Below are 187,745 nucleotides of genomic sequence, written 5' to 3'. Positions count from 1 at the left end.
GTTTAATTCCAATCTTCCTACATCTGTATTCGCAAGCGCTGCTGCTTTTTTTACAACTGCGAACGCTTTAATTAAACCTTCATGGATTTTGTATCCTGTAATTGGGAAGTTTTCAACTGCACGCATTGTTTGTACGCCGTAGTATGCATAGTTTGGTACTTCTTTTTCACCTAAAAAATCTTTTTCAATTCGAACACCATTTTTAACTTCAGTTAATGTTGCCATGATTATTCACTCCTTAACGATTTCTTATGCTGCTTTTGTTTCTTTGACTGTTTCTACATATTGTTTTGCTTTCTCATTATCGAATTCGCCTTCCCACTTCGACATAACAATGGCCGCTAATGCATTTCCTAATACATTGACAGATGAGCGAATCATATCTAAAATGCGGTCAATTCCCGCAATTAATGCGATACCTTCTAGTGGTAACCCCATTGAACCTAACGTTGCTAATACAACAACGAACGATGCACCTGGAACTCCCGCCATACCTTTGGATGTTAACATGAGAACGAATAATAACGTTATTTGCTCCGTTAGTGACATGTGCACACCGTACATTTGTGCAACAAACAATGCCGCTAACGCTTGATAAATAGCCGATCCAGTCAAGTTAAATGTATAACCTGTCGGAATTACGAAAGAGGCAACTGCCTTTGGACAACCGAACTCTTCCATTTTTCTCATTATATTAGGTAAAACAGCTTCTGAACTTGCTGTCGTAAATGAAAGAATCAATTCTTCTTTTAAAATTTTTATTAATGTAAAAATGTTTACTCCAACCATTCGTGCATTAATACCTAATACAATCACAACGAATAGTATAACAGTTACGTATACAGCTAGCACTAGTTTTCCTAGCGGAAGTAGTGTTGCTACACCAAATTTTGCAACCGTAACGGCAATTAATGCGAATACACCAAATGGTGCAAATTTCATAACTTGATTTGTAACCCAAAACATGGCTTCGAGTACGCCTTCAAAAAAGTTAAAGACAGGCTTTCCTTTTTCCCCAATTGCCGCAACTCCTAAGCCGAATAATACTGAGAAGAATATAATCGGTAATAGGTCACCTTGTGCAATCGATTCAAATACGTTTTTCGGTACAATGTGAACAATTGTCTCAGCAAAACCTTTCTTCTCTGTTGCATCTGCAGTTTGTTTATAAGAAGAAATATCACTTTGCTGTAAATTACTCATATCAACACCAGTACCTGGTTGGAATATATTCGCTGCAAGTAATCCCATTAAAATAGCAATCGTCGTAATAATTTCGAAATAAAGAATTGTCTTACCACCCAGTTTCCCAAGCTTCTTCATATCTCCTACACCAGCTACTGCAACAATTAATGCTGAAATAACAATTGGTACTACAATCATCTTAATTAAGTGAATAAATATATCCCCAATTGGTGTGATATAAGAAATCGCCGTTTTATTGCCATAAAAGACTGCCCCTACTACAATCCCTAAAACAAGCGCGACAAAAATTTGTGTTGCCAATCCGAATTTTTTCATTTATGTTCATCCCCTTCATGCGAACGCTTTCAATTTGAATTTATAAAAGCTACTCACACATCTTATAAGCGAACCTACAAAATCATACAAAAACCTACAAGTTCGTCACAAAAAATTCAAATATTTTTCTTCTTTTTTTCATTGACACCATTTTGTTAAAAAACGATAAAATAAACTTGATAAGTAATCAGATTGTTTCGTATAATCAAAAAGATATATACTTAAAACAAATCAAAATGAAAAGGAGTGGATGTTATGAAAAACTATACAAAGCAATTCGTCCTATCTTCTTCTTTTCTTTTTCATTTTCTTAAAAAGGAACAAAGGCATTCGCCTTTGTTCCTTTTTTATTGCGATCTATATAGGGGGAATTGTTATGAGGCCATATAAACGTGTCTTAATTAAATTAAGCGGCGGTGCACTTGCCGATCAAACTGGAAATAGCTTTAACTCCAAACGATTAGAACATATCGCAAACGAAATTTTATCCATTGTTGATTTAGGTATCGAAGTATCCATCGTCATCGGTGGCGGTAACATTTTTAGGGGGCATCTAGCTGAAGAGTGGGGAATTGATCGCGTAGAAGCTGATAATATCGGTACACTAGGTACAATCATTAACAGCTTAATGCTTCGCGGTGTTTTAACAAGTAAAACAAATAGAGAAGTACGCGTTATGACGTCCATTCCATTTAATGCAGTAGCTGAACCATACATTCGCTTACGTGCAGTCCACCATTTAGATAACGGCTATATCGTTATCTTTGGAGGCGGAAACGGGCAACCGTTCGTGACAACAGATTATCCAAGTGTACAAAGGGCTATTGAAATGAATAGTGATGCCATATTAGTCGCAAAACAAGGTGTCGATGGTGTTTTTACAAGTGATCCAAAGCATAACAAATCAGCAAAAATGTACAGCAAACTAAACTATAATGATGTCGTTAGACAAAATATACAAGTCATGGATCAAGCGGCATTACTGCTTGCCCGGGACTACAATTTACCAGCACATGTCTTTAACTTTGATGAGCCTGGAGTGATGAAAAAAATATGTTTAGGTGAACATGTGGGGACGTTGATTAATGATGATGTTACGATGCTGGTGCATGAAAAATAATGATTTCCCACCAAAAAGGGTGCCTTTTGTAGGCACCCTTTCCTAATCCATCATCACAAATAGAACTCAACCAATCCCGCCACTTTCTCCTTACAACGCTCCCAAAAAGATAACTTTTCAAAAAACTCTTTCGTCATTTCTTTCGAATCATGAAAATCCTCTGTTAACGCCTTATTAACTTGTCCTACAATAGGACCACCATAAATATAAAAATTCATTTCATCATTTATATTGAAGCTACGCGAAGTAAAGTTTGTTGTACCAATAACGGTTAATTCATTATCAATAAGCATTAATTTGCCATGGAACATTCCTTTTTTATACCCATATACAGTAATCCCATTATTAACAGCTTGACGTATGTATGGATACGCCGCTTCTTTTATAAGAGGTAGATCTGGTTTATATGACCAAAGTATTTTTACTGTAACACCACGCTTTTTTGCTGCGATTAAAGCATTCATGGATTCTTTATTTTTTGCTATAAAATACGGCGTTGCAATTACAATGGAGTGTTGAGCTTGTTTTATGAGCTCTATATATTTTTCAGCAACGTAATGCCCATTGTAACTAGTCATAGTATGTAATGTATTCCCTTTACTAGCTTTATTCGTACTCCTCTTTATCTCTTCTTTCGTATCTCGTTTCCAATCTAAAGCGAATTGCTGTTCTAAATCTTTTGCTCCTTCTCCTTTAAGCCGTACATGATAATCACGCCAATATCCAAATCGCTTATCTTTCCCTAAGTACTCATCTCCTATATTAAATCCGCCTGTATAGCCAATATCCCCATCAATCGTCGTAATACGGCGATGATTACGATGGTGAAGTGAATAAAATCCGAATGGCAATGCAGGTTTTCTACTATATGTAAAATGCACACCACTTTCCCGTAATTCATTTATCATCTTTCTTTCAAATGATAAATCATTAATGCGATCAACTGATAAATAGACGTTTACTCCTTCTTTTGCCTTCTCTTTTAATAAGTTTAAAAAAGTATGACTACTTTTATCATCCGACAAAATGAAGAAATAAGTGTAGATAGAGCTTTTCGCTTTTTTAATATCTTCAAATAGCTGCTCATATAATGATTTCCCTTCTACATATAATTGAAAATCACTATAATGAGGCGCATACTCTGTCGGCATGTTTTTTCCAGCTTCCATTTTCCTACCTAAGGTAACATCGATATGCATACAAATTACAATAAAAACGAAAATAGCAATAATAATAGAAGTAACTCTTAATATTTTTTTAATCATTTTGGTTTCCTTCCAATCATATTCCTTACTATTTCGTAGTGTTTCATTTAAATATGTTTTCATACGAAATGTATTTCTTATTTTTATTGATACTAAACAGTTAAAGGAGATATGAATATGAGAAAAAGAAAAACTCCTATTGTTTTTATCCCAGGTCTTTTCGGTTCAATGAGCAATATTATTATTCCCGGCACTGGTAATTGGAGTTTTGGACTTTCTGCATTTGTTTACGAACCATTCATCATGATGCTAGAAAGTATGGGCTACGAACGAAATAAAGACTTGTTCATCTGTTTTTATGACTGGCGGCAGCGTATTGTTTTTTCTACACAAAAATATTTATTACAAACGATTGCTTATGCTAAAAAGATTACAGGTTGCGATAAACTAAATTTAATTTGTCATAGTATGGGCGGCCTTCTTGGACGTTCTTACGTTCAAAGTGACGAATATAAAAATGATGTGAATCAACTTATAATACTCTGCACACCAAACGCTGGATCTCCACCAAATTATAGTTATTGGACTGGAGGCAGTCTCCCTATCCATGCCTCTTCTAAAATAAATATCGTTCATTTTTATATGGAACAATATATTTGTTACTTAAGCATCTTACATAAAATGAATAAAGTTGAGGCGATACACATTTACTTTCCAGGATTACAAGATGTTATTCCTTGTAAAGATTACGGAAATTATTTATTTATAAAATCCGACTCTTCTATTACATTTCTTCCTTATAGTAAGATGAAAACGAAAAACCCTTTCCTCGATATATTAAATACAAATAGATTTATTATACAAAAAAGAAATATTGAAACGACACTCATTGCCGGAGATGGAGAGGAAACAACTCAATATTTACAAGTCGTCCCTTCACATTCCAAACTGAAATGGACAGACGGCAAAGTCGTCGGTGATTTACTTACAAAACATGGTGACGGTAACGCTGTTCTACATAGCGTTTTTCTTCTAGAGGGAAATAAATATGTTTTGCATGCTTCACATAACGAAGTGCTCTACAAAAGCATTCCTATACTACAAAAGATACTCTAAATTTCAAACAAAAAAGGTATGGCATTAAGCCACACCTTTTCACATTAAACAAAATTTCTCGCATCATTATTTCTTCCAAACTTATAAATAGCAATTAAGAAGAATGCAATTGCGAAAGCGAATAAAATTAAAATGTTTAAATACAACTCCGAGAATGGTATTCCCTGCTGTAGTTTTGATATCGTATCTAACAACCAGCGCTGCGGAAGAAAATTAGCTACTTTTTGTACTGCACTTGGCATAATGTCATATGGGAAATAACATCCAGCAAGTAAGCATGTTGGTACAATGATCATATTTTGCATCGCATTTGCCGATGCTGAGTTTTTCGAAAAAGCTACAAGGACTAATGATATTCCAATTGCGATTAATGCAAATAGCATTAGTACGCCCATCATCACTATGAAAGGCATATTGATATTCGTATGAAAAACATTCGTTAGGAATAGGATTGTAATCAAAATTTGTACTGTTAGTATTATCATATTTACTCCGACATTAGATAATATAAACTTCTTCCCATCTATCGGCGTTGATAATAGTCTAAAGTACGTTCTATTCTCTTTTTCTTTTAAAATATGACCTGATAAGTTCGCTGCTGAAAACAGCATAAACATAATAAGGTAACCCATCGTTTGATTTGTCATATCTTTATTTTTCGAAGTATCTTCTAGCGTCTCAGTTTTCATTTTAAATGAACCTTTTTGATACCCTGCGTACATATTATCAAACGCACTTTGATCTGTTCCTGCCACTTTACTAATAGCTGCTATATTATCAATATAATTATATAAATATGATTTTATAAATCCTGTTACTTGATCACCTTTAATCGATGAAATTTCAATATGCTCTGGTTTCCCTTCTCGAACACTTTTTGAAAAACCAGAATCTAATGTAATAACTCCATCAAGTTTTTTGGAAGTGAGTTTATCTTCTATTTGAGACTCCTTAACCTTACTCACATTCACATGATTTAATCCTTCTAAAAACTTTATCGTATCATTTGCTATCGGCTCATTTTCTTTATTTACAATCCCGATATTTAACGTTCCTTGCCCTGCATTTCCGTATATCGAGAAGGAAATGAGCGTCCCTATTATCGGCAAGCTAATTATAATGAGTAAACTTTTTTTATTTTTCAAAAGCACAGATAACGTTTTTTGTATGAGCCATAAAATATCCTTCATACTATAGCCCCTCCCGTCTACGTAATGCAATAATTGCAATTAATAAAAAGAGTGCTGAAATTCCAAGGTTTAAAGAAATGACTGGTAGTGCTGCCCCTACATCATTTGCATAAATAATTTTCATAACAGCTGTATTTGCCCAAGTTAATGGCGATAAATTCGTAACGAAATTTTCTTCTATTACGAAATATGCACCTCCAAAAATAGAAGCTAATTGCACAACAACCATAATAATTGCCCTGGACGCTTCAGCTGTTTTCGTAATATATCCGATTCCTAAACCGAAACTAATTGCTAGAAAGACTTGTGTTAATAAAATAAGAAATATGATTCCAAGATGGTCGCCCCAATTCGCTTGAAAAACAAATTTACTAAATAACATGACGAGTAATATGCACAGGGCATTTGCTACTAGGCTACCAAGTACTTTTCCAATGAATATTTCAGCTTTGCTTATAGGTGCAGCAATGAGACGATCTCCTGTTTTACGTATTCGTTCTCCTCGAATTAAAGAACTCGCTCCCATCGCAGCATACAGTGCAATCATCGTTGTCATTACAACCGCATAGTAATCCATAGAACCTGGTTTTTTCGCAGCTTGTAAGGATGTTTCTTTTATATAATCATTATGATTTCCGTTTGAAATAACTGTGCTCACCTTAGTAGGATCTACTTTTGCAACTTCGACCGCTACATTGTACTTATCAACAAATGTTGTAAGCATTCCTTCCACAATACTCCCCTCAATACTACTTTTGTCACTTCCGTAAAATTTTGCACCATCTTTATTTAACTCTACATAAGCAGCATATTTATTTTTCTTCACTTCTTCTTTCCCATCTATACTGCCGGAAGCTTTTTTAAAATGAATACCTGATTTATCCACTTCTTTCGTAAATGCTGCAAATGATTGAGAAAACGTGCTACTCGCTTCATCTTTATATAGCACTTGTATATCTTTAATCGAATGACTATCACTATTAAATGCGTTGGTTAACGCTGTTCCTAACACAAGCATAAGTACAATCGGAAATGCTAACATAAAAACTAAAGTTCTTACGTCTCTGAAATCTCTTTTAATATGCATAATTGCAATATTGAAGATGTTCAATTGATGAACCTCCCTTTACCTTTTCTTCATTTACCTTTTATTTATCTCGTAAGTTTCTTCCGGTTAACGTAAGAAATACTGTTTCTAAGTTTGGAGCCTGCTCCTCTAACGAACGAATTTCAATGTCATGATTAATGAAATGCTGAATAATTTGATTTAAATTATTTAATCCTGCATCCGAGTTTACCTTGATTACGTTCTCTTCAATTTGAACAGCTTTCACACCGTTTATCTCTTTTAACTTTTCTACATCTAAATTTTCTACTGACTTCACTTCAATCCAAATATCTTTCGTATCTGTAATAATCGCTTTTAACTGTTCTTTCGTACCTTCTGCAATCACTTTACCGTGGTCGACAATTGCGATTTTCGTACAAATCTCTTCTACTTCTTCCATGTAGTGGCTCGTGTAAATAATCGTACTTCCCATTTCATTTAATTTACGTACTGACTGCAAAATGTAGTTTCTTGACTGTGGATCAATTCCAACTGTCGGCTCATCCATAATAATTAACTTCGGTCTATGAGCAATCGCACAAGCGATATTCAGTCTTCGTTTCATCCCGCCAGAAAAGTTCTTCGGATAGCTTTTCTGTTTATCACTAAGTCCTACAAATTGAAGAGCTTCCTCTACCCTAGCTTTTAATTCGGCTCCTCGTAATCCGTACAACCCAGCAAAGAATTTCACATTTTCATAGGCAGTTAACTCTTCATAAATCGCAATATCTTGCGGAACAATACCAATATTCATCTTTGCAAATCGATTATGTTTCTTTATATTTTTTCCTAGTATGCTAATTTCACCTTCATTACTTCTTAACAAACCAGCAATCATATTTATCGTTGTACTCTTACCAGCACCATTTGATCCTAAAAAGCCAAATATTTCTCCTTCTTTAATAGATAAAGACATATTATCAACTGCGATAAAATCACCAAATTTTTTCGTTAAATTTTTAATTTCTAATGTATTCATCATTTTCACCCCTATTTCGGTTTCTCTGCTTTTAGTATAAACAAAAAGAATGAACCTGCTCAGTGCAGAAGTTCATTCTTTTCACATGAGAATATTCACTTTTTTCATATGAGATGGTTCATCTTCGTCCCATTCTCTTATATCGGCAACAACATCGTCACTGAAAAGCCACTTGTTCCATCTACAATAATTTTTCCGTTTACTGAAGCTGTTCGCTCCTCCATCCCCATAATACCGAGACCTTTTTTAACAAGAGCTGCCCCTTTTCCGTTATCCTTCACTTGCACCTTAACCATCTTGTTAAGCACATGAATATCTATAGAAATAACTGTAGCATCAGCATATTTCATTGCATTTGTTAGTGCTTCTGTAACATTCTCACCGATAATTTTCCACTGAATGGGAGAAATCATATCTAAGTTCCCTTTATATACGAAAGGAATATTCACATCATTCTTACCGGCAAATTCCTCTATGAATAATTTCATACGATGAATACCAATTTGCTCAGTTGGTGGCTTCATATTTTTTAATGTAATGCGAATACTTTCAATTCCATCTTTTGAAATGTGAATTGCATTTTGTAATAACTCCGCAGATTTTTCTTTATCTATTTCCATTAACCTTTTTACTGCTTCCATTTGAATAAGCGCACCCGTCATCGAGTGACCAATTTTATCATGAATTTCTTGCGATAACCGATTTCTCTCTTCTAGCTTAAATGTGTATTCAGATTGTCTTATGTACTCTTTATTTTCATGTAAGCTTTTCGTAAGTCGTTGCATATCTTTTCGCATCTTATCATTTTGCGATTCAAGCTTTACTACACGCGATATATATCGATCTGCAATAGTTAAAACGAGAAAAGAAAATGCAACAATTAATCCATAAGTCATTCGAATACTTTCATCTGCAATCGTAATTGGGAGCATCATAACGACAAAGCGTGGCCAATTCTTTTCTATGTAATAGAATGTAATTTCGTATAAGTTCAAAGGTAAAAACAAAATAAAAAATGGATGAACCCTCCATGTAAATAACATAACTACGCCAATGGACATACAGATTAATATTTTTTTATACGTATCTTTTTTAAATATAGAAATCATTACGTTTACAGAGAGGTAAATAAGTAAAGTAAATATAACCCACGGTAAATTTGCTATATTTGCGTAAATATAACTGAACACAATATATAAAAAGACAATTAATTTACTTACAGTTAACCAAAATTCCATATCATTAATCTACTTTCCCTGTTAAGTAATAAATCGCAATTTGTGTGCGATGTTCAAGTCCAGTTTTCCCTAAAACTGACGTAATATAATTTGCAATTGTTCCCTCAGATATAAAAAGCTGTTTCGAAATTTCTTTATTTGAGAAACCTTTTGCAATTAATGCGATAATACTAAGCTCCCTTTCTGTGAAAAGGCTCTTATCAATTTTACATTCTTCCTCCTTACTTTCCATTAAATTAGACTTAATTTTATCGAGGACAACATCTTGCATAACAGTTTGACCGTTATATACTCCTTTTATCGCATCACGAATACGCTCCGGATCGTTATTTTTTAATAAATAACCTTTCGCTCCGTTTTTTACTGCATCCAAAATATATTCATCATCATCAAACGTCGTTAAAATAAGCGGTTTTGTTTTCGTCTCTTCACAAATGAACTTCGTCGCCTCTACCCCGTTCATATTTGGCATACGAACATCTAAAAGAGCAATATCAACTTCATGCTTTTTACAATACGCTACAGCTTCTTCCCCATCATTTACAGTATCTACTACTTCAAACTCTTCGTATGTATTTAAAATAATTTTCATGCCTTCTCTAATAAAAGAGTTATCATCTGCTATTAATATTTTAATTTTCATGTTTGTTAGTATGGACCTTTCCCTACTAACATTCACATCCTTTCTCCGTGTAACATTTCCTACTTGCTCATTATATACTTCTCTTTACCATTTTTTCACACCTTTTTTCATCTAGCTCTCCCGCAAAAAATATATTATTCTTTTTTTACAAAATGTGTAGGGTGACTTATCATTCTTTACGTCTATATAATAGAATGCGTCAAAAAGGAGGGAGAGACCGATTGAGGAAAAACAATTAATTGAAAAAGCACAGCAAGGAAGCGAGCATGCTTTTCGTATCCTTGTACAAACATATCGTCATTATATTTTTCAAGTTATCTTTTCTATTTTAAGACATGAAGAAGATGCGAAAGATGTTACACAAGAAGTATTCGTAAAAATTCACACCTCTCTCCCAAATTATCAATTTCGCGGATTAAAAACGTGGATGGCACGTATTGCCACCAATCACGCTATTGATTATAAGAGAAAGAAAGCTAGAGAAAGTGAAGAACTCTCCTTATGTAAAGAAGCTGAGGAAAATATACAGTCCTCTCATAATATTGAGGCTTTATTATTGACGAAAGAGCAAAAATTACTCATTGCTCAAAAACTGCGAGAACTTCCCGAAAATTACCGTGACGTTGTTCTCGCACATTACTTAGAAGAAAAGAGCTATCAAGAAATTGCTTTACAGGAAAACATCGAAGTAAAAACAGTCGAAATGAAACTGTATCGAGCACGAAAATGGATTAAAAAACATTGGAAGGAGGAAGAGTTTCTATGATGCATTATTCAAAAGAAGATTGGCGCAATTATACATTAGATTTTATAGAAAGCAATGAACGTGAATCTATGGAAGAACATCTTTATGAATGTGATTATTGTTTAGCACTTTATATGGAAAGTATTGATGAACAACATGAAAACCTTCCAATGATAAATGATGATTCATTTACGAACGAAGTTATGACGCAAATTAATTTTGAAACACTACAGTCTAATGAAAATATAAAAACAACCTCACTAAAGCGCACGATCATTCATTACATAATTGCGACTGCGGCTACAATTATTTTTATGGTAAGTGGTTTATTTCAGTATATTTTTACAGCGACATCAAATTTAGAGAAATCTTCAAAACATAACGAGTCTTCTATTTCACAACAAATTGTAAACAAATCGGTAGACACATCGAAAAAGGACGGAGGTTCAAAGCATGAATAAAAATCCCTTTTTAGCACTTGTATTAGGGCTAATTCCTGGGCTTGGACATTTATACTTAAAAAAGCTAGGACGGTTTATTTTATATAGCGGAGGATCACTATTTCTATTCTCCTTTGCAGTATTTTGTACCATAGTAGTAAGAGAACGTGATATTGCTTTTCTTTCTCTATTTTTACTAGCTGTTCTATGGGTAATTAACTTACTAGATTTAGTTATCACCATTATAAACCAAACGAAAAAGCAAGAAGCTGGAGAAGTGATAAATTCCTCTAAAGAGAGCGAACGATTTTATATCATTCTCTTATCCATCATCCCTGGACTTGGCCATTTCCAATTAGGACTTATGCAACGCGGACTTACATTTTTAGTAGCTTGCACAGGAATCGGAAGTATGATCATTTTCGTTGCACTTTTAACATCGCAAGAAAGTTTTCTTATCTTCCTTATTACGTTACCTGTTTTATGGATTTATAATTTCTTTGACGTTGTTCAGCAACTACAGAAAAAAGAACGTGGCGAGCAATTAATTGACCGTACTATTTTCGAAGATTTTGAAGAACATCGAGAGCAGGGAAAGAAAAGTAAAACATTTGCTTCTATTTTAGCGATGTTCCCTGGAGCAGGTCATATGTATTTAGGCTTACAACGCCGTGGTCTTCAGCTTATGGCAGCCTTCTTACTATCTATTTATTTACTCGACTTATTAAGACTTTCTGCGTTTTTATTTTTAGTACCAATCATTTGGTTCTATAGCTTCTTTGACGCTTTACAGCAAACTGCAAAGTATGGAAAAGAACGTGTAAATGACGAGCCTATCATTGATTATTTTATCAATCATCAAAGATGGATCGGTATCGGATTAATTACACTCGGTGGTTATTATTTATTAAATCAAACAGTCCTTCCTATTTTGAATGATTATTTTGTAACTATATTTAATATTCATCTTAGTGAACTATATTATCGCTATTTCCAAACATCTATCGTTGCGCTCCTTTTAATTGGCGGCGGCTTTAAATTGTTACTTGGAAATAAAGAAAACAAAGGTGGGACAAGCGAATGAGGACTTGGCGTGTTGGAACATTCTCAATGGGGCTTTCTATTATATCGTTAGGATGCTTTTTACTATTTTCAGTCGTAAAAGGAATTCAAGTATTAGATACACTAACTGCATGGTGGCCAGTTTTACTCATCATACTTGGAGCCGAAGTTTTACTATACCTTCTATTTTCTAAGAAGGAACAATCATTTATTAAATATGATATTTTTAGTATTTTCTTTATCGGCGTTTTAGGAAGCGTCGGAATTGCTTTTTACTGTTTATTATCAACTGGATTACTAGAAGAAGTTCGTCACTCTATTAACACAACGAGGCAAACGAGTAATATTCCAGACGGACAATTTGATATACCTGAATCTATCAAAAAAATCGTAGTAGATGCAGGACATCAGCCTCTAACGATAGAGGGAAATAATACAAATCAAATTCATCTTTTGGGAACTTATGAAATGACAACGAAAGCAAATGAAAAACTCAATTTAAAACGAGATGATTTCCTTTCAGTTCAAACGGCTGGAGAAACGATGTATATCACTTTAAAATCTTTACCTGTTCAGCATACATTATTTAATTCAGCACCACAGGTGAAACCAACGCTTGTTCTTCCGCAAAATAAAAATGTGGAAATCCGTGCTTCAAATAACGAACTATCTCTTTATCCAGGTCAATTACAAAATAATTGGTTTGTACAGGAAAGCTCAAGAGTGTCTGTCCATCTTGCAAAAGAAAGTGATGTATCTTTAACAGCAGTAACGAATCAAAAAGAAACACATGGAAGTACACCTTGGGAACAAGTAGAAGATTTAACGAAAAACGAAAATACTTCTTCAGAAGAACATCCAGAATTAAACAACCAAGAACATTGGTATAAAAATTCGATTAAAACTGGAAATGGGACGTACAAGTTAAATATTGAGAAAGCTTATAATTTGAATATGAGTGTTCTCGAAAAATAAAAAACCTTCCGCAATTGCGGAAGGTTTTTCTCATATAATCGCTTTAATTCCTTCTAACACTAATCCAATCATAAATCCGCAAACCGCCCCGTTCACTCGGATCCACTGTAAATCTTTACCGACGTTATTTTCAATCATTTCGATTAACGTCTTATCATCTAACTTATCAAGGTTTTCTTGTACAAGCTTACCAATTTTCGAATGGTTCTTTTCCACAAGTGTGACAACTTGCTTTTGTAACCACTTCTCTATTTTTTGAACAGTTTGTTCATCTTCTTTTATTTTATTCATTTGTTTTTGTAAAAATGGAATAACATATTTATCAGCAAATTCTTCATTATTTACAAAAGCAACTGCTCTTTGCTGTACTTGCTCTAGCATCTCTTTTATTTTGTCAGTAGCATTCCAATTCGCAAGCCACTTTTCTTTCCAATTTTCTAATTCCTGTAATAAGGCTTCATTTTCTTTTACATTGATAATTTCTTGACGAATCTTCGCTAATATAAGTTGTCTTGTGCTATTATCAGCCTCTTGTAAGCTGTTAATATTACTAATGATAAACTTCTGCAAAATGCCGCCAATCTTATCTTCATCTACAATATTCATAAATGATTTCAAAGTAAACTGCAAGAATCCATCTACTTTTATATTTTCTATCGCCTTCATACCTAAGCTACCGAGCTGGTAACGAGCTTCATCTTGCGCTGTCCAATCTTTTACCTTCACTAATATGTAATCAAGTGTCTTTTCATCATATTCTTGCACAACTAATTGATCAACAAGCACTTGTAAAATGTTATTTGTATTAATTGTATGTAAATACGTCTTTAATTCTTTTTCAATAATAACCGCTAATTTTTCTGTATCGATTGAAACAATCGCCTTCTCAGCAATCGTTACAATGCCTTTTTTCACAGCATCAGACTGCATTTCTCTCTCTGCAATTTGTAGCACCATTTGTGCTAGCTGCATTTCTTTTACTTTATTCGTAATACTTTCTTTCGTTAGCCACTCATTTTCTAACGTATTGATGAGCCCTTTCGTTACTCGTTTACGGTTTTTAGGTAACAAAGCTGTATGCGGAATTGGAATTCCCATCGGGTGACGGAATAATGCTGTAACTGCGAACCAATCTGCAAGCCCGCCAACTAACCCAGCTTCAAATCCCCCTTGTATAATCTCTCCAGCTATCGTTCCTTGAAAAGGGATAGAAGCCGCAAAGCCTACACCCATAACCCCAAGCGAAATACCCGCTATATATTTAGTCTGTAATGACATCGTATACACATCCTCTTATTATGTAAAATAAAGCTTTTTTGTTGTATTTATTCAATATTAGTTATCCTTTATATATACTATAAAGAACTATTGTGAAAATAACAAAGATTTTTATGTACATGAAAAAATGAGGCTACAATTAGCCTCATTTTTCTTATACCGTTAACTCCAAACCTTTCCTATAATATTCATTCATTACATCTTTTGGAACCATACTTCCACCCGTTCCCCACACAATATGAGTACCTTTTTTCACCTTCTCTGTTAACTGTTGCTTTTGTAAATACTCATCTTCTTTACATACTTTCACTGGCCCTATCATACCTGCTAGTGCAGAAGGCTCTAAATAAATATTCTCCGTGTCAGCTAGTTCTTTTAACAATCTATATAACTCTTCATCGCTTACTGTGTAATTCCCACTCAAAAATGGTTCCATCGTTTTACCGACAAATCCAGACGGTCTTCCTACCGCTAGTCCGTCCGCGTCTGTTACATTATCAATCCCGATATCTTGAACAGCAATTTTATCATGAAGTCCTGTCATTAAACCGAGTAACATGCATGGAGAGTGCGTAGGCTCCGCAAAGAAGCAGTGCACGTTGTCTTTATACAATAACTTTAAACCGAATGCTACCCCGCCAGGTCCTCCTCCTACTCCGCACGGAAGATAAACAAATAAAGGATGATTTTCATCTACTACAACCTCTAACTCTTCTAATTGCTTTTGTAATCGCGATGCTGCTACTGCGTATCCTAAAAATAAATCATGGGAGTTTTCATCATCTACAAAATAACAGCTAGGATCCGCATCCGCTTGTCTTCTTCCTTCTTCTACTGCTTTACTATAATCATCTTCATATTCAATAACGTTTACACCTTTACTTCTTAATAAATCTTTCTTCCATTCTTTTGCGTCTGCTGACATATGAACAGTTACGTTAAAACCTAGATTCGCACTCATAATCCCAATGCTTAGCCCTAAATTTCCTGTTGAACCGACCGCAATTGAATATTTGGCAAAAAACTCTCTACATGTATCACTATCTAAAATGGAATAATCATCTTCTTCTGTTAACATACCGTGCTGCAAAGCTAGTTGTTCAGCATGTTTCAACACTTCATAAATGCCGCCCCTAGCTTTAATTGATCCTGATATCGGAAGATGACTATCACATTTTAATAATAATTCTCCTAAAATAGGTTGCTTGTAATTTGTCTCTAAAGCTTCTTTCATAGAAGATATTTTCACTAAAGGTGATTCGATTATGCCATTCGTCCCTTTCGTTTCAGGAAAAACTTTCGCAATATATGGTGCAAAACGCTTTAATCTCTCTTCCGCATCTTTTACATTCTCTTCATTAAGTGATGAATCTTTTATTGCCCTTTCATACTTTTCTATGTTTGGATTTATCCAAAATACTTCTTCTGTTGCAATAAGTTTATTCACTAATGGGTATTTTGCTTGTAATGCCCCTATTTCTTTCATTTTGTTTCCTCCTTATATCCTTGTAGCTCACCATATAATAAATTATAATTAAATTAATTTTAATATAGTTTAACACAAATCGTTAACTTTAGTTAATTTTAATTTAATTTATTTAAATATAATTTAATAACCCTTAAGGAGATTTTCATTATGGAAAATATAGATATTGGTAAAAAAATTGAAAAACAAAGAAAAGAAAAAGGTTTAACTAGTAAAGAACTAGCAAAGATGGCCGATATTACACCATCTATGTTAAGTCAAATTGAGCGTGGGTCCGCTAACCCTTCTATTCAAACATTAAAAGTGCTTGCTAAAGCTCTTGATGTGCCAACATTTAGCTTTTTACTTGAAGATACAAATACAGACGATTTAATTGTACGTTCCCATAAACGAAAGAAAATGATTATCGATAATTTATCATATGAAATGCTTTCACCTGATTTCACTGGAAATTTAGCAACAGCAATTATGACCGTCCCGCCTAATACAGCTTCATCAGAAAATGTGCTAGAACATAAAGGAGAAGAATTAGCATTTGTCTTAGATGGGAAAATCACATTATATTTAAACGAGGAAGAATACGTATTAGAAACCGGCGACAGTGTAAAGATACCTGCTTATTTAAAGCATAAATGGGTGAATCATTTTGAGAAAAATGCGATAGTCTTATTTTCTGTTACTCCGCCGATTTTTTAATGTATCAATAAAAACAGGATGATTCTTATAAAATGCGGATTATCCTGTTTTTATTAAATAAGAAAGTGAAATTTTTGTTAAAAACTTAACAGTTGGACCCAATCCGAACAATCCTCCTAAAAACATATTTACAAGTGAAGCTATCCCTCCCATTGATGCTAACGTATCATGAGTCAGATTCATCCCACCACTACCAGAGGCACTTGTAATATTCACATAAAAATAAGAAATACGTAAAAATTAATTGTTTTTTCAGAATTTTGTTGAAAAATATGGTAAAATTACTCTTATACTTCTTCTATTTTGCTATTATAGAAATAATTAAATTAGAATACTTTTATCGGATGGGGGAATATATAATGAGTGTGTTATTAAAAGGGCATGAACAGATTGTCAACGAATTAAACATTTTATATCAAGTAATGGTAGCGGAGCAATTAATTGAAGCGAAACAATTAAAAGAAAAAATAGAGAAACAGATTAATAAAATTGAAGCTGATCAAAATCTATCGCTTTACTACTCCCTACTAAACTTTAAATATAAGGTCCTAACCGATTGGACAAACATTAAGTATGATACTTTTAGTCAAATTGTTCGTTTAGACAATCCAATAACTGAAGACTTTATTACTTATTATTATCACTTTTTTAAAGCTGAACATGCTACCATTATTGGAAATTATGATGAAGCAAAAAAAGAATACGAAAAAGCTGAATCCCTTTTAAAACATGTACCAGGTGAACTAGAAGAAGCTGAATATAAATATAAATTTGCTATATTTAATCACCATACAAACAAACCACTTACAGCAATCAATTATGCAAATCAAGCGAAAGAGATTTTCTCAAAATATCCACGTTATGAAATTAAAATAGCTCTATGCGAAAACATTTTAGGCTCATGTTCTGTTTATTTAAAACAATTCGAACAAGCCGAAGAGAACTATAATTCAGCAATCAATATTTTACAAAAGCTGAAAGACGATACACTAATCTTAAAAGTTCGAAATAACTTAGGTTGGCTCTACTCTTCTCAAAATCTATCAACCCTTGCTATTAGACATCTTACAATAGTTACAAACAAATTACCTAAACACCTAAAAGCCAATTTTCTACAAGCCAAAGAACATTTTAGTTTAAATGAAAAAGAACTTGCAAACAATTGGGTTCAAAAAGGCTTAGAAATTTGTAATGAATTAAATAATCAAGAATATAAACACCATTTCACTATCTTAAAAACACAACACACTGGTATTCTAGACGACTTAGAAAACGCAATCATTGCAGGCACCACATATTTTAACAGTAAAGAATTATACGATTATGCACAAGAATATTACGAATTATTAGCAGTAGAATTTCATAAAGTGAATAAAATAGAGAAATCTCAAAAATATTTTTTCAAAACTTACGAAGCAAAACAAAAATTATTAACTAAGGAGGCACTAAGATAATGAAAAAGATTAGTTTAGCTATTTTAACCTTTACATGCATACTTGTTTTTGGCTTTAATAATTTCACTGAAAATCAACAAGCAAAACAACTTCCAAAATGGGATACAGATAAACAAGAAACACATGCAGACCTGTAGAAACCTAAAAACCCCTAATAAAGGGGTTTTTAGGTTTCTACAATATAATGATTTAGCATATGATGAAGAAATACGCTTATAAAAGATATCCATACACAGATACTCTCTGTACATGGATATCTTTTATTTTTTCGGCACCAACAAAATCCCTAAACTAATAATACAAAAGCTCATTATTTGCTGTGCTGATAGACCAAACTGTACCGAATTTTGTTCACTAACAAGCGAAATAATAATTTGAGCAAACCCCTCAACAATTAGAAAAATACTTATATTCTTTCCATTTCCGAGCCTTTCATTTTTCATCCATAACAAACCCATTATACAAAGGTTGAGGATAATCTCATATACAAAAATAGGATGATACAAAAATTTAGATTCGTATATATTCATTCCCCATGGTAGTGTCGTTTGTACACCTACTTCATGATGTAATAGAAAATAAAAGATAATGCACACACACAATCCAAAAGGGAGTACATCAAGTAAAATGCGAAGCGAAAATTGTTCCTTTTTACTTTTCCAAACAATGTATACACTAGCAATTACGCATCCTACTACAATATGTTGCATACTTCCTATAGCTAATAATGCTTGCAATGGCGATTTAAAAGCCCATACAGGATTTAAAATTGCTGGTGCAAACTTCCATACAAATACGATGATAATAAACGCATTTGTTACGGCATCCATCATTTTTTCATATGATGCATTTTGATGCCTCATCTTTCGTTTCATCAACATAAATCCAAATAGACTTCCAATTATAAGAGATACGGGTTGTAATCTCACGATCCACTCCATCATCACGAAATCCCCTTTTAGCTCTCAATCAATTTCTTAAATTTCTTTTCTAATTGATCTGGTGGTAATACACCTCGTACATGATCTACTATAATTCCATCTTTATTAACAAAAAATGTCGTCGGTAAAGAGAATACTTTATAATCTAGTCCAGCTACTCCGTCCATATCTAATAGAACAGGAAACTCAAACCCATAGCGATTAGCAAATGCGCTTGCTTCTTGTACTGGGTCACTAACAGTTGCATTCACCGCAAAAATTTCAACATCCTTTTTATATTTATCATACATATGAACTAAGTCAGGTGCCTCCATTTCACACGGCCCACACCATGATGCCCAAAAATTAATAATATATGGTTTTCCCTTGGCATCATTTAACGACTGCAACTTTCCGTCTAATCCTTTTAATGTGATGCCAGGTGCTTTAAAACCTACTTGTGGTAATACTTCTTTCTCTTGTAACTCTGCTTGTTTCGCTTTTCTTTCCTTTTCTTCTTTCTTTGAATTATAAAAGTTAACCCCCGCCCAAACGAGAGCACCTACTAGTATAATAGCAATTAGTTTCTTCACTTTCCTTCCTCCTCATTTTTAAAAACCTGTAAATCCACCGAATAGACGAATAAAGAATGCTGTAATTTTCGTCATTTGATTTGTATACAATAAAATACCTGTTACAATCATCATTCCACCGCCAATTTTCATCATGACATTGGCATATGTAACAATCCATTTTACCTTCCCAATAAAGAATGCCATCACGAAAAATGGAATCGCAAACCCAAGAGTATACGCTGTAATATAAAGAAGTGCCCCTTCAGGATTCGTCGCGCCAAGCATGAGTACAGCTGAAAATATCGGTCCAACACATGGCGTCCAACCCGCTGCATATGTCATACCGACTAAAATCGAGCGAATATATCCAGTCGATTTACTTCTATACTGCACCTTTTTCTCTGCCATAAGCCACTTAGGCTGAAACAATCCCGTCATAAATAGCCCCATTAAAACAATAAAAATCCCACCAATTTGTTGAATCAATTTTTGGTTAGATGAAAATGTTATTCCAATCCAGCTTACCGATAAACCTAACGCGTAAAATATAACCGAAAATCCGATCATAAAAAATACTGTATGTATAATCGCTGATTTTTGCATAATCCCACGATTTTCTTTTAAATCTTGAATAGACACACCTGTAATATAAGATAAATAAGATGGATATAGCGGTAAAGAGCACGGTGATATAAATGACAATACTCCCGCCCCAGCCACAAGCCAAATTGTTAAATCTGCTGCATTCATTTTATTCCCCCTAAAACACTACAATGAGTAGTGTTTATTCTTAAAAAAAGAGGCTATATGCACTCTCCGACAATAAGTACAATCGACACACAGAATAACCCTATTGTTACATATACCGAGTTCGTATGTAACGGAATAGTAAGCTTAGCAACCTTTTCATTTAACACTTGCTCGATTCGTAAATTTATTGCTGTTTTTGCAAATGAAGCTGTAACACATCGATTTTCCATTGTCTTTATTTTAATTAATTTTAATAACGCGCTACCTAACTCAAATGAAGATTCCATTTTTTGCATCGCATATTTATCTGCTGCTAACTCTTGATACGTATGATATCGTTGTAACAATTCTTTTAATATCGGGATGTACATCATTCCTTCTGCTAATAACGTAAAACAAAATAATTTTAGCGGATCCCAATTATTTTGATGATATTCTTCATGGAAAATAATCGCATCAATCTCTTCATCTGAAAACGTCTGAAGCAAACCTTCCGACATGACAACTTTCGGACGGAATAATCCAATTGTAAACGCTGCAACTTCCGCAGTCGGCAGTATATATATTTGTTTCCCTTTTCTAATAAATGGGATAAGTACTTTTTGTACTTTTTTACTATAGAAAAATTGCCGCCAAATTCTTTTACACACAATCAATACAGTAATTAATAATAACCCCGCTATTATAATACGAACCATTGATAGTTCTTTCATATGTTTTTCTAACTGAAACAAGCAAAACTTTGAAAGGAAGAATGCCTTATTTTGAAAGAGAAATGGATATGTAACATAATACAATAACAAGCTGAAAAAGAGGGTACTAACAATGAGCGCTAACAATACGATTTTACGCATTTTCCATTTCATTTCATCGATCCTCTTTTTTTAACTGATTCAATTTGTCTTCTAATTTTTTTATTAAATTCGGATCAGCCTGCTCTAACTCATCTATCATATGTGTTATAACTAAATCTCCAAATTCCCCCACTAATTCCTGTGTCATTTTCTTCGTTTGATTGGATAAGAATTCTTCTTTCGTTTGTATAGCACGATATATGCCACTTCTTTTCACAGTCTGTTTTTCTAAGTGTAATTTCTCTACTAACCTGTTCATAACTGTCATAACAGTATTAAAATTCACAGGCGATTCTTCACTTAATTTCTGCTGGACTTCTTTAATAGTAATACCTTCAGTAGACCAAATAATCTCCATAATCTTCGCTTCAAGCGGTCCAAAGAAATGATTTAATCCTTGCTCATTTAACCTATAGTTTTGCGTAAACATCGTATGACTCCTTTCACACTACGAATTGTAGTACAAATTAAATGAGAGGTCAAACGCAAGTAATACAAACTAAAATTCACTACCTATAAATACGTACCACATTCTATTCATTATAAGCCTAACTTATCTCCAAATGTATCAAAGAGATACTGCTCTAATATTTGTACACTAAACTTCTCATTACGCCCAAGGGCAAATAATTCCCGATCCTTCGCTACGATAGTATCTAACGGAATAACTACATTATCCACTATTTTTGTAATTTCAATTATATTACTTTTTACATTTACTTCTGTTTTAAATTCAACGTTTTCTAACACTATATGTGAACGTCTTCCTGATGCAAAAAAAGTAAAATTAGGATTTTTAACAACGCCAATTTCAGTCTCTAACGCATATAAATAGTGAAAAATTACATCTCTATGTCCATCTTTTATTATTTTTTCATCCTTCTCATCGTCTAAGTATTCTTTCAGCTTCGTTGTAAATTCAAATCGAAAATCCACTTTTTTCACGCTCCTTCTTTGTATTTCATATTAAATAAATATATTGAAATAATTTTACCATATTGTAATACAACTTCCTATTAAAAGTAAAAACTGTTTTAGAAAATCGCTATTATTTCCGATACCCTTTTAAAATATAAGTATAAATTCAATATGAATGAATGCTTCATTACATCTATTTAAACATATTTTTCCATTTTTTGAAACATTAGTATGAAATATTATATATCAATGAATGGTTTCTAATGTATTGGTATATATAGTCAGTAGTTTCTTTACTATTCCGATATACTTAAGCTACATTTTCTAATTATTGATTACATTACGGAAGGAATGTAACTCTCTTCTATCGAATTTTTATATAACAAAAATGATTAGGTGGTGCTTTACTATGAAATTAGCTGTCATTGGTGGCGGTGATTTACAAGATTCAAATCACTTGCCTATTAATGAACGCCTTATAGAATTAACAAATAAACAGTATCCAAAAGTATTGTTTATTCCAACGGCTAGTCATGATGATGAAAGCTATATAAAATTATTTTTAGACACGTTTGAAAAACAATTACATTGTGAAGTACAAATTTTACGCATTACAACAGATTCACCTTCTAAGTATGAAATAGAGGAGATGATTCATTCAGCCGATTTAATTTATCTAGGTGGCGGAAACTATATTCACATGCTTACGCAATGGAAAGAACATAGACTTGATGAAAAATTATTATTGGCTCTGCAACAAGGAACACTTATTGCTGGTTATAGCGCTGGTGCTATGTGTTGGTTCACGTCTAGTATCCGATCAGATTATGAAGGTTCTGGTTACATAGAGAGTAACGGATGGGGTATTGTTAATAAAAGATTTTGTCCACATTATAATCAATTAAACAGAATGAACGCCTTCCATTCCTTTTTACAAAATCATCAAGGGAATATAGAAGGAATTGCACTGGAGGATAATTGCGCTTTATATATTACAGAGGAATCCTTTGAGATTATCGGTGAACCGGAAAAAGCGTGGGAGTTTTATATGAGTGATAAAACACTCATTAGACAACATTTTGATATAACTTTAAAAAGCTATTTGTAAACCTGCACTTACGAAAAAATGTCCCTAAGTCTAATAACTTAGGGACATTTTTCTATTTAACTAACTAATCGTGTAATTCGTTTCTTTTGCCATGAAAGCTTATAATATGCATACTGCAATAGTAAGCTGACAATAAATGCTGCTGGATACCCGATCCAAATGCCTTCTATTCCAAGACTTGTATGGTAAGAAAGATAATATGCTACGGGTACTTCTACAAGCCAAATTGAAACAACTCCAATAACAGTTGGCCAAAGTACTGTACCGCTCGCTCGCATTGTCGCACTAATAATTTGTGCATGACCGAAAATTAAATAACTCCATAACGTAATCATAACTAAGCTATGAGCAATTTCAATTGTAGTTTGACTCGTTAAAAATAGTGATAAAATGTCTCTTGAGAATAAATAAATAAGAGATATTAACACACCACCGATGACGTAGTTCATAATAATTCCGGCCTTCACAACTTTCTGCAATCGATCAAATTGATTCGCCCCAATTGATTGTGCTGCAAAAATAGAAACTGTAATACCAAGGCTAACTGCTGGCATTTGTACATAACTTGCAACTTGATTCACAACGCCGTAAGCAGCTGTTGCATCCGAACCGTAACGATTTACAAATGCGATTACGGCAATCTCAGATAATGAAACTAATATCATATTTATACTTGCCGGTATACCGAGCCTTAGCAATAGCTTTAATAACTCCCCATCCATTCGAAGGTATTTTCTAACCGTTCCATCTAGTTGTAATGGGTGATTTTTCTTCTTTAAATACACAAGCATGACAATAAACGTAATAACTGTAGATATAACAGATGCATAGGCTGCTCCATACACATCTAATTTCGGAGCTCCTAACCATCCAAAAATAAGAACTGGTAATAAAATCATATTTAGTGCTGTACTTACAATTAAAAAGTAAAATGGCGTTTTAGAATCTCCTGTACCTCTCATAAATGTTGTATATGCGAAATATAAAAATAATACTGGCATCGATATAAATAAAATCCGTGCATAATGTACACTTATTTCAATAATATTTTCTGGCGTTCCCATTAGACGCATAATATCCATCGCAAAAATACTTCCTATTATCGCCAACACAACTCCAATAATAAAGGTAAATGTCAGCGTCGTACCAACGATAGCTTTTAAACGATCTTCGTTTTTAGCACCAAACGCCTGACCAATTAAAATAGAGCTCCCTGAACCGATACCAATTACAAATGAAACGAGCAAGAAAAATAATGGGAAGAATGCTGATATGGCCGCTAAATCATTAACTCCAAGCCATCTTCCTACTACTACCATACCAAATAATTGTCCAACTGATTGTAGTACATTACTTAATAATAACGGTACTAAAAACATCGACATCGATTTCCAAATTGGTTTACTCTCACTTTCCAACTTATGTGACTCCGCACCTTCTTTATTGTTATCTGCAGGTGGTTTCAAATTTCATTTCTCCTTTTATTAAAAATCTATTTTCAATATCTATCTCTTTGTATAGTTGTTATAATACTATGCTTCTATTCATTTTCTTTTCATATGATTATAACTTCACCCAATATTGACTTCCATCGGCTGTTCGATCTAAAAATCCATATTCGATTAAATATCTTCTTAAAGTTACGAAATCAGGGTATACATTTTCTATCACTGTATTTACTTCTTTTTCAGTATACTTTTTATTACTATCAAACTTTTTCACTAAATGACGCAATATAATTAATTTACGCTTTTGTTTCTTCGGAAATTTAGAGAGAGGTCCATCTAATCCTTCTGTAAAGTGAGCTTTTAATACTTCATTATTTTCTTCTTCCGTAATATTGTATCGGTCATCCACCATCGTTGCTGTTCTATGAATTGGCACAAATTTCGTTTGTACTTTTGATTTTTCTTCTGATAATTCCATTAGCGCTAAAAATACTTTTGCTTGTTTCATTTTCTCTCGCAGTGTAAATCGATGATTACGAATTGTTGATGTACTTCCGCCATCCATCTCTTTTACAATTTCTTTATCATTCAGTCCCATATAGAAAAACTGAACCATTTTCTTTTGTAAATCCGTTAATCCAGTAAATTTCTTATCCATATTTAGCAAATAATCAAACATAGACGTATGCTCATTTTGAATATGCAATTGGACGAACTTCTCTGCTTCATACAAAACTTGATTATCTTGATAAATAACACCTTTAATAAATGTTTCACCACAAGCTAAGCAAATGTACCCCTCTTTTTCTTCATCAAACACATACCCTTTCTTTAATTCCTCTATTGACGCATCCCAAAACTTCTCTGAAATATCGCTCATACTAAACACTCCTCCAAAATGTTTATTTAAAAACCAAACAAATCGCTATATCGTTTATTATTACTTCATCATCTTATCACAACACAAACAAACATTTCAACGTTTCGTTTGCCCATTTTATAAACTTTTATAAAAACATCTATCGAAAGGATTTAATACAACGAAAAGCGAATATGTTTATACAAATTCATTTTATAGGATGTAAAATAGAACATGAATATTCTTCAAGACCCTTGGTTTACCGTTAAGTAAATTGCACAGAACGCATATGCGATTAGTGAATATGGAACTGGTATTCACTCATTACAAAACTTCAGTATTCAATTTTAACTACAAAAAAGATGTTTTCGTATAAGAAAACATCCTTTACTTTTTATATATTCTATTTACAGTCTCTACTAAAACCTTACTTGCTTGTACAAATGTATGCTTTCGATTTCTATCTTCAACAAATTTATTAGCACAACTACTCATAATCATCATACAACTAATTATGACTAACGCTATCTTTCTATTCTTGTAAGTCACTTTATGCCACTCCACTATTACAAAACTTCTTTTGAATTTATCCCATCAAGAAATTTTACATGAATAATAAAACGTGTGAATATGCAATTCTGCATATTCACACGTTTTATCACAATGTTATGATTTAATTTAGTTAAAGAACAAGTATACCGAGGTGACTAACTTGAAATTTAAAGCGAAAAAAAATCCATTCCACGTCATTTTCATTACATTATTTATAATTATTTTTTTCGTTTCGTTATTCTTTCAAAATGAAAATTCTATTTTTTTCACTCTCATGATGCTGCTAAATATCGTGAATCTTTCTTCATTCTATTTCTCTCACTACAACGTAACGGAATCATCTCTTGTTGTAAAACACGGTTTCATACTTCGTACTGAAATCCCATTTAAAGACATTCGCCATATTAAGCACTCTGGCAAAAAACTTCGTTCAAAAAAATGGACTAGGCAACAATTAGAAATTAATTATAATTTATTTGACTCAGTGACCTCTTTCGTACCACAAGAAGAAGAAAAATTCATTTCACTCTTAAAAGAGAACTGCCCACAGATGAAAGTAATGAATACGCCTGCTAACAAATAATATATTTTGAAGCTTGCATTATTGCAAGTAGATGAAACTTAAAAATGAACATCAAAAAGCCAAGATTCTATACTCAGAACCATGGCTTTTTCTATTACTCTTTTGGAGCAATCATTTTCTTTGGATCTACAATTTCATCAAATTGCTCTTCTGTTAGTAGCCCAGATTGCAATGCTGCTTCTTTTAAAGTTAATCCTTCTTTATGAGCATGCTTCGCAATTTTCGCTGCATTTTCATATCCGATATGTGGGTTTAGCGCTGTTACAAGCATTAGTGAGCGATTCACATTTTCATTAATTACTTCTTCATCTGCTTCAATACCAACTGCACAATTGTCATTAAACGAAACAATTGCATCCGCTAATAAGTGAGCTGATTGTAAGAAGTTATAAGCAATAACAGGTTTAAATACATTTAACTCAAAGTTACCTTGGCTCGCAGCAAATCCGATTGTTGCATCATTCCCCATTACTTGCGCTACAACCATCGTTAACGCTTCACTTTGCGTTGGATTTACTTTACCTGGCATAATAGAGCTTCCCGGTTCATTTGCTGGAATAATAATTTCTCCAAGACCACTACGTGGACCACTTGCAAGCCAACGTACATCGTTAGCGATCTTCATTAGATCCGCAGCTAATGCTTTTAATGCACCGTGAGTATATACAACTTCATCATGGCTCGTTAATGCATGGAACTTATTTGGTGCAGAAACAAATTGTTTACCTGTAAATTGACTAATTTCCTCTGATACCATCTCACCAAATTTAGGATGAGCATTAATACCTGTTCCAACCGCAGTTCCACCAATTGCTAACTCTTTCATATATGTATTGCTCTCTGCAATCATACGCTCTGTTTTTTCAAGCATACGGTGCCATCCGCTAATTTCTTGCCCTAAAGTTAACGGCGTTGCATCTTGTAAATGTGTACGACCAATTTTTATAATATGTTCAAATGCAGTTACTTTTTCTGCTAAAGTTTCTTTTAATTTCGTAATTGCTGGTAATACGTGATTTTCTACTGCGATTACACAAGCTACATGAAGCGCCGTTGGAAATGTATCATTTGAACTTTGTGACATGTTCACATCATCATTCGGATGAATATGTACGTCAGATCCCTTCTCTTTCAAAATTTGATTCCCACGATTTGCAATTACTTCATTCACATTCATGTTTGACTGTGTACCACTACCTGTTTGCCATACGACAAGCGGAAAATGTTCATTCCATTTCCCTGCAATCACTTCATCCGCAGCTTCTACAATTGCTTCTGCTTTTTCTTCTGATAGCTTTCCTAATTTTTGATTGCTAAGCGCTGCACTCTTCTTTAAAATTGCAAATGCTTTTACAATTTCAAGCGGCATTTGCTCTGTTCCAATTGGAAAGTTTTCTTTACTACGTTGTGTTTGTGCTGCCCATAATTTATCAGCTGGAACTTTTATTTCTCCTAATGTATCTCTTTCAATTCTGTACTCCATGTTTTCATCCCCTTGAAAATATAATACCTACATCTCTTATAATAACAGACTTTCTCTTAAATGATAAGAATTCTCACTCTTATATATAGATATTCTATATTTATTTAAAAAAATTCCTCTTGACCTAAACTTAAGTTTAGGCTGTATCCTTTCCATTGTAGCCTACTATAACATTACTGGAGGAATTCAATATGAAAAAATATGCTTTTATAACAGGTGCGAATAAAGGAATTGGATATGAACTTGTTCGTCAATTAGCAGAAAAAGATTATCACGTATTTTTAGGTGCTCGTAATGAACAACTTGGACAACAAGCCGTAGAATCTTTAAATGTTTCAAACGTTTCCTATATTCAAGTAGATATTTCAAATTCACAATCCATTCAAGAAGCAACAAAGAAAATTTACGAAACGACTGATCACTTACATTTATTAATTAATAATGCAGGCATAGCGCTAGACTTCAATATGCTACCTAGTGAATTAAATATTGAAACTTTACGCCAAGGATTTGAAGTTAATTTTTTTGGAACTTTCCAAATGATGCAAGCCTTTTTACCATTATTAAAGAATTCAAGCAACAGTAAAATAATAAATGTAACAACTGACATGGCCTCACTAACAATGTTTGCTAATGGTGAAACACATCCAATTAATACACTAGGATATAATTCTTCAAAAACAGCTATTAATGCTTTAACATTAGCTTTTAGTAAAGAATTTGCCACTAACGGTCCAGAAGTATTTGGGGTAACTCCTGGTTTTACAACTACGGATCTTAATGGAAATTCCCCCGGTGGCCATACAACCACTGAAAGTGCTAAAATTATTATTAAATATGCATTAAGTGAAACAAACTATAATGGTAAAATACTTAACAAAGATGGCATTATACCTTGGTAATAAAAGGATGAATGATATGTATTATACAATTGGGCAAGTCGCCAAAATGCAACACTTAACTATTTCTCAAATACGTTATTACGATAAACAAGGACTGTTTCCTTTTCTGCAAAGAAACGAAAAAGGAGATCGAGTTTTTGATGAAGAAGCACTGAAATATTTAGAGATGATTTTGTGTTTAAAAAACACTGGTATGCCAATTCAAAAAATAAAACAATTTATCGACTGGTCTATGGAAGGAGAATCTACCATCCTTCAAAGGTTAGAATTAATGAAACAACAGGAGACCAATGTCTTACAGCTCATTCAAGACACTGAAAAAAACTTAAAAAAGATACAACAAAAAATTGCTAAATATGAGAATGAAATAACTTCAGCAAATGCTATTAAAAAATAAAAAAATCACCTTCTACATATTGTAGAAGGTGATTTTTATTTTATGATGCTTGCTTTCCTTTATCTGCATCATCTACATACCAGATGAATTTGCCTGTATATCCGTAAATAACTGCTAAAATTAACGATACGAAGCTTAACCACATAAACGGAACGTATGAGAACGTTGCTACACCTAAAATACCAGCCATAAAAATACCATTATCAGACCATGGAACCATACCTGAAGTTAACGTTCCACCTACTTCTGAGTTACGCGCTAATACACGACGGTCTATTTTTAATTTATCATAGCTATCTTCCATAATTTTTGGTGTTAAAATTAGTGATACATACATCGCACAACCAAATATATTAGCTAAGAATGCCACGATTAATGTAGACAATGTTACATTACCTGCAGAATTTAATTTCTTCTCAAATTTTGATACGATTACTTTTAAAACACCTAGTTTTTCAAGTAATCCACCAAATCCTAAACCGAAAATAATAACGGCTACTGAGCCAAGCATGCCGTTAATTCCACCACGGTTTAATAACTTGTCAACAAACTCAACACCAGATTGAATTGAGAATCCGTTATAAGCTGTTCCAATCGCCTCTCCAAAGTTCATCCCTTGGAAAAGGGTTGCCCAAATTGCACCAATTAAAGCTCCCATTGCAATTGTTGGCATAGACGGTTTCTTCATCGCTAATAGAACGATAACAATGACCGCCGGAACAAGCATCCATATTTTAATATCAAATTGCTTTAATAAAGCTTCTTTTAAAAATTCTACTCGATTCAAATCTACATTATCGCCGCCATACATCCAACCAGCTACAGTAAACATAATACTAGTAATAATATAAGCTGGAACATCTAATACGAGCATAGCTCGAACGTGAGCAATAACATCTACTTTCGCCATAGAAGCTGCAAGAACTGTGCTATCAGAAAGTGGTGATAATTTGTCGCCGAAATAAGCTCCTGAAAGAACTGCACCAGCAACAAGCGGAAGTGGTAAACCAAGTCCTTCACCAATCGCCATCATAGCAATACCTGCTGTTCCCACTGTTCCCCAAGACGTTCCTGTTGCGATAGAAGTTATAGAACAAATAATTAATGTTGCTAATAGGAATATGCTAGGGTGAATAAATTCTAATCCATAATAGATTAATGTTGGTACTACCCCACCAGCAATCCATGTTCCAATTAAAGCACCTACTGCAACTAAAATCAGTATCGCTTCTAATCCGTTAGAAATCCCTTTCGTAATTGCATCTTGCAATTCTTGATAACGAAATCCTAATCTTAATCCAAGCGCAATTACTAAAAACCATGAAATAAATAGCGCTAATTGAATTGGGAGATCAAAAATCGTTTGGAAGGAAAAGACAACAGCAAGAAATAGTAATAAAAGAACTATGATTTCTAGCATCGATGGTAATCTTACACTTTTCATTTTTTTCTCTCCTTACAAGTCGATAACATGACGTATGTCGTCTTACATGTATGTAATATACAATTAGCGAAGACAAAACAAAATTTTCATATTATTTCGATTTATTTTTCCAGTATAATATATTCACAACCCTTTCTATTGTAAAAGTAGATTACGTTTTTCGCAATGAAAAATATAAAAAATGTTGTATTTTTATTTATCCCGATATTTTCGGCCAATAAGACCCCCGTCTCAAAATTCAGTAAGTGCAAAGCACTTAGGTAAGAAATTAACTACTGTAAAATTCCGAATTGATATGAACGTATTAAAGCTTCACTTTATTTACAAAGAAAAATCCCATACTAACTTTTTTAATATTTGCTGCAACAAAACTTTTTACAACTATCTTCACTTTTTAATTCACACCATAATTTCCCACACAAAAATAGGGCACACATCATTAAAATGATGCATGCCCTACCTTTATTTATACATATTTTGTATTTCTTCTTTATTTTTAAGTATTTCCTCAAACTTATCACTACAACCCTTCGGAAATAACACTCCCAGTCCATATGAATGCGCAAATTGAAAATGAGGGTACTTCGCTTTTACCTCATCCCAAAACTTATATACGCCGAAATCACTACTTCTAACTTCAATATCATGAAATAATACAATACCGTTTTTCGCGACTTTCGGTAGCCATGTATTATAATCGTGAGAAACAGCTTCATACGTATGATAGCCATCAATATGCAAAAGATTTATCGTTTCATCTTGAAACCGGTCTACAGCATCATCAAAAGTAGATCGAATTAAATTTCCTATATTAAGGTAGTTATCGCTCACTACTTTTTCTACTATTTGAAAAACCCCTTCTCCATATGGACCTGTATGCCCATCTCCAGCCCAAGTATCTACTGCAAAGCATTTAGTCGATAACCCTCCATCTTTTACTCCCTGACAAAAACTAAAAAAGGAAGCTCCTAAATGTGTACCTAACTCAACTAAAGTTTCTGGTTTTTCAAATCGTACTAAGTCATATGCAAAATCTAAATGTCCACTCCACGCAGATTGTGACCGAATAATAGGACTAAATGTTTCAAATTCAAATGATGGTTTATGAGTAACCCAGTTCATCGCATAACTCCTTCTGCACATATTTTTAACAAACCAAATTACTCTTATCTTTATTTTTTTATCGCCTTGATTATGATTCTATTTCATGAAAATATGAAGAATTTATTCTTTTCTATTGAGGTAAAGCATCATATACATATGGGTCAGTTGGCTTATTAATTTTCTCGATTTTGTTTACTTTTACAAGTGGAAAGACTGTTCCTTTATATGTCGTTTCATCTAATAATCCTGTTATTTTCACCCATGTTTCTTCTGGAATTTTTTCAATATTTTTCCCGGTAACAATCATCCCCCAGACTGATGCATCCGCAATACAACAAGTTATGCCATATCGAGCCACTACTGCTTTATTACCCGTCACATCTTTATCCTTATATATAAACCCTAAAAATGTAATTTCTTTCCCTTTAAACCAATTAATATTTTGACCAATTACATTCATTGTTTGAACATAATCCTTATCCTTTACTTGTAGTTTACGCTGTCCTAACATACTTTTTACTACTTGCTCTTCCGTTTTATAAGTCGTTGCTAAATTTGATGTTTCTTCTGAATCAACTAATACTTCTCGCTCATCAAACTTAACCTGTTTCCCCTCTTTTTCGTTTCTTTCCAGACTTCTCGCCTGTACACTTTGATTCATACCCCTTTTTCCTGCTAAACTTCCATCAATTGTTACACTTCCAAAGAGAAAAGCACTAACTATCGGAACAACAAATAAAACATATACAAAGAAACTTTTTATCCCTGATTTTGATGTTGTATGATGTTTACAACAATTACAATCATGCTGTTTTTCTCTTCCATCTCCCCAAACTTGTACAATACCAAAAATTAAAATTACTACAAAAGCTATATACGTAAATTTGATCATTTTTGGAGCGATAAAATTATAAATATTTCCTGTTACAAGTAGTTTAAATAAGAGCATTGCTAAACCAATTAAAATAATGCCACGTATATAGCGATGATACGCCTTCTGCTCCTCTTTCTCCATTCTTTCTCACCTCCTATAACATTATGATTTGCAGGATGGTATACACAGATACAATGACAATTCCCATCAAAAAGAATACAAATTTCTTTTGAAAATACGCAAATAGCATTAACGTATTTTTCATATCAAGCATAGGCCCAAACACAAGAAATGCGAGAAGTGCCTTTACCGAGAAAACATGTCCAAAAGATGCAGCTATAAAAGCATCGGCTGCAGAGCAAATTGATAAAACATAACCAAATCCCATCATAATAAAAGGGGCAATTACTTCGTTATGTGCTACTGCATCCAGTATATTCCGATCAAAAAACGTCTGAAATACACTTGCTAAAAAAGCACCTATCAATAAATATTTACCAGTATCAAAAAACTCATCTACAATGTGATTCATAACATCTTTCCAACTCTTTTTTTTGCTTATTTGAACTGAAACCTCTACGTCTTTTAAAACATTTCTTTCGCGATAGCAGTAATACACAATTAGCCCTATAAATAGAGCAACTAAAATTGTTATCCCAAAGCGTGCATATACAACGTAATCATTTTTTGGAAACGCATATACAGTAGATAAAAGAACAACTGGATTCATAATGGGTGCACTCAATAAAATAACAATGCCTACATGAAGTGGTAGCCCTTTTTGAATGAGTCTTCTTACAATTGGTATAATGACACATTCACACATTGGAAAAAGAACTCCCACAAATACTGCTGGAATCATTGCAACAATTGGAGATTTCGGCATTACTTTTTGAATCATATCTTCCGTCACAAACACTTGAATACATGAAGAAACAATTACCCCTAATAAAATAAAAGGTATTGCTTCAAAAATGATACTTAAAAATACCGTATTCACATTCAGCCATTCCTGCGGTATATTTGTGTGCAAATTTACTAGACTTGTAAAATCTACAAAAAATAATAAAAAGAGAAACATAGCGATAAGAGCTATGCCTACTAATTCTTTTGAAACTCTATTAAAGACCAAGCTTCTCGCCTCCATTTTATTTATATGTAAACATGTGCTTGTCCAAATGCTTCATACTACAACACAAATTTTATAGTCTATTTCTATTCTTAAATCGTAATCATTATGATTTATTATTGATTTTTCTTTCCCTATCGTTTAATATAAAACGTAATCATTACGATTTAAAGGAGAGATCATTTCATGAAAAAAGTACCTATCACTGTATTAAGTGGTTTTTTAGGATCTGGAAAAACCACCTTACTACATCACATTTTGACTAATAAGAATAACTTAAAAGTAGCTGTTATCGTTAATGATATGAGCGAAGTAAACATTGATGCATCTCTTATAAAAAAGGGTGGTTTTTCACGTACGGAGGAAAAACTAGTAGAGATTCAAAATGGCTGTATTTGTTGTACACTACGAGAAGATTTAATGATAGAAGTGAATCGTCTTGTGAAAAATGGTGATATTGACTATATTATTATTGAATCTTCTGGTATAAGTGAGCCTATTCCAGTTGCTCAAACGTTTACTTATACAGACGAAGTCCTTAACATTGATTTAACGAAAAATTGTCGCCTCGATACGATGGTTACAGTTGTAGATGCAAATAGATTTTGGGATGATTTTGCAGATGGAGAAAGTTTATTAGACCGAAAACAAGCCATCGATGAGAATGATACCCGAGAAGTTATTGATTTATTAATAGATCAAATTGAATTTGCAAACGTAATTATTCTTAATAAGATAGATTTGCTAGAAAAAGAAGATGTGATAGAGCTTCATCATTTACTAAAAAAATTAAATCCTAATGCAAAAGTTCTTGAATCTTCGTTTAGCAAAGTACCATTACAAGAAATTTTAAACACAAATCTATTTAATTATGAAGAAGCCAGTCAATCGGCCGGCTGGATACAAGAATTAAATAGTTACCATCATACACCAGAAACAGAAGAATACGGTATCAATTCCTTTGTTTACCGCCGCAAATATCCTTTCCATCCCGAGCGCCTTATGAATTGGCTAGAAAGATGGCCTTTAGATGTTGTAAGAGCGAAAGGATTCTTCTGGCTGGCATCTCGTAATAATATGATAGGGCTTCTATCTCAAGCAGGTTCCTCTATTACAATTCAAGGAGCCGGTGAGTGGATAGCGGCATTACCTGAAACTGAAAGAAATCAAATGATTACAGAAGAACCAGAAGTATTGAAAAACTGGGATAAACAATATGGAGATCGAATAACCGAACTCGTATTTATTGGAATTGATATGAACCGTTCGTTAATTGAACAATCATTAGATGATTGTCTATTAACAGAAAAAGAAATGCAACAAAACTGGAATACATTTATTGATCCTATCCCGGCTTTTACTTATACTTCATAACAATTAATAAAAGGCTTCAGTAGAATGAAGCCTTTTTACTTTATAGCACTCTTATTTAATAAGTTTGCTTTAATTATGAATACAATTGTACCTAAAACAATTAATATAGCATATACGATACCAACTACATTACCTATTTTTTCTAAGCCAAGCGGTAATATTATAGTAGCAACTCCAACTATATAAGAAAATGATCCTGAAAGCTTCGCTAATTTATTTTTATCTCCAACAAACGTTTCTTCTTGATATCCTGCTAACAAAAACACCCTCTTTTTCACATGTATTTGATACCCTAAAAAAATGATAAGTAACCCAACAAATAAACAAACTAAAAATCCAGCTAACATATACTCCCCCTCCTCTACAATATTTTACTATACATAAAAAACAAATTAGAAATTTCAGTTTATTAATGAGTCATTCTGTGATATATTGCATATTGTATTCAATTTGTATTTTTAGAAAGGAGAATTTTAGATCATATGGATTCAAATCGATTAAAAGGAATTATAATGGTCATAATCGGTGCTTGTTTATGGGGCTTATCTGGTACAGCTGCACAACAACTTTTTCAATATGACAATGTTTCAACCGAATGGTTAGTTACGATCCGTTTACTTATATCTGGAATTATTTTGCTCATTATTTCCTCATTCGGAACGAGAAAAAAAGAGATATTTAGCATTTGGAAACAAAAATCTGATGCTATTAAAATGATTTTGTTTGGTCTATTCGGTATGCTTGCTGTACAGTATACGTATTTCGCTTCAATTAAAGAAGGAAATGCTGCCGTGGCAACATTATTACAATATTTAGCTCCTATATTCATCACTGTATACTTACTTTTCAAATGGAACGTTCGTCCATCAAAAATTGATTTCATTTCAATTACCCTTTCATTAGTAGGCACTTTTCTCTTACTAACAAACGGGTCTGTTCATAACTTGGCTGTTTCTACACCAGCTATTATTTGGGGGATTTTATCTGGATTATCTCTCGCTTTTTATAGTTTATATTCAAAGGAATTGTTAGAAAAATGGTCTTCCTCCGTTATCGTTGGATGGGGCATGATTATTGGGGGTATTGGTGTAACGATTGTACACTTTATTTCTACAAACGAATTCATTTTATTATCAACTATGAAATATGTAAAACTAAGTACCCTACCGCTCATCACATTTGTCGTCATTTTCGGGACACTTATTGCCTTTTATTTATACTTAGACAGCATACGATACCTGACTCCGAAAGAAACAACATTATTTGGTTGCACAGAACCACTCGCAGCTATTATTTCTTCTGTACTTATATTGCAAGTGCCATTTCAATCTTTTCAGTTATTAGGCGCTTTTTGTGTCATTGTAATGGTGCTCATCTTAAGCCAAAAGCCGGATGAAGGGAAACAAAAATTAAAGCTTGTTCATGCAAAAAAGGAAAATATACAATGAAAGGATTGAATTCACTATGCCTGTCCCTCAAAATTATAAAAAACCAGGAAGAGTTTCAGCAAAATCACTCGTTTTAAATCAACTACAAAATTGGATTATTGAAGGTGTACTGAAGCCCAATGAAAAAATTAATGATGGGGAATTGGCTGAGGCACTAGGAGTAAGCAGAACACCTGTAAGAGAAGCACTTCAAATATTAGAGATTTCTGGATTAGTGGAAATGGTACCAGGGCAAAAAACGAAAATTGCTCCTATTAAGTTAGACGACGTATCTATCATTTATGAAACGATGGCTGGTCTTCACTCTATTATAGGAAAGCAAGCTCTTCAAAACATTACAAACGCTGATATTCAACTACTTTCTGAAATAAATGAGCATTTTCAGCAATCTATAGAGAAAAAAAACGCAAAACAAGCTTTAGAATTAGATATACAATTCCACAATACAATTTCTTCTATTGCTAAAAACCAATATATTGAACCCTTTCTAGAAAATATGCAACTTCACGTTTTACGTCTTGAATATTTGTTTTTCCAAAACTTTGTTCCAGCAAGTCAATCTATTGAAGAACATCACTCTATCATTCAAGCATTACAGAAGCAGGACGAAAAACAAATGGAACAAATAATGACCCAAAACTGGCTCCGTCCCATGAAAGAAATACAAAAAATAATTTCTACGAAATAAAAAGAGAGCTGGTTACACAAAATCGTAACCAGCTCTCTTTTTACTAATCTATATAGCTACGCCTGAATATTCGCATAATCTTCCATATCTTCGTACTCTTTTTCCAATTCCTCTAAAGACAGCTCGTATAATTGTCGGTCGCGAATCTTAAACACACCTGCTCCAATTAACTCATCAATTAAATGCCTCTTACGATTTTCAACAGCAAAACGGAGTTGACTACTCATCTTTTAAAAAACTCCTTTCTACGATCATTGAAAATGATAATCTCTATCAATTACCACTTTTGATTATAAAAGATGACTCTTTATAAGTAAAGTAATTTCATGAAATATTTACCTTGCAAAGTACTTGTGGCCACATTATATATATGTATGCCGTGCGAAAAATGTTATGACACTTTTTCTTATCCTTTTTCTTTCATACTTTGCAAGTTGTCTCATCATGATTAAATTCACCATCTATTTCTACTTGAATGGTGACATGTTCTACATGAAATTTCTCCTTTAATACATACGTAGCCTCTTTTAATACACTTTGCGTTTCATTCCCTTTAATAATAAGATGACATGTTAATACTTGAAAATCTGATGTGACAGACCATATGTGCAAATCATGAACTTCTTTGACAATCGGAATATTTAATAACGTACTTTTTACCTCTTTAACATTTATGTGCTGTGGTGCACCTTCCATTAATATATGAACCGTATCACGTGTTACACGCCATCCACTAATAATGACTAAAATAGACACAAGAATACTAGCAATCGCATCTGCAGCAGTCCATCCGAAAAATTTAATAAGTAACGCAGCAATAATCGCTCCGACGGAACCCAATAGATCGCCTAGTACGTGCAGGAAAGCACTTCTTAAATTCAAATTACCTTTCACATCTCCGCCTCTCATTAATATCCAAGCTGATAAAATATTAATAAGCAGACCAAGGACTGCAATAATGAGCATCCCATTACTAGCAATCTCAACTGGTTCTTTAAAACGACGGATTGCTTCAATAAAAATGTATACCGAAATGACAATAAGAACGACACCGTTACATAATGCTGCTAACATTTCGACTCGCTTATACCCGTATGTTTTCGCAGTTGTTGCTGTTTTTTCTCCGAGTTTAAACGCAAGTAAACTTAAAGCTAAAGATACTGCATCACTTAGCATATGCCCCGCGTCAGATAGTAGTGCTAAGCTATTTGTTACAAATCCACCAACAACTTCTGCAATCATAAAACTTGTTGTTAGTAGGAAGGCAATTAGTAACGCCTTTTTATTTTTTGAATGACCATGATCATGCGAATGTCCCATACTTATACTCCTTTAAGTACAATATCTGTATGTTAGTATGAAACAAACTCCCCACCTTTATCCCGAATTGACTGATTGTAAACGCCCGCTTCCTCTGTATACACACTTCGCTATTTTTTAAACAATCCCTTTTTCTCAAATAAAACAAGACTACTTCTTTTTTATTTTCATATTGTTTACTAATGAAAGAATTTTGAAGGAGGTTACTTAAATGAAACGTTTATTTCTCTGTATGGAACGTGAACTTGTTGTAGTGAAAGAACACAATGATAACTATGAAACGACTTATCACTTACAAAATATGCAACCTACCTGTATCGCTGTTGATCCGTTCCACCCAAACCGTGTATATTGCGGAACATTTGGACGAGGTCTATGGTTAAGTGACGATAGTGGGGATTCTTGGCGACCAATTGGGGATTCCTATCGTTACTTTGATTTCCCTAAAGAAGATGGTATTTTGCACTCCTCTATCACTTCCATAACAATAAGCTCAAATGAACAAGTTAACGGATATGGGGTCGTTTATGTCGGCACAGAACCGAGCGCTTTATTTCGCTCTGAAAATGGTGGTGAAACGTGGACTGAACTTAAAAATATGAAATCATTATTATCTTCTTATACATGGGCTTTCCCGCCTAGACCTTTTACCCATCACGTACGCTGGATTACAGTTGATCCAAACAACCCTAATACAATACACGTTTCAATCGAAGCTGGTGCTGTTATTCAAAGTAACGATAAAGGGCATACATGGATTGATAAAAAATTCGGTGCTCCTATCGATGCTCATCAATTACTTATGCACCCTGAAGCACCAAATCGCCTTTATGCATCATGTGGTGACGGATTTATGGGCGGACCTGATCGTGCTTATCTTGAGAGTTATAACAATGGAAACAGTTGGATCTCATGTAGTGCAGGACTTGAACATCATTATTTATACAGCATGGCAATTGATCCAGCTGATTGTGATACGATTCTCGTTTCTGCCGCGCCAAGTGCTGATCTCGCTCATCATCGTATCCCTTATGAGTCTTATATTTATCGAAAAACGAAAGATACTCCTTTCCAGCAAGTACAACAAGGACTACCATCTGCAATCGGTACAGTCATTTCGATGTTTGCTACAAACGAAGCCGAACCACATACGTTTTACACGTTAAATAACAATGGCGTCTTTCAATCCAATGATAGCGGCGAATCGTGGGAACAACTAAACATTCCGTGGAAAGATGAGTATAAAACGCAGCATCCGCATGCACTATTCGTCACTAGTTCTTAACGAAAAAAGACTGCCTAAATGATTTTAGGCAGTCTCTCTTTTATTTCTTTAAATCAATGACAATATCATCTAATACAATATCTTTACTCTTCGCTTCTTTTTTCGGCACTTCTATTTTCTTCTCTTTCCCATTCACATACTCTACTCCACCATGATTTTCAGGTGTATGTACTCGCAAGTGCACGCGAGGTGTAACGATAAGCTTTGTTGCATTTTCGTTTAGTTTTTGGAAGGTGGCACTCCAACTACTTTTATGTGGCTCTGCTACTGTACTACTTCCGCCATTTCCTTCACCAGCATAATGATTTCCTAAATCATCTTTTATTTCTAACTCAACATCCGCACTATCCCATATACTTCTTAATACCTTAGATTCTTCCTGATTGAAAAAAACGATAAATGACATCGGGGTTACTTCCATTTTGTCTATATTTACTTTTATTAATTCATTTTCAGAAACCCCATTAACCTTTATTTCCTTACTATTCATTGCCTTTAAACTAAGTGCGAAATTCCAATTCCCCTTAATTGAATTACCTTTATAATCCATCTCAATTTCTTCCATATCCCACCAAACATTTGCAACATCTAACCTTTTACTACTATTCCCACTCATCGTAGTCATACCTACGTACTTTTTCTCTCCAACTTTTGTTACTTGAGAGCTTCCTCCCCCGCCATTAAACCCCATCACCTGCGGATATCCAAATATATTTGGCTTCTCCCCTAAATCTTTATCACTCTCAATAGAATATGTGATTGTAATTGTTCTACCATCGAACACCGCATCATTAATGGTAACCTTAACCCCATTACTCTCTCTCGTCATATTCAATTCAGTCGAAAACTCTTTATAATTTTCATATAACCCCGTTCTACCATTATCTAAAAATCGGAATATGTCCCCTACTATTGGTAGTCCTCCAGCGTATGTAGGAAATCCAATACCGAGTGTTGCAACTGATAACCCTACTAAAACAGATGCAGCAGCGACACCTTTTTTCCAACTTTTCATCTTTTTCTTCGTACGTATCGATTGTTTTACATTTCGTTTTACTTTTTCCTTTTCAATTTCAGAAGCCTCAATTTCTTCTAGTTCTTTTTCATCTATATCAATATCATTTAATAGTTCATAAATGTCTTTCATATTGCACTACCTCCAAAACTAATATTCGTAGCATTTTGTTGTAGTTTCTTTTTCCCCCGGTACACTCGATTATCAATTGCTGCCCGAGTTAATCCTAACTTGTCACCTATTTCCTCTGTCTTCATACCAAGTAAATATTTCATAATGAACACCTTTTGATCTAGCGGTTCTAATTGATTAATGAGCTTCAATAATTCTTCCCTATCTTCCATAACGATTAATTCGTCTTCTGCTGATTTTTCTGTACTGATATGAAACTCATCTGAAATGATTTCTACTGTTTTAGTCGATTTCCGGTAATAATCAATTGCTTTAAACTTCGCAATCGCTGCAATCCACTTTTTAAAATCACTCGGCTCTCCATGGAATTTATTTGCGTTATTCCAAATGGAAAGAAATATATCGTTTATACATTCCTCTATGAGTCCATCATTTTGAATGGGAAATAGAACTTTATGCGTGATCCCCTTTATGAGTGGTAAGTATGTATCGACAACGAATTCTAACGCGTCTTCTTTTTGCCGCTGTAATCTTTTTATAAAATTTTTCTCATTTGATTTCATGTAGCGATTCCCCTTATTGTTTTGTAAAAGCTTTTACACCCTATATAACGTCTGAGAAAATTTTTTCTCTCATCTTTTTTATTTTTTGTATGTAATGGAATACTTTCCCTTAGCCATTTTCTCACATAACTATGCATTCAAAGAAAACTTTCTCAAGTCTGCAATTTAATTCATGTAGTACACTATTTATATAGTCACTATTTAATTTAGTGTACATTTTATTTCATTAATCTATTTTTAAAATTAGGAGATGAGATGTGTATGTGTGGAATTACAGGTTGGGTAGATTGGAAGGAAGACCTTTCAAATCAACATGTTATTTTAAAAAAGATGGCAAATAGTATTGAGCATCGTGGTCCGGATGCTGAAGGATTTTGGTTTTCACCTCATGCGGCCTTTGCACACCGGCGTTTAATTGTAATTGATCCAGAAGGCGGGACACAGCCTAAGACATTTCGTGCTGGTGATTATACGTATGCTCTTACTTATAATGGAGAAATTTATAATTTCCGTGAACTGAGAGAGCAGCTTCAAAAATGTGGGCATGCATTTGAAACCCATTCAGATACAGAAGTATTACTACATGCTTATTTAGAATGGAAAGAAGACTGCGTACGACATTTAAACGGAATTTTCGCTTTTGCCTTATGGGATGATCAGAAGCAACAATTGTTTTTAGCACGAGATCATTTAGGTGTAAAACCACTCTTTTTTACAGAAAGAAATGGCAGTATTATTTTCGGCTCTGAAATTAAAGCATTATTAGCGCATCCATCTGTCCCTGCTGAAATTGATGCGAATGGAATAAATGAAATATTTGGATTAGGCTTATTTCGCACTCCAGGATGTGGCGTCTTTAAACATATTCAAGAAGTACGTGCTGGACATTCTATAACATTTACACGTCATAAAAAAGTAGTTACTAAGTATTGGAATTTAGAAAGTAAGTTCCATACAGACTCTATAGAAGATACATCTTCGCATATTTTATCTATTTTACAAGATACAGTAAAAAGACAATTAATTGCCGATGTTCCTCTCGTTTGTATGTTATCAGGCGGATTAGACTCTAGCGGTATTACTGCACTTGCGGGTAAAGAATTTGTTGCTGAAAATAAAACACTTCATACGTATTCTGTTGACTTTGTAAATAGCGCAAAAGATTTCGAACTGACATTTGCTCGCACTGGTTTAGACGCTCCTTGGGTAAAACGCGTTTCTGAACATGTCGGGACAGCGCATCATGATATTATTGTGAATGCTGAAGAATTAGCAAATCACTTATTCGTTCCCCTTCATGCAAAAGATTTACCGAGTGCTGGTGAAATGGAAACTTCACTATATTTACTATTTTGCGAAATGAAAAAAGATGCGACCGTAGCTTTATCCGGCGAATCGGCTGATGAAGTATTCGGTGGATATCCTTGGTTTCATCAAGAAGAACTACTATATGTAGATAAGTTTCCTTGGCTAACAAATTGGAAAAATACATCTCCTCTTCTACTAAATGAAGTAAGTAACCAATGTAATCTAGAAGACTATATTGATACACGATTCCAAGAAGCGATACTTGAAGTACCTACTCTTGAAGGCGAAAGTAAAAAATCCGCGAAACAACGTCAAATGTTTTATTTATTTTTAACAAGATTCCTTCCTTTCTTACTTGACCGTAAAGATCGTATGAGTATGGCTGTTGGATTTGAAGTTCGTGTACCGTTTTGCGATTATAGATTAGTTGAATATTTATGGAATGTTCCTTTCAACATAAAAAGTATTGATAATATTGAAAAAGGCATTTTACGTAGAGCACTACAACCAGCTTTACCTGACGATGTACGCAATAGAAGAAAAAGCGCTTATCCAACTTCACAAGATCCACACTACTTACAAACAATCCGTAATTTAACACTTGATATGTGTAACAATAAAAACAATCCTATTTTCTCACTTATTAACCATTCCATCTTACTTTCAATTGCTGATCAAAGTAATAAAGTGATTAACAATTTTGAAGCAAGAAGTGCCATGGAGTATATGCTACAAGTAAATGAATGGTTGAAAACATATCACATCCATATTGCTTAACAAAAAGGAGTTCAAGGATAAAAACCTTGAACTCCTTTTATATTAATTAGCACATTGTTTATTATCAGTATCAATAGACCATCCAATAATCGTGGCACAGTCTCTACCTTTCCACTGCAGTACATTTGTTAATACGGGCTCAATCTGCAAGCTATTTCCGTCGTGTAATATTTCTACTAAAGATTGATCATCATCAAACCTTCGTTTGTCACACTCTAAAATACCGTCCGTTGCCATTACAATGTGATTCATTCCTTTTTCTAATCCTCTTACACCTGACGTAAAGCAAGGTGTATTTGCTGCAAAAATATTTTTCCTGCCAATATATTCGTAATTTTTCCGTTTATTTAATCGTCCTTTTCCATTTTTCGTTTTCTCAGAATGGAATAAATACGCGAAACAATCACCAACTGATAACCAATATAAAAATTCGCCTTTTCGTAAACAAATTAAGCAAGCGAGTTCCTCATCATCTTGATCACACTTTTTAATAAATAACTCATCTGTAAATAACGCTAATAAGTACATATGTGTATGATGAAAAGCTAAATGTATTGGATAGGAAAATAACTCTTTTAATTTCTCTTTTCTTTCTGAAATTGCTTCTATTATATAATCAATATTTTTTGTTTTGTGGTGTGTATCAAAAATCATAACAAATTCAAATTGTAATTCAGGGTCCCACCAAGCAAGTACCGCATCTCCTCGTTCATATGCATCACTTTCTTGATTTCCCCCATATACGCCGACTGAAAGAGGACCACATTTTTCAACATGTATTTCATCTACATACATCTGTTCATGACTCATCCATTTGAATGTATTCACAGCTATCATCCTCTCTCTTGCTAAATGTATACCTTTACACATAGATTACCTTATATTTCAATAAAAATAAACTTTTTCAACATTTTTTATCCAAATAAAAGGATTTTATTTCTAAAACAACGAATATATCTTACTATACGATATAAAAAAGGGGATTTATTATTATGAACAACATTAATCAACATTGGGAGAGCATTTATTATCACTTACGATACGAATACGAGGACAATCTTTCCCACCAAGCAATTCGTATTTTACAAATCGTTTCTCGTGAGAAAGATATAACAATTGGAAAAGTCGCTACTGAGCTTAGCCTTTCTCATAACACAGCATCTGAACATATAAAGCGCCTTATTCAAAAGGGTTTCATCGTTAAAGAGAGAAATAAAAAAGATGAAAGAGTGGTAAACCTTACATTAACAATTGAAGGAATTGAAGTATTAGAAAAACATACTTTACTAGATAAAGAAAAGATAAAAATATTAGAATCACAGTTATCAAAAGAAGAACTACAATTAATTGAAAAAGCATTTTCGTTATTAGCGAAGGAGGCAAAATATGCATTTCCTCGTTAAAGTAATCGTTTCGGCACTTATTATCGGCGTTATCACTGAAGTCGCCAAACATTATAGTACGATAGGTGGCTTTATTGCTGCTCTTCCTCTCGTAAGTTTACTTAGTCTATTTTGGATTTCATTTGAAGGCGGGAATAAACAAGAATTGAGTCAATTTGCTTTAGGGGTATTATATGGATTCCCCGCATCAGCACTACTATTATTTATTGTCTATATTGGTTTAAAAAATTCATTTACACTTAGTACATCTGTCCTACTCGGTATAGGTGTTTGGTGTATCGTTTTTGCTTTTCAAAAATTATTTCAAGCTTAGGGGGAATTAACATTCATAAATTTGTAGAAATAATGGGGCAAAATATAGAAGTACATATAAAAGGAGGTGGTAAACAAACTGTAGTCATTCAAACCGGAATGACTTGCTCATTTTATGATTGGCTTCCTATTATAAAAAAGCTTTCACAGCACTTTACAGTCGTTTCATACCATCGCCCAGGTTACGGGAAAAGTGAGCTAGGAAATCAGCCACGTACAATAAGGCAAGTTACACAAGAGCTACATATGTTACTAAACAAACTAGCTATTCAAGAACCATTTATTCTAATCGGTCATTCCTATGGAGGATTATGTGCACAACATTTTGCGATGTTACATGAAGATAAGCTGCAAGCACTTATTTTAGTTGATTCTACTTCGATGAACTTACACCGTTTAGATGAACTTCATTTACCAATTTCTGATCAAACTGACTCGGATGATATGTGGCTTGAAAAATATAATACATACTCCAAAATGGATGTAGACACACTTTATAATGAACTAAAACCTATTCTCACCGATCAATCAAAACAGCAAATTGGATTCTCTACCTCGCCTTCATTATATAAAGCGACAGCTTCTGAACTATCGGAGTGGAAAAACTGTGCTCTCTCACTAAAAGAGCTATGTAAAACATTAGAAATACCATTAATCGTTATCGGTAGAGATCCTCAATATTCTATTACTCAATTGACTAATGGTGGCATGCCAAAAGAGGAAGCAACACAACTTGAAGCAATGTGGCAAGAACTAATCCATGAACAATTACAACTCTCAATACATAGCCAATATATACTTGCCGAACATGCTGGTCACGGAATCGAAATTGATCGGCCTGATATTATTATTGGGGCTGTTCAATCTCTATAAATAAAAAAAGGAAGCAACTAAAGTTGCTTCCTTACTTATCTATTCATAATCTTCTTCATCATCGATTTCTTCGTAATAAGCATTCCCATTACTTACATAAATAGGGCCATTCGCAACATCAATACGTAATACCCATGCCCATGGCACAGCTAAACGCTTATGTATTGCTCGCCAAAAGCTCATTGATTTTCTTTCGTACTCCTGGAACTCCTGAAGTAACTCTTTATAGGAGGAACCGTCTAACTGAATATTTGCTTCTAGCAAACGAGAATGGGCATAGTACTGCAGCTCTAGTTCAGCAGCAATTTCCATTTCTTCTTCTGTTGCCATACCAATAATTGTTCCATCTGCTGGTGCAATTTCATATACGTTGTGAACTTCAATAAGCCCTTCTTTCTCTTTCTCAAACATGTAAACAGCCTCCTTTAACATATAATTTTTATGTTACAAAGTCATACTTCTACAATAACTTCTCTCTTTCCTCTTTTTTTGATAAACTTTTACAAAATATTTAACCGATGACCTGTTTTCTCTATTCTTTCAGCAGAAATGAAACGATTTTTATCAAAATTTAATTTATACACATCAGGCATATGAAGTGTTTTCCAAAACTCCAAATCATATTTCCAATTAAAATAATTCATTAGTAATACCATAATATTTCCATGCGTACCTATTACAATATTCTTACCTTCATATTTTTTTAATATATTTTGTATACATATTACAGCGCGCTTTTGTGCTACAGTATTCGATTCTCCGCCTTCGTATGCAAAACTCCAATCTTTCCACACATTCTGCATAGCATCATTAAAATTTGATACTGGCTCTGTGCTCAATAATCTTTCACGCAAATCTTCTTCAGTTTGTATTGATAATTTATATGTATTCGCAATTCCTTGTACAGTTTGGATTGCTCTTTTGTAAGGACTAGAAATAACAACATCAATATGTTTATCTTTTAATAAATGCGTTACATTTTCTGCATCACAGTGCCCTTTTTCAGATAAAGGTCGTTCCCGTTCTTCTTTTGTATATGTAGAATGGGCATGGCGAACGAAATATATTGTTGTCATTTTTTAACCTCCAATCTTATTTTCCATCTATATTCAATAATAAGATTGGAAAATCCTGTATTAAAAAAGAGCACTTTTCATAAGTGCCCCTTTGTTTACATAATAAAATTATTTCATTATAATTTATTTCTGAATTCCTCACTTATGACAATATCTCGAATAAAGTAATCCATATTACTTAGAAGTTTTTCAAATGCTTTTTCACTCAAATTGTTCATCATAAAGACAATCTCAATCTTATTCCCTTTTTTATCAGTACCATAGAAACTATTTGTTAATACAAATGCCGTAGAACCACCTTTCTGTCCAGCAAATTCGAATATACCCTCTCCTACGGTTCCTTTAAATATATTCTCAACCTCACCTTGCATTTGTGGTGTAAAATAATTTCTGCTATTTATCTTTTCCAATAAACTCATGTAATCCTTCGCATTTGCACCTATAAACCGATCTGACCAAATACGCTGAAAATCCATATCGGCTTTTAACGATATCTCGCGTTTTGTCCATTCTTTCTCGTCTTTCATCCATTCATGTATTTGCCATACATGCTTAACATATTCATCATTAGACATATTACGTAGCTTGTCCAATGCTTTATTTTGAGGAATATGCAGTTCTTTTTCAACATAGCCCCTCATATATAATGCCCCTGTATACGTTGGATAAAATTCATCGTGACTATTTAAGCCTAACTCTTTCAAACTTTCATTTATCCGCGCTGCTCCAAGCTTGTCCAATAAATATGATGCATTCGCATTCGAACTATAATGGATCATTCCTTTCACTACTTCTTCTAAAGAAGTTTGACCACCCTTCACTAACTCTTTACCTTTTACATCATCTAGCCATGCAGGGTGTGCACCACCATCAGTATTTTTCACATAGTATTTTTCTAATTCTTTCAATGAAATTTTCTCGTCTTTTCTTATTTTCCCTTCAGCTACTTGCTTAGCATATTCAATTGCTATAACGATTTTCGACATACTTGCTAGCGGTAATTTTTCTTTTTCATTTATTGATGTCAATGTTTCACCATTTCTTTTAACAATTAAAGAAGTTGTTTTATCATCCTTATGTTCTTTTATGTAATTTAGCACATAATTAGAGTCTTCTTTGGAATTGACATATTCCTTCACTGAAAAGAAAGCTATACAGCCTACTATAGTAATTCCAGCTATAATTCCAACAACTTTTAATCCCCTCATGATACTCCCCCTAAAATAAACATATTATATATTATACTAAATAAATTTCCCTTTTTAAGTAATAATTAGATTATTTATACAAAAATACTTCTTTTCTTAAACAACAAAAAAACATGCCTTCATTAGGAAAGCACGTTTTGTGATATTCTTCACATTGTTTAGTTAAAAAATAAATGTTTACTTACCATGATGTAACATTAAATCACTAAGTTCTTCTTCAATGTGATTTAATTTCGCAACGCCTTCTTTCCATTTATGAATATAACGTGAAACCCCAACGAAAAACAAAACAATAATTGTGGAAAGAATAATACCATATACGATTGCTACAGTACTCATAGTTACACTTCCTTATAATTAGTAATGTGGTTATTAGTTATATTTTTATTATAAACCTTTTTCTTTTAAAATACTTCGATTTCAACTTTTTGTAACAAAATTGATTTTTCTAACATTTCGTTCGTGAAAATGGCATATTTTTCACAAATTATACAAAACTTCACCATATGTACTATTACCATATGAGTTATATTATTAAATAGAATAAAGGGGATGATATACTATGACGACTTGGTTTATTGTAATGTTAGTTGTATTTGGAGCATTTAAAATTATCGTTTCTAGCCTTCCTAACACTGTTATTGAATCCATTATTAGCAAGTACGAAACACATCCAAAACTTGAAGAAGAGAATGTGACTATTACAATTCACGGAAATAACGTAGAAGGCGAACAGAAATCAAAAATTATTCATGATTTTAACGAAGGTTTATTTTTAGATCGCTATTATGCACCACCCCATAATGAAGGCACTCCCTTAATTATCAATGCAAAACGGGGTAAAAAAGATTTCACATTTTATATTTACAGTCATGAAGAGCATGTTGATGTTGTAAAACAATATAAAAAGAAGGTAGTTGCTTATAGTTTACGCTCTAAAAACCTTCAAAATAGTGATATGTTCGTGTCAGCTGACTTAGCTTAATACTCATATATTGGAAAAAGGAATCCAAGAAATATGGATTCCTTTTTTTCTCATTTACTGAAAAATAAGCTCTGTCTTCAAACTATCTTTCGGTAACAACCAGCCTTTTTTCTCTAAACTCGCCATTAATAATTCCCTTTGCTTTGTCGCAATACTTTCTTCATTTGTTTTAAATGACACTTCTATTACGAAGTCATCTTCTAATTTTCCGGTATTACTTAATGGCCAAATTTCAATATTTGCTTTTATGTTTTCAAACTCTCCTGTATATCGTTTCATTAATACAGGACCGTAAATACGGGAATTCTTTAACATTTCTTCTCCCCAATTTGTATACAACCATTTGTTCATTTTCCCTGGTAATTTTTCTATTAACATGTTTTGAGCAGCTTGTTCATTTGGTAAATCAAGTATCCCATATCCTTTAGCGCTGTAACTTTTCTTATTTGAAATGCTTAATGTTTTCTTCTCAAATCCCCAATCTATTTCCGCCTCATAACTATCCGTATTACTATCGAATCCTTCTTTTTTAGCTACTTCTAGTGCATCTTGAATTACACCATTTGGAATAGGATATCTTTTTTTATATGTTAGTTCAAAATCTTTACTAAATTCTTTCTTTCGAATTCTAGCAAACCAACCTTCCTCACTTAAACTTTTATTCGCAGTATCTAAAAATTGCACTTGTATTCTTTCATATTTTGTACCAGCCTGGAAATGTTCTAGCACCTCTTGCTTCATCTCTTTGTTATCACCTAATACTTGTTCTGGCTTCAATAATAACTTTACTTCAAAACTAGGTTTCATTGGACTAGCTGCAAACCCTTCCTTAACGTTATAAAGGAAACAACAAAAGAAAATGCTTACGAATACAAATACTTTTTTCATATACCTATCCCCTTTACATTTCAAATGACTTCTATACGTTCCATTGCAAGTGAATATACATTTTCATACCCTGCTGTACTTAGCTTTTGTTGTAATCGATCCGTATCCTCTTTCAAAGCGTGCACTAACACCGTATGTTCTGGTAATAATGTATTTAGCATCTCTTTAACGTCTCTTATACTTTGGTGAACTTTATACGGAACTCTCTTCACCCTACATGTACTCCTTACATGTTCTTTCATAACTTTTTCTGCAAAACTCCCTTTCGCAATATGCCCAGTAAAAATAACGGCATTCCGTTTTTCATTCCGAAGTTGTTCATAGTATAACTGTGCTCGTTTCGTTTGCATATTCGCATCACTCATTACAACTATTCCGTAACTATTTTGCATACTAATGTCATTATCCATAACTATTATGTTTCTTTTTAAACTCTCCATAATCCATTTAAGTTCTTCATTATTTTTTATCCAACCTTTATATATGAACATCTCTTCAAATCCAGCCAAAATTTCTTTATCTACTATAAGCGGAAATTCTTTATATCGTTCATATAAATACAATACTATATCTTGCGCCCTACCAAGTTGTGGCAGCGGTAATAATGCTATTCCTTCATTTTGCATAACTCGTTCAATTTCTGCACATAGGTCGTCTAATCTTTCATTTTGCGAAACATCATCTGTGTGATAAGCGGCATCTACAATTGCAACTTTTATATTGTGGCCCAATTTCTCAGGTAAATTAGCTCGTAGTATATTAGACTCTGCTGAATAGTCGCCTGAATAAAATACGTATGTATTACACATATCAACTAAAAACCAAACAGCTCCTAATACATGCCCACTATACCCCCACTGAAACCGCAATGTAGGAGTAATTTGTAACCATTCATTTGGATTGCTAATCTCATCAATACATACATAATTTAAATCTTTTATATGTTGGTCGCTATAAGGTAAATTCCATCCTTGCATCACATTATAGTTTCTCCATTTTTCATAATATAACGGCAGTTGCTCCTTCGTATAACGAGTCGTCCAAATTTTTTTCTTATAGCCATACTTCGCTAATAAAGGTAAACCCATCGTATGATCTTCATGAATATGTGATAAAAATACCGCATCTAAAAATGGAACAGCTTCTCTCTCTATTTTTGGATAACCATTCTCATAAGATCGATTAATACCACAATCAAATACTATTTTCGTCTCTTTATTTTTTACAAAATAGCAAGAGCGACCGTATTCTCCTGCTCCTCCCCATACTTCCACTCTCATCATGCTACCCCTTTTCGCTTTTGCTCCATATGTTGCAGCAGTAATAAGCACATTGTTGTAAGTCCAACAGAAACAACGGCCATCGCCATTCCTATAGATACTTCACCCTGTTCAAATTGAGCAAAAATAAACGTTGCTGACGTTTCTACTGATGGAGGTAATACGAGAAGTGATGCTACTAACTCTCTTATTGAAATTGTAAATGTCATCGCCCATCCGGCAAGAATGCCTGGGATAATAAGAGGCAATATTATTTTTCTAAAAATATAAATATAATTTCCAGAAAAAATACTTCCTGCCTGCACGAGAGAATCATCAATTTGTCCGAGTGATGATTTTACATATTGCACCGTGTAAGGTAAAAACAGAACAACATACGTTACGATAACCATGATTGGTGTATTATAAATTGATATAGGCATATATGGTGAATTCCAAAATAGAATAAGACCTACAACCATAACGATTCCTGGTACCATATTCGGTAACATACCGCACATATCAAGCCATTTTTCAGAGGTTTTTTTCCCCTTTCGAATCATAAGTGCCAAAAAGACTCCAATCATTACCGCAATAATCGCTGTTACGAGTGAAAAAAGAAAACTATTCCATAAAGCCTCTAATCCCGGAGACCCCATTGTAAACAATGCCTCATAATGACTTGTTGTAAAGTTATTTACATGTAAACCGCCGCCTCTTAATTTTGAAAAAGAAGCAATAAGTATAGAAAAGTATGGAATTCCAATTGATACGATTAATAAACCAATTACATACATCCATGCTACAACGCGCGTAAATATAGACAAAGTATATCTTTTAGATTTCACACCTTTTCCACTAACCATTGCATATGAATACTTTCGATTCAATACATTTTGCATATACCAAATGAGCATACAAGCACTAAGTAATAAAGAAGATAATGCTGTTGCACTACTAAAATCAATTGGCCAACTCGAAATAAATTTATGAATTTCTGATGTTAACACGTAGAATCCTATTCTACGTCCGAATGTAGCCGGTGTTCCAAATTCAGCAATCGTCTTTACGAAAATGAGTAAAGCACCCATTACATAACTTGATACTAATAACGGCAATATTATTTTTCTTAAGCGATAGAAAAAACTTCCGCCATGAACTGCTGCAGCTTCTTCTTTACTACTCCCAATCTGAAGTAACGTGTTTTTCAGCATGAAATAAAGAAATGGGAATAAATGCAGACTCATAATTAAGACCATACCTCCTAAACTAAAAAACGATGATGAAACTGTCTTTAGCATCGGAAAAAATTGTTCAAAATAGCCGTTAGGTTGCATGAACAAAATCCAGCCCATCGATCCAATATACGGCGGTGTCATAAATGGAATCATAAAAACAATATCTAACTTACTATACTTTCCTACATCTGTTTTGCTCATAATAAATGCCAATGGAAATGCAAATATTGTAGCACCTATTACAACGAGTACACCTAGAAGCATCGAATTTAGAAAAATCCCCGCTAATCCACCACTCTGCATCACCTCAAAAGGCTTTAAAAAATTCCAACTGCTATTTTCATATACACTAGAAAATAAAATAAGAAAAAGTGGAATGACGATTAACATCGCCACAAGTAATAACGCTACCGTCATTCCAACTTGTCTTACTGATACGAATCGATTTACCATGGAATCACCATCTTATTGAAATACTTTCTTAAATTGTTTCCCTATTTCATCTTGCTCTTTCTCAACTGTTTTCCAATCAATATTTAATACTGGAATCTCTTCTACATTTTGTCTATTTTCAGCTTTTATATCTGTTCTACCAGGCAATAAATACGCTTTAGAAACTTGTTTTTGTACATCATCGGATAATAAATAATCAATAAACTCTTTTGCACCTTCAACATTTTTACTATCCTTCATAATCCCCACTGCACGTGGGCTAATAACTGTTCCGCTTTTTGGATATACGATATCAACAGGTTCACCCTTTGCTTTTGCGCTATACGTCATATAATCAACACCCGCAATGACCATATCTTTCGCACCTGTTACAACTGGGTCTAACGCTTCCTGGTTTGCTCCTGCTACTGTAACTTCATTTTTCTTAAGCTGCTCAAATAAATTCCATCCATCTTGTCCATTCTTTTTCACGTATCCTGTTACAAAGTCTAAAGCTGAACCTGAAAGTGCTGGATCTGGAAGATTCACTTTCCCTTTCCATTCTCCTTTCGTTATATCGCTCCAATCTTCAGGCGCCGTCTTCACATTTTTTGTATTGTACACAATCCCTAATGCTGAAGCACTATACCCGAAATAATGGCCTTTATCATCTGACCATTCAGAACGCAGCTTATCAGCTTGTTTCGCCTCTTTATAAGCTAACGTTTGACCCTCTTTCTTTAATCCTTCCATCGCTGGTAAGGAAGCGAGTACGACAACGTCAACGACTGGATTTTTCTTTTCAGCTTCCATTCTCGCTAAAATTTTACCAGTTGTCCCTTGAAACATTTCCACCTTTATACCAGTTTTCTTTTCAAAGTCTTTTTGAATTTTTTCTGCTAACCCTTTTGGCCCTGCACTATATACAACAATTTTCTTTTCATTCATATTTTTACTTTTTGCATCTGCATTACCTGTCTTTGAACTACAACCTGTTACTACAGTAGAAAATAGTAAAGTACATACAAATAAAGACTTAAGCGAACTGAATTTCTTCATACGATTCTCCCCCTATATGATGAATACATTTTTTTGGTACATATAACGATACTGGTTTCCCGATGCTTAGCTTACTATTGTGATAGGCTGTCCAAATGCCTAAAGTCCCCATATTTACTTTCACTTCATAACGTTCTCCTACATATGTAACATGCTGAATTTCACCTGTATACATTTCGCACACATCATTTTTTGTCCAACTCACATGCTCTGGACGAATCATTTTTTCACCCTCTACAAGCCAATTCGCCTTACCAACAAATTTGGCAACAAATTCATGAGACGGTTTCACATAAATATCTTCCGGTGTTCCTTTTTGTAATACTTCTCCTTGTTTCATGACAATAATTTGGTCTGACATTGACATTGCTTCTGTTTGATCGTGAGTAACATACAGTGCAGTTAAACCAATGGAATGAACGATATCCATAAGCTCTATTCTCATTTCTTCTCGCAAAATTGCATCGAGTGCACTTAGCGGTTCATCAAACAAAATAAAATGAGGTTTTGTTACAATTGCTCTAGCGAATGCGACACGTTGTTGCTGTCCACCAGAAAGTTCGTGCGGATACCTTTTCTCCATACCTTGCAGGCGAACACGCTTTATCGCATCTTCTACTTTTTCTCGTAAATGATTCATTTGCTTTGTAGCTCTTAAACCAAATGCAACATTTTCAAAAACAGTCATGTGCGGCCATAAAGCAAAATCTTGAAATACCATACCGATATTCCGTTCATGAGGAGATGTCTTTATCTTTTTTGTAGCAGAATACATGCACTGGTCTCCAAAATATATTTCTCCCTTATCCGGTTCTTCAAGTCCTGCTATCATTCTAAGTAAAGTCGTTTTCCCACATCCCGAAGGTCCTAAAAGTGTAGTGAATTCCCCTTGTTTCATTACAATCTGCAACGGCTTTAACGCTTGTGTTTTTCCAAATGTTTTTTCTAATCCATTAATTTTAATATCCATCGTCTCACCTCTCTCCCCTCATTCTTAACCTGCTTTCATTCTATATGGAAGATTTATACTGAATGTTAATGTACTGTAAAGATTAAATTAAAAAACTTCTAATAAACTATTTATTTCTATAGATTTTTTCTATAGTTAAAATAAAAAAGGCGGCAATTCATAATGAATCTCTTAAAATTAGAAATTGTAGTACTTATTAAGAAATACAAAAAGCTTACAATCGTTGCAGAAAAACTTGGCGTTAAACAACCAACTATTACTTTTCATATAAAAAGCTTAGAAGAAGAACTCGGTGTGTCTTTATTCGAATTACGTTCTGGAAGGTATTTCTTAACAGAGGCTGGTGAGGCTTTGCACCATTATGCTTGTAAAATAGATGCACTTATGAAAGAAGCTAGACGTGTCACGCAAGAGTTTAAAGATTTTCATAAAGGTGCTATAACAATCGGCGCTAGTTATGTACCAGCGACTTATCTTTTGCCAGCAGTCGTTCATCAATTTCAATGTGAATTTCCCAATATAAAAATAACGCTACTAGTGAAAACAGCCCCTGAAATTCGAATGATGCTACAAAATCACGAAATCGATCTTGGGATAATTTCCGCTGCTCCATTTGATGAACCACTTTTAAAACAAACGAATATAATGCCCGATACACTTGTTCTTGCCTTTTCCAAAGAACATCATTTTTCAAAGAAAGACAATGTATCGTTACAAAATATAGAAAAGGAACGCATACTATTGCATCGTAACCCATCTACAACAAGAGATTTACTTACACAATGGACGTTAGCGCATAACATTACATTCCAATCAGAAATTGAATTAGACTCATTAGAAACGATGAAACAAATTTTAAAATATGGTAATGGAATTGCCTTGATTTCTAAACTTGCTATCGAACAAGAAATACAACGAAATGAGCTATGCTATATACCAATCCCTGAATTTGAATTTCAGCGTAATATTTATACGATTCATCATGAGGACAGATGGAATTCTAAAATCATTTCTTTTTTACTACAGAGCATCACTTCATTTGCAACAAAAAATTAAAAGGCTGTCGTTATGCACGACAGCCTTTTAAACTATAAATCTATTTATTTTTCTTTGCCTCAATTTTTGCTTGCGCCTCTTCAGCCTTATCTAATGCTTCTGATACTTTCTTCTCTTTTTCTTTCACTTCATCTATACTATCGACAGCTTTAATAATTTTATCGATTCCCTCTTCTTCTACCTTTCTACGCTTTGCCACTCTTTCATTTACTTTCTCTTCCACATCTTTTGCTTTTTGAAGCATATTCTCTGCATTTGATATTACAGCTTTTTCAAGTTCATCATCTTTTTTCTTTTGTAACACTTCATTTGCAATGTCTTTCGCTTCTAAATACTTACCGTCTTTTAATGCTGTTGCTCCGTGATCCATTTTCTCAGCAACTTCTTTATATGATTTCGCTTCATTTCCTGATTTCTCTTTTTCTGCTTTTTCGAACCACATTGTTGCATCACTATACTTTTCATCTTTCAATGATTGCATACCTGTTTCAATATATGTGTCATAATTGCTACATCCAGCCATTACGACTAATAGAAAAAGCATAACAAAACTTAATTTTTTCATGCTGTTGTCTCCTTTTCTTTGCAAGCTCACTTTACTTTAACATACATGAAAAAGAGTTTCAAAAACTAAAATACTAATTTAGTCATTTTTATAATGATAAGTCAAATTTTTATTATTTTCTTATTTTTAAGCGGACACATCTAGTTGTTTTTTCGCCATATGTTGCTTTACTCCAACTAATACAACTAACAATAAACCTCCGCCTATTGTCATCATAACAATGCTAGTTGGCAACATATCTAATAGTAGTCCATATACAATCATACCAAGTGGTGCGATTGCAGTCGCAATTGTTTCAAGTAGGCCAAACACACGCCCTAGGTAGCTCGGATCTGTCGTTTTTTGCATATGTACTTGCATTGGAATGTTTACAATCATAATTGCTATACCAGTTAACATCATAAAAGCAATATAGTAAATAAAACTTGCTACTTTTGGAATGGTAACTAACAACGGAAAGACTGTACATAAACTTAAACCTGCACACAAAAACAGTCCAGTATAAATTGAATGAAACGGATTATTCACTTCTTTACGCACCGATAAAGCAATCGCACCAATTAACATCCCGACTGCTAACATTCCCTCTACAGTACCAAGTTGCTTTGAAGATAAATGTAATGTATGTACGATAATGTATGGAAGTGCAACGGTTAGACCACACGCAAAAAAGTTTACCCACAATGCTATTTTCATTAAACCATATATTTCATGTTTTCGTTTTATATATGAAAAACCTTCTTTTATACTCGTCAAGAAATGCTCTTTACTCTCAGCCACTTCTTTTTTATATAAATCAAATACAATAAATAATTGCAAAATAACCGCTAAAAAGAATGTAATGCTATTCAACAAAAAGAACGACTGAATTGAAAAGAAACCAAATACAACTCCGCCAATAATCGGCCCTAAAATATTTGATAAAGAAGCCGCCGTTTGATTTAAAGCACTCGCTTTTTGAATACGTCCTTCATCTACTAAACTCGGAATAGACGAAGTTAATGCAACGGAATAAAAACTTGCACAAATTGATAATAATGCTGCTGAAATATAAATAAAAAGAAGTGATGGTCCAAATATAGTAGCAAGAATAAACATACTAAGCATCGTTAAACTACTTAATAAATCAGTACCAATGACAAGCCATTTTCGATTGACGCGATCTGCTACAGCACCAGCAATTGGACCACAGATCATCCTTGGAAGTGATCCGCAAACGAGCGTAGTTGCAAACCCCATCCCTGAACCAGTAGTCTTTAATACGTATAACCCCATTGCGAACGTATAAATACCTGCGCCTAATAAAGACGTCATTTTTCCAATCATCATTAAAATGATGTTTCTCGTTGCAATCTTCATTCTTGAATCATGTTGTCCTATACTTATATCTCCCATTTTTGACTCTCTCCCCTTAAAAGTTAAATTGTGTTAAACTTATTATATAATCAATTTTCCGATTTCCACAACATAAAGTTAAATATAATTTAACTTTTTAAATATAAAGGAGCAATAATATGGCAACTCTCGGCGAAAAAATTAAAACATTAAGAAAAGAAAAAAAGCTTACACAAACAGAGCTGGTAGGTTCGGAACTGACAAAAAGTATGCTTAGTCAAATTGAAAATGGAAAAGCTACACCTTCTATGAAAACATTACAATATATTGCTGAAAAACTTGAATGTGAAATGAGCTTTTTATTAGAAGAAGATGAAGGAGAAATTGTAGAACTCATTCAAAAAATGGAGCCATTAATAAAAGCAAATAAATGCGATGAAGTATACAAAACTTTACTACCTATCGTTCAAACAGAGCTACCTTCTACTTTAAATACAGCTCGCTTATATAAACAGTTCCTAACAGGAGCAGTTATTATGAACGATTATCATATTGAATATTACGTTGAAACTGCTGTTTCTATATTTGAAAAATATACTTTATATCGAGAAAGCACTGAAACGAAACTACTGTTTTACTATATGCTCTTCAAACGTAAAAAATATAAAGAATGTTTACAGATGATTGCTACAATTCGTGATGAATATAAAGCAAAGAATTTAGAAATGGATCTGATTACACATATACAACTATACTTAAAAGAAGCCATTATTTTACTCGCATACGGCAATTATGAAAAATGTGAAAAAGTCATTTTAGATGCACTTGCATTTTCAAAAAAGCATCAAGTGTATTATAAAACAGATGAATTTTACCGGATTTTATCTTACCAAAAAGTCATTACAGCTGATAAAGAACAATATTTATATTACATAAAAAAATCTGAGCAATTTGCCATTTTTACAGAAGATATTCTATCCATCGCAATTATTGATATTTTAAAAGCATACTATTACAACACAATTACTAATGAATATACAATCGCATTAAAACATCTAGAACAATTTCGAGAAAAACTAAAAGATGAACCAATCTTTCAAGACGATGGATTATATTATCTTGAAAAAGGAAAATCTTTGTATGGCTTAAAACGTTATAAGGAAGCTTTGGCAATATTAAAACACGCTACCATACCAGATTATATGAGTCATCCACTTGATCAATCGTGGGTATTAACAGCTGGGTCTTATCGTGCCCTTTGCTATATAGAACTTCAAGATAAAAAATCTGCCTTAAAAGAGGCAAAAGAAGCCGTTCAAGCAATAGATAGCTATCCTGATTCCATCTTCACTTCATTTATTAAAGAAACATTACAAATAATACAAAAACTTTAAGAATGTCTCTAAATGGTATATTATTCCTCTTTTTTAGCAAAGATAATAATGATGGGAGGAATATAAATGAATATTCAACGTGCAATAGAGCTTTCTATGTCAGCAGAACAAGCCAATGTCAATTTTCAAGGCATGCCTGTTATGATTCAACACGTCGATGAAAGCAATGAAACCGCCCGCATATATGAAGTAAAAAACCCAGGACGCGAATTAACTGTTCCAGTTAATAGCTTAGAGGAAATATAAGAAATGCCACTTCTCTTTTGAAGTGGCATTTTTCTTCTTTCAGATTACTTATTATAAATTTCTTCAACCCTTTATTTTACATGAGCTGAAAAAATAAGAATTTTCTACTTCTTTTCTTTTTGTGACCTGCTAAAATACAAACTATGGATTAATTATTCGTACTATACATTAAGGAGGAAAAATAATGGCATCTACTTTAGAAAAAAACAAGCCTTATTATGCAGTTATATTCACTTCTAATTTATCAAATGATACAACAGACTATAATACCGTTGCCGAAGAAATGGAGAAACTTGCAAAGCAACAACCTGGATTTTTAGGTGTAGAAAGTGCACGAGGTAATTCTGGACTCGGAATAACAATTTCTTATTGGGAATCACTTGATGCGATTGAAAATTGGAAGAAGAACACCTTACATAAAGAAGCGAAAAAAAGAGGTCGTGAGCAATGGTATGAAAACTTCCACCTGCGTATTTGTCTTGTTGAGAAAGAATTTAAGTTTCATAGAGGTACTTTATAACTATGAAGGAAAAATTAGCTCTCGTTATTGTTCATGAAATATATGGTGTGAACGACCATATGCATCACGTTACCCAGCACTTTACTTCATCTCATATAGACGTATTCTGTCCTAATCTTCTACACTTACAACATGCATTTCATTATCGTGATGAAGAAAAGGCATATGAACATTTTGTAAATCATATTGGATTTGATGATGGAAAAAAGCAAATTGAAGAATTCATTTCTCATCTTTCTAATAGTTATACACATATTGGACTTATCGGCTTTAGCGTTGGAGCTACCATCTCATGGCTATGTAGTAACAATCCGAAAATAAATTTTATTATCGGATGTTACGGTTCTCGTATACGCGACTATGTTCACATAAAGCCTACATGCGCTACATTACTTATATTCCCTGAAAAAGAAGCTAGTTTTTCAGTATCCTCTTTCATTCAAACATTGCAGCAACAGAATAACCCTTTATTAGAAATAAAACAACTACACGGTGAACATGGATTTCTAAATCCGTACACTGAAAAATATAACGAGCACTCTACAAAACAAGCATACAATTTAATAGATTCATTTCTTGTAAAGTGAAACTTTAATCAGTGGGGGTTGTTCATCCCCCACATAACCTCTTTTCTTACGCTGAATTTTGAGGCGGGGGTCTTACTGCCCGTTAATGCAGGATAAAAACAAGCTTATGAAGGAGACTCAAATGACGCTGACATTACTCTTACTTGTTTTCATACTCATTGCCTTTATCTCAGCGCTAACTATCATTTTTATAACCGTAAAAAAAGGAGGATTTTTCAACCGCCCCTACTTACAATCTATTATCGTTTGCATTTTATTTTTTACTAATTGGATCTTATATGTAACAACTTTTTATTCGCTACTCCCCGAGAAAGTTAGTGAGTTCATATTCTTACCCATTTGGTTTTTCCTTTGTATTTTAGGTTTTATAACTTTCTGGCGTGAATGGGGAAATAATCGTGTATTCTCCATATGTATCGGTTTTCTTTCCTTGACTAGTTTTTTATTTGGATTATTGTTGTTAGTTCTTTCGGGGATGTAATAGAAGAAGGAAGAAAAGCCAACTTTCAACTTTTCTTCCTTCTATGTTTACCTTTAGTTTTCACTGTCACTGATTCACAAGGTGTATAATATATTTGAGGTGTCGCCTTATCAACAAACATCATAAACGTAATAAAGCCGATAATAAAGAAAATAAATAACGTTAACAAAATTGCTCCTATCGTTAAAAGTATCATAACACCACCCCTATATTTTTCATGTTATTACACTTTTCGCTATGATATGAGTGTAATCCTTTTTAGAAAAGGAAACGTAACAAAATAATCACAATCACTCCCGTTAATACTGTACCTAATAAACTACGAGTATATATCGCTACAAGAAATGTTGGAATTGCTGCAATAAGATAATCCCACTGCATCGTTTCATGCATAAATAAAACTTGTGCTAAAAGCGCTGCTAATATCGCAATTGGTATGTAATTTAACCATTTTAAACCCCAGTCAGGAATTTGTAGTTTGCTAAATACGAGTAGAGGTAAAATACGTGGCACGATTGTAACAGCTCCTGCTGCTAGTAAAAGTAATAATACATCTAATCTCATTTCCATTTTTCAATCAACACTCCAATCGTCGCAGCTAGTAAGGTTGCGATAATAACCGCTATACTATCTGGCATAAATAGGTGTGAAACGTATGCGATAATAATCGCTACAATTGCAACACTTAAATGAATTGCTAGTTTCGGTTTACTACTTATGAGCTGAAGTACAAATAATCCGATAAACATTGCTGGTAATGCATAATCCATCCCGTATGTATGTGGATCTGGTATCCACTCACCAAATAGCCCGCCGATAATAGTAGCAAGAATCCAGTTTAAATAAGCCGTTACATTTAGCCCAATCATCCATCTTTCGCCTAAATATCCTTTTTGCGCTGCATGCTGCACTGCAACACCGAACGTTTCATCTGTAATTTGAGAACCGATTAGTAAGTTTTTAAATAGAGGCAGTTTCATAAAGTATGGTGCAAGTGCAGCACTCATAAGAAGGTGGCGCAAGTTAACAAAAAATACAGTAAAAATAATTGCGGAAGCAGGAGCACCGGCTGCATACATACCAGCTAATATAAATTGGGCAGAACCTGCATAAATTAAAGTGGACATAAACGCAATTTCAATGATGGAGAAACCAGCTGTTTTTGCAATTACACCAGCTGCTATACCGATGCTCAAGTAACCAAATACAGTTGGTAAACAATCTTTTACTCCTTGCTGAAATGTATCGTCACTCTGCAAAGCTACATGTGCCTGAGCTTTACTCATCTCTATCATCCTCCATTCCTTCTAAAGTTCGTTTTCCTGTTACGACATGAACTAAATCTATATTTTCACGCCATAACGTATCTAACTTATCAGCTCCAAATTCCTTTGTGATTTCTTCAACCATAATATCGTGCCGCACATACTCTGTAGCAACGAGAACTAGCGCTGGGTCATACGTTGTAACGGCCCATGAAGTGCTATCATTTGAGAAGTTCGCAATTAATACTTCCTCTCCATCACGAGCAATAACAGTTAAATGACCACCCATTCTCTTTTCAACAACGTGGGGCGTCATATAATTATGATGAAACGTCGCTCCTATTTTTGTTTCTGGAGCTCCAAATAAGATTGAAAATATATGTACGCCTTCCTCTTCCTTTTGATGAATGTATGGTTCAATTTCATGCACTTGTTCTTCCCATACAGAAACCCATAACTCTTCCTTAGCTCTACTAATTATATTGCATATTTCTTTCAAAACACGATCATTTGAACGAATATGCGAAATTACATCTATTTGTCGCTCTTGTTCTAAACAATTTAATTTCTCATCTAAAAATTCAAAGGACTTTTCAAAGTCTTTTCGCATTCGATTCATTAATTCGGTAGCTGGTACTGGTACATATTTAACTGGTTCAGAAGGTACAATATGCACCGCTCCTTTATCCATTAACTTACCGAGTACCTCGTAAATCATAGAACGAGGTACTCCTGTTTGTTTACTTACTTCATAGCCTGTTACTGGGGAATGTTTTAACAATCCAATATACGCTTTACATTCATATTGGGAAAATCCTAACTTTTGTAATTCCTTTATAATTTCATCCATCGGTAACCCCTCACAATCTAAATCGCTCTTACTTCAAAACGACGATTTTGCTTCCCTTTACTTTTTACTTTATCAATAACAAGTGTTCCTATTTCACTCGTATTTTTCACATGTGTGCCTCCACAAGCTTGTTCGTCTAAATTTTCAATTGTAACAATGCGGATTTCTTGGATAGTAGTTGGCAGGAGATTTATTGCTGTTTTAATCATTCCTACAGCATTTTCTGCTTCTTCGCGGCTCATATAACGAGTGGAAATTTCTTTATTTTGCTTAATAAGTTTATTCACTTCCTCAACAATTTCTTCTACTTCCACGCTCGATAACTCTTGTAACTCATTAAAGTCGATACGTGCTTTATCAGGATAAATTTGATTTCCGGTGCATAGAGCTCCATACTTTTCATAAACAACAGCTCCGATAAGATGCAGTAAAGAGTGATGACGCATTAAATTATGACGTCTTTCCCAATTTATCTCTAATTTAACTGGACCTAACTTTACTTGAGCTTCATCTTTTATATAGTGAACTATTTCTCCTTGCTCCTTCTTTACTTTTTCAACTTCAAATACAGACCCATCTTGTACAATGACACCCGTATCACATTCCTGTCCTCCACCAGTTGGATAAAAAACTGTTTCTTTTACAAATACTTTATTCCCTTCTACTCTTATCACTTCTGTTTCGCAACTCGTTTTGTATGCATCTTCTAAATATAATGCCGTTGTCATACTCTCACCTCTTTAGTAGTTATAGTTATACCTACTAATATAAAAAAGAAACTCCGTGAAGTCAATTGATAATTCTGAAATTTAAAATTAATAAAAGACTCCTTTATTAGGAGTCCACTATCTCAATATTTCATTCGCTTCTTTTTCATAAATTTTATCAAATGACGTCATAACGCGCTGTGATGCTTGAATCATCTTTTGATCTGTCATAAGATCTGCCATCTCTTTCGTCATATCTACATTTGAATTTTCTAGCATATGATTTTTTACTATTCCTGTTCCGTTCGGTAAATTAGCAATGTTTCCTTCTGCTAGTGTAAAGCTTTTGTTCTCTCTTTGCACAAGACGAGCATTCGTTTCGGCATCTACTGTTTTTGTTTGCAAACGAGCAATATTATTTTGTGTTACCTCATCATATAATGTACCATCTGCTTGTACAGCAACCTTTGCTCCTTCTGGAATACGAATACGCTCATTATTCTCTCCCATTACGAAAGCACCTGAAGATGTTTGTAAATATCGATCACTATTTAATGTGAAACTACCATCTCTCGTTAAAAACGTTTCATCATTTTTAGAAGTAACAAAAAATGATGTTGTGCCGGCCGCGCCGTCATCTAAAAAGAAATCTGTAGCGCTATTTGTCATTTGTATATTTCCTTGTACTAAATTCACATGCGTTGCAGCTGGTACTACAGCGTAATCAACCGAACCGATATTTGTTACCGCCCCATCTCCGCGGCGATATGTGTCTTGTACATCAAATACTTTAGACGTCATATTTTCTGCTTTAAATCCTGTCGTTTGAGCATTTGCAACGTTATTCGAATGAACATTAATGCGCTGCATGTAATTCATCATGCCCATAGAACCTATATAAAGACCGTTCATATTCGTTTGAATAAGGCAAGCGCCTTATTCTTCACCTCTTTTCTACGATGTTTGTAACATTTGTTTTGCTAAATGTTCAGCTGTAGCGATATGTATATTTTTCTTTATGTCTTGGCCATCTGTCATTAATACAATAGGAGCTGATGATACTGCTGGAATTTTCAACAATTCGCCACTACTTGCTGTTTCATCAAATTTCGTAAACACAATACCATCTATATGAATATCTTTAAAGTTTGTAATAATTTCAATCATATCTTTACTTTTCATTGAAGCTGATAACGTTAAACAAATATAATCTGGTTCTACTTGTCCCATCGTTTCAATCATTTCTTCCACTGTTTCTGACGTACGATAATTTTTCCCTGCTGTATCAATTAAAATATAATCGACGCGTGCTTCTTCTTTAAAATACGTAAGCGCTCTTGTCATTGCAGCTTCATCACGCACAGCAATTACTTCAGATCCAATTGTCTTTACGTTATCTTGCAATTGCTGCACTGTCCCTATGCGCGAATGATCGGTCGTTATAAAACCAACTGTTTTTTTCTTACCGTGAAATTGCCATGCCATTTTCGCAAGTGTCGTCGTTTTACCAACGCCAGTTGGACCTATTAATGCAATTGTTTGTACTTCTTTTTCAAAGACGTTTTCCGTATTAAAATGAGATTTCATATCTTCCAATATGTACCTGATAACTTCTTCTTCCGTAATCATCGTTGCATTTTCAAACTTTATTTTTAACTTTTCAGCATATGCATGAATGAAATATTGTTCCACATCGTTTTGTTCTAGCATCCGAATTACTTTTTGAATAATAAACGGTACAGATTCTTGATTTTCTTTCTTTGGAGCTACTTCTTCTTTCTTTACTGGAACGACTTGTTTCACAACTTTTTTCTTTTTCGTTACTTCCGTTTCTTTCATCGGTTTCACAACGACGATTCCTTTTTCAAACAGCTTTAATAGTTTCTCTTTTTTTCTTGCCCATTCTTCACTATTTCCTGTTTGCATCGCCGCGTATGACATAGAAGTCGTTACGTTTTCTAAATTGTGCAGTACTGATTGAATTCCATTCGCCTTCACAATTTGTTCTGAAGGATCATTCACAACATCCATTAATTGTTCATGAAATTGAGCTGTACCTTCATTCACTTCTTCCTGTTTTTCTTCTGGAAATGCAACTAACATTTCATAATCCTTTTTCCAAAAAAACGGTATATTTCGTTTTACACTTTCATCGACAACGTAATAATAATCTGTACCATATTGGTCAAATAACTTTCGATACAATTCATTTTTCGAAGCTGCTTTTATTCGCATTAACGCTTCTTTCTTTTCTGTACTTTCCATTACTTCACCCCCTACTATTCAATATAGGCAATTTGATCCACAACAATTTCTGGTGCTAATTCACTAATACAAAGTACTTGTGCTTCCACTTGATAACGTTCTAGCAGTCTTACAATCGCAAATCTAAAATCTTTTCTACGTGTTAATAACACTGGTTCTCTTCCCATTAAACGTGCTTGCTTAAAGACGCGCTGCACTTGCTCAACGACACGTGTTTCTAAATCTAAATCCCAGTTTAATAAGTAACCTTGATATGAATTATTCACAACATCCGCATCTAACTCGATTGAATCAGAGAAGAGCGCTGCATATATTTTTCCGTCCGGATTTTTCGCATTTTCACAAATAACTTTTGAAATACATTCACGAACAAATGATGTTACACCATCCACGTGGTTTTGATAAATTTCTTTGCCGTCAATAATACCTTCAATAATTGTTGGTAAATCACGAATAGAAATACCTTCTTTTAGAAGTTGTTTAATAACATTTTGAACAAGTGATAAATCAATTTCTTTTTTCTTAATCTCTTCTAATAGAACGCCATTATCATTTTCAAGCGAGTTAATTAAGTCTTTTACATGTTGGCGCTGAATTAATTCATGAAGATTACGTCTAACGACAACATCTAAATGTGTAATTAATATGCTAAGTGGCTCTAACACTTGATAGCCTTTCATTTGTGCATCTTGCACCATATGCTCTAAAATCCAATATCCATCTTCACCGAAAATTGGATCTTTCGCTGGCTCTGCATCTAAATCAGCCATTACATTCGGTGTTTTCAGTGCTAATAAATAACCTGATTTTAAAACACCTTCAGCCGCCTTCGCACCTTTAATTCGAATAATGTAACGTCCGCGTGGTCTAAAGCTCGTATTATCTTTAAAGTTAATTCCAGGAACGTTAATACCGAGGTCAGTAATAATTGACTTCCTCATAAGAACAACTTTATCACGAGCTGTTTCCCCGTTAATTTTCTGCTTTACAAGTGCTGCTAAATCTAAACCGAGTTCTACTATAATTGGATATTTATCCGTAAATACTCCAAATGAATCTTCTACTTGTTGCAGTTGCTCATCTTCGCCTTGGATCATTTCTATTTCTTTTTGAAGCTCGTCTTCTTTTTCTTTCTTTATTCGATTTTTATTACGAATTCCTAAGAAGATAATTGTTCCGCCAACGAGTGCGAATGGTAGAAACGGTAGCGGAGTAAAAATACCCATTGCGATAAATAAACCACCGAGCGCATATACAACGACTTCATGCGCTAATAACTCTTTAAAGATACCTTCTGTTACTGTATCTGGTGAGCCGTCAAATACACGAGTTACGATAATACCTGTTGAAATTGCAAGCATTAGCGATCCAATTTGGTTTACGATTCCGTCACCGACAGTTAGCTGCGTGTAATGAAGAGCCGCATCTGCAAAGCTCATCCCTTGCTGCATCATTCCGACAATTAAACCGAAAATAATGTTTACGAATAAAATGACAATCCCGAAAATAACGTCCCCTTTAATGAACTTTCCGGCACCATCCATCGCTCCATAAAACTCTGTTTCCATATTTAATTTTTTTCGTTTTGCTTGTGCATCTTTTTCTGAAATAATACGCTGGTTTAAATCAGCATCGATAGACATTTGTTTCCCTGGTAAAGAATCAAGTGTAAAACGAGCTGCTACTTCAGCTGTACGAGACGCACCGTTTGCAACAATAAACTGGAATATGATTAATACTGTAAAAATAACGATACCAATTAATAAGTTTCCGCCAATTACGAACTGGCCGAACTCTTCAATAACATGACCTGCATTTCCATCTGTCAAAATCGCTCGCGTCGTCGAAACGTTAATCGATACGCGGAAAATCCCGATTAATAACAACATCGTTGGAAATGACTTTAATTCATCCCACTCGTTAATACTTGTCGCTCGCATATAAATAAGCACTGACATACTTAGTAGAAAAACGATAATGATATCAAGTATAAATGGTGGAAGTGGAATTAAGAGCGCCACTACGAATGACGCTGCTAAAAAGATAGAAAAATAGGTTCTTGCAGACTCTATCTTAAACAAAGAGATCTCCTCCAAACGCGCTATTATACTTCAAGTTCGTTCGTCTGAATTAAATAGCGCATAACTTCAATTACAGCTACGTATAAATCTTCTGGAATCGTCTCATCTTCCTCGACTTGATAATATAAAGAACGAGCAAGCGGACGGTTTTCCACCATTGGTATTTCTTGTTCACGGGCAAGCGTTCGTATATATAACGCGAGCTCATCTTCCCCTTTTGCAACGACAATTGGTGCTGCATCAACGTGTTTATTGTAACGAAGTACGACCGAAATATGAGTCGGGTTGTTTACAATAAACGTTGCGCCATCCATCTTCTTCGCAATTGTTCCTTGCAAGATTGCATGCATAAAGTTTTTTCGTTTCCCTTTTACTTGCGGGTCCCCTTCATTATCTTTATGCTCTTGTTTCACTTCTTCTTTTTTCATCTTAATATCTTGCTCGTACTCCCATTTTTGATAAATGAAATCAATAATAGAAAGAACGATTAAAATAATTAAAATTGCTAAGAAAATAAATTTAATTTGCCTAATAATTTCAGTAAGTGACGCAGTCCAATTAAATCCAATCATGCTCACGATTTTCTCTAAATTCTTTTTAAAAAGAACGTAAGCGACGTAACCGATTAATCCCATATAAAACAGTGATTTCAAAATATCTACTAAGCTTTTACGACTAAACAGTCTCGTAAAATAGTTTTTCGGATTAATTCGTGACGCTTTCGGCTTAATAACTTTAGAAGAAAATAGGAAGCCGACTTGAATCATATAATTGAATAAATGAAAAGCGTATACGAGTATTAATATTGGAGCCGATACTTTCAGTAATAAAATCCCCATTAAATAAAAATACTCGGTTGAATCTGTATTTTTTCCAATTTGATTAAACAGCACCGATACGGAATTCGCAATCTCAAACCCTAGCCAATCTCCGAAGAAATAAACGACAACTGCTAATACGAGAATGGAAAATAAATTATTTAAATCTTTACTCCGGGCAATATTCCCTTCTTCACGCGATTTTTTACGCTTCTGCGGGGTGGCCTTTTCTGTTTTATTATCCTTTGCCATGCGCGTCCCCCTACTTCGTTAAGAAAAAGTTAAATAGTTTCGTATACTCTTCAAGTAATACATCCGTCATATTTTTAAACACATAACCGAGCATCGGTACACTCATCGCAATAAACAAAATACCGCACGTAATTTTAATTACGTATGCATTCATAAAAACGTTTAATTGCGGAGCGTTTTTTGCAATTAAAATAAGAACAAAGTTAATAATGAATAAACTTCCCATGAGCGGAAGAGCAATTTCAACCGCTGATGTGATCGCAAATAATAGCGTTGCGAGTAGACTATCTAAAAAACTAGTCGTCAGCAATTTTGAAATCGCCTCTGTATATTGAAACGACTTTAAAATCGTGGCAACGAAATAATTAATGCCGCCAAGTGAAATAAAAATAATGAGAAAAAATATATCAAAAATGGTTGATAGTAAAGTAGACTGTGAGCCCGCATTTACATCAAACAAACTTGCTTGTGATAAACCGATATCAAAGTCTAAAATATGCCCGGCCATTTTTGGAATGTTCCACAGCATTTCTACAATTTTTGAAAGTGATAATCCAATTACAATTTGCGTTCCTGCATAAGCTGCAACGTCCCAAACTGTCTTGATGTGAGAGACATCCACTTGATCAGCCACTGTAATTGAAAGAGCAAGTCCAACTGTAACCTTCGCCATTGCTGGAATAGATCGTCCTGAGAAAAACGGTAAAAAATATAAAAATGAAGTAATGCGGCAAAACGCAAAAAACGTTGCCGCCCATAATTCCATATTCATTTCAGTTCACCTATCTTAGTACGAACGCAATAGCGATGGGATTTTATCAAATAAATCTAAAATAAGTGTCGTTAACTCTTGGAACATCCACGGACCTAAAATGATAATAACGAGGACAATACTCGCCATTTTCGGTAAAAACGTCAGCGTTTGCTCTTGAATTTGCATCATTGCCATAATAACCGCGATAATAATAACGACAATCAGACTTACAACGGCAATCGGCATTAAAATCATAACCCCTTTATAAAAAAAGGTTTGGAAAATATCTATAATTGGTGACGTATTCATTTATATGACTCCTATCACATAGCATCCAGCGCTTCAGGCGACCGTCTTAAACATAATATCGACGATTTTTGTATATCCACCTAAATATACGAAAACGAGTATTTTAAACGGTAAACTTAAAATCATCGGCGGTACCATCATCATCCCGAGGTACATTAAAAGTGTACTAATAATCAAATCTATAAATACAAACGCTAAATAAATGAACATCCCTGTAAGTAACCCTTTTTGAATTTGCGTTAACGTAAAGGATGGTACGAGTGTAAATAAGGAAAGATCCTTTAAATCTTTCGGCAACTCTTCTCCGCGTACTTTCAGCATCATTTTTAAATCATGCTTATACGTATGCTTTGACATATATTCTTTCATAATAGGAGCTGTCGTTTCCGCAGCTTGACTTACTGTTATTTTCTCTTTCGTCATCGGATCCCACACATCACTCTTCAGTTGCCCGAGTACAGGCTGCATCGTAAAGAGTGATAAAAATAATGCAAGTCCAACAAGCACTTGGTTTGGTGGTAAATTCATTACCCCAAGTCCTTGACGTGTAATCCCTAGAACGATCATAAAATAAGTAAAATGTGTAAATAATAGAACGATAGAAGAAGATAATGATAAAAGGGTAACGAGCGCAAATAGTTGTACACTTGAATTACTCGTAAACTCTTTTCCATTTTCGAAATTAATAAAACCGTTCGGGGCTGCATACGCTGGATTTACAAAAATAATTGAAAAAACGATAGAAAATACGAAAATAACGGCTAATAATGATAACTGTTTCTTTATTCTCATGATGGATCCTCTACTTTTTTCGTTTCACTCTTCACCGCGTCTTCTAGTGCTTGTTGAAACTGATTTCCTGTTCCGGTTAATTGCACAGACTGCACACCGTTATTACTAATAACAGTGAACACTTGCTTTCCGTCCACTTCAAATAAAAAGGCACTCGTTTGATGATTTAAATAAACGCCGTCTTTTACTTGAATATGGCCATTTTCACCCTGCTTAAAAAACTGCTGTTTGCGCGTCTTTTTCGTCATATAATATGCACCGTAACCGAGCGCACCAAACAGTAAAACGACTTGAAATAAGGTCGTCATATACGACATATGACTCCTCCTCTACTCTTTATCTTGCATTTGACTTTGCGCTTTCATAAGCGCCGCTTGTTTCTTATCAGCTTCAATTTCAGAAATGATAATACCGAATTTCTCGTCCATTACGATTGCTTCACCGATGCCGACTTTCATATTACTTAAATACACATCTACTTTATGTCCTAAGTTTTTCTCTACTTCCAGAACATCGCCAACTTTTAACTGCTTTACATCACCAAGTGTAATAGATGACTTTCCAAGCTTTACACCAAGTTCAATCGAAATATCTGAAACAGTATCAATATGTGCTTTACCTGCTTCATTTCGCTTTCCTGCAAAATCTTCTAATCCCATTAATGACACGGGAGATACTTCATGCTTCATATGGATCCTCCTACTCTACAAAACTTTTAAATAGGAGCGCCTTACGCGTTCCATCTTTTCCAATAAAACAATTAAATTTATGCTTTCCATCTACATAACCAAGTAATTCATCCGAAACTTTCGTATGAAGCGGAATAATATCGCCTTCTTCAATTTGTTCAATCTCACTCATTGTCATTTTCTGCTCACCAATTGCAACGTGAACAGGTTTGTACACTTGATTTACTTTCATTTCCACTTCAGACGTATACTTTTTACGCTTGTCTGAAGAATGTTCGACAATATTTTCAGACGTTAACTTATCCATAATTTCTTCAACAGATAAGAATGGAATTCCGATACGCACCGTCGTATTCCAAAAATCTGTTTTCATATTTACGTTAAGTAATGAAATGATATCGCTCGCTGTCGTAATCTTTAATGCATTCGGATCTGTTTCCGTCGTTACAAATTTCGGTTCAATCGCAACAACACTTTCAAATGATTGCTCTAAATTTTTACAAAGAAGCAAGAATATATTATCAAGCGTTAAAAACTCAAACGCTGTTAACGGTCTGCGCATCGTAAAGTTACGCTTACTATCTCCGCCAAGCCAACATTCATGAATATAAATAACGAATGCTAAATCAATCTCAATAACAATTTCTCCAAGCTCTGGTAAACCGAGATCAATTACGCAATATAAATAATAATCTTTCGGCATTTTCTCCACATATTCACTCGTAAATGGAACTTGCTCAACTGTTGAAGGCTCTAGTTCAATTGGAATACGCATACGCGCTGATAACGTCTGTGACGTCTGTTTTCCAAAAGTAGAAGCAATCGCTTGCAAACTACGTAAATGCTCAACACCGAACTTCTCTGGTCTATTAAAATCATACTCTTGAAATTTCTCTTGCTTTCCTGCTTCTTGTGCGAAAGCTGGCATTTCCTCGCCTTCATTTACCGCCTTCAGCAGGGCATCAATTTGCTCTTGGCTTAATTTTTCGCCACTCATGACAATCCCCTTCCCTACCTTTTCAATTCAACGATTTCAACGTACATTTTTCCATTCTTCGTTAAAATCTTTCCGGTTCCAATCTCTTCATTCTCAAGCATAAGACGCACCGTATTTTTCGTTGAATTTTCAAGACGATACAATGTACCTTTCGTAATATGAAGCAGATCTTCAATTTTCTTTTTCGTATTTCCGATTTCAAAATAAATTGTTAACGGAATATCATCTTGTAATTTCAAATCTAGCCAACTCCCATATCATGTTCACGAAAATTTCATGTTCTCTCTATATATGAAACTTCTTATTTTGAAACGTCGATATTTAATATTTTTTTAATATATCCTTGCGTTTCTTTAAATGGCGGTACGCCTCCGTACTTTCTCACATTACCAGGACCAGCATTGTAAGAAGCAAGTGCCAATACTAAGTCACCGTTATTTTTCTTTAAATAACCACTTAACTCTTTCACGCCACCTTCAATACTTTCAGCTGGTGAAAAGGGATTCTTCACACCCATCTCCTTCACATTCGCTGGCATAAGCTGCATAAGACCCATCGCACCGGCATGTGATACCGTTTTCGGATTAAAATTAGACTCTACTTCAATCATTTTTTGAATTAACGTTTTTGGAATTCCGTATGTACGACTTACACGATCAATAATATCCTCATACTTGCCTTCATTGGAAGAACGTATTTTTTGAATATTATACTTCTTCGTTAATTCCCACGTATCAGCAGCCTCATTTTTCGTTTCTGGGAAACGTCGTTCAAACTCTTTTTGCGCAACTTGCACTTCATCTGCTTTCTTCGTTTCAACCTTTTCTTCAGGCTTACTCGCTTCCTCTACTTTATTAATAGTTTCTACCGGCTTATTAACAACCGCTTCTATTTTCGTAGATTGTACCGGCTGACTCATATCTTCTATTTTTGCCGGCTGCGTAGTAGCCTTCGTCTCCCTCGCAGGTTCACTCTGCAACTTCTCTTGAAAACGACTACTAACAAATGCTTGTGGACTACTTAGCTTTTGCTGAATTTGCCCTTTCTTATATGCAAGCACTTCTTTTACTATATTTCCAACTATCATAATATCACCTTTTCGGTAAACAAAGATAATCTAATATTAGAGTTTTTTTTTAAAGTTTGCAATAATCCTTTTAATAATTATGTAATAAAAAAATGAATATATTGTTAAACTGTTATTTTTTTATATTTATTAATTCGAATTTTTAGTTGACACCCGTTGTGGCAAGGATTACAATAAATCTCGAAATTGATTTTTTCGCATATTACCGTTTTTCAATTTGCAGAAAAGTCAATATAAAAAAATGGGGGTTTCTTAACATGAGAATTAATACAAACATTAACAGCATGCGTACTCAAGAGTACATGCGCCAAAACCAAGCAAAAATGAGCAATTCTATGGACCGTTTATCAAGTGGTAAACGTATCAACAGCGCAGCTGACGATGCAGCGGGTCTTGCAATCGCAACTCGTATGAAAGCTCGTGAAGGCGGCTTAAACGTTGCTGCTCGTAACACACAAGATGGTATGTCATTAATCCGTACTGCAGATTCAGCTTTAAACTCTGTATCTAACATCTTACTTCGTATGCGTGACCTTGCAAACCAATCTGCAACTGGTACAAATACTACAAAAAACCAAGTTGCTTTAAACAAAGAGTTTGCTGCATTAAAAGAGCAAATCACTTACATTGCTGACAATACTCAATTCAACGACAAAAATCTATTAAAGTCTACACAAGAAATTAAAATCCAAACTCTAGACTCTGATGCAGCAGCTCAACAGATTGGAATTAAATTAGAGGGTGCAAGCCTTACAGATCTAGGTATCGCAGACTTAGCAATTGAACCTCCTTTAACAGATGATGCAAAAAAATCTAATGATGCTTATAAAACATTACAAGAAGAAATGGCAGCAGCAGGTACAGATGTGGATGCGCAAAAAGCAGCTGTAGCTAAATTTGGAAATGCTTTTAAAGCAGCTGGATTTGAAAGTGCAGATGCAAGTAAAGTTGGAACAGCAGCTACTGCTTTTGCAACAGCTGCAACAAATGAAACAACAGCAGCTACTGCTTACGCTGACATTGTAAAAGCATTTGATGCAATTAAAGATACTGCAAAAATAGATACTACAAAACCATCAGCTTTAACTGCAGTTGGGCAACTTGATGCCGCTCTTACAAAAGTGGCTGATAACCGAGCTACTCTAGGTGCTACATTAAACCGTCTTGACTTCAATGTAAACAACCTTAAGAGCCAAGAAAACTCTATGGCAGCTTCAGCTTCTCAAATCGAAGACGCTGACATGGCGAAAGAAATGTCTGAAATGACTAAGTTCAAAATCTTGAACGAAGCTGGTATCAGCATGCTTTCTCAAGCAAACCAAACTCCACAAATGGTTTCTAAATTATTACAATAATCCATTTGAGTTAGTTTCCTGAATAAACCTCTCTGCTTGCGGAGAGGTTTATTTTTTATAAAAACTTCCTTTTTTTGATGGAAGAGAGCATCTGCGGTGCATAGAAGAGGTTAGTGCTTATCTTAATCCCCTCTTATGTTAAAACACAAATAGCAAATAAGCATATGCCTTTTTATCTTTTCATGACCTTTTATTAACTTTAGAACACTAACTATATCGATCTATAAAGGGTGTCTATTATGCGTATTGGTACGAATGTTTTGAGTATGAATGCTAGGCAGTCGTTGTATGAGAATGAGAAGCATATGAATGTTGCAATGGAGCATTTGGCGACTGGTAAGAAGTTGAACAACGCTTCGGATAATCCCGCTAATATTGCAATTGTTACTCGGATGCATGCGAGAGCAAGTGGTATGCGTGTGGCGATTCGTAATAATGAGGATGCGATATCGATGCTTCGCACGGCGGAAGCTGCCCTTCAAACTGTGACAAATATTTTACAGCGTATGCGTGATTTAGCTGTTCAATCTGCGAACGGTACAAATTCAAATAAAAACCGTCATTCGCTGAATAAAGAGTTTCAGTCTTTAACAGAAAAAATTGGCTATATTGGCGAGACGACTGAGTTTAATGATTTATCCGTATTTGAGGGTCAAAACCGCCCTATTACATTAGACGATATCGGTCATACAATAAATATGATGAAACATATTCCTCCTTCCCCTACACAACATGACATCAAGATTTCAACAGAACAAGAAGCAAGAGCGGCGATTCTTAAAATTGAAGATGCTTTGCAAAGTGTGTCACTTCATCGTGCCGACCTTGGTGCTATGATAAATCGTTTACAATTTAATATTGAAAATTTAAATAGCCAAAGTATGGCGTTAACAGATGCTGCATCTCTAATTGAAGATGCAGACATGGCGCAGGAGATGAGTGATTTTTTAAAGTTCAAATTATTGACTGAAGTTGCACTTAGTATGGTTTCACAAGCGAACCAAATTCCGCAAATGGTCTCTAAACTACTACAATCATAAAAATTAATCTTCCTTCTTTGGAACGATTCCATACAAAACAAAAGGGAAATACATATAAACTATGTATCTCCCTTTTATTTTGTACCCAAATTTTATTACTGTGTTACCGTCATAACTTGTCCGCTACGGTCAACCATTATTTTCATTTTTCCGTCTTGTGCATTATATAGCCCAAGTTTATGTAATTCCATTTTACAATCTTGTACGAAAGTTGGTAATTTACGAATTTGATCGATATCAGAACTTGTAATGAAATGAATTAAAAGCTGCGTCATACCTTTAATATCTTGTACAAGCTCTTCTTTCTCTCGTTTTAGCCTTTCATTTTCTAGTTGTAACGACTGCAATTCATCTTCTAGACTACGTGTGTTCTTTGCTTCTCTAGAACGCCCTGCTGCCATGCTAGAAAGCTTATAAATACCTTCCATAAACTGATGTAGTTCGTCTTCTTTCCTTTCACTACATTGATTAATTGTTTCAAAGTTATCAACGATACCAGATATAACTGTTACAAGATTTTTTTCATCCTCTTTATGCTGGATTTCTTCTTTTAATTCGTACTCGTTTTCTTGTTTTCTTGCAACGATTGTCTCTTTTACTGGTATATATTTTCGCTTTCGTCCTGGTTTTTGTTTTTCAATATTTTCAAACGGTATTTCACGTTTTTTTAATTTATAATACGTATTTTGCAATTGACTTTCTGTTTTTGGAAAAAGATTTAGTTCATTTTTACTTACGTATTTTGAAATATTTAAAATGTTTAAACCGTGACGTTGACAAAATTGATACACTTCATACAGTAGCTCTAGTTCAGACTTCAGCCATGTAATTGCTGATTTTTCATATGCTCGCATCCCGCCATTTTTTTCTATATCTATTTGAAATAATACCATTCTATTATGTAAATCAACTAACTCTTCATACTTTACTTGGAATTCTTTTTCTATTTTTTTAAATTCCGCTTCTAGTTGCATATCGTTCATTTTATTATTTGACATGTTTTGTAAAAGACCTAATACATTAATTGCTGTGTGGTGATACATAATCTGTGCCACTCCCCCTCATCCTTTCACAATTCTCATCTGACTTCCATGTCTTTTAAGAAAATAGCAATTTTTACATATCCATATTATAACAGTTCGAAATTATCTGTCAAATAATAAACATACAAAAATGTATAGAAAGTATAAAAAATTGGAAAATGTTTTTTATTAATATGCAAAATTGCATATTAATTACATTTAATTATATTATATGGTATTTCGGATGTTTTTTCACCGAAAAAATTTGCGTTACCACGAAATATTACTAAAATAACAATCGAAAATACGTTTGCTTATATTTTTAAATCAAAAATCTTCAAATGAAGAATTTTCATACATACAGCACCAAACACCCCAGAAACCTTTCATTTTTCTACCAGCTTAAAGTATAGAATACTAAAAAGGAATTAGCCATATGTAGCATTGGCTAATTCCTTCCTCTCTCTAACAGAATAGAGTTATAAACCCAGTCTTCAAATCCTCAATCAAAGTCTCACTTCTTCTTACCTAAAACTACTTCATACCTCTGAACTCACATCGCATGAGACTCTATTAAGCACTGAAAAACTTCCTTACATAAGTAGTTCCTCTATTCCTACTAAATAGAAAAATGTTATACACCAGCTCTTCTACTTACCTATAACCACTCCATATATCTGATCTCAACATCGCATAGGGCTCTATTAAGCACTGACCGCTCAACACTTGGCTAGAGCTTCTATTCCGGCTAAATAGAAGCTTTTAAAGCACTAACTTATCAACTAAACCAATTAGCTCTTGAATATCTGGCTTACTTACTTGGGCATTTGCTCCTACAGCTTCACCTTTATGGAATAATTCATTTGTAATTAATGAAGAGAAAATAATGACTGGTAAACGATTCATTACTTCACTATCCTTAACCACTTTCGTTAAATGATGTCCATCCATTTTTGGCATTTCAATATCCGTAATTAGCAAGTGAATATGCTCAAACATTTTTTCGCCTTGCTCTTTCGCTAATTTTTCAATTTGCGCTAACGCTTCTGCACCATTGCTGAAGAAGTTCATTTTTGTATATCCAGCTGATGATAATGTTTCTTCTAATATTTGGCGAAGCATCGCTGAATCTTCTGCAATGTAAATTACTTTTTCAGCTCGATCTGTTTTTTGTTCTAATCCTGCAATTGATTTATTGTCATAACCAGTGCCGCTAATTTCACATACAATTTTTTCATAATCTAATAGTAAGATGATTTTTCCATCTAGTTTTACAATACCAGATGTCGTTTCTTCTAGTCCCATAGATAATGAAGCTGGTTCATCAATTTGTTCCCACGAAATACGTTGAATACGATGCACTTCATCAACGCGGAAAATAACTTTCATTTGGTTTAATTCTGAGATGATAAATTTCGTTTGATCAAGTGGCTTTGTTGACTTTAAATTAAGAGCCATTGCCAAGTTAATAACAGGTAAAATTTCACCACGTACTTGAACAACACCTTCAACTGCATGATGAGATTCTGGCACAGTTGTAACAGGGAATGGATTAATGATTTCACGTACTTTCATTACATTAATACTAAATAGGTTTTCACCAACAGTGTACGTAACAATCTCTAATTCATTTGTTCCGCTTTCTAATAAAATACTTTGTGCTTGTGACATAAAGGTGTCGCTCCCCTTCCATTAATTCCGTATATCTAATTATTAAGCTTTATAAAAGAGAAAAAGTCAACTACCTATATAAAAAATATAGATAGTCGAACGATTCATTTTATAAAAAAACAATTAATCTTGTATAAACGAAGCAAGTGCCTCTAATAAAACTTCTTGTGCACCTACAATTTCCGTCGGCATCGCTTCCCATTTTTTCGAAAGCTCTGTCTCTACTCTTATTCTCAGTTCAGAATTCATTTCTGCTAGCACATATTCTTTCGTTGCTATATCAACATCAAGTAGCGCGAGTGCATATAATTCCGGGTCATTTATTTTTTCGAATAATCGCTTTAATACTACCGGTGCTATATGTTTTAATTTTTCAATATGAATTTCCTTATCCGAAAATAGTAACTCATATTGAATAAACGTAACATTTTCTTTAATCACTTTAAAATAACAATTATTTTTTTTATCATTCACAAAATAACCGTTTGGATCTGCGATAATACTTTCTACTTTACGAATTAAATCTGGCAAACTATTCGCCGCCATTACAGTCCGCTGCTCAACCTCACTCGGCGAAATGAATGTAACGCGATACTTATTTTGCGCCATCCTCCTCACCTCTCCTTTTATAAAAATCTATTGTTACATACTATCCAGAAGGCACTGGCCTACTATGAAATGATTATCTCAGTACGCCTCCATAGCTCTATTCTTACAACTAGCAGCTCTTCTGGACCATAACTGTTTATCCACACTAAACTTTGCTTACCTCTTCTTATACTACCCTAGTAACTCTCCATACCTTTGTCCTTACACACCAGTCGAGGCCCTATTAGGCACTAACCGCTCAAAAACAACGCTGGGTCCTCTCGTCAACCCTAAAAAGAGCTTTTTAGATCTTTTTAAGAACTTTTCAATAACTCTATGTTATTAAACCAAAACGCTATCTGCTGATCCGTAATATTTGGCAACATAACAAAAAACTCACGACACTTCATCTCATCCTTAAACAGTTGATACTTCCAAACACTATCGCTACCAACACTTATGAAATAAAACTCATGGATACGGCCAATGATTGCTTGTTTTTCGCCAAATGAATACGGTGGCACTTGCTTAATTTCAAATTGATCTGGTAAATATACATGCTCTTCTCGTTCTATTTTTAATACTTGCTCGGCAAGTTCACGTTTATTTTCGAAAAAAGGCAATTGTAAAATTCGCTCTTGTCTTGTCATACGAATAAAAAACCCTTTCTACTTCATTACATTTTTTCCATGCGATATATTATCGAATTAAGTTTACAACTTCATTTAATACTTCATCTGAAACTTTAATTACTTTCGCATTTCCTTGGAATCCGCGTTGGTATAACATTAAGTCAACGAATTCTACAGATAAATCTACGTTAGCACCTTCTTGTGCACCACCGCGTACTTTACCTGCACCGTTTTGACCAGATGTACCAAGAGCTAAAATACCTGTTGTATTCGTTGCTGTATAGTTACCATTACCTGTTTTCATTAGTCCGCCTTCGTTCGGGAACATCGCAACAGCTAATTGACCTGCAGATTTCATACTTCCATCAGAATATTTTACCATTACGTATCCACCGTCAGCAATGAAGCAATCTTTAACCGTCGCTGCTGCTCTACCATCTACGTCTGTTACTGATAATGTTTTATCTGTTGGATGATTTGTTAAATGGCTTAAGTCTAATTTTATAGAACCGCCATCAAATGGAATATTGGCTCCTTGCTCTTTCGGATTTGGATTTCCAACAGCATCAAATGTCATATTACCACCTGCACCTGGAACATCTTTAAACTCTGTTTCTTTTTTCGAGTCATTGCGCATTTGTACTTTATATGTATAGTTATGTTCACTCGTTTGTTTAAACTCTACACGCATTGTCCATGTATTCCCCGCATTATCATATACAGGTAAATCTTGTGTAATTTGTTTTTCACCAGTTGGAATATTCCCTTTAATTGTCCCTTTTGATGTTCGAATACCACCAATTGCTGTTCCCATTGGAATTTGCAACGGTCCTGGAATTCCAGATAAATCAACTTCACCAGTTGCCTCATTTGCAGGGTATGCAAACACATATTGACCTTCAGTATTCGTAATATAGTAATCTGAAGATATTCCAAACGTACCTTTACGAGTAAATTCCATATTTCCGCCTTTTGAATCACCTACAACGAAGAAACCATTACCTTCCATTGCTGCTTGTGTTTTGCCACCTGTTAACGTAATTGTACCATCACTATAATCCGTAACCGTACCACTCATTTTCACACCGTTACCAATACTTTTCGGATTCGTTCCTGCGTATTTACCGTCACCTTTTGCACCAATCGAATTGTTATATAGTAAATCATCAAACATTGCTTTTTGTTTTTTATAACCTACTGTTTGTGCATTGGCAATATTATTTGAAGTTACACTTAATGCATTTTGTGTTGCATTCATCCCTGTAATACTTGTATATAACGCTTTAATCATAACGTATGGACACTCCTTATGAATTTGTATTTTTTACTTCTTCAGTTACTTTTTGATCGTCTTTCTTTGCGTCTTCTGGGTTCGTTTCCCCAATCGGTTTATCAGACACTCTCTCAACGAAACGAAGAGAGACAACTTTATTATTAATAACGAGCTGTACATCGTTATTTTCCGCAAGACGAACCGTTTCTACTTGACCGGTTACTTTGTTTCCGTCACCGTCAACACCTCTTACGTATTTCCCTAAAAACTTCATTCCACCATCAAGTGCTGTTGAATACATCGTTGATTGCAGCTTATCTACTGCTTTCGTCATATTCTGTACTTGTTCCATAAGAGATAACTGCGCTGTCTGATTCATCATTTGATTCATATCCATCGCATTAAATGGATCTTGATGTTGGAAACTTGATAAAAACAATTTTAAGAAATCATCTTTCCCCATTACCCCAGGAGTCTTTTGTGCTCCTGCTGAAACTCCATTACTTTGTTGCACTGGCGATTGTACACCATTAACAGGTACATTACTTTTTTGCGCTCCTGCTTGTAACGGAATATGATTTGTACTCGTTGTATTTAATCCAACTGTTGGCACGCTTTATTCCTCCAATAATCCCGCAAATTCTGTTGATTGTTGTTTTTCATGATTTGTATTTGCTAATTTCTGTTTTTGCCTTTGCTCTTGTTCTCGCTGTTCTTTACGATTTTCATCTTTATCTGAATAGCTAATTTGAATATTGATTTCTTTTTCTTTTAACTTTAATCTCAATTCATCAAAAATGATTTCAACACGTTTTTTCGCATCGTGTTTTTCCATTTCTACGTGAACGTCAATTTGATCTCCGTGTTTTTTCATAAACACTGTTAATGTACCAAGTTTTTCTGGATTTAACTGAAATAAAACACGTTCTTGTTTCACTACAAATTTTTGCAGCGCTTCTACTTGCGCTTCCATTTTCTTTCCTAAGTCAGGTAATGAAACTTTCTCAGCACCACTATTTGATTTCCCTATTTGTTCGGTACTCGTCGTTTTATTTAATAATTCTGCACCTGCAGAGCTCGAATCGTTTAATGCATCAACTTCTGGCAACTCTACCTTTGCATCATCGCTCTCAAGTTTCGGAAGATCTACCTCTTTAAACTCTTCTTGTTCCTTTGCAATATTACAAGTTTCTGTTTCTACAGCCTTCAATGCTTGCATCGCTTGCTCTGGCATCTTCATTTTGTCTAATACCATTTGCATTGTATCTTCTAAACATATGGCATTTTTGATATTCATATTTGAAAGAAGTTCTTGTAATTGTTGTAATTCAGCTGCAGGTAATTCATTAAGTTTAATATTGCCATATTCTTTATATAGCTCTTGTATTTTTTGCATGTATTGATATAACAATTCCGGCTGCACATGTAATTGCTCAATTGCAACCATTTGCTCAGATACAGCTAATAACAACTGTTCTGTCTCTTTTTTTTCTTCTTTCTTTACAATAGGTTCTTCTTCCGTTACCGATTTTTTAGAAAGAATATAATCTTTTCTCTCTTCTTTTGGTGCTTCTTCTCGTTTCGTTTTCTCCGTTTGCGGCTGTTTTTTATTTTCCATTCTCATCGTACGATCGAATGAAGAATCTTCATTTTTTGATTGTACTTCTAGCCCTTTTTCTTTTTGCGGAGGTAAACTTTGTTGCACCGGTAATACAGACTGTATCACTACATTCACCTCATCCATTCATACACATTTTCAAATCCAGAAGCATTTTTTCTTCCAGCTTTTCTTGTGCTTTCGCAAGCTTTTTGCAATCTTCTTGATACATCTCATCAATGACACGTTCTTTTTCTTTTACTTGCTCTAAAAGGCTTTCATTTTTTTGAATAAAACCTTCCGTTTTTTTAATTTTTCGATTCCATTCTTCTATTCTTTCAGGTGAAAACGTATGTGAAGAAAGCATGCCAGCCATAATACGTTGCCCAGTTTGTACGACTTTACTACGTGATTTCACAACATATAAATCATATTCTTTTTTTTGTTCTATTTTTCTTTTTTCAGCTGTTAATTCATACACTTCTTTTAAAATATGTTCTTTTTCTTGGTTTATTTGCAATTTTATTGTGTCGTACTGCTGTTTATCCACCTGTTTTCATAGCCCCTTTCTATTATAACGTTCTCTTTTTCTATTATATAGTTTTTTTCCAAAAAAATCTGCGAAATATTAAAAAACAAAAAAATAAGACCTCTTGGGCAGAGGCCTTATACTATATGCTGTATCGCTTCAACGATATCATCAAATTGGAAACTATCCGATCGACCTTGCTTTAAAAATGTATTTATGCCTTCTACTTTATTTTTACATTCAAAAATATAAGCATTTTCTTCATTTTCTTGAATCGTTCCTAGCTTAAAATACAATTCATTTTCTTTATAAATTGATAAAATCTTTCTCATTTCATTTGCAAGTTGCCAATGATGTGGCGAAACAATTTCTTCCATAATCCTACTTACTGAATCTAATACTGAAATTGCAGGGTAATGACTAAGCGTTGCAAGCTCACGCTTTAATACGATATGTCCATCTAAAATACCACGTGCTAAATCTGGTACAGGACCATTTAAATCATCCCCATCAACAAGCACCGTATAAATACCTGTTATAGATCCCTTTTGTGTTTTTCCGGACCGCTCTAACAACTTCTTCATATAACTTTCCATTAACAGTGTTTTACCACCAATCGGTAACTCTTTAACAGCAATATCAACACTTCTTCGTGCATCGGCAAAACGAGTAACAGAGTCCATCATAAGTAATACGTTATTACCTTGATCACGGAAGTATTCAGCAATAGACGTTGCGAGTTTCGCTGCACGAAGTTGCATAAGATGACTTTCATCTGACGTCGCTACAACTACGACGCTTTTTCGCATACCTTCCTCGCCTAACTCTTTTCGAATAAAGTCTTTTACTTCCCGGCCACGTTCCCCTACTAAACTAATAACGTTTATATCAGCTTTTGCATTTTTTGCTATCATTCCAAGTAAAGTTGATTTACCAACACCTGACCCAGCAAAAATACCAATCTTTTGACCGATACCAATTGTTAGCATAGAATCAATTGATTTTATTCCTGTTTCAAATACATCGGTAATCTCTTCACGTTCAAATGCATGTATAGGCGGTGCATCTAGTTTTATTTTCTGTAATGGAATGTTTTCAGCTTCCTCATTTAACACTTCACCATTTGCACTTAACACTTTTCCGAGCAAGTGATTACCACGTGGTACAACAACATCTTCTGAAACTAATGTCACTGAATCTCCATAACATACTTTTTCTGTCTGTTCAAATGGAAGTAGCATATTATTTTCTTTTTCAATGGCAATCACTTCACATAAGACGTTATGTTCTCCAACGAAGCAAACATCTCCGATCTTCGCTTTCGGCCCTTTTGCTACGAAAAACTGTTCTTGTACACTATGAACTTTGCCTACTTTCGTATACAGCGGTGTTTCAATGAACTTATTCCATTTTTCGTTCTCATTCATTAACAGACGGCTCATACATTTTGCTCCTCAAATAACTTCTCTTCTTCCCATTTCTGACGAAGTTTCGCAAATATAGGTGCAAATTTAAATTCAAAGAACTCTTTCTCTTCTTCCAGAACAAATTCACCAAACTGCAGGGAGAAATCATATTTCCATTCTACTAATTGTAGTAGCCAATATTCTTTCGTATTCTCCTTCTCTTCTTGAATACGTTCAAACGTTTCTGGATGTACTGTAATGATTAATTTTTCAAACGAAGTTGGCAATGTTTGCACGATGCCCGTTAAAATAGGTAACACATCAAGCAATCGTGAATCTACCGCTTGATTCACAATTTTTTCTGCTAGATGAAATGATTGATCCCATAATAACTCTGTCCATTCATATGCTATTTCTTGTTGTTCTTTTTGAAACTGCACACGCGTTGCTTCCATCTGTTCCACTTGTTCATGAATATGCATTTGAAATTGTTCTTTATCTTGTAATAACTGCTGACGCTCTCGTTCTAGCATTTGCTTCTCTTGCCTTAGCTGATTCATTTCCATATGTAATGATTCTTGCTGGGCGCGAAGTTCTGCATGATCAGCTTGTAATTCTTCCTCTTCTATTTGAACTGAAGCTGGTTTTGGAAATTGTAATTCATACGTTTCTTCAGAAAAAGAAACAGAATTCTTCGGAATTCTGTTTTTAAATAAGGACATCCTCTTCACCTCTTTGAACGATAATTCTTCCTTCTTTCTCTAGCTTTTTCACTGTACCAGTGATCGTTTGCTGCGCTTTTTCAGCATCCGTCATCTTAAGCGGTCCTAAGCCATCTAATTCTTCTAGAATCATCTCTTTACGGTTTGAAGACATACATGTAAATAATTTCTCTTTAATTTCTTCTTTTGCAATTTTAAGTGCTTTCGCAAGAACACCGTTATCTGTAATTTCTTCTAATACACGGCGAAGCGCAAGATCTTCAAGACCAAGTAAGTCTTCAAAGACAAACATATTTTCTTTAATTTTCTCAGATAACTCATAATCGACTTCATCCAGCTTTTGAAAGACTGTTTTTTCAACACCTCGTGAAACATTATTTAAAATATTTACGATTGTTTTCAAGCCATCAGTTTTATTAATTGCACTAAATGCCATATTATTTAATTTCGATTTTAACAACTCACCAATTTGATTAATTAACTCACCATCAACTTGTTCTAGTTTCGCTATACCCATTACCGTTTCAACGCGCTTATGATCTGGCAATCTCTCAATTAATTGAGACGCAAGTTGTGGTTTAATGTACGAAGCGATAATTGCAATTGTTTGTGGTGACTCATCATTAAGCACTGTAAGAAGTGGCTCTAAATCTGTAAGTGAATTTAAGAACTCAAACGGATTATCTTTGTTATACCAAAGATCTTCTAATAATTTTTCCAGTTCGTCTTCTGGCATGTTTTTAAATATGCGACGAATGTATTCTTTATCTGGAGTGACTAAGTTCAATTCTTTTACATTTAGTTCATATAAGAACTCTCCTAGTACATTTTCTAACGTTTCTGGTTTGTATACACGAAACTTTGCGATTTCACGAAGTAATACTTCTTTTTCCTCAGCTGTCATATATTCTATGACTTTTGCTGCCACCCCTTCTTCTAATGTACGAATAAGGATGGCAGCTTTTTCTTTGGAGGAGATTTCATCTAACATCGTTGTTCCTCCCTTACTGTCCGTTTAACCATTTTTTAATTACTTTTGCAGTACCTTCTACATGTTCTTTCGTAGCATCCTGCACTTGTTCATCTAACGTAGGTTCTTTCGGTTCTTCTGGTTCAGGTTTTGGCTCTGGCACTATTTTTTCTTCAGGAATTTCCAAGATACTCTCATTACTTGCAGCCACTTCCTCTTCTGCTAAGTATTCTTCATATTCCTCTTCTTCTTTCTTTCTCTTACGTCTTGCTAATAAGAACCATACTAGACCACCGATTGCTAATAAGCCAGCTGTAATTCCACCGAATAACCACCAGTTCATACCACTTTTTTCTGGCTCTTTCTCTTTTTCGGCTTTCGGCTGATCGAACTGAACAGTTACAACGTTAACTTGACCATTTATAAAGTTACCGTTCGGATCAGCTTGAAGTCCTGCCGCTGTTCCAATCGCTTCTTTAAAAGTTGTCATATCAATTCTACGTTTTACTAACGTATCATTATCTACCCATACAACAACATTTGTTTTCGTTAATTCTGGGTGTTTCTTAATTGTTTCAACTGTTTTATCTATTTCATAGTTTTCGATTTTGTTACCATTTTTATTATCATAGACAACTTTACCATTTTGATTATTGTTCGTACCGTAGTTTGGCACTTCACCGTTCGCTGTAATACCAGCACCTTGCTTCGTATCTGCCCCTTCTTGCGCAGTAGAGCTTTCCTCTTGCTCTTGTTTACTACGAAGTACACCTTTATCACCATACTTTTCTGACTGACGTGTCACTTCATCGTAGTTTACAGATACTTTCGTATTCACTTTATATTCATTCGGTTTAAACATCGTCATTAATGTTGCATCAATATCTTGCTTTAATTTACCTTCAAGTTGGTGCTGCATCTCTACTTCTTTCTCGTAAGAAGAGGAACTACTAGAATGTGCTTCATCTGTCCCTTTTGAGATAACACCTTTTTTACTATCAATAACACTTACTTCTTCTGCCTTCACACCAGGAACTGCTGCACTAATCATTTGCTGTATACCTGCAACTTGATCAGCTGTTAACAATTGGCCACGCTTCACTCCAACCGTAATCGCCGCTGTTCCTTTTGCTTTTTCTTCATCAAAAATTGTCTCTTTTTCAGGCAATGTAATTTGAACATTTGCCGTTTCAACTGTTGCAAAGTTTCTTACAATATCTTGCTCCAATTGCTTCTTCGTACCGACAATTTGCTTCATTTTTTTATCTTGCTCACTTGAACCGAGCGAGCTTTCTAATAAAATTTCCTCACCGCTTTTAGAATTAAACGGTAAGCCCATCCCATTCATTTCTTTTCGAACCCATGGAGCATCATTCTTTTGCACACGAATCGAACCATCGGCCGCTAATTGATAATCGACACCTAACTTCGATAATTCTGCTGTAATCTCTTGTTTATCTGTATCATTTAAATTTTGATATACAACAACATATTTATCTGGCAAGGTGAAGTATAAAAGTGCTCCTGTTACAATCGCTAAAAGCGCAGCACCAATTACTAACTTATGCCACGTTTTTAATGATTGGATAACATTTTTCATCTTTTCCATTTAAACACACCCGTCCACTTTCCTAAATTTGCATATTAATTAGTGACTTATAATTTTCAATAAGATTATCACGTACGAGAGCAGCCGTTTTCATTTGAGACTCAGCTTTCTTTTGCTGAATTAAAACGTCATGTGTTTCTCCTACCCCTTTAGTTAGTAAATCATATACTGCTGTTTGTGCATTGTTTTGCGTTTGATTCATATCTTCCAATAAATCAATAAACTTTTTCCCCTCAACTACAGATGTTTGAGAAGTTTTCGGTGCACCAATTGACTGAATTGCTCCAAATGGTTGTGTATGTAACATTGGTTGGATTTTCATATTACTATCTTCCCCCTTATCCTCGGCCGATTTCTAAATCTTTATCAAGCATTTTTTTATTTGCATTTAATACACTCGTATTCGCTTCATACATTTTTTGAGCAACCATTACATTCGTCATTTCAGCAGTTACATCAATATTTGGATAACGTACATATCCTTCTTCATTTGCGTGCGGATGCGTCGGATCATACACTAAATTTTCCGTTTTGTCTGCTTCAATACTTTTTATTTTCACTCCGTTAGTAGGAGACCCATCTAACATACTTGCAAAACTATTGTTTGATTCTAGCACCACACTACGACGCTCATATAAATCTGTCCCCGGAGCCGCCGTTGTATTTGCATTTACAATATTGTTAGAAGTAACTTCCATCCACTTTCTCGCTGTCGTTAGCCCTGAGCCACTTGCATTAATTGCCTGAAACATTCGTTGTCTCTCCTTCTACTTTTAACGTCCGCGTGCCGCTTGGTTAATTGCATATTGTGTATTAATTGCGTTAATTGAAATACCGTATAACTGATTTGTTTTCATTAAATCTAGCATTTCTGTCGTTACATCCACACTATTTCCGTCTTTATTCGTTTGCATTGATTTTGTTTGAATCTTTGCATATGTATTTTTCGTATTTACTGTCGGCAAGTGCATTTCATTCGTTTGATATAAATCTGGATTGCTCTTTAAATCAGCCGCATTGTTTTTATATAATGCACTACTTTTTTTCATCTGCTCAGCAAATGTTACATCTTGTGCTTTATAGCCAGGTGTATTTGCATTTGCAATATTACTAGAAACAGTATTTCGTTTCGTCACTAAATAATTCATATAATGGCTTACATCACTCACTAAATCTGGCATATTCCACACCCTTCCTTTTCTAACGTAATGATCCACTGATAGAAGTTTCACTTCATTATTTATTTTCTTATATGCATTTATTAAAATATTTACTATTATGTACCCTTACATATTTTATTCCATTTTTTCATTGTTGTCTTTAGAAAAATACAAAAATATAAAAAAGAATACAAAAAAACTGTATACACATAGTAATCTATAGAACATTTCAATATATAAACTACAAACTAAAGTCCATTTTTCTATTATTTAGATTACTATGATTTTTTCATCACAGTCATAAAATGAAACCTCAATCAGCGGAGTTCTTTATGTAAACGAAGGAATAGACCCCCTTTTAAAAGGGGAATCTGTTTCCAAACGTTATTATTAATATTTACCGTAAAATGAATTAGCCTTCATTCGCCCATCATTTGTCATAATCATTTCTTCCAAAATCTTTTGCTTATCCCGAATATGCTGAGCGGCCTTAATAATGAACGGGCTTACTTCTGCCGCAACTTGCGCACGCGTTTCTTCATCCAATGTCATCATCCAGCGATTTAACATCTCACTCTTCTCAGCAAACTCTCTGTCTGACACTTGCAATTCACCGATTTCATTAAAACAGCTGACAAACGTCCGATAAATATCATTGTTCATTTTCAAGTGCTCCGCGGTAACCGTCTATTAAATCTTGTAACACTTTCACAATTGCATCAATATCTTTCGCTTCACGCGTTACTTTCATCGTTTGAATTTGAATGCTAATCCAATCATATAAACCATAGAGACTATCATATAAATCTTTCGTAATTTCAGGATTTAATTGAAGCTTTAGTTCTTCAAAAATACGTTCTAATTTTTCAAGAAGTGCGTCCCCTTCTTGTAGTTTAAAAGTATGTAAAAGTTCTTCTAAATTACGAAACTCTACAATACATCTTTCATAAATATAAATTGTATTTTTAATCGGATTACTCGTCATAATATCATTTTGCATATAACGTTGCCATGCTTGCATACGATCACTTCCTCAACTTTCATTAATCATCACTTTTTTGTTTTGTCATTGCTTTAATTGTTTTTAGTTGGCTATCAAGCGCTGCTAATGTACTCTCTAGCTTTTGATACTTCTTCACAATTTCATCTTGCTTTTGCAAGTTTTGCGTTTCAATATCTTTAATCTTTTTATCTAAATCACTTACACGTGAATCAATATTTTTTACACGTTCTCCAACTACACCTTTATCACCGAATATTTTATCAAGCGGTTCTTCCATCATTTTTCCTAAACCGTTAGAACTAAAGAAAAATTGCTTCGCTGCATCAGGTTTTTCTTTTAATGCTTGTGTTAATTTTTCATCATTAACTTCCATCGTTCCATCTTGCTTTAATTGAATACCGAATGTGAATAAATAATTACCATCTTGAGAAAATGTTGCAACATTGTTCATCGCTTGACGTACGCTTTGCATAATTACCTGCCCTTGGAAAACTCCATCTTTCCCAGCAAAAAGGTCAACTGTAGAAACTGCTTTATTATACTCTGCTACCATCTTTTTAATAATATTGGCTGTGTCTGTTACATTAGAATCACTTACCGTAAATTTTAATTCTACACCTTTTGTTTTTGGATCTGTTGTTGTACCGGCATCTGGTGTCCCTTCTACTTTCGGCTCAGTTACTTTTAACAATTCAATTTTCACACCCGGAAGAGCCTCAATTGTATTAGTAAAACTTTCAGCTTCAATACCATTAATACTATATTTAGCATTTTGTGCTTCATTGATTGTATTAAGCGCTGTGCCATCCGCATTAGCTAAACCAATATCTTGAAATAGTGTAGATGTGTTCCCCTCAAACTTAATTACTCCATCTGTTCCTTCTTTTTTCGAGGTCATGAAAATTTTATTTCCAAGTGTATAAGCTGATACGCCATAATCTCCATCATTAATCTTATTAATTAAATCTTTATATGTCATATCAGTTGTTACTTTTAGTTCTTTACCGCCTAGTTTTAATGTTTCATCTTTAGGAAGCTTCGCATTTATATCTTTAATGTCATTTGAAGCTATTTGATGACGCTGCGCAAGCTGTGTAATAGTCATATTAAAAGTTCCTGCAATCGCCCCACCATCAGCTTTCACATTAATGTAGCCGTCTTGTGTTGTTGTTACTTTTTTCTCATTCCCTTTAAAAGCTGCTAAATCTTTAAACACTTGAGTAAAAGGAGTAAATTGTGTCTTTAAACTTGCATATACTTGTTTATCTTGCGTAAGTTTTTGCTTCTCAGTAGTATACGGTGTTTTTCTCATATCTAACGCTTGCATCTCTAATTCTACTAGGTTAGAAGTATCGATCATATTATTTCCGAGGTTCCAAATTTGTTGTCTACCACCAATACCTGTCATCGTTGTTCCTGCCATTTTTCTCACTCCTTATAGATTACATGTAGTCTAAAATACTCGTTTTACTCATCGTACTAACCGCTTTAAGCGTCGCTTCATACGTTGCATTTATATATGCCAAGTCAGAAATCGCGACCGCTAAATCGACATCCTCAATTTCTTTACGGTTTTCTTGAAGCGCTAAGTTTTGCTCGCTTAAAATTGTTTTAAACGTCTCCATCGTGTTCATTGTTGAACCAACTTCAGTTGTACGGTTAATGATGCCATCTAAGTTTTTCTTATTTTCTCCTAATAACGGTTGTAACGCTTTTTGGTCACCATTTTGCATCGCTTCGCTCATCTGTTTTAATGTTTTTATTACCGGTGATAATAACGCTTCTCCGTTACGGAACGCTTTGAATTCATAACCGTCATTTAGCTGCCAGTTCACATCATTTTTTCCGCCCTGGTATGTACCATCTTCTGTAAATGGTGGCTTCTCTGCACTATCACCACCGAAAATATAACGGCCTTGCTCTTTCGTATTCGCTAAATATACAACTTGTTTTAAAATTTGATCAATCTCTGCACCGATTGCTTTCAATTCTTTTTCACCATTTTGCTCACTTAATGCTTGTACTGTTAATTGATCTGCTCTCGTTAAAGATTTCAAAACACCTTGTAAAGTATTTTCAGTTTGTGTTAATACATTTTTCGAATCCGCTATATCTTTTTGCATTTGCTCCATATTTGCCAATGAATGTTGAATCGCAAATGATTTACTCGCTGCAAGTGGGTCTTCACTCATAAGAAGATTTTTCTTCCCTGAAGTTACTTGGTTTCTATGGTATTGTTGTTGCACATTCAAATCCATTAACTGATTCTTTGCCCAGTTTGCATTTTGAAATGTAGATACTCTCATTTCTATCTCCTCCTTATATATTTCCAATTAATTACTATCACTTATCGAATAATCGAAAATAGACTATCAAACACTTCATTCATCGTATTAATAGCTTTAGAATTTGCGACGAAGTATTTTTGGAAGGCCATTAAATTTACCATTTCCTCTTCCATATTTACACCTTCAACGCTCATTTTTTCTTGCTGAATACCTTCTAGTAAATCGCCATGAATTTTTTGATAACCATTTACTGCACTTTTATCAGATGCAACACGAACTATAAATTGGTCTAATGCTTGTTTATAAGAAAGACCTTCTTTATAATCTCCATCTGTAACTGCTGCTAGTTTATTTGCTGTTTCAGCAGACATTTTCATTTTAGAAACATCTTTTTGGAATTCTGGATTTAACTTCATATCTTTTGCATAATCTCCAACGAAGAAATCTTTTCCCATCACTGTATTCACTTGATTTTTCACTGAATTCATTAAGTCTTCGAGATTTTTTTTATAATCAACAATCTTTGCTTTCGTATCAATCGCTGATTTTATCGCTCCGCTAGTTACAGAGATTTCTGAACCGTAAATCTCAACTGACATTGGGTCTTTTTCTTTATTTAATTGAAGTGGATATGTATCTTGTCCATTTACTGTTAAAATACCATTCATTCTAACACTTGCGATATTAGGATTCATAGATTCATAAGATACTTCGATGTTTGCATACTTAGACATCTCTGTAACGATGCGATCTCGTTCGTCTAAAAGTTGATTCGGCACTTGTGTACCCGCTTGTCCAATTTTATGATTCGCTTCTGCTAAACTAGCAGCAAGACGATTAAATTCATTAACATGCGCTTCAATATCTTCTGCCGTCTGTGCTTCCACTGTATCTAAGTTTTTCGCAAGACGATTCACTTGACTTGTGAACTTCCCAGTTTCAGAAATTAATGTATCATAGTAGTTTGGTTGCTCTGGATTTTTTGCTACTTCACGAAAGGCATTAAAGAAACCGTCCATTAAACTAGATAATGAATTCTTCCCTGTCGTTCCAACCATAGACTCTACACGTGATAAAGTTGAATTCATGTAGTTATAGTAAGAGAGCTGAGATAATTGATCATTAAACTGCTTCGTCTTTACCTCATCAGTAATACGGTCAACACCTAGCGTTTGTACACCGTAACCAATTCTCTGTTCTGGCGTATGACCATTGCTTGCTCCAACAGATCCGTAATTCACCATTTGACGCACATAACCCGGTGTATGAATGTTAGACAAGTTTTGTTTCGTTGTTTGTAACCCCATTTGAGCCGCTAACATGCCCGATAGCGGTGTATTATAATCAGATAATCTCATAAAGCTTCACTTCTCCTTTACAATAGTTCGTTCATAAAGATTTGCGAATTATTGTTTCGCTCTAAGTTATATTCAGAAACAGAATCCACAATACTTTCTGTAGTTTTTAATAGTACGTTTAAGTAATATTGATTTTTCAAAAGAAGCATTTTTACATTCTCTTCTAATTCAGTTACGTTTTTTTGTAATTCTTCCATTTTTTCAATTTCTTCTTGAGAAAAATACGAAAATAACGCACTTACACGAAACGCTTCAACTCCTTGTTCTTTACAGAACTGAACAACCATTTCTTCTAATGAGCTTGATAACCCTTTTAAACCATCAATGTACTGCAATTGCTCTACTTGCAATTTTTGAACTGCATTTACATTTTTATTTTTTAAATTCTCATATATTTGCTCTCCAAGCGCTTGAATATTTTCATACGCTTTTTGAATAATAACGAGTTTTTCATATAATTGTATGTACATATAGCTTCCTTCCTTTTACAAGACTAAATTCACAATTAAACCATGGATTTCTCCAATTTGATTTAACATTTCTAAATGTCCTGTTTTCGTATTAATTAAATTCATAACATCTTCTAATTCATTCAATCCCATTTCTGCCTGTTTCACAATCGTCATTTTCTGTGAATATCCGTAACGCGGGTGACGAGACATGACATCTTTATACTGCAATACATTATCCACGTAAAAATTCAAAAATGATTTTACTGTATTTTTGTATTCCATTACATTATCAAGCGTTAATTCCATTTCAATTTTCTCTTTAATTTCTCCAATATTATCGACAAAAGCTTCCATTTGTTCTAGTAATTTATCTTTTTTCGGATCTGCATGCAAATTATCCGAAAATGCAAGTCCTGTTCTGACATTTGCTTCTTTCGGCATTTGAGTAGCAGGCGGTATATGCGATAAAATTGGATTATGCGAGATAGAACGTAGCATATATATCACCTATTTATTTTTTTATTTCTTCCTAAACTTAATCGTAAAATCCAGTTATTTATAATTATACTCTGAACAGTAATATTTTGCAGTTATTTTTTATAAAAGATATGTTACAATTTAGCATGAGGTGGCACAATTCTATGAATATTTTCCTTTGTGGTTCAAATCAATTAACAGCATTAGATCAAGAAGAAATTAAAAAATTTTTAACTGACTATGCTCACAAACATAAAATTTACATATTATGTTATAAATCTATTGAAAATGAGGTTCTTCGTTTTTTCGTTGAGAATGAAAGACTCGCTCAAAATTTATGCCTTTACACGCTGCAACCATTGCAAGCAATTACAGATGAATTTCAAGAAGTCGTTGATTACTTAAAAAAACACGGAGCCGAATATGTTGCTTTTGATCATCCTTCTGACTCCATTTACCGATCAGATTATATGTTTTTTGTTAAACAAATTATTGAAGACACTGATTTAGTTCTCTGTTTTTATAATGGTGACAAACATACATCTGTCATCCCTGTCGATGTTGCAAAAGAAGCAGGTATTGATGCTGTCATTTATGATTTACCAGGATTACATGAAAAGCAAATGAAAAAAAGCTTTGAACAAAAAATTCGTATGATGTAAAGGGGGAGGCACAATACCATTATTGTGCCCATTGTAAATATGATAATTGAACAAGATTATGATCATTTTATCGCGAGTTTTAAACAACAATTCAATATGGACATCGCTTCATATAAACAAGATAGAATGCGCCGTAGAATCGATGCTTTCATTTCGAGAAAAGGCTTCGAAAACTACACTAATTTTTTAAACAAATTACGCGCTGATCAAAATTTATTTTTAAATTTTATTGACTATATTACAATTAACGTTTCAGAGTTTTTTAGAAATAAAGAACGATGGCAAACTTTAGAGTCGAAAGCACTACCAAAATTACTCGAACAAAATAGCGGGAAATTAAAGGTATGGAGTGCCGCTTGCGCTGCTGGTGAAGAACCATATACACTCTCTTTAATTTTATCAAAGCATCTAGCTCCATTCCGTTTTGAAATTCAAGCAACAGATCTTGATTTTCATATTTTAGAAACCGCAAAACGCGCTCAATATACAGAACGTTCGTTAAAGGAATTACCTACTGATTTGAAAGAACGTCATTTCACAAAAGAGAATGGTCTATATTCATTGCATCAAAACATTAAACAAAACGTCTCGTTTAAACAACATGACCTTTTAATGCAGTCATTCGATACAAATTATGATTTGATTATTTGTCGCAACGTAATGATTTATTTTACCGAAGAAGCAAGAGTAAAACTTTACGAAAAATTTAGTCGTTCTTTACGAAAAGGCGGTGTACTATTTGTTGGTAGTACAGAACAAATTTTAACACCCGAACGTTACAATCTTCAGCGATTTGATACGTTCTTCTACGAAAAAATATAAAAAAGGTCGTCACAATGGAGTGACGACCTTTTTACATAACTCGAATTAAAATAATACCGACAATCCATATGAAGAGAAAAAGAAACGTCATAGACCATTTATGTTCTTGCATCGTTTGTTTCAACGCCTGTGACAATTGTGTCATGTTCATTTCCGCAAGCGCTCTCCATACACTTACATCCCGATCTTTAGCAATGCGGTCTGTAACGCTAATTAAAATCGTTTCGTTAGACAATTTCGTTATATAAGCAGTAATTACCGTTACCATCAAATTTATATTTCCTTCTGAAGAATCACTTTCCACTCTAGAGATGAGTGCACTTACATCTAGTAAAGGAATATGTACTTTTCTACCAAATGATAGTTGCACTTCAGCGAAATCATATGTTCCATCTAACAAAGGAAGTTCTTTTATGTGCGCCTGCTTAATAAGTCCTTGTAGGCTTCTAATTACTTGTTCAAACACTTTTTCTGATTGCTTTCCTTCTTGAGATAACGTATGTAACTTTTTAAAAAGTTGTAACACTGTATCCATCTCTTTAGAAAGTATTTCCTTCATAATCTTTCCATCACTTAAACTTGCAAGTAAAATACCTATTTCATTATTTTTCGAAATAATTTTAGACTGTCCAGTAAACACTAAATTGCTACGCTTTCGTTCTTTCTGGATTTCATGTTCCGAAATAGCTGCAGGCTGTTTTAATGGTTGTAGCGTCTTATCTTCAATTGTCGTACGTTTAATCTCCATTTAAGCGCCTCCACTACTATGAAATAATTAGCCCCATTCTTTATTACTCTTTAAAACTAAAAACAGTACGAACAAACCTGACATGATAGTAAATACATCCGAAGCTTGTACTCCCTGTTCACCTTTTTCTTCTTCCTTGTCTTTCGTTTCTTCTTTTTGTTCTTTCTTTTTAGAGACAACTTGTTTGTTATTTTTCTCTTTTTGGTCCTTCGCCTTATGTACTTCCTTGTTGTCTTCGAACGGCTCTTTTATAACGTAAGTAAATTTCTCTTTCTCTTTCAACGGTTCTTTTATAAACTTATTTACTTTCTCATCTTGCTTCGGAATTTGAACAACCGGCAATTTTTCTTCTAGAAGCGGGTTTTTGACTTTCAAATCTTCTTGCTTCTCATTTTCTTTCTTATCTTCTAATTCATTTTCTAGTTTATTATCTAATTTCTCTTCTTTCTCTTTCTCTTCTATCTTTTTATCATCTTCGTTTTTTGGCGCCAAAACAGAAATGGTATATTCACTTTCTTCAACAAGTTTATTACCTGCTGCATCTATTATCTCTACAAGTAATTCGTATGGCCCAGCCGGCAATGCTTCTGTTATTTCAAATACTTTTTGCCAATCCATATCATGCTTGTTGTAGTCTAATAAAAACGAAAGCTCTTTATTTTCTTTCCCTTTTAATGTAACGCGCACTTCTTTTACAACCGATTCTATATCTGACGCTTTTACTCGTATATGTATAGAATCTCCCTGTTTTCGTTCAACTAAGTTCTCTTTTACTTCATCAATAGTAACTTTCTGTAACTTTGGCAATTCTTTATCTATAGTTGGCGTTTCATTTTTAATACGAATGAGCGGGACTTTCACTTCATTTTTTACGATTTCTTCTTTCTCATTCTCTTTGTAACTTTGAACGAGCTGAAGATTCCAATCACCTTGCAAATCAAAATTCCCTGCTTTATAGTTAGCAACCCAGCTCTTCGTTTCTTCATCATACTCAAAAGATAGTATTCTTTCTTGCGCATATTGCTCGCCATTTTTTTGTAACTGCAATATACCTTTCATACTTTGAATGTTTTTCCCATTTGGTTCTACAGCAATTCGCACTTCTTCGCCAACTTTAAGCTCCGGCTTATTTACTGTAATAATTCCCTGTTCCGTTTCTATCTTTCTTTCATTCAATTGTTTATTTGCTACTTCTTGTTGCTCTGCTTCTTTTTGTTTCTCTTCATCTTGCTTCGTTTCCACTTGTTCTGACGATTCTTGAGATTCCTTATTTTCTTCTTGTACATTCACTTCATTTATTTTTTGATCTGACTCAATTTGTTCCTCAGCCTGACTTTGCAAGGGGAAGAACAAGCACACATGTATGCATAGCCAACTCATTAGAAAAAACTTTACGTTTTTCATCTACTAGTTCAAACTCCTATTTCAATGCCTTATAGTGATTTCGTCACTTTTACTCCAAAAAATCCATCTACATTTACAAGTTCACCATACGCCACTAATACATCATTTACATAAATACGAATCGGTTCATCAATATCCTCATCTAGTACAACTGCTTCATTTTCTTGTAAACTTAATATATCTTGAATCGTTTTCACTGTACTTCCAAATACAAATTTCACGTTCATTTCTACATTTTGTAGAATGGACGTGTCCATATATACTGGTTCCATTTGTTTTACTTCTTTAAATTCAATAGGTTGCACAACTGGTTCTACAATTTTTTCTTCTTCAATTTCTTCTGTGGCAATCTCTTCTTCTTCCACCATCGGATACAGAAGTCGCCTTACCATTTCTTTTGCTTCGGAAATTGGCAAAATTTGATACATCTTCGATTGAAGCAAATCGCCAATTTCAAGATTGAACGTAATTTGAACGAGTTCGTCCACTTCCATTGACTCTCCCAAATATTCCATTTCTTCTTTTAACGTTACAAATTTAACATTTGGCGGCGTCATGTCCATTTTTTCTTGAAACATTTCTGACATCGCCGTAGCAGCATGACCCATCATTTGGTTCATAATTTCTTTAATACCGCTCAGTTCTAATTCAGTAAGCTCTTTTTCTGGATCAACTTCCCCTGTTCCCATCATCATTAAATCTACCATTGTTAAGGCAACATCTTTCGTAAATACGAATACATTCTCATTCTTTAGCCCTTCAACAAAGTCGACATTTAAAATAACAAATGGTACTGGTACTCCATCATAATGACGAACATTGATTGCTTCCACATTTGGTGTACTAATTGTAACTGGCTGATTTAAAAGCGTTGATAATACTGTTGAAGCGGAACCAATTGAAATATTTGCAATTTCACCAAGAACATCTTTCTCTTCTTGTGTTAAATGCTCTTTTTCAACTTGTTCTTCTACAATCTCAGTTTCCACTACTTCTGCTGGTTCGTCTGTTTCTTCTACTCCACCAGATAATTGCATTAATTTATTTACCATTTGTTTCGCATGCTCAACTGAAACAATTTGTACAAGTTTAGAGTTTACAAGATTATCTATCTTTAAATCAAACGATACTTTAACAATCGTATGATTCCCATCGATTTCAGAGATTTTCTCCATTTCTTCTGATAACTTTACAACTTTAATCGTCGGCGGAGACATATCTACTGTATCTTGGAAGAATTCCGACATAGATGTAGCTGCGAATCCCATCATTTGATTCATCGCTTCTTGTACAGCACTTAGCTCTAATTCACCAAGTTCTTTTCCGTCCTCCACTTCACCTGTTCCCATCATCATTAAATCAGCAATGGACAATGCAACATCTTGCTTAAGGACAAGGAGGTTTTCCATATCTAATCCTTTGGTAAAATGAATGTTTAATACAACATGCGGAACTTCGACATCTCTTGAATCATATAAATCTACCAACTCTATACGAGGAGCAGTAATGCTTACTTGCCTATTTAAAATTGTTGATAATACAGTCGAAGCTGAACCAAATGATATATTTGCAATTTCGCCAAGAATATCGCATTCTTGGGGCGTTAAATGCTCATTTTCTTTTTCTAGCACACTCGTGCTCGTATCCCCTTTTGTGTGTTGCTCAGGCATTTTCCCTGCCTCCTCATTTCTGTTTTTCTATCAAATAATATAAACTCTTATTTTATTTTAGCAAACTCATTAGTATAAAACGTTACTATGTATCCCATTATTAGATTCGTAACGATTAGCCAAAAAGCTCCCCAATTGTATACAAGTGGGGAGCTTTCCTTCATTCCTATTATAAACCTTCTGGGTTTAAAATGAGGACCACTCGTCCATCACCGAGAATCGTCGCACCAGAGAAATAGTTAGAACTCTCTGCAAAGAAGTCACCTAATGACTTTAAGACTATTTCTCTTTGACCGATAATTGTGTTTACAATAAGTCCATAGCTGCGATGTGTGTTACGAACAATTAACACAGGAACCATTTGACCATCATATGACGCAAACGCCTCATCTACTGTTTTTTCACCAAATACAGTACTTAAATGTTTCACTTCAATAATTTGATTACGATAATTTAACACATCTTTTCCTTGTAAGGATTGGATGTCTTCTCTCTTAATTCGAATTGCTTCAACGATATTTCCAAGAGGTAAAGCATAACGCTTATCATTCGTTTGAACAAGCATAGATTGAATAATAGACAACGTTAATGGAAGTTCAATTCTAAATGTACTTCCCTTTCCTTCCTCAGAATCAATAATTAAATGTCCACCTAAACTATGAATCGTATGTTTTACAACATCTAATCCGACACCGCGTCCAGAAAGATCTGATACAACTTCAGCTGTACTAAATCCTGGTTGAAAAATAAGATCAAACACTTCACGATCTGTTAATCTATTCGCATCCGCTTCAGTTACAACGCCATTTTTAATCGCTTTTTCTAATACTTTCCCTTTATTAATACCGTTTCCATCATCCGTAATTTGAATAACGACATGATTTCCACTATGAAAGGCTTCTAATTTAATCGTACCTGTCTCATTTTTACCTGCATCACGTCGTTTTTCAACAGTTTCAACACCGTGATCGATTGCATTTCGAATTAAATGAACGAGCGGATCACCGATTTCATCAATAACAATTTTATCTACTTCAGTATCTTCACCTGTAATTTGTAAATCGATTTTTTTCCCTAAATCTTTCGCTAACATACGTACCATACGCGGGAAACGATTGAACACAGTTTCAATCGGCACCATACGCATATTTAATAGTACATTTTGAATATCTTTTGAAATATCGCCTAATCGATTTAAATGTTCAATTAGCTCCTTGTTTTGAATCGTTTGAGCCAATTCATCAATGCGCCCACGTTCAATTACACTTTCTTCAAACATATTCATTAATCTTTCGATTTTCTCTAATTGAACACGAATTGAACGATTCTCCACTTTAGCATTTTTCGTTTTTGTAGTACTTTTAGCTGGCATAGCACTTGAAGGTCGATTCGTTGCCTCTATTGGTGATTCTACCTGCGTAGCCACAGCTGGTTGTAGCTTTTCTTCTATTTGCACAACTTCTTGTGTAACGACTTTTTTAGAAGCTACTTCCTTCGATATAGGTTCTCCTTGCTTTACTTCCACTTTCTCAATTTCAGAAACATGAAGTACTACTTGTTTCAATTCTTCTATACTACAATCAGTATCCATAAATACTGTAAATTCAAATCCGAAAGCATCTGCTTCAATTTCTTCAATACTCGGAGCTGTTTTTTGTATATTCCCTACATTTTGCAATGCTTCAATACACATAATAGCACGTACCGCTTTTAAAATTGCTTGCTGTTCAACTGTTATATGCACTTCATGCGAAACTGCATCATCGGTGTCTATATGATTTTGCTCTATATGTTCCGTAGGAGTTTCTACATTGCCGTTCAATAATGCTTCTAATTTCTGTTTAGTTGAGGCTACATCAATATTGCCCATTCCACCTTGTTGCACATCTGCAACCATCTTCTCCAAATTATCAATGCACTCAAAAATCACATCAATAATATCCGCATTTACAACTATATTTCCATGACGAATTTCATCTAACACATTTTCCATCTTATGCGTTAAATCAGCCATTTCCGTAAATTCCATGCTCGCAGACATACCTTTGAATGTATGAGCGGATCGGAATATTTCTCCTACAACATCCATATCAGCAGGATTTTGTTCTAACACTAGCACATTTTCATTTAGCGACTGTAAATGTTCTTCTGACTCTTCGAAAAATATATTTAATAGATCTGTTTGCATTTTTATCCCCTACCTGTCTAACAAACATTTCATTTATGTATAACAATTTAGTGTTTTACAATGAGAAAAAAGGGGGCCACACGTCGATCCGCTATCACTGTTTTGATTCCTTGTGGCACCCCTTCTATATTAACTATTTGCTACTTTTGTTAAAGCTTCAATTACACGATCCGCTTGGAATGGCTTTACAATAAAGTCTTTTGCCCCGCCCTTAATTGCATCTAATACCATACCTTGTTGTCCCATTGCAGAACAAATAACAACCTTTGCACTTGAATCAATTTTAATAATTTCTTTTAATGCTTCAAGCCCGTCCATTTCTGGCATAGTAATATCTAATGTTACAATATCAGGTTGAAGTTCTTTATACTTTTGAATTGCTTCTACCCCATTCTCTGCTTCGCCAATAACTTCAAATTCAGCATTACTTTTTAATAAGTTTTTAATCATCGTTCGCATAAACATCGCATCGTCTACTACTAAAATTTTATGTGCCATTCTTTTTAATTCTCTCCTTCTATGTATAAATATATCTTAATATTTCACCTTATCATTCTCACTCATTATACAAAATAAAATGATAAAATTTAATATTTTTTTAAAAGAATTTTCGTGTTTTTATTATTTTATTATTAAAATAATAATATACTACTCTTTTATATAAATAACAACGCGACGGTTTTTTTCCCAGTTTTGCGGTGAATCATTTGGTACAATTGGCTTTGTGTCTGCATATCCTACCGCAGCTAGCCTTTTATCGTCCACATTATACACTTCAATTAAATGGTGAATCATATTTGCCGCTCGTGCTGAAGATAACTCCCAATTAGAAGGGAATTTCTCGTTATGAATAGGTCTACTATCTGTATGTCCCTCTACAACAATTGGGTTAGGTACGGATTGAAAAAATCCAACTAATTGACTTATTATCCCTTTCGCTTCGGGCTTAACGTTCGCATCGCCTGTATCAAATATTAAATTATCTACTATAACGACGCTTACCCCTGTATCCTCTCGATATACATTCACTTGACTAATACCATTATTATCTACATATGCTTTTAACTTCTTATATAATTCATCCATTCTCTTTTTTGAAATCATTTTTTCATCATTTTTTTCATGTGAAATATCCGGTATTGTATTTTCCATTACTTTTGCATCTACTTGCCCCGTATCACTAAACTTTTCAAGCATCTTTGACAATTTTACTGCATCTTGCTTTGATGTAGCAACTAGTAATACAAAGAAAGTTAATAATAACATCGTTAAATCTGTAAAAGTCGTCATCCAACGAGGCGATCCCTTTTGCGGTCCTTTACTCATCATACCACTCCTTGAAATATTAGGCTGCTCCTTTTACCTTTTTTACCTTTGTTTCGTATACGTATGTATCCAGTTTCAACTTTAATTTAGAAGGGATTTGTCCACGATACAATTCTGAAATTGCTTCTATTACAAACTTCTTCTCTGTATATAAATCTTCAATACCACGATATACTTTTTCCGCAAGAGGGATTGCAATCATATTCGCAAGTACAGACCCATATAATGTCGTTAACATCGCAACTGCCATCCCTGTACCAATTTGCGATGTATCTTGTAAGTTTTGGAGCATAATGATAAGACCAATTAAAGTCCCTATCATGCCCCAAGCTGGAGCAAAATCACCAATTTTATCTAATAATGCTGCTCCTTTTCTTAACTCATACACTTCCGTTTCAATATCTTTCAATAACACTTCTTTTAATTCATCTTCATCGTAACCGCTTAACATTAATCGAATTCCTTTTTGAATAAAAGGATTATCCACTTGCTCTCCATCTACCTCTAAAGAAAGCAAGCCGTGCTTTTTAGACTTTTTCGAAAAATCGACAAACAAATCCGTTAACTGTTCTAAATCTTCTTCTCTTCTATGTAAAACAGTAAAAATGCTTTTCGTATATTTTTTTATTTCTCCAAATCGATATGCCACAACAATTGTCGCTGTTGTTCCCCCTATGACAATTAAAATAGATGAAACATCTAAAAAGTTTTTGAAAGCTTTTATTCCACCGCCGCCAAGCATAATTGCCGCTATCACTATAATAAAACCTACTATAATGCCCACTGGGCTAGAAATATCAAACTTCCTTTTTCTTCTTTGTGGTCTAGCTAATACTTGATTTTTCTCTCCCATATTTCTGCCCTTTCCTTTCCATTTTTATATAACATTTTTTTATTTTAATAATACGTTTTCACATATAACATGTATTATACGCTTATCATCTGTTTATCGCAATATACTCATGAAATTGACACATTTCATTTCTATATTAGAATTATGGTATGAATAAATGAGGAGGATCACGATGGAACACAACATTTTACAAGTCATTGCATTAGCAGAAAAACTAAAATATGAAATGCGACATAGCTGGCTTTCCAACGGACGTCAAGAAAGTGTTGCCGAACATACATGGCGGATGTCTCTAATGGCCATTTTAGTTGAACCTTATTTGGATCAAAAAGTAAGTATTGAGAAATTACTTAAAATGGTTATTATTCACGACCTAGTCGAAGCCGAAGCTGGTGATATTCCTGCTTTTGATACAATGAATAGTCACGAATTACAGCTACAAAAACAAAAAAATGAACTGGAGGCTATTTTAAATATTAAACAAACGTTAACAGGTTCTCTCGGCGAGGAATTATATGACTTATGGATGGAGTTTGAAGCGAAAAAAACGTACGAAGCAAAAGTTGCTAATGCACTCGATAAACTTGAGGTGAAAATCCAACATAACGAAGCTGATATTGATACGTGGCTACCAATTGAACATAAAATGACATTCCAAGTAGCAAAGCATACAAACTTTGATTCTTTCCTATCTAAATTACAAAAAATTATTGAACAAGATGGAGAAAAGAAGTTAATTGCTGCCGGCATTGATGTTGAGGCATGCAAGCAATAATGAAATAAGACACTCAACAAGAGTGTCTTATTTCATTATTGTTGATATAGCCTGCTTATAAATAAGCTGTTGTTTTCCATCCACTAAGATTAAAACTGTAAATTTATCCACTCCAACAACTTCTCCTACTATTCTAACGCCACTCTTTAAGAAAATTGTAACTGTACCTTTTTCTTCTTTTATTTGTTTATACAATTCTTCCTGTAAATGTTCCAATTACTGTCCTCTCCTTTCTGTGAAACATCTTAATATAAAAAACTATAAATTTTTTATTTATGCACTTTGTCTTTTATGTTCATAAACTTATTAATAAGTATATCTAAATCACGACTAAATAACAAAACTTTATCATGATCCAATCCGTGTCTCGCAACAAGTTGAATTAACTCTTTCTTTTTGTTTTCTATTTTATTTTTTAATTGTCCCATCTCCATCTCTATACTAAAACTCCCTTTTCCCATAATATTACTTGTAAAATTATAGTACATATTCTCTCATAAAAAAATAAGAAAATGGTTTTTTTTACAATTTTTTATTTTTTATGCCTAAATTATGAATTACGTAAAGGTTTATTTACAAATCACTAACATGCAATCCTAATGAATCTACAGGCATTTGTCTAATTATAAATGAGACTGGCTCGTTTTCTATACAAAAAACATACTGTATATAGTAGTCCATGAACCATATAGATTAACTTACTAAAAAGGAGGAAAACATATGAGTTATGGTGGAAGTTGCGCTGGTTTCGGCGGTGGATTTGCTTTGCTTATCGTACTATTCATCCTTCTAATCATCATCGGATGTAGCTGTTGGGGTGGCGGCGGATACGGATATTAATATATCCTATCCTTGAAAAATGAACTAAAAACTATAGAAAAACAGCTCAAATATGAGCTGTTTTTTTTCATACTTTCGTATGAATTTATATCCCTCTTATTTGCGATTTCAACTAGCAACATATTGTTTACTATGGAATAAGAAACATTTTTACTAAGGGGGATTACAATGATTAGAGGTCTTTACGAAGCACATTTACCTGTCCGCAACTTAAAAGTATCAATACCTTTTTATGAATCACTAGGGCTAAAATTATATAAAAGAGGAGATAATATTGCTTTCTTTTGGATTAAAGAAAATGAGAGTTGGCTCGGCCTTTGGGAAGGCACAGAATACAAAGTGAATTATCACCCCTCTTTACGACATATCGCCTTTCAAGTAAGTTTACATGATTTAGAAAATGCGATTCATTGGCTAAATCAAAAAGGAATTTCAACACGAAAAGACTTTGGAATGGAACCAATTGAACCGATTGTTTTTCCGGAATTAGCACATGCAGCCGTATACTTTAACGACCCTGATGGAAATAGTTTAGAATTGATTGCACAATTACCTGTTGGACTTCCCACAGCGGAAAAAGTGTATTTAAGTGAGTGGAAAGAACAAATTCAAACATCGTCATTACATAAGGATTAATCTATTTATGTCAGTTTCTTATTCCACACTTCTTAAAACAAATAAAAACTTCAATAAACTATTTTATGGGCAAACATTAAGTGTACTTGGGGATTGGTTCCATACGGTAGCTTTATTAACATTTGTCTACAGCATAACGGAATCGCCGTTTATGATCGCACTTACTTTTATAAGTAAAAGTTTACCACAGCTTCTTCTTAGTCCATTCATAGGCGGAATTGTAGATCGTTTCTCTAAAAAGAATATTATGATTTTTACCGATATTACACGGGGAATTCTAGTCCTTACATACTTACTCGCAGGCTATAAAATTGAGATTATTTTCATTGCTAATATATGTTTATCTGTACTTTCTTGTTTATTTGAACCGGCTAAACAAGCAACCCTAAAAAATATCGTACACCAAAATCATTTCGTAACTGCTAACTCTCTTTCTAGTACAATTAATGGTTTTATGTCTATTATGGGGGCTTCTTTGGGCGGAGTAATTGCACAATCTTTACATATTGAGTTCGCTTTTTTAGTAAATAGCCTATCATACTTTATTTCAGCCTATTTTATTTATAACATGAGTATTCCTGCTCATGATACTTGTAACAAGAACAAAGCATTTTTCACTGATATAAAAGGTGGTTATACATACATATTACAAACAAAAATCATTTTAACATTAATTCTTGTCGGCATTTCATGGGGGATTATTGGAGGTGCTTATCAACTACTTCTAACGATCTATGCCGAAAAAATTTTCCATACGAACATTGGGATTTTATATACGGTTCAAGGGGCTGGGCTTATGATAGGAAGCCTTCTCGTTAATCTTTATATATCCCATAATAAAGAAAAAATGAAAAAAGTATTCGGTTGGGCCTACTTATTACAAGGAATTTTCTTTCTCGGATTCATTCTATCCGATCAACTTATTATCGGTATCATTACTTTATTCTGTATGCGCATAGCAGGAGGAATCATCGTTCCACTTGATACGACATTACTTCAAACTTACACACACGAAAATATGACAGGTAAAGTTTTTTCATTCCATTATTCCATTTACGGATCTCTTATTCAGTTATCGATGTTTTTTACAGGAGGGCTGTTAGAAATTCTTTCTCCTCAAATGATTGGCTGTTTATTAGCTACATGCTGTATTTTTGTAAGTTTTATATGGCTGTTCTTGTTTTATCGCGGGGATCTCAGTGAATAATTTAATGATAATCAATACATTTTGATCCCATTCATTATTTGTTTCCCCATAATAAAATTGTTTAAAAATACAAGTCAGATTTTTTAGTTAAAGAGCCTTATATGGCAACACTATTTGAGAAAAAACTAGATATTTATGTTAAAATACAAATAAGTTTGTGAAACATTGCACTTAAATAATAGACTTTAACTAGTTAAACTTGATTAAATAGGAGGGCTGTTTTGGATATCACATTCTTTTTCATATGTATTATATTAGTGGCTTCTATTCTGCAAGCAAGTACAGGTTTTGGCTTTTCCATAATGGCAACCCCTTTCTTACTTATGTTATTTCTACCACAAGAAGCTATACAAATAAACATTATTTTATCTTTAATTATCTCCATTTCACTCATTTGGAAAATAAGAATGGACGTTGATTTTGTTCTACTGAAAAGGTTTATTTTTGGAAGTATAGTTGGTGTTCCTTTTGGCATTTTAATTTTCATTTCCGTTAACATAAACACTTTTAAATTAGCAGTTAGCATCCTACTCTTACTATTAACATTGTTGCTAATATGCAACGTTAAGGTTAGATCAACACAATCTAGAGATTTCATAGTTGGCGGATTATCTGGTCTTTTAACGACAAGTATCGGTATGCCAGGTCCACCCCTGTTACTTTATTTTACAGGAACTAATACTGAAAAAGAGAAGTTAAGAGCAACTACATTAGCTTTTTATCTGTTTATATATTTCATTAGTCTAGTAACTCAAATACTCTTTACTGGCACAAACAAAACCATTTGGGAATCAAGTTTTTATGCCATTCCAATTGTATTTTTAGGCTTGTTTATAGGTCAAATTATTTTTAAATGGCTTAATCAACGGATTTTTAAAATATTTACGTACATTCTTTTAAGTTGTACAGGGGGTTATCTTCTTATTGAAAGTTTGAACTTGTTATAGAAGATGCTTTAGATCGTGCAATAACAGATATGTTCAAACGAAATTATTGCTGTATTTTCCGGCGGGGTATTCCATATCAAAACTTAAATAACTTTATTGACAGTTTACAATTAGCAATAATCTTTCTTTCATAAGGAAAATATTTCAAATCAAATACTAAATAAAACGATAAAAAGCGGCTATTATGCCGCTTTTACTTACTATTGGTATTTCATTCTCATTTTCTATCACTTTTGTAAAAAATTATTTATTTTTATTTTTATGTATATGATAACAAATAAAATACCTAAGTTCAGAAAGAATAAACAACTTTCTGGCCTTAGGTATTTCTCCTTCTCAAAAAGGCAAACCCGCATCACAGGTTTGCCTCTTTACTCACTTCTTATTTAATCCTTTTTCACTTAAAAACTCTTTCATATGCATTCTTTTTTCTTTAGACATAAACGAACTCATTGATTCCGTCCATGTTACGTTTTTCTTGTTTGATGATCTTTCTTTATAATACGCGTTCATCGTTTCATCATATTCGTTTAGTAATTCATCATATTTTTGTTCATCATATCCATTTTCATGAAGAACTGCTGCTACTGGTAAACGTGGTTTAACTCCATGTTCTTCATCTGGTACACCGACTGTCATTCCGAATACAGGATATACTTTATCCGGTAAATGAAGCAGTTCACTCACTTCTCTCGGATTATTACGAATACCACCAATATAACAAATACCGTATCCTAACGATTCTGCTGCTAGTGCTAAGTTTTGCGCAAAAAGTGAAGCATCTACCGTCGCAACGATAAAGTCTTCTACTCCCTCATGCTTTATCTCTGTACTATGTTTTTCACATGCAATTTCAAGTCGTTTTAAATCTGCACAACAAACAAAAAATGCTGCACAGTCCTTCACATGGCGATTTCCGGATAGCTCTGCTAGTTTAGCCTTTAATTCCTGATCTGTTACATATATAACAGAATACGCCTGTACAAAATGTGATGAAGCTGCATGTTGCGCAGCATGCACCATCTTTTCTACTACATCTTTCGGAATTGATTCTTCTTTATATTTACGAACTGAAACATGTTGCTCCATCTTATGTATGATCTCATTCATGAAAATCACTCCTTTTTTCTCTTCATAATGAAAAATTAACATATCTTTTTCAATTTTCACAACTTATAAGCACAAAAAGAGCAATTCTTTTTGAATTGCCCTTTTTTAAAACGTTTATCGATACGGTAAATGAAATTATAATTATCTTATTACGCCGTTTTCAAAACTTTAATACCTTTTACGATATTCCAAATGAAGTAGTAAATTCCTACAAGAATGAACACTGCATATGTGATAGCCATTCCAATTCCAGCACCGTCAGATTGATTGAAACCTAAACCGTACATGCCTGATACTGCTAGTCCTCCAAATAAGATTGCGTATGGGAAAACATGTGACCAAAATGCTTTTTTCGCGTGATACTTCACTTCATCTTCTGCAACAAAGTACACGATAATTGGTAGTAAAAATGGTGCAAAAAAGATACTAAAGTAACATAACGAAGATAAAATATTATTTCCTTTCATCCGATTCACCTCTAAATAGTTTTTGTTACCTTCATTATGTCAGGAAATCATTCTAGAAACTATCGCTTTACCTTTCACGAACGTGACATATTTGTAAGATTTTCCTCAAACTAAATCCCGCCTGAGTTTCAGACGGGATCACTTTCACTATATTCGATTCATAAACCAATACTGTGTAATTGCTAAATATTCTCGTACATTCGATGGAATGATGATTGGTTTCGGTGTTTTTGCCGGAAGACCTTCTAATTGTAAACCTTGTTTGGCCGCTATTTTTTTCGCTCTAAACATGTGAAAATCGTTTGTTACGATCATACCTTTTTTCATATCGGCTGGAATTAACGGTTTTGAGAATGTAATATTCTCATCTGTACTCGTAGATTTGTCCTCCATTATAATGCGGTCTTCTGCGATATTTTGTTTTATTAGTCCTTGTTTCATTGCTAATGCTTCTGAAATGTCTTCGCCTTTTCCTTGTCCTCCAGATACGATAGCGATTGTTTTCTCATGTGATTTTAAATATTCAGCTGCTTTATCAATACGATATTGCAATGAATAAGATGGTTTCGTCCCATTTACTTTCGATCCTAGTACAATTATGTAATCAGCATCGTATGTTGCATTCATATGCCCATGCTTATAAATGTGATATTGTAAAAACCCCGCATACACGGCGCAAATCATTATAACAACTAAAATGCCCTTCATTATTTTCTTCTTTCTCATATTCATATACTCCTATTTTCTTTTACTTCCTTCATGATAATATCCATTTATTTGTTTGTATACAGACAAATTCCAATAAACCCTAATTTATCCTCTGAAAGGTAATATTTATATTACTTTCGGGAATAGTAAGTACAACTTTACACGAAGGAGTGTCTCTATTGCTTCTCTTTTTATGTAACGTGTCGTTCTTTTTCATCTTATTTTTGCTATCGCTTAAGTTACTCGGTAAATCCGCGTTAGCGCAACTAACTCCTCATGATTTTGGGGCTATAATTTTTTTATCTTATTTAGCTTTCCAGGCCATACCCGTCTCTGGTGCTTTACAAGCATTTCTCGGTATGGTTGTTATCACATGTTTACATTTACTCCTTACAAAATTAAGCCTATTCAACAAACTAAATCGTTTTATTCTCGGACACCCTATCATTTTAATTAAACATGGTGATATTATTTTTGAGAACTTACAAAAAAGTAGATACCCCATTGCAGAACTGCTTTCTAATCTTCGCGTTGCAGGATATCCAAGTGTTCATGAAATTGAATACGCTATTTTAGAAGCGAACGGCGCTATTAGTATTTTACCAAAAAGAGAACTTGTACCATTAACTCCAAAAGATTTAAACATAGATGTTAAGTATGCTGGATTACCAATTGCACTTATCGTCGATTCACAAATTCAATATGATAACTTAAAGTTAATACATAAAGATGAAAAATGGTTATATAAAGAATTAAAAGAAAAAGGAATTACAAATATTAAAAATGTTGCCTTTGCTTCTGTTCAAGAAACGGATGGATCTTTTGCTATTAGTTTAAAGGAATAAGAAAATCCCCTTAATTGCTTAAGGGGATGTTTTATCATATCGCTTCTTTCTCTCCTGCCATATTTAATGGAACAGGATGTTTCATACGATTCATCGTAAATACGATAATCGCTGTCATTACTTCTGCAACTGGCATAACGAGCCAAATTCCATTTATACCAAATAGTTTCGGCATAATCCATAACAATGGAATAATAAATAGTAATCCTCGGCTCATTATAATAAGTACTGATTTCTTCGTTTGTCGCACTGATTGGAAGTACTCTCCATACACAATGTTATAACCTAAAAATACGTATTGGATAAAGAATAAACTAATACCTGTTAAGGTTAACTCCAATAATTCTGGAGATTGAACATCAAATAAACCAATGATATATTTCCCGAAGAATAATCCGACAATTATCGCAACGCCTCCAAGGACAACTGCAATTTTCACAGCAAACTTCAATCCTTCACGAAGTCTCTCTGATAAATTTGCCCCGTAATGGAAACTAGCAATTGGCTGTAATGCTGCTCCAACACCAAAGAATAATAGTAATGTCATTGCATGAATACTATTCACCATCGCATAGGAAGCTACTCCTACTTCTCCTGCATATTGGACAAATGCGATATTAAAACCAATCGTTACGATTGCAACCGTACTTTCTGCTGTAAAACTTGGGAAACCAATCACCATAATTTGTTTGACAGTATCCCATTCAAAATGAAATTTCGTCCACTTTAAAATACTACTTTTTCTAAAGAAATGGGTTAATAATACAAGGAAACCAATCGCTGCCGAAAGAATAGTCGCTGAGGCAGCACCTGTTACGCCCCATCCAAAGATAAAAATAAAGATATAGTCAAACACTATATTTAATACAGCCGTTACAACAAGACCAGCCATTGCTAAATTAGGATTTCCATCATTTCGTATAAATGTACTTAAAATATTTTCTAAAACGTATATCATTCCAAATGTTAATAATACGTGTAAATAGTCTAACGCATATGGTAGAATCACTTCGTTTGCACCAAATAAGTATGCTAAATCTTCTATTCTCCATAAGCAAATCGCTGCTAAAATCCCTACGATAACAACTGCTACCGTCATTGATTGAGTAAAAATAGACCTTGCTCTTTCTCGTTTATTTTCACCTAATGCAATGGAGTATAACGTTGCCCCGCCCATTCCGATCCATAATGAAATAGAAAAGAAAATCGAAAAGGCTGGAATAGCCACGTTCACTCCTGCTAAACCGTTCGCCCCAACTCCTCTACTAATCATAACCGCGTCAATTACAATATTCACTGACATTAATACCATTCCAAGAACTGCTGGTATTAAATAAGAAATAAATAAGCTTTTAATTGGTTTTTCTCTTAATTTTTCTGTTGCTTCCATACTCTAATATGCTCCTTTTTTCAACTCTCTTTTCTTAGTTTAAACCTTCAAGTAACTTTAAGGTCAATAGAGAATTAAAAAATAGGTGACTTAATTATCGCGTTTGATGCTCATTTGTAATTATACGAGTCCTATAACTTATTGCTTTGTTTTTTCATTATAGGAATTTGAATTTCTGTTACTTGCTCCTCAGGATCTTCTGTTACAGACCAATCAATTAATGCAATCTCAATTGCATCTCCACTTATTTCGTATCCTTCTTGATCAATATATTTCATTAGCTTCTTATATGTTTCATCAGTTTCTTCATATGGCCCATGATGATATACACAGGCAAACATACCTTCTTTAATTTCATCTGAACTCTGTACTTCAAAAGGCATATAATCCAAAAGAATAAATACACTGCTATATGCTTGAAACTCATTTTGCATTAACCCTTTTTTCGCAACAGTTACACCAATATCTCCAGAAAATAAGCTATCATCCATTTGCCTCATATTTTTTTGCAACGAATGAATGTAGTACTCAAACATATCATCCGTCGTATTCGGGGCAACCGCAATAGCTGTTATTTTTCGCTGCGGGATCTCTTTTATTACCATTTGTTCAGCTTTTGCTTTTGTTGCTTCCTTAATTAAATGAATTCTATGCTCCATTTTCGCTAAAGCATACTCAATTTCTCTTTGTTTCTTCAGCATCATCTCTTGTTGTTTTTCCAGTAAATTGAGTGCGTATGCTGGATTTCTTTCATCAATATATTTTTTAATTTCCTTTAATGGAATGTTTAATTGGCGTAAAAACTTAATCGTATCTAATAGTGAAAATTGATCGATTGTATAATAACGATAATTCGTTTGAGGATCAACAATGGACGGATGAAAAATTCCTTTTTCATCATAATACCTTAATGTAGATTCTGCGATATTATGCATTTTTGCCATTTCTCCAATTGTAAAACGTTTATTTAATAACATCTTTTATTTCCTTCCATTTCTATTTATTTCATTATATGTTCATTTTGTCTTCAAAACAAAAAAGAATTCCCATACGAGAATTCTTTTTTTACTATTAAACCTCTATTATTATAGGAAGAATCATCGGCTTTCGTTTTGTATTTGTATATATATACTTCCCTAACGCTTCTCTTACCTCCCTTTTCAAAATACCCCAGCTATTCACATTCTCTTTCTTTAAATTATTAATTGTAATAACAGCTAATTTATTTAATTCTCTTAAAAATTCTTCTGAATCACGAACATAGACAAATCCACGAGAAATAATATCAGGACCTGAAATTATTTCTCCATCCACTTTATTAAAAGTAATAACTATAACGAGCATTCCATCTTCTGAAAGTTGTTTACGATCACGTAATAATGCATTTCCAACATCTCCAATTCCTAATCCATCTACATATATATTTCCTGCCTGTATTCTTCTAGATTGAATTGCCACTTCATTACTAATATCTACAACATCTCCATTACGTACGATAAAGATATTTTCCTTTTCAATACCAATTGATTCTGCTAACAAACTATGGTGATGTAGCATTCTAAACTCTCCATGAATTGGGATAAAATATTTAGGTTTCATTAAAGTGAGCATTAATTTCAATTCTTCTTGATACGCATGACCAGATACATGGACTCCAGTAGAACTACCTGATCCATAAATTACTTTTGCTCCTAAAGCAAATAGATTATCTATAATTCTTGAAACGTTACGTTCATTTCCTGGAATCGGAGTCGCAGCTATAATAACCGTATCTTCTGGTAAAACATCAACTTGTCTATAGTTTCCACTCGCTAAACGCGCTAAAGCTGCCATCGGTTCTCCTTGACTTCCTGTACAAAGTATCGCAACCTGCTTTGGATCTAAACGATTTACCTCATTTGCTTCAATTAACATACCTTCTGGAATATGTAAATACCCTTTCTCTAGAGCAACTTCTACTACATTTACCATACTTCTCCCGAGCAAAGCCAATTTTCGATTTGTTTTTATGCAAGCTTCAACTATTTGCTGAACACGATTCACATTAGAAGCAAATGTAGAAATAATTACTTTTCTATTTGCTTTCATAAATATTTCCTCTACCCGTTCTCCTACTGACCTTTCTGATGGAGTAAAACCTGGGCGTTCTGCATTTGTGCTTTCAGATAATAAAGCTAGTACACCTTCACTTCCTATTTTAGCCATTTTATGAATATCAGGATGTTGATTATTTACTGGTGTTAAATCAAATTTAAAATCACCTGTATGTACTACAGTACCTTCTGGTGTATGAAAAACAATACCGAGACAATCCGGAATACTGTGGTTCGTTTTAAAAAAGGTTGCCTTAATAGAACCACAATCAATTTCTGATTCTGAATGAATAACGATTAATTCCGTATCATTTTGAAGATTGTGTTCCTTTAATTTAATTTCAATTAAACCTAACGTTAACTTTGTTGCATAGATTGGTACATTTAGTTGTTTTAAAAAATATGGTATTCCGCCAATATGGTCCTCATGCCCGTGCGTTACTACTAAACCGTGAATTTTTTCTTTATTTTCTTGCAAATATGTGACGTCTGGAATTATTAAATCAATCCCTAATAAACTTTCATCTGGAAATTTAGATCCACAATCAATGACGACAATATCATTTTCATATTGGATAGCATACATATTTTTTCCTATTTCATTTACTCCACCTAAAGCAACAATAGACAAGTTATTTTTTAATGAATTCAAATGATAAAACCTCCTTTTCACATTTATAATTCGTGAAATAGCATTTAGGCTTTATTATTTGTAATGAAAAAGGACTTCATACTATTTCATACATATAAAAATTCACACACTATTCTTATATGTATACCTCTAATAACACCGTCTCTCTCTAAAAAAGCTCCCATTTTTTCATTGATTTTTTGCAAAATGTATTATATATTAATTACAGGTTCAAATTACAAGTTCAAAAGAACTTGTAATCAGACCCTTTTGTTTAATGGGTTTTACATATTTTCATTAGGCAAATTCCGAGAAATCGTATGATAAAACTAAAAATGATGAGGAGAGGATCAGATGGAATTCGAATTTTTCTTTCAAATTGCACTTATTTTATTAAGTACAAAGCTTGCTGGTGATCTTAGTGTTAGATTAGGTCAACCTTCTGTACTAGGTAAATTAATTGTCGGTATCGTTATCGGTCCAGCTGTATTAGGTTGGATTGAAAATTCAGAGCTTCTAACTCAATTAAGTAATGTCGGGGTTATTCTTCTAATGTTTATGGCTGGACTTGAAACAGACTTAGAAGAATTAAACGCCAATCGTAATTCTTCTTTAGCAGTTGCACTCGGAGGTATTATTCTTCCATTCGTAGGTGGTTACGTTTCTGGCCTTGTTATGGGAATGGAACAAGGAAACGCTGTATTCTTAGGATTACTTCTATGTGCGACAAGTGTTAGTATTTCCGTACAAACACTTCGTGATTTAGGTAAAATGAAAACACGTGAAAGTACGACGATGCTTGGAGCCGCTGTATTTGATGATATTCTTGTTGTTATTTTATTAGCATTCGCAATGAGCTTCTTAGGCACTGATGATGTTAACTTAACAATGGTTATCTTGAAGAAAGTAGTATTCTTCGCTTCTATTATTTTAATCGGATGGAAAGGTGTTCCAGCAATTATGCGTTGGTTGTCACCACTGCGCGTATCTGAGTCTATCGTGAGCGCAGCTCTTATCATCTGTTTCTCATTCGCATATTTCGGCGAACTATTAGGAATTGCTGGTATTATCGGTGCTTTCGCTGCTGGTATTGCAATTTCTCAAACAAACTACAAACATGAAGTAGAAAAGAAAGTAGAACCAATTGCTTACGCTATGTTCGTTCCGGTATTCTTCGTTAGTATCGGTATGAATATTACATTTGACGGTATTGGCAATCAAATTTGGTTCATCTTAGCATTAACAGTAATCGCTGTATTAACGAAACTAATTGGTTGTGGTGTTGGTGCACGCATGACTGGATTTGATGCTAAGTCTTCTGCAATTATCGGTTCTGGTATGGTTTCTCGTGGTGAAGTTGCACTTATCATTGCAGGAACAGGACTTTCTTCAGGTCTATTGGCACAAGATTACTTTACAGCAATCGTTATTGTCGTTATTTTAACTACAATGATTACACCACCAATGTTAAAATACACGTTTGGTGCAAAAGATAAAGCAATGAAAGCAAGTAAATAAGTTTACTATAATAAAAGGAGATTGCTATTTTATAAGATAGCAATCTCCTTTTTCATTTTATCTTTAAACAATTCCATTCGTTTTTAACCATTTTTCAAAAATAGTTCGTGCTTCTTCATCATTGATATCATTACTAAATGAATACACCTTAATACCATAATCATCTATATATTCACCCAGTTTCATTTCCTCCACTTTCTTATAAAAATCGTCCACCTCATAGTGCGGAATATAAGCATCCCAAACTGGTTCATGTATTCTTTTGTACGCTGTCACTTCTAAATCATATCCATCTTCATAATATCCGATGTGATAATGTTGATTAGGATCATATTTCTTCATAATAATTCCCCTCCCTTTGAAAAATTTATCATATTTCACATAATAAACAAAAGCGAGCTGTATATTACAGCTCGCTCGATTCATTAAATACGTTCCATCGCCGTCTTCAACGTTCCAACAACAAAGGCAATTTCTTCACTTGAAATAATAAGCGGTGGTGCTAATGTTAAGACGTTATTATATCCTGCTGTCGTCATACCGTTTCGTCCTATAATAAGCCCTTTTTCTTTACAAGCATTTATGACACTTGCGATTTTGTCGTTATCAATTGGCTCTTTCGTCTCTTTATCATTTACTAATTCAATTCCAACTAATAGACCTTTTCCTCTAATATCCCCAACAAGCGGATGTTCCCCAATTTCATCTTTTAGTTGCTCTAATAAAAGGGAACCCATTTGCGCAGATCGCTCAATTAAATTTTCATTTTCCATAATCTCTAAGTTTTTAAGGGCTAATGCACAAGCTGCTGGATTTCCACCAAATGTATTAATATGTCGGAAGAATTCATACTCTCCCTTCCCTTTAAATGCTTCATATATTTCTTTTTTCACAGCTGTTGCAGATAATGGTAAATATGCGCTCGTAATGCCTTTTGCCATTGTAATAATATCTGGCTTCACATCATAATTCATAAATCCGAATGCTTTTCCTGTACGACCGAAGCCGCAAATCACTTCATCACTTATAAGCAAGGCACCGTGTTTTTGACATGTCTCATGAACAGCTTTCATATAGTCTTGTGGTGGCATTAATATGCCCCCGCCTGTAATAATAGGTTCCATAATAAACGCAGCAATTGTTTCACTTAATTCCCACGTCATAACACGATCGACTTCTTTCACACATTCTACATCATAAATATGCTGCCCTTCAATTTCAGGCATACGGTAACAATCCGGTGGTGTTACGTGTAAAAAGCCTGAAGCAAACGGCTCATATTGATATCTACGCTGCGCTTGTCCCGTCGCTGCCATTGTCGCCATTGTATTCCCGTGATACCCACGATAACGTGACATAAATTTATAACGATGTGGTTCACCTTTTTGCGCATAGTATTGCCTTGCTATTTTAAAAGCTGTTTCGTTCGCTTCTGAACCACTATTTGAGAAGAAAATAACATACTCTCCCCCAAGCCACTCATTTAACTTTTCAGCAAGCTTTATAGCTGGTTCATGAGATTGTGACATTGGAAAGTATGATAATGTTTGTAATTGCTTATAAGCCGCTTCTGCGAGCTCCGTTCTTCCATATCCACTATTCACACACCAAAGACCACTCATACCATCTAAATATCTTTTTCCTTGTATATCTTCAACCCAGCACCCTTCAGCTTTTGCCCCTACCATTGTACTATTTGGACTAAAGGGACGCATTCCGTGCCAAACATATTGCTCATCTTTTGCTAATAATTCATCAGTTTGCTTCGTTTTCATCATTACTTCCACCTTCCATAACAACTTATTTTTCACAAAAGCTGCGCTGGTGCCATGATGACTTAAATTTCTCCCTGCTATTTTCATTCCACAAAATTAAGACAAATCCTACTTACAAATCAGTAATATTTACAAGAAAATGACAAAAGAAAAAAGAGCTTTTCTTATCTATCGAAAAGCTCCTCTTTTATTTAATGTGAAGACGCATCACTAATACCTTGACCAGTATTAGATTTCACAAGAATTTCATCAAATTTCGCTGCATCTTCTTTCTTACTAGATAAAACAGTTCCTAAATATGCTGCAAGAAATCCGAGCGGAATTGAAATAATTCCTGGTGTCGTATATGGGAATATCGCTTCCCCAACAAAAATAGCTTTTCCAGCTACAGGGTTCCAAACATTCGGACTCAACGCTACGAGAACAATTGCTGATACGAGCCCTACAATCATACCGGAAATAGCACCCGTTGTATTAAAACGCTTCCAATATATTGTAAATAAAATCACTGGTAGATTTGCACTCGCTGCAACTGCAAATGCTAATGATACTAAAAATGCTACGTTTAATGTTTGGGCAAATAATGCAAGTATGATAGATAATATCGCTACCCCAATAGATGCATAACGAGCCATAGATACTTGCTCTTTTTCCGTTGATTTCCCTTTGCGAATAATCTCATTATAAAAATCATGAGCGAATGCTGATGCTGCCGTTAATACGAGACCTGCCACTACAGCCAAAATTGTTGCAAAAGCAATTGCTGATACGAAAGCAAATAAGAAGTCTCCACCTAACGCTTTGGCTAATAAAGGTGCTGCCATATTACCCGCTGGGTTCGCTTTAATAATCGCTTCATTTCCTACAAACGCTGCCGCACCAAATCCTAAGAAAATCGTCATAATATAAAATGCACCAATTAACCATGTCGCATATACGACAGATTGACGTGCAGTTTTTGCATCACGTACTGTAAAAAAGCGGACAAGTATATGTGGTAATCCAGCTGTACCAAGTACTAGTCCTAAATTTAAAGAAAGTGTATCAAGGCCATCCTTATACTTTACACCTGGATTTAAAAATGAATCTTTTAATGGTGTAGCTGTTTTCATTTGGGCAAACATTTCAGTCACGCTGAAGTTGAATTTTGCGAAAACGATAACAGAAATAATAAACGTACCGGCCATAAGTAATACAGCCTTTACAATTTGTACCCAGCTCGTTGCTGTCATACCACCAAAAATAACATACACCGTCATAAGTGTTCCAACGATTAATACAGATGTCGTATATTCAATCCCTAATAATAATTTAATAAGTGCACCCGCGCCAACTAATTGTGCAATCATATAAAAGATAGAAATCGTCATCGTATTAAGAGCTGCAACTCCGCGAACTTTTTTCGCGTCAAAGCGTGCTGCAATCATATCCGCCAAAGTGTACTTTCCTAAATTTCTAAGCGGTTCTGCAACAAGATATAGTACAACTAAATAAGCAACTAAAAAACCGATACTATAAAAGAATCCATCAAACCCAGTTAATGCGATTGCTCCAGCTATACCGAGAAATGAAGCAGCAGACATGTAATCTCCAGCAATGGCCAGACCATTTTGCCAACCAGTTAATCCCCCTCCAGCCGTATAAAATTCACTCGCATTTTTCGTTTTTTTCGATGCAAAATAGGTTATGACGAGCGTACCAAGAACAATAATTAAAAATAGTGCAAATGCAGTAGTATTCAAGTTCAGCCCCTCCCTTTTTGCATATCTTGCAAAATTTTTCGGGAGATTTCATCAAATGATTCTGCTTTTTTGCTATAAATCATACATAGTGCCCATGTCATAATAAATTGGGAAAAAGCAAATACCCACGCCCATGTAACGTCTCCAAATGCAGGTGTATTAAGCACCTTTGAATACGATGTTAGAATAGGTAATGCGATAAAAAAACTAAAAAAGAAAATACTCATTGGAATGATAAACTTCTTTTTCGTATTTAATAACAATTGAAATTCTTCCGACTGAACGACCTCTGTATAATTCACCTCATTTTGCAACTTACGTGCTGACGTATCGTCTCGTTTCATTAACCGATCCCCTCTCTTACTTAAAATACACTTCCCCCTTGCATACCTAAAGACTAAATTTTATAAATATTCAGAAACTTATATTCATTTTAGACAATCCATGCATTCATGCAAAGATTTTTTGATAGACATTTTTCGGCAATTTCCCCTAAATTTTTAATATACTTTTTCAAAATAAAGTGACACCTTACTTATTTATCCTCATTAAGACAAAAGCAGTGCTTAACGCACTACTTTTGTCTTTTTTTCCTTTTCTAAATTACGAGCCGTTTCGCTTAACTCAACATCTTTTCCGTCTTTAAGTGTTCCAAATATAAAATCGAATACTGGATTTGAAACACCAAACCAAAACTTTTCGTTTTTATAATGGTGTAATATATGTTGTTTTTTTAGCCATCTTCCAAACTTAGTGACGGGACGAATCGGTCTATGAGCAATATAATGTTTCCATTCATAAACGAGCAGCATGATAATCATTCCGATTCCAAATGAAAGTGCAATAGTAACACTTTTTGTAATACCATATGCTATAAGTAAATATATAGTAAAACTAGGTATACTAAACCATACAGGTAAAAACAAAAGTTTTAAATCATCTGGATATACGTGGTGATCATAATGCAATCTTCTTAACATTTTTAATAGAAATTTGTTTTTAGGTGGCTTTATATGGAATAAAAAACGATGTGTCATATATTCATTAAGCGTATAGAAAACAATCCCAAACATACATGCTAACATGCCAAACCAAGTAAAAAATTGCATTTTTAAAATAATAATGAAAATAAATAGAATGCTATACATAATAACAATATCATGTTGTAAAAAGAACTCTTTCCCCACTTTCTTCATCTTATTTCCCCCTTTTCCAAAAAAACAGCCGCAACATATCGTTACGACTATTTCTTTTCTATTCTTATTCTATTCACTTTACAAATTTGCCTGCTGTTCTATTGCCGAGAAAAAATTGTTTGATCCAAATATATTTTGCTTCGGAATAATATGTTCCACTGCAAACACTGTTACTTCTCCTCTTTGCACTTCTCCAATAATGAGCCCAAATATTTCATGATTTACTGCAAACGTCGGTTGCTTTGTTTGTAACAATCTTGCAGCATTATGAAATACCGCTTCATATAGTGGATTTCTATCAGTAATTTCTTTTCGGATTTTTGGCGCTAACGTAATTATAATTTCTTTTCCGTCAATAGTGGTTCGATACATAAAAATCTCCCCTTCAATCTTATGTGAACAACTGTAAAGCTTTGTATGCAAAATGTATAGAGTAACCTACTAAAATAATACCTGCTCCGGCTGTTATGTAGCCAAGCGCTTTTGGTTTTAATAAAGTTCTTCCAAAATGTACAGAAAAAGCAATATTTAAATTCCATAAAATAATACCAACAATAATGCAAAGACTGTACAAAAAAGCTTCTTGTTTCGTTACCTTCGTAAGTAATGAGCTAAGTGTACTTCCGTATATACCAAACCAAAAAACAAGATTTAATGGATTGGATATCGCAATTAAAAATCCTGCCATAAACGATTGCTTAAGGCCACCTACCTCTTCTTTTTTATATTCCATATTCGATTCGAAAATTCCTTGTTTTACACTTTGAAATCCTAAATAAAATAACAAGAAAAAACCCGTGCAATACATGAAGGCTTGTACATATGTATACATAAACACAGAAGATAAACCGAAATAAATGAGAAGCATAAATAAAACATCTGCAGTCATTCCACCAATTCCAACAACCCAAGCGTGCCAAAAACCACGTTCAATTCCTCGTTTTAACATTTCAATATTAATCGGCCCTACTGGCGCAGCTAATGATATACCTAATACGATTTGCTGTATAATTGCTCCAATCATCGCTCTATCCTTTCTACTCTCTTTACTACTAGTTAATGATGTAATTTTAAAAAATAGACTAGCTTTCATAATAAAATACCCTTTTTTATCCAAAATATACAAAAGAGCCATCTAGATGATGGCTCTTACTTTTCTATCCTATGAAGAAAAGGACATTTCCCTTTTATTGGCTCTACATCGTCTCCTATGAAATATTGTTTCCATTCACGATGCTCTGGGTCACCATAATGACTAATGTTAGGATGTTTCGGCAATTGATCCCACTTTTCAACTCGCTCACGGACCATTTGTCTTGAATATGCTCCTTTAGGACGATCTCCCTCTAATCCATCAAAAATAGTGCGTGGCTGAAACCCAATAACGAGAGAATTCCCTAAATGTCTAGTTTTTCGTTGTTTATAAGCTGGCGCATTTCCAAATGCGAATATTGGCTCACCACCAAATGAAAATTCCCATAAATAATGGTCTGGGTCTTCAGGAATTTGCTTTGGCCATGCTTGATTATCGTTTTCATGTAAATACTGTAACACTTTCCAAAAAGAATCACGGTAATATTCGAGTGATCGTTCTTCACATTCCGGTTCTACAAAAAGGAAAAAGCCCCTTCTTACAATCGGTCTCTCTTTCATTAAGTCTAAAAAAGATAACATTGTATGCGGCAAATGACTCCAATCATTATGAGAAAGAAATGAATAACGAAGTTCATTCTTTTTCAAAGCTGTTAAACCGAAATAACATGGAAAAGTTGGTTCTAACACAACATTTGAAAAAATCTCAAATTCTTTTGCAACCCAATCCGGTATGTCGGTTCTCGTTCTCATTCCTTCATTATCTAATAAGTAAGACTTATTCATTCTTTCACCTCATTATGTATAGCATTCAATTAAGAATATTACGTACAAGGCCTGTCCTATACCTATTTAAAAATTTGACTGGAAAATTATTTAAAAATACAAAAAAATAAAATCGCTTACTTGACTAAATTCTCCCAATTCGTGTATATTTAAATTAATCATTTAGCAGAATATTCAAGAATATAGCATTTTTAGTTTATATTATTTTTTTAATGAATTTCACTAAATGAAAATAGTAAACGCTTTTAGGAGGAATTGTAACATGCAAGGAAAAGTAAAATGGTTTAACAACGAAAAAGGTTTTGGATTTATCGAAATGGAAGGCGCTGACGATGTATTCGTACATTTCTCTGCTATTCAAGGAGACGGCTACAAAGCTTTAGAAGAAGGTCAAGAAGTATCTTTCGACATTACTGAAGGTAACCGCGGACCTCAAGCTGCTAACGTAGTAAAACTTTAATCCAACATATAACAGGAGGTTGCCTTACTTGGTAACCTCCTTTGTTATTCCTTTGTATATTTCCGTTTTACAGAGCAAAAACTATGTGAAATGCGCACTATACAAAGGAGGAATTATTAATGGGATCAGAAGTAAATGATTTTGAAGAAGTGAAATTCCGTGTAGAAACAGCACAAAAAATGGTAGGATCAGCAACAATTTCAATGGATCCAGATACATTAGAGCATGCTACTACTGCTGTAGAAGCAGCTCGCTCTCAGCTTGAAATTATGAAATCAGTTGCAACTGATTTAGATGAGCCATTTTTAATGAATGAGGAAAAGAAATTAAATAAATGTGAGCATCAACTAAACGAAGCAAGACACTAAAAAACATCCAGAGAATTTTCTCTGGATGTTTTTTCATGACAACTGTTCTCCATACTTTTTCAATGTTTCTCCAACTGTACATTGCCGTATACAAAATGAATGGGCATAATATTTACTATTTGTCTTTCGATTATGTTCTCGCAAGAAACATCCTTCACAATACGTTTCTAATAAGTCATTTACCTCTGTAATGAGTTGCTTTTTATCCACCTTTGCACCTCTCTATTCAGTTATTTCTTTATGACTATCAATAACTGTTCCTTCCAATGCTTGCGTAGCTAATTGATGTGCTTCTTTATTTTGTTTTCTAGATATTGGTTCACATATAAGTTTTAATTTCATTTGCTTCGCCTTTTGTTCAATTTGATCTAAATAATGGTTTAAATGCTCATCATAACAAGGCCATTCTCCGGCTAATTGCTGCAGTACAACTTGAGAATCACCGTGAAGTGTGACTGCTTCATACTTAACCCCTAATTCCTCGAGTATATTCATACCGTATAGTAACGATGCATATTCCGCTTCATTATTATCATATATACCTTCTATATATGCATTGCGGCGAATCCGGTAGTTTGTATTTCCTTTTTTATAATACACACATATACCAACGCCAGCTTCTTTCGTTTGCACATCATATCCCCCATCAAAATAAACGAGTATTTCTTGGGGATCTTCCTCTACTTGCTTACTTAACTTTTTCATCTCTTTTAATGACCATTCTGCGTCCATTTCATCATAAAATGAAATTTCTTTTACTCTTCCTGTTTTCTCAAAATCCTCTGCAAATTGAAGTACTTCTTCTATGTTCATATACTCTGTCGTTAATTCCGTCTGCAATCCGCGCTTCGTTTTATACAACCAATGAATTTTATATTTCATACTACATTCCCCTTATGTAAGACTTCTTATTTATCCGGCTAATTGAAGCCTCACTTTATTTTATTATATTTTATCAAGAGTCACAGTATTATATTCAATATAATCACATACAAAAAGAGCCATCCTATATAAGGAATAGCTCTTTCATCTATTACATAAATCTTTCAAATTGTACTCGCTTATTAATCCAGTACATTACAGGCATACCGATCGCCATTACTACGAATTCACCTGCTGCACATGTTAACCAAGTCCACATAAATGGTAGGTCAAATGCAAGATGAAGTTCAATTGCAATCATAAACATTGTAATCGTAAAGATAACTGTATTAAAAATCATACGAGCCCAAACACCTTTAATAAATCGCATAGAAATAATCGTTGCAACTAATGCAAGAATAGATTGCCCTACTCCAAATACTAAATCATAAGCGATCATAGGTGAGAAAAAGAGATTCGTTAAAAATACACCTAATACAATTCCGTAAATTGCTTTCTTGTTAAATACAACGAGATGATTAAACATCTCTGAAATACGAAACTGTACATTCGTAAAGCCAAATGGCTGAATAAGCATAGAAACAGCAATATATAATGCCGCTAAAATACCATTACCGACTAATGTTCTAATATTCATGACAAAATCTCCTTAGTTTTTTTACGTGGGATGGTTTCGAACCACGTTATTCGTTTTTTAAGCAACAAGATTATATTTTACGTGGTAGCCCCTCTTTCGTCAATAGATTTCCTATCATAAACTACCTTTTTCCTTTTAGACAACGTATAATGAAACATATGAAAAATTTAGGAGGTTTCACTTCATGACAGCAACAATTCAAAATGAAAAAGTGATCGTTTCCATTTCTGACAAAGGTGCAGAATTACAGAGCGTTCGCTTAAAAGAAGACAACATAGAATATTTATGGCAAGGTGATTCTACTTATTGGGGACGCCGTGCACCAATTTTGTTCCCAATTGTTGGTCGATTAGTAGATAATACATACTACGTAGACGGTAAACCATATTCATTAACACAACACGGTTTCGCTCGTGATCTTACTTTCTCTGTGAAAGAACAAAGCGAAACAAAGATCACTTATATCGTTACTAGTAATGAAGAAACATTAAAAAAATACCCATACGAATTCGAATTACTCGTTTCTTATGAGCTAGATGGACAAAGTGTTCATGTAACATATGAAGTAAACAATCCTACTTCTAAAGAAATGTTCTTCTCAATCGGCGCACATCCTGGATTCAACTTCCCTTTATTGGACGGTGAATCATTTACAGATTATCACTTATCGTTTAATGGTTCGGAACGCTTAGAAACAAGCGTATTAGAAGGACCTTATCTTTCAAACAAAAAGCAATTAATCGCTGAAAATACGACTGAATTGCCACTTACATACGATTTATTCAAAAATGATGCACTTATTTTTGAACATATGAATACAAATGAAATTTCGATTCGTTCTCATAAACATAATAAATTTGTAAAAGTAGAATTTGATGAATTTCCATTTGTCGGCGTATGGACACCAGGGGATAACGCACCTTTCTTATGTATTGAACCTTGGTATGGAATCGCTGATGAAGTAAATCCAGCAAAAGATTTCAAGGACAAAAAGGGAATTCAATCTTTACAAGCGAATGAAACATTTACATGTCGTTACAGCATCACAATCGGATAACTACTCTATCCCCTACTTCAAAAAAATATTTAAGTAGGGGATAATCTTATAATTTGGAGGTTTCTCATTTTGATTGAAATATATATTGATGGTGCATCAAAAGGAAATCCTGGTCCTTCTGGTGCAGGAGTGTTTATTAAAGGCGTTCAGCCGCCTGTACAATTATCAGTACCACTTGGAACAATGTCCAATCATGAAGCAGAATACCGCGCTTTACTTCTAGCATTAAAATATTGCATTGAGCATAATTATAGCACTGTCTCTTTTCGTACAGATTCGCAGCTTGTTGAGCGAGCTCTTGAAAAGGAATACGCAAAAAATAAAATATTTGCACCTCTTTTAGATGAAGCACTACAGTACATAAAAAACTTCGATCTCTTTTTTATTAAGTGGATTCCAAGTAGTCAAAATAAAGTAGCTGATGAATTAGCTAGAAAAGCTATCTTACAAAATTAACGGGGGTATGAGTGTGAAAAAAGAGTGGATTGCTCCTCTTGCTTTATTATTTGTCTCTTTTATTTGGGGAGCTACGTTTGTTGTCGTTCAAAACGCTATGTCTTTCGTTGGTCCATTTACGTTTAATGGTATTCGTTTTTTATTCGCTGGAATTATTTTATTATTCGTTCAAATTATTTTCTCACAGAAAACTTCAAAACAAGAATTAAAACATAGTAGTTTAGCTGGATTAATAGTTGGGTTCTTCTTATTTGTCGGCTATTTATTACAAACATTTGGCTTACTCTATACAACTTCTTCAAAAGCAGGTTTCTTAACTGGGCTAAGCATTGTTATGGTCCCAATCTTATCCTTTATCTTTTTAAAACAAAAAGCCACCATTTTCATCGTACTTGGTATTGCTGTAGCTACAACAGGTTTGTACTTATTAACAGCTGCTAATTCTTTCCAATTAAATATAGGAGATATACTTGTTCTCGGTTGTGCAGTCGCTTTCGCTGCCCATATTCTTATTAACGGCTTCTTTTCTAAAAAAATATCACCTTTATTATTAAGCACATCTCAAGTATTAGCTGTTGGTATATTTTCTTCTATTTGCGCTTTCTTGTTTGAAGATTGGGAAAAGTTATTTTCAGTATCACTATGGACGAATCAATCCTTTTTATTCGCACTCTTTCTAACTGCCCTGTTTGCAACATCTATTGCTTTTTTCATTCAAACATCGGCACAAAAACACACTTCTCCAACGAGAGTAGCAATTATTTTCGCAATGGAGCCCGTTTTTGCTGCATTAACAGGCGTTCTCGTTGCAAATGAACAACTTTCTATTTCTGCTATTATCGGATGTCTATGTATTTTTCTAGGCATGATTTTTGTTGAATTACCTTCCAAAACAAAAAAAGAAGCGCAGGCTGCGTGAAGTTACGCTTGTAACTTCCGCATAAAAGCCTTAGCGCTTTTTTTATCTGTAATTTCTTCCTCTTTCAATCGTTCTAATAACGCAACGAAATAACTACCATCAAACTGCAATTGATGTTTAATTGTCGCTTCTATTGCTGCGTTCACAATCCCATCAGACGCACCAGTATATCCTTGTCCAAACATAATAAACCCTTGTGCTTCCTCTGATAATTTAAATCCTTTCGTATGTAAGAATGAAAGATAATCTTCTACTGTTTGCATGTTATTCCCACCTACTCAAAAATTCTCCATCTCCTATCATACATGTTTTTACACGCTATGAGAATGAAATTTCTTTGACAACTTTGTAAATCAATCTTCTACTTCTCTTACAATGGAGGATTTTCTAACAATCTGAAGGAATATGTACAGTGGAACTTATTTCATATTAAAGGGGAGACACGATGAAACAAGCACTATTAATTATCGACGCTCAGCAAGAATTAATTGATGGAAATGAGCAAGAAAATGAAGTTTTTCGTAAAACCGAGCTATTATCTACACTAAATATAGCCCTCCAGAAAGCAATAGATTCAAATGCTCTTATTGTTTTCGTAAGAGATATCGATGTTGCTTCTGGTAGTGGCGAAGGATTTGAAGTACATAATCAAATTCAAGTACCCCAGTCTGCAATCTTTATTAATAAAGCAGCAACCAATTCATTCTACGGTACTTCTTTACTTGAACTTTTAAAAGAAGAAAACATTAATCATATTGTTATAGGCGGATGTAAAACAGAACATTGCATTGACACTGCCGTTAGGACAGCAACTGTACAAGGATTTGACGTTACATTAATTAAAAACGGTCATTCAACAACTGATTCTAACGTATTGTCTGCAGAACAAATTATTGGTCATCACAATAAAACTTTACACGGTCATTATAACGTTGATCATTTTTCTATGGTGCGAGATATCGAGGAAGACCTCTTTCAGCCAACTCATGACCAATATCGTGATTAAATTGGCTCAAAAAAGAATCCTTCATTTAAAAGGATTCTTTTTTATCCAAAAATTTGCGCTGCAATACTATATAGTTCACTATTTCTTTTTAATAACCGATTACTATTTTTCATCATAATTGGTGGTGTATTCACTTTTTTAAAACCAGCAACCTCTAATTCTTTCATGAAATCGTTCTTTCCTTCTGGTACATCCATTCTTAATTTTCCATTATGCCCTCTTGCTAAATCATGTACAATTCTCATTGCCATCTCATCATTTTTAGCAACAACCGGCCCTATTATCTTATTTTCTGGTGTTTGTATGCTTAAACCGTAACCTAATACATTTTGTTCCTTGTCCCTTACAACGATACACTGTTCACTTTGCATAATTCTTTTCTTTAAAAACTCTTTTCTATTTGTTCCAAACGCATATTCATCTATTTTTATTATTTTTTCTAAATCACCCTCTTCATAATTCATCACATAATCTTCATTTCTTACACAATAATCTTTCGCATTGTATGAGTTACATATGTATTTAGAAACATAACTTACTGCCCTAAATCCTAACTTTTCATATAAAGGTTTCCCTTCATCCGTAGCAATAAGCATAATTGGGGTATGAGCTGATACGCTTTTAACGCACGCTTCCGTTATTATCTTTCCAATCCCTCTCCCCTTATAATCTGGATGTACAATCACCATTCCGATAGACGCTAATTTCTCCCCATATAATATTATTGCCGCGCTAGCAATTAGTTCCTCTCTCTCATTCCAAACACCGTATACATTCCCTGCGTTAAAAATAGTCTCAATTTCTTCTCTGTTATAATCCCACCCAATATAAGAAGATAATGATACAATATTCCCTGTTTTTGCTTCCCTAAGACGCTCCACTCTAATTTCCAATTCAATCATACTCCATCCCCTTATCTAGACATTTAAATCATTATTATCAAATCAACTTGTACATGTTTCCATTTATTTATCACACACATATCCTATTTTGACCAAGACTATATTGGAAATGAGGTGACAACATGCCCATTACGAATCGATTTTCTACCACCACTAACGGCGCACTCGCTATTACAGGTAATACTTTAGGATTAAGTAAAATTAGTAATCAAAACCGTGCTGGTACAATCGGGGCAATTGGTGCGTTTATAACTACGAATACCGCTTTACAAGTACCTACTTTTCCCGCAGGTACAACGTTAACCTATACACAAAATAGTTCTACCGCTATTTTAAATATCCCTGCTGGTAGCACTATTCTTTACGCAGAACTCGTTTGGGGTGGAAACTATTTATCTCGTGATCAAAACATTACGAGTGTTCTAGGTAATCCCGTTTCATTTACAACACCCGTTTCAACATACTCAATTACTCCTTCAGCTGTTACAGCTTCAAATCAAACGTTCGTTTCAAACTCTATTACATTTGGCTTTTATACTCGTTCAGCAGACGTAACAACTCTTATTCAAGCTGGAGGTTCTGGTTCTTATACTACAGGAGCTGTCCCTGGACTTGTTGATCCTTTAGATGCTTCAAATGGATCCATTAACTCGGCCGGATGGACACTCATTGTCGCTTATCAAAACGGGACATTACCTGCAAGAAACTTAACCATTTATGTAGCTGGTAACCGTGTTTCTGCAGAAACTGGTAGTGCCGATGTATCTGTTTCTGGATTTTTAACACCTTCAGGAGGACCAGTAAGCGGGAGATTATTTTTAAGTTCTACCGAAGGAGATGCAGATTTAACCGGGGATCAAGCTTTATTTGGACCAAATTTCAGTTCATTAAATGCTTTATCTGGACCAAACAATGCTATAAATAATTTCTTCGGTTCTCAAGTTAATAATGCTGCAGGAAACTTAGATACAACAGGGACATTTGGAACGCGAAATCAAAGTGCTTCTACAAGTACAAACATCTCCGCAGGAAGACAGGGCTGGGACATTACTTCCATTGATATTTCTCCTTATTTAACAAACTCACAAGTATCCGCCGCAATCCGTTTAACAACTAACGGAGATGCGTATATGTTAAATACAGTCGGTTTACAAATTAATATAAACTCACCAAATATACAAGCGACGAAAAGCGTGAATAAAAGTGTTGCTGCAATTGGAGATATTCTCACTTATACAGTTACTATCCCTAACACCGGGCTTCTTCCTGCCAATAACGCTATTTTTATAGATAGTCTCCCTAACGGTACTTCTTTTATACCCGGCACTGTAACAGTAGATAACGTACCACAAACAAATGCTAATCCTGCGGCTGGTATATCTCTTGGAACAATCAATAATGGTGCTTCTCGTACAGTAACTTTCCAAGCTACCGTCGTTTCTCTTCCAAATCAAAACCCTATCTCTAATACTGCTAATATTACATTTCAATATACACCAATCGCTGGAGGAACAACCTTTAACGGCCTTGCAACAAGCAACTCTGCTGGAACACAAATTAACCTCGCAGATATTAATGGAACAAAATCAGTTAACAAACTTTTTACCGATATTGGTGAAACATTAACTTACAGTATTGCCTTAGCTAATATAGGAAATATCGCTGCAACGAACGTTATATATACGGATCCGATTCCTAGCGGAACTACTTTCATTCCAGGGAGTGTAACTGTTAACGGAGTTACTCAAGCTGGAGCAAATCCCGCTAATGGTATACCAATTGGTTCGATTGCAGCAAATTCCACTACTACTGTTTCATTCCAAGTGCTCGTTCCTTCTATCCCTCAAACAAACCCAATATTAAATAGTGGAACAACAACATATCAATACATTCCTGTACCTAATCAACCAGCAGTAAGTGGGACTGATACGACAAATATTGTCTCCACTCAAGTGAATAATGCTACTGTAACAATGACGAAAGCAGTAGATAAAAATTTTGCAGATATTGGTGACACACTAACGTACACCGTTTCCTTTACAGGTACAGGTAATACAAATGCGAACAATGTTATTTTTACAGATGTCATCCCTACTGGAACAACTTTCGTTCTAAACAGTTTAACAATAGATGGCACGACACAAGTGGGCGCAACTCCCGCTAACGGCGTGAATATTGGATCCATCCCAAGCGGCACAACAAAAAATGTTGCATTTCAAGTAGTAGTAAATACAATACCCGCGTCAAATGTCGTATCTAACGGATCAAGTGCTTCTTATCAATATACCGTCAACCCTAGCCAATCACCCGTTACAAAAAACATTTCTTCTAATCTCGTTTCCACTCAAATTAACAATGCGAATGTAACATTAACAAAATCAACTAACAAACAATTTGCCACAATTGGCGAAACGATAAGTTATACAATCCTTATTACAAACAGCGGAAATACAGCCGCTAATAACGTACAACTAACAGATCCACTTCCAAATGGAACGATATTAAATCCTGGTACTGTAACACTAAACGGAGTTTTGCAAAATGTAGATTCTCTCGTTGCATTACCTATCGGCACAATTCCTGGTGGAGCTACTTTTACCTTATCCTTTCAAGTAACAGTCATTAACATTACTGCCCAAAACCCTATTATTAATAATGCTTTCGCCTCTTATATTTACACTGTAAATCCAAGTTTGCCACCGACTTCAAAAACAGCAAATTCTAATTCTGTTACATCAACAATTAGACTAGCAAATCTCCACGTTAATAAATCTGTAGATAAAACGTTTGCGGAAGTTAGCGATGTATTAACTTACACCTTTGCTCTTACTAACGATGGGAATGTTGCAGCGAACAATGTATTACTATCCGATTCAATTGCGAATGGAACCGCCTTTGTACCAAATAGCGTTATAGTTAACGGTGTTACTCAACCAGGCGTTACACCAACTAGCATCAATATTGGTAGCATCAATGCTAATACTACAATTACAGCTTCATTCCAAGTAGTAATAACTAGCATTCCAAATCCAAATCCTATTTCGAATAGTGCTTCTATCTCCTACAACTTTATCGTTGATCCAAACGCTTCACCTGTAAGTAAAAACACTACTTCAACCACTACATTTACTCAAGTAAACGATGCAAATGTCATTTCAGCCAAAACAGTGAATCGAGCGTTCGCTACCGTAGGGGATACATTAACTTATACTGTTACTTTGACGAATGCAGGAAGTGTTTCTGCTGATAGTCCTACTTTCGTAGATACGAATCCAGACGGTACTACCTTTATTCCAAATACTTTTCTTATTAATGGTGTACTCCAAAATAACGCAGATCCAAATATAGGTGTTCCGCTACCTTCCATTGCTGCTAACGGCTCACTTACCGTCTCTTATCAAGTAACCATCACCTCTTTACCAACACAAAACCCAACATTAAATTCATCTAGTACACAGTATAGTTTTATTCTAAATCCGGGCGATCCACCAACTATAGAAACATCTGTAAGTAACACTGTAAGTACACAAATTAATTTAGCAAATGTAGTGATTGTCAAAGAAGTAGATTTAACTATCGCCGATGTCGGGCAACCAATCACATATACAATTTCTTTAGCTAATCTTGGAAATACTATAGCAAATAATGTTATTGTTACCGATATAATTCCTAATGGCTCCACTATCGTACCAAATAGTATTTTTATAGGTGGTACTTTACAACAAGGTGCAGACCCTAGTACCGGTCTTCAAGTCGGCTCCATTCCTTCAGGTGGTTTTACAACGATTGTGTTTCAAATAAGTGCAAATGGGCTACCTTCACCAAACCCAATTCAAAACAGCGCTTCACTTCAATATAGCTTTATCACTGATCCAAACTTACCTGCTCTTGTTAGAAACGCCGCTAGCAATATAGTAACTACACAAATTAATACTGCTAATATCGTTGCTACAAAACTAACGAGTACAAACTTCGCTGATATTGGTGATGTCATACTATATGCGACTATTTTAACAAATAACGGGAATATCCCTGCTGCTAATGTAACATTTACAGATATCATTCCAGCGGGTACCCTCTTCATTCCTAATACTGTAACGATTAATAATGTCCCTGTAGCTAACGCAAATCCTGCTACCGGCATTTCAATTGGTACGATAGGAGCGAATTCATCACGCACCGTTGCATTCCAAGTTTTTGTACCAACTATCCCTGCTGTAAATCCAATTTCAAATCAATCAGGCACAACATTCCAATATACGTATGATCCATCCAAACCAGCTGTAATGCAGATGGTTGCTTCTAACACTGTACAGACAACTATTAATAACGCCTCAATTGCCGCTACGAAATCGGTAGATAAACAGTTTGCTAACGTAAATGATATTATTACGTACACGACTACTTTAACGAATAACGGGAACACACTTGCATCAAATATAGTATTTACAGATGCTATCCCAAGCGGGACGTCTTTTATTCCAAATAGTGTAACAGTAAATGGGAATATACTACCTAATGTAAATCCAGCGAGTGGAATAGCAATTGATCCAATAAACCCGAATGCAAATACGATAATTTCGTTCCAAGTGCAAGTAAATTCCATCCCGAATCCAAATCCAATCCCGAACCAAAGCAATACAACGTACCAGTATGTCGTAGATCCTAACTTACCTCCAGCATCCGCTAATACGTTAAGTAACGTAATAACAACTCAAATTAATAACGCTACTATTGTCGCTACGAAGTCTGTGAATACACCGACAGCTGCAATTGGTGATATCGTTACCTATACGATTGCAGTAGCAAATACAGGTAATACTCCTGCTAGTGCGACTGTTTTAACGGATGGGCTTGGTGCAGGAGCTTCATTTATCCAAAACTCCGTAACGATCAATAATGTCCCACAACCAGGATTAGATCCATCACTTGGTATTCACTTGGCAGATATTTCGCCAGGAGATACTGTATTCATTACTTTTCAAGCACAAATTTTAGCGATACCACCTAGTGGCACATTAACAAATAATGCTCTTGTAAATTATGAATATACCGTGAATCCCAACCAATCACCTGCTGTTAATAGTACAATTACGAATACAACGGTTACTCCAATTATTGATGCTACTCTTTCTATAAATAAAACTGTCAATTCAACATTCGCTACTATTGGAGATACACTTACTTTCACTTCTACCATTACTAATTCCGGTAATACTACCGCAAACAATGTTATTTTTACAGATGTAATTCCAAATGGTACAACGTTTATTCCAAATAGTTTTACGGTAAATGGAACAACTATTACTAATGCAAATCCACAAAACGGTATCAATATTGGTAACTTGAATTCAAATGCATCTGCTACACTCAGTTTTCAAGTAAACATTACAACACTTCCAAACCCTAATCCAATCCCGAACAAATCATCGCTTCAATATAGCTTTATTGTAGATATAAATGAACCGCCAGTTTCACGAACAGTTCAATCTAATAAAACTTTTACACAAGTAAATACTGCTTCCGTTATCGCAACAAAAACTGCAAGCAGTGCTTTTGCTGCTGTTGGAGATACAATTACGTATACAACTATCCTCACCAATAGCGGAAATACTTCAGCAAACACACCTGTTTTTATCGATATATTACCACCTGAACTTTCATTCGTTCCTGATAGCGTACAAATTAATACAATCCCACAACTTGGATTTAGACCAGATAGCGGAATCTCTTTAGACTCAATTCCAGTTGGAGGAACGACAACAATTAGCTTTCAAGCTATCGTTGGCTCAATACCAGCTACAAACCCAACTTTGAACCAATCTAGCACAACATACTCGATCATTATTGATCCTACCCAGCCGCCGGTGACAGAAACAGCTACAAGTAATCCAACTTTAGTTCAAATTAACGAAGCGATTATTCAAGCAACGAAAAGTGTAGATCGACTATTTTCTGACGTAGCACCTGGAAATTCATTTTTAACGTATACTGTTTTATTGGATAATATAGGAAACGCAACTGCTACGAATATCATTTTTACAGATCCGATTCCAAATAACACAGTATTTATAGAAGATAGCGTTCGAGTAGGCGGAGTTTTATTGCCTGGAGTAAATCCAGCGAATGGGATACCGATTGGGGATATTATTGCTGGAGATTTTATAAACGTTACCTTCCGTGTGCAAGTAGTTAGCATTCCAAATCCAATTTTCACAATTGGACCAGGCGGACCAAACTCACCGGTTGTAAACAGCGCTTCCATTAATTATCAATTTATGACAGGTCCAAACTTACCACTCGTTTCAAGAAGTACGACGTCCAATCCAGTTTCGACACAAATAAATTCTGGGGAAATTGTGGCAATCAAATCTGTAAATAAAACTTTCGCAACAATTGGCGATACAATTTCTTATACAATTACATTAAGTAACCCTGGAAATGTCACTTCACAAAATATAATTTTTACGGATACTTTACCTGATGGAACGACATTCATATCTGGCACTCTTACAAACGATTCTGGTACACAGCAAATCGGAAATCCAGCTAACGGAATTCAGATTGGAAATATAAACCCAAATGGAACGGCCGTGATTACTCTTAACGTACTTGTTACAAACATTCCAAGTATAAATCCAATTTCTAATTCTAGCTCTGTACAATTTGCACATGTGGTCGATCCTAGCCAACCTGCCGTATCACAAACAAATGTATCTAATGCAGTTTCGACAACTATCAATAGCGCAATTTTAACAACCAAAAAAAGTGCTGATAAATCTATCGTTTCAGTTGGAGATACGATTACGTATACAACTACTATTACAAATACCGGAAATACAGCCGCAACGAATATTACTTTCACAAGCGCTATTCCAGCTAGCACTACCTTTATACCAAATTCAGTCACAATAAATGGCGTTCAGCAGTCTAGTGCGCAACCAGCACTTGGAGTAAACATACCAAATATCGCTCCTGGTGAAACAGTAACTGTTACTTTCCAAGTAAATGTTATTTCTGTTCCCCCTTCCAGTTCAATTATGGGTAATGACACAATTTTATATTCTTATACTGTTAATCCAAACAGCGCTCCTGCTACTACCTCTACTTCAACGAATATTGCTACAAACCCTGTATTAAATGCTATGATAACGATGGTAAAATCGGTCGATCAAACCCTTGTAACACTAGGCGATACCATAACCTATACGACAATTTTAACGAATAACGGTAATACAAATGCAACGAATATTACTTTCACGGATCTTATACCAAATGGTACAACATTTATTACTGATAGCGTTACAATAAATGGACTCACACAAATTGGATTGAATCCTAATACAGGCATAACGATTGGATCAATTGCTCCTAACAGCTCAATATCTATAGCATTTCAAGTTACCGCTACTTCTACCCCTGTTCAAAATCCTATTGCCAATTCCGCTACTGCTTCTTACACATTTATTGCTGATCCCAATGCACCTATTGTTTCAAGAAACGTTACTTCAAACACAGTGTTTACTACGATTAATACAGCTACCATTCTTTCATTAAAACAAGTCGATAAATCCTTTAGTCGTATTGGAGACACACTCACTTATACTGTCGCTTTAACAAACAATGGAAACTCATCTGCACAAAATGTTATATTCACAGATACCGTGCCAAGTGGAACTACATTTATTGCAAACACATTTTCTATTAATGGAGTTCCTCAAAGTGAGGCGGATCCATCGAACGGTGTGAATATTGGGATAATAACAGCCGGGACTACAGTAACAGTTTCGTTCCAAGTTACTGTTACATCATTACCAACCGAAAACCCAATTGTAAATTTCTCATCAACATCGTATCAATTAGTCTCACCACCTGACTCAGAAACTTCAATTAGTAATCCTGTTTCAACACAGATTAAAGAAGCCATATTATCTATGACGAAAAATGAAAGTGTATCCTTTGCAGATATCGGGCAAACTGCTTTTTATACTACTTCTATTACCAATATAGGCAATACCGATGCAACTAATATTGTATTCACAGATGCATTACCAAGTGGACTCACATTTGTTCCTAACACATTAACTGTCGATGGTGTTTTACAACCTAACGCGAATCCAAATACAGGTGTATTACTTGCAACACTTCCACCAAATGAAATATATAGTATCGTCTTTCAAGTTACAGTGAACAGCATTCCTCCTAGTAACCCTGCACCAAATACAGCATCAACCACGTATGAGTTTACTGTTAATCCAAGTAATCCGCCGGCATCGAGTGCAGCTACTTCCAACACTACACTTCTTCAAATAAACAACGCAACTATTATTACCACAAAAACAGCAAATCTTACTTTTGCGGACATTGGTAATACAATAACATTTACACTTAACCTTCCTAATACCGGGAATGTGACCGCAACTGATGTAACTATTATCGATATTCTTGATAGCAATTTAAGTTTCGTTCCAAATAGTTTCACAGCTAATGGGCAAACCATTCCAAACGCCGATTTATCAACTGGTGTAAATATTGGTTCCATTAATGGTGGTAATACGGCAATCGTTACATTCCAAGCAACTGTTATTACACTTCCAACACTTAATCCTATTTCTATTTCTAATTCTGCTTCTACCACATATCATTATGTCGTTGACCCTAGCCAGCCACCTATTACAACTTCCAATCAATCTAATACAACGACAACACAAATTAATAGCGCTATCCTTACTGCACAAAAAAATTCAAATGTATCAACGGTAGATATCGGGCAGGATATTACCTACACCGTTACAATTACAAATGGCGGAAATGTTAGTGCAACGAATGTTATTTTTACCGATCTTATTCCAGACGGAACTTCCTTTGAACCGAATAGCTTTACACTGAACGGAACTAGCATCCCAAATGCAGACATCATTACAGGCGTTCCAATCGGTGATATCGCGCCAAACGAATCTGTCATCGTAGCATTTCACATTATCGCAAATGAAATTCCGCCTATAAATCCACTTACTAATCAAGCTAGCGTTAGCTTTCAACATATCGTTAATCCAGCTAATCCTCCAGTTTCAAAAAATATTATTTCTAACAACGTGACAACCAAAATTGAAAGTGCTATTTTAAATACTATTAAAATAGGAGATAAAACTTTTGCAACGATTGGTGATACGATTACGTATACAACGACTATTACGAACACAGGCAATATTCCTGCTAACAACGCTATATTCTCAGACCCTTTACCATCGTGGACACAATTTGTTGCAGGATCAGTTATTGTTGATGGCACTCCATTACCATCCGCTTCGATTATTAACGGTGTTGGCATAAATACAATCAATCCAAATCAAACTGTTACAATCATATTCCAAGTACAAATCGTAAGTAATCCAACAACGTTCACACCTGAACTCCAAAACTTAGGATTTGTTAACTTCCAATATAACATAGGCAATGCATTACTGGCTCAGCCTGGCAATGTGGAAACGAATGTCTTCGTTACTTCTATTAATACAGCCATACTTTCAGCTGTAAAAACTGCTAATACAGCCTTTGCAAATATTGGAGATACGATCACTTATACAGTTTCGATTCAAAATAACGGCAATACAAACGCTACGAATGTAAATTTCTCAGACCCAGTTCCAACTGGAACGACCTTTGTTGAAAATAGTTTTGCTGTAAATGGAAGTACCATTCCAGGCGCAAATCCAAATAACGGAGTGAATATCGGAACAGTTAGCGCAGGTAGTTCCTTAACCGTTACTTTCCAAGTCATAGTTACATCTACTCCACCTTCAAATCCGATTACAAACGTAGCATCTATTCAATACGCATTCATCGTTGATCCGGCCTCTCCTCCTGTTACAGGCACGATAAATTCTAATAGCGCTTCAACACAAATTAATAACGCGACTGTTACAACTGTTTTACAAGCAAATCGTTCAATTGTATCTATCGGGGATGTAATTACGTATACAGCATCATTAACGAATACTGGAAACTTCCCTGCAAACTCTGTATTACTCATTAACGGAGTTCCTGAAGGAGCATTATTTGTTCCAAATAGTGTTACGCTCAACGGGATTTCACTTCCAGATGCAAGTCCAACTCTCGGTATTCCAGTTGGTATTATCGCACCAGGTGATTCCGCTACTATTACGTTCCAATTTCTTGCAAGTTCTATTCCACCGCAAGGAGCGATTATAAATCAAGCACTTACAAGTTACACGTATATTGTCGATCCAAGTCAACCTCCTGTTACAGCAACATCCTCGTCTAATACGGTTAATACAGCTGTTGTTGATGCATCGTTATCCGTAATTAAAAGTACAGATTCTCTCGTACAATCTACTGACGGTACAATCACTTACACAGTAGTCGTTCAAAACAACGGAAATACTACTGCAAATACAGTTACTTTAACAGATTTGGTCCCAGAAGGAACTGCATTTATTCCGAATAGCGTAACTATTAATAGTGTTTCCGTTCCAGGTGCCAATCCTAACGTAGGAATACCATTAAACTCCATCGCACCGTCAGAAAACGTCACTGTAACATTCCAAGTTATCGTTCAATCTATTCCAAGCGTGAACCCAATTTCTAATACAGCCCGTATTGACTATACTTTTATCGCCGATCCAACTGCTCCTATCATCTCTCGAACAATTACGTCTAATCCTGCTTTCACACAAATTTCGGATGCGACTATCCTTTCTTTAAAAGCAGTCAATGCACCTCAAGCAACAACAGGTGATATTTTGACTTACACAATAACACTAGAAAATACCGGAAATATTCCAGCTGCGAATCTCATATTTTCAGATACGATTCCCCAAGATACTACATTCGTAGAAAATAGTTTTACACTTAATGGAACAGCTATACTTGATGCCAATCCAAATGTAGGTGTTACTTTACCTACCTTAGCAGCAAACGATACTCACCTTATTTCGTTCCAAATTCTTATTAACGATTCATTCTCGCGAGAATCGATTACAAATCAATCCAATACAACATATACAATCCAACCAGACCCAGGGCAACCGCCTATTACTGAAACATCTACTAGTAATATCGTCATTACAAATTTCGTGCAAGCACAATTGACAATTACAAAAACATCCAATCCAACAACTGTAGATATTGGCGGAACTATACTTTATATTTCTGAAGTGAAAAATATCGGTAATGTTGACGCAATAAATATTGTTTTCACAGATTCTATCCCAGCTGGGACTACATTCGTTCCTGATAGTGTCACAATTAACGGTGTCCTTCAGCCAGGTCTAAATCCTGAAAACGGAATACCGATTGGAACAATTCCAGCAAATAGTTCCAAAACGATACTATTTCAAGTGCAAACAAATAATCCACCTACTGAAACCGAAATTGTAAATCAATCTTCAGCAACTTACCAATATGTAAGTATCCCTACAGCCCCACCAGTAAATCGCTCTGCAAATTCTAACATTGTTACAACATCACTTCAAAACGCAAATATTATTTCTGTTAAAAGCGCGGATGTAACTTTTGTATCAATCGGGCAAATTATTACCTACACAAATACACTACAAAATATAGGAACCGTTCCAGCTAACAATACCGTGTTCATTGATAACATTCCGGAAGGTACTATATTTATTGAAGATAGCTTAGCAATAAATAATGTAACTCAGCCTGGCGCTAATCCTGAAAACGGAGTAACTCTCGGCACGATACAACCAAATGAAACAGTCACTATTTCATTCCAAGTACAACTTACAAATATACCAGAGGGCAATACAGTCATTAATATTTCAGACACTTCGTACGAATACCAAATTGACCCTAGTTCTCCAATTATTCAGCGTAGATCGTTATCAAATGCAGTAAATACTGAAGTGCGAACGGCAAATGTTAGTGCAATTAAATCCGCTAACAGATCCATTACACGTATCGGTCAAATCATCACATATACAGTCGCAGTTACAAACGCCGGTACAATACCTATTACAAATACTCTCCTACTTGACGCAATTGCTTCTGGCACCACATTCGTTCCAAATAGCATTCTTGTAGATGGCGTACCAAGACCTAACGAAAATCCAATTACCGGTATTAATCTTGATATAATTCTTCCAAATAATACGATTATTGTTACGTTCCAAGTAAGCGTAGTCTCTATACCGCCACAAAATAACATTAATAATATCGCCGTCATTCACTATGAGTATCGACCAGACCCAAGCGGACCACCAATTTCAGAAACAACCTCTTCCAATAGTACAAATATACAATTTATTGATGCTATTCTTATTGCTACAAAATCCGCTAATACTGTATTAGCTAACATTGATGAAACCATTGAATATACAGTATTCATTCAAAATAATGGATCGACTACAACTAACTCCATCTTTTTTACAGATACTATAGCGGATGGAACAGTATTTATTCCAGGAAGTGTAATAGTTAACAATACTGTACTTCCTGCAGCAGATCCGAATATCGGCTTTTCCATTCCTAATGTCGTAGCAGGTCAAATGGCTACAATAACATTCCAAGTTTCCGTTACGAATTTACCTGCTGTAAATCCAACACCTAATACTGCAAACATCGTTTACGACTTTATTTTCAATCCTGACTTTGCGCCAATTCAAAAATCTACTACTTCCAATACTACTTTCGTTCAAATTAATGATGCTGATATCATTTCACTTAAAACTGTTGATTTGACCTCTGTAACAATTGGTGACATTTTAACTTATACAACAACTTTAACGAATACAGGGAATACGGATGCCACTACTGTTGTATTTACAGACAATATACCTGATGGAACAACCTTTATTGATGGTAGCGTTTTAGTAAATAACATTCCTCAGCTTAATGCCAACCCAAGTGCAGGTATACTTGTAGGAACGATTGCTCCTAATATTTCTATCCCAGTCACATTTTCTGTTACCGTCGTAGCTCTTCCTGCTAGTGGCCATGTTCAAAATCAATCAACTTCTCGTTATACAATAAACGTGGAAGAACAAATATCCACTAGCAATATTACCTTCACTGAAGTTATTTCTGCTAATGTAATTGCGACAAAAACAACACCTATCCAATATGCTGACCTACAAACTATTATCCCTTACACTATTTCCATTACAAACAATGGGAATATACAAGTAGAAAACATTATTGTTACAGATATCATCCCAGCAAATACGAGCTTTATAGAGAATAGTGTTATCGTGAATGGCAACGCTCGGCCAAATGACAATCCACTTAACGGTATACAAATTGATAACATTCCGCCTAATACGACAGCAACCATTCTATTCCAAGTACGGGTTACTTCGATTCCACAAACAAATCCAATCTCTAACACGAGTACAATTGAATATGAATACACGGTACCAAATCGACCACCTATTACCGAAACTATTATTTCATCAGCTGCTTTAACAGAAATTAATCATGCGAATTTGAATAGTAATAAAGCTGTTGACCTTGCATTTGCAACGGTTGGTGATACGTTAACGTATACGATTACACTAAATCAAACCGGTAATGTTGCAGTAAATGATGTAATCATTCAAGATATTATTCCTCAAGGTACTACGTTTATAGAAAATAGCGTCATTGTAAACGGAGAAACTCTTCCAGGAGTGAATCCAGTAAGCGGCATACCAATTGGTACTATAACTATTGGTGGAGATGCTATCGTTTCATTCCAAGTAACTGTGACTTCTATTCCAACACCAAATGAACTAAACAACAACGCAATTACTACTTTTAACTATATAGTCAACCCAAATAACGTACCTGTTACAAATACGACTACAACAAATACTGTCAAAACTACTGTCCAAAATGATAATGTCATTGCTTTTAAGTCTGCTGATGTAACAAACGCCTTACCTGGTCAAACTTTAACGTATACAATTACGATTACGAATAGCGGTAATGTAACGATTGAAGACCTTCTTGCCATAGACGCCGTACCAATAGATACGACTTTTGTTGCTGGTAGTGTTACGATTAACGGAATCAATCAGCCTAATGAGAATCCTGAAAATGGTATTACGTTAGGAAATCTTGCTCCTAATGAATTTGTTATTATTACGTTCCAAGTGACAATATCTTCTTCTACTCTTCAATCTACAATTAATAATGATGCTTCTGTTTCCTATACCGTTATCATTGATCCAACAAAACCACCTATTACAATTACAAAGCAAACAAATACCGTTACAACGACAGTCATTGATCCAATGGTTCGTATTGAAAAAACAACTGACAAATCTATTGTCGTTATAGGAGATATCATTACATTCACATTAGCGGTATTTAATCACTCCCCAATTCCGACAATCAGCACTTCTGTTATAGACACAATTCCAGCTGGTACAACATTTATAGAAAACAGCGTAACAATTAACGGTACTCCCGTTCCAAATGTTCGTCCAGACACTGGTATTAATATCGGCTCTTTACCTGCAGATTCAGTAGCAACTATAACATTTCAAGTCCTCGTAACTTCTATTCCTTCAAACAGTACAATTATAAATTCTGCAACAGTTACCGCTGCCTTTCAATTGACACCACAGGATCCAATTATTACTTTCATTGTTAATTCAAATATCGTTCGTATACCAGTTCAATTTATAACTACAACAGTCACGAAAAATGCTTCCGTCAGCTCTGCTTATTTAAATCAATATTTTGATTACACGGTGCGCATTACGAATACTTCCAAAATTTCACTCTCAAATATTTCATTACAAGATACTATTCCAGCAGGTTTACAATTTATAAACGGCACTGTCTTTATTAACGGTGAACGCTCTCCACTAGCGAATCCGAATATCGGTTTCCTAGTCGCTACTAATTTGGAACCAAACGAAACAATTATCGTGTTATTCACAGTACAAGTAATAAGTCCACCTGTTAATAATCCCTTTAAAAATACAGCCAATATTTCGTTACAACTTCAAGTCTCACCTACCGACCCACCAATTACAGTAACCGTTACAAGTAACGAAAACATCGTCACCTTTGTTTCAGAAAATCCAGATGAAACACTTCCAAATTTAAATTGCTTCTTTGACGGTGAGCGCTTCATTCGTATTACTCCTCGAAATGTACGAAATTACCTTTGGACTTGGATTTGGTGGAAGTAATTGAAACAAAAAAGAGATTGTAGTTTGGTTGAAACCAAATTACAATCTCTTTTTCATTACCTATATTCCACTACGTTGTAACTCGTCCAATGATATACGATTAAACACCATCTCAAGTTATTTTAGTCGTAATAAGTTGGCCAGCTTCATTAATAGTAACTTTCCATTTCACTCCACTAGCAGTCTTCATGATTATACCTTTACTTGCCTCTATTTCAATATCTCCAAACATTCTTCCTCCAGTTGTCGCTAACCAAGCACTCCCATTTTCCATAGAAGATCTTGCAAAGATACGATTAATTCGAAAACGCTTATGGTCTTGAGAATAACCACTTAATGTAATTCTAACTTTATATAACTGACTCGCCTTCATATTCGATATAATTGTATCGCCAACATTTAATGGAACATCCAACGCGATAACCCAACTTCCAGTTGCACTTAATGCATATTCAATTTTAATTTTCTTTGGACTCTCTCCCCACCCAAAATACATTCCAAAACAATTTAACATTTGTATTGGTTTTTTCGTAAAATCCAGTTCAATTACAACTGGATTACTATCTGGAACGTCAATATAGTTTACACTTTGTTCATCTATTAAATTAAAGCAATTTGTGAGATTTCCCCCGTACGGCACTTTTCCACTTACTTGCTTAACGTTATATTTCTGCTGAGCATTTACTAAAATATCATCTTGATTTCCTATTAAATGAGGTCTATTTAACGTCAAAGGTAACTGAATTCGTAGAGATTCTTCATAAGTAGACTTACAAACATTGTATTGTCCTTTATCTACAATAGTTGTCGAAAGCAGATTTGAAAAAAGGTAGTTACGATGAGAATTGGAAGAAAATTCAATGACAATTTGTTCACTACTCATCCGGTACGTATCCCAGATCATACAATCAAATGTATTATACGCACCTGAACAACGAATTACTTTGTTCGTTTGTTGTCTACATTGCACTTGAATATCATGAAACGTATTTCCTGAACTTTCATTTGGCAAATCACTATTTCCATCTACTTCAATCCCATACACACATCCATCAATAAATATAGATTGAAATACATTGGCGTTAATCCAACAAGGTGTATTAATATCATCTATATACTCTGTTTTCAAATATATTGCAGTTTGAAAGTTTTTAATTTGAATAAATTTAACTTGAAAGAAACTAATATAATCCCATGCCTTTTGACAATAAAAATGTATAGCTTTTCCTTTATACGATGGAGTTGTATTTATTATATTTATATTTGATATAACAGATTGATTAGGTACTTCGATTTGTTGTGAACCAGAAACATAAATAACAGCAGATTGAAACAATGGATTTATAACTTGAATAGTACCACCAACTATCGAAGCGTTACTTTGTAGCTCAAATGCATTAAAATCTCCATCAATTTGCAGCGTTACGGTAGGATCTAACTCTAATCTTACGTTTGATTTAATAACAATCGGCTTTACAATTTTGTACGTATTTACTCCTGTAATTTTTACTGTCGAAATTCGGTTAGCTACACAATAATCAATAGCTTGTTGAATTGCTAATGAGCTATCATTTACCGAGTTTGGAACTGCGCCAAAACAATCAATGTGAACGCTACTTTCTGGCGCACAATCTTCTTGGGAAGAAATATATTCTGACAAAATAAATTCACTCCTCATATTACCTTTTTTCATATAATATGTGAGTTCTCTCTTAAAAGTTTCTATAATAAAAAAAACAAACGACCTACTCGGTCATTTGTTTAACTCATATATATTTTTCGTTTCTTCTATCATTTTAGTTAACGAGAAATACCTCACTGCTTTCTCTCGTGCTTTCAATCTAATATCATTTACCCTTTCTTCATTCCCTTGTAGTTCTTCAAGTGCACTTGCGAATTCAGATTCGCAATATTCAGATATCAAAACGCCTGACTCTCCATCTATTACCGCTTCATTTATTCCGCCAACATCTATTGAAACAATTGGTGTCCCTGTAGCCATCGCTTCAATTACTACCATTGGAAACACTTCACGAAAAGATAATAAAAGTAAGGCATCCATATTCCCTATAAACTCATGCGGCTCTGAAATATTCCCTATCATCTTCACCCTTTGCTGCAATCCATATTTTTCTATTTCTTTCATAATCGATTCTTTCTCTGGTCCATCACCAGCAATATAAAACATAAAATCATTTCTCTTTTTCAACACATTTGCAATTTTGACAAATAGTTGATGGTTTTTCTCTTTGGATAATCTAGCTAATATCCCTATTTTATATGTAGGTTCTTTCTTTTTCTGCTGGAATAAAAACTTTTCAATATCGACACCGTTATAAATTGTATTTATTTTTTCTTCTGCTACATGAATTGAAATTAAATTATTCTTTTCAAACTCACTTACTGTAATAATATTGTTTACATATTTATTCATGAAATAACGAAAAAGCGTTGGCATTTTCTTTTCTAATATCGTTACATTATGCTTCGTATAAACAATTTTCATCTTTTTTTTAATAAACTTTTGAATTAGAAAAGCATATAATACCATTCGCAAACTATTTGCATGAATAAGTTCTATCTTTCGTTTACAAATTTCGTTTCGTAAATAATAAATATTTCTCAAATGATTCCATCGACTAAGTAATATAAAATTTTCTTTTCTAGTAAGAGATTCATATAGTTCTCCATCACCTGCAGCTGTATAAATCTTAAAATCATCATAACGCAAATTACTTTCCAATTTACAGAAATAGCTTTCGGCTCCGCCAGTTATCAATTTATCTGTCATCAACAGTATATTCATAATTGCGTCTTCCCAACTACATTGATTTTATTTTTTTTATAAGCATGATAAGCATACTTACTAAAATAGTAAAAAATTTGCACCGAATTCAGTCGTTCTTGTTCCCTTAACAATTTCCAATACCGAAAAGCTGCTCTAATTTTATTTCTAGAAACAGAATTTGTAACAATTCTATATTTTGCTAACACTTGCTGTATCCCTTTTGCTTCATACCCTTCATGTAATAAGTTCAGCCATAACGCTGTATCCTCCGGCTGTATACTAGGCATTTCGACATACGGAATTTTTTCACGATCAATCATCACTGTTAAACACCCGATAATTGTATTTCCTACTAAATAATGATAGTCAACAGATTTTGGTACACTCACTTCACGATTTAATTCATTACCATTTTCATCAATTAAACTATACGACGCATATGAAAAAGCTATATTCATTTCTTCCATAAATAACAATTGTGTCTTCAATTTATGTGGCAACCATATATCATCACTATCTAAAAAGGCAATGTACCTTCCTCTTGCCTCTTGGATCGCTAAATTCCGAGCTTTAGCAGCACCAACATTTTCTTTTAATGATAATAACCTAATTCGTGAGTCTCCTTCTATTATCTCTTTAATTTTTGCGGCAGATTGGTCGGTTGAACCGTCATCAACGATAATCATTTCCCAGTTTTCATACGATTGATTCTGTACAGATGAAATTGTCTCACCTATAAATCGTATACTATTATAAGAAGGTGTTATTACAGAAACATAAGGCGGCTCGTTATGTGCTGATAGACATTTTACCATCTATCTTTCCCCTTCCTTCATATATTGAAATATACTTCACAACAACTGCTAAAAATAAAAAGAACGCTTCGTTAATAATGAGTGACAATGACATCATCTGAAATAAAAATGCAATCATAGTCAATAGAAGATATGGTTTTTCACGAAACAAAGTATGCTGCGCTAACTTAAACATTAATATGAATAAAAACGCACTATATAGAAGAAAACCAATTGTACCCGATTCAGACAAAATTTCTAAAAATGTATTGTGTACATATAATTTTTCATTAAATTGATACTCATAATAATTCGAGAAGTTAAACGCACCAATTCCGATATATGGATTGGATAAATAATATTTAAAAGCAGCTTCCCATAATGTAAATCTACCACTTCCATTATCATGGGAAAAATCAGAAATTCGTTTATTTAATATGTCATCTAATTGGCCCCCCATTACACTATTCGATAAACTAAAAATAACTACACTAAACAATACTAAACTCATAATTATTTTTATTTTTTTAGCGAAACTAGACATACATATATATACAAAAATGACAAGCACAAGCGCTAATATTCCCCCTCTTGAAAAGGTTAATAGACTCGTCGTAACACATAAAATCAATCCTAAGATGTTAGTAATATTTTGTAAATTCGTCATATAGTACATAAAAAATATTGTATTATAAAAAATAAAAATGTTAGGATCATCTAGCAATCCAATTAATCGTGGATATCCTCTATCCACTAATAACCCAGCAAAAATTTCTCTCTCTTCTCCACCGTATAAACTAAAGTATTGTAAACCAATTATATATAGTATTAGACTTACAACATTAAATACTACTCCTACATAAGCAATAGATGATTCAAGTACCACTATTTCAGTATTCCCCAATAAATTCCTCATTATAAAATAGCATCCTAACACGAGTAGCACGCCAAAAATCATACGAATACTAGCATTTAAATACATAGAAAGAATTCCACTTAAACAATAAATGAAATAAAACAGTAAAAATACAACTTCATGAAAATATAACTTTTGAATATGAAAGTTTTTAATTGTTAAACAAAAATATATGACTAAAAAAATCATATATATCTTCAATGAAAATCCAATATATAAATTGTATTTACTTAACATAACAAATAATATTAGAAGAATAATCCATCCCATCGATACTTTCATATTATTTTCCATAGGCTATATCCCCTGTTTCGTAATATAATCCTTTTTGCGTATTTTTCTTATAAAAGAAAGAAGAAGTTTTTTCAGCTCATAATCATATAGGAATATGGCAGCTACTACGATTAATATATTAAGAACAAGCGCAATTAAATGATATGTATGCAATATATATTGCACTCCAATAAAGGTTACACCAAAATAAATTGTATACGGTATTACAATTTGGAATACAATTTTTTTCTTCACTACACTTACCGCTATGTATCCCACTAAAGCGACGATTTCAAATAAAACCATAGCGTATGCCGCTCCTATCACTCCACCAATACTACTAAAGCTATAAAGCATAACCCCACCTATCACCAATGCTACACACTGCACAACAGTCCTCTTATTTTGACATCCACTCGTCGTTAAACCGTCAGCAATGGCAATATTTAAACTTTGTAGCACAATAAGAAATGATAATATTTGGAGTGGTTCTACTGCATCGCTCCATTCTTCATGAAAAAATATAGAAATAAAGTATGGTGCTAAATGATATAAACCGATTGTCATACATATTCCTACAATCGCCATTGATTTAATTTGAAGCAAATTTAATTTCGTATGCTCTTCTATATTATTCTGGTTATAATGCTTAAAAAGCACTGGAAAAAATGCACCTGCAATTACCCCTGGTACTTGATATAAAGCTGCCGGCATCCGGTACGCCACTGCAAAAACACCTACCATACTTAATGGCAATGTATAGTTAAGCAAGATAGGCGCTAATTGTGGCGTACTCATTATTAAAAAACCGCTTATAATAAAGGGAGTTAATTGCCAAAATAACGCTTTATGAATTACGACTTTCATATTCATTTTCGTCTTTCTTCTCATGATATATATACTGAATAAACCGCCGATCATATACCCAAAAGCATATAAGCGAGCCGTTACATACACCGGTAACTCTCCGAAAATACAAAAACATGTAATTATAATGACAACTGATGCTGATACAACTTTTATGAGCGCTATATACTTCATACGTTCCGTCAGTTGAAAATAGGCAATTCCTATGTTTTGCCAAGTTAATCCTATTAACATGAAAAACATTACGTTTATCATCATATAAATTAAATTTTTATCCGCATACATATAATGAATAACAATATAACCGATTATAGAAATAAGAATAAGTAGAATCATCCTTATTTTTATATACGATGATAAAATCTTCTCTAAATCTGCTCCATCCTTTGCCCCTTCTCGAAGAAACGTATTACTAAGTCCTAAATCTGTAAAAAATAACATAACAAACGTCACTGCTATGGCAACACTAAACATCCCATAATGTTGTGCGTTAAAAAAGTTTGCTAAAACAATTAAACTGACGGCCTGAAGAAGGTTAGCTAAAATCGTACTATAAAATAGATGGATAATATTGTTTAGAATAGATCTACCCATACAAGTTCTCCTTTGCAAGTAACCTACTTACATATGTTGTTTGTTTACCTTTATATTTATCTTGCACCGTTACCGTTCAATACAATTAAAACGGTTTTACATAAAATACGGATGTCCATCCGAATCGTTTTCATTTCAATATACTCCATATCCAGCCTCAACTTTTCCTTTGGATCAAGATTATACCCTCCATTTATTTGTGCCCATCCGGTTAATCCTGGTTTTACCATTAAACGTTCCTTAAATTCTGGAATATACGCATCAAATTCATTATAAAAAAACTCTCTCTCTGGTCTAGGACCTACAAAAGACATATCTCCTCTTAAAATATTTAAAAGTTGCGGTAATTCATCAATTCTCGTTTTCCTTATAAACAATCCAACTTTTGTAATTCTTGGATCATGTTCTTTTGCCCATTGTGGGCCATTTATTTCAGCATCCTTTACCATCGATCTTAATTTAAATACATTAAACTTCTTCCCGTTTATACCTAAACGTTCTTGAAAGTAAATTGGAGCCCCTGATGTTTCTAAAGTAATCATAATACAAAAGAACAACATAATTGGTATCGTTAATAGTAACAATATGATTGAAAATATAATATCAAACAAGCGTTTTACACTTCGATTCAATATGCTAGGCTTTTCTTGAGCTGGAATCGTATACAACTTGGCTTGATTTGTTTCACGAATCATGGATCGTTACCCCCACATTCAAGAATATAAAATTATCCCTATTAATTCACATTCTTTTCTATTTATATTCGCTATTACTTTTTGCACTGTACGTAGTGAATCTTTTCGCTTTTTAACTGCTAAGACTACTCCATCGCATTTCCCTGCAATAATGTGCGTAGCAGGAAGATCAAATACTTCAGAAGAATAAAAGAAAATGTAATCAAAATCTTCTTTCCACTTAGCAATCGCATTATCAAATTCATCCATAGCAACTAAAGGCGTCCCTGTATGTACTGTTTTTTTTGCAGGAATACAATATAAGTATTTAGACAAATTACTAGAAAAAGATTCATAATTACAGGGGGAAGAGCTTATTATATCGTTTACTGTTATCATGTGATCACTTTGTAATAATACATGTAATTTTGGGTCAGAAAAATTCACATCAATAAGTAACACCTTTTTCTTCATTTCAGCAAACACTAGACCCATATTTACTATAAGCGAGGCAACAACACCTCTGTCCTTCGTTGAACTAACTGTGAACAGTTGTTTTCCAGATTTTTTCAACTCGTGATACACCGTATAAAACTGCTCTTTCATCAGATCATCATGCAGATCGAATGGCAGCTGTTTCTTTGTCCTAAACATCGACATGTTCACCTCGATATATAGATGATTGTTTATCAACCTCTGTAGATTTCTGTTTTCTATTCGGTTTCATATTTATGTGACCAATAACAGAGACTGTTGTTATTTTCTCTAAATCTTGTTCCGTGTATATACGTTCATCAAAATAATCTCGAAATACAGCTAAACCTATCCCAACAAAAAAACTAACAATTAAAGAAATAGGAATGATCAGTTGAAATTTCGGAAACAATTTTTCAGCCTGTTCCTGTAACTCAGGATCCGTCAACACTTTCACACCTTGTACATTTGTGTACTGTTGAAAACTTTTTTGTGATTGCTCTGCCAATGTCTTTACAATGTCTTTCACGACTTTCGGATTGGAATCTTTTACTGTAACAGTTACAATTTGTGAGTTGTCCGTATTCACTACCGAGATTTTTTGTGCTAATTCATAACTTGATTGCTCTAATTTCAAAGTTTTTTTGACTGTTGAAATAATTAATGGGCTTTTTAAAATATCAACATACGATGTTACTAGTTGCTTATTTTCTTGTGTTTTATTTGTTGAATTTTCCTTATTAAACTCATCTAAATTCCCAACAAGAATTTGCGTTGAATATTGATATGACGGCTTTAAAACATACATAGAGATAAGAACTAAAGAAGCGGTTAAACAACACATCGTTAAAATAATCGTTACGAATCTTCTTTTCAATAATTGTTGAAAATCTTTTATACTCATTTCTTGCTTCAATTATTTCACCGCCCTTTTCTGAATAACATCCTGCAATTCACTCTTTACAGATAACCCTTTCTCTCTTCTATCCACTTGTTTTGTTACATACTTTCCGACTCCGAATGCAAATTTTTCTACATATATATACGAAAGTATTGCAAATATAAACGAAAATATAAGTGAAAAAATTAAAATAATAGGCAACGGTAATATTTCATGGAGCATGTATATAAGGGAAAACAACGATATAATATGGTATAAATAAAGACTGTAAGAAATCTTCCCCAAATATAACAAATATTTATTATGTAGCAAGGACGACAAAGTTGATATTGACAAACTTAATATGACAAATAAACATGCACTTATCGCCACTACGTAGTCTCGAAATATAAAATTATTGAGCACTTTAATTTCTCCTATAAGCCCTTCATACATAAAAAGTAAAATCGCAAATAAAAACCATGCAATTTTCGTGTTTTTAGTACAATTACTATAAAAAACTATTAAATTATTTTTATACTTCGCAACTAGTGCTCCTAGTAAAAACAGTACTGTGTAATGCAATGTTAATGCATAGCTTGTTAATGTTAAGCCCGAGCGAAACAAAAATAATATTACGACAGAACATATACTAAAACTAAACAATAATAGTAATGAACACCTTAACGTTTTTCGTAAGCAAATCATCAAAATTAACGGGAAAATTATTGATATTCGCATTTCATGGACAAGTGACCAAATCACACCGTTATATGCATCTGTATTATATTTCCCAACCAATAAAATATGTTGTGCGATTAAGCTTGAAGAACTTTCAATCGTCCATGAGCGATTAAACCATTCACTTAAATAAGAAATACCATATTCACTAATTGTAATCTGGCATACAATAGCTATAATTATTGCCACAATATAAGGAATATATATTCTGCATATACGTTTTAAAAGGTATGACCCATAGCTACTATAGTTTTTTTGAATAGATTCATACAAAACAAATCCGCTCAAAACAAAAAAGATAATAACTGATTCGTTACCACTACTAAAAATTAGACGAGCAGGCGTTTCTTTTAATAGATACACAACAAATGGTTTATTATCTTCATAACTGTAATTTTGAAATGCTGAAAAAATCATTAAATGATGACCAATCATTACTACTAATGAAGAAATTCCTCTTATAGAGTCCAATTCTTCGTATCTCTTCATCTTTTTACATCAACTCCTAATGAAATGATAATAATCATTTCAAAGCGACATCTTTATTCATATTCCCCTCCTTTCTTTTCATTCCAATTTTTCATATTAAAATGATTTTATAGTATAAATTTGAGTGTATTGTAACATTTTTTGTAATATTTTGAATAGAAAATCTCAAAAATTGGTATATACCAATTTTAACCTCGAAAAATGAGTAATATTGATAGAAAAACGCTATAAAAATATCTTGCATATTTACAAAATTAAAGAGCTGAATAGCGTTTTTTCAATATAAAATAAAAAAGATAGCCTACATAGGCTATCTTTTTTATTTTATTTAATTACTGGCACCACTATATGCTACATGTCGTTTCTCAATTCTCTCTTCAATTTCTTTCATATTTTCTTTATTATTTAATAGTGATTGTTTATTTTCAATTAATAATTGTTTAAAAGATTTTCTCACTTTTTTTCTCATTTTCATTGTCCTCCTTGGGGGATGGTTTATATAAAAGATAAAGAATTATCTGTGTGTCCTTATAATAATTGATTGTTGTGAATTCTATTTGAACTTCATATGAAAATTCCGTTTATTTTCTGACAACTTTGTGAACACGAAAAAAAGACTCTCTAAAACTATGTTGAAATTAATTCACTTCATTATAAAAATTACTATTCCCATCAACTTTTATCATTATATCTTGTCGAAACATTTATATATTTAAAATTGAGTTCGACATAATTTTATTTACTATAATACTGTTTACAAAAACAAAAAGAAGGTGTCACCAAGTCAAATTTCGACTTATGCAACATCCCTCTTTCCAAACTATTTATAGCATATTTATTAATATTTCAGGTCTTCCCCAATTCATTTCTTCACAAACAAATCTAAGTTTTTCTTCATCCATTGTGTGTAATCCCTCTTCTAGTAAACATGAAATTGGAACTTCACAGTGAATTTGTGCTAATTGCAACGAAATATTTAAGTTCTCTAAATCACTTTCAATCTTCGTACGCTGCGCTTTTGTTAATGATTCTACATTTTCTAGTACAGCGGATACTGTTCCGTGCTCTTGAATAAGCTTATACGCTGTTTTTTCACCGATACCTTTTACACCTGGATAATTATCACTTGTATCTCCCATGAAAGCTTTTGCATGGACGATTTGCCACGGCTCTACACCTTTTTCTTCCATGATTTTCTCCGGTGTGTAATATTCGTAATTTCCAATTCCTTTACGCAGAAGCATAACTGTAACGTTCTTATCAACAAGTTGAAGTAAATCCGTATCACCTGTTAAAATATAAACTTCAGCTTCATTGCAATATTGTTTTGCAAGCGTACCGATACAATCATCGGCTTCGTAGCCTTTCATACCGATAACTGGAATGGATAATTTTGCAGTCATTTCTTGCACTAAATCAAATTGAGGAATTAATTCTTCTGGTGGCGCTGCACGATTTGCTTTATAATTCGAGAACGATTCTGTTCTAAATGTCGTACTTCCCATATCCCAGCATGTAACGATATGTGTTGGTTCGATCGCTTGCGTAGCTGTTAATAAGTGTTTCATATAACCATGAATCCCGTTCGTAGGGGTTCCATCTTGTCGTTTCATAAATTGTCCGTAGACACTTGTTGCGTAAAAAGCACGAAATAATAGTGCCATACCATCAACTAATAATACTTTTTTCATAATTCCTCTCCTATTAAAAAAATAATAACCTTACGTTATCACGTAAGGTTATATAAATAGATTACCATTCTACGTTTTTGCTCAACTTTGTCTATTATACATTGTTTTTGTATATTTAGCATCATTAACACATTAAGACGTTCTACTACAACAAGTATGCAAGATACCTGAATACGTATTTTTTCCAGTAGAAACAACGATAGCTTTTGCATTTCCACTAACGATATGCGAACCTTTAAAACATACATTTTCAAGCTCAAGTGGATTATAATCTTTCATCCGTTTTAATGGAATAAATCGTTTACGTTCAAGGTGATAGCAGCTCTCAAACTTCTCTATATTCGCTTCGTTTCCCGTTAACACAGACTCATTCACTAATAAATCATCTGCATAAATAATACGTACATCAGCTGGCACAGCATCTCCAGCCGAAAGAAAAATCATATCTCCAGGTACAAGTTCTTGCACAGGTATCTCCATCATTTTCAGTTCACTATTTAGCCCTGTACTACTAGAATATTCTACTCTAGATACAGTAATCGTTTCACGTTGTAATTCATCACACACACGTTGTTTTGAAAAACCTGGAATCATGCCACCTAGCTTCATCATTACTTCCGCAAGAAGTGCTCTTTTTGAAGTTAGTTCATTTCGGCCATATACTTGAATACGTTTTTGTGCCTCTTTCATTGATAGTCCGTCTCTTGTTGTTTTAAAATATGCAAATACAGATTTTACATCTCTTGTTGCAATTTCAATTAATAAATCTTTATTTTTTTGGAGCATTGTTTGTTCTTTTATTGATTTTTTACTTAGTTTATATGACGTGTTACCCACAGTTTTGTTTGCATATAACATATTATCGTCTCCTCCTTTACAACATAGGAAGAAACGCTTTGTTTCTCAATTTATCCACTTTACTGTGAAAGTGTCTCGCGCTTTATAAACGCTACATTGTGATAAATATAGAGGGAGGAACAAATCGTTTCCTGCCTACATCATATATTTTTGATTTGAAGTATATGGGTAACGGAACCGAGTCAGAATTTGACATGCTCCTCACCTCCTCGTTTAATTTTATAGTTTATAATATGAAATTACTCATAGCTTGGTAACAAAAAAGACCCCTACCCTTAAGAGAGTAGCGGCCATTACATACACAAATAAACGATTTCTAATATAATTAGAAATCTACGGACCTCTCCCTCACCGAGTTTTAGCACTGTATAGCATAGGTACATTACCAGCTACGTTAAGAAAAACCTTAATTCGATCATTCCTGTTGACCCATTGGCGTCTCTCGACATTTTTGGGCAGCAGCGTTTCTCTATACAGGAGCCTCACCTAACAGAGACTTATTTTCATTACATTGAAAATGTTACTCTTATTTAAAATAGATGTCAACCGTAGCCTACAATTTTTTCAAATGGTATGGCAAACTAACGTATATAAAGTGAAACTTTCATCAGTGGGGGTTTTGTTCATCCGCCACTGATTATTAGCCCTCACCAATCGGGCTGTCCGGCAAATAGCGGTATAAAATAAAAAACTTTACGTTTAAACGTAAAGTTTTTAATAAGTTATACAACCAGCGATTACAATCCCAATTGAAAGCGATAAAAACATAAGAAAAAGACCGACTGCTTGATTATCTTCTTCAAGACTTTTGTTTATATTAAAGCGTGGTGTAAGCCACTCAGCTAAATAAAAGACGATAATTTGAGCCAAAATCCCAACTGCTCCCCACGAAATCATATCAAGAAGTGAAATTGAATTAGCTGCTGTCGAATATAAAACGATAGCTAACCCAAGTAATCGCCCTCCAAGCACATAGCTTACCGCCTTATTCCCTTGAGCCATTAACTTAAATTCCTTAACTTTCGTTGTCACTTCCATCAAGAACAGACCAATACATAAAAGTCCAAGTGTTACTGCTAAATATAATAAAAAATTAATCATTTTTCCTCCTCCTTTTTATACCTACCGGTAAATAGTACGATTCATTTCCTGTAATCTTTTCTCCCGCGCGAATACCGATACTACTCGCTTTTCCAGCAATTAAAAAAGAACCAAACACATAGGACAGTTTCTCCATCCCCTTTTCTGTTTCCAAGGATACGACTGGCAGTTCTGTATACTTTTGAAATATCGGCAGTGCAGTTTTATACGTTTGATGTGCATTTTGAAGCATAATATTTTCATCCTTATCGCGAATCGTAATTGTATCTCCTTCTCTACCAAATGAAGGTTTTTGAACGAAAGAACCTTTTCCTAAAAATAAATCTGGTTCTAAATATGTAGGTAACATATATTCTTTAATCCACTGTTGTTCCTCGTTTGTATAAAAGACCTCTTCTTCTGCTAACCCCCAAATAAGACACTGAATCGATTTTGGCTGAAGTAAAAATGCTGACAAAGGATTTATTATAAAAAGCTTTCCGGCTTTTACAAGTTGCAGCAGTTCCACACCTACCAAATCTCCTGTTTCAGGATCTTGATCCTCAATTAAATCTTCTATCGGATATGTTTGGCGATATAAAACATCAATCTTCGCCCCATCTTTATCAACTAGAGCATCTTTTGTAATTCTAAGTTCTGACATTGGCACTACTTTATTTTCAACATGGCATAGCTGACTCAAATACATAGTCGTATTCCAATCCTCGATATGTTCATGATGTGCTGTAAAAACAACATTTGGATTGTCTAATTCCTTTGTCGCTTCCATTACAGCTTTCGTAACACCAGAAGATAGCAATCGTTCTTGATCTGAGTTTGGATCATCATAGCCTAGATTCTCACAAACTTTTCCATTCATTTGAAAACATTCCACAATAAAAGTTGGTGTATCACTATTAAACTCAAGCATTTTAATTTTGTTATCCTCTGTTACAGCAAAATCAAATCGCGAAATTACAGATTCAGGATAAAGCCCTTTCATTCTAATGAATGATAAACTCGCGGATGGAAAGCCAAGATCTAGAAGCTGTTCGTCACTTAAATTACGCAGCAGTCTAGCAGTCTTAAAAAATATTTTCCCCATTCGTTCAGTCGCTAAGTGTAATTGGTCCAAAGTCTGATTTGTTATAGAAAAAACATGAAACAAACTATACTCACATTCATATAAATCCGACCAAAAATTCGGATATTTTAAATAAAATTCTTTTCGATCCCTTATGTATTGCGACATATTTTAGCCCCCAAATCCTCCCTTTGAACCGCTTCCAATTCCACCTTTAAATTCAGCAGACGATTGATACGATTTAAACGCCGATGAATTTTTAAAAGTGGATTTATTTTGATAGTATCGCCCACCATAGAAATAATGCCCACGATAACCTGAACTACTATCATCACACTGCCATACCCCAAGTTCATCATCCCAATCCCAATCAGAACAACTATTATCATTCGGTTTTGGGGGAAGATCTTGTGCGCAACCAAATAAAGTGCCAGTCATTAAAGACGTTACGACACCACCTACTAACCATTTCGTTTTTGTCACCTTCGCACTCCCCTTTTTAAATTCTATTCCTATTATATAGGATGGCATGATAAAGTAGAAGAAAAAGGAAGAAGAGGGATTAAATGCGCTTAGAATATCGACTTAATGATGAAACGAAAGGGTATCCTGCTTTATGGAACTACGCCAATATTTCTAATTCTGAAATTATCGCACGCATGACTTGTGAATATTTTATTAAAGAGAAAAATACTTATGTTGTTACTGCAACTTCGGTTGATCCAGACGGAACAGCAGTTATTTATATTCAAAAAGAAGTTTTCGCCAATGACCCTTCAGACCCTACATACTCCCACATCGGTTTTGAAATTAGAGAACTAAGTGAAACAAGTTCAAGCTTAGTAGATAGTCAAGATGTATGGAACTACGAAGAAATTTTACCATCTCTTCATTCAGATATTATATATATTCAGCGAGACGGCATTTCTATGGAATTCTCCTTGGATTCAAGAGAGATTGATGAAGACAGAAAGTGCTACATTTATTACGGAAACTTCACAGGTGAATCAAGATAATATTAATATATCTATGCAACAAAAAAACCTTACGTATAAAACGTAAGGTTTTTATATAGCCCCACATATGCCGTTCTCTCTAGATGTCCATAAACCTGCTCTCACAGGTGGATGCCCTCACAAATGTTTGTAACTTCCTTCTTAAAAAGATGGCATGTTAGCTACATTTAAATATTGAACTTCCATATTAAACTTATTGGTTTAAGACATGCATAAGCTACGTACACCGTAGGAATTTTATATAAGGTTAGTTGAAATAAGACCCCCGCACGTGCCGCTCCTCGTAAATGTCCAAAAACCCGCTACTCGCAGGTGGATGCCCTCACAGTTACCGTACATCTTCCTCCACAAGGAAGGCTTGATGATGGTCGCTAAATATTGAGCTTCCGTATAACTAACATCGGTTTTAGACATAAATAAGTTACGCACACCGCAGGATGTATTATTTACTTGTCGTTATATTATCACATTGTTTCCAATGTGTAAAATACAAAGTTTTTCGAGCAATCTCTTGCTTGTGACCTTATTTTAATACAAATTATTTTTGCATGCAAGTGATTAATCTTCTTCTTTTGCAATTTGATTTTCTGGATAAGAAATCCAATCACTCCAGCTACCTGCATACAATTTAACATTTTGGAATCCAGCTAATTTTAATGCAAGGATGTTTGGACACGCTGTAACACCAGAACCACAATATACAATGGTTTCCTTATCTTTCGACAGGTTTTGGAATCGTTCTTGTTGCTCAGCTTTATTCTTAAATTGTCCTGATTGCAACATTCCAGCCTTCCAAAAATGGTTTACTGCTGTTGGAATATGTCCTGCTTTATGATCGACAAGTTCCTCTACACCAGCATAACGTTTCGGCTCTCTTGAATCAATTAATGTAACATCCGCACCTGCACGGATATTCTCTCTGACCGTTTCCATCGTTACAAGCATATGATCTTGTATATTAGCTTTGAATGTTTTTCGTATAGCAACAGGAATTTCCGCTGTTGTCGGTAGTCCATTCTCTTTCCAAGCCTGGAAACCACCATCTAATATATATACTTTCTCATGTCCTACATAGTTACATAACCACCATAAACGAGCAGCATTTGCACCGGCTTGACTGTCATACGCAATTACTGTCGTATGTTCATCAATACCAGCCTTCGAAAGCTTGTCTGCAAACTCCTCAATATTTGGTAAAGGATGGCGGCCACCATGTTCTGCTATAGGACTTGATAAATCTAAATTCAAATCAAAATATAACGCATGAGGAATATGTCCTTCTTCATACTTTTCTCTACCCCAATTAGGATTCGCTAAATCAAAACGACAATCGATTATACGGACATTCTCATCTTCTATATGCTCACGTAACCATTCGACTGTAACTATCATCTTTAACGACCTTCTTTCTCTTTCAAACGACTTACATACTCCATAACCATTTCTTCTGTAACATATTTACGCTGCAAGGTAACACCATTTTTTGCAAGATCATTAATCTGCTTCGTTACAACATTAATGACATCAACCGAAAATTCTTTCCCATTTGACGCAAGAGATACGGCAGCTTCAATAGCTGCTTCACGCTGTGCATCTAATTGTAAACATGCTTTTACACTTTCATTTTGTTTACGAGAATGTGCTGTAATTGCTTTATGTACTTCCATCTTCTCTTCCCCCTAAATAGTTATACGTTTTTATTCAATTCCATTGCAAGCCGGATCATATCACGACATACAATTCCATTTTCAATAATCTCTTCTTCATAATGCTTCGAAAAGTAATCAAAATCAATAGAAAAAATACGAAATCCACATTTTTGATATAAAGCAAGTTGTGAAACACTAGAATTGCCTGTACCAACTTCAAGTTTTGACATACCATATCCTTTAGCAGTTTCTACAGCATGCCTTAATAGCTTCTTCCCAATCCCTTTTCCTTGCAAATGCTCTGCAACCGCAATATTCATGATTTCCATCGTCTTTGGCCTTGTTTCCAAAAGAACATATACACCGATAACGCTCCCCCCCTGCTTAGCTACGTATGTTAATCCTCTTTGTACATACGTAGCTATTTGCCGTTCACTTGGATCAGCAAGTAACAATAAAGCCTTCGGTATAGCCTCTTTTGGAATACGTTCTATTACAACAGACATAAAAAATTCCCCCTTCTCTATTGTTCTAAACCCTCCTTGTCTACCATAAATAATAGAAAGGAGGGATTCACCATGGACAACAATGAGAAAAAATGCAACGTCATCTCTATTGATGGAAAGAAGAAGAAAAGCGACACGTATTCCTATCCAAAATTAGTAGTTGAAAACAAAACATATGAATTTTCTTCATTCGTCTTATGCGGTGAAACACCAGATGGCAGACGACTCGTTCTTACTCATATGATTTCTACCGATGAATTTGCTGGATTTGTAAAATCTTTAGATACTGTACTTCAAAAGAAAATTGAACGAATCTTTTTCTCATAACGACTATATAACATAAATTTCTTTTTCAATCTCTACTAACTGCTTTTGCAATTGTTCTTTACTTTGTTCATATAGAGATACATCGATCGTTTCAGCCAATGCAAACAATATACTTTCATAATAGTTCATCACATCTTGCTGCATCACTTTTTCGAATAAATTCCACTTCATATCCCACTCTTGCTTATAATGATGAACAAATAAATGTTTTTCATCAGCTACATAGTTTGATACGAGCGGTTCTAATACAGATTTAGCGTCTTCTTGCATAAAAGCCTTGTCATTCTTTTCAAAAAAGCTTTTCTCATTTTTAAAATGTGCCAGTGCTTTTTTGAAATCTTTTATTTCAACTGAAGGGAACGGTTCTTTATGTGTAATATCTTTGTATTCATACTCCACTGTTCCATTCATAGAAATTGATTCATTTTCTACTTTACAGTTCACTACAATTTCATCCTTTGCACGCTTCATCGCTTCGTCTATCCATTTTTCAAGGCGTAATGATGTCGCACGCATTTCTTGTAATAAATCATGCTGAATAAATGCTACTAATTCCATAACACACTGTTGCAATTGTGTTTTCACATTTCCATCCGTTCGAAGTGATGCCGGATTAATAAATTCAGTAAACACATCATTATAGCGGAGGAATAGACGCTGTTGCACGTAATAAAGCAACTCTTTCACTTCATTTTGCATCGCCTGTTCTTCAGCAAGTACACTATATGAAGAAATGATATGAAGTAGTTGATCACGCTCTGCTTCATATTTTTTCGTTTGCTTCTCTTTCTCTTCATTCCCCTGCTTTGCACCCTTTATCATGTTTACTAAAAGCTGATCTGCCCCTTGCAACGCACCATATAGAGCATGCACAGAAACAAGCATTAAATCTCTCATCATAAAGGACGTAAATGATTCCTCAAACTTAGTAATCCCAGAGTTTTGTAAAATACCATACTTCTCTTTTTCAACATTCTTTCCTTGTTTCTCTTCAAGCGCACATAAACTTGAAATTGCAAATAAACGCGGATTTCTAATACCGTATTGCAGTAGCTGATCTGCGATATAACCTTTTACCATTTCAAGTTCTTCTTCAGACTCTGCTAAATCCGCAGCATTAATTAAGAAGAACATTTTATCAAGGGCAAAAGTATCCTTTACACGACCAAGCTGAATTAAAAATTCACGGTCAGCACGAGAGAATACATGGTTATAATATGTTACAAATAAAATAGCATCTGCGTTTTTAATATACTGAAATGCAACATCCGTATGGCGAGCATTGATAGAATCCGCTCCAGGTGTGTCTACAAGCGCTACTCCCTGCCTTGTTAAAGCACAATCATAATAAAGTTCCATATACTCAACGAAGCATGATTTCTCTTCATTCGCTACATAATCAGAGAACTCTTCTAATGTAACTTGTACTTGTTCTCCTAAATAAGTAGAAACTGCATCATACCCTTTTTGTACCGCTCGTAAAAAGCTAAATGTTGTTTTTTGCTTCCCAGTTGGTGAAGGATATTTCATAACTTTATCAATTTGTGCTAACGCTTCATCTAACGTAGCAATCTCATAATGAAACAGCTTATAAACAGCTTTCATATCTTCTAATAACGCTTGCTTTGATTTAAACTGAACAATTACTGTTCCATGTGGTTTTTCCTCTGTAACCGGCAAAATTTGATTAATCGTTGCCGTCGTCGGGTTTGGTGATACAGGAAGTACTTTCTCACCGAGTAAGGCATTGGCAAATGATGATTTTCCAGCACTAAATGCCCCGAATAACGCTACTGTAAATTGTTTTGTTTCTACACGTCTTCTTTTCTCTATTACCTCTTGCTGTACATGTTTCAGCGCTGGCAATGGCTCTAATATCGTTTCAGCTTTTTTCACTTTCTCTAATATCCGCTGAATATTTAAAGCCGCCGTTCCTTTCAGCTCTTCTTCATGAATCGCTACGTTATCATTTACGATTTTCTGCTCTTGTAGTGTAAATTTCTCACTAACAATTTGCTTTTCCCTTTGCAATATCTCATCTATTTGCAAACCTTCAGGCGTAGCAACATGATCGTGCCAAACATTTCGTAAATAGTCTTCATATGCCGCCAAATTGTTATTGTATTGTAATTGTGTTTCTTTCGCCGTTTGCAACATCGTATATGTTTCAATCTCTTCTTCAATACGAGCAACTGCTTCCCTCACCTTTTGCTTTAAAACGACCGCACTTTTATCAAAAATTTGCTGTGCTTTTATAAAATAACGCTTCTTTAGTTCATTCGCTACATCCGCTGTATAAAGAAGTAAGTAATCACCTGTGAAACCTGCGCCTTGTTTAATTACCTCAGCCAACATTTCTGGTCCGAAAGCAATTTCTAACCCATATATGTCTTTCCCAATTTCCTCCGTGAACAATCCTTCTTCTTTTAAGAAGGCTACAATAAATTCCTTCACATGAAAATCAAGCTGCGTTTCAACAGTCTTTTGAAGGGCAGAATAAAACGCCTCTACACGCCTTTGTTTTTCTTGCTCCGTCTTTCCTTTCGCAAATAGCAAACCGACTTTAAACTTTGTTAATTTCGTTTCTAAGTACGCATTTGCCAATTCTCTCATTTCAAATGGCATTAAATACGCGTTATCTAATATAGCTTGTAGGCCTTTTATAAATTCATTTCTCACATGAGACTCTTTACTTGCCTCACGATTTTTCGCTTCCGTTAACTCTTCCTTCTTTTCAACTACCTCTGAAATAGAAAGTGGTGATGCTAACTCTTCCTCATATTTCAAAAGAGCTTTTTCATTTTCAGAAACAATAAACGAGAAATGTTCCCCCATTAAATATTCTGTTTCTCGCTCCATTCCAGTCCTTACATACTGCTCTTTTTCTTTCATAATAGAAGTAATTAACGTTTCTAAGCTTCCAATTTCATTATGTGGATGGTTCATCATTCGTAATGACGTATAATATACTCCATCTACTTCAATATCCCAGTTAGAGAACGATTGCTTTACACTATCTTTATAATTCTCAAACGACAATTCATTTTCTTTATGTTTATCTATTTGATTGACAACGAGATAAACCGTTTTATTACGTTGTTTCAATTCTTTAACAAATTGCAAATTCACTTCCGATTGGACGTGATTATAATCCATCATATAAAAAATTACGTCTGCTAGATGTAGCGTTGATTCTGTCGCTAATTGATGGGCATCATCTGTTGAGTCAATCCCTGGTGTATCTACTAACATAACACCTTCAGGAATTGGCGCATCATTCCGATAAATGTGAACACCAATTACCTCATCACCATCTTTACAAATTTGTTTTAATTCTTCAGCTGAATATGCACCGTCATACTCGTACTGTTCTCCAGATTTAACCGTTACAACAACACGATCCATTCCTTTTTCAATTTTGACAACGTTAGCGCTTGTCGGAATTGGACTTGTTGGTAACAACTGCGCTTTATATAGATGATTCATCATCGTTGATTTCCCTGCAGAGAAGTGACCACAGAACGCTATCATAAGCTGTTCTTGTTTATATTTTTGAATCACCTCAAACAACTTTAAACTATTCTCTGCATCGCCGTGTTTTTGCCACTCTTCATAAAAACAAACAAGTTTTTTCATACCGTTTGTCTGTACTATGTTTGTCATCCCCTTGTTCCCCTTTATCCAAGATGTATATACTTTTCCCCGCTATTTGCGAGCTCATAACCAGTGAGAGTTACACCTACCCATTGATTACAGTTTCACTTTACTATCATACTAAATTTTCAGCATATTCTCATTAAAAATAAAAAATCCCTTTCATTCTTTTTACAAATGAAAGGGATTTTATGTCATATCACTCATTTTGCTGTTCCTACTCCATTTAAAACATACTTCGCAATAACTGCATATACAGCGACTGTACCTGCTACTAATGCATATACCATACTTACACACCAACCTTTTTGATAATGATTATCAATTTTAAATATATTTTATCATTAAAGAGAATCATTATCAACACTTTTCATAAAGAAAGCTCCTTATAAGAAGGAGCTTTACTGCCTGTTTTGAAAAAGGTTAAAACTTGTTGTGCACTCTTATTATATCTCATCCTACATAACTTAACAGTTTAAAAAAATGGAAATATCCCCTATCCCCTCCATCTTACATTTTGTATAATAAAAGGGAATTACTTAACAAGGAGGAAAAAAATGACACAAAATATTTCACAAGGCGAGAGGATCCACTCCATCGATATTATTAGGGGAATAGCTGTACTAGGTATTTTTCTTGTGAACTGGCCTGTTATCGCTGGGATTGACTCACGTGATATTTCAGGAGTTTATGAAGGGCTAGATAGCTATATCCGTCTATTTTACGATATGTTTATTCAAACAAAGTTTTATACTATCTTTTCTTTTTTATTTGGCCTAGGCTTTTACATTTTTATGACTCGTGCTGAAGCAAAAACAGATCATCCGAAAATTTTATTTGTTCGCCGCTTACTTATTTTATTATTATTTGGTTTCTTACATTACGTTCTTTTATGGGACGGAGACATTTTACATACTTATGCGATTGCTGGATTTTTCTTATTTTTATTTTATAAGAGAGAACCTCGTACTATTTTAATATGGGCTATCGTTTTATTGAGTATTTTTCAATTCATTATGCTAATGGCTGGTATTACAGTTGCATTGGTACCAAAGGAAGAGCTAGGTTTTTCCTTACCTATCATGCCATTAGAAGATTGGCTGTCACAAATACAAAATCGTTTCCATGCATTTTACGCTGATGGAATTGGATTAAATTTACTTATGCTTCCAGAAACAGTTGGGCTGTTTTTACTTGGTTTATACGCCGGGAAAAAGGATATTTTCCGCCGCGCGAAAGAGTTAGATTCAAAGCTTAAAAAATGGCAAATTATTATGTTCCTTTTTACATTACCAATGTGGTTCTTCATGGTCCGTTACTTCTTATCAAAACCATTTTATGAACCAATTTATATGCAGGTCTTTACAATGTTTAGCGGAAAAACGTTATTCATATTCTACATTTTCACACTAATGCGTTTATTACAAAAAGAAAAATGGCAAACGTTATTACGTCCGTTCCAACACGTTGGACGAATGGCATTAACAAATTACATCTCGCATACAATTGTTACATTACTTGTATTTGGTCTATTCCTTAAAAATTATTATCCTGCTCCATTATGGGTTGGACCAATATTCTGCATTAGTTTCTACACGTTACAAATCTTTATTAGCCGCTGGTGGCTTTCACATTACCAATACGGGCCACTTGAGTACATTTGGCGTCTTGGTACGTACGGGAAAATGATGCCACTTAAAAAGAAAAGCAAGGTCTCATAACGAGACCTTGCTTTTTCACGCTTCTCTTACTGCACTTTGCATAGATACTGGCTCTTCTTCTACTTTCACTTTGCGCTGCGGCACCATATTAAATACGATATTTAAAAGTACTGCTGACGCACTTCCAAGTACAATTCCGTTATCTGTTAAAATACGAATGCTTTCTGGAAGTTGTGAGAATAAAGTAGGAACGACTGTAACTCCAAGTCCGATTCCGACAGAACATGCAACGATTAATAAATTTTCTTGTTTACCAAAATCAACGCTACTTAACATTTTAATACCATATGCCATTACCATACCGAACATTGCTAACATCGCACCGCCCAGTACTGATTTCGGAATAATTGTTGTAATAGCTGCAATTTTCGGAATGAATCCAAGAACGATTAACATACCACCACAAGTATAAATAATAACGCGATTTCTTACTCCAGTTAATTGAACAAGCCCTACGTTTTGAGAGTATGTTGTATATGGGAACGCGTTGAAAATACCACCTAACACCATCGCTAATCCTTCTGCTCGATAGCCTTTTGTTAATTCTTTTTCACCAATCTTTTTATTGCAAATATCAGATAATGCAAAGTATACACCTGTTGCTTCTACGATCCCTACGCAAGCAACTAAAGTCATCGTAATAATTGGCGTCAATTCAAATGTTGGTGTACCGAAGTAAAATGGCTGAATACCATGGAACCAATCTGCTTCTCCAACTGCTTGCAAGCTTACTTTCCCCATAAATGCTGCAACGATTGTACCGAATAAAAGTCCTAGTAAAATAGAGATTGAACGAATAAATCCGTCGAAGAAACGATACATAATGATGATAAATAGTAACACACCAAATGCTAATGCTAAATTTTCAAGACTACCGAAATCCTTGCTTCCTACTCCTCCAGCCATATCATTAATTGCTGCTGGAACAAGTGTAACTCCAATTACAGTAACGACAGATCCTGTTACAACAGGGGGAAACAGTTTTACAAGCTTTCCAAATAATTTCGCAAAAATAACAACGAATAACCCGGCAGCAATAATTGCTCCATAAATAGAAGATACGCCGTATTGTTTCCCGATTGCAATCATCGGCCCAACCGCTGTAAATGTACAACCAAGTACAACGGGAAGTCCTATACCGAAAAAGCGATTTGATAATGCTTGTAAAATTGTCGCAACGCCGCACATTAATAAATCAATTGAGACTAAGTACGTTAACTCTTTTTGATTTAAACCAAGTCCACCGCCCACAATCAGCGGAACGATAATTGCACCAGCATACATAGCAAGCATATGCTGCATACCGAGCGATGCGATTTTAAATGGATGTTGCTTCATCGTTTATTTCACCTCCGCAGTTTCTTGCTGTACAAATGTAACTGTGCCGTTATCAAGTGATGCAATTTCTGCTAGTGATTCAACACGAACGCCTTGTTCACGAAGCTTCTTTCCTCCATCTTGAAATGCTTTTTCAATAACAATTCCAATTCCTGCAATACTCGCTCCTGCTTGCTCTACTAAGCTCATTAAACCTAAAGCAGCCTGACCGTTTGCTAAGAAGTCATCGATGATTAAAACGCGATCACTTTCATCGATATGATTTCGAGATAATGAAATTTCATTCGTCTCTTGTTTCGTAAATGAATATACGTTTGCAACGTACATATTATCTTGTAACGTTAACGATTTACGTTTTCTTGCAAAAATTACTTTTACACCAAGCTCTAATGCAGCCATAACTGCTGGTGCAATGCCTGAAGATTCAATCGTCACGATTTTTGTAATGTTCTCTTCTTTAAAACGTTTAGCAAATTCTTTTCCGATTTCTTGCATAAGTACTGGATCAATTTGATGATTTAAAAAAGCATCTACCTTTAATACGTCACCAGATAAAACCTTTCCTTCGTTCAAAATCTTTTCTTGTAATACTTTCATGTTTGTTCCCCCTCTTATGCAATAAAAAAACTCCAAAAGCCGCCACCACTCGTTACAAGTGAGAGACGCGCTTTTGGAGTTTCGCAAAAAAAGAATGCTAAACAAGCAATTATATTCGTCCTCACTCATAGTCAAAGTATTTACGGTACTTCGGTAGAAACTTGCAGGCCATATCCCCGCGATTATATGAGTGTAGCTAACTATTTATTTTATAGAAGGATTATAACGTACTTTTTATGCTTTGAAAAGCATTTATCAAAAAAACACGTACAAATTTTTAAAAACCACTATCTTTGTTCGAGTTTTGCAAACTCTTTCATTCCCAATTACAACTTCGTTAAAATGATTGGCCCATCTTTTGTAATCGCAATTGTATGCTCATATTGAGCTGATAATTTCCCGTCCATCGTTCGTACAGTCCACCCATTTAAATCTACTTTAGAATATCGCATACCTATATTTACAATCGGTTCAATTGTAATTACCATTCCTTCTTGTAACTGAGGTCCTTGTCCTTGTTTCCCAAAATGAAAAATTGCTGGTTCTTCATGAATCTCTTTACCAATCCCATGTCCCGTAAAGTCTCTTGCGACAGAAAAACCTTCATTTGTTACATAACTTTCAATTGCATAGCCAATGTCTCCTACATGATTACCAATTACCGCCTGATCAATCCCTTTATACAAAGCATTCTCAGCTACTAACAACAACTTTTCTGCTTCATCAGAAACTTTTCCAACTCTATACGTCCAAGCAGAATCTGAAAGACCACCATTTAAGTTTACTACCGTGTCAATTGTTACAATATTACCCTCAGTTAAAGGAACATCGGCCGGAAACGCATGACACATTTCATCGTTTACAGATGCACATATCGCATATGGATACCCGTTGTAACCTTTCTGTTCAGATGTGGCACCATGCTTTTTTAAATACATTTCAACAAACGTATCAATCTCTTGTGTCGTTATACCTGGCTTTATCATTTTCGCAATTTCTTTATGACATGAAGCAAGTAATTTTCCAGATTCATGCATCAAATCTATTTCATTTTTCGTTTTAATTGTAATCATACTACCTCTACCTTTCCTTGCTAAACCTGCTATTTGCTACTAAACTTCTATCATACACACCCTCTACCAAAATTTCAAAAGCCTCAATTACAACAAGTAAACAATATGTATCATATATTTCTAAATCAAAATAAAAAAACAGAAGATCCTCTGTTTTTTAATCACGTTTACATATATAGTTCATTTTCAAGAACTCAAAACAACCACCATTTGTTTTCTGTATAAACGTTCCAACCGCTTCAAATCCCGCCCTTTTATACACTTTTATCGCTCTCTCATTAAATGTCGCTACTGATAGTGTTATATATTTGCATCCGTATTTTTCTTTGCTAAAAGCTAGTCCAGCATTCACGAACTGTAAACCAAATCCATTACCAGTTATATTAGGTCTCATTCCAAGTCCTATATCAACCGTTCCATTATTTATCTTACAAACCGTAAAGAACCCAATGAGAGTACCATTTTCTTTCACAGAAAACACATGATTCCCTCTACTCTCACCCTCTAAAAACTCAGCTAAATCTTCTTCATCTGCCTCTATATCGTAAAAGGAATATTCCCCTTTATAATGCCAGTTATACGCGATTTCCTCCGCTTCTTCTTGCTTCATTACTGTATATGTATACCCCATTCTCTCATCCCCTTTAATAAAAAGAGCTGCAATTAAGCAGCTCTTTTTTTACAACTCATAAATCTCTTTATATTTCGTTTCTAAATAATCTGCTAAGTAATTTGCATTTAGCCCTTCGCCTGTTACATCTTCTAAAATTTCAAGTGGCTTTTTCGTTTTACCATATTGGTGAATATGTTCTGTTAACCATTCACGAATTGGTGTTACGTTTCCTTCTTCTAACAATGCATCAAAGTTCGGAATGTCTTTTAACATTCTTTGCTTAAATTGCGCTGCATACATGTAACCAAGCGCATAAGATGGGAAGTATCCAAATGAGCCACCAGCCCAGTGAACATCTTGCAATACACCTTGCGCATCATTTTCCGGACGAATTCCTAAATATGCTTCCATCTTATCATTCCAAGCTGCTGGTAAGTCCTTCACTTGTAATGTACCATCAAATAATTCTTTCTCTAATTCATAACGCACCATAACATGAAGCGGGTATGTAAGCTCATCTGCTTCTATACGAATGAATGACGGCTTTGATTCGTTAATTGCATCATAAAATTCATCGACTGACATATCATCAAATTGACCATTGCTATACTCTTTTAATAAATCATAATTTTTCTTCCAGAATGATTTATTACGGCCGATAAAGTTCTCAAAGAATAACGATTGTGACTCATGAATACCCATAGATGTTCCACTACATAACGGTGTACCTTCAAATTTCTCTGCAATATTTTGTTCATATACAGCATGACCACATTCATGAATTGTTCCAAACACAGCCATGCGGAAATCCTTTTCGTCATAGCGTGTCGTAATACGAACATCCCCTCTATTTAATGTAATCTCGAATGGATGTACTGTTTCATCAAGACGACCTGCTTCAAAGTCATAATTCAATTGCTTTAATAGTTCTAATGTAAAGTTCTTTTGTTTTTCTTTTGAAAATTTTTCCGATAAAGCACTTGTTTTTAATCCTTTTTTAGACTCAGAGATTTCTTTTACAAGCGGCACGATGCGCTCACGAAGTTGACCAAATACGTGATCTAAAACTTCTACTGTAATACCTGGCTCGTACATGTCTAATAATGTATTGTATTTATATGTTTCGTAACCCCAATATGTAATAAATTTCTTTTTAAATTCAACAATTTTTTCTAAGTACGGGCGGAACATTTCGAAATCAGATTTTTCGCGAGCTTCTTCCCACACACTCTCTGCTTTCGCTTCTAATTTCACATACGCTTCGTATTCCGCTTGTGGAATTTTCTTATTTCTATCATATTCTTTACGACACTCTTCAACCATTTTCTTCGTCGTTTCAGAAAGTTTATCTTCACGTATTAAAGCTTCAAGCTCTGTTAAATAGTTCCCCATCTCATCTGAAGTCGACATGGCAAATACTTCTGATGAAAGCATGCCAATTACTTCTGAACGCTGGTCTACACCTTTTTTAGGCGCCCCTGTTCTCAAGTCCCAAAACATTAAGCTTAATGCTTCTCCGTAATTTTGTATCTTCTTCACGTATGTTAAAAATTGTTTTTCTACTTCATATGTAGCTACTGTCATTGTATAAAAACCTCCTTTTTCTACCTCAAACTTAATTCGACATGAAAATCTAATTTCCTTTTATAATAGAAAAAAAGCTTGGCAAGCGCCAAGCTTTCTCCTTATAATTCTTTACCTTCTACTGGTAGTACGTTTTTGACCGCTTCTATCACTTTCTCATCTTCTGTATCAGATAAGAAGATTGATATAGCACCTTTATCGTCGCTCGTACGAATTAAACGGCCAATCCCTTGACGAAGACGTAAAATCATATACGGTACATCTACATCCCAGAACGGGTCATTCACATGTTTACGCTTCGCTTCAAACACAGGATCGTTTGGAGGGAATGGTAATGACCAAATGATAACATGTGATAATGATGAACCAGGAATATCTAAACCTTCCCATAAATGAACGGCACAAAGTACATTCTCTTCTTCATTTTGGAAACGAGAAACGAGCTGACTAATTTCTTGATCCCCTTCATATAAGAACGGAACTGACATTTGTTCTTTACTTACATATTCTTTAAACGCTGCAAGTTCTTGCGTTGTACGGAATAATACAAGTGTACGTCCGTTTGTTTTCTGTATATTTTCAAGTGTATATTGACACTTTCTTTCCCACTCATCTTCTTTCGTATGCGATAGTAAGTTTACTGCCATTTGCTCTTCATAATCAAATGGTGAGGCAACTGAGAATGATAAGTAATCTTTTACCCCTAGGCTATTTGCTGTAAATGCGAATGAATCGTTATTAGATAATGTAGCAGATGAGAAGATATACGGGATTTTCTTCGAGAATACTTTCTCTTGTAATACTTCTTCAACTGCACGTGGCATAATTACTAACGTGAAGGCTCCATCACCTTCTTCACCCCATGTAATTACATTTTTCTCATGCATGAATAGACGAAGTGAATGTTCTAATACATCTAAATGTTCATCAACGATATTTAAATCATACGTATTTACTGTATGCATTTCACTTTCAAATACTAACGCATCACCGACTTCACCAATTTTCGCATAAAGTCGTTTTGCTTCAGCTGTTACTTTTTCTGTCACAGTAATTTCTAAACGATCAGAACCGGCAATTTCTTTTTTGTTTTCTTGTAACACATCAAAGAATCGCTCTGTTTGCCAAATTGTTTCTTCTACTAAATGTGCAAACTCTTCACGAATATCGTTTTGTAATAATCTCGTTAAAAGTTGCTCCATCATCGTTTGCTTTAAACGATATGTTAAAGCTTTTTGAGCTGCATATTCTACAAGATGTCCTTCATCGAATACAACACAACTACTTTCTGGTAATAATGGAATTTGTCCTTCACGCTTTCGAGCATCGTACGTCCAAATATGATCCATATAAAAATCTTGAGAACAAATAATTAAATCTGCTGCTTTACGATAATGTTCACGTGAAAGAGTTTGACCGCAACGATGACGAGAATCACAAGTGAAGCAATCTTGGAAGTAATCCCAATTTACTTTTGACCATTCTTCGTCATTTAATAGTGGAAATTCTTTTCGGTCACCATAGTGAGTAAAGTTTTGCATCGTACCATGATCAAATACGAATTGTGGTAATTCATAATATACGTCTTCAATTACTTCTGGAGCTCGTCCACTCATAACATCTTCAAGCTTACGTAAACATAAATAATTATCCATTGATTTCGCAAGTCTTACATCTACAGATAAGCCTAACGCTTCAGATAATTTCGCAATGTCTCCTTCTTCTTTCACAAGCTGCTCAATTAACGTTTCATCTGCACAAGCAATTATAGCTGGTTTTCCAGTATAACGCGCATAGCAAATTGCATATAGAAGATATACAATAGTTTTCCCTGTTCCTACACCCGCTTCTGCGAACATAACTTTCTTTTCTTGGAAAGCACGCTCTAATTGAAACGCCATAAAAATTTGTTCATCACGCTCTTCAAAACCTTTTTCCGGAAGGATGTCGTAAAACACATCTCCAATCCACTCATTCAACTTATCATAAAAATTGTCTTGTTTTCCTACTTCAAATGGTAATCTCTTCTCAGTAAACATCCTTAGCCTCCAACCAAAAAGTTTTTCTATAAAAAGATATAGTAACCGCTACTCATATGTGTGCAGCTACTTTCCCCTGTTGCCATACATATAAATACACGAAAAAAAATTTTCCTTTCGAAAAAGGAAAATTTTCTTCTATATTAATGACTTTAAATACCTTTTATCAATCGCTGTTTCATGTGAAAGAGCTGACAAATATTCTTCTTGTGCTTTTTGTATTTCATCTACAATCGCATCTTGACTATCCACTTCTTTTCCGAGCTCATCATACGTACGGTGAATAGCTTTTTGAATCATTGATAATTGGAAATTATCCATATCACTTCCTCCTTTACGCATTACATAATAGCCAGTATATGCGCGCTGGAGGAGTTTTATACTATGAATTACGCGGTGGACGTTTTCCGAAGTACTGATAGTAATCTGTACGGATAAATCCGTTAAACAGTTTACGTTTCTTCGATGCATCTTTTCCATAGCACTTCTCAAATGCTTCGTAACTTGTTAATACATACGCTGACCATGTATCTAATGGGCGGAATACTTGTCCCATTTCTTTGTACAATTGTTCAACAAGTGCTTTTTCACTTAAACGTTCTCCGTATGGAGGATTCGTTACAACATAGCCATAATCCTCTTTTGTTGTGAAATCTTTTACTTGCATTTGTTTAAATGTAATTAAATCGCCTAAGCCTACTTCTTCTGCATTATCTTGAGCAACTCGAATCATACGATGATCAATATCTGATCCAATGATTTGTAATCGTTGATCATAGTTCGCTAAATCTTCAGCTTCTTGACGAGCTTCACGCCAGTTTTGTTTACCTACCCAGCCCCACTCGTCAGATGCGAAACCACGGTTAAATCCTGGTGCGATGTTTTGTCCAATTAATGCTGCTTCAATCGGAATTGTACCTGATCCACAGAATGGATCAACAAATGGACGATCTGGCTTCCAGTTTGTTAATTTAATTAAAGACGCAGCTAATGTTTCTTTTAACGGAGCTTCCCCTTGATCCATACGGTATCCACGTTTATGAAGTCCAACACCGCTCGCATCAATTGTTAATGTTGCAATATCCTTGAGCATTGCAATCTCAATACGGAATAATGGACCATCTTCTTCAAACCAAGTTGTACGTTTATATGTTGTTTTTAATTTTTCAACGACAGCTTTTTTAACGATACGTTGGCAATCCGAAACACTGAATAATTCAGATTTTAAAGATTTACCAATAACAGGGAATTCACCATTCTCTGGAATATAATCTCCCCAGTTTAATGCTTTCGTTTTTTCAAATAGCTCATCAAATGTTGTTGCTTTAAATTCGCCAACTTTAATTTTTACACGGTCCGCAGTACGTAACCATAAATTCGTACGACAAATCGCCTTTTCATCTGCTTCAAATGTTACTTTGCTGTTTTCTACTTGACATTCATAACCAAGATCGCGAACTTCTCGGGCAACTAACGCTTCAATACCCATTGCCGCTGTTGCAATTAAAGTAACTTTTCCCATTTGCATTCACCTCTTATGTATATTCAAACAATAATTAATAGCAATTGGTCCTATTAATCATTACATTTTACGAAAAATTTTCTCATTAACCATTTTAACTCATACTTTATAACTTCATACAAATAAAAAGCCCTCCTCTAACAAAGGAGAGCTGAGTTATTTCATAGTTGGTTCATAACGTTCTGTAAGCCATGTTCTGTTCCTTTGTACTACAAACGGCCCACGCCTCGTACTCCGGTGGCAATCATCTATCTACAGGTTATAAAACCTGTCCTTTCCCGTCGTTCATTTCCTTGGAAAAGATTCCCCTACCATTATTTGGGTTTCTCGCTCGTGGGGTTTACCTCGTTCCACTCCTATCATTTCTTCAAGGACTTCGTCACTGTGGCACTTTAAAGGTAGTCAAACCATATCCGAAAGGACTTAGGTTTTTTCCCTGCCGTTAAACCAGCCTTACAGCCAGAATACCCTAGCTTATGAATTGGCTAGGCACGAACACTACAGCCATCTCAGGCCGTGCGAGCATGGACTTTCCTCTACAACGTTGGCGTTGCAGCGATTACCCAAACGTTATGACATCCATTAGTATAGTGGAAACAAAAAGATTTTGCAACGTTTTTTTCTATGTAAAATGCTTAAACCTTTTCCCACCTTACATCATTCGTATAACTTACTTCCAAATACAGCTTTTTCTAAGTTAGATAAGCGTTTTAAAATATCCGTATTCGTGTTGTTATAAACTGGTTGTGCAACTGGTGTTTGTACAGGTTGTTGTGGAACTTGCGTTACTGCTAGTTTTTGTTCCTCTAATTCACGCTTTAAACGAGCATTTTGTTGCTTTAATTGCTCAAACTCTTTGTGGAAAGCTTCATAGTCTTTAATGATCATATCAAGAAACTTGTCTACTTCTTCTTGCTGATAACCTCTCATACCTGTTTTAAATTCTTTTTCTAAAATATCTTTCGCTGTTAATTTAATTTTATCCGAAATCATTTTCTTCACCTCAAATTTTTACCAAAACTTTCATTAACTAAATTTTTTCAGAAACAATGCTTTTTGTCAATCATATATACGAGTACTATATTACATATTACTCTGCATTATTCCACTGTTCCTCTTCTATTATATCTTGTAAATCAGAAAAAAGAATGAAATAACTGTGATAATTTTCTATTTCTCCTTTTTTCTTTGCTGCTTCTACAATATATTTGGGACTTCCTGGTTTTTCTTCATCGTATACCGCTAAAAGCGCATCACTTTTTTCAATAAAAAAGTGATTTTTTAATTTAAATTGCTCTGGACTTTCATACTTCCGTTTCGTGATACTATCAACATGGTCTGCTTGAGAAAGGATAAATTCATAATATTCACGATTATCTTCTTTCCAATTTTCTTCTTGTTCTAAAAACGGAGTGAATACCGCTAATTTTAAATCTGGATATTCTACTTGCATTTCAAAAACAACTTCAGCAGCCCATAATTCTACACCTAATTGGCCACTTATTATAACCCACTCTAAACCATCTTCTACAAAATTGGTTAATTTACGGTGTAACGCTTTCTTTATACACTCCACCCCTGGATGATCATTTTTAAATATTCCAAGTTCAAATGGCTTATATCCTGTTACTGCAATAACTTTCATATCAACACTCCAATTACAAAAAAAGAACTAGCATTTCGCTAGTTCTAACATATCATTTACTTTTTAAACATTCCACCAACGTTTGGTCCGATATTTGGACCGAATGGTGATACGTTTGGTCCAATATTCGGTCCGAATGGTGATACGTTTGGTCCAAACGGAGATACATTTGGTCCTGGACCAAATGGTGATACGTGATGTCCATGATGTCCATGATGTCCATGGCCACACGGTCCACATCCGCCGCCGAATCCTGGGTCGATTGGGTCCACAACATTTACATTTGAATTTGTTTGCGGGAAGAAGTTTTGGTTTTTAATTTGTTGATGATGTACATGTGTTGTATGTGTTGGGAAAATGTGTGGCACCACCGTTGTTGAAAAAGAGTGTGTTACGCATTGTTTCGTCGGATGAATGACAGGAGCAGTCGTACAAATAGGTCCTGTAGGCTTATGCCCTCCAAAGCAAGGATGACAATGATGCATAGTTTTTTCTCTCCTCTCTCGTTAAAAAAATCTGATTACACTTTACAGTATGAGAAAAGAGAGAAAGCCGTTTGTTATATATACCCATTTATTACAAGGAAATTTGTCTAGTCCTTTATTTCATTTACATTGTTTTTATAGACAATCCTTCAACATCACTTACCAAAAAAGCCTCCAACTTGCTTTACAATACCTGTCACTTGATTCATCGCATTCATCATTTGTCCAGCTGTATTCATCATTTTATTTACATCATAGTTACCATCTGATGTTTTAAATTGAGAAACAAAACTAGAAAACTGGCTTGGCTGTTGTTGCTTTTGCTTACCCTGCGTCGGGTACGGTTGTTTTGGTGGATAAAACATCGCTTGTTGATTAGCATACGGCGATGGTGGTGGCATATAATATTGCGAATTCATATAAGGCTGCTGCTGTGGTTGATTCATGTATGGTTGCTGAGCTTGTGATTGTTGAACTTGATTCACATAAGGTTGCTGCTGTTGTGGTTGTTGAGCTTGATTCATAAAGGACACTTCAAACGGTTGATAATAATTTTGATTTCCATAATAAGGCTCGAAAGGATACATATTATACCGTAAATATGTATCCGTATTATATTGGTACATATTTTGCTGTGCATATGGATTCGTTTGCTGATATACGTTAGGTTGTTGAAACATGCATTCTCTCCTCCTTCACATAAGTTTCTACATATATAATATGTACCTATAAAATAATATGTGTGATGGAATATATGTCTATTTTTGTCGGAAGTTTAAATTTTTAAAAAATTAAAAAAGAAAACCCTTCCATGCTATGATAATTAAGAAGAAGATTCTCATGGGGGAGGAATCAACATGGTATTAGGGGATTTAAAACAAGCGTTTTCTCAAAAAAAGGGGTATTGCACAGAGAATGCAAATGAATTATTAGACTTTGCGAGACATTGGTATCTCGAAGGAAAAATATGCATATCAGATTATCGAACATTAATAAAAGAATTAGAAATAAACGGCGCAACAAAACCTACAACAATGACAGAAGCATAAAAATAACAAGAGGGCTCTCCCTCTTGTTATTTACATTGCTCAACTATATTTTGCAAAGTATACGAAATGGCTTGGTGTGTTTCAAAGAATCGTTTACCTTTACCTTTATTTACAAAGCATTGCAACACATTCGTTTGTAAATTATCGTATACTTGATCAATTTGCTGTACATGTATATACTTTGGCTTTTCTTCTTTAATCCACGTATAAGCTAGTTCTTTCCACTTCTTTAATTCCTCATCTACCATATCTACAAACGGTTTCATATCCTTATAAAAGTCGTATTCAGTTAGTTCTCTTTTTTTTACATTCGCTTCATTATTATACTGCATGAGTTTTTCTGAAGACTGTATTAATGCTTCATTCTTCATTTCTTTCCCACCTTATTATGCACTCACTACGACGTTTTGAAATGTCTTCACCCAATTCCCTTTTTCTTCGTGATGCACTAATTTATTTTCCATATGTTCAATATGCATTTCTGTTATTTCTATCTTATTACATATTTTTTCACTCGCATCCTTTAATGCATGATTCATTCTAATCCCTATATTCATTTCCAGCAAATCGAGAGAACTTAACATTTGATCCATTTTTTTCATTACATCTTCCTTCTGAACCATCGCCATATACAAAACGCCTCCTTCTTTGCTTTTCCTTTGTCATGTAATTTCGCCGAATGATTCACCACTCCTGCCCACATGACAAAACTAGTTGTTATTCGTCAAAGAAATCATTTCGTATGTCATTTATAGAAATGGTAACAATACAAAAAGGAGGTGTATTACAATGGCAAAGAACAAAAATGAAAAAAAGAAAAACCAAAACAAACAACAAAATAAACCCGAGACTGGCAATCCAAAGCTAGATGGTCCAAACTTCCCTGCTACATAAAGCGAGACTTTATTACGAACATTTAAATTTCAAATCATCCTTAATCTCCTACTAGCATTACGTTTTGAAATTAAAGTTGTAGCACGCATAGCAGGATTTTTTCAAATTAAGAAGTCCCGTCTTCAAAATGGAAGACGGGACTTCTTTTTTATTATATCATGAACTCATCGATCCTTTTAGCAAAACGGTTTACGATAGATAGCCTATAGATTTGTTCTCTCTTTCTTCTATACCATTCTGTTATATTAACTTCCCCTTTAGGTTCTTCAAGTACAAATAGCACATTCATTTTCATATTTGCACAAAACCAATCTCTCATTTTTATTTCTCCATGTAAAATAACAGGATAAATATCTCTAAGTGTTGGCGTATAAGACTTTCGAGTTTCCTTTGCGTAAACTTCATAATCTTCTCTAGACCCAGTATGTGTAGTTTGCAGTGCAAACTTATAAAACGAACCATTATAAATTGGATGAAACAATAACCATGCTAATTTTTTTCCTAGTTCTATACGCTTTTGTAACGTTTCAAATTGATAAACCGAAAACCCATACATTCTCCCTTCAATTGTTGGGAAGATAACTGCACTAATATGAAGTCTTTCTTGTACTTTAAAAAGTGCAGTATGGAATACATGTTTTTTAAAATATGTGTTCTCAATGACTGGTTTTTGAATTTTATTTTGTTCATTTATAATAAGCGCTGTCATAAGTCTATTCATATCTCTTCTTTCCCAGAAAAGTAACCATTCTTTTTCCATAAAAATTGATACATTGAAGTATTGCAACAAATGAAAGAGAGGTGCATGTCTCTTCTTACTTTCCTCATACAATAATAGCTGAGGAAATGCATCTAAAAAAATAATCCAATTAGCCTGTTCGTACAGAAGAAATAAATGTTTTTTTACCGTTCTAGGTAAAACAGTAGCATAATATCTCCCTTCTAAATCAGTCATATTCCAGCCCGCATTTCTCGAAACCATACTCGCTAAAAAGGCCCACCTGATTTCACTATTTCTTAAATAATATTCTTGATAAGATTGTGTCCGAGAAATATTGTCCACATTAGCTATTTCTGTTTTCTTTTTAATATTGTGAATGATTGCTTTTTCTTCCTCTATACAAAAATTTTTTTCTCGATTTTGTTTAATTTTCATATAATCATTCCATGTAAACATAAATAAGTCATCATACCTTTCATCAAAAAGGTCACATCTTTTTTCATTTTTTGATATAATCACCTTTGTAAGTAATTCTTAGCAAGTTGGGGGTGGACACACTATGACCATTCGTTACCCAAATGGAAAAAGGTATAATCAAGCTTCACAACCTCAAAAAACACCTATAAAAACACATACTTATAGTAATAGAGGTATGTCCCTTGAAGAGGAATTGAATGAAACAAATCAATATTACTTAACCCATAATATTGCATGTGTACATAAAAAGCCTACACCTCTTCAAATTGTAAAAGTAGATTACCCCGCTCGAAGTGCTGCAGTGGTAAAAGAAGCGTATTTTAAACAACCTTCTACAACAGATTACAACGGTGTATACAAAGGGAAATACATCGATTTTGAAGCAAAGGAAACCAAAAATAAAACTAGTTTCCCACTTCAAAACTTCCACCTTCATCAAATTGAACATATGAAGCAAGTGGTTGCTCATAATGGAATTGCATTTGTTATTATTAAATTTACACTTTTTGATGAATTTTATTTACTAGATGCAAAACATATTATTGCATTTTGGAATCGTCAAAATACTGGTGGACGCAAGTCGATTACGAAAGAAGAAATAGAAGAGCATGGATCCTTATTATCATGCGGTTATCACCCTCGGATTGACTATATCCGTGTACTAGACATGGTTTATTTTTCGTGATAGAGTCATCACTAAGGCTCTTTTTTCGACTTTTGGGGGAGAGAATGAAAGGTAGGAGAAAGTATAATGTCAGATAATTATCGTTCTCGTACAGAACGAAATCATGTGAAAAATCAAGAGAAAAAAACACATAAAGAAGAAAAACCAAAGAAAAAAGGCTCCTTTTTCAAGAAATTCCTTATAGGTTGTCTACTTCTTGGTATCGTTGGTCTTGTAGCCGGCGTTTCCGCTTTCTTTGTTATGGTAAAGGACGCTCCAAAATTAGACAAATCCAAACTTGTTAATCCTTTATCAACAAAGTTTCTCGATAAAAACGGAAATTTCTTTTATGAATACGGTGCTGAAAAACGAACACATGTTACTTATGATCAAATTCCAAAAGTAGTTGAAAATGCATTTCTTGCAACTGAGGATTCGCGTTTCTATGATCATAATGGAATTGATTTTAAACGAACTACAAAAGCAGTTATGGAAAATGTCACTGGTGGTTTCGGTTCCCAAGGTGGTAGTACGATTACACAGCAAGTCGTTAAAAACTACTTTCTAACGATGGACAAAACTGCTAAAAGAAAAGTGCAAGAATGGTACTTATCTTACAAATTAGAGCAACAATACTCTAAACATGAGATTTTAGAAATGTACTTAAATAAGATTAATTTAGGTAACCGTTCATACGGTATTGCGACAGCAGCGCAAAAATATTATGGTAAAGATTTAAAAGACTTGCAATTACATGAAGCTGCTATGCTCGCTGGTTTACCCCAAGGTCCAAACATTTATGATCCAACAAAAAAGGAAAATGTTGAACGAGCAACAAATCGTCGTAATGTCGTATTATCATTAATGAATCGACATGGTTATATAACAAAAGAAGAAATGAATAACGCCGTTAAGATTCCAGTAACTGAGGGCCTTCAACCGTCTTCAGAAGTAACTGAGATGAAGTATCAAGCATTTTTAGATGCGGTTGTAAAAGAAGTTGAAAAAGAATATCCTGATGTAAATATCGGTTCAGATGGTTTAACGATTCATACAACACTTGATCAAGATGCTCAAGATTACGCCGACAAAATTATGGATGGCAATCTTATTAAGTATCCGGACGATCAATTCCAAGGGTCATTCGTATTTATGGATACACAGTCTGGAGAAGTTCGAGCAATTGGTGCTGGACGTAAAGAAAGTAAGTCTACTTTCAAAGGTCATAATATGGCAACTGATTTAAAACGCCAAGTTGGTTCAACAATGAAACCAATTTTCGACTACGGTCCGGCAATTGAAAATTTACAATGGTCTACATACCATCAATTAAACGACTCAGAGTATACGTATTCCAATGGTAAGAAAATACAAAATGCAACAAAGAGTTACAAAGGTGACGTTTCACTACGTGAAGCTTTGAAAAAGTCATTAAACATTCCAGCTTTAAAGACAGCACAAACAGTTGGTCTTAATAAGTCAAAAGAATTTGCTGAAGGTTTAGGCATGACCTTTAAAGAAGGAAAAGTCTACGAATCAACAGCAATCGGTAGTAACGATAGTTCTCCATTAGAAGTAGCAGGTGCATATGCAACCTTTGGTAATAGTGGTAACTATAATAAACCACACTTCGTAAAAGAAGTAACCTTCCCGGACGGGAAAAAGAAAAGCTTTAAACCGAAAGAACATCGCGCAATGCAAGACTATACAGCTTATATGGTTACTGACGTTCTTCGTGACGTAGTAAAACCTGGTTCTGGTGGTACAGGTCCAACAGCATACGTTTCAGGTGTTGACGTAGCAGGTAAAACAGGAACACAAAACTTTGATGAATCAGTTCTTCAAAAATATGACATCCCAGCTGATGCAAACAGAGATAGCTGGTTTGCTGGATATACGCCACAATACACAATGGCTGTTTGGACCGGTTACGAAAAAGATGGTCCAAAAAATTATGTTAGCGATCGCTCCACTAGAATTGCACAGCAAATGTTCCAAGTAATGATGAGCAAATTCGCTACAGATAAATCACGCTTTGAACGTCCTTCTTCTGTACAAGAAATAAACGGAGAGTTATACGTAAAAGGTGCGAAAAAAGATGCAATTAAACAAATTAAAGTAGATGCCCCTAGTGGTCTGAATGTCACTTTTGATGGCGCTAGCACAGTTACACTAAACTGGTCTGGACCAGCAGAAGTTGATGCATATGCAGCGAGCTATAAAGCAACTGACGGTTCAAGTGGTAGCCTATCAATAAGTGGTACGACAGCTACTCTTGGTGGTATTAAACCAGGTGTTACTTACAGCTTCTCTGTAGTAGCGAAAAAAGGTACTGGCACAAGCCCAGCAGTTGGTGCATCCTTCACTGCGCCTGGCGGAACTCCAGATGCAAAAAAAGCTGAAGAAGAGGCTAAGAAAAAGGCCGATGAAGAAGCTAAGAAAAAAGCTGATGAGGAAGCCCAGAAAAAGGCTAATGAAGATAAAGTAAAACAAGACGAAGCTAAGAAAAAGGCTGAAGAAGAGGCTAAGAAACAACAAGAACAGCAACAGCAAGAACAACAACGTAAACAGCAAGAAGAAGCTCAAAAGAAAGCTGATGAGGAAGCTAGAAGGAAAGCTGAAGAAGAAGCTAAGAAAAAAGCTGAAGAAGAAGCTAAGAAGAAAGCTGAAGAAGAGGCCAAGAAAAAAGCTGAAGAAGAGGCTAAGAAACAACAAGAA

196 protein-coding genes, 3 other RNA genes, 1 pseudogene and 3 riboswitches are annotated in these 187,745 nt (G+C 34.4%); of the genes and pseudogenes, 53 read left to right on the top strand and 147 right to left on the bottom strand.

Features of this window, described 5'->3' with window-relative positions; genetic code table 11:
• Together HMPREF2590_RS18150 and HMPREF2590_RS18145 are read right to left on the bottom strand one after the other, a co-directional pair.
• Positions 1-225: pseudogene (locus tag HMPREF2590_RS18150) on the bottom strand (lyase family protein); the annotation flags it as partial.
• 24 nt (positions 226-249) lie between these two features.
• On the bottom strand, positions 250-1,521 hold the full coding sequence (locus tag HMPREF2590_RS18145) for a cation:dicarboxylate symporter family transporter (RefSeq protein WP_000713291.1): 1,272 nt from the start codon (positions 1,519-1,521) through the stop codon (positions 250-252).
• Positions 1,522-1,897: 376 nt separating this feature from the next.
• Here HMPREF2590_RS18145 and pyrH point away from each other — a divergent pair, with 376 nt between their 5' ends.
• Complete coding sequence (pyrH, locus tag HMPREF2590_RS18140) at positions 1,898-2,641, top strand: UMP kinase (protein ID WP_001248059.1); 744 nt, start codon at positions 1,898-1,900, stop codon at positions 2,639-2,641.
• Between the two features lie 53 nt (positions 2,642-2,694).
• Here the strand turns inward: pyrH and cls are convergent, their stop codons facing one another.
• Positions 2,695-3,906, bottom strand: a complete 1,212-nt coding sequence (cls, locus tag HMPREF2590_RS18135) for a cardiolipin synthase (RefSeq protein ID WP_048568562.1) — start codon at positions 3,904-3,906, stop codon at positions 2,695-2,697.
• 117 nt (positions 3,907-4,023) lie between these two features.
• Here cls and HMPREF2590_RS18130 point away from each other — a divergent pair, with 117 nt between their 5' ends.
• Entirely contained in the window at positions 4,024-4,962 is a 939-nt protein-coding gene (locus HMPREF2590_RS18130; RefSeq protein ID WP_001231637.1) for an esterase/lipase family protein, read from the top strand.
• Between the two features lie 44 nt (positions 4,963-5,006).
• Here HMPREF2590_RS18130 and HMPREF2590_RS18125 read toward each other — a convergent pair whose 3' ends face one another.
• The 5 genes from HMPREF2590_RS18125 to HMPREF2590_RS18105 all read right to left on the bottom strand — a co-directional run bounded on the left by HMPREF2590_RS18125 (position 5,007) and on the right by HMPREF2590_RS18105 (position 10,120).
• Positions 5,007-6,152: an ABC transporter permease gene (locus HMPREF2590_RS18125; protein ID WP_050821761.1), complete on the bottom strand. Its 1,146-nt coding sequence runs from the start codon at positions 6,150-6,152 to the stop codon at positions 5,007-5,009.
• Position 6,153: 1 nt separating this feature from the next.
• Entirely contained in the window at positions 6,154-7,263 is a 1,110-nt protein-coding gene (locus tag HMPREF2590_RS18120) for an ABC transporter permease (protein WP_001020150.1), read from the bottom strand.
• Positions 7,264-7,300: 37 nt separating this feature from the next.
• Positions 7,301-8,239: an ABC transporter ATP-binding protein gene (locus tag HMPREF2590_RS18115; RefSeq protein WP_001093820.1), complete on the bottom strand. Its 939-nt coding sequence runs from the start codon at positions 8,237-8,239 to the stop codon at positions 7,301-7,303.
• Between the two features lie 137 nt (positions 8,240-8,376).
• Positions 8,377-9,477, bottom strand: coding sequence for a sensor histidine kinase (locus HMPREF2590_RS18110; RefSeq protein WP_000397680.1), 1,101 nt, complete (start codon positions 9,475-9,477; stop codon positions 8,377-8,379).
• Between the two features lie 4 nt (positions 9,478-9,481).
• Positions 9,482-10,120, bottom strand: a complete 639-nt coding sequence (locus tag HMPREF2590_RS18105; RefSeq protein ID WP_000694093.1) for a response regulator transcription factor — start codon at positions 10,118-10,120, stop codon at positions 9,482-9,484.
• Positions 10,121-10,340: 220 nt separating this feature from the next.
• On the opposite strand from HMPREF2590_RS18105, the gene HMPREF2590_RS18100 reads away from it, so the two are divergent.
• Genes HMPREF2590_RS18100 through exsE form a run of 4 tightly spaced genes read left to right on the top strand, consistent with a single transcriptional unit; the run spans position 10,341 to position 13,342 of the window.
• Positions 10,341-10,886, top strand: a complete 546-nt coding sequence (locus HMPREF2590_RS18100; protein ID WP_306461541.1) for an RNA polymerase sigma factor — start codon at positions 10,341-10,343, stop codon at positions 10,884-10,886.
• Positions 10,883-11,326, top strand: a complete 444-nt coding sequence (locus HMPREF2590_RS18095; protein WP_000972356.1) for a hypothetical protein — start codon at positions 10,883-10,885, stop codon at positions 11,324-11,326. Before HMPREF2590_RS18100 ends, HMPREF2590_RS18095 begins: the two co-directional genes overlap by 4 nt.
• Entirely contained in the window at positions 11,319-12,389 is a 1,071-nt protein-coding gene (locus HMPREF2590_RS18090; RefSeq protein WP_001039121.1) for a hypothetical protein, read from the top strand. Before HMPREF2590_RS18095 ends, HMPREF2590_RS18090 begins: the two co-directional genes overlap by 8 nt.
• Positions 12,386-13,342, top strand: coding sequence for an exosporium protein ExsE (gene exsE, locus HMPREF2590_RS18085; protein ID WP_001261427.1), 957 nt, complete (start codon positions 12,386-12,388; stop codon positions 13,340-13,342). The genes HMPREF2590_RS18090 and exsE overlap by 4 nt, the downstream gene beginning before the upstream one ends.
• A gap of 30 nt (positions 13,343-13,372) precedes the next feature.
• Here the strand turns inward: exsE and HMPREF2590_RS18080 are convergent, their stop codons facing one another.
• Both HMPREF2590_RS18080 and HMPREF2590_RS18075 read right to left on the bottom strand, forming a co-directional pair.
• Positions 13,373-14,620 (bottom strand): DUF445 domain-containing protein, encoded by a 1,248-nt coding sequence (locus HMPREF2590_RS18080; RefSeq protein WP_070861487.1) that lies wholly within the window; start codon positions 14,618-14,620, stop codon positions 13,373-13,375.
• Between the two features lie 154 nt (positions 14,621-14,774).
• Positions 14,775-16,106, bottom strand: a complete 1,332-nt coding sequence (locus tag HMPREF2590_RS18075) for a D-serine ammonia-lyase (RefSeq protein ID WP_050821759.1) — start codon at positions 16,104-16,106, stop codon at positions 14,775-14,777.
• Between the two features lie 150 nt (positions 16,107-16,256).
• On the opposite strand from HMPREF2590_RS18075, the gene HMPREF2590_RS18070 reads away from it, so the two are divergent.
• Positions 16,257-16,802, top strand: coding sequence for a helix-turn-helix domain-containing protein (locus tag HMPREF2590_RS18070; RefSeq protein WP_000427637.1), 546 nt, complete (start codon positions 16,257-16,259; stop codon positions 16,800-16,802).
• Positions 16,803-16,841: 39 nt separating this feature from the next.
• Here HMPREF2590_RS18070 and HMPREF2590_RS18065 read toward each other — a convergent pair whose 3' ends face one another.
• The gene (locus HMPREF2590_RS18065; protein ID WP_002061098.1) at positions 16,842-17,018 is read right to left on the bottom strand and encodes a hypothetical protein; all 177 of its coding nucleotides are present in this window, start codon (positions 17,016-17,018) and stop codon (positions 16,842-16,844) included.
• Between the two features lie 143 nt (positions 17,019-17,161).
• Here HMPREF2590_RS18065 and HMPREF2590_RS18060 point away from each other — a divergent pair, with 143 nt between their 5' ends.
• Both HMPREF2590_RS18060 and HMPREF2590_RS30425 read left to right on the top strand, forming a co-directional pair.
• Positions 17,162-18,256, top strand: a complete 1,095-nt coding sequence (locus tag HMPREF2590_RS18060; RefSeq protein WP_050821758.1) for a response regulator aspartate phosphatase — start codon at positions 17,162-17,164, stop codon at positions 18,254-18,256.
• Positions 18,256-18,393, top strand: coding sequence for a hypothetical protein (locus HMPREF2590_RS30425; protein ID WP_176748662.1), 138 nt, complete (start codon positions 18,256-18,258; stop codon positions 18,391-18,393). The genes HMPREF2590_RS18060 and HMPREF2590_RS30425 overlap by 1 nt, the downstream gene beginning before the upstream one ends.
• Before the next feature lie 123 nt (positions 18,394-18,516).
• Here HMPREF2590_RS30425 and HMPREF2590_RS18055 read toward each other — a convergent pair whose 3' ends face one another.
• From HMPREF2590_RS18055 to HMPREF2590_RS18030, 6 genes are all read right to left on the bottom strand, one after another.
• Positions 18,517-19,197: a prolipoprotein diacylglyceryl transferase family protein gene (locus HMPREF2590_RS18055; RefSeq protein WP_033667336.1), complete on the bottom strand. Its 681-nt coding sequence runs from the start codon at positions 19,195-19,197 to the stop codon at positions 18,517-18,519.
• Positions 19,198-19,214: 17 nt separating this feature from the next.
• The gene (locus HMPREF2590_RS18050; protein ID WP_000733185.1) at positions 19,215-19,769 is read right to left on the bottom strand and encodes a TlpA family protein disulfide reductase; all 555 of its coding nucleotides are present in this window, start codon (positions 19,767-19,769) and stop codon (positions 19,215-19,217) included.
• Positions 19,770-19,787: 18 nt separating this feature from the next.
• Positions 19,788-20,501, bottom strand: a complete 714-nt coding sequence (ccdA, locus tag HMPREF2590_RS18045; RefSeq protein WP_050821757.1) for a cytochrome c-type biogenesis protein CcdA — start codon at positions 20,499-20,501, stop codon at positions 19,788-19,790.
• 53 nt (positions 20,502-20,554) lie between these two features.
• Entirely contained in the window at positions 20,555-21,367 is an 813-nt protein-coding gene (locus HMPREF2590_RS18040) for a M56 family metallopeptidase (RefSeq protein WP_000871408.1), read from the bottom strand.
• A gap of 1 nt (position 21,368) precedes the next feature.
• The gene (locus HMPREF2590_RS18035; RefSeq protein WP_000495075.1) at positions 21,369-21,785 is read right to left on the bottom strand and encodes a BlaI/MecI/CopY family transcriptional regulator; all 417 of its coding nucleotides are present in this window, start codon (positions 21,783-21,785) and stop codon (positions 21,369-21,371) included.
• Between the two features lie 110 nt (positions 21,786-21,895).
• Positions 21,896-22,291, bottom strand: coding sequence for a DUF3942 family protein (locus HMPREF2590_RS18030; protein WP_000347526.1), 396 nt, complete (start codon positions 22,289-22,291; stop codon positions 21,896-21,898).
• Positions 22,292-22,682: 391 nt separating this feature from the next.
• Between HMPREF2590_RS18030 and HMPREF2590_RS18025 the strand changes: the two genes are divergently transcribed.
• On the top strand, positions 22,683-23,381 hold the full coding sequence (locus tag HMPREF2590_RS18025) for a peptidase E (RefSeq protein WP_000762121.1): 699 nt from the start codon (positions 22,683-22,685) through the stop codon (positions 23,379-23,381).
• A 56-nt stretch (positions 23,382-23,437) separates the two neighbouring features.
• Here HMPREF2590_RS18025 and HMPREF2590_RS18020 read toward each other — a convergent pair whose 3' ends face one another.
• From HMPREF2590_RS18020 to HMPREF2590_RS30420, 3 genes are all read right to left on the bottom strand, one after another.
• Entirely contained in the window at positions 23,438-24,847 is a 1,410-nt protein-coding gene (locus HMPREF2590_RS18020; protein WP_000804128.1) for an MATE family efflux transporter, read from the bottom strand.
• Between the two features lie 97 nt (positions 24,848-24,944).
• Positions 24,945-25,709, bottom strand: a complete 765-nt coding sequence (locus HMPREF2590_RS18015) for a DUF2087 domain-containing protein (protein WP_016109722.1) — start codon at positions 25,707-25,709, stop codon at positions 24,945-24,947.
• 366 nt (positions 25,710-26,075) lie between these two features.
• Positions 26,076-26,192, bottom strand: a complete 117-nt coding sequence (locus HMPREF2590_RS30420; protein ID WP_002061095.1) for a hypothetical protein — start codon at positions 26,190-26,192, stop codon at positions 26,076-26,078.
• A gap of 208 nt (positions 26,193-26,400) precedes the next feature.
• Between HMPREF2590_RS30420 and HMPREF2590_RS18000 the strand changes: the two genes are divergently transcribed.
• The gene (locus HMPREF2590_RS18000; protein WP_000669071.1) at positions 26,401-26,823 is read left to right on the top strand and encodes a PH domain-containing protein; all 423 of its coding nucleotides are present in this window, start codon (positions 26,401-26,403) and stop codon (positions 26,821-26,823) included.
• 94 nt (positions 26,824-26,917) lie between these two features.
• Here HMPREF2590_RS18000 and fumC read toward each other — a convergent pair whose 3' ends face one another.
• Complete coding sequence (fumC, locus tag HMPREF2590_RS17995) at positions 26,918-28,306, bottom strand: class II fumarate hydratase (RefSeq protein ID WP_000456608.1); 1,389 nt, start codon at positions 28,304-28,306, stop codon at positions 26,918-26,920.
• A gap of 191 nt (positions 28,307-28,497) precedes the next feature.
• On the opposite strand from fumC, the gene HMPREF2590_RS17990 reads away from it, so the two are divergent.
• Positions 28,498-29,208 (top strand): SDR family NAD(P)-dependent oxidoreductase, encoded by a 711-nt coding sequence (locus HMPREF2590_RS17990; protein WP_000759549.1) that lies wholly within the window; start codon positions 28,498-28,500, stop codon positions 29,206-29,208.
• 16 nt (positions 29,209-29,224) lie between these two features.
• Complete coding sequence (locus HMPREF2590_RS17985) at positions 29,225-29,605, top strand: MerR family transcriptional regulator (RefSeq protein WP_000291861.1); 381 nt, start codon at positions 29,225-29,227, stop codon at positions 29,603-29,605.
• Between the two features lie 40 nt (positions 29,606-29,645).
• Here HMPREF2590_RS17985 and nhaC read toward each other — a convergent pair whose 3' ends face one another.
• The 4 genes from nhaC to HMPREF2590_RS17965 form a co-directional block, all read right to left on the bottom strand.
• Complete coding sequence (nhaC, locus tag HMPREF2590_RS17980; RefSeq protein WP_000843992.1) at positions 29,646-31,049, bottom strand: Na+/H+ antiporter NhaC; 1,404 nt, start codon at positions 31,047-31,049, stop codon at positions 29,646-29,648.
• A 462-nt stretch (positions 31,050-31,511) separates the two neighbouring features.
• A complete protein-coding gene (locus tag HMPREF2590_RS17975; protein WP_001104673.1) occupies positions 31,512-32,171 on the bottom strand; it encodes a class I SAM-dependent methyltransferase in 660 nt (219 codons plus the stop codon).
• Positions 32,172-32,283: 112 nt separating this feature from the next.
• Positions 32,284-33,168, bottom strand: a complete 885-nt coding sequence (locus HMPREF2590_RS17970; protein WP_000409931.1) for a TIGR03943 family putative permease subunit — start codon at positions 33,166-33,168, stop codon at positions 32,284-32,286.
• Positions 33,169-33,181: 13 nt separating this feature from the next.
• A complete protein-coding gene (locus tag HMPREF2590_RS17965) occupies positions 33,182-34,174 on the bottom strand; it encodes a permease (protein WP_170950075.1) in 993 nt (330 codons plus the stop codon).
• 168 nt (positions 34,175-34,342) lie between these two features.
• Between HMPREF2590_RS17965 and HMPREF2590_RS17960 the strand changes: the two genes are divergently transcribed.
• Positions 34,343-35,530 carry a GTP-binding protein gene (locus HMPREF2590_RS17960; RefSeq protein ID WP_050821756.1) on the top strand — a complete coding sequence of 396 codons (1,188 nt, stop codon included), beginning with the start codon at positions 34,343-34,345 and terminating at the stop codon, positions 35,528-35,530.
• Positions 35,531-35,565: 35 nt separating this feature from the next.
• Here the strand turns inward: HMPREF2590_RS17960 and HMPREF2590_RS17955 are convergent, their stop codons facing one another.
• On the bottom strand, positions 35,566-35,877 hold the full coding sequence (locus HMPREF2590_RS17955; protein ID WP_000879381.1) for a DUF3784 domain-containing protein: 312 nt from the start codon (positions 35,875-35,877) through the stop codon (positions 35,566-35,568).
• Positions 35,878-36,012: 135 nt separating this feature from the next.
• Here HMPREF2590_RS17955 and HMPREF2590_RS17950 point away from each other — a divergent pair, with 135 nt between their 5' ends.
• Together HMPREF2590_RS17950 and HMPREF2590_RS17945 are read left to right on the top strand one after the other, a co-directional pair.
• Positions 36,013-36,978 carry a DMT family transporter gene (locus HMPREF2590_RS17950; protein WP_000378087.1) on the top strand — a complete coding sequence of 322 codons (966 nt, stop codon included), beginning with the start codon at positions 36,013-36,015 and terminating at the stop codon, positions 36,976-36,978.
• Positions 36,979-36,994: 16 nt separating this feature from the next.
• Complete coding sequence (locus HMPREF2590_RS17945; protein WP_050822194.1) at positions 36,995-37,666, top strand: GntR family transcriptional regulator; 672 nt, start codon at positions 36,995-36,997, stop codon at positions 37,664-37,666.
• Positions 37,667-37,722: 56 nt separating this feature from the next.
• Here HMPREF2590_RS17945 and fbpA read toward each other — a convergent pair whose 3' ends face one another.
• On the bottom strand, positions 37,723-37,893 hold the full coding sequence (gene fbpA / locus HMPREF2590_RS17940) for a Fur-regulated basic protein FbpA (RefSeq protein ID WP_000098302.1): 171 nt from the start codon (positions 37,891-37,893) through the stop codon (positions 37,723-37,725).
• A 193-nt stretch (positions 37,894-38,086) separates the two neighbouring features.
• On the bottom strand, positions 38,087-38,986 hold the full coding sequence (locus tag HMPREF2590_RS17935) for a cation diffusion facilitator family transporter (protein ID WP_070861485.1): 900 nt from the start codon (positions 38,984-38,986) through the stop codon (positions 38,087-38,089).
• A gap of 211 nt (positions 38,987-39,197) precedes the next feature.
• Here HMPREF2590_RS17935 and HMPREF2590_RS17930 point away from each other — a divergent pair, with 211 nt between their 5' ends.
• Positions 39,198-40,271 (top strand): WD40/YVTN/BNR-like repeat-containing protein, encoded by a 1,074-nt coding sequence (locus HMPREF2590_RS17930; protein ID WP_000825296.1) that lies wholly within the window; start codon positions 39,198-39,200, stop codon positions 40,269-40,271.
• A 40-nt stretch (positions 40,272-40,311) separates the two neighbouring features.
• Here the strand turns inward: HMPREF2590_RS17930 and HMPREF2590_RS17925 are convergent, their stop codons facing one another.
• Together HMPREF2590_RS17925 and HMPREF2590_RS17920 are read right to left on the bottom strand one after the other, a co-directional pair.
• On the bottom strand, positions 40,312-41,418 hold the full coding sequence (locus tag HMPREF2590_RS17925) for a DUF4179 domain-containing protein (protein ID WP_050821754.1): 1,107 nt from the start codon (positions 41,416-41,418) through the stop codon (positions 40,312-40,314).
• Positions 41,415-41,981: a sigma-70 family RNA polymerase sigma factor gene (locus HMPREF2590_RS17920; RefSeq protein ID WP_000839999.1), complete on the bottom strand. Its 567-nt coding sequence runs from the start codon at positions 41,979-41,981 to the stop codon at positions 41,415-41,417. The genes HMPREF2590_RS17925 and HMPREF2590_RS17920 overlap by 4 nt, the downstream gene beginning before the upstream one ends.
• Positions 41,982-42,242: 261 nt before the next feature.
• Here HMPREF2590_RS17920 and asnB point away from each other — a divergent pair, with 261 nt between their 5' ends.
• Positions 42,243-44,066, top strand: a complete 1,824-nt coding sequence (gene asnB, locus HMPREF2590_RS17915; RefSeq protein WP_050821753.1) for an asparagine synthase (glutamine-hydrolyzing) — start codon at positions 42,243-42,245, stop codon at positions 44,064-44,066.
• Between the two features lie 42 nt (positions 44,067-44,108).
• Here asnB and HMPREF2590_RS17910 read toward each other — a convergent pair whose 3' ends face one another.
• Positions 44,109-44,936 (bottom strand): PP2C family serine/threonine-protein phosphatase, encoded by an 828-nt coding sequence (locus HMPREF2590_RS17910; protein WP_002004821.1) that lies wholly within the window; start codon positions 44,934-44,936, stop codon positions 44,109-44,111.
• Positions 44,937-45,058: 122 nt separating this feature from the next.
• On the opposite strand from HMPREF2590_RS17910, the gene HMPREF2590_RS17905 reads away from it, so the two are divergent.
• From HMPREF2590_RS17905 to HMPREF2590_RS17895, 3 genes are read left to right on the top strand one after another with little or no spacing between them, the layout of a single operon-like run.
• Positions 45,059-45,469, top strand: coding sequence for a MarR family winged helix-turn-helix transcriptional regulator (locus HMPREF2590_RS17905; RefSeq protein ID WP_001059784.1), 411 nt, complete (start codon positions 45,059-45,061; stop codon positions 45,467-45,469).
• Complete coding sequence (locus HMPREF2590_RS17900) at positions 45,453-45,782, top strand: DUF3147 family protein (protein WP_000545641.1); 330 nt, start codon at positions 45,453-45,455, stop codon at positions 45,780-45,782. The genes HMPREF2590_RS17905 and HMPREF2590_RS17900 overlap by 17 nt, the downstream gene beginning before the upstream one ends.
• Positions 45,743-46,654 (top strand): alpha/beta fold hydrolase, encoded by a 912-nt coding sequence (locus HMPREF2590_RS17895; protein WP_002102939.1) that lies wholly within the window; start codon positions 45,743-45,745, stop codon positions 46,652-46,654. Before HMPREF2590_RS17900 ends, HMPREF2590_RS17895 begins: the two co-directional genes overlap by 40 nt.
• Before the next feature lie 39 nt (positions 46,655-46,693).
• Here the strand turns inward: HMPREF2590_RS17895 and HMPREF2590_RS17890 are convergent, their stop codons facing one another.
• From HMPREF2590_RS17890 to HMPREF2590_RS29145, 5 genes are all read right to left on the bottom strand, one after another.
• Positions 46,694-47,065, bottom strand: coding sequence for a hypothetical protein (locus HMPREF2590_RS17890; protein ID WP_000461766.1), 372 nt, complete (start codon positions 47,063-47,065; stop codon positions 46,694-46,696).
• Positions 47,066-47,154: 89 nt separating this feature from the next.
• Positions 47,155-47,730 (bottom strand): histidine phosphatase family protein, encoded by a 576-nt coding sequence (locus tag HMPREF2590_RS17885; protein ID WP_000208268.1) that lies wholly within the window; start codon positions 47,728-47,730, stop codon positions 47,155-47,157.
• A 116-nt stretch (positions 47,731-47,846) separates the two neighbouring features.
• On the bottom strand, positions 47,847-48,938 hold the full coding sequence (locus tag HMPREF2590_RS17880) for a serine hydrolase (protein ID WP_001214673.1): 1,092 nt from the start codon (positions 48,936-48,938) through the stop codon (positions 47,847-47,849).
• A 177-nt stretch (positions 48,939-49,115) separates the two neighbouring features.
• A complete protein-coding gene (locus tag HMPREF2590_RS17875) occupies positions 49,116-49,277 on the bottom strand; it encodes a hypothetical protein (RefSeq protein ID WP_000108701.1) in 162 nt (53 codons plus the stop codon).
• 65 nt (positions 49,278-49,342) lie between these two features.
• A complete protein-coding gene (locus tag HMPREF2590_RS29145; protein WP_001987133.1) occupies positions 49,343-49,459 on the bottom strand; it encodes a hypothetical protein in 117 nt (38 codons plus the stop codon).
• Positions 49,460-49,500: 41 nt separating this feature from the next.
• On the opposite strand from HMPREF2590_RS29145, the gene HMPREF2590_RS17870 reads away from it, so the two are divergent.
• Positions 49,501-49,923, top strand: a complete 423-nt coding sequence (locus HMPREF2590_RS17870; protein WP_000214589.1) for a YfmQ family protein — start codon at positions 49,501-49,503, stop codon at positions 49,921-49,923.
• 54 nt (positions 49,924-49,977) lie between these two features.
• Here HMPREF2590_RS17870 and HMPREF2590_RS17865 read toward each other — a convergent pair whose 3' ends face one another.
• Genes HMPREF2590_RS17865 through HMPREF2590_RS17845 form a run of 5 tightly spaced genes read right to left on the bottom strand, consistent with a single transcriptional unit; the run spans position 49,978 to position 55,769 of the window.
• Positions 49,978-50,811 carry a hypothetical protein gene (locus HMPREF2590_RS17865; protein WP_000755309.1) on the bottom strand — a complete coding sequence of 278 codons (834 nt, stop codon included), beginning with the start codon at positions 50,809-50,811 and terminating at the stop codon, positions 49,978-49,980.
• Positions 50,812-50,831: 20 nt separating this feature from the next.
• Positions 50,832-52,094, bottom strand: a complete 1,263-nt coding sequence (locus HMPREF2590_RS17860) for an MBL fold metallo-hydrolase (protein WP_033667064.1) — start codon at positions 52,092-52,094, stop codon at positions 50,832-50,834.
• Positions 52,091-53,761 carry an ABC transporter permease gene (locus HMPREF2590_RS17855; RefSeq protein ID WP_050821752.1) on the bottom strand — a complete coding sequence of 557 codons (1,671 nt, stop codon included), beginning with the start codon at positions 53,759-53,761 and terminating at the stop codon, positions 52,091-52,093. Before HMPREF2590_RS17855 ends, HMPREF2590_RS17860 begins: the two co-directional genes overlap by 4 nt.
• A gap of 12 nt (positions 53,762-53,773) precedes the next feature.
• Positions 53,774-54,799, bottom strand: a complete 1,026-nt coding sequence (locus tag HMPREF2590_RS17850; RefSeq protein ID WP_000714718.1) for an ABC transporter substrate-binding protein — start codon at positions 54,797-54,799, stop codon at positions 53,774-53,776.
• Positions 54,777-55,769, bottom strand: a complete 993-nt coding sequence (locus HMPREF2590_RS17845; protein WP_000351799.1) for an ABC transporter ATP-binding protein — start codon at positions 55,767-55,769, stop codon at positions 54,777-54,779. The genes HMPREF2590_RS17850 and HMPREF2590_RS17845 overlap by 23 nt, the downstream gene beginning before the upstream one ends.
• 162 nt (positions 55,770-55,931) lie before the next feature.
• On the opposite strand from HMPREF2590_RS17845, the gene HMPREF2590_RS17840 reads away from it, so the two are divergent.
• Positions 55,932-56,825, top strand: a complete 894-nt coding sequence (locus HMPREF2590_RS17840) for a LysR family transcriptional regulator (RefSeq protein WP_001050594.1) — start codon at positions 55,932-55,934, stop codon at positions 56,823-56,825.
• 40 nt (positions 56,826-56,865) lie between these two features.
• On the opposite strand, the gene HMPREF2590_RS17835 is transcribed toward HMPREF2590_RS17840, so the two are convergent.
• The gene (locus HMPREF2590_RS17835) at positions 56,866-57,390 is read right to left on the bottom strand and encodes a COG3014 family protein (protein WP_050821751.1); all 525 of its coding nucleotides are present in this window, start codon (positions 57,388-57,390) and stop codon (positions 56,866-56,868) included.
• A 126-nt stretch (positions 57,391-57,516) separates the two neighbouring features.
• The gene (locus HMPREF2590_RS17830) at positions 57,517-58,785 is read right to left on the bottom strand and encodes an MFS transporter (RefSeq protein ID WP_070861484.1); all 1,269 of its coding nucleotides are present in this window, start codon (positions 58,783-58,785) and stop codon (positions 57,517-57,519) included.
• A 119-nt stretch (positions 58,786-58,904) separates the two neighbouring features.
• Between HMPREF2590_RS17830 and HMPREF2590_RS17825 the strand changes: the two genes are divergently transcribed.
• From HMPREF2590_RS17825 to HMPREF2590_RS17805, 5 genes are all read left to right on the top strand, one after another.
• Positions 58,905-60,119 (top strand): helix-turn-helix domain-containing protein, encoded by a 1,215-nt coding sequence (locus HMPREF2590_RS17825; protein ID WP_000212388.1) that lies wholly within the window; start codon positions 58,905-58,907, stop codon positions 60,117-60,119.
• A 66-nt stretch (positions 60,120-60,185) separates the two neighbouring features.
• Positions 60,186-60,365, top strand: a complete 180-nt coding sequence (locus HMPREF2590_RS17820; RefSeq protein WP_001025731.1) for an H-type small acid-soluble spore protein — start codon at positions 60,186-60,188, stop codon at positions 60,363-60,365.
• Between the two features lie 184 nt (positions 60,366-60,549).
• Entirely contained in the window at positions 60,550-60,885 is a 336-nt protein-coding gene (locus HMPREF2590_RS17815; RefSeq protein WP_000168851.1) for an antibiotic biosynthesis monooxygenase family protein, read from the top strand.
• 2 nt (positions 60,886-60,887) lie between these two features.
• Positions 60,888-61,472, top strand: coding sequence for a dienelactone hydrolase family protein (locus HMPREF2590_RS17810; RefSeq protein WP_050821749.1), 585 nt, complete (start codon positions 60,888-60,890; stop codon positions 61,470-61,472).
• A gap of 121 nt (positions 61,473-61,593) precedes the next feature.
• Positions 61,594-61,953 (top strand): hypothetical protein, encoded by a 360-nt coding sequence (locus HMPREF2590_RS17805; RefSeq protein ID WP_002100887.1) that lies wholly within the window; start codon positions 61,594-61,596, stop codon positions 61,951-61,953.
• A gap of 25 nt (positions 61,954-61,978) precedes the next feature.
• On the opposite strand, the gene HMPREF2590_RS17800 is transcribed toward HMPREF2590_RS17805, so the two are convergent.
• From HMPREF2590_RS17800 to HMPREF2590_RS17720, 17 genes are all read right to left on the bottom strand, one after another.
• Positions 61,979-62,149, bottom strand: coding sequence for a DUF3951 domain-containing protein (locus tag HMPREF2590_RS17800; RefSeq protein WP_000602236.1), 171 nt, complete (start codon positions 62,147-62,149; stop codon positions 61,979-61,981).
• Positions 62,150-62,211: 62 nt separating this feature from the next.
• A complete protein-coding gene (locus HMPREF2590_RS17795) occupies positions 62,212-62,523 on the bottom strand; it encodes an AzlD domain-containing protein (RefSeq protein ID WP_000425938.1) in 312 nt (103 codons plus the stop codon).
• Positions 62,514-63,239 carry an AzlC family ABC transporter permease gene (locus HMPREF2590_RS17790; RefSeq protein WP_000030474.1) on the bottom strand — a complete coding sequence of 242 codons (726 nt, stop codon included), beginning with the start codon at positions 63,237-63,239 and terminating at the stop codon, positions 62,514-62,516. The genes HMPREF2590_RS17795 and HMPREF2590_RS17790 overlap by 10 nt, the downstream gene beginning before the upstream one ends.
• Complete coding sequence (locus HMPREF2590_RS17785; protein WP_000343362.1) at positions 63,232-64,068, bottom strand: TrmB family transcriptional regulator; 837 nt, start codon at positions 64,066-64,068, stop codon at positions 63,232-63,234. Before HMPREF2590_RS17785 ends, HMPREF2590_RS17790 begins: the two co-directional genes overlap by 8 nt.
• 17 nt (positions 64,069-64,085) lie before the next feature.
• Positions 64,086-64,796: an alanyl-tRNA editing protein gene (locus HMPREF2590_RS17780; RefSeq protein WP_000205398.1), complete on the bottom strand. Its 711-nt coding sequence runs from the start codon at positions 64,794-64,796 to the stop codon at positions 64,086-64,088.
• Positions 64,797-64,913: 117 nt separating this feature from the next.
• The gene (locus tag HMPREF2590_RS17775) at positions 64,914-65,687 is read right to left on the bottom strand and encodes a flagellar basal-body rod protein FlgG (protein WP_001013934.1); all 774 of its coding nucleotides are present in this window, start codon (positions 65,685-65,687) and stop codon (positions 64,914-64,916) included.
• 42 nt (positions 65,688-65,729) lie between these two features.
• Positions 65,730-67,040 (bottom strand): flagellar biosynthesis GTPase FlhF, encoded by a 1,311-nt coding sequence (gene flhF / locus HMPREF2590_RS17770; RefSeq protein ID WP_000446169.1) that lies wholly within the window; start codon positions 67,038-67,040, stop codon positions 65,730-65,732.
• Between the two features lie 14 nt (positions 67,041-67,054).
• Positions 67,055-69,121 (bottom strand): flagellar biosynthesis protein FlhA, encoded by a 2,067-nt coding sequence (gene flhA / locus HMPREF2590_RS17765; protein WP_000472585.1) that lies wholly within the window; start codon positions 69,119-69,121, stop codon positions 67,055-67,057.
• 23 nt (positions 69,122-69,144) lie between these two features.
• A complete protein-coding gene (gene flhB, locus HMPREF2590_RS17760) occupies positions 69,145-70,191 on the bottom strand; it encodes a flagellar type III secretion system protein FlhB (RefSeq protein ID WP_001030108.1) in 1,047 nt (348 codons plus the stop codon).
• 10 nt (positions 70,192-70,201) lie between these two features.
• Positions 70,202-70,963, bottom strand: a complete 762-nt coding sequence (locus tag HMPREF2590_RS17755) for a flagellar biosynthetic protein FliR (protein WP_001055718.1) — start codon at positions 70,961-70,963, stop codon at positions 70,202-70,204.
• A 15-nt stretch (positions 70,964-70,978) separates the two neighbouring features.
• The gene (locus tag HMPREF2590_RS17750; protein ID WP_001098081.1) at positions 70,979-71,254 is read right to left on the bottom strand and encodes a flagellar biosynthetic protein FliQ; all 276 of its coding nucleotides are present in this window, start codon (positions 71,252-71,254) and stop codon (positions 70,979-70,981) included.
• Positions 71,255-71,287: 33 nt separating this feature from the next.
• Complete coding sequence (locus HMPREF2590_RS17745) at positions 71,288-72,046, bottom strand: flagellar type III secretion system pore protein FliP (protein WP_001220582.1); 759 nt, start codon at positions 72,044-72,046, stop codon at positions 71,288-71,290.
• Positions 72,043-72,363, bottom strand: a complete 321-nt coding sequence (locus HMPREF2590_RS17740) for a hypothetical protein (RefSeq protein ID WP_000121176.1) — start codon at positions 72,361-72,363, stop codon at positions 72,043-72,045. Before HMPREF2590_RS17740 ends, HMPREF2590_RS17745 begins: the two co-directional genes overlap by 4 nt.
• 12 nt (positions 72,364-72,375) lie before the next feature.
• Positions 72,376-72,735 carry a flagellar motor switch protein FliN gene (fliN, locus tag HMPREF2590_RS17735; RefSeq protein WP_000680010.1) on the bottom strand — a complete coding sequence of 120 codons (360 nt, stop codon included), beginning with the start codon at positions 72,733-72,735 and terminating at the stop codon, positions 72,376-72,378.
• Positions 72,736-72,745: 10 nt separating this feature from the next.
• Positions 72,746-73,732: a flagellar motor switch protein FliM gene (fliM, locus tag HMPREF2590_RS17730; protein WP_000012356.1), complete on the bottom strand. Its 987-nt coding sequence runs from the start codon at positions 73,730-73,732 to the stop codon at positions 72,746-72,748.
• Between the two features lie 14 nt (positions 73,733-73,746).
• On the bottom strand, positions 73,747-73,971 hold the full coding sequence (locus tag HMPREF2590_RS17725; protein ID WP_000775712.1) for a flagellar motor switch protein FliN: 225 nt from the start codon (positions 73,969-73,971) through the stop codon (positions 73,747-73,749).
• 62 nt (positions 73,972-74,033) lie between these two features.
• Entirely contained in the window at positions 74,034-74,819 is a 786-nt protein-coding gene (locus HMPREF2590_RS17720; protein ID WP_050821748.1) for a lytic transglycosylase domain-containing protein, read from the bottom strand.
• Positions 74,820-75,076: 257 nt separating this feature from the next.
• Here HMPREF2590_RS17720 and HMPREF2590_RS17715 point away from each other — a divergent pair, with 257 nt between their 5' ends.
• Together HMPREF2590_RS17715 and HMPREF2590_RS17710 are read left to right on the top strand one after the other, a co-directional pair.
• Positions 75,077-76,174, top strand: coding sequence for a flagellin N-terminal helical domain-containing protein (locus HMPREF2590_RS17715; protein ID WP_030024841.1), 1,098 nt, complete (start codon positions 75,077-75,079; stop codon positions 76,172-76,174).
• Between the two features lie 239 nt (positions 76,175-76,413).
• Positions 76,414-77,214, top strand: coding sequence for a flagellin N-terminal helical domain-containing protein (locus tag HMPREF2590_RS17710; protein WP_030024840.1), 801 nt, complete (start codon positions 76,414-76,416; stop codon positions 77,212-77,214).
• A 95-nt stretch (positions 77,215-77,309) separates the two neighbouring features.
• Here HMPREF2590_RS17710 and HMPREF2590_RS17705 read toward each other — a convergent pair whose 3' ends face one another.
• From HMPREF2590_RS17705 to HMPREF2590_RS17600, 22 genes are all read right to left on the bottom strand, one after another.
• Positions 77,310-78,257, bottom strand: coding sequence for a DNA-binding domain-containing protein (locus tag HMPREF2590_RS17705; RefSeq protein WP_025967100.1), 948 nt, complete (start codon positions 78,255-78,257; stop codon positions 77,310-77,312).
• A 741-nt stretch (positions 78,258-78,998) separates the two neighbouring features.
• Positions 78,999-79,907, bottom strand: coding sequence for a chemotaxis protein (locus tag HMPREF2590_RS17700; RefSeq protein WP_000075943.1), 909 nt, complete (start codon positions 79,905-79,907; stop codon positions 78,999-79,001).
• A 123-nt stretch (positions 79,908-80,030) separates the two neighbouring features.
• Positions 80,031-80,516 carry a hypothetical protein gene (locus tag HMPREF2590_RS17695; protein WP_000068301.1) on the bottom strand — a complete coding sequence of 162 codons (486 nt, stop codon included), beginning with the start codon at positions 80,514-80,516 and terminating at the stop codon, positions 80,031-80,033.
• 293 nt (positions 80,517-80,809) lie between these two features.
• Entirely contained in the window at positions 80,810-81,145 is a 336-nt protein-coding gene (locus tag HMPREF2590_RS17690) for a DUF3964 family protein (RefSeq protein ID WP_000198167.1), read from the bottom strand.
• 49 nt (positions 81,146-81,194) lie between these two features.
• Positions 81,195-82,418, bottom strand: coding sequence for a flagellar hook protein FlgE (locus HMPREF2590_RS17685; RefSeq protein ID WP_000588321.1), 1,224 nt, complete (start codon positions 82,416-82,418; stop codon positions 81,195-81,197).
• A gap of 16 nt (positions 82,419-82,434) precedes the next feature.
• A complete protein-coding gene (locus HMPREF2590_RS17680; RefSeq protein ID WP_001143460.1) occupies positions 82,435-83,013 on the bottom strand; it encodes a flagellar hook assembly protein FlgD in 579 nt (192 codons plus the stop codon).
• Between the two features lie 3 nt (positions 83,014-83,016).
• Positions 83,017-84,126, bottom strand: coding sequence for a flagellar hook-length control protein FliK (locus HMPREF2590_RS17675; RefSeq protein WP_070861482.1), 1,110 nt, complete (start codon positions 84,124-84,126; stop codon positions 83,017-83,019).
• 10 nt (positions 84,127-84,136) lie between these two features.
• Positions 84,137-84,547: a hypothetical protein gene (locus HMPREF2590_RS17670; protein ID WP_000360855.1), complete on the bottom strand. Its 411-nt coding sequence runs from the start codon at positions 84,545-84,547 to the stop codon at positions 84,137-84,139.
• Between the two features lie 116 nt (positions 84,548-84,663).
• Entirely contained in the window at positions 84,664-85,968 is a 1,305-nt protein-coding gene (fliI, locus tag HMPREF2590_RS17665) for a flagellar protein export ATPase FliI (RefSeq protein WP_000088693.1), read from the bottom strand.
• The gene (locus tag HMPREF2590_RS17660; RefSeq protein WP_050821747.1) at positions 85,965-86,654 is read right to left on the bottom strand and encodes a FliH/SctL family protein; all 690 of its coding nucleotides are present in this window, start codon (positions 86,652-86,654) and stop codon (positions 85,965-85,967) included. The genes fliI and HMPREF2590_RS17660 overlap by 4 nt, the downstream gene beginning before the upstream one ends.
• A complete protein-coding gene (gene fliG, locus HMPREF2590_RS17655) occupies positions 86,641-87,645 on the bottom strand; it encodes a flagellar motor switch protein FliG (protein WP_000883364.1) in 1,005 nt (334 codons plus the stop codon). The genes HMPREF2590_RS17660 and fliG overlap by 14 nt, the downstream gene beginning before the upstream one ends.
• Before the next feature lie 13 nt (positions 87,646-87,658).
• A complete protein-coding gene (locus tag HMPREF2590_RS17650) occupies positions 87,659-89,233 on the bottom strand; it encodes a flagellar M-ring protein FliF C-terminal domain-containing protein (protein ID WP_030024830.1) in 1,575 nt (524 codons plus the stop codon).
• 22 nt (positions 89,234-89,255) lie between these two features.
• Positions 89,256-89,555, bottom strand: a complete 300-nt coding sequence (gene fliE / locus HMPREF2590_RS17645; RefSeq protein WP_000701672.1) for a flagellar hook-basal body complex protein FliE — start codon at positions 89,553-89,555, stop codon at positions 89,256-89,258.
• A 16-nt stretch (positions 89,556-89,571) separates the two neighbouring features.
• The gene (gene flgC, locus HMPREF2590_RS17640) at positions 89,572-89,985 is read right to left on the bottom strand and encodes a flagellar basal body rod protein FlgC (RefSeq protein WP_000484686.1); all 414 of its coding nucleotides are present in this window, start codon (positions 89,983-89,985) and stop codon (positions 89,572-89,574) included.
• Positions 89,986-90,006: 21 nt separating this feature from the next.
• The gene (gene flgB, locus HMPREF2590_RS17635) at positions 90,007-90,465 is read right to left on the bottom strand and encodes a flagellar basal body rod protein FlgB (RefSeq protein WP_370940957.1); all 459 of its coding nucleotides are present in this window, start codon (positions 90,463-90,465) and stop codon (positions 90,007-90,009) included.
• Between the two features lie 318 nt (positions 90,466-90,783).
• Positions 90,784-91,056, bottom strand: coding sequence for a hypothetical protein (locus tag HMPREF2590_RS17630; protein ID WP_001058088.1), 273 nt, complete (start codon positions 91,054-91,056; stop codon positions 90,784-90,786).
• Positions 91,046-91,414 (bottom strand): flagellar export chaperone FliS, encoded by a 369-nt coding sequence (locus HMPREF2590_RS17625; protein ID WP_001149532.1) that lies wholly within the window; start codon positions 91,412-91,414, stop codon positions 91,046-91,048. Before HMPREF2590_RS17625 ends, HMPREF2590_RS17630 begins: the two co-directional genes overlap by 11 nt.
• Positions 91,415-91,436: 22 nt before the next feature.
• Positions 91,437-92,819 (bottom strand): flagellar hook-associated protein 2, encoded by a 1,383-nt coding sequence (locus HMPREF2590_RS17620; RefSeq protein WP_000929308.1) that lies wholly within the window; start codon positions 92,817-92,819, stop codon positions 91,437-91,439.
• Between the two features lie 19 nt (positions 92,820-92,838).
• Complete coding sequence (locus HMPREF2590_RS17615; RefSeq protein ID WP_030024826.1) at positions 92,839-93,702, bottom strand: flagellar hook-associated protein 3; 864 nt, start codon at positions 93,700-93,702, stop codon at positions 92,839-92,841.
• Positions 93,703-93,743: 41 nt separating this feature from the next.
• Positions 93,744-95,042, bottom strand: coding sequence for a flagellar hook-associated protein FlgK (flgK, locus tag HMPREF2590_RS17610; protein WP_070861480.1), 1,299 nt, complete (start codon positions 95,040-95,042; stop codon positions 93,744-93,746).
• A 17-nt stretch (positions 95,043-95,059) separates the two neighbouring features.
• Positions 95,060-95,512 (bottom strand): hypothetical protein, encoded by a 453-nt coding sequence (locus tag HMPREF2590_RS17605; protein ID WP_000275882.1) that lies wholly within the window; start codon positions 95,510-95,512, stop codon positions 95,060-95,062.
• A 15-nt stretch (positions 95,513-95,527) separates the two neighbouring features.
• Positions 95,528-95,992 (bottom strand): YaaR family protein, encoded by a 465-nt coding sequence (locus tag HMPREF2590_RS17600; protein WP_000946323.1) that lies wholly within the window; start codon positions 95,990-95,992, stop codon positions 95,528-95,530.
• A gap of 143 nt (positions 95,993-96,135) precedes the next feature.
• Between HMPREF2590_RS17600 and HMPREF2590_RS17595 the strand changes: the two genes are divergently transcribed.
• Positions 96,136-96,633: a flagellar motor switch protein FliG gene (locus HMPREF2590_RS17595; protein ID WP_001020110.1), complete on the top strand. Its 498-nt coding sequence runs from the start codon at positions 96,136-96,138 to the stop codon at positions 96,631-96,633.
• A gap of 39 nt (positions 96,634-96,672) precedes the next feature.
• Entirely contained in the window at positions 96,673-97,455 is a 783-nt protein-coding gene (locus HMPREF2590_RS17590; protein WP_021728666.1) for a CheR family methyltransferase, read from the top strand.
• 31 nt (positions 97,456-97,486) lie between these two features.
• Here HMPREF2590_RS17590 and HMPREF2590_RS17585 read toward each other — a convergent pair whose 3' ends face one another.
• The 7 genes from HMPREF2590_RS17585 to HMPREF2590_RS17555 form a co-directional block, all read right to left on the bottom strand.
• Positions 97,487-98,203 (bottom strand): hypothetical protein, encoded by a 717-nt coding sequence (locus HMPREF2590_RS17585; RefSeq protein ID WP_000403960.1) that lies wholly within the window; start codon positions 98,201-98,203, stop codon positions 97,487-97,489.
• A gap of 27 nt (positions 98,204-98,230) precedes the next feature.
• Positions 98,231-99,607 carry a hypothetical protein gene (locus HMPREF2590_RS17580; protein WP_044584275.1) on the bottom strand — a complete coding sequence of 459 codons (1,377 nt, stop codon included), beginning with the start codon at positions 99,605-99,607 and terminating at the stop codon, positions 98,231-98,233.
• Between the two features lie 29 nt (positions 99,608-99,636).
• Positions 99,637-101,277 carry a flagellar motor switch protein gene (locus HMPREF2590_RS17575; protein WP_044584274.1) on the bottom strand — a complete coding sequence of 547 codons (1,641 nt, stop codon included), beginning with the start codon at positions 101,275-101,277 and terminating at the stop codon, positions 99,637-99,639.
• Between the two features lie 169 nt (positions 101,278-101,446).
• Positions 101,447-103,465 (bottom strand): chemotaxis protein CheA, encoded by a 2,019-nt coding sequence (locus HMPREF2590_RS17570; protein ID WP_050821746.1) that lies wholly within the window; start codon positions 103,463-103,465, stop codon positions 101,447-101,449.
• Between the two features lie 129 nt (positions 103,466-103,594).
• Positions 103,595-103,963: a response regulator gene (locus HMPREF2590_RS17565; RefSeq protein ID WP_000940568.1), complete on the bottom strand. Its 369-nt coding sequence runs from the start codon at positions 103,961-103,963 to the stop codon at positions 103,595-103,597.
• A 150-nt stretch (positions 103,964-104,113) separates the two neighbouring features.
• On the bottom strand, positions 104,114-104,791 hold the full coding sequence (locus HMPREF2590_RS17560) for an OmpA family protein (RefSeq protein ID WP_000033627.1): 678 nt from the start codon (positions 104,789-104,791) through the stop codon (positions 104,114-104,116).
• Between the two features lie 19 nt (positions 104,792-104,810).
• A complete protein-coding gene (locus HMPREF2590_RS17555) occupies positions 104,811-105,644 on the bottom strand; it encodes a flagellar motor protein MotP (protein WP_000504191.1) in 834 nt (277 codons plus the stop codon).
• A 172-nt stretch (positions 105,645-105,816) separates the two neighbouring features.
• On the opposite strand from HMPREF2590_RS17555, the gene HMPREF2590_RS17550 reads away from it, so the two are divergent.
• Complete coding sequence (locus HMPREF2590_RS17550) at positions 105,817-106,419, top strand: HD domain-containing protein (protein ID WP_003312897.1); 603 nt, start codon at positions 105,817-105,819, stop codon at positions 106,417-106,419.
• A gap of 27 nt (positions 106,420-106,446) precedes the next feature.
• Here the strand turns inward: HMPREF2590_RS17550 and hfq are convergent, their stop codons facing one another.
• Positions 106,447-106,635, bottom strand: a complete 189-nt coding sequence (gene hfq, locus HMPREF2590_RS17545) for an RNA chaperone Hfq (protein ID WP_000400665.1) — start codon at positions 106,633-106,635, stop codon at positions 106,447-106,449.
• Positions 106,636-106,688: 53 nt separating this feature from the next.
• Positions 106,689-106,907, bottom strand: coding sequence for an aspartyl-phosphate phosphatase Spo0E family protein (locus tag HMPREF2590_RS17540; RefSeq protein ID WP_000291688.1), 219 nt, complete (start codon positions 106,905-106,907; stop codon positions 106,689-106,691).
• A 232-nt stretch (positions 106,908-107,139) separates the two neighbouring features.
• On the opposite strand from HMPREF2590_RS17540, the gene HMPREF2590_RS17535 reads away from it, so the two are divergent.
• The 4 genes from HMPREF2590_RS17535 to HMPREF2590_RS17520 all read left to right on the top strand — a co-directional run bounded on the left by HMPREF2590_RS17535 (position 107,140) and on the right by HMPREF2590_RS17520 (position 110,049).
• Positions 107,140-107,259 (top strand): YjcZ family sporulation protein, encoded by a 120-nt coding sequence (locus HMPREF2590_RS17535; protein WP_000120179.1) that lies wholly within the window; start codon positions 107,140-107,142, stop codon positions 107,257-107,259.
• Between the two features lie 168 nt (positions 107,260-107,427).
• Positions 107,428-107,895 (top strand): VOC family protein, encoded by a 468-nt coding sequence (locus HMPREF2590_RS17530; RefSeq protein WP_003312902.1) that lies wholly within the window; start codon positions 107,428-107,430, stop codon positions 107,893-107,895.
• Between the two features lie 7 nt (positions 107,896-107,902).
• On the top strand, positions 107,903-109,102 hold the full coding sequence (locus HMPREF2590_RS17525; RefSeq protein ID WP_003312903.1) for an MFS transporter: 1,200 nt from the start codon (positions 107,903-107,905) through the stop codon (positions 109,100-109,102).
• A 221-nt stretch (positions 109,103-109,323) separates the two neighbouring features.
• Positions 109,324-110,049: a sulfite exporter TauE/SafE family protein gene (locus HMPREF2590_RS17520; RefSeq protein WP_003312904.1), complete on the top strand. Its 726-nt coding sequence runs from the start codon at positions 109,324-109,326 to the stop codon at positions 110,047-110,049.
• Positions 110,050-110,424: 375 nt separating this feature from the next.
• Here HMPREF2590_RS17520 and nfsA read toward each other — a convergent pair whose 3' ends face one another.
• The 3 genes from nfsA to HMPREF2590_RS17505 form a co-directional block, all read right to left on the bottom strand.
• Positions 110,425-111,159 (bottom strand): oxygen-insensitive NADPH nitroreductase, encoded by a 735-nt coding sequence (gene nfsA, locus HMPREF2590_RS17515; RefSeq protein WP_001002392.1) that lies wholly within the window; start codon positions 111,157-111,159, stop codon positions 110,425-110,427.
• A gap of 149 nt (positions 111,160-111,308) precedes the next feature.
• Positions 111,309-111,626: a magnetosome magnetite crystal formation protein family gene (locus tag HMPREF2590_RS17510; RefSeq protein ID WP_000678055.1), complete on the bottom strand. Its 318-nt coding sequence runs from the start codon at positions 111,624-111,626 to the stop codon at positions 111,309-111,311.
• Positions 111,627-111,773: 147 nt separating this feature from the next.
• Positions 111,774-112,352, bottom strand: coding sequence for a YdcF family protein (locus HMPREF2590_RS17505; RefSeq protein WP_001227676.1), 579 nt, complete (start codon positions 112,350-112,352; stop codon positions 111,774-111,776).
• Between the two features lie 161 nt (positions 112,353-112,513).
• On the opposite strand from HMPREF2590_RS17505, the gene HMPREF2590_RS17500 reads away from it, so the two are divergent.
• Positions 112,514-113,179 carry a DUF421 domain-containing protein gene (locus tag HMPREF2590_RS17500; protein WP_000923922.1) on the top strand — a complete coding sequence of 222 codons (666 nt, stop codon included), beginning with the start codon at positions 112,514-112,516 and terminating at the stop codon, positions 113,177-113,179.
• A 34-nt stretch (positions 113,180-113,213) separates the two neighbouring features.
• Here HMPREF2590_RS17500 and HMPREF2590_RS17495 read toward each other — a convergent pair whose 3' ends face one another.
• From HMPREF2590_RS17495 to HMPREF2590_RS17485, 3 genes are all read right to left on the bottom strand, one after another.
• Positions 113,214-114,569, bottom strand: a complete 1,356-nt coding sequence (locus tag HMPREF2590_RS17495) for an MATE family efflux transporter (protein WP_000388390.1) — start codon at positions 114,567-114,569, stop codon at positions 113,214-113,216.
• A gap of 131 nt (positions 114,570-114,700) precedes the next feature.
• The gene (locus HMPREF2590_RS17490; RefSeq protein WP_000925910.1) at positions 114,701-115,546 is read right to left on the bottom strand and encodes a MerR family transcriptional regulator; all 846 of its coding nucleotides are present in this window, start codon (positions 115,544-115,546) and stop codon (positions 114,701-114,703) included.
• Between the two features lie 94 nt (positions 115,547-115,640).
• On the bottom strand, positions 115,641-117,314 hold the full coding sequence (locus HMPREF2590_RS17485; protein ID WP_001086698.1) for a ribonuclease J: 1,674 nt from the start codon (positions 117,312-117,314) through the stop codon (positions 115,641-115,643).
• Positions 117,315-117,647: 333 nt separating this feature from the next.
• Here HMPREF2590_RS17485 and HMPREF2590_RS17480 point away from each other — a divergent pair, with 333 nt between their 5' ends.
• Positions 117,648-118,811, top strand: coding sequence for a cation:proton antiporter (locus HMPREF2590_RS17480; protein ID WP_000393905.1), 1,164 nt, complete (start codon positions 117,648-117,650; stop codon positions 118,809-118,811).
• 63 nt (positions 118,812-118,874) lie between these two features.
• Here HMPREF2590_RS17480 and HMPREF2590_RS17475 read toward each other — a convergent pair whose 3' ends face one another.
• From HMPREF2590_RS17475 to HMPREF2590_RS17440, 8 genes are all read right to left on the bottom strand, one after another.
• Positions 118,875-119,237: a DUF3986 family protein gene (locus HMPREF2590_RS17475; RefSeq protein WP_165852336.1), complete on the bottom strand. Its 363-nt coding sequence runs from the start codon at positions 119,235-119,237 to the stop codon at positions 118,875-118,877.
• A complete protein-coding gene (locus HMPREF2590_RS17470) occupies positions 119,237-120,586 on the bottom strand; it encodes an aspartate aminotransferase family protein (protein WP_000850982.1) in 1,350 nt (449 codons plus the stop codon). Before HMPREF2590_RS17470 ends, HMPREF2590_RS17475 begins: the two co-directional genes overlap by 1 nt.
• Positions 120,587-120,777: 191 nt before the next feature.
• Positions 120,778-122,328, bottom strand: coding sequence for a solute symporter family protein (locus HMPREF2590_RS17465; RefSeq protein WP_001098236.1), 1,551 nt, complete (start codon positions 122,326-122,328; stop codon positions 120,778-120,780).
• A 2-nt stretch (positions 122,329-122,330) separates the two neighbouring features.
• On the bottom strand, positions 122,331-122,672 hold the full coding sequence (locus HMPREF2590_RS17460) for a DUF485 domain-containing protein (RefSeq protein ID WP_000817366.1): 342 nt from the start codon (positions 122,670-122,672) through the stop codon (positions 122,331-122,333).
• Positions 122,673-122,894: 222 nt separating this feature from the next.
• On the bottom strand, positions 122,895-123,524 hold the full coding sequence (locus HMPREF2590_RS17455) for a sterol desaturase family protein (RefSeq protein ID WP_000755394.1): 630 nt from the start codon (positions 123,522-123,524) through the stop codon (positions 122,895-122,897).
• 78 nt (positions 123,525-123,602) lie between these two features.
• Positions 123,603-123,896 (bottom strand): hypothetical protein, encoded by a 294-nt coding sequence (locus tag HMPREF2590_RS17450; protein ID WP_000286362.1) that lies wholly within the window; start codon positions 123,894-123,896, stop codon positions 123,603-123,605.
• Between the two features lie 19 nt (positions 123,897-123,915).
• Positions 123,916-124,659 carry a LysE family transporter gene (locus HMPREF2590_RS17445; RefSeq protein ID WP_001196839.1) on the bottom strand — a complete coding sequence of 248 codons (744 nt, stop codon included), beginning with the start codon at positions 124,657-124,659 and terminating at the stop codon, positions 123,916-123,918.
• Between the two features lie 14 nt (positions 124,660-124,673).
• Positions 124,674-125,402 carry a YqcI/YcgG family protein gene (locus HMPREF2590_RS17440; RefSeq protein WP_001043762.1) on the bottom strand — a complete coding sequence of 243 codons (729 nt, stop codon included), beginning with the start codon at positions 125,400-125,402 and terminating at the stop codon, positions 124,674-124,676.
• A 262-nt stretch (positions 125,403-125,664) separates the two neighbouring features.
• Here HMPREF2590_RS17440 and cspB point away from each other — a divergent pair, with 262 nt between their 5' ends.
• Positions 125,665-125,862, top strand: coding sequence for a cold shock-like protein CspB (gene cspB / locus HMPREF2590_RS17435; RefSeq protein WP_001161731.1), 198 nt, complete (start codon positions 125,665-125,667; stop codon positions 125,860-125,862).
• Positions 125,863-125,981: 119 nt separating this feature from the next.
• On the top strand, positions 125,982-126,230 hold the full coding sequence (locus HMPREF2590_RS17430) for a DUF2564 family protein (RefSeq protein WP_000534392.1): 249 nt from the start codon (positions 125,982-125,984) through the stop codon (positions 126,228-126,230).
• 33 nt (positions 126,231-126,263) lie between these two features.
• Here HMPREF2590_RS17430 and HMPREF2590_RS17425 read toward each other — a convergent pair whose 3' ends face one another.
• From HMPREF2590_RS17425 to HMPREF2590_RS17415, 3 genes are all read right to left on the bottom strand, one after another.
• On the bottom strand, positions 126,264-126,440 hold the full coding sequence (locus HMPREF2590_RS17425) for a zinc-finger domain-containing protein (RefSeq protein WP_000358801.1): 177 nt from the start codon (positions 126,438-126,440) through the stop codon (positions 126,264-126,266).
• Positions 126,441-126,452: 12 nt separating this feature from the next.
• The gene (locus HMPREF2590_RS17420; RefSeq protein WP_000875555.1) at positions 126,453-127,112 is read right to left on the bottom strand and encodes a ribonuclease H family protein; all 660 of its coding nucleotides are present in this window, start codon (positions 127,110-127,112) and stop codon (positions 126,453-126,455) included.
• A gap of 151 nt (positions 127,113-127,263) precedes the next feature.
• The gene (locus HMPREF2590_RS17415) at positions 127,264-127,749 is read right to left on the bottom strand and encodes a QueT transporter family protein (protein WP_001026471.1); all 486 of its coding nucleotides are present in this window, start codon (positions 127,747-127,749) and stop codon (positions 127,264-127,266) included.
• 6 nt (positions 127,750-127,755) lie between these two features.
• A riboswitch (PreQ1 riboswitch) is annotated at positions 127,756-127,800 on the bottom strand.
• Positions 127,801-127,933: 133 nt separating this feature from the next.
• Between HMPREF2590_RS17415 and HMPREF2590_RS17410 the strand changes: the two genes are divergently transcribed.
• From HMPREF2590_RS17410 to HMPREF2590_RS17400, 3 genes are all read left to right on the top strand, one after another.
• A complete protein-coding gene (locus HMPREF2590_RS17410) occupies positions 127,934-128,806 on the top strand; it encodes an aldose 1-epimerase family protein (protein ID WP_000127395.1) in 873 nt (290 codons plus the stop codon).
• 69 nt (positions 128,807-128,875) lie between these two features.
• Positions 128,876-129,262 (top strand): reverse transcriptase-like protein, encoded by a 387-nt coding sequence (locus HMPREF2590_RS17405; RefSeq protein WP_070861479.1) that lies wholly within the window; start codon positions 128,876-128,878, stop codon positions 129,260-129,262.
• 13 nt (positions 129,263-129,275) lie between these two features.
• Complete coding sequence (locus HMPREF2590_RS17400; RefSeq protein WP_000712603.1) at positions 129,276-130,181, top strand: DMT family transporter; 906 nt, start codon at positions 129,276-129,278, stop codon at positions 130,179-130,181.
• Between the two features lie 2 nt (positions 130,182-130,183).
• On the opposite strand, the gene HMPREF2590_RS17395 is transcribed toward HMPREF2590_RS17400, so the two are convergent.
• Positions 130,184-130,444 carry a DUF6123 family protein gene (locus HMPREF2590_RS17395; RefSeq protein ID WP_001195212.1) on the bottom strand — a complete coding sequence of 87 codons (261 nt, stop codon included), beginning with the start codon at positions 130,442-130,444 and terminating at the stop codon, positions 130,184-130,186.
• 182 nt (positions 130,445-130,626) lie between these two features.
• On the opposite strand from HMPREF2590_RS17395, the gene HMPREF2590_RS17390 reads away from it, so the two are divergent.
• Positions 130,627-131,187: a cysteine hydrolase family protein gene (locus HMPREF2590_RS17390; protein ID WP_000806320.1), complete on the top strand. Its 561-nt coding sequence runs from the start codon at positions 130,627-130,629 to the stop codon at positions 131,185-131,187.
• A 41-nt stretch (positions 131,188-131,228) separates the two neighbouring features.
• On the opposite strand, the gene HMPREF2590_RS17385 is transcribed toward HMPREF2590_RS17390, so the two are convergent.
• Positions 131,229-132,089 (bottom strand): GNAT family N-acetyltransferase, encoded by an 861-nt coding sequence (locus tag HMPREF2590_RS17385; RefSeq protein ID WP_000571012.1) that lies wholly within the window; start codon positions 132,087-132,089, stop codon positions 131,229-131,231.
• A gap of 122 nt (positions 132,090-132,211) precedes the next feature.
• On the opposite strand from HMPREF2590_RS17385, the gene HMPREF2590_RS17380 reads away from it, so the two are divergent.
• The gene (locus tag HMPREF2590_RS17380; RefSeq protein WP_070861477.1) at positions 132,212-147,250 is read left to right on the top strand and encodes a DUF11 domain-containing protein; all 15,039 of its coding nucleotides are present in this window, start codon (positions 132,212-132,214) and stop codon (positions 147,248-147,250) included.
• A 112-nt stretch (positions 147,251-147,362) separates the two neighbouring features.
• Here HMPREF2590_RS17380 and HMPREF2590_RS17375 read toward each other — a convergent pair whose 3' ends face one another.
• The 15 genes from HMPREF2590_RS17375 to HMPREF2590_RS17305 all read right to left on the bottom strand — a co-directional run bounded on the left by HMPREF2590_RS17375 (position 147,363) and on the right by HMPREF2590_RS17305 (position 161,936).
• Positions 147,363-148,910: a glycoside hydrolase family protein gene (locus tag HMPREF2590_RS17375; RefSeq protein ID WP_000006064.1), complete on the bottom strand. Its 1,548-nt coding sequence runs from the start codon at positions 148,908-148,910 to the stop codon at positions 147,363-147,365.
• A 93-nt stretch (positions 148,911-149,003) separates the two neighbouring features.
• Positions 149,004-150,056, bottom strand: coding sequence for a glycosyltransferase family 4 protein (locus HMPREF2590_RS17370; RefSeq protein ID WP_001023700.1), 1,053 nt, complete (start codon positions 150,054-150,056; stop codon positions 149,004-149,006).
• Positions 150,053-150,853, bottom strand: a complete 801-nt coding sequence (locus tag HMPREF2590_RS17365; protein WP_000237686.1) for a glycosyltransferase family 2 protein — start codon at positions 150,851-150,853, stop codon at positions 150,053-150,055. Before HMPREF2590_RS17365 ends, HMPREF2590_RS17370 begins: the two co-directional genes overlap by 4 nt.
• Positions 150,828-152,042, bottom strand: coding sequence for an O-antigen ligase family protein (locus tag HMPREF2590_RS17360; RefSeq protein ID WP_000429878.1), 1,215 nt, complete (start codon positions 152,040-152,042; stop codon positions 150,828-150,830). The genes HMPREF2590_RS17365 and HMPREF2590_RS17360 overlap by 26 nt, the downstream gene beginning before the upstream one ends.
• Before the next feature lie 3 nt (positions 152,043-152,045).
• Positions 152,046-153,482, bottom strand: coding sequence for an oligosaccharide flippase family protein (locus HMPREF2590_RS17355; protein ID WP_000533732.1), 1,437 nt, complete (start codon positions 153,480-153,482; stop codon positions 152,046-152,048).
• Between the two features lie 56 nt (positions 153,483-153,538).
• Complete coding sequence (locus HMPREF2590_RS17350) at positions 153,539-154,177, bottom strand: sugar transferase (RefSeq protein WP_000617642.1); 639 nt, start codon at positions 154,175-154,177, stop codon at positions 153,539-153,541.
• A gap of 18 nt (positions 154,178-154,195) precedes the next feature.
• Positions 154,196-154,816: a CpsD/CapB family tyrosine-protein kinase gene (locus tag HMPREF2590_RS17345; protein ID WP_002093924.1), complete on the bottom strand. Its 621-nt coding sequence runs from the start codon at positions 154,814-154,816 to the stop codon at positions 154,196-154,198.
• Complete coding sequence (locus tag HMPREF2590_RS17340) at positions 154,803-155,546, bottom strand: YveK family protein (protein ID WP_000807059.1); 744 nt, start codon at positions 155,544-155,546, stop codon at positions 154,803-154,805. The genes HMPREF2590_RS17345 and HMPREF2590_RS17340 overlap by 14 nt, the downstream gene beginning before the upstream one ends.
• Positions 155,547-156,740, bottom strand: a complete 1,194-nt coding sequence (locus tag HMPREF2590_RS17335) for an acyltransferase family protein (protein ID WP_000833053.1) — start codon at positions 156,738-156,740, stop codon at positions 155,547-155,549.
• 328 nt (positions 156,741-157,068) lie between these two features.
• Positions 157,069-157,209 carry an FbpB family small basic protein gene (locus HMPREF2590_RS17330; protein WP_001228048.1) on the bottom strand — a complete coding sequence of 47 codons (141 nt, stop codon included), beginning with the start codon at positions 157,207-157,209 and terminating at the stop codon, positions 157,069-157,071.
• A 355-nt stretch (positions 157,210-157,564) separates the two neighbouring features.
• The gene (locus HMPREF2590_RS17325; RefSeq protein ID WP_000757069.1) at positions 157,565-158,431 is read right to left on the bottom strand and encodes a 5'-3' exonuclease; all 867 of its coding nucleotides are present in this window, start codon (positions 158,429-158,431) and stop codon (positions 157,565-157,567) included.
• A gap of 132 nt (positions 158,432-158,563) precedes the next feature.
• Positions 158,564-159,289: a P-type ATPase actuator domain-containing protein gene (locus HMPREF2590_RS17320; RefSeq protein ID WP_000964951.1), complete on the bottom strand. Its 726-nt coding sequence runs from the start codon at positions 159,287-159,289 to the stop codon at positions 158,564-158,566.
• 335 nt (positions 159,290-159,624) lie between these two features.
• Positions 159,625-159,790: riboswitch (M-box (ykoK) riboswitch) on the bottom strand.
• Between the two features lie 213 nt (positions 159,791-160,003).
• Positions 160,004-160,390, bottom strand: coding sequence for a DUF350 domain-containing protein (locus HMPREF2590_RS17315; RefSeq protein ID WP_000606857.1), 387 nt, complete (start codon positions 160,388-160,390; stop codon positions 160,004-160,006).
• The gene (locus tag HMPREF2590_RS17310; RefSeq protein WP_000084935.1) at positions 160,383-161,621 is read right to left on the bottom strand and encodes a glutathionylspermidine synthase family protein; all 1,239 of its coding nucleotides are present in this window, start codon (positions 161,619-161,621) and stop codon (positions 160,383-160,385) included. Before HMPREF2590_RS17310 ends, HMPREF2590_RS17315 begins: the two co-directional genes overlap by 8 nt.
• Positions 161,622-161,624: 3 nt before the next feature.
• A complete protein-coding gene (locus HMPREF2590_RS17305) occupies positions 161,625-161,936 on the bottom strand; it encodes a hypothetical protein (RefSeq protein WP_000169030.1) in 312 nt (103 codons plus the stop codon).
• Between the two features lie 83 nt (positions 161,937-162,019).
• Between HMPREF2590_RS17305 and HMPREF2590_RS17300 the strand changes: the two genes are divergently transcribed.
• On the top strand, positions 162,020-162,469 hold the full coding sequence (locus tag HMPREF2590_RS17300) for a hypothetical protein (RefSeq protein WP_001235520.1): 450 nt from the start codon (positions 162,020-162,022) through the stop codon (positions 162,467-162,469).
• A 54-nt stretch (positions 162,470-162,523) separates the two neighbouring features.
• Here the strand turns inward: HMPREF2590_RS17300 and ssrS (HMPREF2590_RS17295) are convergent.
• The 5 genes from ssrS (HMPREF2590_RS17295) to HMPREF2590_RS17275 form a co-directional block, all read right to left on the bottom strand.
• Positions 162,524-162,707, bottom strand: a non-coding RNA gene (ssrS, locus tag HMPREF2590_RS17295) — 6S RNA.
• Positions 162,708-162,728: 21 nt separating this feature from the next.
• Positions 162,729-162,911: non-coding RNA, 6S RNA (gene ssrS / locus HMPREF2590_RS17290), on the bottom strand.
• A gap of 116 nt (positions 162,912-163,027) precedes the next feature.
• A complete protein-coding gene (locus tag HMPREF2590_RS17285; protein WP_000637563.1) occupies positions 163,028-163,861 on the bottom strand; it encodes a sulfurtransferase in 834 nt (277 codons plus the stop codon).
• A gap of 2 nt (positions 163,862-163,863) precedes the next feature.
• Positions 163,864-164,136 carry a YpbS family protein gene (locus tag HMPREF2590_RS17280; RefSeq protein ID WP_000451818.1) on the bottom strand — a complete coding sequence of 91 codons (273 nt, stop codon included), beginning with the start codon at positions 164,134-164,136 and terminating at the stop codon, positions 163,864-163,866.
• A gap of 20 nt (positions 164,137-164,156) precedes the next feature.
• Positions 164,157-164,624 carry a GNAT family N-acetyltransferase gene (locus HMPREF2590_RS17275; protein ID WP_000117686.1) on the bottom strand — a complete coding sequence of 156 codons (468 nt, stop codon included), beginning with the start codon at positions 164,622-164,624 and terminating at the stop codon, positions 164,157-164,159.
• Between the two features lie 72 nt (positions 164,625-164,696).
• Between HMPREF2590_RS17275 and HMPREF2590_RS17270 the strand changes: the two genes are divergently transcribed.
• Positions 164,697-164,951, top strand: a complete 255-nt coding sequence (locus HMPREF2590_RS17270; protein WP_000369740.1) for a DUF3931 domain-containing protein — start codon at positions 164,697-164,699, stop codon at positions 164,949-164,951.
• A gap of 3 nt (positions 164,952-164,954) precedes the next feature.
• Here HMPREF2590_RS17270 and HMPREF2590_RS17265 read toward each other — a convergent pair whose 3' ends face one another.
• Positions 164,955-168,614 carry a dynamin family protein gene (locus tag HMPREF2590_RS17265; protein WP_000182132.1) on the bottom strand — a complete coding sequence of 1,220 codons (3,660 nt, stop codon included), beginning with the start codon at positions 168,612-168,614 and terminating at the stop codon, positions 164,955-164,957.
• A gap of 548 nt (positions 168,615-169,162) precedes the next feature.
• Between HMPREF2590_RS17265 and HMPREF2590_RS17260 the strand changes: the two genes are divergently transcribed.
• Positions 169,163-170,326, top strand: coding sequence for a DUF418 domain-containing protein (locus HMPREF2590_RS17260; protein ID WP_000193089.1), 1,164 nt, complete (start codon positions 169,163-169,165; stop codon positions 170,324-170,326).
• Between the two features lie 15 nt (positions 170,327-170,341).
• Here HMPREF2590_RS17260 and pbuX read toward each other — a convergent pair whose 3' ends face one another.
• The 13 genes from pbuX to HMPREF2590_RS17195 form a co-directional block, all read right to left on the bottom strand.
• A complete protein-coding gene (pbuX, locus tag HMPREF2590_RS17255) occupies positions 170,342-171,664 on the bottom strand; it encodes a xanthine permease PbuX (RefSeq protein ID WP_000809228.1) in 1,323 nt (440 codons plus the stop codon).
• A gap of 3 nt (positions 171,665-171,667) precedes the next feature.
• A complete protein-coding gene (locus tag HMPREF2590_RS17250; RefSeq protein ID WP_044584263.1) occupies positions 171,668-172,261 on the bottom strand; it encodes a xanthine phosphoribosyltransferase in 594 nt (197 codons plus the stop codon).
• Positions 172,262-172,369: 108 nt separating this feature from the next.
• Positions 172,370-172,471, bottom strand: a riboswitch (purine riboswitch).
• Positions 172,472-172,587: 116 nt separating this feature from the next.
• The gene (locus tag HMPREF2590_RS17245) at positions 172,588-173,334 is read right to left on the bottom strand and encodes a type I methionyl aminopeptidase (protein ID WP_000628415.1); all 747 of its coding nucleotides are present in this window, start codon (positions 173,332-173,334) and stop codon (positions 172,588-172,590) included.
• Positions 173,335-173,491: 157 nt separating this feature from the next.
• Positions 173,492-173,965, bottom strand: coding sequence for a GNAT family N-acetyltransferase (locus HMPREF2590_RS17240; RefSeq protein ID WP_000542516.1), 474 nt, complete (start codon positions 173,963-173,965; stop codon positions 173,492-173,494).
• A gap of 48 nt (positions 173,966-174,013) precedes the next feature.
• The gene (ypwA, locus tag HMPREF2590_RS17235; RefSeq protein ID WP_000215068.1) at positions 174,014-175,531 is read right to left on the bottom strand and encodes a carboxypeptidase; all 1,518 of its coding nucleotides are present in this window, start codon (positions 175,529-175,531) and stop codon (positions 174,014-174,016) included.
• A gap of 101 nt (positions 175,532-175,632) precedes the next feature.
• A complete protein-coding gene (locus tag HMPREF2590_RS17230) occupies positions 175,633-177,570 on the bottom strand; it encodes an ATP-dependent DNA helicase (RefSeq protein ID WP_000493693.1) in 1,938 nt (645 codons plus the stop codon).
• A 138-nt stretch (positions 177,571-177,708) separates the two neighbouring features.
• Positions 177,709-177,891, bottom strand: a complete 183-nt coding sequence (locus tag HMPREF2590_RS17225) for a DUF3921 family protein (protein WP_000368569.1) — start codon at positions 177,889-177,891, stop codon at positions 177,709-177,711.
• Positions 177,892-177,952: 61 nt separating this feature from the next.
• Entirely contained in the window at positions 177,953-179,092 is a 1,140-nt protein-coding gene (locus tag HMPREF2590_RS17220) for a THUMP domain-containing class I SAM-dependent RNA methyltransferase (RefSeq protein ID WP_000521224.1), read from the bottom strand.
• 180 nt (positions 179,093-179,272) lie between these two features.
• Positions 179,273-179,663: RNase P RNA component class B (rnpB, locus tag HMPREF2590_RS17215), an RNA gene on the bottom strand.
• An 86-nt stretch (positions 179,664-179,749) separates the two neighbouring features.
• Positions 179,750-180,085 (bottom strand): cell division regulator GpsB, encoded by a 336-nt coding sequence (gene gpsB / locus HMPREF2590_RS17210; RefSeq protein ID WP_000622431.1) that lies wholly within the window; start codon positions 180,083-180,085, stop codon positions 179,750-179,752.
• 97 nt (positions 180,086-180,182) lie between these two features.
• Positions 180,183-180,737 carry an SLOG family protein gene (locus HMPREF2590_RS17205; RefSeq protein WP_000862913.1) on the bottom strand — a complete coding sequence of 185 codons (555 nt, stop codon included), beginning with the start codon at positions 180,735-180,737 and terminating at the stop codon, positions 180,183-180,185.
• 56 nt (positions 180,738-180,793) lie between these two features.
• The gene (locus tag HMPREF2590_RS17200; protein ID WP_000546268.1) at positions 180,794-181,222 is read right to left on the bottom strand and encodes a CotD family spore coat protein; all 429 of its coding nucleotides are present in this window, start codon (positions 181,220-181,222) and stop codon (positions 180,794-180,796) included.
• A gap of 155 nt (positions 181,223-181,377) precedes the next feature.
• Entirely contained in the window at positions 181,378-181,902 is a 525-nt protein-coding gene (locus HMPREF2590_RS17195; RefSeq protein WP_030024706.1) for a YppG family protein, read from the bottom strand.
• Positions 181,903-182,079: 177 nt separating this feature from the next.
• On the opposite strand from HMPREF2590_RS17195, the gene HMPREF2590_RS17190 reads away from it, so the two are divergent.
• A complete protein-coding gene (locus tag HMPREF2590_RS17190; RefSeq protein WP_000242652.1) occupies positions 182,080-182,271 on the top strand; it encodes a YppF family protein in 192 nt (63 codons plus the stop codon).
• Positions 182,272-182,297: 26 nt separating this feature from the next.
• Here HMPREF2590_RS17190 and HMPREF2590_RS17185 read toward each other — a convergent pair whose 3' ends face one another.
• Positions 182,298-182,642 (bottom strand): YppE family protein, encoded by a 345-nt coding sequence (locus HMPREF2590_RS17185; RefSeq protein ID WP_000786940.1) that lies wholly within the window; start codon positions 182,640-182,642, stop codon positions 182,298-182,300.
• Positions 182,643-182,657: 15 nt separating this feature from the next.
• Positions 182,658-182,900 (bottom strand): hypothetical protein, encoded by a 243-nt coding sequence (locus tag HMPREF2590_RS17180; protein ID WP_001252036.1) that lies wholly within the window; start codon positions 182,898-182,900, stop codon positions 182,658-182,660.
• 85 nt (positions 182,901-182,985) lie between these two features.
• On the opposite strand from HMPREF2590_RS17180, the gene HMPREF2590_RS31110 reads away from it, so the two are divergent.
• Positions 182,986-183,165, top strand: coding sequence for a hypothetical protein (locus HMPREF2590_RS31110; protein ID WP_001987054.1), 180 nt, complete (start codon positions 182,986-182,988; stop codon positions 183,163-183,165).
• A 151-nt stretch (positions 183,166-183,316) separates the two neighbouring features.
• Here HMPREF2590_RS31110 and HMPREF2590_RS17175 read toward each other — a convergent pair whose 3' ends face one another.
• Complete coding sequence (locus HMPREF2590_RS17175; RefSeq protein ID WP_000495651.1) at positions 183,317-184,342, bottom strand: DUF2515 domain-containing protein; 1,026 nt, start codon at positions 184,340-184,342, stop codon at positions 183,317-183,319.
• A gap of 103 nt (positions 184,343-184,445) precedes the next feature.
• Between HMPREF2590_RS17175 and recU the strand changes: the two genes are divergently transcribed.
• The gene (gene recU, locus HMPREF2590_RS17170) at positions 184,446-185,048 is read left to right on the top strand and encodes a Holliday junction resolvase RecU (RefSeq protein ID WP_000155598.1); all 603 of its coding nucleotides are present in this window, start codon (positions 184,446-184,448) and stop codon (positions 185,046-185,048) included.
• Positions 185,049-185,114: 66 nt separating this feature from the next.
• Positions 185,115-187,745, top strand: a 2,631-nt coding sequence (locus tag HMPREF2590_RS17165) for a PBP1A family penicillin-binding protein (RefSeq protein ID WP_070861475.1), incomplete at its 3' end; no start/stop codon positions are given.

It is taken from the genome of Bacillus sp. HMSC036E02, assembly GCF_001836235.1.
In the GTDB taxonomy this organism is placed as follows: Bacteria; Bacillota; Bacilli; order Bacillales; family Bacillaceae_G; genus Bacillus_A; species Bacillus_A cereus.
This window is presented reverse-complemented; position numbering and strand designations above follow the sequence as displayed.

What these genes read in the sequence shown, in the direction of transcription:
- HMPREF2590_RS17975 (WP_001104673.1), bottom strand. Translation starts at nt 32,171, where the DNA reads ATGAACTGGGTTACTCATAAACCATCATTTGAATTTGAAACATTTAGT.
- HMPREF2590_RS17530 (WP_003312902.1), top strand. Translation starts at nt 107,428, where the DNA reads ATGATTAGAGGTCTTTACGAAGCACATTTACCTGTCCGCAACTTAAAA.
- HMPREF2590_RS18015 (WP_016109722.1), bottom strand. Translation starts at nt 25,709, where the DNA reads ATGAGCGATATTTCAGAGAAGTTTTGGGATGCGTCAATAGAGGAATTA.
- HMPREF2590_RS17960 (WP_050821756.1), top strand. Translation starts at nt 34,343, where the DNA reads ATGAAAAAAGTACCTATCACTGTATTAAGTGGTTTTTTAGGATCTGGA.
- HMPREF2590_RS17335 (WP_000833053.1), bottom strand. Translation starts at nt 156,740, where the DNA reads ATGAAGAGATACGAAGAATTGGACTCTATAAGAGGAATTTCTTCATTA.
- HMPREF2590_RS17935 (WP_070861485.1), bottom strand. Translation starts at nt 38,986, where the DNA reads ATGGGACATTCGCATGATCATGGTCATTCAAAAAATAAAAAGGCGTTA.
- HMPREF2590_RS17560 (WP_000033627.1), bottom strand. Translation starts at nt 104,791, where the DNA reads ATGAGTAAAGGACCGCAAAAGGGATCGCCTCGTTGGATGACGACTTTT.
- HMPREF2590_RS17620 (WP_000929308.1), bottom strand. Translation starts at nt 92,819, where the DNA reads ATGGCAGGAACAACGATGACAGGTATTGGTGGTAGACAACAAATTTGG.
- HMPREF2590_RS17490 (WP_000925910.1), bottom strand. Translation starts at nt 115,546, where the DNA reads ATGTTATTAAATAAACGTTTTACAATTGGAGAAATGGCAAAAATGCAT.
- HMPREF2590_RS29145 (WP_001987133.1), bottom strand. Translation starts at nt 49,459, where the DNA reads ATGGTAATAGTACATATGGTGAAGTTTTGTATAATTTGTGAAAAATAT.
- HMPREF2590_RS17615 (WP_030024826.1), bottom strand. Translation starts at nt 93,702, where the DNA reads ATGAGAGTATCTACATTTCAAAATGCAAACTGGGCAAAGAATCAGTTA.
- HMPREF2590_RS17250 (WP_044584263.1), bottom strand. Translation starts at nt 172,261, where the DNA reads ATGAAAGTATTACAAGAAAAGATTTTGAACGAAGGAAAGGTTTTATCT.
- HMPREF2590_RS17775 (WP_001013934.1), bottom strand. Translation starts at nt 65,687, where the DNA reads ATGAACGGTCTTTATATAGGTTCTATGGGCATGATGAATTACATGCAG.
- HMPREF2590_RS17300 (WP_001235520.1), top strand. Translation starts at nt 162,020, where the DNA reads ATGCGCTTAGAATATCGACTTAATGATGAAACGAAAGGGTATCCTGCT.
- cspB (WP_001161731.1), top strand. Translation starts at nt 125,665, where the DNA reads ATGCAAGGAAAAGTAAAATGGTTTAACAACGAAAAAGGTTTTGGATTT.
- fliE (WP_000701672.1), bottom strand. Translation starts at nt 89,555, where the DNA reads ATGAAAATCCAACCAATGTTACATACACAACCATTTGGAGCAATTCAG.
- HMPREF2590_RS18035 (WP_000495075.1), bottom strand. Translation starts at nt 21,785, where the DNA reads ATGTTTACGCAAAACTATAGGTTAAATGAGCAAGGATTAAATCATTTC.
- HMPREF2590_RS17475 (WP_165852336.1), bottom strand. Translation starts at nt 119,237, where the DNA reads ATGAATCGAGCGAGCTGTAATATACAGCTCGCTTTTGTTTATTATGTG.
- HMPREF2590_RS17350 (WP_000617642.1), bottom strand. Translation starts at nt 154,177, where the DNA reads ATGATTCGTGAAACAAATCAAGCCAAGTTGTATACGATTCCAGCTCAA.
- HMPREF2590_RS17195 (WP_030024706.1), bottom strand. Translation starts at nt 181,902, where the DNA reads ATGTTTCAACAACCTAACGTATATCAGCAAACGAATCCATATGCACAG.
- HMPREF2590_RS17285 (WP_000637563.1), bottom strand. Translation starts at nt 163,861, where the DNA reads ATGATAGTTACAGTCGAATGGTTACGTGAGCATATAGAAGATGAGAAT.
- HMPREF2590_RS18080 (WP_070861487.1), bottom strand. Translation starts at nt 14,620, where the DNA reads ATGTCATTACAGACTAAATATATAGCGGGTATTTCGCTTGGGGTTATG.
- HMPREF2590_RS17745 (WP_001220582.1), bottom strand. Translation starts at nt 72,046, where the DNA reads ATGAGAATAAAGAAACAGTTATCATTATTAGCCGTTATTTTCGTATTT.
- HMPREF2590_RS17470 (WP_000850982.1), bottom strand. Translation starts at nt 120,586, where the DNA reads ATGAAAACGAAGCAAACTGATGAATTATTAGCAAAAGATGAGCAATAT.
- HMPREF2590_RS17900 (WP_000545641.1), top strand. Translation starts at nt 45,453, where the DNA reads ATGCATTTCCTCGTTAAAGTAATCGTTTCGGCACTTATTATCGGCGTT.
- HMPREF2590_RS17945 (WP_050822194.1), top strand. Translation starts at nt 36,995, where the DNA reads ATGCCTGTCCCTCAAAATTATAAAAAACCAGGAAGAGTTTCAGCAAAA.
- HMPREF2590_RS17355 (WP_000533732.1), bottom strand. Translation starts at nt 153,482, where the DNA reads ATGGGTAGATCTATTCTAAACAATATTATCCATCTATTTTATAGTACG.
- HMPREF2590_RS17260 (WP_000193089.1), top strand. Translation starts at nt 169,163, where the DNA reads ATGACACAAAATATTTCACAAGGCGAGAGGATCCACTCCATCGATATT.
- fliI (WP_000088693.1), bottom strand. Translation starts at nt 85,968, where the DNA reads ATGAGCCGTCTGTTAATGAATGAGAACGAAAAATGGAATAAGTTCATT.
- HMPREF2590_RS17565 (WP_000940568.1), bottom strand. Translation starts at nt 103,963, where the DNA reads ATGGCACATAAAATTTTAGTAGTAGACGATGCGATGTTTATGCGAACG.
- pbuX (WP_000809228.1), bottom strand. Translation starts at nt 171,664, where the DNA reads ATGAAGCAACATCCATTTAAAATCGCATCGCTCGGTATGCAGCATATG.
- HMPREF2590_RS17200 (WP_000546268.1), bottom strand. Translation starts at nt 181,222, where the DNA reads ATGCATCATTGTCATCCTTGCTTTGGAGGGCATAAGCCTACAGGACCT.
- HMPREF2590_RS17180 (WP_001252036.1), bottom strand. Translation starts at nt 182,900, where the DNA reads ATGGCGATGGTTCAGAAGGAAGATGTAATGAAAAAAATGGATCAAATG.
- HMPREF2590_RS17410 (WP_000127395.1), top strand. Translation starts at nt 127,934, where the DNA reads ATGACAGCAACAATTCAAAATGAAAAAGTGATCGTTTCCATTTCTGAC.
- HMPREF2590_RS17415 (WP_001026471.1), bottom strand. Translation starts at nt 127,749, where the DNA reads ATGAATATTAGAACATTAGTCGGTAATGGTATTTTAGCGGCATTATAT.
- HMPREF2590_RS17385 (WP_000571012.1), bottom strand. Translation starts at nt 132,089, where the DNA reads ATGATTGAATTGGAAATTAGAGTGGAGCGTCTTAGGGAAGCAAAAACA.
- HMPREF2590_RS17570 (WP_050821746.1), bottom strand. Translation starts at nt 103,465, where the DNA reads ATGCAAACAGATCTATTAAATATATTTTTCGAAGAGTCAGAAGAACAT.
- HMPREF2590_RS17660 (WP_050821747.1), bottom strand. Translation starts at nt 86,654, where the DNA reads ATGTCCTTATTTAAAAACAGAATTCCGAAGAATTCTGTTTCTTTTTCT.
- HMPREF2590_RS17850 (WP_000714718.1), bottom strand. Translation starts at nt 54,799, where the DNA reads ATGAAGAAATTCAGTTCGCTTAAGTCTTTATTTGTATGTACTTTACTA.
- HMPREF2590_RS17715 (WP_030024841.1), top strand. Translation starts at nt 75,077, where the DNA reads ATGAGAATTAATACAAACATTAACAGCATGCGTACTCAAGAGTACATG.
- HMPREF2590_RS17910 (WP_002004821.1), bottom strand. Translation starts at nt 44,936, where the DNA reads ATGTGTAAAGGTATACATTTAGCAAGAGAGAGGATGATAGCTGTGAAT.
- HMPREF2590_RS17755 (WP_001055718.1), bottom strand. Translation starts at nt 70,963, where the DNA reads ATGAATATGGAATTATGGGCGGCAACGTTTTTTGCGTTTTGCCGCATT.
- HMPREF2590_RS17595 (WP_001020110.1), top strand. Translation starts at nt 96,136, where the DNA reads ATGAATATTTTCCTTTGTGGTTCAAATCAATTAACAGCATTAGATCAA.
- nfsA (WP_001002392.1), bottom strand. Translation starts at nt 111,159, where the DNA reads ATGAATGAGATCATACATAAGATGGAGCAACATGTTTCAGTTCGTAAA.
- HMPREF2590_RS17510 (WP_000678055.1), bottom strand. Translation starts at nt 111,626, where the DNA reads ATGAAAGGAAATAATATTTTATCTTCGTTATGTTACTTTAGTATCTTT.
- flgC (WP_000484686.1), bottom strand. Translation starts at nt 89,985, where the DNA reads ATGTTTCAGGCAATTAATGCAAGTGGCTCAGGGCTAACGACAGCGAGA.
- HMPREF2590_RS17505 (WP_001227676.1), bottom strand. Translation starts at nt 112,352, where the DNA reads ATGAGAAAGAAGAAAATAATGAAGGGCATTTTAGTTGTTATAATGATT.
- HMPREF2590_RS17705 (WP_025967100.1), bottom strand. Translation starts at nt 78,257, where the DNA reads ATGTATCACCACACAGCAATTAATGTATTAGGTCTTTTACAAAACATG.
- nhaC (WP_000843992.1), bottom strand. Translation starts at nt 31,049, where the DNA reads ATGAAAAGTGTAAGATTACCATCGATGCTAGAAATCATAGTTCTTTTA.
- exsE (WP_001261427.1), top strand. Translation starts at nt 12,386, where the DNA reads ATGAGGACTTGGCGTGTTGGAACATTCTCAATGGGGCTTTCTATTATA.
- HMPREF2590_RS17720 (WP_050821748.1), bottom strand. Translation starts at nt 74,819, where the DNA reads ATGATAGTTGGAAATATAGTAAAAGAAGTGCTTGCATATAAGAAAGGG.
- HMPREF2590_RS18070 (WP_000427637.1), top strand. Translation starts at nt 16,257, where the DNA reads ATGGAAAATATAGATATTGGTAAAAAAATTGAAAAACAAAGAAAAGAA.
- HMPREF2590_RS17800 (WP_000602236.1), bottom strand. Translation starts at nt 62,149, where the DNA reads ATGATACTTTTAACGATAGGAGCAATTTTGTTAACGTTATTTATTTTC.
- HMPREF2590_RS17865 (WP_000755309.1), bottom strand. Translation starts at nt 50,811, where the DNA reads ATGAAAAAAGTATTTGTATTCGTAAGCATTTTCTTTTGTTGTTTCCTT.
- HMPREF2590_RS17605 (WP_000275882.1), bottom strand. Translation starts at nt 95,512, where the DNA reads ATGTACATACAATTATATGAAAAACTCGTTATTATTCAAAAAGCGTAT.
- ccdA (WP_050821757.1), bottom strand. Translation starts at nt 20,501, where the DNA reads ATGAATGCAGCAGATTTAACAATTTGGCTTGTGGCTGGGGCGGGAGTA.
- HMPREF2590_RS18110 (WP_000397680.1), bottom strand. Translation starts at nt 9,477, where the DNA reads ATGGAATTTTGGTTAACTGTAAGTAAATTAATTGTCTTTTTATATATT.
- HMPREF2590_RS17550 (WP_003312897.1), top strand. Translation starts at nt 105,817, where the DNA reads ATGGAACACAACATTTTACAAGTCATTGCATTAGCAGAAAAACTAAAA.
- HMPREF2590_RS17205 (WP_000862913.1), bottom strand. Translation starts at nt 180,737, where the DNA reads ATGAAAGTTATTGCAGTAACAGGATATAAGCCATTTGAACTTGGAATA.
- HMPREF2590_RS17890 (WP_000461766.1), bottom strand. Translation starts at nt 47,065, where the DNA reads ATGTTTGAGAAAGAGAAAGAAGGGCTTATTGAAGTTCACAACGTATAT.
- HMPREF2590_RS17690 (WP_000198167.1), bottom strand. Translation starts at nt 81,145, where the DNA reads ATGACAAGACAAGAGCGAATTTTACAATTGCCTTTTTTCGAAAATAAA.
- HMPREF2590_RS17710 (WP_030024840.1), top strand. Translation starts at nt 76,414, where the DNA reads ATGCGTATTGGTACGAATGTTTTGAGTATGAATGCTAGGCAGTCGTTG.
- HMPREF2590_RS17920 (WP_000839999.1), bottom strand. Translation starts at nt 41,981, where the DNA reads ATGAAATCAAATGAGAAAAATTTTATAAAAAGATTACAGCGGCAAAAA.
- HMPREF2590_RS17930 (WP_000825296.1), top strand. Translation starts at nt 39,198, where the DNA reads ATGAAACGTTTATTTCTCTGTATGGAACGTGAACTTGTTGTAGTGAAA.
- HMPREF2590_RS17220 (WP_000521224.1), bottom strand. Translation starts at nt 179,092, where the DNA reads ATGGGAAAAGTTACTTTAATTGCAACAGCGGCAATGGGTATTGAAGCG.
- HMPREF2590_RS17460 (WP_000817366.1), bottom strand. Translation starts at nt 122,672, where the DNA reads ATGAAACGAGACGATACGTCAGCACGTAAGTTGCAAAATGAGGTGAAT.
- HMPREF2590_RS17685 (WP_000588321.1), bottom strand. Translation starts at nt 82,418, where the DNA reads ATGATTAAAGCGTTATATACAAGTATTACAGGGATGAATGCAACACAA.
- HMPREF2590_RS17805 (WP_002100887.1), top strand. Translation starts at nt 61,594, where the DNA reads ATGACGCTGACATTACTCTTACTTGTTTTCATACTCATTGCCTTTATC.
- fumC (WP_000456608.1), bottom strand. Translation starts at nt 28,306, where the DNA reads ATGGAGTACAGAATTGAAAGAGATACATTAGGAGAAATAAAAGTTCCA.
- HMPREF2590_RS17740 (WP_000121176.1), bottom strand. Translation starts at nt 72,363, where the DNA reads ATGTCGTATATGACGACCTTATTTCAAGTCGTTTTACTGTTTGGTGCG.
- HMPREF2590_RS17785 (WP_000343362.1), bottom strand. Translation starts at nt 64,068, where the DNA reads ATGGATGAAATTATAAAGGAATTACAAAAGTTAGGATTTTCCCAATAT.
- HMPREF2590_RS17580 (WP_044584275.1), bottom strand. Translation starts at nt 99,607, where the DNA reads ATGAAAAACGTAAAGTTTTTTCTAATGAGTTGGCTATGCATACATGTG.
- HMPREF2590_RS17230 (WP_000493693.1), bottom strand. Translation starts at nt 177,570, where the DNA reads ATGTTTACTGAGAAGAGATTACCATTTGAAGTAGGAAAACAAGACAAT.
- HMPREF2590_RS17820 (WP_001025731.1), top strand. Translation starts at nt 60,186, where the DNA reads ATGAATATTCAACGTGCAATAGAGCTTTCTATGTCAGCAGAACAAGCC.
- HMPREF2590_RS17585 (WP_000403960.1), bottom strand. Translation starts at nt 98,203, where the DNA reads ATGGAGATTAAACGTACGACAATTGAAGATAAGACGCTACAACCATTA.
- HMPREF2590_RS17265 (WP_000182132.1), bottom strand. Translation starts at nt 168,614, where the DNA reads ATGACAAACATAGTACAGACAAACGGTATGAAAAAACTTGTTTGTTTT.
- HMPREF2590_RS17830 (WP_070861484.1), bottom strand. Translation starts at nt 58,785, where the DNA reads ATGGGAGATATAAGTATAGGACAACATGATTCAAGAATGAAGATTGCA.
- HMPREF2590_RS18055 (WP_033667336.1), bottom strand. Translation starts at nt 19,197, where the DNA reads ATGGAGTGGATCGTGAGATTACAACCCGTATCTCTTATAATTGGAAGT.
- pyrH (WP_001248059.1), top strand. Translation starts at nt 1,898, where the DNA reads ATGAGGCCATATAAACGTGTCTTAATTAAATTAAGCGGCGGTGCACTT.
- HMPREF2590_RS17970 (WP_000409931.1), bottom strand. Translation starts at nt 33,168, where the DNA reads ATGGAGAAAGAGGAGCAGAAGGCGTATCATCGCTATATACGTGGCATT.
- HMPREF2590_RS17380 (WP_070861477.1), top strand. Translation starts at nt 132,212, where the DNA reads ATGCCCATTACGAATCGATTTTCTACCACCACTAACGGCGCACTCGCT.
- HMPREF2590_RS17310 (WP_000084935.1), bottom strand. Translation starts at nt 161,621, where the DNA reads ATGTCGCAATACATAAGGGATCGAAAAGAATTTTATTTAAAATATCCG.
- HMPREF2590_RS30420 (WP_002061095.1), bottom strand. Translation starts at nt 26,192, where the DNA reads ATGATGATTATGAGTAGTTGTGCTAATAAATTTGTTGAAGATAGAAAT.
- HMPREF2590_RS17750 (WP_001098081.1), bottom strand. Translation starts at nt 71,254, where the DNA reads ATGAATACGTCACCAATTATAGATATTTTCCAAACCTTTTTTTATAAA.
- HMPREF2590_RS17575 (WP_044584274.1), bottom strand. Translation starts at nt 101,277, where the DNA reads ATGCCTGAGCAACACACAAAAGGGGATACGAGCACGAGTGTGCTAGAA.
- fliM (WP_000012356.1), bottom strand. Translation starts at nt 73,732, where the DNA reads ATGAGTGGCGAAAAATTAAGCCAAGAGCAAATTGATGCCCTGCTGAAG.
- flgK (WP_070861480.1), bottom strand. Translation starts at nt 95,042, where the DNA reads ATGAGATTATCTGATTATAATACACCGCTATCGGGCATGTTAGCGGCT.
- HMPREF2590_RS18125 (WP_050821761.1), bottom strand. Translation starts at nt 6,152, where the DNA reads ATGAAGGATATTTTATGGCTCATACAAAAAACGTTATCTGTGCTTTTG.
- HMPREF2590_RS17870 (WP_000214589.1), top strand. Translation starts at nt 49,501, where the DNA reads ATGACGACTTGGTTTATTGTAATGTTAGTTGTATTTGGAGCATTTAAA.
- HMPREF2590_RS17885 (WP_000208268.1), bottom strand. Translation starts at nt 47,730, where the DNA reads ATGACAACAATATATTTCGTTCGCCATGCCCATTCTACATATACAAAA.
- HMPREF2590_RS17875 (WP_000108701.1), bottom strand. Translation starts at nt 49,277, where the DNA reads ATGAGTACTGTAGCAATCGTATATGGTATTATTCTTTCCACAATTATT.
- HMPREF2590_RS17445 (WP_001196839.1), bottom strand. Translation starts at nt 124,659, where the DNA reads ATGGCTCTTTTGTATATTTTGGATAAAAAAGGGTATTTTATTATGAAA.
- recU (WP_000155598.1), top strand. Translation starts at nt 184,446, where the DNA reads ATGACCATTCGTTACCCAAATGGAAAAAGGTATAATCAAGCTTCACAA.
- HMPREF2590_RS17905 (WP_001059784.1), top strand. Translation starts at nt 45,059, where the DNA reads ATGAACAACATTAATCAACATTGGGAGAGCATTTATTATCACTTACGA.
- ypwA (WP_000215068.1), bottom strand. Translation starts at nt 175,531, where the DNA reads ATGACAGTAGCTACATATGAAGTAGAAAAACAATTTTTAACATACGTG.
- HMPREF2590_RS17190 (WP_000242652.1), top strand. Translation starts at nt 182,080, where the DNA reads ATGGTATTAGGGGATTTAAAACAAGCGTTTTCTCAAAAAAAGGGGTAT.
- HMPREF2590_RS17525 (WP_003312903.1), top strand. Translation starts at nt 107,903, where the DNA reads ATGTCAGTTTCTTATTCCACACTTCTTAAAACAAATAAAAACTTCAAT.
- HMPREF2590_RS18025 (WP_000762121.1), top strand. Translation starts at nt 22,683, where the DNA reads ATGAAATTAGCTGTCATTGGTGGCGGTGATTTACAAGATTCAAATCAC.
- HMPREF2590_RS17365 (WP_000237686.1), bottom strand. Translation starts at nt 150,853, where the DNA reads ATGGTAAAATGTCTATCAGCACATAACGAGCCGCCTTATGTTTCTGTA.
- HMPREF2590_RS17315 (WP_000606857.1), bottom strand. Translation starts at nt 160,390, where the DNA reads ATGATTAATTTTTTATTATATTTAGCAGTAACACTTGGACTTTTATGT.
- HMPREF2590_RS17990 (WP_000759549.1), top strand. Translation starts at nt 28,498, where the DNA reads ATGAAAAAATATGCTTTTATAACAGGTGCGAATAAAGGAATTGGATAT.
- HMPREF2590_RS17370 (WP_001023700.1), bottom strand. Translation starts at nt 150,056, where the DNA reads ATGAATATACTGTTGATGACAGATAAATTGATAACTGGCGGAGCCGAA.
- HMPREF2590_RS17950 (WP_000378087.1), top strand. Translation starts at nt 36,013, where the DNA reads ATGGATTCAAATCGATTAAAAGGAATTATAATGGTCATAATCGGTGCT.
- HMPREF2590_RS17360 (WP_000429878.1), bottom strand. Translation starts at nt 152,042, where the DNA reads ATGGAAAATAATATGAAAGTATCGATGGGATGGATTATTCTTCTAATA.
- HMPREF2590_RS17780 (WP_000205398.1), bottom strand. Translation starts at nt 64,796, where the DNA reads ATGACAACGGCATTATATTTAGAAGATGCATACAAAACGAGTTGCGAA.
- gpsB (WP_000622431.1), bottom strand. Translation starts at nt 180,085, where the DNA reads ATGATTTCGGATAAAATTAAATTAACAGCGAAAGATATTTTAGAAAAA.
- HMPREF2590_RS17825 (WP_000212388.1), top strand. Translation starts at nt 58,905, where the DNA reads ATGGCAACTCTCGGCGAAAAAATTAAAACATTAAGAAAAGAAAAAAAG.
- HMPREF2590_RS17185 (WP_000786940.1), bottom strand. Translation starts at nt 182,642, where the DNA reads ATGAAGAATGAAGCATTAATACAGTCTTCAGAAAAACTCATGCAGTAT.
- HMPREF2590_RS17420 (WP_000875555.1), bottom strand. Translation starts at nt 127,112, where the DNA reads ATGAAATATAAAATTCATTGGTTGTATAAAACGAAGCGCGGATTGCAG.
- HMPREF2590_RS17325 (WP_000757069.1), bottom strand. Translation starts at nt 158,431, where the DNA reads ATGAAAAAAGTATTATTAGTTGATGGTATGGCACTATTATTTCGTGCT.
- HMPREF2590_RS17395 (WP_001195212.1), bottom strand. Translation starts at nt 130,444, where the DNA reads ATGCAAACAGTAGAAGATTATCTTTCATTCTTACATACGAAAGGATTT.
- HMPREF2590_RS17320 (WP_000964951.1), bottom strand. Translation starts at nt 159,289, where the DNA reads ATGTTATATGCAAACAAAACTGTGGGTAACACGTCATATAAACTAAGT.
- HMPREF2590_RS17650 (WP_030024830.1), bottom strand. Translation starts at nt 89,233, where the DNA reads ATGGAAAAGATGAAAAATGTTATCCAATCATTAAAAACGTGGCATAAG.
- HMPREF2590_RS17955 (WP_000879381.1), bottom strand. Translation starts at nt 35,877, where the DNA reads ATGTTAGCTGGATTTTTAGTTTGTTTATTTGTTGGGTTACTTATCATT.
- fliN (WP_000680010.1), bottom strand. Translation starts at nt 72,735, where the DNA reads ATGAAGCATGAAGTATCTCCCGTGTCATTAATGGGATTAGAAGATTTT.
- HMPREF2590_RS17855 (WP_050821752.1), bottom strand. Translation starts at nt 53,761, where the DNA reads ATGGTAAATCGATTCGTATCAGTAAGACAAGTTGGAATGACGGTAGCG.
- HMPREF2590_RS18145 (WP_000713291.1), bottom strand. Translation starts at nt 1,521, where the DNA reads ATGAAAAAATTCGGATTGGCAACACAAATTTTTGTCGCGCTTGTTTTA.
- HMPREF2590_RS17430 (WP_000534392.1), top strand. Translation starts at nt 125,982, where the DNA reads ATGGGATCAGAAGTAAATGATTTTGAAGAAGTGAAATTCCGTGTAGAA.
- HMPREF2590_RS18105 (WP_000694093.1), bottom strand. Translation starts at nt 10,120, where the DNA reads ATGAAAATTAAAATATTAATAGCAGATGATAACTCTTTTATTAGAGAA.
- fliG (WP_000883364.1), bottom strand. Translation starts at nt 87,645, where the DNA reads ATGTTAGATGAAATCTCCTCCAAAGAAAAAGCTGCCATCCTTATTCGT.
- HMPREF2590_RS17495 (WP_000388390.1), bottom strand. Translation starts at nt 114,569, where the DNA reads ATGGAAGCAACAGAAAAATTAAGAGAAAAACCAATTAAAAGCTTATTT.
- HMPREF2590_RS17600 (WP_000946323.1), bottom strand. Translation starts at nt 95,992, where the DNA reads ATGCTACGTTCTATCTCGCATAATCCAATTTTATCGCATATACCGCCT.
- HMPREF2590_RS30425 (WP_176748662.1), top strand. Translation starts at nt 18,256, where the DNA reads ATGAAAAAGATTAGTTTAGCTATTTTAACCTTTACATGCATACTTGTT.
- HMPREF2590_RS17540 (WP_000291688.1), bottom strand. Translation starts at nt 106,907, where the DNA reads ATGTACTATAATTTTACAAGTAATATTATGGGAAAAGGGAGTTTTAGT.
- HMPREF2590_RS18040 (WP_000871408.1), bottom strand. Translation starts at nt 21,367, where the DNA reads ATGAAATGGAAAATGCGTAAAATCGTATTGTTAGCGCTCATTGTTAGT.
- HMPREF2590_RS17965 (WP_170950075.1), bottom strand. Translation starts at nt 34,174, where the DNA reads ATGGAGGCGAGAAGCTTGGTCTTTAATAGAGTTTCAAAAGAATTAGTA.
- HMPREF2590_RS17225 (WP_000368569.1), bottom strand. Translation starts at nt 177,891, where the DNA reads ATGGATAATTTCCAATTATCAATGATTCAAAAAGCTATTCACCGTACG.
- HMPREF2590_RS17835 (WP_050821751.1), bottom strand. Translation starts at nt 57,390, where the DNA reads ATGAAAAAATTAAGTTTTGTTATGCTTTTTCTATTAGTCGTAATGGCT.
- HMPREF2590_RS17590 (WP_021728666.1), top strand. Translation starts at nt 96,673, where the DNA reads ATGATAATTGAACAAGATTATGATCATTTTATCGCGAGTTTTAAACAA.
- HMPREF2590_RS17345 (WP_002093924.1), bottom strand. Translation starts at nt 154,816, where the DNA reads ATGTCGATGTTTAGGACAAAGAAACAGCTGCCATTCGATCTGCATGAT.
- HMPREF2590_RS17330 (WP_001228048.1), bottom strand. Translation starts at nt 157,209, where the DNA reads ATGAGAAAAAAAGTGAGAAAATCTTTTAAACAATTATTAATTGAAAAT.
- HMPREF2590_RS17535 (WP_000120179.1), top strand. Translation starts at nt 107,140, where the DNA reads ATGAGTTATGGTGGAAGTTGCGCTGGTTTCGGCGGTGGATTTGCTTTG.
- HMPREF2590_RS18130 (WP_001231637.1), top strand. Translation starts at nt 4,024, where the DNA reads ATGAGAAAAAGAAAAACTCCTATTGTTTTTATCCCAGGTCTTTTCGGT.
- HMPREF2590_RS17695 (WP_000068301.1), bottom strand. Translation starts at nt 80,516, where the DNA reads ATGGCGCAAAATAAGTATCGCGTTACATTCATTTCGCCGAGTGAGGTT.
- HMPREF2590_RS17815 (WP_000168851.1), top strand. Translation starts at nt 60,550, where the DNA reads ATGGCATCTACTTTAGAAAAAAACAAGCCTTATTATGCAGTTATATTC.
- HMPREF2590_RS18090 (WP_001039121.1), top strand. Translation starts at nt 11,319, where the DNA reads ATGAATAAAAATCCCTTTTTAGCACTTGTATTAGGGCTAATTCCTGGG.
- HMPREF2590_RS17480 (WP_000393905.1), top strand. Translation starts at nt 117,648, where the DNA reads ATGGAATTCGAATTTTTCTTTCAAATTGCACTTATTTTATTAAGTACA.
- HMPREF2590_RS17845 (WP_000351799.1), bottom strand. Translation starts at nt 55,769, where the DNA reads ATGGATATTAAAATTAATGGATTAGAAAAAACATTTGGAAAAACACAA.
- HMPREF2590_RS17985 (WP_000291861.1), top strand. Translation starts at nt 29,225, where the DNA reads ATGTATTATACAATTGGGCAAGTCGCCAAAATGCAACACTTAACTATT.
- HMPREF2590_RS17630 (WP_001058088.1), bottom strand. Translation starts at nt 91,056, where the DNA reads ATGAACAATGATATTTATCGGACGTTTGTCAGCTGTTTTAATGAAATC.
- HMPREF2590_RS17700 (WP_000075943.1), bottom strand. Translation starts at nt 79,907, where the DNA reads ATGTCACAAGCACAAAGTATTTTATTAGAAAGCGGAACAAATGAATTA.
- HMPREF2590_RS17880 (WP_001214673.1), bottom strand. Translation starts at nt 48,938, where the DNA reads ATGAGGGGATTAAAAGTTGTTGGAATTATAGCTGGAATTACTATAGTA.
- HMPREF2590_RS18095 (WP_000972356.1), top strand. Translation starts at nt 10,883, where the DNA reads ATGATGCATTATTCAAAAGAAGATTGGCGCAATTATACATTAGATTTT.
- HMPREF2590_RS17245 (WP_000628415.1), bottom strand. Translation starts at nt 173,334, where the DNA reads ATGATTACAATTAAAACGAAAAATGAAATAGATTTGATGCATGAATCT.
- HMPREF2590_RS17810 (WP_050821749.1), top strand. Translation starts at nt 60,888, where the DNA reads ATGAAGGAAAAATTAGCTCTCGTTATTGTTCATGAAATATATGGTGTG.
- HMPREF2590_RS18115 (WP_001093820.1), bottom strand. Translation starts at nt 8,239, where the DNA reads ATGAATACATTAGAAATTAAAAATTTAACGAAAAAATTTGGTGATTTT.
- HMPREF2590_RS18075 (WP_050821759.1), bottom strand. Translation starts at nt 16,106, where the DNA reads ATGAAAGAAATAGGGGCATTACAAGCAAAATACCCATTAGTGAATAAA.
- flhF (WP_000446169.1), bottom strand. Translation starts at nt 67,040, where the DNA reads ATGGAAAGTACAGAAAAGAAAGAAGCGTTAATGCGAATAAAAGCAGCT.
- asnB (WP_050821753.1), top strand. Translation starts at nt 42,243, where the DNA reads ATGTGTGGAATTACAGGTTGGGTAGATTGGAAGGAAGACCTTTCAAAT.
- HMPREF2590_RS17390 (WP_000806320.1), top strand. Translation starts at nt 130,627, where the DNA reads ATGAAACAAGCACTATTAATTATCGACGCTCAGCAAGAATTAATTGAT.
- HMPREF2590_RS17440 (WP_001043762.1), bottom strand. Translation starts at nt 125,402, where the DNA reads ATGAATAAGTCTTACTTATTAGATAATGAAGGAATGAGAACGAGAACC.
- HMPREF2590_RS17860 (WP_033667064.1), bottom strand. Translation starts at nt 52,094, where the DNA reads ATGATGAGAGTGGAAGTATGGGGAGGAGCAGGAGAATACGGTCGCTCT.
- HMPREF2590_RS17925 (WP_050821754.1), bottom strand. Translation starts at nt 41,418, where the DNA reads ATGAAAGACATTTATGAACTATTAAATGATATTGATATAGATGAAAAA.
- HMPREF2590_RS17450 (WP_000286362.1), bottom strand. Translation starts at nt 123,896, where the DNA reads ATGTATCGAACCACTATTGACGGAAAAGAAATTATAATTACGTTAGCG.
- HMPREF2590_RS18060 (WP_050821758.1), top strand. Translation starts at nt 17,162, where the DNA reads ATGAGTGTGTTATTAAAAGGGCATGAACAGATTGTCAACGAATTAAAC.
- HMPREF2590_RS17240 (WP_000542516.1), bottom strand. Translation starts at nt 173,965, where the DNA reads ATGGGGTATACATATACAGTAATGAAGCAAGAAGAAGCGGAGGAAATC.
- fbpA (WP_000098302.1), bottom strand. Translation starts at nt 37,893, where the DNA reads ATGAGTAGTCAACTCCGTTTTGCTGTTGAAAATCGTAAGAGGCATTTA.
- cls (WP_048568562.1), bottom strand. Translation starts at nt 3,906, where the DNA reads ATGATTAAAAAAATATTAAGAGTTACTTCTATTATTATTGCTATTTTC.
- HMPREF2590_RS17625 (WP_001149532.1), bottom strand. Translation starts at nt 91,414, where the DNA reads ATGCAAGCATGGCAACGTTATATGCAAAATGATATTATGACGAGTAAT.
- HMPREF2590_RS17275 (WP_000117686.1), bottom strand. Translation starts at nt 164,624, where the DNA reads ATGTCTGTTGTAATAGAACGTATTCCAAAAGAGGCTATACCGAAGGCT.
- HMPREF2590_RS17555 (WP_000504191.1), bottom strand. Translation starts at nt 105,644, where the DNA reads ATGGGAGAGAAAAATCAAGTATTAGCTAGACCACAAAGAAGAAAAAGG.
- flhB (WP_001030108.1), bottom strand. Translation starts at nt 70,191, where the DNA reads ATGGCAAAGGATAATAAAACAGAAAAGGCCACCCCGCAGAAGCGTAAA.
- HMPREF2590_RS17280 (WP_000451818.1), bottom strand. Translation starts at nt 164,136, where the DNA reads ATGGAAGTACATAAAGCAATTACAGCACATTCTCGTAAACAAAATGAA.
- HMPREF2590_RS17455 (WP_000755394.1), bottom strand. Translation starts at nt 123,524, where the DNA reads ATGAAGAAAGTGGGGAAAGAGTTCTTTTTACAACATGATATTGTTATT.
- HMPREF2590_RS17795 (WP_000425938.1), bottom strand. Translation starts at nt 62,523, where the DNA reads ATGGAAATGAGATTAGATGTATTATTACTTTTACTAGCAGCAGGAGCT.
- HMPREF2590_RS17840 (WP_001050594.1), top strand. Translation starts at nt 55,932, where the DNA reads ATGAATCTCTTAAAATTAGAAATTGTAGTACTTATTAAGAAATACAAA.
- HMPREF2590_RS17270 (WP_000369740.1), top strand. Translation starts at nt 164,697, where the DNA reads ATGGACAACAATGAGAAAAAATGCAACGTCATCTCTATTGATGGAAAG.
- HMPREF2590_RS17175 (WP_000495651.1), bottom strand. Translation starts at nt 184,342, where the DNA reads ATGTTTACATGGAATGATTATATGAAAATTAAACAAAATCGAGAAAAA.
- HMPREF2590_RS17790 (WP_000030474.1), bottom strand. Translation starts at nt 63,239, where the DNA reads ATGAGTAAAGCTCAGGCACATGTAGCTTTGCAGAGTGACGATACATTT.